General features: G+C 64.5%; 198 protein-coding genes (2 of these 198 only partly in view). 95 read left to right on the top strand and 103 right to left on the bottom strand.

The genetic code is table 11. The annotated features are described in order from the left end of the window. From E4T66_RS11335 to E4T66_RS11355, 5 genes are all read right to left on the bottom strand, one after another. Positions 1 to 169, bottom strand: partial view of a hypothetical protein gene (locus E4T66_RS11335; RefSeq protein ID WP_136849155.1) — the 5' portion only. 71 nt of this gene lie to the left of the window's left edge; the window shows 169 of its 240 coding nt (coding positions 1–169); it begins with the start codon at positions 167 to 169; its stop codon lies off the left edge, out of view. A gap of 144 nt (positions 170 to 313) precedes the next feature. Continuing rightward, on the bottom strand, positions 314 to 2791 hold the full coding sequence (locus E4T66_RS11340; protein WP_136849156.1) for an acyl-CoA dehydrogenase: 2478 nt from the start codon (positions 2789 to 2791) through the stop codon (positions 314 to 316). Positions 2792 to 2827: 36 nt separating this feature from the next. Further along, positions 2828 to 3478: a TetR/AcrR family transcriptional regulator gene (locus E4T66_RS11345; RefSeq protein WP_136849157.1), complete on the bottom strand. Its 651-nt coding sequence runs from the start codon at positions 3476 to 3478 to the stop codon at positions 2828 to 2830. Positions 3479 to 3680: 202 nt separating this feature from the next. Continuing rightward, a complete protein-coding gene (locus tag E4T66_RS11350) occupies positions 3681 to 5480 on the bottom strand; it encodes a patatin-like phospholipase family protein (protein WP_136849158.1) in 1800 nt (599 codons plus the stop codon). Positions 5481 to 5531: 51 nt separating this feature from the next. Next, positions 5532 to 7829, bottom strand: a complete 2298-nt coding sequence (locus E4T66_RS11355; RefSeq protein ID WP_136849159.1) for an NADP-dependent malic enzyme — start codon at positions 7827 to 7829, stop codon at positions 5532 to 5534. 79 nt (positions 7830 to 7908) lie between these two features. Here E4T66_RS11355 and E4T66_RS11360 point away from each other — a divergent pair, with 79 nt between their 5' ends. Together E4T66_RS11360 and E4T66_RS11365 are read left to right on the top strand one after the other, a co-directional pair. Further along, positions 7909 to 9729 (top strand): translocation/assembly module TamB domain-containing protein, encoded by a 1821-nt coding sequence (locus E4T66_RS11360; protein WP_136849160.1) that lies wholly within the window; start codon positions 7909 to 7911, stop codon positions 9727 to 9729. A gap of 79 nt (positions 9730 to 9808) precedes the next feature. Further along, the gene (locus tag E4T66_RS11365) at positions 9809 to 10426 is read left to right on the top strand and encodes a YdbL family probable chaperone protein (protein WP_136849161.1); all 618 of its coding nucleotides are present in this window, start codon (positions 9809 to 9811) and stop codon (positions 10424 to 10426) included. Between the two features lie 152 nt (positions 10427 to 10578). On the opposite strand, the gene E4T66_RS11370 is transcribed toward E4T66_RS11365, so the two are convergent. The 3 genes from E4T66_RS11370 to E4T66_RS21860 all read right to left on the bottom strand — a co-directional run bounded on the left by E4T66_RS11370 (position 10579) and on the right by E4T66_RS21860 (position 14918). Further along, positions 10579 to 12519 carry a M2 family metallopeptidase gene (locus E4T66_RS11370; RefSeq protein WP_136849162.1) on the bottom strand — a complete coding sequence of 647 codons (1941 nt, stop codon included), beginning with the start codon at positions 12517 to 12519 and terminating at the stop codon, positions 10579 to 10581. Positions 12520 to 12585: 66 nt separating this feature from the next. Further along, complete coding sequence (locus E4T66_RS11375; RefSeq protein WP_136849163.1) at positions 12586 to 14082, bottom strand: peptide MFS transporter; 1497 nt, start codon at positions 14080 to 14082, stop codon at positions 12586 to 12588. 152 nt (positions 14083 to 14234) lie between these two features. After that, positions 14235 to 14918, bottom strand: a complete 684-nt coding sequence (locus tag E4T66_RS21860; protein WP_136849164.1) for a DUF4112 domain-containing protein — start codon at positions 14916 to 14918, stop codon at positions 14235 to 14237. On the opposite strand from E4T66_RS21860, the gene plsB reads away from it, so the two are divergent. Beyond that, positions 14826 to 17309: a glycerol-3-phosphate 1-O-acyltransferase PlsB gene (gene plsB / locus E4T66_RS11385; RefSeq protein ID WP_136849165.1), complete on the top strand. Its 2484-nt coding sequence runs from the start codon at positions 14826 to 14828 to the stop codon at positions 17307 to 17309. The two genes, E4T66_RS21860 and plsB, sit on opposite strands and share 93 nt — an antisense overlap. Before the next feature lie 88 nt (positions 17310 to 17397). Continuing rightward, positions 17398 to 18147: an FKBP-type peptidyl-prolyl cis-trans isomerase gene (locus tag E4T66_RS11390; RefSeq protein WP_136849166.1), complete on the top strand. Its 750-nt coding sequence runs from the start codon at positions 17398 to 17400 to the stop codon at positions 18145 to 18147. A gap of 280 nt (positions 18148 to 18427) precedes the next feature. On the opposite strand, the gene E4T66_RS11395 is transcribed toward E4T66_RS11390, so the two are convergent. From E4T66_RS11395 to E4T66_RS11460, 15 genes are all read right to left on the bottom strand, one after another. Then, entirely contained in the window at positions 18428 to 19780 is a 1353-nt protein-coding gene (locus E4T66_RS11395; RefSeq protein ID WP_136849167.1) for a DUF1329 domain-containing protein, read from the bottom strand. A gap of 123 nt (positions 19781 to 19903) precedes the next feature. Continuing rightward, on the bottom strand, positions 19904 to 21961 hold the full coding sequence (locus tag E4T66_RS11400) for an acetoacetate--CoA ligase (RefSeq protein ID WP_248679650.1): 2058 nt from the start codon (positions 21959 to 21961) through the stop codon (positions 19904 to 19906). 18 nt (positions 21962 to 21979) lie between these two features. Then, positions 21980 to 23116: a DUF5938 domain-containing protein gene (locus E4T66_RS11405; protein WP_136849168.1), complete on the bottom strand. Its 1137-nt coding sequence runs from the start codon at positions 23114 to 23116 to the stop codon at positions 21980 to 21982. 32 nt (positions 23117 to 23148) lie between these two features. Beyond that, positions 23149 to 23919, bottom strand: a complete 771-nt coding sequence (locus tag E4T66_RS11410) for a glucose 1-dehydrogenase (protein WP_136849169.1) — start codon at positions 23917 to 23919, stop codon at positions 23149 to 23151. A gap of 26 nt (positions 23920 to 23945) precedes the next feature. Then, on the bottom strand, positions 23946 to 26000 hold the full coding sequence (locus tag E4T66_RS11415) for an acetoacetate--CoA ligase (protein ID WP_248679652.1): 2055 nt from the start codon (positions 25998 to 26000) through the stop codon (positions 23946 to 23948). Next, positions 25978 to 26439 carry a DUF3237 domain-containing protein gene (locus E4T66_RS21340; RefSeq protein WP_169577583.1) on the bottom strand — a complete coding sequence of 154 codons (462 nt, stop codon included), beginning with the start codon at positions 26437 to 26439 and terminating at the stop codon, positions 25978 to 25980. The genes E4T66_RS11415 and E4T66_RS21340 overlap by 23 nt, the downstream gene beginning before the upstream one ends. A 14-nt stretch (positions 26440 to 26453) precedes the next feature. Beyond that, complete coding sequence (locus E4T66_RS21345; RefSeq protein WP_169577584.1) at positions 26454 to 27308, bottom strand: hypothetical protein; 855 nt, start codon at positions 27306 to 27308, stop codon at positions 26454 to 26456. A gap of 13 nt (positions 27309 to 27321) precedes the next feature. Beyond that, positions 27322 to 28119, bottom strand: coding sequence for a glucose 1-dehydrogenase (locus tag E4T66_RS11425; RefSeq protein ID WP_136849171.1), 798 nt, complete (start codon positions 28117 to 28119; stop codon positions 27322 to 27324). Between the two features lie 95 nt (positions 28120 to 28214). Then, on the bottom strand, positions 28215 to 30473 hold the full coding sequence (locus tag E4T66_RS11430) for a hydantoinase B/oxoprolinase family protein (protein ID WP_136849172.1): 2259 nt from the start codon (positions 30471 to 30473) through the stop codon (positions 28215 to 28217). Between the two features lie 12 nt (positions 30474 to 30485). After that, on the bottom strand, positions 30486 to 32618 hold the full coding sequence (locus tag E4T66_RS11435) for a hydantoinase/oxoprolinase family protein (RefSeq protein ID WP_136849173.1): 2133 nt from the start codon (positions 32616 to 32618) through the stop codon (positions 30486 to 30488). 15 nt (positions 32619 to 32633) lie between these two features. Next, the gene (locus E4T66_RS11440) at positions 32634 to 33074 is read right to left on the bottom strand and encodes an acetone carboxylase subunit gamma (protein ID WP_136849174.1); all 441 of its coding nucleotides are present in this window, start codon (positions 33072 to 33074) and stop codon (positions 32634 to 32636) included. A 47-nt stretch (positions 33075 to 33121) separates the two neighbouring features. Beyond that, positions 33122 to 35098 carry a hydantoinase/oxoprolinase family protein gene (locus E4T66_RS11445; RefSeq protein ID WP_136849175.1) on the bottom strand — a complete coding sequence of 659 codons (1977 nt, stop codon included), beginning with the start codon at positions 35096 to 35098 and terminating at the stop codon, positions 33122 to 33124. A gap of 393 nt (positions 35099 to 35491) precedes the next feature. Next, positions 35492 to 38227: a LuxR C-terminal-related transcriptional regulator gene (locus tag E4T66_RS21795; RefSeq protein ID WP_136849176.1), complete on the bottom strand. Its 2736-nt coding sequence runs from the start codon at positions 38225 to 38227 to the stop codon at positions 35492 to 35494. Between the two features lie 65 nt (positions 38228 to 38292). Beyond that, positions 38293 to 38757, bottom strand: a complete 465-nt coding sequence (locus E4T66_RS11455; protein ID WP_136849177.1) for a GNAT family N-acetyltransferase — start codon at positions 38755 to 38757, stop codon at positions 38293 to 38295. Continuing rightward, positions 38754 to 40214, bottom strand: a complete 1461-nt coding sequence (locus E4T66_RS11460; protein ID WP_136849178.1) for a RimK family protein — start codon at positions 40212 to 40214, stop codon at positions 38754 to 38756. The genes E4T66_RS11455 and E4T66_RS11460 overlap by 4 nt, the downstream gene beginning before the upstream one ends. 258 nt (positions 40215 to 40472) lie before the next feature. On the opposite strand from E4T66_RS11460, the gene E4T66_RS11465 reads away from it, so the two are divergent. The 3 genes from E4T66_RS11465 to E4T66_RS11475 all read left to right on the top strand — a co-directional run bounded on the left by E4T66_RS11465 (position 40473) and on the right by E4T66_RS11475 (position 43371). Then, complete coding sequence (locus E4T66_RS11465) at positions 40473 to 41513, top strand: SPOR domain-containing protein (protein WP_136849179.1); 1041 nt, start codon at positions 40473 to 40475, stop codon at positions 41511 to 41513. Then, complete coding sequence (locus E4T66_RS11470) at positions 41510 to 42529, top strand: TIGR04283 family arsenosugar biosynthesis glycosyltransferase (RefSeq protein ID WP_169577585.1); 1020 nt, start codon at positions 41510 to 41512, stop codon at positions 42527 to 42529. Before E4T66_RS11465 ends, E4T66_RS11470 begins: the two co-directional genes overlap by 4 nt. Before the next feature lie 185 nt (positions 42530 to 42714). Further along, the gene (locus E4T66_RS11475) at positions 42715 to 43371 is read left to right on the top strand and encodes a hypothetical protein (RefSeq protein WP_136849181.1); all 657 of its coding nucleotides are present in this window, start codon (positions 42715 to 42717) and stop codon (positions 43369 to 43371) included. Between the two features lie 163 nt (positions 43372 to 43534). Here the strand turns inward: E4T66_RS11475 and E4T66_RS11480 are convergent, their stop codons facing one another. From E4T66_RS11480 to E4T66_RS11490, 3 genes are read right to left on the bottom strand one after another with little or no spacing between them, the layout of a single operon-like run. Next, complete coding sequence (locus tag E4T66_RS11480; protein WP_136849182.1) at positions 43535 to 44056, bottom strand: hypothetical protein; 522 nt, start codon at positions 44054 to 44056, stop codon at positions 43535 to 43537. A 51-nt stretch (positions 44057 to 44107) separates the two neighbouring features. After that, entirely contained in the window at positions 44108 to 45070 is a 963-nt protein-coding gene (locus tag E4T66_RS11485) for a magnesium transporter CorA family protein (protein ID WP_136849183.1), read from the bottom strand. Positions 45071 to 45107: 37 nt separating this feature from the next. Then, on the bottom strand, positions 45108 to 46154 hold the full coding sequence (locus E4T66_RS11490) for a DMT family transporter (RefSeq protein ID WP_136849184.1): 1047 nt from the start codon (positions 46152 to 46154) through the stop codon (positions 45108 to 45110). Between the two features lie 292 nt (positions 46155 to 46446). Here E4T66_RS11490 and E4T66_RS11495 point away from each other — a divergent pair, with 292 nt between their 5' ends. The 9 genes from E4T66_RS11495 (at position 46447) to E4T66_RS11535 (ending at position 58863) form a co-directional block, all read left to right on the top strand. Beyond that, positions 46447 to 46725 carry a c-type cytochrome gene (locus E4T66_RS11495; RefSeq protein ID WP_136849185.1) on the top strand — a complete coding sequence of 93 codons (279 nt, stop codon included), beginning with the start codon at positions 46447 to 46449 and terminating at the stop codon, positions 46723 to 46725. Positions 46726 to 46958: 233 nt separating this feature from the next. Beyond that, positions 46959 to 48008, top strand: a complete 1050-nt coding sequence (locus E4T66_RS11500) for an NAD(P)-dependent alcohol dehydrogenase (RefSeq protein ID WP_136849186.1) — start codon at positions 46959 to 46961, stop codon at positions 48006 to 48008. 531 nt (positions 48009 to 48539) lie between these two features. Beyond that, entirely contained in the window at positions 48540 to 49814 is a 1275-nt protein-coding gene (locus E4T66_RS11505) for an ATP-binding protein (protein WP_169577586.1), read from the top strand. Next, positions 49811 to 50350, top strand: coding sequence for a response regulator transcription factor (locus tag E4T66_RS11510; protein ID WP_136849188.1), 540 nt, complete (start codon positions 49811 to 49813; stop codon positions 50348 to 50350). The genes E4T66_RS11505 and E4T66_RS11510 overlap by 4 nt, the downstream gene beginning before the upstream one ends. Before the next feature lie 188 nt (positions 50351 to 50538). Next, entirely contained in the window at positions 50539 to 52755 is a 2217-nt protein-coding gene (locus E4T66_RS11515) for a TonB-dependent receptor (protein ID WP_169577587.1), read from the top strand. Positions 52756 to 52763: 8 nt separating this feature from the next. Further along, on the top strand, positions 52764 to 53342 hold the full coding sequence (locus E4T66_RS11520) for a MotA/TolQ/ExbB proton channel family protein (RefSeq protein ID WP_136849190.1): 579 nt from the start codon (positions 52764 to 52766) through the stop codon (positions 53340 to 53342). After that, positions 53342 to 53656, top strand: a complete 315-nt coding sequence (locus E4T66_RS11525) for a DUF2149 domain-containing protein (RefSeq protein WP_136849191.1) — start codon at positions 53342 to 53344, stop codon at positions 53654 to 53656. Before E4T66_RS11520 ends, E4T66_RS11525 begins: the two co-directional genes overlap by 1 nt. Positions 53657 to 53730: 74 nt before the next feature. Beyond that, positions 53731 to 57651 (top strand): cobaltochelatase subunit CobN, encoded by a 3921-nt coding sequence (cobN, locus tag E4T66_RS11530; RefSeq protein ID WP_169577588.1) that lies wholly within the window; start codon positions 53731 to 53733, stop codon positions 57649 to 57651. 144 nt (positions 57652 to 57795) lie between these two features. Continuing rightward, positions 57796 to 58863: an alpha/beta fold hydrolase gene (locus E4T66_RS11535; RefSeq protein ID WP_136849193.1), complete on the top strand. Its 1068-nt coding sequence runs from the start codon at positions 57796 to 57798 to the stop codon at positions 58861 to 58863. Positions 58864 to 58945: 82 nt separating this feature from the next. Here E4T66_RS11535 and E4T66_RS11540 read toward each other — a convergent pair whose 3' ends face one another. The 3 genes from E4T66_RS11540 to E4T66_RS11550 form a co-directional block, all read right to left on the bottom strand. Next, complete coding sequence (locus tag E4T66_RS11540) at positions 58946 to 59932, bottom strand: malate dehydrogenase (RefSeq protein ID WP_136849194.1); 987 nt, start codon at positions 59930 to 59932, stop codon at positions 58946 to 58948. 141 nt (positions 59933 to 60073) lie between these two features. Next, complete coding sequence (locus tag E4T66_RS11545; RefSeq protein ID WP_136849195.1) at positions 60074 to 62554, bottom strand: ABC transporter permease; 2481 nt, start codon at positions 62552 to 62554, stop codon at positions 60074 to 60076. Next, positions 62544 to 63221 carry an ABC transporter ATP-binding protein gene (locus tag E4T66_RS11550; RefSeq protein ID WP_136849196.1) on the bottom strand — a complete coding sequence of 226 codons (678 nt, stop codon included), beginning with the start codon at positions 63219 to 63221 and terminating at the stop codon, positions 62544 to 62546. The genes E4T66_RS11545 and E4T66_RS11550 overlap by 11 nt, the downstream gene beginning before the upstream one ends. Between E4T66_RS11550 and E4T66_RS11555 the strand changes: the two genes are divergently transcribed. The 6 genes from E4T66_RS11555 to E4T66_RS11580 all read left to right on the top strand — a co-directional run bounded on the left by E4T66_RS11555 (position 63220) and on the right by E4T66_RS11580 (position 68322). Beyond that, a complete protein-coding gene (locus tag E4T66_RS11555) occupies positions 63220 to 63888 on the top strand; it encodes an arylesterase (RefSeq protein ID WP_136849197.1) in 669 nt (222 codons plus the stop codon). The genes E4T66_RS11550 and E4T66_RS11555 overlap by 2 nt on opposite strands. A 110-nt stretch (positions 63889 to 63998) precedes the next feature. Further along, positions 63999 to 65273: an NAD(P)/FAD-dependent oxidoreductase gene (locus E4T66_RS11560; RefSeq protein WP_136849198.1), complete on the top strand. Its 1275-nt coding sequence runs from the start codon at positions 63999 to 64001 to the stop codon at positions 65271 to 65273. Positions 65274 to 65275: 2 nt separating this feature from the next. Further along, on the top strand, positions 65276 to 66067 hold the full coding sequence (locus E4T66_RS11565) for a DUF1365 domain-containing protein (RefSeq protein ID WP_136849199.1): 792 nt from the start codon (positions 65276 to 65278) through the stop codon (positions 66065 to 66067). Between the two features lie 71 nt (positions 66068 to 66138). Continuing rightward, positions 66139 to 67419, top strand: a complete 1281-nt coding sequence (locus tag E4T66_RS11570; protein ID WP_136849200.1) for an SAM-dependent methyltransferase — start codon at positions 66139 to 66141, stop codon at positions 67417 to 67419. Between the two features lie 79 nt (positions 67420 to 67498). Continuing rightward, a complete protein-coding gene (locus tag E4T66_RS11575; protein ID WP_136849441.1) occupies positions 67499 to 67831 on the top strand; it encodes a DUF1475 family protein in 333 nt (110 codons plus the stop codon). After that, positions 67828 to 68322 (top strand): DUF2062 domain-containing protein, encoded by a 495-nt coding sequence (locus tag E4T66_RS11580; RefSeq protein WP_136849201.1) that lies wholly within the window; start codon positions 67828 to 67830, stop codon positions 68320 to 68322. Before E4T66_RS11575 ends, E4T66_RS11580 begins: the two co-directional genes overlap by 4 nt. Positions 68323 to 68401: 79 nt before the next feature. Here the strand turns inward: E4T66_RS11580 and arsC are convergent, their stop codons facing one another. After that, the gene (arsC, locus tag E4T66_RS11585; protein ID WP_136849202.1) at positions 68402 to 68752 is read right to left on the bottom strand and encodes an arsenate reductase (glutaredoxin); all 351 of its coding nucleotides are present in this window, start codon (positions 68750 to 68752) and stop codon (positions 68402 to 68404) included. Between the two features lie 221 nt (positions 68753 to 68973). On the opposite strand from arsC, the gene E4T66_RS11590 reads away from it, so the two are divergent. From E4T66_RS11590 to E4T66_RS11600, 3 genes are read left to right on the top strand one after another with little or no spacing between them, the layout of a single operon-like run. Continuing rightward, positions 68974 to 69435, top strand: a complete 462-nt coding sequence (locus tag E4T66_RS11590) for a MaoC family dehydratase (RefSeq protein WP_136849203.1) — start codon at positions 68974 to 68976, stop codon at positions 69433 to 69435. A 10-nt stretch (positions 69436 to 69445) separates the two neighbouring features. Beyond that, on the top strand, positions 69446 to 71128 hold the full coding sequence (locus E4T66_RS11595) for an alpha/beta fold hydrolase (protein ID WP_136849204.1): 1683 nt from the start codon (positions 69446 to 69448) through the stop codon (positions 71126 to 71128). 11 nt (positions 71129 to 71139) lie between these two features. Then, on the top strand, positions 71140 to 72045 hold the full coding sequence (locus E4T66_RS11600) for an alpha/beta fold hydrolase (protein ID WP_136849205.1): 906 nt from the start codon (positions 71140 to 71142) through the stop codon (positions 72043 to 72045). Between the two features lie 7 nt (positions 72046 to 72052). Here E4T66_RS11600 and E4T66_RS11605 read toward each other — a convergent pair whose 3' ends face one another. From E4T66_RS11605 to typA, 5 genes are all read right to left on the bottom strand, one after another. After that, complete coding sequence (locus E4T66_RS11605; RefSeq protein WP_136849206.1) at positions 72053 to 72793, bottom strand: oxygen-binding di-iron domain-containing protein; 741 nt, start codon at positions 72791 to 72793, stop codon at positions 72053 to 72055. Then, the gene (locus E4T66_RS11610; protein WP_136849207.1) at positions 72790 to 73353 is read right to left on the bottom strand and encodes a chemotaxis protein; all 564 of its coding nucleotides are present in this window, start codon (positions 73351 to 73353) and stop codon (positions 72790 to 72792) included. Before E4T66_RS11610 ends, E4T66_RS11605 begins: the two co-directional genes overlap by 4 nt. 394 nt (positions 73354 to 73747) lie before the next feature. Continuing rightward, positions 73748 to 74734, bottom strand: a complete 987-nt coding sequence (locus tag E4T66_RS11615) for a hypothetical protein (RefSeq protein WP_136849208.1) — start codon at positions 74732 to 74734, stop codon at positions 73748 to 73750. 273 nt (positions 74735 to 75007) lie between these two features. Beyond that, on the bottom strand, positions 75008 to 75829 hold the full coding sequence (locus E4T66_RS11620) for a uroporphyrinogen-III synthase (RefSeq protein WP_136849209.1): 822 nt from the start codon (positions 75827 to 75829) through the stop codon (positions 75008 to 75010). 59 nt (positions 75830 to 75888) lie between these two features. Then, positions 75889 to 77724 carry a translational GTPase TypA gene (typA, locus tag E4T66_RS11625; protein ID WP_136849210.1) on the bottom strand — a complete coding sequence of 612 codons (1836 nt, stop codon included), beginning with the start codon at positions 77722 to 77724 and terminating at the stop codon, positions 75889 to 75891. 248 nt (positions 77725 to 77972) lie between these two features. On the opposite strand from typA, the gene E4T66_RS11630 reads away from it, so the two are divergent. Both E4T66_RS11630 and E4T66_RS11635 read left to right on the top strand, forming a co-directional pair. Next, entirely contained in the window at positions 77973 to 78449 is a 477-nt protein-coding gene (locus E4T66_RS11630) for a hypothetical protein (protein WP_136849211.1), read from the top strand. A gap of 146 nt (positions 78450 to 78595) precedes the next feature. Further along, on the top strand, positions 78596 to 79912 hold the full coding sequence (locus E4T66_RS11635; RefSeq protein WP_136849212.1) for an OmpP1/FadL family transporter: 1317 nt from the start codon (positions 78596 to 78598) through the stop codon (positions 79910 to 79912). Between the two features lie 148 nt (positions 79913 to 80060). Here the strand turns inward: E4T66_RS11635 and purT are convergent, their stop codons facing one another. Next, positions 80061 to 81254, bottom strand: a complete 1194-nt coding sequence (purT, locus tag E4T66_RS11640) for a formate-dependent phosphoribosylglycinamide formyltransferase (RefSeq protein ID WP_136849213.1) — start codon at positions 81252 to 81254, stop codon at positions 80061 to 80063. 215 nt (positions 81255 to 81469) lie between these two features. Here purT and pyk point away from each other — a divergent pair, with 215 nt between their 5' ends. The 4 genes from pyk to E4T66_RS11660 all read left to right on the top strand — a co-directional run bounded on the left by pyk (position 81470) and on the right by E4T66_RS11660 (position 86284). Beyond that, positions 81470 to 82915 carry a pyruvate kinase gene (gene pyk / locus E4T66_RS11645; protein WP_136849214.1) on the top strand — a complete coding sequence of 482 codons (1446 nt, stop codon included), beginning with the start codon at positions 81470 to 81472 and terminating at the stop codon, positions 82913 to 82915. A 23-nt stretch (positions 82916 to 82938) separates the two neighbouring features. Then, positions 82939 to 83640, top strand: a complete 702-nt coding sequence (locus E4T66_RS11650) for a glycerophosphodiester phosphodiesterase (RefSeq protein ID WP_136849215.1) — start codon at positions 82939 to 82941, stop codon at positions 83638 to 83640. A gap of 50 nt (positions 83641 to 83690) precedes the next feature. Beyond that, entirely contained in the window at positions 83691 to 84071 is a 381-nt protein-coding gene (locus tag E4T66_RS11655; protein WP_136849216.1) for a hypothetical protein, read from the top strand. A 137-nt stretch (positions 84072 to 84208) separates the two neighbouring features. Next, complete coding sequence (locus E4T66_RS11660; protein WP_136849217.1) at positions 84209 to 86284, top strand: TonB-dependent receptor; 2076 nt, start codon at positions 84209 to 84211, stop codon at positions 86282 to 86284. Positions 86285 to 86398: 114 nt separating this feature from the next. On the opposite strand, the gene E4T66_RS11665 is transcribed toward E4T66_RS11660, so the two are convergent. The 5 genes from E4T66_RS11665 to E4T66_RS11685 form a co-directional block, all read right to left on the bottom strand. After that, positions 86399 to 89662 carry an efflux RND transporter permease subunit gene (locus E4T66_RS11665; protein ID WP_136849442.1) on the bottom strand — a complete coding sequence of 1088 codons (3264 nt, stop codon included), beginning with the start codon at positions 89660 to 89662 and terminating at the stop codon, positions 86399 to 86401. A 5-nt stretch (positions 89663 to 89667) separates the two neighbouring features. Further along, positions 89668 to 90783 carry an efflux RND transporter periplasmic adaptor subunit gene (locus tag E4T66_RS11670; RefSeq protein WP_136849218.1) on the bottom strand — a complete coding sequence of 372 codons (1116 nt, stop codon included), beginning with the start codon at positions 90781 to 90783 and terminating at the stop codon, positions 89668 to 89670. A gap of 9 nt (positions 90784 to 90792) precedes the next feature. Beyond that, positions 90793 to 91020, bottom strand: coding sequence for a YgaP family membrane protein (locus tag E4T66_RS11675; RefSeq protein ID WP_136849219.1), 228 nt, complete (start codon positions 91018 to 91020; stop codon positions 90793 to 90795). A gap of 85 nt (positions 91021 to 91105) precedes the next feature. Then, entirely contained in the window at positions 91106 to 91558 is a 453-nt protein-coding gene (locus E4T66_RS11680; RefSeq protein WP_136849220.1) for a protein tyrosine phosphatase family protein, read from the bottom strand. Positions 91559 to 91594: 36 nt separating this feature from the next. Beyond that, positions 91595 to 91942, bottom strand: a complete 348-nt coding sequence (locus E4T66_RS11685; RefSeq protein ID WP_441347701.1) for an ArsR/SmtB family transcription factor — start codon at positions 91940 to 91942, stop codon at positions 91595 to 91597. Positions 91943 to 92129: 187 nt separating this feature from the next. On the opposite strand from E4T66_RS11685, the gene E4T66_RS11690 reads away from it, so the two are divergent. The 13 genes from E4T66_RS11690 to E4T66_RS11750 all read left to right on the top strand — a co-directional run bounded on the left by E4T66_RS11690 (position 92130) and on the right by E4T66_RS11750 (position 101620). Continuing rightward, on the top strand, positions 92130 to 93410 hold the full coding sequence (locus tag E4T66_RS11690; RefSeq protein WP_136849221.1) for an NAD(P)/FAD-dependent oxidoreductase: 1281 nt from the start codon (positions 92130 to 92132) through the stop codon (positions 93408 to 93410). A 17-nt stretch (positions 93411 to 93427) separates the two neighbouring features. Next, positions 93428 to 94120, top strand: a complete 693-nt coding sequence (locus tag E4T66_RS11695) for a Tll0287-like domain-containing protein (RefSeq protein WP_211242882.1) — start codon at positions 93428 to 93430, stop codon at positions 94118 to 94120. A gap of 21 nt (positions 94121 to 94141) precedes the next feature. Further along, positions 94142 to 94351 carry a cytochrome oxidase putative small subunit CydP gene (gene cydP / locus E4T66_RS11700; RefSeq protein WP_136849222.1) on the top strand — a complete coding sequence of 70 codons (210 nt, stop codon included), beginning with the start codon at positions 94142 to 94144 and terminating at the stop codon, positions 94349 to 94351. Then, positions 94344 to 95918: a cytochrome ubiquinol oxidase subunit I gene (locus E4T66_RS11705; protein ID WP_136849223.1), complete on the top strand. Its 1575-nt coding sequence runs from the start codon at positions 94344 to 94346 to the stop codon at positions 95916 to 95918. The genes cydP and E4T66_RS11705 overlap by 8 nt, the downstream gene beginning before the upstream one ends. A gap of 14 nt (positions 95919 to 95932) precedes the next feature. Beyond that, positions 95933 to 97066 carry a cytochrome d ubiquinol oxidase subunit II gene (gene cydB, locus E4T66_RS11710; RefSeq protein WP_136849224.1) on the top strand — a complete coding sequence of 378 codons (1134 nt, stop codon included), beginning with the start codon at positions 95933 to 95935 and terminating at the stop codon, positions 97064 to 97066. A gap of 14 nt (positions 97067 to 97080) precedes the next feature. Next, entirely contained in the window at positions 97081 to 97224 is a 144-nt protein-coding gene (cydX, locus tag E4T66_RS11715; protein ID WP_136849225.1) for a cytochrome bd-I oxidase subunit CydX, read from the top strand. A 166-nt stretch (positions 97225 to 97390) separates the two neighbouring features. Next, positions 97391 to 97906 carry a ferritin-like domain-containing protein gene (locus tag E4T66_RS11720; protein WP_136849226.1) on the top strand — a complete coding sequence of 172 codons (516 nt, stop codon included), beginning with the start codon at positions 97391 to 97393 and terminating at the stop codon, positions 97904 to 97906. Positions 97907 to 98015: 109 nt separating this feature from the next. Continuing rightward, a complete protein-coding gene (locus tag E4T66_RS11725) occupies positions 98016 to 98660 on the top strand; it encodes a peroxiredoxin (RefSeq protein WP_136849227.1) in 645 nt (214 codons plus the stop codon). 111 nt (positions 98661 to 98771) lie between these two features. Continuing rightward, positions 98772 to 99479, top strand: a complete 708-nt coding sequence (locus tag E4T66_RS11730) for an MBL fold metallo-hydrolase (RefSeq protein ID WP_136849228.1) — start codon at positions 98772 to 98774, stop codon at positions 99477 to 99479. A gap of 36 nt (positions 99480 to 99515) precedes the next feature. Beyond that, a complete protein-coding gene (locus tag E4T66_RS11735; RefSeq protein WP_136849229.1) occupies positions 99516 to 99905 on the top strand; it encodes a rhodanese-like domain-containing protein in 390 nt (129 codons plus the stop codon). Between the two features lie 12 nt (positions 99906 to 99917). After that, positions 99918 to 100529, top strand: a complete 612-nt coding sequence (locus E4T66_RS11740; protein WP_136849230.1) for a methyltransferase domain-containing protein — start codon at positions 99918 to 99920, stop codon at positions 100527 to 100529. A 362-nt stretch (positions 100530 to 100891) separates the two neighbouring features. Further along, complete coding sequence (locus E4T66_RS11745; RefSeq protein WP_136849231.1) at positions 100892 to 101410, top strand: hypothetical protein; 519 nt, start codon at positions 100892 to 100894, stop codon at positions 101408 to 101410. 30 nt (positions 101411 to 101440) lie between these two features. Then, a complete protein-coding gene (locus tag E4T66_RS11750) occupies positions 101441 to 101620 on the top strand; it encodes a hypothetical protein (RefSeq protein ID WP_211242883.1) in 180 nt (59 codons plus the stop codon). A 189-nt stretch (positions 101621 to 101809) separates the two neighbouring features. On the opposite strand, the gene E4T66_RS11755 is transcribed toward E4T66_RS11750, so the two are convergent. From E4T66_RS11755 to E4T66_RS11765, 3 genes are all read right to left on the bottom strand, one after another. Beyond that, positions 101810 to 102046 (bottom strand): NifB/NifX family molybdenum-iron cluster-binding protein, encoded by a 237-nt coding sequence (locus tag E4T66_RS11755; RefSeq protein ID WP_136849233.1) that lies wholly within the window; start codon positions 102044 to 102046, stop codon positions 101810 to 101812. Between the two features lie 306 nt (positions 102047 to 102352). After that, positions 102353 to 102601, bottom strand: coding sequence for a DUF2798 domain-containing protein (locus tag E4T66_RS11760; protein WP_136849234.1), 249 nt, complete (start codon positions 102599 to 102601; stop codon positions 102353 to 102355). An 8-nt stretch (positions 102602 to 102609) separates the two neighbouring features. Further along, positions 102610 to 103470 (bottom strand): sulfite exporter TauE/SafE family protein, encoded by an 861-nt coding sequence (locus E4T66_RS11765; RefSeq protein ID WP_211242884.1) that lies wholly within the window; start codon positions 103468 to 103470, stop codon positions 102610 to 102612. Positions 103471 to 103637: 167 nt separating this feature from the next. On the opposite strand from E4T66_RS11765, the gene E4T66_RS11770 reads away from it, so the two are divergent. From E4T66_RS11770 to E4T66_RS11825, 12 genes are all read left to right on the top strand, one after another. Beyond that, complete coding sequence (locus tag E4T66_RS11770; RefSeq protein ID WP_136849235.1) at positions 103638 to 104519, top strand: MBL fold metallo-hydrolase; 882 nt, start codon at positions 103638 to 103640, stop codon at positions 104517 to 104519. A gap of 66 nt (positions 104520 to 104585) precedes the next feature. Then, positions 104586 to 105431: a tetratricopeptide repeat protein gene (locus E4T66_RS11775; protein WP_136849236.1), complete on the top strand. Its 846-nt coding sequence runs from the start codon at positions 104586 to 104588 to the stop codon at positions 105429 to 105431. A 29-nt stretch (positions 105432 to 105460) separates the two neighbouring features. Beyond that, the gene (locus E4T66_RS11780; protein ID WP_136849237.1) at positions 105461 to 106132 is read left to right on the top strand and encodes a glutathione S-transferase family protein; all 672 of its coding nucleotides are present in this window, start codon (positions 105461 to 105463) and stop codon (positions 106130 to 106132) included. A 162-nt stretch (positions 106133 to 106294) separates the two neighbouring features. Beyond that, entirely contained in the window at positions 106295 to 106852 is a 558-nt protein-coding gene (locus E4T66_RS11785; protein ID WP_136849238.1) for an ECF-type sigma factor, read from the top strand. A gap of 124 nt (positions 106853 to 106976) precedes the next feature. Then, complete coding sequence (locus E4T66_RS11790) at positions 106977 to 109811, top strand: serine/threonine-protein kinase (RefSeq protein WP_169577589.1); 2835 nt, start codon at positions 106977 to 106979, stop codon at positions 109809 to 109811. 144 nt (positions 109812 to 109955) lie between these two features. After that, positions 109956 to 111095, top strand: a complete 1140-nt coding sequence (locus tag E4T66_RS11795) for an OmpA family protein (protein ID WP_136849240.1) — start codon at positions 109956 to 109958, stop codon at positions 111093 to 111095. Positions 111096 to 111109: 14 nt separating this feature from the next. Then, on the top strand, positions 111110 to 112012 hold the full coding sequence (locus E4T66_RS11800) for a hypothetical protein (protein WP_136849241.1): 903 nt from the start codon (positions 111110 to 111112) through the stop codon (positions 112010 to 112012). 7 nt (positions 112013 to 112019) lie between these two features. Beyond that, entirely contained in the window at positions 112020 to 113114 is a 1095-nt protein-coding gene (locus E4T66_RS11805; protein ID WP_136849242.1) for an OmpA family protein, read from the top strand. Between the two features lie 20 nt (positions 113115 to 113134). Continuing rightward, complete coding sequence (locus E4T66_RS11810; RefSeq protein ID WP_136849243.1) at positions 113135 to 114205, top strand: hypothetical protein; 1071 nt, start codon at positions 113135 to 113137, stop codon at positions 114203 to 114205. Further along, positions 114202 to 114855 (top strand): hypothetical protein, encoded by a 654-nt coding sequence (locus tag E4T66_RS11815; RefSeq protein ID WP_136849244.1) that lies wholly within the window; start codon positions 114202 to 114204, stop codon positions 114853 to 114855. The genes E4T66_RS11810 and E4T66_RS11815 overlap by 4 nt, the downstream gene beginning before the upstream one ends. Before the next feature lie 9 nt (positions 114856 to 114864). After that, positions 114865 to 115608, top strand: coding sequence for a hypothetical protein (locus E4T66_RS11820; RefSeq protein ID WP_136849245.1), 744 nt, complete (start codon positions 114865 to 114867; stop codon positions 115606 to 115608). Between the two features lie 25 nt (positions 115609 to 115633). Continuing rightward, positions 115634 to 115894, top strand: a complete 261-nt coding sequence (locus E4T66_RS11825) for a hypothetical protein (RefSeq protein ID WP_136849246.1) — start codon at positions 115634 to 115636, stop codon at positions 115892 to 115894. A 318-nt stretch (positions 115895 to 116212) separates the two neighbouring features. Here E4T66_RS11825 and E4T66_RS11830 read toward each other — a convergent pair whose 3' ends face one another. Both E4T66_RS11830 and E4T66_RS11835 read right to left on the bottom strand, forming a co-directional pair. Then, positions 116213 to 116587 (bottom strand): phosphopantetheine adenylyltransferase, encoded by a 375-nt coding sequence (locus E4T66_RS11830; protein WP_136849247.1) that lies wholly within the window; start codon positions 116585 to 116587, stop codon positions 116213 to 116215. A gap of 5 nt (positions 116588 to 116592) precedes the next feature. Then, positions 116593 to 116907 (bottom strand): DUF2834 domain-containing protein, encoded by a 315-nt coding sequence (locus E4T66_RS11835; protein ID WP_136849248.1) that lies wholly within the window; start codon positions 116905 to 116907, stop codon positions 116593 to 116595. 133 nt (positions 116908 to 117040) lie between these two features. Here E4T66_RS11835 and E4T66_RS11840 point away from each other — a divergent pair, with 133 nt between their 5' ends. Next, positions 117041 to 117862 carry a helix-turn-helix domain-containing protein gene (locus E4T66_RS11840; RefSeq protein WP_136849249.1) on the top strand — a complete coding sequence of 274 codons (822 nt, stop codon included), beginning with the start codon at positions 117041 to 117043 and terminating at the stop codon, positions 117860 to 117862. A gap of 29 nt (positions 117863 to 117891) precedes the next feature. Continuing rightward, positions 117892 to 118311, top strand: coding sequence for an MAPEG family protein (locus E4T66_RS11845; protein WP_136849250.1), 420 nt, complete (start codon positions 117892 to 117894; stop codon positions 118309 to 118311). A gap of 347 nt (positions 118312 to 118658) precedes the next feature. Here E4T66_RS11845 and ntrC read toward each other — a convergent pair whose 3' ends face one another. The 5 genes from ntrC to can all read right to left on the bottom strand — a co-directional run bounded on the left by ntrC (position 118659) and on the right by can (position 124264). Continuing rightward, a complete protein-coding gene (gene ntrC, locus E4T66_RS11850; RefSeq protein ID WP_136849251.1) occupies positions 118659 to 120164 on the bottom strand; it encodes a nitrogen regulation protein NR(I) in 1506 nt (501 codons plus the stop codon). After that, positions 120161 to 121231 carry a nitrogen regulation protein NR(II) gene (gene glnL / locus E4T66_RS11855; RefSeq protein WP_136849252.1) on the bottom strand — a complete coding sequence of 357 codons (1071 nt, stop codon included), beginning with the start codon at positions 121229 to 121231 and terminating at the stop codon, positions 120161 to 120163. Before glnL ends, ntrC begins: the two co-directional genes overlap by 4 nt. 117 nt (positions 121232 to 121348) lie before the next feature. Then, positions 121349 to 121873, bottom strand: coding sequence for a DUF4124 domain-containing protein (locus E4T66_RS11860; protein WP_136849253.1), 525 nt, complete (start codon positions 121871 to 121873; stop codon positions 121349 to 121351). Between the two features lie 169 nt (positions 121874 to 122042). Beyond that, entirely contained in the window at positions 122043 to 123452 is a 1410-nt protein-coding gene (gene glnA, locus E4T66_RS11865) for a glutamate--ammonia ligase (protein ID WP_136849254.1), read from the bottom strand. A gap of 161 nt (positions 123453 to 123613) precedes the next feature. After that, positions 123614 to 124264, bottom strand: a complete 651-nt coding sequence (gene can / locus E4T66_RS11870; protein WP_136849255.1) for a carbonate dehydratase — start codon at positions 124262 to 124264, stop codon at positions 123614 to 123616. Positions 124265 to 124360: 96 nt separating this feature from the next. Between can and glyQ the strand changes: the two genes are divergently transcribed. Continuing rightward, positions 124361 to 125263: a glycine--tRNA ligase subunit alpha gene (glyQ, locus tag E4T66_RS11875; RefSeq protein WP_136849256.1), complete on the top strand. Its 903-nt coding sequence runs from the start codon at positions 124361 to 124363 to the stop codon at positions 125261 to 125263. Positions 125264 to 125272: 9 nt separating this feature from the next. Here the strand turns inward: glyQ and E4T66_RS11880 are convergent, their stop codons facing one another. Both E4T66_RS11880 and E4T66_RS21350 read right to left on the bottom strand, forming a co-directional pair. Next, positions 125273 to 125680, bottom strand: a complete 408-nt coding sequence (locus E4T66_RS11880; RefSeq protein ID WP_136849257.1) for a VOC family protein — start codon at positions 125678 to 125680, stop codon at positions 125273 to 125275. 40 nt (positions 125681 to 125720) lie between these two features. Further along, the gene (locus E4T66_RS21350; RefSeq protein WP_169577590.1) at positions 125721 to 125858 is read right to left on the bottom strand and encodes a hypothetical protein; all 138 of its coding nucleotides are present in this window, start codon (positions 125856 to 125858) and stop codon (positions 125721 to 125723) included. A gap of 211 nt (positions 125859 to 126069) precedes the next feature. Between E4T66_RS21350 and glyS the strand changes: the two genes are divergently transcribed. The 3 genes from glyS to gmhB all read left to right on the top strand — a co-directional run bounded on the left by glyS (position 126070) and on the right by gmhB (position 129856). Beyond that, positions 126070 to 128142 (top strand): glycine--tRNA ligase subunit beta, encoded by a 2073-nt coding sequence (gene glyS, locus E4T66_RS11885; RefSeq protein ID WP_136849258.1) that lies wholly within the window; start codon positions 126070 to 126072, stop codon positions 128140 to 128142. A 99-nt stretch (positions 128143 to 128241) separates the two neighbouring features. Then, positions 128242 to 129237, top strand: coding sequence for a hydroxyacid dehydrogenase (locus E4T66_RS11890; protein WP_136849259.1), 996 nt, complete (start codon positions 128242 to 128244; stop codon positions 129235 to 129237). A gap of 52 nt (positions 129238 to 129289) precedes the next feature. Beyond that, positions 129290 to 129856, top strand: coding sequence for a D-glycero-beta-D-manno-heptose 1,7-bisphosphate 7-phosphatase (gmhB, locus tag E4T66_RS11895; RefSeq protein WP_136849260.1), 567 nt, complete (start codon positions 129290 to 129292; stop codon positions 129854 to 129856). Between the two features lie 31 nt (positions 129857 to 129887). Here the strand turns inward: gmhB and E4T66_RS11900 are convergent, their stop codons facing one another. From E4T66_RS11900 to tsaD, 3 genes are read right to left on the bottom strand one after another with little or no spacing between them, the layout of a single operon-like run. Then, complete coding sequence (locus E4T66_RS11900; protein WP_136849261.1) at positions 129888 to 130316, bottom strand: GNAT family N-acetyltransferase; 429 nt, start codon at positions 130314 to 130316, stop codon at positions 129888 to 129890. After that, positions 130313 to 130687, bottom strand: a complete 375-nt coding sequence (folB, locus tag E4T66_RS11905; RefSeq protein WP_136849262.1) for a dihydroneopterin aldolase — start codon at positions 130685 to 130687, stop codon at positions 130313 to 130315. The genes E4T66_RS11900 and folB overlap by 4 nt, the downstream gene beginning before the upstream one ends. Next, positions 130687 to 131757, bottom strand: coding sequence for a tRNA (adenosine(37)-N6)-threonylcarbamoyltransferase complex transferase subunit TsaD (gene tsaD, locus E4T66_RS11910; protein WP_136849263.1), 1071 nt, complete (start codon positions 131755 to 131757; stop codon positions 130687 to 130689). Before tsaD ends, folB begins: the two co-directional genes overlap by 1 nt. A gap of 118 nt (positions 131758 to 131875) precedes the next feature. Between tsaD and rpsU the strand changes: the two genes are divergently transcribed. The 4 genes from rpsU to rpoD all read left to right on the top strand — a co-directional run bounded on the left by rpsU (position 131876) and on the right by rpoD (position 136426). Continuing rightward, complete coding sequence (gene rpsU / locus E4T66_RS11915) at positions 131876 to 132091, top strand: 30S ribosomal protein S21 (protein WP_136849264.1); 216 nt, start codon at positions 131876 to 131878, stop codon at positions 132089 to 132091. 72 nt (positions 132092 to 132163) lie between these two features. Beyond that, the gene (locus E4T66_RS11920; protein ID WP_136849265.1) at positions 132164 to 132610 is read left to right on the top strand and encodes a GatB/YqeY domain-containing protein; all 447 of its coding nucleotides are present in this window, start codon (positions 132164 to 132166) and stop codon (positions 132608 to 132610) included. Positions 132611 to 132718: 108 nt separating this feature from the next. Then, positions 132719 to 134485: a DNA primase gene (gene dnaG / locus E4T66_RS11925; protein ID WP_136849266.1), complete on the top strand. Its 1767-nt coding sequence runs from the start codon at positions 132719 to 132721 to the stop codon at positions 134483 to 134485. A 51-nt stretch (positions 134486 to 134536) separates the two neighbouring features. Beyond that, on the top strand, positions 134537 to 136426 hold the full coding sequence (gene rpoD / locus E4T66_RS11930) for an RNA polymerase sigma factor RpoD (protein WP_136849267.1): 1890 nt from the start codon (positions 134537 to 134539) through the stop codon (positions 136424 to 136426). A 93-nt stretch (positions 136427 to 136519) separates the two neighbouring features. Here rpoD and E4T66_RS11935 read toward each other — a convergent pair whose 3' ends face one another. The 4 genes from E4T66_RS11935 to E4T66_RS11950 form a co-directional block, all read right to left on the bottom strand. Next, positions 136520 to 137143: an outer membrane beta-barrel protein gene (locus tag E4T66_RS11935; protein ID WP_136849268.1), complete on the bottom strand. Its 624-nt coding sequence runs from the start codon at positions 137141 to 137143 to the stop codon at positions 136520 to 136522. 126 nt (positions 137144 to 137269) lie between these two features. Further along, the gene (locus E4T66_RS11940) at positions 137270 to 137878 is read right to left on the bottom strand and encodes an outer membrane beta-barrel protein (protein WP_136849269.1); all 609 of its coding nucleotides are present in this window, start codon (positions 137876 to 137878) and stop codon (positions 137270 to 137272) included. A 202-nt stretch (positions 137879 to 138080) separates the two neighbouring features. Continuing rightward, positions 138081 to 138419 carry a c-type cytochrome gene (locus E4T66_RS11945; RefSeq protein WP_136849270.1) on the bottom strand — a complete coding sequence of 113 codons (339 nt, stop codon included), beginning with the start codon at positions 138417 to 138419 and terminating at the stop codon, positions 138081 to 138083. Between the two features lie 7 nt (positions 138420 to 138426). After that, positions 138427 to 138750 carry a c-type cytochrome gene (locus E4T66_RS11950; protein WP_136849271.1) on the bottom strand — a complete coding sequence of 108 codons (324 nt, stop codon included), beginning with the start codon at positions 138748 to 138750 and terminating at the stop codon, positions 138427 to 138429. A 250-nt stretch (positions 138751 to 139000) separates the two neighbouring features. On the opposite strand from E4T66_RS11950, the gene ppx reads away from it, so the two are divergent. After that, on the top strand, positions 139001 to 140524 hold the full coding sequence (gene ppx / locus E4T66_RS11955) for an exopolyphosphatase (protein ID WP_136849272.1): 1524 nt from the start codon (positions 139001 to 139003) through the stop codon (positions 140522 to 140524). 25 nt (positions 140525 to 140549) lie between these two features. On the opposite strand, the gene ppk1 is transcribed toward ppx, so the two are convergent. From ppk1 to E4T66_RS11970, 3 genes are all read right to left on the bottom strand, one after another. After that, the gene (gene ppk1, locus E4T66_RS11960; RefSeq protein ID WP_136849273.1) at positions 140550 to 142631 is read right to left on the bottom strand and encodes a polyphosphate kinase 1; all 2082 of its coding nucleotides are present in this window, start codon (positions 142629 to 142631) and stop codon (positions 140550 to 140552) included. Between the two features lie 39 nt (positions 142632 to 142670). Then, entirely contained in the window at positions 142671 to 144035 is a 1365-nt protein-coding gene (locus E4T66_RS11965; RefSeq protein WP_136849274.1) for an NAD(P)/FAD-dependent oxidoreductase, read from the bottom strand. Between the two features lie 236 nt (positions 144036 to 144271). After that, positions 144272 to 145135 (bottom strand): EcsC family protein, encoded by an 864-nt coding sequence (locus E4T66_RS11970; protein WP_136849275.1) that lies wholly within the window; start codon positions 145133 to 145135, stop codon positions 144272 to 144274. 125 nt (positions 145136 to 145260) lie between these two features. On the opposite strand from E4T66_RS11970, the gene E4T66_RS11975 reads away from it, so the two are divergent. Both E4T66_RS11975 and E4T66_RS11980 read left to right on the top strand, forming a co-directional pair. Further along, positions 145261 to 146034: an NRDE family protein gene (locus tag E4T66_RS11975; RefSeq protein WP_136849276.1), complete on the top strand. Its 774-nt coding sequence runs from the start codon at positions 145261 to 145263 to the stop codon at positions 146032 to 146034. 3 nt (positions 146035 to 146037) lie between these two features. Beyond that, entirely contained in the window at positions 146038 to 146616 is a 579-nt protein-coding gene (locus E4T66_RS11980) for a methylated-DNA--[protein]-cysteine S-methyltransferase (RefSeq protein ID WP_136849277.1), read from the top strand. A gap of 12 nt (positions 146617 to 146628) precedes the next feature. On the opposite strand, the gene E4T66_RS11985 is transcribed toward E4T66_RS11980, so the two are convergent. Continuing rightward, the gene (locus E4T66_RS11985; protein WP_136849278.1) at positions 146629 to 147393 is read right to left on the bottom strand and encodes a pteridine reductase; all 765 of its coding nucleotides are present in this window, start codon (positions 147391 to 147393) and stop codon (positions 146629 to 146631) included. A gap of 20 nt (positions 147394 to 147413) precedes the next feature. Here E4T66_RS11985 and E4T66_RS11990 point away from each other — a divergent pair, with 20 nt between their 5' ends. Then, the gene (locus E4T66_RS11990) at positions 147414 to 148205 is read left to right on the top strand and encodes an undecaprenyl-diphosphate phosphatase (protein ID WP_136849279.1); all 792 of its coding nucleotides are present in this window, start codon (positions 147414 to 147416) and stop codon (positions 148203 to 148205) included. A 160-nt stretch (positions 148206 to 148365) separates the two neighbouring features. On the opposite strand, the gene E4T66_RS11995 is transcribed toward E4T66_RS11990, so the two are convergent. Both E4T66_RS11995 and E4T66_RS12000 read right to left on the bottom strand, forming a co-directional pair. Continuing rightward, a complete protein-coding gene (locus E4T66_RS11995; protein ID WP_136849280.1) occupies positions 148366 to 149610 on the bottom strand; it encodes a multifunctional CCA addition/repair protein in 1245 nt (414 codons plus the stop codon). 10 nt (positions 149611 to 149620) lie between these two features. Then, complete coding sequence (locus E4T66_RS12000) at positions 149621 to 151570, bottom strand: lytic transglycosylase domain-containing protein (protein ID WP_169577591.1); 1950 nt, start codon at positions 151568 to 151570, stop codon at positions 149621 to 149623. A 104-nt stretch (positions 151571 to 151674) separates the two neighbouring features. Here E4T66_RS12000 and E4T66_RS12005 point away from each other — a divergent pair, with 104 nt between their 5' ends. Continuing rightward, entirely contained in the window at positions 151675 to 152478 is an 804-nt protein-coding gene (locus E4T66_RS12005) for a sulfite exporter TauE/SafE family protein (RefSeq protein WP_136849282.1), read from the top strand. Positions 152479 to 152495: 17 nt separating this feature from the next. Here the strand turns inward: E4T66_RS12005 and E4T66_RS12010 are convergent, their stop codons facing one another. From E4T66_RS12010 to E4T66_RS12040, 7 genes are all read right to left on the bottom strand, one after another. Beyond that, complete coding sequence (locus E4T66_RS12010) at positions 152496 to 153431, bottom strand: hydrogen peroxide-inducible genes activator (protein ID WP_136849283.1); 936 nt, start codon at positions 153429 to 153431, stop codon at positions 152496 to 152498. Between the two features lie 36 nt (positions 153432 to 153467). Then, positions 153468 to 154367, bottom strand: a complete 900-nt coding sequence (gene hemF / locus E4T66_RS12015) for an oxygen-dependent coproporphyrinogen oxidase (protein ID WP_136849284.1) — start codon at positions 154365 to 154367, stop codon at positions 153468 to 153470. Next, complete coding sequence (tsaC, locus tag E4T66_RS12020; RefSeq protein ID WP_136849285.1) at positions 154367 to 154930, bottom strand: L-threonylcarbamoyladenylate synthase type 1 TsaC; 564 nt, start codon at positions 154928 to 154930, stop codon at positions 154367 to 154369. Before tsaC ends, hemF begins: the two co-directional genes overlap by 1 nt. A 19-nt stretch (positions 154931 to 154949) precedes the next feature. Beyond that, positions 154950 to 157421, bottom strand: a complete 2472-nt coding sequence (locus E4T66_RS12025) for a DNA topoisomerase I (protein ID WP_136849286.1) — start codon at positions 157419 to 157421, stop codon at positions 154950 to 154952. Between the two features lie 304 nt (positions 157422 to 157725). Beyond that, a complete protein-coding gene (locus tag E4T66_RS12030) occupies positions 157726 to 158193 on the bottom strand; it encodes a Smg family protein (RefSeq protein WP_136849287.1) in 468 nt (155 codons plus the stop codon). A 75-nt stretch (positions 158194 to 158268) separates the two neighbouring features. Further along, positions 158269 to 159378: a DNA-processing protein DprA gene (gene dprA, locus E4T66_RS12035; protein WP_136849288.1), complete on the bottom strand. Its 1110-nt coding sequence runs from the start codon at positions 159376 to 159378 to the stop codon at positions 158269 to 158271. 50 nt (positions 159379 to 159428) lie between these two features. Further along, complete coding sequence (locus tag E4T66_RS12040) at positions 159429 to 160592, bottom strand: LysM peptidoglycan-binding domain-containing protein (RefSeq protein WP_169577592.1); 1164 nt, start codon at positions 160590 to 160592, stop codon at positions 159429 to 159431. A gap of 115 nt (positions 160593 to 160707) precedes the next feature. On the opposite strand from E4T66_RS12040, the gene def reads away from it, so the two are divergent. Both def and fmt read left to right on the top strand, forming a co-directional pair. Beyond that, positions 160708 to 161211: a peptide deformylase gene (gene def / locus E4T66_RS12045; protein ID WP_136849290.1), complete on the top strand. Its 504-nt coding sequence runs from the start codon at positions 160708 to 160710 to the stop codon at positions 161209 to 161211. Between the two features lie 83 nt (positions 161212 to 161294). Next, positions 161295 to 162218 (top strand): methionyl-tRNA formyltransferase, encoded by a 924-nt coding sequence (gene fmt, locus E4T66_RS12050; protein ID WP_136849291.1) that lies wholly within the window; start codon positions 161295 to 161297, stop codon positions 162216 to 162218. Between the two features lie 4 nt (positions 162219 to 162222). Here the strand turns inward: fmt and E4T66_RS12055 are convergent, their stop codons facing one another. Then, a complete protein-coding gene (locus E4T66_RS12055) occupies positions 162223 to 165891 on the bottom strand; it encodes an EAL domain-containing protein (protein WP_136849292.1) in 3669 nt (1222 codons plus the stop codon). Between the two features lie 212 nt (positions 165892 to 166103). Between E4T66_RS12055 and E4T66_RS12060 the strand changes: the two genes are divergently transcribed. Continuing rightward, positions 166104 to 166637 (top strand): EF-hand domain-containing protein, encoded by a 534-nt coding sequence (locus E4T66_RS12060; protein WP_136849293.1) that lies wholly within the window; start codon positions 166104 to 166106, stop codon positions 166635 to 166637. Positions 166638 to 166715: 78 nt separating this feature from the next. On the opposite strand, the gene E4T66_RS12065 is transcribed toward E4T66_RS12060, so the two are convergent. The 3 genes from E4T66_RS12065 to xrtT form a co-directional block, all read right to left on the bottom strand. Further along, on the bottom strand, positions 166716 to 168611 hold the full coding sequence (locus tag E4T66_RS12065; RefSeq protein ID WP_248679660.1) for a CocE/NonD family hydrolase: 1896 nt from the start codon (positions 168609 to 168611) through the stop codon (positions 166716 to 166718). Between the two features lie 133 nt (positions 168612 to 168744). After that, positions 168745 to 170907: a VIT domain-containing protein gene (locus E4T66_RS12070; RefSeq protein ID WP_136849294.1), complete on the bottom strand. Its 2163-nt coding sequence runs from the start codon at positions 170905 to 170907 to the stop codon at positions 168745 to 168747. 43 nt (positions 170908 to 170950) lie between these two features. After that, positions 170951 to 172489 (bottom strand): exosortase T, encoded by a 1539-nt coding sequence (xrtT, locus tag E4T66_RS12075; protein ID WP_169577593.1) that lies wholly within the window; start codon positions 172487 to 172489, stop codon positions 170951 to 170953. Positions 172490 to 172673: 184 nt separating this feature from the next. Here xrtT and E4T66_RS12080 point away from each other — a divergent pair, with 184 nt between their 5' ends. From E4T66_RS12080 to rsmB, 3 genes are all read left to right on the top strand, one after another. Beyond that, positions 172674 to 173375 (top strand): response regulator transcription factor, encoded by a 702-nt coding sequence (locus E4T66_RS12080; protein ID WP_211242887.1) that lies wholly within the window; start codon positions 172674 to 172676, stop codon positions 173373 to 173375. Further along, positions 173372 to 175018 (top strand): sensor histidine kinase, encoded by a 1647-nt coding sequence (locus E4T66_RS12085; protein WP_211242888.1) that lies wholly within the window; start codon positions 173372 to 173374, stop codon positions 175016 to 175018. The genes E4T66_RS12080 and E4T66_RS12085 overlap by 4 nt, the downstream gene beginning before the upstream one ends. Positions 175019 to 175197: 179 nt before the next feature. Beyond that, positions 175198 to 176508, top strand: coding sequence for a 16S rRNA (cytosine(967)-C(5))-methyltransferase RsmB (gene rsmB / locus E4T66_RS12090; protein WP_136849298.1), 1311 nt, complete (start codon positions 175198 to 175200; stop codon positions 176506 to 176508). 12 nt (positions 176509 to 176520) lie between these two features. On the opposite strand, the gene E4T66_RS12095 is transcribed toward rsmB, so the two are convergent. Beyond that, entirely contained in the window at positions 176521 to 177288 is a 768-nt protein-coding gene (locus tag E4T66_RS12095) for a YdcF family protein (protein WP_136849299.1), read from the bottom strand. Between the two features lie 148 nt (positions 177289 to 177436). On the opposite strand from E4T66_RS12095, the gene E4T66_RS12100 reads away from it, so the two are divergent. The 3 genes from E4T66_RS12100 (at position 177437) to E4T66_RS12110 (ending at position 180877) form a co-directional block, all read left to right on the top strand. Then, on the top strand, positions 177437 to 179233 hold the full coding sequence (locus tag E4T66_RS12100; RefSeq protein WP_136849300.1) for a VWA domain-containing protein: 1797 nt from the start codon (positions 177437 to 177439) through the stop codon (positions 179231 to 179233). A 65-nt stretch (positions 179234 to 179298) separates the two neighbouring features. Further along, a complete protein-coding gene (locus tag E4T66_RS12105) occupies positions 179299 to 179778 on the top strand; it encodes a hypothetical protein (RefSeq protein ID WP_136849301.1) in 480 nt (159 codons plus the stop codon). Positions 179779 to 179887: 109 nt separating this feature from the next. Then, positions 179888 to 180877: a hypothetical protein gene (locus E4T66_RS12110; RefSeq protein ID WP_136849302.1), complete on the top strand. Its 990-nt coding sequence runs from the start codon at positions 179888 to 179890 to the stop codon at positions 180875 to 180877. Positions 180878 to 180936: 59 nt separating this feature from the next. Here the strand turns inward: E4T66_RS12110 and E4T66_RS12115 are convergent, their stop codons facing one another. The 12 genes from E4T66_RS12115 to E4T66_RS12170 form a co-directional block, all read right to left on the bottom strand. Then, the gene (locus tag E4T66_RS12115; protein ID WP_136849303.1) at positions 180937 to 181248 is read right to left on the bottom strand and encodes a hypothetical protein; all 312 of its coding nucleotides are present in this window, start codon (positions 181246 to 181248) and stop codon (positions 180937 to 180939) included. Positions 181249 to 181446: 198 nt separating this feature from the next. Next, positions 181447 to 181785 (bottom strand): tRNA-binding protein, encoded by a 339-nt coding sequence (locus E4T66_RS12120; protein ID WP_136849304.1) that lies wholly within the window; start codon positions 181783 to 181785, stop codon positions 181447 to 181449. Positions 181786 to 182069: 284 nt separating this feature from the next. Continuing rightward, complete coding sequence (locus E4T66_RS12125; protein ID WP_136849447.1) at positions 182070 to 182621, bottom strand: cold shock domain-containing protein; 552 nt, start codon at positions 182619 to 182621, stop codon at positions 182070 to 182072. A 37-nt stretch (positions 182622 to 182658) separates the two neighbouring features. Further along, positions 182659 to 182922, bottom strand: coding sequence for a hypothetical protein (locus E4T66_RS12130; RefSeq protein WP_136849305.1), 264 nt, complete (start codon positions 182920 to 182922; stop codon positions 182659 to 182661). A 27-nt stretch (positions 182923 to 182949) separates the two neighbouring features. Beyond that, a complete protein-coding gene (locus tag E4T66_RS12135; RefSeq protein ID WP_136849306.1) occupies positions 182950 to 183279 on the bottom strand; it encodes a DUF2834 domain-containing protein in 330 nt (109 codons plus the stop codon). Positions 183280 to 183322: 43 nt separating this feature from the next. After that, positions 183323 to 183874 carry a nuclear transport factor 2 family protein gene (locus E4T66_RS12140; protein WP_136849307.1) on the bottom strand — a complete coding sequence of 184 codons (552 nt, stop codon included), beginning with the start codon at positions 183872 to 183874 and terminating at the stop codon, positions 183323 to 183325. A gap of 83 nt (positions 183875 to 183957) precedes the next feature. After that, complete coding sequence (locus tag E4T66_RS12145) at positions 183958 to 184212, bottom strand: hypothetical protein (protein WP_136849308.1); 255 nt, start codon at positions 184210 to 184212, stop codon at positions 183958 to 183960. A gap of 55 nt (positions 184213 to 184267) precedes the next feature. After that, on the bottom strand, positions 184268 to 186751 hold the full coding sequence (locus E4T66_RS12150; protein WP_136849309.1) for a hypothetical protein: 2484 nt from the start codon (positions 186749 to 186751) through the stop codon (positions 184268 to 184270). Between the two features lie 165 nt (positions 186752 to 186916). Beyond that, positions 186917 to 192490: an Ig-like domain-containing protein gene (locus tag E4T66_RS12155; RefSeq protein ID WP_169577594.1), complete on the bottom strand. Its 5574-nt coding sequence runs from the start codon at positions 192488 to 192490 to the stop codon at positions 186917 to 186919. 64 nt (positions 192491 to 192554) lie between these two features. Further along, positions 192555 to 195470, bottom strand: a complete 2916-nt coding sequence (locus tag E4T66_RS12160) for a neutral/alkaline non-lysosomal ceramidase N-terminal domain-containing protein (protein ID WP_136849311.1) — start codon at positions 195468 to 195470, stop codon at positions 192555 to 192557. Next, positions 195470 to 197914: a hypothetical protein gene (locus tag E4T66_RS12165; RefSeq protein WP_136849312.1), complete on the bottom strand. Its 2445-nt coding sequence runs from the start codon at positions 197912 to 197914 to the stop codon at positions 195470 to 195472. Before E4T66_RS12165 ends, E4T66_RS12160 begins: the two co-directional genes overlap by 1 nt. A 2-nt stretch (positions 197915 to 197916) precedes the next feature. After that, a complete protein-coding gene (locus E4T66_RS12170) occupies positions 197917 to 199737 on the bottom strand; it encodes a hypothetical protein (RefSeq protein ID WP_136849313.1) in 1821 nt (606 codons plus the stop codon). A 155-nt stretch (positions 199738 to 199892) separates the two neighbouring features. Here E4T66_RS12170 and E4T66_RS12175 point away from each other — a divergent pair, with 155 nt between their 5' ends. From E4T66_RS12175 to E4T66_RS12190, 4 genes are all read left to right on the top strand, one after another. Beyond that, entirely contained in the window at positions 199893 to 200927 is a 1035-nt protein-coding gene (locus E4T66_RS12175) for an AraC family transcriptional regulator (RefSeq protein WP_169577595.1), read from the top strand. 143 nt (positions 200928 to 201070) lie between these two features. Beyond that, positions 201071 to 202447: a Trk system potassium transporter TrkA gene (gene trkA / locus E4T66_RS12180; protein ID WP_136849315.1), complete on the top strand. Its 1377-nt coding sequence runs from the start codon at positions 201071 to 201073 to the stop codon at positions 202445 to 202447. 5 nt (positions 202448 to 202452) lie between these two features. Continuing rightward, positions 202453 to 203943, top strand: a complete 1491-nt coding sequence (locus tag E4T66_RS12185; RefSeq protein WP_136849316.1) for a TrkH family potassium uptake protein — start codon at positions 202453 to 202455, stop codon at positions 203941 to 203943. A gap of 60 nt (positions 203944 to 204003) precedes the next feature. Continuing rightward, positions 204004 to 204945 (top strand): homoserine kinase, encoded by a 942-nt coding sequence (locus tag E4T66_RS12190; RefSeq protein WP_136849317.1) that lies wholly within the window; start codon positions 204004 to 204006, stop codon positions 204943 to 204945. An 88-nt stretch (positions 204946 to 205033) separates the two neighbouring features. Here the strand turns inward: E4T66_RS12190 and E4T66_RS12195 are convergent, their stop codons facing one another. Beyond that, complete coding sequence (locus tag E4T66_RS12195) at positions 205034 to 205273, bottom strand: hypothetical protein (RefSeq protein WP_136849318.1); 240 nt, start codon at positions 205271 to 205273, stop codon at positions 205034 to 205036. Positions 205274 to 205390: 117 nt separating this feature from the next. Here E4T66_RS12195 and E4T66_RS12200 point away from each other — a divergent pair, with 117 nt between their 5' ends. After that, positions 205391 to 206692, top strand: a complete 1302-nt coding sequence (locus E4T66_RS12200; RefSeq protein WP_136849319.1) for an MFS transporter — start codon at positions 205391 to 205393, stop codon at positions 206690 to 206692. Positions 206693 to 206865: 173 nt separating this feature from the next. Next, positions 206866 to 208566 (top strand): thrombospondin type 3 repeat-containing protein, encoded by a 1701-nt coding sequence (locus tag E4T66_RS12205; protein ID WP_169577596.1) that lies wholly within the window; start codon positions 206866 to 206868, stop codon positions 208564 to 208566. An 81-nt stretch (positions 208567 to 208647) separates the two neighbouring features. On the opposite strand, the gene E4T66_RS12210 is transcribed toward E4T66_RS12205, so the two are convergent. Genes E4T66_RS12210 through E4T66_RS12225 form a run of 4 tightly spaced genes read right to left on the bottom strand, consistent with a single transcriptional unit; the run spans position 208648 to position 211359 of the window. Beyond that, positions 208648 to 209067 (bottom strand): PaaI family thioesterase, encoded by a 420-nt coding sequence (locus E4T66_RS12210; protein WP_136849321.1) that lies wholly within the window; start codon positions 209065 to 209067, stop codon positions 208648 to 208650. 4 nt (positions 209068 to 209071) lie between these two features. Then, positions 209072 to 209812: a sulfite exporter TauE/SafE family protein gene (locus E4T66_RS12215; protein ID WP_136849322.1), complete on the bottom strand. Its 741-nt coding sequence runs from the start codon at positions 209810 to 209812 to the stop codon at positions 209072 to 209074. Next, positions 209809 to 210123 (bottom strand): EF-hand domain-containing protein, encoded by a 315-nt coding sequence (locus tag E4T66_RS12220; protein WP_136849323.1) that lies wholly within the window; start codon positions 210121 to 210123, stop codon positions 209809 to 209811. Before E4T66_RS12220 ends, E4T66_RS12215 begins: the two co-directional genes overlap by 4 nt. Before the next feature lie 48 nt (positions 210124 to 210171). Further along, positions 210172 to 211359, bottom strand: coding sequence for a magnesium transporter (locus E4T66_RS12225; protein WP_136849324.1), 1188 nt, complete (start codon positions 211357 to 211359; stop codon positions 210172 to 210174). 134 nt (positions 211360 to 211493) lie between these two features. Here E4T66_RS12225 and E4T66_RS12230 point away from each other — a divergent pair, with 134 nt between their 5' ends. Genes E4T66_RS12230 through E4T66_RS12245 form a run of 4 tightly spaced genes read left to right on the top strand, consistent with a single transcriptional unit; the run spans position 211494 to position 215005 of the window. Further along, positions 211494 to 212168: a TetR/AcrR family transcriptional regulator gene (locus tag E4T66_RS12230; RefSeq protein WP_136849325.1), complete on the top strand. Its 675-nt coding sequence runs from the start codon at positions 211494 to 211496 to the stop codon at positions 212166 to 212168. Between the two features lie 49 nt (positions 212169 to 212217). Then, a complete protein-coding gene (locus E4T66_RS12235) occupies positions 212218 to 213012 on the top strand; it encodes an outer membrane lipoprotein-sorting protein (protein ID WP_136849326.1) in 795 nt (264 codons plus the stop codon). A 17-nt stretch (positions 213013 to 213029) separates the two neighbouring features. Further along, a complete protein-coding gene (locus E4T66_RS12240; RefSeq protein ID WP_136849327.1) occupies positions 213030 to 214379 on the top strand; it encodes a hypothetical protein in 1350 nt (449 codons plus the stop codon). A 23-nt stretch (positions 214380 to 214402) separates the two neighbouring features. Next, positions 214403 to 215005 (top strand): glutathione S-transferase family protein, encoded by a 603-nt coding sequence (locus E4T66_RS12245; RefSeq protein ID WP_136849328.1) that lies wholly within the window; start codon positions 214403 to 214405, stop codon positions 215003 to 215005. Positions 215006 to 215032: 27 nt separating this feature from the next. On the opposite strand, the gene E4T66_RS12250 is transcribed toward E4T66_RS12245, so the two are convergent. Continuing rightward, complete coding sequence (locus tag E4T66_RS12250) at positions 215033 to 215833, bottom strand: hypothetical protein (RefSeq protein ID WP_136849329.1); 801 nt, start codon at positions 215831 to 215833, stop codon at positions 215033 to 215035. Beyond that, on the bottom strand, positions 215830 to 216762 hold the full coding sequence (locus E4T66_RS12255) for a LysR family transcriptional regulator (protein WP_136849330.1): 933 nt from the start codon (positions 216760 to 216762) through the stop codon (positions 215830 to 215832). The genes E4T66_RS12250 and E4T66_RS12255 overlap by 4 nt, the downstream gene beginning before the upstream one ends. A 147-nt stretch (positions 216763 to 216909) precedes the next feature. On the opposite strand from E4T66_RS12255, the gene E4T66_RS12260 reads away from it, so the two are divergent. Further along, complete coding sequence (locus tag E4T66_RS12260; protein WP_136849331.1) at positions 216910 to 217608, top strand: pirin family protein; 699 nt, start codon at positions 216910 to 216912, stop codon at positions 217606 to 217608. 9 nt (positions 217609 to 217617) lie between these two features. On the opposite strand, the gene E4T66_RS12265 is transcribed toward E4T66_RS12260, so the two are convergent. Beyond that, positions 217618 to 218592: a DUF3187 family protein gene (locus E4T66_RS12265; RefSeq protein WP_211242889.1), complete on the bottom strand. Its 975-nt coding sequence runs from the start codon at positions 218590 to 218592 to the stop codon at positions 217618 to 217620. A 156-nt stretch (positions 218593 to 218748) separates the two neighbouring features. Here E4T66_RS12265 and E4T66_RS12270 point away from each other — a divergent pair, with 156 nt between their 5' ends. After that, positions 218749 to 219822 carry a 3-deoxy-7-phosphoheptulonate synthase gene (locus E4T66_RS12270; RefSeq protein WP_136849333.1) on the top strand — a complete coding sequence of 358 codons (1074 nt, stop codon included), beginning with the start codon at positions 218749 to 218751 and terminating at the stop codon, positions 219820 to 219822. Positions 219823 to 219891: 69 nt separating this feature from the next. Here E4T66_RS12270 and E4T66_RS12275 read toward each other — a convergent pair whose 3' ends face one another. Next, complete coding sequence (locus E4T66_RS12275; protein WP_136849334.1) at positions 219892 to 222057, bottom strand: primosomal protein N'; 2166 nt, start codon at positions 222055 to 222057, stop codon at positions 219892 to 219894. A 313-nt stretch (positions 222058 to 222370) separates the two neighbouring features. Here E4T66_RS12275 and E4T66_RS12280 point away from each other — a divergent pair, with 313 nt between their 5' ends. The 3 genes from E4T66_RS12280 (at position 222371) to E4T66_RS12290 (ending at position 224820) form a co-directional block, all read left to right on the top strand. Further along, the gene (locus E4T66_RS12280; RefSeq protein ID WP_136849335.1) at positions 222371 to 223198 is read left to right on the top strand and encodes a sterol desaturase family protein; all 828 of its coding nucleotides are present in this window, start codon (positions 222371 to 222373) and stop codon (positions 223196 to 223198) included. Further along, a complete protein-coding gene (locus E4T66_RS12285; RefSeq protein ID WP_136849336.1) occupies positions 223195 to 224091 on the top strand; it encodes a DMT family transporter in 897 nt (298 codons plus the stop codon). The genes E4T66_RS12280 and E4T66_RS12285 overlap by 4 nt, the downstream gene beginning before the upstream one ends. Positions 224092 to 224202: 111 nt before the next feature. After that, a complete protein-coding gene (locus E4T66_RS12290; protein WP_136849337.1) occupies positions 224203 to 224820 on the top strand; it encodes a hypothetical protein in 618 nt (205 codons plus the stop codon). Here E4T66_RS12290 and E4T66_RS12295 read toward each other — a convergent pair. The 4 genes from E4T66_RS12295 to katG form a co-directional block, all read right to left on the bottom strand. Beyond that, positions 224795 to 226276 carry an amidase gene (locus E4T66_RS12295; protein ID WP_211242890.1) on the bottom strand — a complete coding sequence of 494 codons (1482 nt, stop codon included), beginning with the start codon at positions 226274 to 226276 and terminating at the stop codon, positions 224795 to 224797. The two genes, E4T66_RS12290 and E4T66_RS12295, sit on opposite strands and share 26 nt — an antisense overlap. 36 nt (positions 226277 to 226312) lie before the next feature. After that, positions 226313 to 226957, bottom strand: coding sequence for an SIR2 family NAD-dependent protein deacylase (locus E4T66_RS12300; RefSeq protein WP_248679663.1), 645 nt, complete (start codon positions 226955 to 226957; stop codon positions 226313 to 226315). Positions 226958 to 227069: 112 nt separating this feature from the next. Further along, the gene (locus E4T66_RS12305) at positions 227070 to 228284 is read right to left on the bottom strand and encodes an iron-containing alcohol dehydrogenase (RefSeq protein ID WP_136849339.1); all 1215 of its coding nucleotides are present in this window, start codon (positions 228282 to 228284) and stop codon (positions 227070 to 227072) included. A 243-nt stretch (positions 228285 to 228527) separates the two neighbouring features. Then, positions 228528 to 230686: the 3' portion of a catalase/peroxidase HPI gene (katG, locus tag E4T66_RS12310; protein ID WP_136849340.1), read on the bottom strand. It continues 25 nt past the right edge of the window; only the last 2159 of its 2184 coding nucleotides appear in the window; the start codon falls outside the window, past its right edge; it ends in the stop codon at positions 228528 to 228530.

Raw genomic sequence — 230686 nt, forward strand, 5'->3', positions numbered from 1 at the left:
TGCGCGGGCACCGTGCGGAGTAGTCGCGGTCGTCGCAGTGAATGCTGCATGCGGTGCCACGTGCGCCGCTGGGCGCCTCCTGCGCCAGACGCGGCGGCTCCGGCGGTGGCGCGCCGGCGCAGGCGCACAGCAGCAGCGCTGCGACGCTGGTCATCCATCGTTGTTTCATGGTCATCCCCGTGATACCCGAGACTCGCGCTCGGGTTGAATCGATGGTCGCCCGCACTGCCGGCCAGTGCAAGCTGCAGACCACAGGAACAAGAACGGGCCGGACGCTGAGCGTCCGGCCCGCAGTCATCGCATCGGCGCCGCCTCAGGCGACGCGAGCACGTGCCGCAGACATTTCGATCACTTCGGCGCGCTCAGCTGCGTAGTTGCCGGCGATGTACTCCTGACTGAAGTCGTCGGTCAGAATCACGTCGTAACGCACCCGATCGTATTCGTCGGCTTGATCGGCCTCCGAGCGCGTCATCAGATTGCGGTTCACCGCATCCGACAGACGCTCGGCGATACTGTCGCCCGCCAACTCGCCCTTGGACGCCAGTTTGTAGAACTTGAGATAGCCGGCCTCGCAGTCCTGCGACACCTGCCAGGCCTGTTCCATGCGCCCGATCGGGTCATGCACGCCGCCATTCTTGAACACCAGCCACGACACCCGTTCGCGCACGTCGCTGGGTTCCAGAATCATGTCGGCCACCGCTGCGTTGTCGCGATCGCTGACCGCACGGAAGCGATTGCCCAGCGGGAACACCACAGCACGCATCGCAACGCGTGCCCAGGCCACCGGGAAGTTGCGCAGGAACTCATCGAAGGCCTTGCTGATTTCGTACAGGCAGTTGTCCAGCGCCCAGCGCGCATGCGCCAGTTCCTCGGGCGATTTCGAACCTTCCAGGTAGAACTTGGCGACCGTCGAGGCGATGTACAGCTGTGACAGCGCATCCCCCAGCCGCGCCGACAGCCGCTCCATGAATTTGAGCTTGCCACCCAGCACGCCCATGGTCAGATCGGAGCAGAACGCCAGCGCCGCGGAGAAGCGCTCCATGTTGCGGAAATACGGCGCCAGCTCGCCCGCCACCGGAGCCCGTGCCAGACGGGCGCCGGTCAGGCCCAGCGTGAACGCGCGCACCGCACGGTTGATTGAAAAGCCGATGTGGCCGAACAGCAGCTTGTCGAAGGCTTTCAGGTCGTTTTCGCGCGCTGCTTCCATCTCCGGGAACACGTATTCGTGGCAACGGATCGCACCCTGGCCAAAGATCATCAGGTTGCGTGTCAGGATGTTCGCGCCTTCGACAGTAATCGCCACCGGCGTGGCTTTGTAGGCCGTGGCCATGAAGTTGCGCGGACCCTGCTGGATCGCCTTGCCCGCCATCACGTCCATGCTGTCGGTGACGATCTTCCGCATCAGCTCGGTCATGTGGTACTTGGCGATTGCCGTCACCACCGACGGCGCGCAGTGATCGACCGCCGAGGCCGTCATCACGCGCATCGCTTCGAGTGTGTACGCATACCCCGCGATGCGACCAGTGGCTTCCTGCACGCCTTCGAACTTGCCGATCGACACCTTGAACTGGCGACGGAAGCGACCGTAGACGCTGGTCATGCGATACGCGGTCTGGCCGGCCGCGGTCGCCAGCGCCGGCAACGAGATGCCGCGCCCCGCCGACAGACATTCGACCAGCATGCGCCAGCCCTTGCCGGCCATGGCCGGCCCTCCGATGATCCAGTCGACCGGGATGAACACATCGCGACCGTGGATCGTGCCGTTCATGAACGCGGCGCCCGGATAGTGGCGACGGCCGATCGACACGCCCCGATGCTTCGCCGGGATCAGCGCACAGGTGATGCCGTATTCGGATTTGCTCTTGTCACCGAGCAGTCCGTCCGGATCGCGCAGCTTGAACGCGAGACCCACGACGGTCGCCACCGGGGCGAGCGTGATGTAGCGCTTGGAGAAATTCAGCTTGATGCCGAGCACCTTCTTGCCGTCGTGCTCGCCGTAGCAGACGACGCCCAGATCCGGCATCGCAGTCGCGTCCGAGCCCACCTCGGGACCGGTCAGGCCAAAGCAGGGAATCTCCTTGCCCGACACCAGCCCCGGCAGCCATTGGTCCTGCTGGCCCTTGGTGCCGTAGTGCATCAGCAGTTCGCCCGGGCCCAGCGAGTTGGGCACCATCACCGTGACTGCCATCGCGATCGACTTCGTCGCGAGTTTGGTGACGACGGCCGACTGCGCGTTGGCCGAGAAGCCGAGACCGCCGAATTCCTTCTTGATCAGCATCGCGAGGAACTTGTGCTCGCGGATGTAGGCCCAGACTTCCTCCGGCAGATCCTTGTGCTCGAACTCGATCTTCCAGTCGTCGCAGAGCTTGCACAGTTCCTCGCATTCGTTGTCGAGGAAGGACTGTTCCTCGGCCGTCAGCTCGGTGTACTTGAAGTCCAGCAACTTGTTCCAGTCGGGCCGGCCGCGAAACATCTCGGCCTCCCACCAGGTGTCGCCGGCCTCCAGCGCTTCGCGCTCGGTCGAGGACATCTCCGGCAATACCGCCTTGAACGCGCCAAAGATGGGTTTGGTCACCACCGCGCGACGCAGCGGCCGCAGGTTCAGCAACAGCGCCAGCGGCACATAGATCACAGCAGCGACACCGAGGCCGATGCTGCCGATCAAACCCGCGGCATACACCGAGAGCAACACTGCGCCGACGGCGGCGGTCCAGATCAGCAACGGCGCGCCAACAAACGCCAGCGCCCACGCCGCAGCGAGAGTCAGCAGAGTCAGGGTCAGTCCTGTCATTGGAATCTCCGGGAGGTTTGAATGTGTGAATGGAAACTAGCGACCGTCCGCGCCATGCAGGGGCACGACGTGGGGGTGGTCGTCCGCGCTCGTCGCCGCCACCTCCCGCGGGATGAGCGTCTTGATCATCAATTTCAGGTATTCGTTGAACGCGGCATCGGTCGGCATCAGATCCGGTGTATCGCGGCGAATCTGCAGATTGCCCATGAAGGTGGCGTAAGCGAACCGCGCCCAGTGCTGCGCGCGGGCCGGTGTGAAGCCGAGCGCTTCGTAGCACTCGACCAGATAGCCCATGCGCCGCTCGGACACCCGCCGCACGAATTCGTTGACGACCGGGTGATCCTCGGCCGCCGCAATCGCCAGATACAGACGTCCCGAGCGATAGCCGGCGTTGGCCTCCTTGAACACCTTGACGATGCGCGCATAGGGATCTGCCTCGTCGCCGACACGCGCCATCACTTCTTCGGTCTCACGGCGTTCCCACAGCTCCAGCGCTGCGCGCAGCAGCGCCTCGCGATTGGCGAAATGCCAGTAGAAACTGCCCTTGGTCACGCCGAGCTGCCGAGCCAGGGGCTCGACCGCAATGGCTTCGATGCCACCGTTGGCGATGGCATCCAGCGCCGCACGCGCCCAGTCCTCGGCGGTCAGATTCTGTTTCGTTTCGGCAGCGGATCCGGCAGTTTTCATGGCGCAGCGGGCAGCCCATCGTGGTGTCGGTCGGAACAATACGGAAGCGTATTGACGCGCTGCAGTGTATCCATACGCTTGCGTATGGCGCAAGAGTAAACAGACGTTCACCAATGTCGCTACGGCCAATCGACCCGGAACGGTGAGTCAGTGCAGGCGTTTTGGAAGTGCGGACTCGGACCGCCGCTCGGTCGCGCGGCGCTTAGCCGGGCAGCAGCTTGTCGCGTTGTGCCGCCAATTGCTCGATCGCGTGGCGATAGCCGCGCTCGACGACCTCGTCGAGTCGCTTCCAGTCGAACATGCCGATACCGTTGACCGGCATGCGCACATAGACATCGGCGCGTGCTGCACGCTGCGCGGTGCCGCTTTCGCTGGTCAGCGTTGCGGTGCGGAAGATGATCGAGAACAGCCGCGGACGCTCGGCATCACCCTTGAGCTGGAACAAGCCTTCGGGATCCGGGCCTTCGATGCCGGGCGCCCCCAGTCCGCCTTCATTGCTGACATCCGAGGCCACGATCGGCCCACGCTCCTGCGCCTGCATCACGTCGGTCGGCAGATTGTTGATGACGCCGCCGTCGGACAGCAGTTCGCCGCGATACACCACCGGTGGCGCAACCCCGGGCACCGCCATGCTGGCCGCGACCCACATGAACAGTGGACCGCGGTCATGCACCATCTGCCGGCCCCGCGTCAGATTGGTCGAGACGCAGAAGAACGGCTTGCGCAGGCCTTCAATCACGCGCTCGTCGAAGATCGAGTGCAGGCGTTTCACGAACTTGCGCCCACGGATCAGCGCAATGGTCGGAAACAGATAGTCGTTCAGGTAATTGTTGTTGACGTAGGTCTCGCGCGCGATGTGCAGCATCTCATGGTGGTCATAGCCGCATGCCGCCAGCGCCGCGAAGAACGCTCCCATGCTGGAGCCGCCAGTGGCGTCGACCGGAATACCGAGCTCGCGCATCGCCCGCAACAGACCGATATGGGCGAAGCCGCGCGCGCCGCCACCCCCTAGCACGAGGCCGATGCCGCGGCCGATCAGCTGCCGCGTCAGACTGGCGAAATCATCGGCGCTGTCCCGGCGCACGAAATAGTGCGCGCGTGCACCGGCAAACTCCATCCAGTTCAGCACCGGCCCCGGACCGCTGCCCTCGGGCCGGATCACGACCAGATCCACCGGCGCACGCGTACCGCTGCGGCGCAGCTCGTCGATCATTGCGGTGACATAAGCCGGCGTCTTTGCATCAACCACCAGCAGAATGCGATCCGCCTGACGCATGCAGCGCCGTGCCCACGCGTCCGGATTGGGATTTGCGAGATACAGCAGGTGATCGTTCTGCAGCTCGGCACGATTCAGATACTCAACCAGCCGGGTGTTCGCTGCCCCGCCGTCGATACGCGTGTCCGACGTGCCGCCACCCAGTGCGGAATCAACTGTAGCCGCATCCATCAACAGCGTATTGCAGTTTGCCGACAAGGTCTGCGCGAGCTCATGTGCAACCATGACCGCATCGGCGTCCGGTAACGCGGGGATCACCGCAAAGTTGCGGGTCCGGCGCTGGGCATCCAGCCGCTGCACGCGCTGATTGGCTCGCAACCGATGAATCACCACTCGCGTGATTTCGATCAGCGCGCCCGGAAACTGCCCGACCACTGCATACAGATGCTGGCTGGGTATGCGGACCAGAACGCTGTCGCGCACCGCATGAACGCTGGCGCTGCGGGCTTCCTCGACCAGCGCACCGATTTCACCGATCGGTTCCAGCGGGCTGATCCAGCCGGCGATGGTGCCGTCCTGCAGCACGGCACACAGGCGTCCGGTTGCGACGATGTAGATGTTGTCGGAGGGTCCGCCCGCCGAAAACAGTGCGCGGCCGCTGGGGATCTCGATCAGCTCCGCCTGCTCCGCGAGTGCATCGAGCGCTGCCGCGTTGAGCCGTGCGAACAACGGGCACTCGGCCAGCACGGCGCGCGGGGTCAGGGTCGACGTCGATGCGGTGGACATTGGCGTCAGTCTTGCGCCGGACCGGTGGCGGCGGCAAGTGTCGGATGATCGTCAGCCGGACGCGCGTGCGGCATTGGCTTCCACCACCGTCAGTGCCGCCACATTGACGATGCGGCGCACCGTCGCCGACGGCGTCAGGATATTCGTTGCGGCAGCACATCCGAGCAGGATCGGCCCGATCGCGACATTGTTGCCGGCCGCGGTCTTCAGCAGGTTGTAGGCGATATTCGCTGCGTCGATGTTCGGGCACACCAGCAGATTGGCGGCGCCCTGCAGTCGGCTGTCCGGGAGAATGGCCTTGCGCAAGGTCTCGTCGAGCGCACAGTCGCCATGCATTTCGCCGTCGACTTCGAGCTCCGGCGCCTGTTCGGCCAGCAGCGCCAACGCGTCACGCATCTTCTGCGCCGAGGCCGAATCGCTGCTGCCGAAGTTCGAATGCGACAACAGGGCCGCGCGCGGCTCGATGCCGAAGCGGCGGATTTCCTCTGCGGCCATGCGCGTGATCTCGGCGATCTCCGCGGCATTGGGGTCGACATTGACATGGGTATCGACAATGAACACCTGGCGCCCCGGCAGAATCAGGCCGTTCATCGCGGCGTAGACCTTGCACCCGGGGCGCTTGCCAATGATGCGATCGATGTAACGCAGATGGCGGTCGGTCGTGCTGACGGTCCCGCAGATCATGCCGTCGCCCTCGCCCTTGGCCAGCAGCATCGCGGCGATCAGGGTCGTGCGCCGCCGCAGCTCCAGCCGCGCGAACTGTGCGGTCACGCCACGGCGTGCCATCAGCCGGTGATAGTCCTGCCAGTACTCGCGATAGCGCGGATCGTCCTCGACATTGACGATGCGATAGTCGACATCCTCGCGCAGGCGCAGGCCCGCCTGGTGAATGCGCTTCTGGATCACCGCCGGACGCCCGACCAGAATCGGATTGGCGATGCGCTCGTCGACCAGCACCTGCACCGCGCGCAGCACGCGCTCCTCCTCGCCCTCGGCGAAAATGATGCGCTTGCGCTCAGGCTCGACCTTGCGCGCCGCAGCGATGATCGGCTTCATCATCGTGCCGCTGTGATGCACGAACTGCTGCAGGCGCTCGCGGTAAGCGTCGAAGTCTGTAATCGGACGCGTCGCCACGCCGCAGTCCATCGCCGCGCGCGCCACCGCTGGCGCGATCTGCACGATCAGACGTGGATCGAATGGTTTCGGAATCAGGTATTCAGGACCGAACGTCAGATCCTGTACGCCGTAAGCGGTCGCCACCACGTCGCTCTGCTCCTGTCGCGCCAGATCCGCAATGGCATCGACGACGGCAATCTCCATCTCACGCGTGATCGTCGTCGCGCCGGCATCGAGCGCACCGCGAAAGATGAACGGGAAGCACAGCACGTTGTTGACCTGATTCGGATAGTCCGTGCGCCCGGTCGCGATGACCGCATCGTCGCGCACGCTGCGCACCTCGTCCGGCGTGATCTCCGGCGTCGGATTCGCCAGCGCCAGAATCAGCGGCCGCGGCGCCATCTTCGCCACCATATCCGGCTTCAGAACCCCGCCCGCCGAAAGACCGAGAAAGATATCGGCGTCGCCGATGACCTCACCCAGACTGCGGGCGGTGGTCGGCTGCGCATAGCGCGCCTTGCGCGGATCCATCAGCTCGGTGCGCCCGTCCCAGACCACGCCGGCGAGGTCGGTCAACCAGACGTTTTCGCGACGGATACCGAGATCGACCAGCAGATCGACGCAGGCCAGCGCCGCAGCGCCGGCGCCGCTGACCACCAGCTTGACCTGTTCCCAGGACTTACCGACCACCTGCAAGCCGTTGGTGACCGCGGCGCCAACGATGATCGCGGTGCCGTGCTGATCGTCGTGAAACACCGGAATCTTCATCCGGCTGCGCAGCTGCTCCTCGACGTGGAAGCATTCCGGCGCCTTGATGTCTTCCAGATTGATGCCGCCGAAGGTCGGTTCCAGCGCGGCGATGGTCTCGATCAGCTTGTCCGGATCGGGCTGATTGATCTCGATGTCGAAGACGTCGATGCCGGCAAACTTCTTGAACAGGACCGCCTTGCCCTCCATCACCGGCTTGGCCGCCAGTGGACCGATATTGCCCAGGCCGAGCACCGCGGTGCCGTTCGTAATCACTGCCACCAGGTTGCCGCGCGCGGTGTAGCGGAAGGCGTTGGCCGGATCGGCCACGATTTCTTCGCAGGCGGCTGCGACGCCGGGCGAATACGCCAGGGCCAGATCGTTCTGATTGACCAGCTGTTTGGTCGCAGTGACCTCCAGCTTTCCCGGCGTCGGAAACTCGTGATATTCGAGGGCAGCCTGACGCAGGCGTTCGCGCGTATTCATCTTGAAGGTGTATCCGGACAATGAGTCAACAACGTCGAAGCGGCTGCACGCCGCTTCAGGCGCTGCGATGATAGCCGGTATGCGTGCCTTGCTGATCGTCGGATTGCTGTTGAACTGCGCTACCGCCAGCGCGGTCGAGCGGATACAACTGACGATCGGTCGCCTGCAATCGGCTGCGGTCGAGGCGAGAGACGTCACGCTGGACTGGCAGGCGCGCGGCGGCACCAGCGTCAGCGCCGACCGCGTGCAGCTGCCGCAACTGCCGGGCACTTCACTGCGTGTCGATGGCCATTGCGCACGGCTGGACACCGCCGCAGCCCCCCGTTGCAGCGGCGGTCGCCTGCACGCAGCCGACGCGGCTCTGGGCGAGCTGACGGCGCGCTTTGACCTGCAGCTGGAACGCATTGACCGCTGGCAACTGCAGCTCAATGATGCCCGTGCCACCCTCAGCTACAACGCCACCGACGGTCGCATTGCCACCGATCAGCTGAAGGCGACGCTCAGAGCAACGCTGTCGCAGAACGGTCGCCGCACACGCTTTGACGCCACGCTGCAACTGCCCGCCGGACAGGCCTATGTCGAGCCGGTGTTTGTCGACTTCGGCGTCCAGCCGGCGACCTTGAAGGCCCGCGGGCAATACCGCAGCACCGGCGCGCTGCAGCTCGACAGCGTCGATTGGGAGCAGGACGGCATCGGTCAGCTGCATCTCGACGGCAAGCTCGACACGACCGCCGCGTCGCAGCGCCACCAGCTGACGCTGCAGCTGCGCAGCAATCACCTGGACGCACTGCTGGCGAGCTACGTGCAGCCCGCCTTGGCCGGCACCCCGATTCAAGGCCTGACGGCCGGCGGCGACGCCGCTCTGGACCTGACGTTGCTCAATGGAACAGTCGAAAAAGCCGCGCTGCAGCTGCATGCCCGGCAACTGCAGCTGCCCGGCTTCAATACCGAACTGACCGGACTGCGCGCTGACGCCCACTGGGCAACCGACACAGCGACAGCCACGCCGCCGACGAGGCTGTCGTGGCAATCCGCCCGGCTGGGCCGGGTGCCAGTAGGTGAAAGCCAGCTGGACCTGCAACTCGGTGGTCGCGCCCTGCGCCTGCTTGCACCCAGCCGCATCCCGGTTCTCGATGGCGCATTGCGTATCGACACCCTCGCACTCGATGCCCTCGGGTCTCCCGAGGTGCAGGCCAACTTCGCGGCGGCCATCGAGCCGATCGAACTGCCGGAACTGTGCCGTGCCCTGGGCTGGCCGGAGTTCAGCGGCCAGCTGTCCGGTGAGTTGCCCGGACTCAAACTGCGCAACCGCCGGATCGATGTCGACGGCACCTTGTCGGCAACCGCCTTCGACGGCCACATCGAAGTGCGCAAGCTGCAGGTGATTGAACCATTCAGCGTGCTGCCTCGGATCGCCGCCGACATCGAGCTGCGTCGGCTCGATCTTGCCGCGGTCACCGGCGCGTTCGACTTCGGCCGCATCGAAGGCCGACTCGACGGTGACATTGAAGGGCTGCGAGTGGTCGGCTGGGAGCCCGTGGCCATGAATGCGCGTCTGTACAGCAGCCCCGACGACCGCTCGCGTCACCGCATTTCACAACGCGCAATCGACAGCATCTCGTCAATCGGTGGCGGCCCCACCGGGCTGCTGTCGCGCGGATTCATGAGCTTCTTCGAGGACTTCGCCTACGATCGCATCGGCTGGCGCTGCGCACTCGACAATGGTGTGTGCCGCATGAGCGGGATCAAGCCCGGCCCCGACGGGCGCGGCTATGTGCTGGTCAAGGGCAAGGGTTTGCCGCGTATCGACGTCGTCGGCTATTCAACCCAGGTCAACTGGCGCACGTTCATGGCACAGCTGAAGGGCCTGGGCAGCAGCGGCCCGGCCCAGGTGCGCTGAGGGCGCGCCGGTTCACACCGTATTCAGAACGCCGGCCTATACTGGCGCTCTATTCTGGTGCTGTTCCGGAGCCTTTCACATGCGCAATTTCAGACACGGTTTGTTTGGTCCGCTGCTGGCAACCACGGCACTGGTGACCGCAGCCTGCGTCACGATCAATGTCTATTTCCCGGCCGCCGCCGCCGAGAAAGCGGCCGACCGCATCATCGATGACGTCTGGGGCGGCACGCCTCCACCCAGCGCACCGGCCTCGCCCCCGCCAACCTCGTCACTGCAGCGCCTCGACGCGCAGCAAGTCGCGGTCGCGCTGCTGGATCTGCTGATTCCGCCGGCCGCAGCGGGCGAACCGAATATCGATGCCTCGTCGCCCGAAATCACGCGAATCAAGACCCAGATGGAGCGCCGTTTCGCCGAGCTCAAACCGCAGCTCGACGCCGGCGTGATCGGTCTGGGTGCCGACGGCTATATCGCCGTGCGCGATCCCGCCGCCGTGCCGCTGGCCAGCCGCAACGCGGTGCGCACGATGGTCGCCAACGAGAACGCCGATCGCGCTGCGCTGTATCGCGAGATCGCCACGGTCAACGGTCAGCCACAATGGGAAGCGCAGATCCGTGAGGTGTTCGCCGGACGCTGGATCGCCAAGGCCGCTGCAGGCTGGTGGTATCAGGACGCCGGCGGGGCGTGGAAGCAGAAGTAAGCGCGGAGCGCGTTGATTAACCGTCGCCCGCCGAAAAGCCAGAGCGCTCCGCCGGCCGGGACAAGTAACGGCAGATTGGACAAAAAAGGCGGCACGCTCGCGCGTGCCGCCCGGACTCCCCCCAACATTGCAGCCGCCCCGGCTGCGCCCCTTTACTTCTCGCCGTCCCAACCGCAGGACAAGCCCTTGTTCTGCTCGGCCAGATAGCTCATCAGTGGCGCGAAGTATTCAATCAACGCACTGCCGTCCATCTCGCGCGAGCCCGTGAGCTTCTCCAACGTGTCCTGCCACGGCTTGCTGGCGCCCTGTGCCAGCATGTCCATGAACTTCTTGCCGGCTTCCTTGTTGCTGTAGATGTCACACTCGTTCAGCGGGCCGTCAAAGCCGGCAGCCTCGCACAGCGCCTTCTGGAACTGGAACTGGATCACGAACGACAGGAAGTAGCGCGTGTACGGCGTATTGCCAGGAATGTGGTACTTGGCACCCGGATCGAAATCATCCTCGCTGCGCGCCAGCGGCGCAGCCACGCCCTGGTAAGCCTCACGCAGCTTCCACCAGCCTTCGTTGTAGTGATCCGGCGTGATCTCACCGGAGAACACCTTCCAGCGCCACTGATCGACCAGCTTGCCCCAGGGCAGGAACACGATCTTGTCCAGTGCCAGCTTCATCTGCGCGTTGATCACCGACTTTTCGTCGAGCGTCTGCTCCGGCACCAGGCCAATCTTGTTCAGGTGCGCCGGCGTCAGCGACAGCGTCATGGTGTCGCCGATGGCTTCGTGGAAGCCGTCATGCGCGCCGGTCTGGAACAGCGGCGGCAGGCCGTTGTACATCAGGTAGTAATAGATGTGCCCCATTTCGTGGTGGATGGTTTCCAGATGCTCGGATGTCGGCTCGATGCATTCCTTGATCCGCACATCGCCCTGCATGTTCATGTCCCAGGCGCTGGCGTGGCAGACCACGTCGCGATCGCGTGGCTGTACCAGCAGGGACTTCTCGTAGAACGACTCCGGCAGCGCCGGGAAGCCCAGCGAGGTGTAGAAGTCCTCGGAAATCTTGGACATCTTCACGGCCATTGCGGCATCGGCTTTGTGTTCCAGCTCGGCCAGGTCCACCGAGGTCGGCCGCCCCTTGAACTCGCCGACCAGCTTCTTATATTCGTCATCGCGCCGCGCCCGCAGTGCACTGTCTACATCGAGGCTGCCGACACCGGCATACGGTTCGACCAGCGGATAGATATTGCCCCACTGCTGTGCCCACATGTTGCCGAGCAGATGCGCCGGAATCAGGCCGTCCTTGGGCACAACGTCGTCGCCGTACTTGGCATTGAGCTTTGCGCGCACATTGCAGTGCAGCGCTTCGTACAACGGCCGCACCTGCGTCCACAAACGCTCGACTTCGGTATCGAATTCGGCGGGAGTCATGTCGTAACCGGCACGCCACATCTCACCGAGATCGGCAAACCCGAGTTCCTTGGCGCCTTCGTTGCCGAGTTCGACAAAGCGCTGATAGTCCGCCTTGATCGGCTTCGAGGTCGCGTGCCAGCCGGCCCAGGCCTGTTCACGCGCTTCCGGCGTCGCATTCGGATCGTTGATGATCTTCTCGATTTCCGGAAGGGTCAGGCAATCGCCTTCGCTGCGGCACCACTTGCCGGAACCGTAATTGGCTTCCATCTTCGACAGGATCTTGGCCAGCTCGGCGCGCTTGGTAGGGTCGCTGGGTGCCGGATTGGCGGTCGAAAGCTTCAGCTGCATCATGCCGCGCTGCGTATCCGGCGACATCTCGACCCCATTGAAGCGCTTGGCCTCCTGCACCTTGCCGCTGAGGTATTCCAGCCACTCCTCATTGGCGCGCGACGCCAGCAGCTGGGTGTCATCGGTGATGTAGGTCGACTGCGCCCATTGCGCCGCATTCAGATACGGCAACAGCTTGCGGTAGTCGTCATTGACGCCGGCAACAAAAGCGTCAGCTTCTGCTGCGGTCGGCTGCGCTGCCGCGGCGGGTGCGGGCGGCGGCGCTTCCTGCTTGCCACAGGCCGCCAACGCAAGAGTCGCCGCCGCGGCGAGCAGCGTTCGCGAATCGGTCAGTTTACGCATCAAATTCTCCGGTTCTCATCATCGACAGGGCGCGCGGCATTGCTTCTGCCCAGAACGGTCCGCAAGTCACGGTCCCGGCGCCTCGGTTTTACCTGCAAGATTCCTGATCGGCGCGATGAACAGCGCCAGCAGCACGCCGAAACCGGCGGTGGTCAGGAATACCGTCATGAAACGTGCCGGCATTTCGGCAACGTTGTCCTCGCCGAAATGACCGGCGATCAGGCCGCCGATCAGATTGCCCAGCGATGCACCCATGAACCAGGTGCCCATCATCTGGCCAACGTAGCGTTTTGGCGCCAGCTTGGTGACCGCCGAAAGGCCCACCGGTGACAGGCACAGCTCTCCCGTGGTGTGCAGCAGATAGGTCAGACACAGCCAGGTCGGCAAAACCTTTTCACCCTGAACGACATAGATCGAAGCGAAATACAGCACCAGAAAGCCGAGTCCCATTTGCACCAGGCCGAGGCTGAACTTGGCCGGGATCGACGGATCCATGTTGCGCTTGCCGAGTTGCACCCACAGCGTCGCAAACAAGGGCGCGAGCAGAATGATGAACATGGGATTGACCGACTGCAGCCATGACGCCGGCATCTCCCAGCCGAAGATCATGCGATCGGTATAGCGGTCGGCAAACAGGTTGAAGCTCGACCCCGCCTGTTCGAAACCGGACCAGAACACCGCCGCCGCAACGAAGAACACGGCAATCACGCCGACGCGCTTGCGCTCGGCGAGGTCGAGCCCCCCGAACAGGATCACGTACAGAAAGAACATGCCGGCACCGCCAACGATGACGTAAACGCCAGCCGATGCGATCGCGATCGCATCCAGCGCCATCGTGCCGCTGAGCGCCGCCAGCATCACCGCAAGCAGCAGCGTCATTCCGATCCAGACGATGGTCCAGCCACGCTGGCGTTCACGTGCGTCGCGGCTGGCGTCGCCGGAACTGGCGACATGCAGACCGACGTCTCCGAGACGCATGCCGGTGCGGCGGTATTGCACCAAGCCCAGCGCCATGAACACGCCGGCCGCACCGAAGCCGTAGTGCCAGCCGACTTTTTCTCCGAGAAAGCCGCAGATCAGCTGCCCGAAGAATGAGCCGATATTGATGCCCATGTAGAACAGTGAAAAACCGGCGTCGCGCCGCGCACCCATGTCGCCTGCATAGAGCTGGCCCACCATCGCGCTGATGTTGGGCTTGAGCAGACCCGTGCCGAGCACGATCAGCAGCATGCCGACGAAGAAGGTCGGCTCCAGCGGCAAGGCCATGGTGAAGTGCCCGGAGGCAATCAGGATGCCGCCATACCACACGGCCTGGCGTTGACCCAGCAATCGGTCGGCGATCCATCCTCCCGGCAGCGATAACAGATAGACCCCGGCGGTGTAGATGCCGTAGACCGCGGTCGCAGTGCGATCGTCCATGCCCATGCCGCCGCTTTCGACGGCGGCCACCATCGCCAGCACCAGGATGGCGCGCATGCCGTAGTAGCTGAAGCGCTCCCACATCTCGGTGAAAAACAGCGTGGATAGGCCGCTCGGATGTCCGGCCCAGGTCTTATCGGTCATCTATGGCTGCGAACTCGGTATCTGGTGGGTCCACCCGTGCCCACCATGCCGCGCGAGCTCCAGTGGGTCAATCGTGCGCTGCACTATGCCGCCGTTGGCGCAACACGACCATGGGGAAAAACCCCCGCCCGTTCGCTGAACGTGGGCCTGAATCAGGCATATCGCCATACGGCGATCAGCACTGCCGCCAGCAGCAACAGGGCGCCGGCCACCCAGATCCCGCCACGGCGCGAACGGGGCGTCGGTGTCTGCGGCGTCAGCACCCGGTCCAGGTGCTGGTCGAGCAATTGCGCATTGCGCTGATTGGATTTGAACGCGAAATCAGCCAGATCGCCGATCACCGGCACCAGGCCGATCAGCACATCAAACAGGACATTGCCCAGCATCCGCAGCTGCAACCGCGTTGGTGCACCGATACGCGCGCCTTCGAACAAGAAATAGGCGCCCATCAACAGGCCGAACAGGTCCCCAACCACTGGCACCAGACCGATCAGCCCGTCCACGCCGAAACGCCAGCGAGTGCCCGGAACACCGATGCCGCTGTCAAGGATTCGCGCCACTTTGTGCAAGCGCGCACGCAGGGCATGCGCCTCCAAATGGTGCGTCGGAGGTGAAGCGGAAGGAGTGCTGGATGACGTCATTCGGTCAAAGGTCCTGCGGTACACTGGCTGCGATTCAATACAACAAGATACGGCGAAAACTCGCCGATCGTCCCCGGGGGGATCAACGGACGTGCTCGACTCATGCGTGATCTGATCAATCGCATCACTTATTCTCTGGTGTGGTGGCTGTTCCGACCCTTTTCGCGTTCGTTGCGGTATTCCACCGCGCCGCATCCTCTGATCGAGGGTATTGGCCTGGATCCGGAAAAGCCGGTCGTCTTTGTACTGGCCAATCGTTCCTGGGCCGATCTGTTCGTGCTGGATCGCATCTGCAAGGATCTGGACCTGCCGGCCCCCAGCCGCACGGGATCCAATTTTCCGACGCCCAATCGGGCTGGCGTGGTCTATATGCCGGCACTGCTCGAAACCCGCGTGCGCAACACCGATCTGTTGCGCCTGATCGAGACCGGCGTCGCCACGCAAAGCTTCGACGCGCAAATCGTACCGGTTTCGATCTTCTGGGGACGCGATCCGGGCAAGGAGACCAGCTGGTTCAAGCTGATTTTCGCCGACAACGTCCAGGCCGGTCGCGTGCAGAAGCTGTTCATCATGCTGGCCAATGGCCGCAACATCTTCGCCAACTTCGGCCTGCCGCTGAACTTCCGCGAACAGATGGACAAGGGCGCGGACGCGACCACGTCGATCCGCAAGCTGGTCCGCGGCCTGCACTTCCACTTCCTGCGCGCGCGCACCGCGGCTCTGGGCCCCACGCTGCTGTCGCGGCACGTTGTGATCGATTCGCTGCTCAATGCACCGGGCGTGCTCAAGGCGATCCAGCAGGAAGCTGACGCCGGATCGGCGCAACTGAAAATGCGCGCCTATGCACGCAAGTGCGCCGAGGAGATTGCCGCGGACTACGCCACCGCGAGCATCAGTTTCCTCGAGCGGTTCCTCAGCGTCGTTGTATTCAAGCGCGTGTTTTCCGGCATTGACGTACGCGGCCTCGACCGCGTGCGGGACTGGGCCCAGCAATACGAGCTGATCTACATGCCGGCCCATCGCTCGCATGCGGATTACCTGCTGCTGTCGTACTCGTTGTACCGCGCCGGGCTGGTTCCGCCGCATATCGCTGCCGGCGTCAATCTGAACTTCTGGCCTATCGGCGGACTGCTGCGCCGCTGCGGCGCGTTCTACATGCGCCGCAGTTTCTCGGGCGATCGCATCTATACCGCCGTGTTCCGTGCCTATGTCGACTCGCTGATCCAGCGCGGCTATTCAATCGAATTCTTCCCCGAAGGCGGCCGCAGCCGCACCGGCCGCCTGCTCGAACCGAAAACCGGATTGCTGTCGATGGTGGTCGAGGCCGGCCTGAAGCAGCGCACGCGCAAGGTCATGCTGGTGCCGGTCTATATCGGTTACGACCGCTGCTGGGAAGTCGGCAGCTATTCGAAGGAACTGCGTGGCGCCAAGAAGCAGAAGGAGTCCGCCGAAGGCCTGCTCAAGGCCGGCAAGATCCTTGGCAAATCCTATGGCAAGGCCTACATCAACTTCGGCGAACCGCTGCCGCTGCAGGAATTCGCCGACGAGCGTCTGCCGGACTGGCGTTCGCGCTTCGCCGCTGACCAGACGCCCGAGGGCTTCAAGGCTTTCGTGGCCGATATCGCCCTCGAAAATTCACGCCGGATCAATCGTGCGGCCGTCGCCAACCCGACCGGCCTGGCTGCAGTTGCGCTGCTGTCGTCGCCGGAACGCGTGGTCTCGCACGACGAACTGATCGAGCAGATCGGACACCTGATCTGGCTGCTCAAGGGCAGTCCCGACAGCCCGGATCGCTACATTCCCGAACCCGCGCCGCAAGCGGTGGTCGAGTCCAGCGCACCGATCGCCCGCATGTCCAAGGTGTCTCACCCCTGGGGCAACCTCTACGGCATCAGCGCGCGCGACGCCGTCGCTTTGACCTACAACCGCAACAACATCCAGCATCTGTTCGCGATTCCGTCGCTGATCGCCAACCTGTTCCGGACCCGGCTGCTGCTCAGCGACGAGGCCATCCTGACCGGGGTGCGCGCCTTGTACCCGTTCCTGCGGCGCGAGTTCTTCCTGCGCCCCGGCGTCGACGAAATCGAGGGCGTCGCCCGCGAGTGGATCACGGTCATGGTGCAGCTGGGACTGCTGTCGCGCGAGGGCGAACATCTGCGCCGCCCGGACGCCAGTGCTGCCGCCTACTCGACCCTGGCGATGCTGGGCCGCGTCCTTGGCGAAACCCTGGAGCGTTACTGCATGACCGCGCTGCTGCTGGCAGAAGAACGCAGGACCGCCGGCCCGCTGCAACGGGTGCGTTTTGAGGAAGACTGCCGCCTGTTGGCCGAGCGCATGGCAATCCTGACCGGACGCGATGCCCCTGAATTCTTCGACAAGGCGCTATTCAAGAGCTACCTGAACACGCTGATCGAGATCGGGTTGGTGACCGATTCCGGCGAACAGGGTCTGGTCGTGGACGCGCGGATCGAACGTATCGCCGAGCGCTCGCAGGAGCTGCTGTCGGACGAAAGCCGGCAGATGCTGTTGCAGCTGCTGACCCGGCGCAAACACACGGAACCCGCCGCCCAAACCGCGGTCCATTGACTCGTGCGCGGTGCCCGGCAGATTCCGGGCACCGCGCTATAATCTGCCGCCGGGGCACTTCGCCCCATTTTTTGTATCCCGGGGAATCATGAACACATCAATTCGTTATCTGGCCGTCGCCTGCGCGCTGACGCTGGTGGCGGCGTGCGCCAAGCAGGAAACCGCTTCGACCGACCAGGCCAGCACTAATGCAACGCTGGAATCTGACGCGCAGAAGTTCGGCTATGCCATCGGCATCGATCTGGGCAAGTCCCTGCAGCCGGTCAAGGAAGACGTCGACATCACCGCGCTGAAGGCGGGCCTGGATGACGCGTTCGCCGACGGCGAGCCGAAGATGGACGACGCCGCACGTGAAGAGATCAAGAACACCATCTCGCGCAAGATGCAGGAGCGTCAGGTCAAGCTGCGCGCCGACCAGGCCGCCAAGGCCGGTGCCGAGGGCGAGAAGTTCCTGGCCGATAACGGCAAGCGCGAAGGCGTCAAGACCACCGATTCGGGCCTGCAGTATGAAGTCCTGACCGAAGGCGACGGCAAGCACCCGACGGCCGAAGACACCGTGACCGTGCACTACAAGGGCACACTGATCAACGGCGAGGAATTCGACAGCTCGTACTCGCGCGGCCAGCCGGTGACGTTCCCGCTGAAGAACGTGATCCCGGGCTGGACCGAGGGCGTACAGCTGATGAGCACCGGCGCCAAGTACAAGTTCTACATCCCGGCCAAGCTCGGCTATGGCGAGCGTGGCGCCGGCGTCAAGATCGGCCCCAACGAAACGCTGATCTTCGAAGTCGAACTGCTGTCGTTCGAAGCGCCGAAGGCGGAAGGCGACGCCAAGTAAGCCTCCTCCGGCCCCGTTCGCGGGGTGGATCCCAGGTTCAAAACGGCCGGCGCAAGCCGGCCGTTTTGCGTGTGTCGTCCGTAACGACAGGTGATGACCCGGTTGCGGCGCGCCATAGCCATCGGACCACACTTGGCCGTGGATGCTGTTGTCTGGGTCTGTCCGACTGCGGGCTCGCGAATCTGGCACCCGAGCGCAGCAGCATCCTCGTCGCGCCCGACCGGCACGCATGAAAAAGGGCGCCCGCAGGCGCCCTGAATCACTCAAATGCTGCAACGACTTACTTGGTCGCCTGTTTCTGCACGTTGCTGGGATCGAAGTACGACGGCTCGAACACGCGCTCGGCGGATTCCTCATCCTCGTTATTCATCGCCTGCACCAGATAGCGATTGTTCTGCATGTCGTAGATCGTCTCGATTACCGGCGCCAGATACGGCTTGTCGTAAGCCTGGGCGACATGCGCTTCCTGCCAGCGCCACAGTTGCCCGCGACGGTCGTAAATATCGACCAGCGCGATCTGCCAGCTGTCTTCGTCGAAATAGAAACGACGCTTGGCATAGATGTGCGTTGTCGTCGGCTTGACCTCACCTTCGACAATCCAGACGCGATGCAGCTCGTAACGCGCCAGATTCTGGTCAATGTGCCCTTTCTGGATGATGTCGCTGTACTTGTACTTGTCACTGTGGATCACGTACGCGTTGTAAGGGATGTACATCTCCTTCTTGCCTACGATCTTCCAGGTGTAACGATCGGTCGCGCCGTTGAAGGTATCGGTCTGGTCGTTGGTGCGCAGACCGTCAGCGCCGGTACCGGGATTGTCGTAACCGACATTGGGCGCTCGGCGCAGCCGCCGCTGGCCCGGGTTGTACTGCCAGGCGCGGCGCGGTTCCTTGACCTGATCCATCGTTTCATGGACCAGCGTGATGGTGCCCGCAAGACGCGGCGGTGCGGTCACCAGCTGCAGGAAATAGATGATGACGTTGTCCAGCGACGCCGGCGTCGCACCCTGCTTGCTATAGGTAAAGGTGACGTCTTCGCGGATCTTGACCAGGTTGTAGTTGCCCGATGCAGTCACTGCAGCCTGGTTGTTCCAGCGACGTGTACCCTGACCGCGATAACGCACCTTGTGGTTCCAAACCGGCTCCACACCCGACTTCGGGACGGGAAACGGCACACCAACGATTGCATTGATCAGAGCCTCGCCATTGCCGCCAAGTTCGGCTTCGAGCGCATTCTTGTAGGTTGCATCGTAGTAGAACTGCGGATACGCAGCGGTACGCCGCGTCGGGTACACGTTCATCTTGTAGGTGCCGGGAAACTTCTCCAGCATCGCCAGCTGACCTTCGCTCAGCTTGGCCTTGTACTGCGCCATGTTCTGCGCGGTGATGGTGAATTCGGGCTTGTCATCCGGAAACGGATCGCAGTAGCGACTGCCTTCGCCCTTGAAACACGCTGGCGCGGTGCTCAGTCCGCCGTCCCATGCCGGAATGGTTCCGTCCTTGTTGCCAGCGCGCTCTGCGCCCACCGGCGTCAGACCGGACTTCAGCTTTTCAGCTTCTTCCGGACTGATCTTGGCCAGTACCGGAAGCGCCACGAACGCCATCAGCAGCGCGATACACGATGCGCTTTTCATTGTTATCCCCTCTCCTCACGAGTCAGCGCCTTACGATAGTTCAGATGCGCGCGCCAGACCAGTCGGGACGGGACGGGACGGGACGGGACGGGACGGGACGGGACGAACCATTATTCTGCTGTCTCAACCGCTGAGCATGGCCAGATGCCGTTCGCGAAATCGCACGAACCAGTCGATCGCCGCCGGATTCATCGTTGAGTCACGGCTCATGGCCTGCGCAGGCGTTGCGCCCATCAGCAGGCGCCGCACCGGAACCTCCATCTTTTTTCCGGTCAAGGTGTAGGGAATCTCGTCGACCGCATAGATCTGATCCGGCACGTGCCGCGGGCTGCAATCGCTGCGCAGCTGCGCGGCAATGCGCTCACGCAGCGTGACATCCAGCGAGCAACCCGCACGTAATTTGACGAACATCGGGATGAACACGCGACCGCCGGCCATCTCGCAACATACGACCAGGCTGTCGAGCACTTCAGGCACACGCTCAACGCTGCGATAGATCTCGGACGTACCGATGCAGACCCCGTAGCGATTCAACATCGCATCGGAGCGGCCGTAGATGTAACAACCACCCCGGGCATTGAGCTTCATGTAGTCGCCATGCCGCCATACCCCCGGATGCTGCGGGTACCCGGTGAAATAGGCATCGCGGTAGCGTCGTCCGTCCGCGTCATCGGCAAAACGCAAAGGCATCGACGGCATCGGACTGCGGATCACCAGTTCACCCACGCGATCGATCTGGGCTCTGCCCTGATCGTCCCAGACTTCCGCGTCGACCCCGAGCGCGCGGGTCTGGATCTCGCCGGCATAGACCGGGTGCGTCGGTGTCGCCGCCGCCAGCGCCGACGCCACTTCAGTACCTCCGCTCTGCGAGGTCACCCAGAGGTCCGCTTTGACTGCCTGGTAGAACCACGCAAAGGTTTCCGGCATGGATGGCGCACCGGCCAGCAGCACTGTATTCAGGCGTTCCAGCGCGAACTGCTTGCACGGCCGCACGCCACCGCGCTGCTGGATCTGCACGTAAGCCGGGCTGACCCCCAGCACATCGACCCCCGCCTGGTCCGCTATGCGCCACAAAACCAGCGGGTCGGGCTCGATCGGACTGCCGTCATACAGCACCGCCGTCGCGCCCTGCAGCAGCGACGCGATCAGCACGTTCCACATCATCCAGCCGGTGGTCGAGTGATACAGCACCCGCGAACCCTGACGCAGTCCGACGTGAAACGCCGTCAGTTTCAGATGCTCCACCAGCACACCGACATGACTGTGCACGATGGCTTTCGGCGGCCCGGTGGTCCCGGATGAGAACAACACCCAGAGCGGGTGATCGTGTGCAACCCGCTCGAAGCGGAAATCCTCTACCGGGCCGTCGGGGCTGCGCAGCAGCGTCGTCCATAACCGCACCTGCGCATGCACCGGCGGTGGGATCGCATCAGCGTCGAGATAGGGCAGCCAGACCAGCTGTTCGATGCTGTCCAGCTGTGCGCAGATCCGCCGCACCTCCTCGACCCGCGAATAGTCCTGCCCCGCAAAGCGATAGCCATCGACCGCAAACAGCAGCTTTGGCCGGACCTGCCGCAGGCGGTCGATCACGGCACTGGCGCCGAACTCCGGCGAAGCCGTCGACCAGATGGCACCGACGGCCACGGTCGCCATCATCGCAATCGCAGTCTGCGGAATGTTCGGCATGAAGGCAGCGACGTGGTCTCCAGGACCGATTCCGAGCGCACGAAGCTGCGTTGCCAGCTGGCGCACCTGACGGTCGAGTTCGCGCCACGACAGCCGACCCAGCACCCCGCGCTCGGACGCAAACATCAGGGCCGGTGCATCCGGTGCGAGCGTGGCGTGACGCAGCAGATGTTCGGCGTAGTTGACCCGCGCACCTTCGAACCAGAGCGCTCCCGGCATGACGCGACGATCCAGCACGCACCGGTAGGGTGTCTCCGACCGCACCTCGAAATAGTCCCAGATCGCGGCCCAGAAGCCTTCGAGATCGGCCACCGACCAGGCCCATAACGCGTCATAGTCCGGCAGATCCATGCCACGGCGCGCATTCAGCCAACGGCGGAAATGCTCCACCGGCGCGTCAGCGACGAACGCGTCATGCGGCGACCACAGCCACTGGCCCTCGGCGATCGCCGGAGGCGTCACCACCGGCACTCTGAGTGAGCCCAACGAGGCCACGCCCCCGGCTCCGTTCCGCTAGCAGCGAACCGCTGTAGCCGCATGCACCGTCAGCTGCGGAGCACTGACCAGTCCGAATGACTGCAGCACCCCCAGCAGCGGCCGGTGTCCAAACGCCTGACATCCGGATGCAAAGCCATAGCGCAGCGGCGGCGCCTGCAACAGATGGTAGGCCGCGTAGGCCTGCAGCAGGCCGGTCTGCTTGTAGTTGCAGTTGCCGTGAATCACGCAATGCGCACGCCCGAGCGGACCACTCGCGTGCACCGAATCGATCGAGGTGTTGATGCGCGGATTCTCGCGCGGCGGCATGCCGGCCTGCAGACTCGCCGCCATCTCGGACAGCTGTTTTTCCTGCTCGTCCTTCGGCAACGGTTTGATCTTTTCCTCGACCACCGCTGCGATCTGCACCACGCCCTCCATCACGCTGCGTTCGAACACACCGCCCATGGCCTTGCAGGTGGCCACGCGCGGATCGTTCTTGAACCACACCGGATGCGCAGTCCCGCCCCAGGGCAGCGCCATCGCCGTCTCGTGCTGACCGGGCACCATGACCTCGGCCTTGGCGGTCGGCGCCCACTTCACGTACTGGTTCTGCTCCAGATGGAAGAACTCGGCGGTGAGGATGCTGAAGATCGTCTGCGTCGACGCATAGGTCGGAAACCCGCGCCACAGCACCAGAATGTCGAGCGTGTCCAGCCCCGGCGTTTCCAGGCACAGATTGGCCGCGATTTCTCCCGTGGTGTACATCTGCGCAATGCCGGGCGCCAGCAGCAGTTTGCGCTCGGCGAAGCGCGCGCCCCAGGTCGCCTCCGCATGCATCATCCAGTTCTGCTCACCGTTGGTGTCGGTGTAGTGCGCACCGGCGGCAAGGCAGGCCTCAACCGCTTCACCACCGTACTTCATGAACGGACCGACCATGTTGCACATGACCTGACTGCCCTTCATCAGCCGAGTCAGTGCCTCGGTGCTGTGCTCCACCTCGGCGATGTCGTAGTCGGCGTTCTCGATCCCGGGCACTTTCGACAGCACTTCGGCGATGCGCTTGGCATCGCGCCCCGCCGCCGTGAACGGCACGCGGTGTTCGCGAAGATATTCCGCCACCAGGCGCCCGGTGTATCCGGTGACACCGTAGACCACAACAGGCTTCTTGCTCATTCCAGCTCTCCTCGTTGTTCGGTATTTTTTCGTTATGCAGTCATGCCGCCATCGACGACCAGATCGGAGCCGGTGACGTAGCTGGATTCATCAGAGGCCAGAAACAGCACCGCGCTGGCAATCTCGTCGGGCCGCGCAAATCGTCCCAATGGAATGCGCGCCAGGGTGCGCTCGACAAAAGCCTGGGCCTGATCCGGCGGCAGTGTCGCTACTGCCGCTGCCACCATCTGCGTCTCGGCAAAGCCGGGGCAGACGCAGTTGACGCGGATGCCGTAACCGGCGCGGGCGCAGTGGATCGCGGCGGACTTGCTGAACAGGCGCACACCGCCCTTGCTGGCGTTGTAGGCCGGAATCAGCGGCTCCCCGATCAGGCCTTCGATCGAGGCAATGTTGACGATCGACCCCCCGCCCGCCTTCATGCGCGCAATCGCCGCCTGCGTGCCGAGAAACACGCCGTCCAGGTTCACGGCCAGCGTCGACTTCCACTGCGCCAGACGAGTGGCTTCGACATCCGACAAGGTTGCCACTCCGGCATTGTTGACGACGACATCGATCCTGCCCCAGGCCTTGATGACGGCGTCGAGCACCTCGGTCCACTGCCCCTCCTCGGTGACGTCCTGCGGCATGAAGCAGGCGTCGTGACCCTCGCTGCGCAAACGTGCCGCTTCGGTTTCACCGGTCGCACTGTCGCGGTCGGTCAGCATCACTTTCGCGCCCTCGGCCAGCAGCGCCTGCACCGCGGCCAGACCCAGACCGCGCGCGGCTCCGGTCACCAGACAGACCTTGTCCTTCACTCGATTCATCGCCGTCTCTCCTCAAGACTCACGCGTCAGGCCGCGCGCCACTGATAGTCCGTTGATTCCTGCGCGAAGCGCACGAACCAGTCGATCGAATCCGGATTCATCATCGCGTCGCGGCTCGCGGCCTTCTCCAGCGGCAGACCCATCAGCAGCTTGCGCACCGGGATCTCCATCTTCTTGCCGGTCAAGGTGTACGGAATCGCCGGCACGGCATAAATCTGATCCGGAACGTGCCGCGGGCTGCAGTCGTCGCGCAGCTTGCGCCTGATGCGCGCCAGCAAGTCGTCGTCGAGCGCGATACCCGGCTTCAGCGTCACGAACAGGGGCATGAAGTAGTTTCCGCCGGGCAGTTCGCAGCAGACGATCAGACTGTCGGCCACCCCCTCGACCTGTTCGACCGCGCGATAGATCTCGGCGGTGCCGATGCGCACACCGTAGCGGTTCAAGGTCGAATCCGAGCGGCCGTAGATGTAGCAGCCGCCGCGCGCGTTGATCTTGATGAAGTCACCATGGCGCCACACCGGCGTGCCATCCGCGTGCTGGAACACATCGAAATAGGACTCGCGATAGCGCTTGTCACCGGCGTCGTTCCAGAAGCGGATCGGCATCGACGGAAATGGTGTCGTCACCACCAGCTCGCCGACGGCATCGACCAGCTCCTCGCCATCGTCGCTCCAGGCGTGGACATCCATACCGAGCATGCGGGCCTGGATTTCGCCCGCATGCACCGGCAGCGTCGGCGAAGCGCCGACAAAGCCGCTGCACAACTCGGTGCCGCCGGACTGCGAGGTCACCCACAGATCCGGCTTCACGCAGCGATAGAACCAGGCAAAGGTTTCCGGCGTCGACGGCGCCCCGGCAACCAGAATCGACTCCAGTGCGGCCAGATCGTACTGCTCTCCCGGCTTGAGGCCGGCCTTTTCCATCATCTGCACGAAGGTCGGACTGGCGCCGAAATTGGTCGCGCGGGTGCGCGCCGCCAGCTGCCACAGAAAATCCGGCTGCGGGTGGACCGGGTTGCCGTCATAGAGCACGATCGCACTGCCGGTGACCAGCGCCGCCAACAGCAGATTCCACATCATCCAGCCGGTCGTGCTGTAGAAGAACATCACCGAATCCGGACTCAGATTCAGATGAAAGTGCATCAGCTTCAGATGTTCGATCAACGCGCCGATGTGGCTGTGGACAATCGCCTTGGGCAGTCCGGTGGTCCCGGACGAAAACACGATCCACAGCGGATGATCGTGCGCCACGCGTGTGAACTCGAATGCGTCCCGCGATACGTCCGCATGGTCCAGCAGCTGCGCCCAGGTCATCAGGCCCGGCAGCGAAGGCGGCGGCGGTCCTGCGTGCAGATATGGCAACCAGATCACGTGCTGCAGACTCGGCAAGGCTGCGGCAATCTGTTCGACTTCGGCACCGCGGGCAAAGTCCTTGCCTCCGAAGCGATAACCGTCCGCCGCGAACAGCACCTTCGGCTCGATCTGCGCATAGCGATCGATCACGGTCTTGACACCGAACTCCGGCGCCGCCGACGACCACACCGCGCCGATCGCCGTGGTCGCGATCATCGCGATTGCCGTTTCCGGCACATTGGGCATGTACGACACCACCCGATCGCCCGGCTTCACCCCCAGCGCACGCAGCTGCGTCGCGACGATGCGCACCTGACGTCCGAGTTCGTTCCAGCTCATCGCCGCCAGCTCGCGGTTCTCGCTGAGGTGATGGAACACCGCCGCGTTGCCGCCCTCGGGCTCGTGACGCAGCAGGTGCTCGGCGTAGTTCACTCGCGAGCCTGCAAACCACTCGCAGCCCGGCATCTCACGCCGGTCGAGCACGCGGCTGTAAGGCGCATCCGAGAGTACGTCGAAGTAGTCCCAGATCGTGGCCCAGAACGCTTCCGGCTCGGCCACCGACCATTGCCACAGTTCGGAATAGTCGCTGACCCCGACGCCGCGTGAGTCGACCAGCCAGCGGCGATAGCGCTCGACCTGCGACTTTGCGGCGAATTCGGGCCGCGGGGTCCACAGGCGTTCGCCCTCGCGCACGCTTTCGACGGTTTCAGCGGACCGCATAGACGTCATAACGCACCTCGAAAGTTTGCAGATCTGCCTCGCCAACGCCGAGCAGCTGCAGGCGGTTCATCCAGAGATAGTCCGGGTGCGCCGTGCGCACCCGCGGCACTGTTCGCAAGCTCAGCTTTGGCGGCAGTTCTCCGCGCAGAAAGCCTGCATAGCCGTCCTCACCGAGATCACCGACACCCTGGTAGGCGATTTCGATCAGCGCATCGTCGTGGGTCTCGATGGTCGCGCGGACATCGAGGATGCCGACGCCGTCTTCGCGCACCGTCATCCAGTCGCCGCCGACCGCACGCAGCCTTCCGCGCAGACGCGGCCCCTCGACCTCGCCACCGGTGACATAGAAATTCACGCGCGCCCCGCCGGGCACGGGCCCGATCACTTCCGGCGGCGCCTGCAATTGCGCCCGGTACGAGCACAGATAGTCGAGTTGGTACGGCAACATCGGCGTTCTCCAGATCAGGCGCGTAACGCAGCCAGCCGCGCGAGCACCGTCTCGGGCTGCGCGTCCGCCGGAATAGCCGCATAGCGAAAGTCCGCGGCGCCCGGCACTGCGGCAGTGTCCGCGGACCAGAACGCCGGCTCGATGAGCCGTCCGTGCAGCCCGGCCTGAGCTGGCAGTGCGGAAGACGGCGCAATGACGAAGCCGATGCCGTCGGCATCCAGAGGGGCCGCCGGCGCCGCATCCAGACGCAGGCCCAGGTCCCAGCGGTAGTGCGCAGCGACGTTCAGCACCGGCCGATACCATTCCAGCTCGCCGGCAGCCGCCGGCAGATCGCCCGCGTCTTCGCTCATCAGCAGGACATCAATGCCAGACTCGCCAAAATGCCGTAGAAAGTCCGCCAGCTGCACGGCGGCGGAATCGATTTCGTCCTCACCGATCTCGATCCCGGCATCGGCGCCGAAGGCCTGTGCATAGCTTTCACGCAACCAGCGCCGCGGCGATGGCATCACCAGTGCCAGCGGCGTCGAGGCAAAACTGCCGCGCAGGCCCGACAGCAGCTCATCAAGCCCCTGGCGCAGGCCGGCATCGGCTACCAATGTCTTCAGCGGCGCGACCGCACGCCGTTTCTGCGTCATGGCAGCGCGCAGTGCCGGCCGCGCATCGAGCACTGCACCCACCATCGTTGCCACGTCCAGCGCCACCACATCAGAGCGCAGCAGACCCTGCGCCTTGCGCTGCATTGCGACGTATTCCGCCGCCTGCAGCAGTTGCCGCGCATCGCCGCCGAACAGCCGCCATGCATACGCGTCGCTGTCCAGCCACAGCAGTTGCCCGGGTCGCTGGCGTACACCGTCGAGGAATCCGCTCATGCTCGATCCTTCCTCACGCCGCCGTATAACCGCCGTCGACCACCAGCTCGGCACCGGTCACCCAGCGCGCCGCATCGGAGGCCAGATACAGCACCGCGCAGGCCACATCCTCGACACGGCCAAAGCCAAGCGGATGTGCGGCCTCGAATGCCGCATGCGCTGTCGCGGCGTCAGGAACCAGGCCCAGATCAACAAAGTCCTGCACGAACTTGTCACCCATGTCGGTCTGCACGATCGCCGGGTGTATCGAGTTGACGCGCACACCGTTCTTCAGCTGCGCGCACTCGATGGCCGCTGCCTTGGTCATCGAACGTACCGCGCCCTTGGAGCTGTGATATGCGGCATGCGCCGTGGTGCCGATCAGGCCGGCGACCGACGACAGATTGACGATGGCGCCACCCGCCTCCCCCATCGTGCGCAGCGCATGCTTGATCCCGAGAAACACTCCCGTCACGTTGACATCGAGCACCTTGCGAAAATCCGCGACCTCGCACTGTGCGAACAACGCTGCGGTTTCAATTCCGGCGTTGTTCACCAGAATGTCGTAACGCCCGAAGTGCTGCAGCATCGCAGCGCTGGCCATGGCCCACCCGGCTTCATCCGTGACGTCGTGATGCTGAAACTCGGCGCGCCCACCAGCGGCACGAACACGCGCCACGGTTTCCCTACCCGCACCATCGTTCACATCGGTGACCAGCACCGCGGCGCCGGACTGCGCGAGCGCCATCGCGATCTCGGCGCCAATGCCCCTTGCAGCACCGCTGACCAGCGCGGCCTTGCCGTCAAGTCTGAAAACCTTCGTGTAATCCATGCACCGCTCTCCTCTTGACCTGCTGCGCCCAGACCGCGTCCCACGGTTATCCGTACATCCCGCGCCTTGAACCCGATGGGCCAGGCGTACCGCAGCTACGCCGCGGTCTTCGCCATGCACGCTTCCAGCTGCGCTTCAAGCTCGGCGATACGCACGTCCTTGGGATTGGGCATGAACACACCCTGCAACTGATCGGCCGGCATCGTGATGCGCTGACCGGCGCTGGTGGCGTAGATCACCGTGGTGTCGTCCCAGCTGCCGAAGTACGGCAGGTTCCTCGGCGGTTCAGGGGTGACCCACTCCTTGCAGAACTGGTCAAACGGCTTGCCGCGCCTGATGCGCTCCAGTCGATAGGCTGCACGCAGTTCCGCCGTCGCCTCGGCGTCGACAATCAGGGTTTTCTCGTCGTAGACGACTTTGTAGATGTCGCGCGCGTTCTCGTGAGAAATCAGATCCTCGGCCAGATCCTTCATCACCAGCGCCGGCTCGCGCTCCAGCACATCGCCATAGCCGCCACCGGAGCCCTGACAGATCATGTAGAGCTCGCCTTCGTTGCACAGCTCGAAGGTCATGCCCATGTCCTGCGAGGTGTACTTGCCGCCAGGAATCGGGCGTTCGTTCATCAGACGCACGATGTCGAATTCCTCGATCGCCTTGGGCGTTTCACGCAGCACGTCGAAGACATTGATGCCCTTGATCTTGCACAACTGGTACGACGGACACGAATAGCCGCCGAACAGACCCTGCGCCGATGGAAACTTCGACCCCTCACAGCCGGTCATGAAGCCCCACATCAGCGAACCGCGCATCGTCGCGATCTGCTCGTAACCCATGCCACCGCGGTACTTGCCCCAACCGACGCGGTCCTTGGCCAGCCGCTGCGCGCCGAGACGGATGATCGGCGTGTCCTCTTCGTTGATCTCATGTTCGCCGGAGTCGCACATGAAACCGAATACCGGCGACACCGAATGCTCACCGTCAGCGTGCGAACGCGCGCCCTGACCGTTGCCGTTGATATCCGCGCAGAAATTGCCGGTGACATCGCCATGCTGGGTCAGACCGCCGTAGATCAGGGTCGCCGCCTGGTCATATTGCGACGCGATCACCGCCGAATACTTGTGCGGCAGGCTGTAGCTGAACTTGTTCATCGGAATGGTCCAGACCACGCAGCCCTTGAACAGCGGCATCAGACTCATGGCCTGCGGCATTTCGCCTTCGGCATCGATGATCGAATTGCGGTCGGTGATGACCTCGATCGGAGACAGCACGGCCATCGTGTGCGGCAGATCCGGCCAGATGTTCTGCAGCAGTCCGGTACACAGGGCCGCCTTGAATGAGGCGATGTTGGTGTTGACCGAACGGTTCATGAACTGCGGCGCGGTGCCGCGGAAATCCATAATCAGACGGTCGCCCTTGATCGTGATCGCCAGCGATATTTTCTGCAGGCAGTTCTCGCGCAGGGATGAATCCATGAACTGCAGTACGCGGGTGGTGCCGTCCGGCATTTCGCGAATGCGGCGCCGCATCTCGGTCTCGACGTCTTCCAGATGCGAACGCAAGGTTCCCAAGACGGCTTCCTTGCCGAACTGGTCGAGGATCGAAATCATGCGCTCGCGCAGCCGCATGACCGCGTGCAGCTTGACCTTCATGTCTTCCAGCTGCAGCTTCGGATCGCGTACCGAGTTCTGCAGGAAGGTCACCAGATCGCGCTTGAGCTGGAAGTTCTCGACGACCTTGAACGGCGACATCTTGATGCCTTCGTCGTACTTGCTCTCCGCTGCGGCCGGCATGCCGCCCGGCTCGCAGGCGCCGTTCTCGCCTTCGTGAATCGTCGACGACAGCCAGCACACCAGCTCGCCCTTGTAGAACAGCGGCATCATCATCGACTGGTCGGTGTTGTGGATGCCGCCATAGCGCGCGTCGTTGTGAATGAAGCCGTCGCCGTCGTTGACGCCGACGGTCGGGTCGTTGACCCAGTTCTTGATGATGAACTTGATCGGATAGAAGCAGCACGCCGCGAACGCGATGATGCCGTGCGGCGCGATCATCGCCAGGTCGCCGCTGTTGGTGTAGACCCCTGTGACCAGATCCCCCCACTTGGCACCGGGAGCCGCACCCATCTGATTAACCATTTCGAAGGCTTCGGACAGGGCCGCGTTGATCAGGCCCCGGATATGGTGGGTCTGATGCGGGTCGAGTCCCTTCGTCAGGACTTCATTCTCGAACGGCGTGCGCGGCGCCAGTGTGTGGTCGCGCATGATCTCCGGATCAGGTCCGAGAAACAGTTTGTTCTCGGCCAGAAACTGATCGAGCAGGACTTTGTCTTCTGCAGAAAGCTGGGTCATATCATTCATGGCTGTCTCCGATCAGTGTCCGCCGCGGGTGAACCAGACGGCGTTCTGTGCTGCCGCGTAGTAGCGCCAGCCGGGATTGACGAGGTAGGTGGTTGCGCGCGTGGTCACCAGCGCAGGCCCTTCGATGCGGGTGCCTTCTGCCAGCGCGCGGTCGTCGTAGATGCGGGTTTCGATCGCGCCGTCATACCCGGGGAAGTGGCACTCGCGCGTGCCGACCGGTTCGACGCTGTGGCCCTCGCGGCCATCGTCCTCGATGCCGGCGAAGCGCACCGTCGACTGCTCGACGTAGGAACACACGCGGATGGTATTGATGCGCACGCCGGTTTCCGGCGACTGACTGCCCTTGCCGAAGCGCTCGCCATAGCGGGTGTGGAACTGGTTGATCAGCTTGATCACGTCGGCCTGCGACTGCAGCCGGGTCTGATCGGCCACCACAGCGGTCTGCACGCGCTGATTGCCGTAGCGCATGTCCAGCTCCAGGCGGTAGCGGATGTCCTCGGCCGCAAAGCCCTGGCGCAGCAAATCCTCGCGCCCGCGCGACTCCAGTGCCTCGACATGAGCATTGAACGCGTTGTAGTCGGCGTAGAAGCGCTTGAGGTTGGCGTCGAACAGCACGGTCCAGGTGCTGGTCTCGTGAATGTGCATCTGATTCATGTTGCCGGCACCGACGGCCGAGAACACCGACGAGAACGGTGGCGCCAGCACCCGATCCACACCGAGCACCTCGGCGATACCGCAGGCATGCAGCGGACCGTTGCCGCCATAGGCCAGCACCGTGAAGTCACTGGGTTCATAGCCACGCGTACGCAGCTCGGTCGCGATACCGTTCGCCATGTTGGCATCGACCGTGCGTTTGATCAGTTTGGCCGCTTCGATGGTGTCGACATCCAGCTCGTCGCACAGGTCTTCCATCGCCTGGCGCGCGCGCTTCGGGTTCAGCTTGATGTGGCCGGCGGCGTAGTTCGCCGGGTCCAGATATCCCAGCAGCAGATCGGCGTCGGTCACGGTCGGGTTCAGGCCGCCGCGGTCGTAACACGCCGGTCCCGGATCGGAACCGGCTGAGGCCGGTCCGCATTTGACCGTGCGGAACATGCGGTCGTAACTGCAGATCGAACCGCCGCCGGCGCCGAGCGTGACCAGATGCACCATCGGGATCGACACCAGCCAGCGGTCGATCACCGGATTGAAGTCGTAGTGCTTGACCCCGCCCTGATCGACGATGCCGATGTCGAAACTGGTACCGCCCATGTCGGTGGCGACGACGTTGCCCAGGCCGGTCTGCTGCATCAGATGTTCGCTGGCGGCGATGCCGGATACCGGTCCCGAGTGCACCGTCTGCAGCGCGTCGGTGGAGTTCAGCTGCGCCATGCCACCGGAGTTGTGATTGACCAGCATCGGCCGCTCGTACCCCTGGCCTCGCAGGTTCAGTTCCAGCGTGCCGAGTCCGTGATACATGGTCTGGTGCAGGAAGGCGTCCATGATCGCCGACATGCCGCGCGCATACTCACCCTTGCGCCCGGCGACCTGGTGCGACAGCAGCATCGGAATCGCGCCGAGCAGATGACCCGGATACTCCTCCAGGAAGATCTCGCGCACGCGCAGCTCGTGTGCCGGATTGACCACACTGTTGGTGAACAGCACCACCAGCGCCTCGGCGCCGGCGTCGACCAGTTCGCGAATGCGCAGGCGCACATCGTCCTCGTCCAGACGCAGGAACTCGGCGCCCAGATAGTCCACGCGCTCGCGAATTTCGCGAATCATCGGGATCGGCACGATCGGTTCCGGACGCTGTGCGTTGGGAATATCCATCTGCCGTTCTTCCGGCAGTCCCTCGCCATAGCCGCGCGCACGCGACAGCGGAATCGTGCTCTTGAAGCCCGCGGTGACCAGTACGCCGATGCGCGGACCCTTGCGCTCGATCAGCGCGTTGGTTCCCAGCGTCGTGGCATAGCGCACCGAATCGACGCCGGACAGCAGGGTGTGGACATCCAGCGCCAGCTGTTCGCAGGCGTTGCTCAGCGCCTCGTTGAAGCCCAGCGCCAGGTTGTGATGCGTGGTCAGTGCCTTGCCTTCGATGCTGCGTTCGTCCCAGACCACGAAGCAGTCGGTGAAGGTCCCGCCGATATCGACCGATACTCGTCTCATCGTTCGTTCCTCGGCTCAGTGCTGATGGTCGTGGCCATGCGCCTGCGCATGCAGCGCACGCCCATGCTTGACCTTTTCCAGCGCCAGATCGGGTCCGATCACCGGCTCGAGCACCTCTTCGCGATCGACCCACTGAGCCTTCAGCGCGTCGATGTCGAGTTCGATGTCATGCACTGGCGGATGGCCAGGCGGCAGGTATTCGGCCTCGACCAGCGTTCCGCACTTGGAGCAGTAGTACTCCAGAATCCGGCACCACTGCGGGTCAGGCGAATAGGTGCGCTCGTAGAGCGTGGTATCCAGCAGCGGCTTGTGGATCTCGCGCGGATCGCGGTCATACACCAGCAGACCGCGTTTGTAGTTCTCGCGCGCCGAGATGTGCTCGTGACCGCAGCGGCGGCATTCCCACATCTCAGTATCCAGATTGATGCGCAGGTATTCAGTAATCAGTACTTTCATTGACGACATCCTCGAAACAGATCTCGACGCAAACTCGATGGGTAGGCTCAGCCGGCGCGCGACAGCAGAATGTCGCCGGCTTCATTGATTTCGAAACGCCAGCCGGCCTCGACGCGACAGGTGAAAAAGGCTTCCTCCAGCACGCAGGGCCCCTGCGCCTGACAGCCGCCGCTCTGCGCCTCGATCCGGTACAGCGGCAGCTCCTGCCACTTGCCACCGCAGAGCGTGCGTCGGCTGCCGTCGCGCGCCGCGGGCTTGTCGGCGCTGCCGAAGCGGCCCGTGATCCGGGCGTGTGCAATGGGCTTCACCACTTCCAGCTGCAACACCAGACGCGCGTCCGCAGCCAGGCCGGCCGGCGGCGTCACGCCGTCGCAGGGCATCACGCGCTCGCCGTCCGCATCGCTGACCAGCACGCTGAACCGCTGCGCGCACTCTTCAAGTCGCGCGGCCTCGGCAAACATGCCGCGCTGTGCTTGCAGCAGCAGCACCTCGCGCGCTGCCGCCATCGCCGCCGCATCAGTGCCATCGAGCGCCTGCTCGAAGGTATGCCCGATATCCGAAAAGCCGATGCCGAACGCCGAAAACACGGCCGCAAGACCCGGCACGATCACGCGCGAGATCCCCGCAGCCTCGGCAACCTTGCACGCCACAAACGGTCCGGCGCCGCCGAACGCCGCCAGCGTGGTCTCAGGCGTGATCTTGCTGAACTTCTTCAGGCTGTCGGCGATCTTCGACACCCATGCGGCTTCCATGTCCTGAGCCGCCTCGTCCGCGCTTACACCCAGCGGACGCCCGACGTGCTCGGCAATGGCAGAACGCGCGCGTTCGACATCGATCTTCAGCTCGCCGCCGAAGTAGGACACCGGATCGAGCAGACCCATCTGCAGAAACGCGTCGGTGATCGTGGCCAGTGTGCCGCCGAGACCGAAGCACGCCGGCCCCGGCGCACCACCGACGCTTTCCGGACCGACCTGAATCCGCTTGCCGTCGGCCTTGATGATGGAGCTGCCGCCGACGCCGACACTGATCACGTCGCACAGCGGGAACGAGGTTTCAACGCCTTCGACACGTCCACGCGGATCCAGCCGCACATGGCCGTCGTCGACGACGCCGATGTCGGTGGTGGTGCCGCCGACATCCATCGACAGCAGATGCTTGAAGCCGTAATGCGCCGCCAGCGCCTTGACGCCTTCGGCTCCGCCACGCGGCCCGGAGCTGTACGTCTTGATCGCGACGGTCCGTGCCACGCGCGCGGCATTGCCGTCATTGCGGAAAATCAGCAGCGGGTTGCGCGTCTTGTACTCGCGCAAGCGATGCTCGGCGGTGTACAGAAAGCGTTCCATCGCCGGATGCAGGAATGCATTGAACAATGCCGTCCACGTACGGCGAGCGTCATCCGCATCGTCGACCAGTTCGTGCGAGTACAGGATCGGCAACGCGCCGAGCAGGTGCGGTGGAAAGCGGCGCAGCAGGATCTTCTTGACCTGGGTTTCACCGTCGACGCGGGCATCGCCGCCGAACACGACGACGACGCGATTGGCGCCGGCGGAGGCGAGACTGGTCACGGCGTGGGTCACCGCCGCATCCAGCGCTTCGCCTTCGAGACCGCCGGGCAAAGCCTGTACGCGTGTGCCGACCAGCGCGTCCAGCAGCCCGGAGGCATCGGCGTCGCGCCGCAGCGCATCGACGGTCAGGCCGCCGCCGGCAATCAGCCCCAGACGCGGGCCCTTGCGCTCCACCAGGGCATTGGTGCCCTGCGTGGTGGAGTAACGGATGTACTCGGTCGACAGCAGCAGCTGCTGCACGTCGTCGTCGCCATAGATCAGCCGGGAGGCCTTCTTCAGTCCGTCGAACAGACACTTCGACAGATCGTACGGCGTGGTCACGGTCTTGGTGCGGTAGACCTGCGCTCCATCGATCACGCAGATGTCGGTCAAGGTGCCGCCGTTGTCGATGTTGATCAGCTTGCCGGATGAGGTGGCCGGCACTGCCGCGGTGTCCACACAGGGTGCAGGTACAGACATGGTGACTCTCCCTACTGAATGGGACCGCCCGACACTGCGCGCGGCACAGCCGCGCAGCGCGCATCAGGGCGATGGGGTGACAAAGAAAATCGGGCACAGACATCGCGGCTTGCGCCGCAGACACGGCGACGACAGCGCAGCGCATCGGCGCGGACTGCAGACATCCCAGCTCCTCCTGTTCGGTCTTGTCGCCGTGGCATCGGGCACTGCAACGGCGCTGCGGATCGAGCCGCCCCGGAGTGTTCCGGTGACGGTCTGTGCCCGCGTTGGATCAGGTCTCAAACTGGAGTCAGGTTAGGCGTGCCAGTGGGTGGCTGCCGCTACCCTTGCGGGTAGTTTTTGTCGATGCTGCAGTGCGATTCACGCACTGCAGCGGCGCTCGAATTCCGGGCCCTATAGCAGACCCATCTGGCGCGCGGCGTTGATCGCCTGCAGCCGGCTGTTGACCGCCAGCTTGGAGTAGATGTTTTTCAGGTGAAACTTGACGGTGTTTTCGGAAACGAACAGCTTGGCCGCCATTTCCTTGTTGGAAACCCCGTTGCCGAGATAGACCAGCATCTCTTTTTCGCGCTCGGTCAGTGGCTCCAGCGGCTGGAAACCACCATCACCGAACGCGCCACGTGTTCCTGGTTCGATGCCCGCCCCTGCGGCACGCAACAGGGTCTCGACAAAAGTCCGTTGCTGCTGCGCGGCAGGATCGGCATCCTGCACCGTGGCGTGGATCTGCTGCAGCAGCCGCACCACCACGTCCCCCTCGTCGATGATGCTGCGCACGTAGCCGCCCGGCCGCGCCAGCTGCAGTGCGCGATGCAGACTGCGCAGCGCCAGATTGTCCGAATTCCGGCTCGCATGCGCGCAGGCTTCCAGCACCAGCAGTTTGATCTCCCGGTGCACACGGCCATCGGCGTGCGCGCGGCTCAGCTCAACGCCGATCCGCTCGAGCGCCTCGACCGCCTGGCCGTCGTGAATCGCCAGCCGCAGCGCACCGATGCCGTGCGCCTCCTGGCTTTCGGAGAACGTCATCCAGCCCTCGGCGAAATCCGGCTGGCCACCCTGTGGCAGCCGGCTGGCCAGCGTTTTGGCTCGCTCGATGTCACCGTCCAGCAAGGCCAGCCGTACCCGCTCCCAACCGCCAATACGCACCAGCCGCGGCCAGCCGGCGCCATGCCCGATGTCCTCGCATTCATCCAGGACCTGCAGCGCCACCGCGGTGCGTCCCTGGGCAATCTGAATCCGCGCCATGGCGATATAGGCGACCGCGAGAAAATCCAGCAGCACGGCATCGCTGATGACATCGTGAAACTGCTTGAACATCGACTCGGCCGCGTCGAGCCGGTTCGCCTCATACAGCGTCCAGATGTAACACGACACCAGCGAACCGGACGCCATGGACTCATCCAGGTCTGGCCGCTGTTCGGAAAAGCCACTGCGAAAGCGTTCGAGCGCCTCTGCCAGGCGGCCCTGCGCCAGGCAATTGATACCTGCCAGCGCCACCGTATAGCCCCCGCTGAACGCTGAGCTGCCGGTGGTGCCATACGCCCGCGCCAACCCCAGGAATTCGCGCGCAGCGTCGTAGTTGCCGGCAATCTGCGCACGATACGCCGCGACGTTGGCCGCGGCACCGAGCTCGAACGCCCAGAACCCTTCCGGCGACTGATCGGAGACCGGGATCCGATCGAGAATGTCGAACGACAGGCGCAAATCGTCATGCGCCACCGCCAGCATCACATTGACGACATCGCCGCTGGTGGTTTTGCGGATATCGGCTTCGGCACCCAGGCGCATCGGAATATCGATGATCGGCCGCAGCTTCTGATTGCGGCGCATGAAGGTCAGCGCCCAGGCGATCTTGACCGCCAGATCGGGCCGCCGTTCGATCTGCTCCAGTGGCAGACGATCCGACCAGCGTTCGACCGTGGTCAGCAGAGCGTCCGGGATCAGGCTGTTGGCCCACTGGTTGAGAATGTCGGCGGCGAAGCTGTGGTCGCGTGCCGCAACGGCGTGATGCATCGCCTCCTCGAACTGCTCGTGCGCGTAAAACCATTGCGCCGCAGCACGGTGGATCGCGATCACCGCTTCGGCATCCTGCTCGCGGAGCTGCTCCGTCATGAATGATGAGAACAGCGTGTGGTACTTGAACCAGCGCAGATCCGAATCGAGGCTGCGCAGAAACAGCCCCGATCGCTCCAGATACAGCAGGATGCTCTGCGAGTCCTGCCAACCGGTGACGTGATCGCACAGCTCGGCCGACAGCCGGCTCAGCATGGATGTACGCAGCAGAAATTCCTGAATCCGTGGCGGCTGCAGCGCCAGCACATTGTCGGCCAGGTATTCGGCGAGTTCGCCGGGCCGCCCAGCGTTGAGATCGGCCAGCGAGCGTCGCACCGAAGTGCTGCCCAGCCCCAATCGGAACAGCTGCACCGCGGCCGGCCAGCCTTCCGTGCGGCGAAAGATCGCATCGATCTCATCCGCGCTGACTTGCAGATCCTTGGATTCGGCGAAGAACTGCTGCACCTCGGTTGCGGTGAAGCGCAGATCCTGTGCGCGTAGCACCAGCGCCTGATGATTGACGACCAGCCGCGCCAGCCCGATCTCCGGCATCGCGCGCGAACCGATATAGATCGTCACCGTTTCCGGCAGGTGCTGCAGCAGGTCGCGGAACACCGCCAGCACCGGCTTGCGGTTCAGGGTCTGGAATTCGTCGATAAACAGATCGACCCGGCGCTCCAGCTGCACCAGCCGACGGATCAGCCAGTCATTCAGCCGGCGCCGCCCGATGTCGCCGTCCACATCCCCGGAGCTGGCCAGTTCATCGCTGCCACCGAGCCGCAGGATCAATCCCTGCAGATGCCCGGCCAGACGCCGCATGTCGTTGTCGGCCTCGTCCAGGGTCAACCACGCAGTCAGCGCCATCTGGGATTCTGCAGCCGACTTCATCTGCTGCAGCAAGGTGGATTTGCCATGCCCGGCCGGCGCCTGCACCACGATCAGGCGCAGCGTCGACTCCTGCTGCAGCTGCGCCATCAACGCGCTGCGCTGGATCGCGCCTTCGTAAACCGGAGGCGGGAAAAACTTGTGTTCGTAAACGTCCGTCACACCGCGTGCGACGACCGAGCTCTCGTGGCCCATCCGTCAGCTCCTCGCATCGGGCCGAGACTATAGCGCAGCGCCCGGCTCGCGACGCCGGCACCCAATCAGTCGGTTGCGAACTCCCGACGCAATCGCACGCCGTCGCAGCCGTCCTCGTAGTAGTGCTCCAGGACTTGTGTTTCCACGTAGCCCAGATCTCGGTACAGCGTCCGCGCCGCTGTATTGTCGACGCGCACTTCCAGACTCAGGCCACGCAGCTTGAGCGAACGCGCATCGCGCTCGGCATATCGCAGCAACTGCCGCGCCAGACCCCGCCCGCGACACTGCGGCGCAACCACGACTGAGTAGATGCGGCCGTAATAGCTGCCTCGGCGCAGCAGCACGATCGCTGCTGCCACCACCTGCCGCTGCTGTGCGATCACCCACACGCGTGCGGTTGGCGCACTCAGCAGATGGCGCAGGCTACGCCGCGACATGCGGTCACCGGGGAAATTCGCTTCCAGTGCCAGCAGATCTTCGACATCGCCGGAGCGCCCGGCCCGGACACGCAGCGGCTGCGATGCACTCATGTGCGTGTACGCGCTTCGAGCCGCTTGAGGAAGTACGCCATGATCTTCTTGTAGAGCTCGGCCTTGAGGACCAGATCCTCAACGCCGTGGTCGATATTCGGGTTGTCGTTGACCTCGATGACCTTGACCACCTTGCCGAACTGTTTCAGGTCGACGCCATACAGTCCGGTCCCGATCGCGCGCGCCGCCTGCAGCGCGATGCTCAGAACCTTTTGCGGCACATCCTCGACCGCAAGGGTCTCGTGGTTGCCCTCGATCTTGCCACCGGACTCGCCGTGCTTGACCACCTGCCAGTGATCCTTGGCCATGAAGTACCGGCAGGCGTACAGCGGCTGTCCGTCGAGCACGCCAATGCGCCAGTCGTATTCGGTCGGCTCGAAGCTCTGCCCGATGATCAGATCCGAGCGCTCCAGCATGTCCCCGGCCACACGCTTGAGTTCAGCGGGCGTATCCACCTTGATCACGCCCTTGGAGAACTGCGAGTCCGGTTGCTTCAGCACAAAGGGGAAGCCGAGCACATCGGCGACCTCGCGCACGTTGCGCGAGTGGATCAGCAGCGTCTTCGGCTGCGGAATCCGGTGGCGTTCCATCAACTGCGCGAGAAAGACCTTGTTCGCCGCACGCAGGATCGACAGCGGATCGTCGACCACGATCAGCCCCTCACGCGCGGCGCGGCGCGCAAAGCGATAGGTGTGATGATTGACCGCGGTGGTTTCACGGATGAACAGCGCGTCAAACTCGGCGACGTGACCGTAGTCACTCTTGTCGAGGAATTCGACGTCGAAACCCAGATCCTCGGCGGCCTTCTCGAACATCTTCAGCGCGCGCGGATTCGACGGCGGATCCTTTTCATTTTCGTTGACCAGAATCGCCAGGTCATAGCGCGCCGACTCGCGCCGCGTGCGCGGGCTGCGCCGCAGCTCGAAATAGTCGCGCGCGGCCTCGAACAGGAACTCCATGTGCGACGCCGGCACTTCACCCAGGGCGATCGGACCCAGTGACTCGACCCGCCATTCGTCGCCCTTGTACGCAAACTTGACCTGCAGCAACGGCGCCGGGAACAGATTGAACAAAGCCCGCGCCAGACGCTCATGCCGGCGCGCCAGGTTCTCGCCGAAGTAGATGTTCATTACATACTGCGACGACTCGATCCGCCCCAACGAGCGCTCGATCAGCGCCTCGATCTCGTCGTTGATGATGCTCGGCGATTCCGCCAGCTTCAGATCCTGGATCGTGGTGATTTCGGGCAACGCCTTGTGCCCGCGGGCACCGGCGAGCAGCGATACGTAATACCCGATCGACTGGTACGCAAACGAGCGGCACAGGTTATAGACACGCAGGCGACGCGCGCGAGTGTGCAGTTCCTGCGTCAGGTATTCCCACGCGGTAACCACCTCCAGCCCGGGAATGTCCACCGGCCAGTCGGCACGCTGATCGACAACGACGATGCCGCTCATGGGTGCCCGACGGCCGCAATCCCGCGGCCACTGCAATGGGCACAATCAACAGTACACATGCCGCACCGGGCGGCTTGGGGAGGTTCGGGCATAGGGGCGGCGATAGTGGTTTGGAGTACCGCGGCGGCATCGTAGCACCGGGCCCGCAAGTCCACGAGGGGTGTCGTTTTCTTCGACATCGCGGCGCTGAACCCCTACCCTTTGCACCGGGCAATCACGACAGTGGCAACGACGCCACCGGTCGACGGGAGAACATAGATGATGGGATTCGCGAAGTGCGGGCGGGGCGTGTTGGCGCTGGCCGTATTCGCCGGCATGGCCGGTTCAGCGCACGCCGCCAGCGGCACCCGCCTCGATATCGTGCGGCTCAGCGGGGACGTGCTGCGCGAACAGGCCAGCGTGGCGCGCGCACTTGAGGTTCCGGAACCGCTCAATTCCGGCGATCGTGTCCATACCGGTCGTGCCTCGCACGTCGCGCTGCAGGTCGGCCGCACCGGACTGGCGACATTGGGACCGGACTCGACCCTGCGCATCCACAGCCTGTTTCCGCCGGAGCCGCCCACGCGGATGCAATTGTCGAAACTGGTGCTCGAACAGGGCAGCATCAACATCGACACCCGCCCCAAGGACGCCTCGCAACCCCCGTCGGATGTCCGTCTGAATGCGGGCGTGCTGAAGCTGCGCATCTTCGGCGCTGCCGCGTGGATTCGTCACGACGATGCGGCCGACGAGGTGTGCCTGCTCCACGGCGCAATTGAAGTCGGTACTCCGGATGGCCCGCAGCGGCTGGATGAGCCCGGCAGCTGCCTGCTCGCCAGCGGCGCCGGCACAGCACTCAGTTCTGCCCGTCAGGTCGGCTCGCTTGCCGCCCGCCTGCAACTGACCGCCTTCCCGAACGACGACGCCCTGCGCGACGAGATTCTGCAACGCGCCCAGGCCCAGGCCCGGCCGCAGCCGGCGTTCCCGGTCGCGCCGCAGACTGAGCCCGCGCCGCCCAAGCCTGCCGCAGCCGCGCCCGTCGCCGCTGCAACACCGAACACCGCGGCTGCAGCGCAGACCGGAGGCGGCTGGGGCATCGTATTGGGCTCGGTCAGTGATGCCCAGCGTGCCGCCGCCGAAGCCGAGCGTTTCAGTGCGGAGGGACTGCAGGCGCGTGTCGTTCCGGCCAAGCTCGGCGGCGGCACCACCTACCGCATCGTCAGCGGCCATTTCGCGACCAAGGACGAAGCTGACGCCATGCTGCCAGCAGTGCGTGCACGTCGCGATCTGCAGGGTGCCTGGATCGTCGCCACGCCGTGACCCCGGCGGCGCAGCTGTCGGTCATCATTCCGACGCTGAACGAGGCCGCGGCCTTGCCTTCGTTGCTGGCGCAGCTGCGCCGGCAACGGGGCATCGAACTGGAGCTGATCGTCGCCGACGGCGGTTCCGATGACGCCACCGCGGACATCGCCGTCGCGCACGGTGCCGTTGTCGTGCACAGCGTACGCGGTCGCGGCCGCCAGATGAATGCCGCCGCCTACAGCGCCGATGCCGGGCATCTGCTGTTCCTGCATGCCGATTCGCGACTGGATCACGACGAACAGCTGCGACAGGCGCTCGACGCGGTCGTCACCGCCGACACCGGGGACGGCCCGATCGCCGGCCACTTCGCGCTGCAGTTCGAGCGCAGCCAGCCGGGCCACGAGTCGCTGTACCGCTTCATGCAGGGCAAAACCGCGAGCAACCGCCGCTACACCATCAACGGCGATCAGGGCCTGCTGATCAGTCGGCAGCACTTCGTCGATCTGGGCGGTTTTGACGAAAGCCTGAGCATCCTTGAAGACCAGCGCATCGCCGCGCGAATCTTCGAGCGGGGCCGCTGGCTGCTGCTGCCCGGCGTCTTGCACACCTCGGCCCGTCGCTTTGAAAGCGAAGGTCACGTCCCGCGCTACCAGCTGATGGCGGTCATGATGGCGCTGCACGACGCCGGACTGCTCGAGTTCTTCAGCGCAGCGCCGGAGGTCTACGCCCAGCAGCGCCACGCCCGGACCCTTGACCTCACTCCGTTCCGCCGCCTGATCCTGCAGCTGCTGCGCGCCCGCGGCGCCGCGGGCGCCATTGCGGTGATCTACCGCTGTGGTCGCTTTACCCGGCGCAATGCCTGGCAACTGGCCTACGCCCTGGATCTGCGTCGCGACGACGGCCGCACGCCCCGGCTGCACGCTTTCGACCGCTACATCGCACCGCTGATCAATCATCCTCCGGCAGATGCCATCACCGGTCTGCTGATTGCAGGGTGGTTTTTCGGTCTCCTGCCGCTGCAACGCGGCCTTTGAGCCTGCCTTTCTCTGGCGCCCCGGCGCCGGCTGTCTGCCGCGCGCAGCCTTCGATCCTGGTGCAACGCAACAGGGCGCGTCGGCGGCTGTGACGAACGGATCGACGGTATTCCCGCCGCCCCCGCAAGTGCCGATGATCGGACTGAGGCGCTACCGAGGTGGCAGCGCCGTGGCAGGAGGACGCCATGCGGAGACAGCCGACACAGCGCTCGAACCGGCCCGGACCCGGGTTCGGACCCTGCCTGCTCTGTGCCTGCCTGCTGATGCTGGCGTCGCCGCTGCGTGCCGCCTGCGACAGCGTCGAATGCCTGAGCCTCAGCCCACACGCCCCCCTGCTGCCCAAACTGACCCTTTCACCACCGCAGGTTCTGGGGGCGCCGGTCATGCTGCAATCCCGGGTCCCGCTGCTGGACTGGTCGCGCCCGACCAATGGCACCCTGCAGATCCAGATCGATCAGCGCCTGGATACGGAACGCGCGCTGCGCCAATGGCGCTACGGCCTCGGCTTCGACCTGGACCTGCCCGGCTCGGGCCAGTTGCACGCCACGCTCTATACCCGCAGCAGCCGCCTGAACGAGGGTCGGCGATACCACCTGCAGGGCTCGAACCCGGCATTTGAAGACAACCGCTGGTCGCTGGGACTTTACGCGGCGCCGATTGAACGCTACGACGGTTCGCACGGCATCGCGCTGGTGCCGCAGCTGCGCCTGCGCGCCGACCGCTGGGTTCATCTGCCGATGCGTACCGAGATTACCGTGGAATACGCGCCGTGGCAGACCACGAACGGTGACACCACCAGCCGTGCGGTGCCGCAGGTCGCGCTCCGGATGCTGCGTCACTAGTTCCCGTTGTTCGTGATACCGAGGCCTGCAAAAACTGTCGCCGGATGCGCGATCGGCCGCACAGGAAGCCGCACATTCCGACGGCGATCACTGAAGCCAGCGATGTAGGCCCAATCGTGATCCGCAAGAGAAGTCGCGCAGTGAAAAACAGTGCTCGCAGGGTTCAGTGCGTATCAAGCTTGGTGCCGAATTCCACCGCAGCCTCCTGCACGGTCCTGCGCGCCACCACCATCATGTCGCTACCAATGAATAGCCCGCGACGAAGCTTGCCCTCGCCGTGCGTGGCATACACCACCTGACCGCTGCGACGGTCACGCAAGGTCATGTCCACCGTCGCCTTGCCCGACCCCGCACCGAACATTCCGAAGAACAGGCGCAGCGCACGCTTGCCGTAAATTACATCGATGCGAGTCTCAACGATCAGCGGCGATCCGGCGGCGATATTGATCGAATGCGCTTTCAGGACCTTGGTCAGTTCCTGCTGCGACAGCGCCTTGAGCTCACGGTCGTAGGCATCGGCATCCGCATTGTCTTCCAGTGATGTGATGGTCGCAGGCTTCAGCTCCACCGACTTGACCACCAGCCCCTGCTGCAGCGGCATCGAGTTGACCTCGCGTACGCGGCCACATCCACTCAGCAACAACAGCGCACAGCACACCGCCAGCCACGCCTTCGAATTCGTCATACCGCCCTCGATTTGCGCACGGCACCCTCGGACGGCGATTCACTGCTCCGCCTAGATCAGGTGTCTGCGCTTGAAGTAACGCCAGAGACTGGCCGCGATCACAACCAGCAGACCCAGCGCCACGAAGTAGCCGTAACGCCAGTGCAGCTCGGGCATATTGTCGAAGTTCATGCCGTAGATGCCAACGACCAGGGTCAACGGGAAGAAGATGGCTGACAGCACGGTCAGTGTTTGCATGACCTGGTTGGTCCGGTGCGACACTGCGGCAAAGTGCAACTGCACCGCCGACTCGATGTCGTGCTCCAGACTGACCGCATGATTCAACACCCGTCCGACGTGCCCGGACAGATCGCGGTAGCGCACCTCATCCACCTGCTTCCAGTCGTAGCGACTGTTGCGCCGCCACAGCTCCAGTGCGTCGAGCTGGGATTCGCACAACCCCTGCAACCGCCGCATCTGGCGCCGCGCGCTCAGCAGCTCACGCCAGTCATCCAGCGGCTCATGGGGATCGATCAAGTCGTCCTGCAACGCCGTCAGCTGCTGATCCATCGGCTCGCGGATCGCCAGAAAGCGGTCCACCATGGTGTCGAGAAACAGATACATCAGCCGCATCGGTGAGGTCGGCGGTTTGGCACGGCCATCGAGCAACCGCTGCCGCACCCGTTCGATACTGAGACTGTCGGCGGACCGCACCGTCACCAGCATGCGGTCGAACGCGAAGAACGCCGAACTGCGCGTTTCCAGCGGCAACGGTGCCGGCTTCGGACCCAGCCCCTGGAAGATCATCATGTCGTAGTCCGAGGTTCCATCGAAGAACGACGGATGCTGCGCATTCAGGCTGTCCTCCACATGCTGGGAATCGATCGCCGCGCCCACCTTCGGCTCCACCCAGCACGGCCAGTCCGCCGCCTCCCCGCGCTCGAAGTCCGCCCACAGAAAACCGGTATGCGGCAGCTCCGCAGTCGCATCGATCAGACACGGGCGCTGGCGTTCGTTGAAGTGGTAGAGATTCATGCGGCAACGATAGCAGTCGGCTCAGGCTCTGACATGCTTAGTGCGCATGCCGGTGATGGACGTCGGGATAATGCGCATGACTGTGGGTCAGGGGTTCGTGCCGGTGCGGGTGCGTATGCGGCTCTGAACCATCCCACTGGAAGTCATGCGTGTGCTGGTGATGTTCGTCATGCACATGTACGTGTTCGTGCTCGGTCGGCTCGTGCGTGTGTTGATGCGCGTGCCGCTCCATCAGATGCAGCGCAACACCCAGTGCCATCAGCCCGGACGCCCACCAGAACATCGGCGTGGTCGGCTCGTGGAATCCCAGCACCGCGATGACCGCGCCCATGAACGGAGCCGTCGAAAAATAGGCCCCTGTGCGCGCCGCCCCCAAGCCACGCAAGGCCAGGACAAACAGCACCAGACTCAGGCCGTATCCCGCCAGACCAACCATCATCGCGCCAGCAAAAATACCGGGGGCCGGCCAATGAGCGCCCAGTACCAGCGCCAGCGCACAGTTCGTACCCCCTGCAACCAGGCCCTTGGTTCCGGCGATGAACACCGCATCCGAGGCCGAAACCTTGCGGGTCAGATTGTTATCGAGCGCCCAGCACAGGCACGCCGCCGCGATGGCCAGCGGCCCCATCAGGCCACTCAGACTCAGATGATCCTGCGGCCACGCCAGCACCGCCCCCCCGGCGACGATGAGCGCCATGCCGAGCACCACACGTCGATCCGCATTCTCCCGAAAGACCACCCAGGCCATCGTCGCGGTGAACACCGCTTCCAGATTGAGCAGCAGCGAGGCACTCCCCGCAGAAGTCCGGGTCAAGCCGTACATCAACAGAACCGGCCCGAGCACACCACCCGATGCGATGGCGCCGAGCAGCCACGGCCACTCGCCTTTCGGCAGTTTCACCCAGGCGAAACCCCGGTCGCGGATCAGCCGGATCACCCACAGCCCGATCCCGCTGCCCAGGTACAGCAAACCGGCCAGCAGGATCGGCGACACATCGCCCGCCAGGGCCTTGGCAAACGGGGTGCTGCCGCCGAACAGCAACGCAGCGGCGAGAGCAGCAAGGATGGATGTGCGCGCAATCATGATCGGCGCATCTTAACCCCCGGCGGCCACGCGTTCTGCAGTGACCAGGCAGAGCCATTGGGCGCGGCAATTCGTCGAGCGTTGATCGCGGCGATGGAGCGAATTCCGCTACGCAAGACCACGCATCGGCAGATCCATCCCTGACGCGCCAGCATCCGCAGCCGCAAGCCGTTTGCACCGCACCCGCATTGAGCGACGGACGGTTCACATGATCGTCCATCGACTTTTCGACACAGCGCCCTGAAGTTCGACTTACACTGAGATCCGACCTGACCCCGGAACGAGCTCGAACATGAACTGCAAATTCCCACTTCGTACCCTGCTGGTCGCCCTGCCGATAATGGTGACTTCCGTTCCCGCCGCGGCAAACAACGGCCAGGAATTGCATGACACCAACTGCACGTCCTGTCATGACACCAGTGTCTACACGCGCGACAACCGCCGCGTGAAAGATCTCGACGGATTGCACAAGCAGGTGCTGCACTGCGAGCAGGCCAACAGCCTGGCCTGGTCCGAACAGGACGTCGACGCTGTGGCCTCCTTTCTCAACAAGAACTACTACAAGTTCTGAGTCGCCGACAGCGTCCGCGCGAATTGTCCGGCCTTTCATCCCGCCAGCTGCAACGGGAAAGGGGCGTGCGGGCGCGGCGGAGCACCGCCATTCGCATCGTCCAGGATGACGGCTGACGACACTGCCCCTGCGGCTGTGCCGTCAGCAATTTTGCGGCGCATGGCCTCCACGCAGATGCCACATCGTGCAAACGCATCTGCCGTGCGCAATTCATTGAATCCAGGAATCTGCATATGAAGACCATGGGCTACGCGGCGCAATCCGCCGACACCCCGCTCGCTCCGTTCGCATTCGAGCGACGTGCGCTGCGCCCGAACGATGTTGCGATGGAAATCCTCTATTGCGGCATCTGCCATTCTGACCTGCATCAGGCGCGCAATGACTGGGGCTGGACGGTTTACCCGATCGTTCCCGGGCATGAAATCGTCGGTCGCGTGACTGAGGTCGGCAGCGCAGTCGCGCGGTACAAGCCTGGTGACGCGGTCGCGGTCGGCTGCATGGTGGACTCCTGTCAGCAGTGCGATCAGTGCCGTAAAGGCGAGGAACAGTTATGCCGGCAGGGCAACACGCAGACCTATAACAGCAAAGATCGCGTCACCGGCGAGATCACCTACGGCGGCTACTCCAAACATCTGGTCGTGCGCGAAGAGTTCGTATTGCGTGTGCCAGACGGTCTGGACCTGTCTCGCGCAGCCCCGCTGCTGTGTGCAGGCATCACGACCTACTCACCGCTCCGCACCTGGAACGTCGGGCCCGGAAGCCGCGTCGGCGTTATCGGCCTCGGCGGTCTCGGCCACATGGCCGTGAAGCTGGCTGCCGGCCTTGGCGCGCACGTCACGGTGCTGAGTCGCACTGCGGACAAGCAAGCCGACACGCTGGCGCTCGGGGCCGATCGCTTGCTGGTGTCGACGGACAAGGAAGCCATAAAGCAGGCACGGTCGAGCTTCGATCTGATCGTCGACACGGTGCCGGTCAAGCACGACCTGAATCCCTACCTGTCGCTGCTGGATGTGGATGGCACTCTGGTGCTGGTCGGGCAGATCGGGCCGCTGGCGGAGCCGACCACGGTGCCGCTGATCATGGGGCGCCGCCGCATCGCCGGATCGCCGATTGGCGGCATCGCCGAGACGCAGGAAATGCTCGACTTTTGCGCGAAGAAAAACATTCTCCCGGACTGCGAGATGATCCGCATCGAACAGATCAACGACGCCTTTGAGCGCATGGAACTCGCGGATGTGCGCTACCGCTTCGTGATCGACATGGCGTCGCTGCCGGCACCGTAGGTTCATTCTCGCAGCGGGCGCCTTCGATTCGGCGGCGGATTGCCGGCACGACACACCCCAACAGCGAATGAAAAAATGCTCCGCTCAGACGCCTGCCGACGGTCTGCTCGGCACGGGTAGCCGGAACACCTTTCCTGCCACTGCACTACGCATTCATGCAGGCAATTGGGCCTGATCAATGATCAGGCCGAAGGCGGCGTCATCCGCGCCAGCGCAGAACGCGCACGCAGTCGCTTGAAACGCCCCCAAAGCAACAGCCACATGGCGTCTGATCCAGTCGCTCCGTCGCCATGTGGCCAGCATTGCCGTCACGCTCGGACGTGTCGGATGCGGTCCGGACCGGCGTCTTACCCCGTCGGCTCCATGACTTCGCGGATGAGTTCGACCAAGGCCCGCGAGCCCGCCCGTTGCTGGCGACTCGGCGGACGAGGGCGGTGCGCCCGCGCGTTGATGTGCCATGCACACGGACCGACGTATGCTTCGCGACCAAGCCCTACACCGCGCGCCCGCCGCGCCGCCGATGTCGCACCCATGTTTGGCAACAGCGAACCGAACAGTTACCGCATCCTCCGCGTCCTAGCGCGGCTGCGCCTCGCAGTCGTACTGCTCCAGGCCGCAACGGTGGTGGCGGTCGGCCGCTACTTCACCGGTGATATTCCGGTGACGGCCATGCTGTCGATCCCGGCGAGCCTGCTCGGATGGAATGTGCTGGTGTGGTGGCGTCTGGGACGTTGGCGCTACGCTGCGCAGATCGAGGTCGTGGCCCATCTCGCAGTGGACATCGCCGCACTGACGGCGCTGCTGTGGCTGTCCGGCGGGCCCGGCAACCCCTTCGTTTCGCTGTACCTCCTGCCAATCGCACTGGCAGCAGCCAGTCTGTCGGCGCCCTATGCGTGGACCGTCATGGCGCTGTGCACCGGCGCCTACACGGGCATGCTGTGGGCCCATATTCACCCGATGGATCTGCCGGGGGGTGAATTCTTCCACTGGCATGTTGTAGGTATGTGGGTCAATTTCGTGCTGGGAGCAGCGCTGCTGACCGGCACGCTGGGCGCGCTCGCAGCAGCACTGCGGCGGCGCGAGGCCGATCTGGCCACCGCACGCGAATCCGCCCTCCAGGACGAACGCATTCTCGCCACCGGCGCTCTGGCCGCGGGAACGGCTCACGAGCTCAACACGCCGCTGTCGACGATGGCGGTCCTGATCGAGGAGCTGCGGCAGACCCAGCCGCAGGACGCCGACCTGCAGGACGACCTCGGGCTGCTTGCCGATCAGATCGAGCATTGCCGGCGCAGCCTGCGCAACATGCTGTCCGCCGCAGATCCGGCGCGGCATGGCCCGGAAGCGGCGAAATCCCTGCGCGAGTTTCTGCGCGCGACCTTCGATCGCTGGCGCCTGATTCGGCCCGAGCCGGACGTCGACGTGATCTTCGAGGATGACTTCCACGATCCGCGCGTGATCCCGCAGCCGACGCTGGCGCAGGCACTGACGAACCTGCTCAACAACGCGGCCGATGCATCGGCCGCTCGCGGCAGCAACCACGTCGGCGTGCGTTGCCGGGCGAGCCGGGACTGGCTGAGCGTGACCATCGACGACGATGGCCCCGGCCTTCCGGAGCATCAACTCGAGTCCGCAGCGCGGGGACTGGCATCAACCAAACCGGAGGGTTTCGGGCTCGGCCTGGTGCTGTCCAATACCAGCATCGCCCGGCTCGGCGGCGAGGTGCAGTTGTTCACCCGGCCGGAGGGCGGCCTGCGCACACAGGTCCGGGTTCCGCTGTCGGCATTGCAGCAGACGCAGGGATGAAGCCGCAGATCGATCCCATTCTGCTGGTCGAGGACGACCCGGTGTTCGCATCGGTACTTGCGCGCGCACTGCGTCGCCGCGGCTACACCGTCAGCATCGCCACCGATGTTGCACAGGCCCTGGTGATCATGCGTGAGACGTCACCGCGTTCGGCGGTCGTTGACCTGAAACTCGGCGAGGACTCCGGGCTCGCACTGATTCCGCAGCTGCAGGCACTCGCACCGCAGACCCGCATCCTGATGCTGACCGGCTATGCCAGCATCGCGACCGCCGTCAGTGCGATCAAGAAAGGGGCATTCGACTACCTGCCGAAACCGGCCGGCGCCGACGCGGTGATTGCCGCGCTCACCGGCACTGAGCGAACCGAGCCCGAGCCAGACGAACAGAGCGCTCTGTCGCCGCGCCGCCTGATGTGGGAGCACATCCAGCGCGTGCTCGCCGAACACGACGGCAACATCTCCGCAGCGGCGCGCGCGATGGGCATGCACCGCCGCAGCCTGCAACGCCGGCTGGCCAAGCGCCCGGTCCAGCGCTAGCGCCGTCACGGCGCTGCGACAATTTGTCGCATTCCGAACGGGAACCCGGACTGCCAGCATACGCCCGCGATTTCGACAGCGGTCCGCGCATGCGTCGCGGGGGAAACGGTCCGCCATTCCGAAACAGGGTGCGCTGTTGCGCACCGGGACTGCGGCGGCCGGATGTTGGGGAGCTCGAATGGGCACCGGTGCCAGCAGCTTTTGGCCCACTGATCAATCCGACGCTCAACAACCCAGTGAACATCGAATCTTCCAAACGCCGCGCCGGGCACCCCCGGCGCGCCGGCATCTCTCGGCGCTCGCCCTGGATGGGCGCGGCCGCGCTCACGCTCATCGCCGGTCTGGCGCATGGTCAGGAACTGCCCGCCGACACCGAGGCGGCAGCGGAGACGCCGGCCACGTCCCTCGACACCGTCACCGTCACCGCCACGCGCAGCGAGCGCTACAGCCGCGAGGTCACCGAGTCGATTGCGGTGATCGACGAAGCGCGCATAGAGGCGGCCCCGATGTTCAACGTCTCCGACGCATTGCGCGGCACCCCCGGAGTGCTGATCGAATCGATGAACGGCGGCTACGACGCGCGCATCTTCATCCGCGGTGCCGGCCTCAAGGCGAACTACGGCGTGCGCGAACTGATGCTGCTGCGCGACGGCGTACCGGTGACCGATCCCGACAGCTTCACTCGGCTCGACTTCGTCGACACCCAGGACATCCAGCGGATCGAGGTGGTCAAGGGGCCGGGCAACATCTACGCCACCGGCTCGGCCGGCGGTGTCATTCACCTGATCAGCCGCTCCGTCTTCGACCGCGGTGCTGACCAGATCAAGCTCGGCATCGGCGACTACGGCGCGCGCAACCTGCACGCGCGTATCGGTCGCGATATCGGATCGCGGCAGGCGATGTCGCTCACGCTGTCCTATCGCGAGAAGAACAACGACTGGCGCCCGCAGAATGCGTTCGAGACCGTCAATGCCGCACTCAAGCACGGAATCACGTTCGACGACGGCGCCGTGCTCGAATCCGAACTCGCTTACAACGACGCCAGCCTCGAACTGCCCGGCTCGATGAACCAGGCCCAGTACGACGAGTATCGTCGCACCGGCGAGCAGACCGACAACAACACCGCGTTCGACGACAGCGGTCGCTATTCGGAGACGTGGTCGTTCAACAGCCGTTACCTGAAGCCCGTCGGCGCGGCGCTCGTGTTCAGACCGCGCGTGTACGCCGCCTATTGGCAGCATCTGCATCCGATCACCGGCCAGATCAGCGAGGTGCCGCGCAACCTGATGCTCGGCACCGATCTGGAATTCGCACACCGTCACCAGCTCCTCGGCCTGTCCGAACTCGTCGCCGGCGTCACGCTGCGGCGCGATGACGGTGACAGCCGCAGCTACGAGTACGGTGACGTCCAGACCATCCCGTCGGGCCGCATCATCGCGACGCGCTCCGACCGCAGGGGCGATCTCGCCGGCACCAGCCAGACCACCAACGACGTTCGCGGCATCTTTGCCCAGGAAACGGTACGCCCCGCCGACGGCTGGCTGATCGACCTAGGCTTCCGGCTGGACCGTATCAGCATCAACGAGGACGCCGACGAGCGCTCGACCTACGACTTCGTATCCGGAACCTATGTCGACGGCGCCGGCACCACCCGGCTGAATCAGGCCTTCGACCTGTTCAACGCCCGCCTCGGCGCGAACTACGCATTGAGCGAGACGCTCAATCTGTTCGGTGTCGTCGCCCAGGGAGAGCAGGTGCCGTACTCCAGCGAACTGGCGGACAACCCGGCGCTCAACCCGGCCACCGTGCGCAACGTCGAGATCGGTCTAAAGGGGCGCGCCCGACACTGGGCCTTCGACATCTCGATGTTCCAGATGAAGGTCGAGGACGAGATCATCCAGGTCCTCGAGGACGTCAACGACACCAGCTTTCAGAACGCAGGACGCACCGACAAATCCGGCGTCGAGCTGGCCAGCAACTTCGAACTGACCGACGGACTCTGGGCCGGGTTCAACTACACCTACAGCGACTTCCGCTACGACGATTTCGTCGAAGTCGTCAGCGGCACCGAGTTCGACCGCTCCGGCAACCGCCTGCCGCAGATTCCGCGCCACCAGTACAGCGTGTTCGCCAGCTACCGGCACCCGATCGGCGTCAGCGCGCGCGTCCAGACTGATACCTGGGGCGAGTACGAAGTCGACAACGCCAACAGCGAGACCTTCGACGGCTACGACTGGGTCACCAGTCTGGACCTGGCCTACGAGACCGGACCGCACAAGGTGTCGGCGCATGCGCAGAACCTGTTCGACGAGCGCTACGCGGTCCGCGTCACCAAGTCGCGCGAGCTCGCGTACACCCCGGGAGCGCCACGCTCGCTCCTGATCAGCTACCGCTACCAGTTCTGAGGCCGGTCATGTTCGAGTTGGCTCACCAAACCGCGCAGATTCTGCTGTGGCCGACGCTGCTGGCGATCGACGTGCTGTTCGCGTACGCCCTGGTCGAGGCGGGACGCTTCGCCGTGCAGAGCGTCCAACGCCGTCGCGCCCGCGCCGACTGGCAGCGCTTCGTCGACACCGGCGGCCCCGGCGCGATTCCGATCCGCGGCTATCCCGTTGCGGCCCTGTTCGCATCCGACACCGGCCTGCGCCTGCACCAGGCCGAGGTCTTCGCGCTCAAGCGACTCGAAGCGGTCCGCGTCGTCACCCGCGTCACGCCGATGCTCGGGCTGGTCGCCACGCTGATCCCGATGGGCCCCGCGCTGATCGCGCTGAGCGAGAACAACGTCTATGCGATGGGCGAACACATGCGCACCGCGTTCACCGCGGTGATCCTGGGGCTGGCCACGTCGGTGATCACCTTCTGGATCGCCAGCGTGCGCAAGCGCTGGTACGCCGAGGAGATCGTCGCGCTGGAGCCGCTGCTCAAACGCACCGGGGACACGCCCGCAAGGACCGCAACCGAAGGGCGGCACCCGCACAGGGAGGCCGCCTGATGACCCTGCGCATTCTCGACGAGGACGAGGAGCTCAATCCGATTCTCTCGGTGGTCAATCTCATCGATGTCTTTCTGGTGCTGGTGGCGGCACTGCTGATCATTATCGCCCGCAATCCGCTGAACCCCTTCAGCAGCGACGACGTGACGGTGATCAAGAACCCGAACACCCCGCAGATGGAGATGCTGGTCAAGAAGGGCGAGAAGATCGAGCGCTATACCGCCAGCGAGGCGATCGGCCAGGGCGAGGGCAGCCGGGCCGGCGTCGCCTACCGGCTGAAGGACGGGTCCTTCATCTACGTTCCGGAGCAATGAGCCATCCGGCCCGTCCGGCCCACGGACGGGCCGGACGCAGTCGTTTGAACATTGACCGATATCGAGGTTCTTCCATGCGTCTTCTGATCGCCCTGGCCTGCCTGTGCCTGCCACTGCTCACCTGGGGCGCCGAACCACCCAGCGTGCTGATCGTCGCCGGGTCGGCCAGCGAGCCGGCGAAGCTGCGCATGCTGCTCGAGCTGGGCCGCGACGCCGGCCTGCGGGTCGACACCGTCAACACCGCCGGCCAGGATCCCGAACGTCTCGGCCAGCGCATGCTCGGCTACGACGCCGTGCTGCTGGATTACGTCTACATGGGCGCGCTGATGCCGGTGATCAACAGCTATCGCGGCGTGCTGGCGCGGCATCCCGGCATAGTCTTTCCCGGCCTGATGTGGCGTGACCCCAGCCTGGTCCGCGGACTGTCGCCGGAGCAGGCACGGACGCTGTTCGCGTACTACGACAACGGCGGCCGCGAAAACTACCGCCGCATGTATGCCTGGATGCGGCACACGCTGCTCGGACAGGGGGACGCGGCGGCGCCGCCGATCGTCTATCCGGACGCCGGCTACTACCACCCGGACTATCCGCAGCGCGTCTTCGCGAGTCTGGAGGCACTGCTGGCGTGGCGCGCGCCCGCCGGCGGCCAGCCGGTGATCGGCGTCGGCCTGCACCGCACGGTGCTGGCGGCCGACACCACGATGAGCGTCGATGCCGTGATCCACGGGCTCGAAGCCAGCGGTGTCTATGCCTTCGGCTACTACCACGACACCACCCAGCCGATGGCGCCGATGATGCGGCGCGACGGCGCCGTCTTTCCCGACCTGCTGATCAGCTTCCGCGGCATCATGACCAGCCCGGACCTGCGCGCCGCCGAACTCGCCGAACTCGACGTGCCGATGCTCGATGCCCTGGACGTGCGCATGGATTCGCTGGAGCAGTGGATGGCGGACGATCAGGGCTTCCCCATGTTCGCGATGGGGCCCTGGTTCGTCCAGGCCGAGATGGCCGGCATGATCGACCCGACGGTGATCTCGACCCGCACCCTCGACGACGGCCATGTACTGGTGCCCGGACATCTCGAGTCGCTGGTACAGCGCAGCCTCAACTACATCAAGCTGCGGCGCACGCCCAATGCCGACAAGCGCCTGGCGATGCTGGTATGGAACTCCCCGGAGGGCGAGGAGAACTTCAGCGCCTCGTTCCTCAACCTGCCGGAGTCGATCGTCGGCATCGAGACCGCACTGCAGCAGGCCGGCTACCGCATCGAACCGCGCGACGGCGAGCAGATCGTCCAGGCCCTGCAGTCGATGATGCGGCCGTACTACCGCGTGCACAGCGAGACCGCGATGCGCGAACTGCTGGCGCAGGATCTGGCCGAGGCCGTGCCGGTCGCCGAATACCGGGCATGGTTCGAGTCGCTGCCCGAATCGGTCCGCAGCGAAACCATGGCCGCCTGGGGCGACCCGGCGCAGACGTATCTGAACCTCGATCTCGACGGCAAGCGGGTGTTCGTGATCCCACGACTGAAACTCGGCAATCTGCTGCTGCTGCCGCAGCCGCTGCGCGGCGACAAGCGCGACCGCGAGAAGGACATCCTCCACGACAAGCGTGTGCCGGTGCACCACGCCTACCGCGCGGTCTATCACTATCTGGTCCACCACTACCGCGCCGACGCGATCATTCACCTCGGCACGCACGGCACCCAGGAGTGGCTGCCCGGCAAGGAGCTCGGGACCTGGAAGTACGACGACACGCAGACCACGGTTGGCAACGTCCCGGTGATCTACCCGTACAACGTGCAGAACGTCGGCGAGGCCCAGATCGCCAAGCGCCGCGGCCGCGCGGTCGTGATCTCGCACAACACCCCGCCGTTCGCGCCGGCCGGTCTCTACGACGAGCTCACCGTGCTGCACGAACTGACCCACAACTACCGTCTGCTCGAAGACGGCCAGGTCCGGCAGAACACCGCCGGCGAGATCCTCGACAAGCTGGTCGAGCTCGAACTGGACCAGGATCTGGCGCTGGACGTCGCACGCGAGCGCGAGGCACTGCTGGCCGATTTCCAGCCGGTGTTCGAGCGCGTGCACGCCTACCTGGAGCAGATCGCCGGCATGGCGCAGCCGCTGGGCATGCATACCTATGGCGAGGTCGCTGAGACCGACCACGTCCTGCTGACAATCCTGCAGATCCTGGGCCCCGACTACATCGCCGCCGCCGAGCGCAGCGCTGGCGTCTCCGCCGGCAGCGACGGCTTCTTCACACGCCCGTATGCCGAGATCCTGGAAACCGCGAGCTTCCGGTTGCTCAAGCGCGCACTGACCGGCGATGAATCGCTGGATGCCTTCGATCCGGCGATCCGCGATCAGCTCGCTGAGGGGCGGCGCCATTACGCCAACTTCCTCGGCGAACGCGAGATGGAGCATCTGCTGGCGGCACTCGAAGCGCGTTACATCCCCACCGGCACCGGAAACGACCCGCTGCGCAATCCCGACGCGGTTCCGACCGGACGCAACGTTTTCGCGTTCGATCCCGACAAGATCCCGACCCGGGCCGCGTGGAACGCCGGCCAGACGCTGGCGCAGGATCTGATCGATACCTACAAGGCCAAGCACGGCGTCTATCCGGACAAGCTCGCGTTTTCGCTGTGGTCCACCGAGACGCTGAAGCACTACGGCGTGCTCGAAGCCGAGGTTCTGTACCTGCTCGGCGTGCGCCCGGTGTGGAACCGGCGCGACGACGTGGTCGACGTCGAGGTCATTCCGATGAGCGAGCTCAAACGGCCGCGCGTCGATGTGGTGCTGTCGGCCACCGGCCTCTATCGGGACAATCTCTCGCCGGTGATGGACCGGTTGTCGCGCGCGGTGCTCAAGGTCGCCGCGCTGGCCGAGCCGGACAATCCCCTGCACGCCAACGCCGAAGCCCTGCGCCGGCAGCTGATCGAACGGGGGCTCGCGCCCGAACAGGCCGAGCGCCTGTCGCGCGTGCGCATGTTTGCCAATCAGTCCGGGGTCTACGGCACCCAGCTGCCCGACGCGACCCTGGCGTCCGACACCTGGGAGGACGAAACGCCGCTGGCGCAGACCTACCTGTCGCGCATGGGCTACCTGTACGGCGCCGAGGACGGCACCCGCAACGTCAAGCTCGACGACATCGACCTGTATGCCGAGAACCTGCGCGGTACCAAGGCCGCGGTGTTCTCGCGCTCGTCCAACCTGCACGGCATCCTGTCGATCGACCATCCCTTCGAGTATCTCGGGGGCATCGGCCTCGCAGTCCGCCACCTCGACGGCAGCACTCCGGACATGTACATCTCCGACCTGCGCAACAGCCGCGACTTCCGCAACGACACCGTCGCCGACTTCATCAGCAAGGAACTGCGCACCCGCTACTACCATCCACGCTGGGTTGCCGAGATGATGGCCGACGGCTACTCCGGCGCCAACGAGATCCTCGACGTGGTCAACAACTTCTGGGGCTGGAACGTCATGGATCGTGACAGCGTGCGCGCCGACCAGTGGCAGGCGCTCTACGAGATCTACGTCGAGGACCGGCTCGAGCTCGGCGTCGACGAATGGTTCAAGCAGGTGCATCCTGCAGCCCGCGCACAGATCGCCGAACGCATGCTCGAGGCCGTGCGCAAAGGCTACTGGGATGCCCCGGACGCAGTCGTCCGGCGCCTGACCGAGGTCTGGCTGGAGATCGCCGAGAACCGCGACCTCTATACCGAGAATCAGGTGTTCAAGGACTACGTCGCCGCCACCGCCGCGGGCTTCGGCCTCGACCCCGGCCCCGCCCGGCGCGATCCACAGTCCAGCGCCGAAGCGGCGCCCGAGTCGACTCAAACAGTCGAGGGCATCCGACTGGAACGCACCGCATCGACCGAGACCGAGCCGGAGCCGCGGCACTGGCTGCTGCTCGCGCTGCTGCTCGGTCTGTTCCTGATCGGCGCCATGCACGAACACTGGCGCGGACGCCCAGTGGCGCCGGTCTGAGGAATCCCGGATTTGCCCGCTCCACCGTCAGACAGGTCCGCCACTGCCGCAGTGGCGGACCTGCGAATGCGCCACCGCATCAGCGCCGGGATAATCGCCGGCCATTGAGCGCGCCTTCGCGCGTGACCCTGCAAGTTCGTTCCAATGACCACCCTCTCCCGCCGGCACGTGCCCGGACGCGTGCTGCGCAACCTGCACGACCGCATCCGCAAACCGCACAGCCTGAGCCGCGCCGGACAGACCCCGTTCGACGTGATCGCCGAAGACGAGATCGTCAGCCTGCGTCACTACCCGCCGACCGGACCGGCACGCGCCGACCGACAGCCGATCGTGATCGTGCCGCCGCTGGCGGTGAACATGCTGATCTACGACCTGTTCCCGGAGCGCAGCCTGGTCGCGTTCCTGCGCGATCTGGGGCATCCGCTGTATCTGATCGACTGGGGCCGGCCGACGCGTCAGCAGTCAGACTATCGGCTCGCAACCTACCTGACCCGCTTCATGCCGGCGATGCTGAACCGCGTGCGGGCACACAGCGGCCAGCAGCGCCTGACCCTGCACGGCTGGAGCATCGGCGCGATGCTGAGCTACGCCTATGCGGCGCTGGGCGATCCGGACATCGAACGCCTGGTGCTGGTCGGGCCGCCCTGCGACTACCACGCCAAGGGCATGCAGAACCGCCGCCTCGCCGCGCCGCTGAAGGCACTGCAGAACACCACCGGCTGGGGCGTGCATCGCTCGCCGCAGGTGCTGTGGCACGTCCCGGGCTGGGCCAACGCACTGGGGTTCAAATTGATGAGTCCGGGCACGACGCTGCGCGGCTACACGCAGCTGCTGCGACGTCTGGACGATCGCGATTTCGTTGCCGCGCACGCCACCAATGCCGCCTTCCTTGACGACATGGTTGCCTACCCCGGCGGCGTCATGCAGGACATCGTGCAGTTTCTGGTCACCGACAACGTGCTCGCGCACGGCCGCCTGCCGATCCGCGGCTGCCAGGCACGGCTGGCCGACATCCGGGCCAAGGTGCTGATGGTGATCGGCGACAAGGATCCGATCATCACGCCGCTGGCAAGCCGCCGCCTGATCGAGCTGATGGATCACGCCGATTGCGAGATGATCGAAGTACCGGGCGGACACGTGAGCATCGTCAGCGGCAGCAACGCCCCCACCGAGATCTGGCCACGTATCGCCGCGTGGCTCGCGTCAGACTAGCCTCAAATTCTTCTGCTGAACCAACAAAAAACCCGCCGGCTACCGCCGGCGGGTTTTTTCGATACAGGCATTGCAGCCGGGCTCAGCCCTGCAGCAGCTCCTCGATCGCGGCGCGCTCTTCACGCAGCTCGGTCTCGGTCGCGGTCATGCGGCTACGCGAGAACTCGTCAACGCTGAGGCCCTGCACGATCTCGTACTGGCCGTCCTTGCAGATGCAGGGATAGCCATAAACGATGCCGGGGGCGATGCCGTAGCTGCCGTCGGACGGAACGCCCATCGACACCCACTTGCCGTTGCTGCCCAGCGCCCAGTTGCGCATGTGGTCCACCGCAGCCGATGCGGCCGAAGCCGCCGACGACAGGCCACGCGCCTTGATGATGGCGGCGCCGCGCTGCTGCACGGTCGGGATGAAGTCGTTCTCGATCCAGTTCTGGTCGACCAGGCTCTTGGCCGGCTTGCCCTGCACGGTGCAGTGGCTGATGTCCGGGTACTGCGTGGAGCTGTGGTTGCCCCAGATGATCATGTTGTCGATTTCGGTGTGATGCGCACCGGTCTTGGCGCCGAGCTGCGACAGCGCACGGTTGTGATCCAGACGCACCATGGCGTGGAACTGCTTGGGGTCGAGGCCCTTGGCGGCGGTCGCGGCGATCAGCGCATTGGTGTTGGCCGGGTTGCCGACGACGAGCACGCGCACGTCCTTCGACGCCTTGGCGGCGATGGCCTTGCCCTGCGGTCCAAAGATGCCGCCATTGGCGGTCAGCAGGTCCTTGCGCTCCATGCCGGGGCCGCGCGGGCGCGCGCCAACGAGCAGGGCGTAGTCGGTGCCGGCGAAGCCTTCCATCGGGTCGGAGTGCATCTCGATACCGGCGACCAGCGGGAACGCGCAGTCGTCGATCTCCATCACGGTGCCTTTCAACTTTTCCTGCACTTCCGGCACCGGCACTTCGAGCAGCTGCAGGATGACCGGCTGGTCAGGGCCCAGCATCGAGCCGCTGGCAACACGGAAAATGAGCGAATAGGCGATCTGGCCGGCGGCACCGGTGATGGCGACCTTGACGGGCTGTTTCATAACGGACGAGCTCCCAAAAGACGGTCAAGCGGGATTAAGGGGGCGCAATTTTAACCATTTCAGGCCGAAATTGCGGGTTTCCCCCCAAAAGTCGAAACCCGCGCGGCCTGAACCACGCCGATCGGGCACCGCTTGCCTCCGTTACTGCAACACCTGCCGCGGCGGTGTGCGCATCACACGGCGCAGCGACCATGTTCCCAGCGCCGCGACGATGACCGCGCCCGCCAGGGTGCCGCCCACCCACAACAACGGCCGCGGACCGTAGGGAATGCGAAAAACCTGCTCTGCCAGCACCCAGGCCACGGTCTGCGCGGCAATCGCCGCGACCAGCCCGGCGAGGCCACCGAGCACGGCGTACTCGGCGATCAGACCGCGCAGGATCAGACCCGAGCGCGCACCCAGCGCACGCAGCAGCGCGGTCTCGCGCTCACGCTCGGTACGGGTCCCCTCGATCGCCGCCAGCAACACGGTGAGTCCGGCCGCCAGCGTGAACAGGAAAATGAATTCCACCGCCTTGATGATCCGATCGACGATGCCGCGCACCTGGTCCATCATCGCCTCGATATCCAGCGCAGTGATGTTGGGGAAGCGGTCGACCAGCGCCCGCAGCAACGCACGGTTGTCCTTCGGCAGGTAGAAGCTGGTCAGCCACTGCGCCGGCACGCTGTCCGGCACGGCGCCGGGCGGTGCCAGCAGAAAGAAATTGGGACGGAAGCTGTCCCATTCCACCGTACGGAAGTTGCTGACCGTGAAGGTGTACTGCTCGCCAGCGAAATCCAGGGTCAGGGTGTCGCCCAGCTTCAGCTTCAGGCGTTCGATCGCGTATTCGTCGGCGGACAGCAGACGCTGGCCGCGCCCGGCCTCGCCCCACCATTCGCCCTGGGTGATGCGGTTGTCGGGATTCAGCTGCGCGCTCCACGACAGATTGAAGTCGCGGTTGATCCAGCGCTGGGTTTCCGGATCGGGGAACGAATCCGCTGTGACCGCGTCGCCATTGAGTGCAACCAGGCGCCCGCGCGCCATCGGCCACAGCTCAAGGTCCGGGTAGCCGCGTTCGGCAAAGAACGCGCGCAGCGGCTCGACCTGATCAGCCTGGATGTTGATCAGAAACTGGTTCGGCGTATCCGGCGGCAGCTTCTTCTGCCAGCTCAGCAGCAGGTCCTGCCGCACAACCGAAATCAGCAGCAACGCCAGCAGTGCCAGACCGAGTGCAGTGACCTGGGCCACGGTCGAGGCGCGGCGGCGCGCGACGTTGCCGATGCCGAAGCGCCAGCTCATGCCGACACTGCGACGCAGCGGCGTCAGCGCCTGTACCAGCAATGTCGCCAGCAAGGCCAGACTCGCCAGGGTCAGAGCGGCACCGACCAGGACGATCACGGCCAATTTGGCATCGCCCGTTGCCAGCCACAGCAGCGCACCGCCGGCAGCAACGCCCGCGAGCCAGACCCCGCGCGAGGCCCCGGTGACATCCTCACTGCGCTGGAACACGCGCAGCGGCGGTGTGCGCCGTGCCACCAGCATCGGTGGCGCGGCAAAGCCCAGCAACATCAGGCAGCCCAGCGCCGCTGCCGCAGCCAGCGGCCACAACGGCGGCGGCGGCAAAGCCAACTGCAGCAGTTCACCCAGCAGATTCGCAAGCAGTGCCTGCGCGCCATAGCCCACCACGCCGCCGACGGCGGAGCCTGCCACCCCGAGCAGGCCCAGCTGCAGCAACAGCGCCCGGGCCAGAAAGCCCTGGCGCGCCCCCATGCATTTGAGCAGCGCGATTTCGTCCTTGAGCTTCTCGCCGTACTGGCGCGCGGACAGCGCCACCGCGGCGGCGGCCAACAGGGTCACCGCGAGTACGGCAACGTCGAGGAACTGCCCCGAGCGCTGCAGCGCGTTGCGCACTTCGCGGCGCGCGTCGGTGGGCGCAATGCGACGGACGTTCTCACCCATCTCCTGCGTGCTCAGCGCGGCAATCGTGTCGGGCGGGCCCGCGACCATCGTGGTGTACTGCACGCGGCTGCCCGGCCCGATCAAGCCGGAAGCCGCCAGATCCGCCGAGTTGATCATCAGGCGCGGCGCCAGATCGGCAAAGCCATTGCCGCGATCCGGCTCGTCGGCAATCACGGCATCCACACTGACTTCAATGCGGCCGATCTTCACCGCGGTACCGGGCTGCAGCCGCAGTTCCTGCCACAGCCGCGCATCGGCCCAGGCGTGGCCCGGTGCCGGCACGGTGTCGGTGGGCGTTGCCGGCTCGAACAACTGCGGCGAGACACGCAGCTGCCCGCGCAGCGGATAGCCCGGCGCCACCGCCTTGACCGAAGCCAGCGCACTGGCTTCGCCGACGAAGGCGACGCTGGCAAACTGCACCAGCGGCAGCTGCTTCACGCCGGCTGCATCGAGCTGCGCGGTCAGTTCCGGCGGCAACGGCGCCCGGCTGACGTAGAGCAGATCGGCACCCAACATGTCGCCGGTCTGCTGCGACAACGCATTACGCACGCGCTCGGTAAACAGATCCACCGAACCCACCGCGGCCACCGCGATCGCCAGTGCCAGACTCAGGATGAACAGTTCGCCCGAGCGCCAACCGCGGCGCAGGCGGCGGCTGGCGTAACCCAGCGCGCTAGCAGTCATGCAGTGTGCCCTCGCGCAATGTAACGGTGCGGTCGCAGCGCTGTGCCAGACTGACGTCGTGGGTCACCAGAATCAGCGTGGTGGACTGTGCGAGATTCATGTTGAACAGCAGATCGATGATGCGTGAGCCGGTCGCAGTGTCGAGATTGCCGGTGGGCTCATCAGCAAACAGGATGCTGGGCTGTCCGCAGAACGCACGGGCAATTGCCACGCGCTGCTGTTCGCCGCCAGACAGCTGATGCGGATAGTGCGTCATGCGTTCGGCCAGACCGACCTGATCCAGTGCCTGACGTGCACGCCCCTGCGGGTCGGACAGCCCTGCCAGCTCAGCCGGCAGCATCACGTTTTCCAGCGCGGTGAAGCCGGCCAGCAGCTGAAACGACTGGAACACGAAACCGACGCGGCCGGCGCGCAAACCCGCGCGCGCGTCCTCGTCCAGACCATTGAGACTCTTTCCGTCCAGCCACACTTCACCGGCGCTCGGCAGGTCGAGTCCGGCCAGCAGCGACAGCAGCGTTGTCTTGCCCGAACCGCTGGCGCCAACGATGGCCAGCGTCTGCCCGGCTGGAACTTCCAGATCAACGCCGGTCAAAATGCCTAACATCGCACCACCACTGCTGACGTCCTTGCGCACTGCGCGCGCACTGACTGCACTCACCTGACTCATGATCCGATCCTGCTTACGTGTATTGATGCTGGCGGTCTGCGCCATCGCCCTGCCGGCCCTGGCAGACGGTGACCTGCGCGACTTTGCCGCTCAGAAAAATCCTGCTGCCGCCAATGCGCCGGTCATCCTGGTCCTTGGCGACAGTCTCAGTGCGGCTTACGGGGTGCCGCTGTCGCAGGGTTGGGTCGCCCTGCTGCAGCAGCGTCTGGAACAACGAGGCTATCCGGACCGTGTCGTCAACGCCAGCGTCAGCGGCGAGACCAGCGCCGGCGGGCTGCGTCGGTTGCCTGAGCTGTTGGACCGTCACCATCCCCAATTCGTTCTGATCGAGCTGGGCGCGAATGACGGTCTGCGCGGCCTGCCGTTGCCACAACTGCAGGCCAATCTGCGCCAGATGGCCACGGCCGCGACAAACGCCGGGGCCCAGCCCATAGTGTTCGAGATGTACATACCCACCAATTACGGTGTGGACTATGCAGATGGATTCCGCGCCAGCTTCCATCAGGTTGCCGGCGAGATGAAATTGCCGCTGGTGCCGTTCTTCCTCGGTGCGATCGCCACCGACCCCTCGGCGTTCCAGGACGACGGCATCCACCCGAATCTGCAGTCCCAGCCCAAGCTGCTGGATGCGGTGTGGCCGACGCTGGAGCCGCTGCTGAAACCCTGAGTTTCCGGCTGCAGCTATGCGGCACACTGTTCACTGCATCCTGATGGGCGCGGCCCTCGTATAGAGCGGTAAGACCGGCGACGTCCGGTCACTCTTGAACGAGGGATCACATGAAGATTGCCGTCATCGGCTCGGGCATTTCCGGGCTATCCGCCGCGTATTACCTGGCGCAGCGCCACGAAGTCGTGTTGTTCGAGCGCGACAGCCGCGCCGGCGGCCATACCAATACCGTCACTATCGATTCCGCCAACGGTCCGCTGGCCATCGATACCGGATTCATCGTCTGCAATCCGGTCAACTATCCGAACTTCTACCCGTTTCTCGACGACCTCGGCGTTGCGCGTCAGGACACCGACATGTCACTCGGGGTGTCGGTCGAGAACGGCCGCATCGAGTGGGCCGGCGACGAACAATTATTCAAGGTTTTCGCACAGCCATCCCTGATGTTCTCACCGACGCACATCGGCATGCTGCTGGCGGTGATGCGCTTCAACAAGCAGGTCAAGCAGCTGCTGGCCGAAGACCGCCTGCCGAACATCACGCTCGGCGAATTCCTGGAGCTGAATCACTATCCGATGAGTCTGCGGCTGCGTTACGTCGCGGCCATGGCCGGCCCGATCTGGAGCAGCTCGACCCGCGGCGTGATGGAGTTCCCGTTTCCGGCCTTTGCGCGCTTCTTCGAGTCGCACGGCCTGCTCAATGTCTATGAGCGACCGCAATGGCAAACCGTCACCGGCGGCTCGCAGACTTACGTCGAGGCGCTGCTGTCGCGCTTCGCTGGGAACCTGCGCCTGGGCGTCGGCGTCGACACCCTGCGCCGCAACGCCGATGGCGTCGAGATCACCACCGCGGGCGAACAGGAGCGCTTTGACGCCGTGGTCTGCGCCGCCCATTCGGACCAGGCGCTACACATGCTCGGCGATGCCTCGGAAGCCGAGGCCGATGTTCTCGGCAACGTGCCGTACGCCGAGAACGTGGCGTTCCTGCACACCGATCCCAGCCTGATGCCGAAACGGCGCGCGGCATGGTCGAGCTGGAATGCGTTGCTGACCCGGGACGCGCTCAGCGACGATCCGATCGGGGTCAGCTACTGGATGAACAAACTGCAGAAGCTGGATCTGGAGACGCAGTACATCGTCACGCTGAATCCGGCGCAGCCGCCGCGGGCCGAGACGATTCTCTACACCACCACCTATCAGCATCCGCAGTACACGCCGGCGACGATCCGCGCACAGACCGCATTGGCCGAAATTCAGGGCCGCAACCGCATCTGGTGGGCCGGCGCGTGGACCGGCTACGGCTTTCACGAAGACGGTCTCAAGTCCGGTCTGCGCTGTGTGGCGGGCATCGATCCGCAAGCGCTGCCGTCCTGGGCCAGGCTCTAGCCATGACTGCGATCTCGGAGCGAAACGCGCCGGGTTGCCTGTATCCGGCCACAGTGATGCACCGGCGCCGCATCGCGCCGCTGTACCGTTTTGTCTATCGCGTGTTCTATCTGCTGGTCGATGTCGATCGACTCGACGAACTCGCCCGCGGTCTGCGCTGGCTGTCGCTGGACCGCTTCAATCTGCTGTCGCTGCGAACACGCGACTACGGCGGCAGCCAGGGTCTGCGCGGCTGGGCCGAGTCGGTGCTGGCCACGCAGGCGATCGATCTGGACGGCGGCCGCATCCGCCTGCTGACGATGCCGCGCGTACTCGGCCATGCCTTCAATCCGATCAATCTCTGGTACTGCGACGGACGCGGCGGCGTGCTGCGGGCGGTGATTGCCGAGGTCAACAACACCTTCGGCGAGAAACATTGCTACGTGCTCGCATCCGATGGCGCGGCACTGCCGTATGGACAAGTGATCGAGAAGGACAAGCGCTTTCATGTATCGCCCTTTCTGGATCGCCGCGGCCGCTACCGTTTCGTTCTGGGCGAGCCGGCCGAAAAGATTCGGGTGGCGATTCACGAATACGGCCTGGATGAAAGCGGCGAAGGCCAAGCGATCCTCGACGCGACGCTCAGCGGCTACCGCCAGGCACTGAACGACCGCGCCGTGCTGGGACAGGTCCTGCGGATGCCGTGGATGACGCTGAAAGTCGTCGCGGCAATTCACTGGCAGGCCCTGAAGATCTGGATTCGCGGCGCGCGACTGTTCCGAAAGCCCGAACCGCTGTCACCCGACGTCAGCTGAAACGCGTCGGCCCGCTGAACACACCACCCGGTCAGGCGCAATCCCGCACCGACCAGACTGCCGAGCATGCAATGAGCGAAAACGATCTGCAGCGCAAACCCGACGTCGACCGCATCCTGACCCGCGACGGCTTCTCGCCAGACCTTCCCGCCGCACTGACGCCGACCGCCGGTCTTGGCTGGAAGCTGCGGCTGATGCTGTACATGCTCAAGGGCCTGCGCATCGGCAGCCTCGACGTGATGCTTCCCAATGGCCAGTCGCGCCAGTTTCGCGGCAGCGAGCCCGGCCCGCACGGTGTGCTGATCATCCGCAACGCGTCGCTGATCGGGCATGTGCTGCGCAACGGCGAAGTCGGCTTCGGCGAGGCCTACATGGACGGCTGCTGGGATACGCCGGACCTGACCCGGCTACTGATGGTGCTGTATCGCAACGAGCCGTATCTGCAGGGCCCCTACGAGAAGAACCTGCTCGGTCGCTTCTGGGGCTGGCTGCAGCACCAGCGTCGCGCCAACACCAAGCGTCAGGCGCGCGAGAACATCGAGCATCATTACGATCTGGGCAATGCTTTCTACAAGCTGTGGCTCGACGACACCATGGCCTACTCGTCGGGCGTGTTCGAGCAACCGAAGGATTCGCTTGAAGACTCGCAGCTGGCCAAGTTCCGCCGCATGTTCGAGCGGCTGGAACTGAAGCCGGAGCACCATCTGCTGGAAATCGGTTCCGGTTGGGGCGGCTTCGCCATCTACGCCGCACAGAACAGTGGCTGCCGCGTCACCAGCATCACCCTGAGCAGCGAGCAGCTGGCGGAAGCCCGCATTCGCGCGAAAGCCGCCGGCGTCGCCGATCGCGTGCAGTTCGAACTGCGCGACTATCGCGACGTCGACCAGACCTACGACCGCGTGGTGTCGATCGAGATGTACGAAGCCGTCGGCGAGGAATACTGGCGCGGCTATTTCGAGGCGATCCATCGCGCGCTCAAGCCCGGCGGCCGTGCCGCCATCCAGGGCATCACGATCAATCCGGCGATCTTCGATCAGTACCGCGGCAAGCGCGACTTCATTCAGAAGTACATTTTTCCGGGCGGCATGCTGTGCCCACCGGGCCTGTTCCAGGACATTGCGCTCCGCGCGGGTCTGCAGCCGGAAGGCGCACTGTTCTACGCCGGGGACTATGCCGACACGCTGGCACACTGGCACCGCAACGTCATGACCCAGCGCGATGCGATCGTGAAGCAGTTCGACGAACGCTTCCTGCGCATGTGGCGCTATTACCTTGCGTACTGTGAGTGTGGCTTCCGCACCGGCAGCATCGACCTGATGCAGATCACGCTGCGACGCGATCCGGTGCGCTAAGCGTCCAGCCGCTTTCAACCTCCACCCGTCGGCACGGACCACGCCATTCCGCGCCGACGGCTAAAATGGCGCCCCGATGATGACCTCGTCCCTGAAGATCGTGTTTTCGCTGTTTCTGCTGACCATTGTCGCCGCGACCAGCTGGGCCGGCGCGCAGGTCGCGATCTGGGACACCCCGCGCGAGGTCGTGACCCATCCGTGGTTCATCGCCACGCTGACCGATACCTACCTGGCGTTCCTGACGTTCTGGCTGTGGGTGGCATATAAGGAAACGTCGTGGACCGCCCGGCTGGTCTGGCTGGCCCTGATCTGCCTGACTGGCAACATGGCAATGGCCGTTTACGTGCTGTGGCAACTGTGGCGCCTGCCCCAGGGCGCGAAAGCCGAACACCTGCTGTTGCGTCAAGCATGAACGCCGTCGTCGAAACTCCCAGTGGCAATCTGATACAGCGCTACCTGCTGACGCCGGTCCTGAACCAGCTGCGCCAGGGCATCACACCGGAAAAGATTGCGCTGACCCTGGCACTGGGCGCGGTCTGCAGCGTGTTCCCGATCCTTGGCATGACAACCGTGCTGTGCGGCATTCTCGGAGTCTGGCTGCGTCTCAACCAGGCACTGATTCAGAGCCTGAACTATCTGCTGACGCCGCTGCACGTCGCACTGCTGCTGCCGTTCTACCGTGCCGGTGAAACCCTGTTTGGCCAGCCGCATGTGCCGATCTTCTCGATCACCGATCTGATCGAACGCTTTCGCGAAGGTCCGCTGCAGTTCTTCGCCGACTACGGCATGGTCGGGCTGTACGGCGTCACTGTGTGGGCGCTGACCGCGCCGATCGTCAGCCTGCTGCTGTACCTGTCGCTGCGACCACTGATCCTGCGTCTGGCGCGCGTTTCGGCAGACTAGGCCGGCCGCACATCCGGTTCGACCTCTGCACGCGAACTGCGTACATCCCGATCAGACGCCGATATCGCAACGCCGGCATTCACAACAGCGTCAGCACGTTCTCAGGCGGCCGCCCGATCGCGGCACGCCCGCGATAGATCACGATCGGCCGCTCCAGCAGCTTGGGATGACTGGCCAGCACGTCGATCCATTGCTCGTCGCTGTAGCCGTTGTCCTTGGACAATCCCAGCTCGGCGAACAACGCTTCCTTGGTGCGCATGATCTCCAGCGGCTTCTTGCCCAGCAGGGCACACACCTCACGTAGCTGAACCTTCGACAAGGGCTGCTGCAGATACTCGACCACCTCGAGTTCGACGCCTCGATCGGTCAGCAGTTTCAACGTTTCGCGGCTCTTGGAACAACGGGGGTTGTGCAAAATCAGATCACGCATCGGGACCATGCTGGATTCAAACCGGCCCGCATTATCGCACCCTGCCCCCGGCCGTCACGGTCCATTGAGTCACCACAAACCCCAACCCCGAACCCAACCTGCGACCCCACCCTGCCGCGCCTCCGCCGTGTAATCCCGAACTTCAGGTGGGCGCACCTGGACGCTCGCACCGGGAAGATGTCGGCTGCCGAACACGCCGGCGCCGCACACTCGAGAGACGGATGTTGCAGGGATACCGATTCGAAACGTTGACGGATTTCGTCGGCAAGCCGCTGGGCCTCACGCAATGGCACGACGTCACGCAGGAACAGATCCAGCAGTTCGCGGACTGCACGGGCGACCACCAGTGGATTCATGTCGATGCGGTGCGCTGCGCCAGTGAGAGTCCGTTTGGCGCACCCGTAGCACACGGCTTTCCCACGTTGTCGCTGCTGGCCAAACTGCTGATGGACCTGGGCGTTGTCCCGACCGGCGTCTCGCGGGCGATCAATGCGGGCGTGGACGGCGTGCGCTTCAAGGCGCCGGTGCGCGCAGGGTCGCGCGTCCGGGCCCGCGCCACGATTGAATCAGCACGGACCAAAGGCGACGCGCGCGCACTGCTGGTGACGTCAGCCGCTCTGGAAGTCGAGGGGGAAGACGACCCCGCACTGGCCGCCCAGATCACTCTGATGTTGTTCCGCTGAGAGCGCGCACATGGCCAGAACGCCCGACGACAAGATTGCCGATCACAGTGCCGAAGTCATTCTCGGACCCAATCCCTTCATCGGCTTCCGTGCACGCGACATCGCGCGCGAAGCGGTGCGCGCAGCCAAGCTTTCAGTGTCGCAGCCACGGCTGACCTCCAGAACCGCACTGAAACTCGGCCGTGAGCTGCGCCGCGTGTTGAGCGATCGCTCCGAACTGGCACCCGCACCTCGCGACCGTCGCTTCGCCGATGAAGCATGGATGCAGAACCCGCGTTACAAAAAATGGCTGCAAGCGTGGATGGCGCTGGATCAGACCAGTCGTGACTGGGTCGAGTCGCAGCAACTGGCACCGCACAGCCGCGCTCGCCTGCAGTTCATGACCACTTTGCTGCTGGATGCCTTGGCTCCGTCGAACTCACCGTTACAGCCGGAGGCCGTCAAGCGTTTCCGCGAGACCCACGGACGCAGTGCGCTCGACGGCCTGAACAACCTGATCCGCGATGTGCGCGAGAACCGCGGGCTGCCCGCCCAGGTCGACAAGACCCAGTTCGAGGTTGGTCGAAATCTTGCCAACACCGAAGGTGCAGTGGTCCTGCGCACCGAACTGATCGAGTTGATCCAGTACACCCCGGTGACTGCACAGGTCCATGAGTTTCCGGTGCTGATCGTGCCGCCGCAGATCAACAAGTTCTACGTGTTCGATCTGTCGCCGGAAAAGAGTGTGGTCAAGGCGTTGCTCGAGCAGGGGCTGCAGGTGTTCGTGATCAGCTGGCGCAACCCGCAGGCCGAGCAGCGTGACTGGGGCCTTGCCGAATACGCCGCCGGCATCGACATGGCGGTGTCGGCCATCTGCACGCTCACGGCAACAGCCCACATCAATCTGGTTGGCGCCTGCGCGGGCGGCGTCACACTGTCGAGCTATGTGGCAACGCGTGCAGCCGCTGGCGATCCGCGCGTCAACTCGCTGACATTGATGGTCAACGCACTGGACCTGTCCAGCACTGGTGATACACCCCTGGGCCTGTTCGCGACACCCACGGCCATTCGTGCCGCAAAGCAGTACTCTCAAGCCAAGGGCGTGCTCGACGGCAAGGACATGAGCAGTGCGTTTGCGTGGTTGCGTCCCAATGACCTGATCTGGAACTACTGGGTCAACAACGTCCTGCTCGGACGCAAGCCGCCGGCGTTCGATGTGCTGTACTGGAACAATGACAGCACCCGCCTGCCCTCGCGTCTGCATGGCGAATTTCTCGACATCTATCGTGGCAATGCGCTGGCCAATCCCGGCACCTTGCGACTGCATGGCGTTCCGGTCGACTTGAGTCGCATCAAGTGCGACAACTACCTGATCTCCGGCCTCAACGATCACATCACGCCGTGGCAAACCTGCTACCGCAGCACCCAGCTGTTTGGCGGCCGCAGCACGTTCGTGCTGGCCAACAGCGGCCACGTGCAGACCATCCTCAATCCACCGGGCAACAAGAAATCGGAGTTCTGGAGTGGCGGTCGTGTCGGCGCCGACCCCGACGCCTGGCGGAAGTCGGCCAGGCGTCAAGCCGGCAGCTGGTGGCCTCACTGGCACGCCTGGCTGCAGAAGCGTGGGGGCGCCCTGAAGGCAGCGCCGAAGAAACTCGGCAGCAAGGATTATCCGGTGCTGGCCGCAGCGCCCGGGCAGTACGTGCTCGAATGATCCGCTGACCGATGAATTTCAGTCGTCGTCTCGGCGAAGCCCGTGCGTGGGGGTCAGCCCGCGAACGCCAGCGCATCGCACTGGCTGAGGCCGGCGTGGAAGTCGGGCATGCCGATGTGCACGGCATCCGCCTGCGCTACGCATGGCGCCCCGGCAGCGGGACACCACTGCTGTTCTGCAACGGCATCGGCGCCAATTTCGAGCTGGTGCTGCCGCTGGTGCGTTCGCTGCACGACGTTCCGGTGCTGCTGTTCGACGTACCCGGCACCGGCGGGTCTCCGCCGGCGTGGTTCTGGCCCAGCCTGAAGCGTTACGCGCATCTCGCCGTCGGCCTGCTTGATGCGATCGGACAGCACGGCAAGTTCGACGTTGCCGGCGTGTCCTGGGGCGGAGGCCTGGCTCAGCGTGTGGCCTATGACCACCCCTATCGCGTACGCCGGCTGATCCTGATGGCCACCAGCGCCGGCGCCGTGATGGTGCCCGGCAAGATGTCTGCGCTGGTGCGGATGACCACACCGCAACGCTATCTGTCGCGAACCTACATGGCGCGGCATGCCGCGACGATCTACGGCGGCGAAATGCGCGGGCGTCCGGATCATGCGATCGAGTTTGCCGGCATGACGCGGGCGCCAAGCACGCGGACCTATCTGCAACAGCTCACCGCGATTGCGACGTTCTCCAGTCTGCCCTGGCTGCACCGGATCGACTGCCCGGCGCTGGTCATGACCGGCGACGACGATCCGTTGGTGCGTCCCATCAACGCGTACATCCTCGCCGGCCTGCTGCCCCGCGGACGTTTGCACGTGATGCGCGGCGGCGGGCACCTGTTCCTGTCCCTGCAGCCGGAAGCCAGTGCCGAGGTGATGCTGGAATTCCTGCGCGCGGACACACTCCGGCCGCAACCGGCTCCAACGTAGCGGCAGACTAGACGCGCAGCACGCCGACCTTGAGTTCCGCGAACCAGTTGATGAAGCGCTGGATATCCGCGCCGCGATAGATCGCACCATGCTGCGGGCACAGCAGATCCAGTTCCATCTTGGATACGCGCTCACACCAGTCCAGCTTGGCGACGTCAGAACCCATCCAGCGCCGGTGAAAACCCTCGGCATGCCGGATGTGCGCGTCAAAGTTCTCCACGAACAATCCGCTCTCGCCGGGGGGCAACAATGCCGCGCCGACATCGCCCGAGAACAGCAGCTTGGCCACCGGGTCATACAGATGGAAATTGCCCGACGAATGAAGATAGTGCGCCGGCACCGCGCGCAGGTTCAGTCGTCCCTGAACGATATCCATGCCCTCGTCGGGAATGGCTACAAAAGTGCTGGCATCGCCGCCAAAGTGCGGAATGAAGCCGGTCCACAGCCAGCTGCAATAGCACTTCATCGCCGGATTGAATTCCAGCCAGAGACTCAAGGACGAGACAATGTCCGGATCCTGGTGCGACGCGAAGATCCCCCCGATATGCGCGGGGTCATATTCGGCGCTGATCGCCGAGAACACTGCCGGAAAGATCTCCATTCCGCCCGGATCGCACAACAGTGCGTCATTGCCATCGACGACCAGATATTCGTTGGTGTCGATCACATAGTCCGGCTTGTCAGGATCGCGGGCGATGGCATACCAGCGTCGATCGCCCAACTCGAAAATCTTCTGTGCACGCTTCATCCGCGAGCGCCCTCCGTCGCCTTGGTCAGCCCGACCAGTGCTGCTTCGATCTGCTCGATCGTGCGGCTGAATTCCGCCGATACCTGAGTCAGGGATTGCGCGAACGCGCCGCCATAGGCCGCCTCGACTCTCGCCAGTCGCGCCAGCACGATGCCGAGCTGGACCAGCGGACGCAGATCGCCCACCAGCTGCGCCAATGCAGACCGCATCTGCTTGAGTTCGCCGAGCCGGCGCTCGTTGGCGCGCTGCTGCCGCAACCGCACCTGCTCGACCTGCTCGCCAATCGCGCCGTCGGGCTGCCCCACGCGATCGATGATGGCGAGATAGCGTCCGTCCTTCACCAGCGCCGTCACTGCGATCACCGATGTCGCGGTCAGCTGACGCAACGCCTCCATGTTCTGCGAAAGCTCCCCGGCAAAGCGACGCAGCTCACCGGACAGCACGCCGAATCCGCGCGCTGCATCGCCGGCCCTGCGCGCAAGCAGAATCGCGTTCAGGGCCATGATGCTGATGCGAAATGCAGGGCGAACGACGTCCTTGATCTGTTCATTGACGCGCACGATCCGATGCAGCTCGGCGGCGCCGTTGTTCCTTGGCTTGCGCGCCCTTTCGGGTGATGCCCGCTCGTCCTCCGAAGGGGCGAACTCGTCACCAACCGCGACTACGGAGTTTCGCGCCAGCGCCACTGCGCCACGCGGCGACGCAGCTCGCCTGGAGGGCGCCGCCTGGCTTGAGCTGTCAACTGTCCGCACGGTTGCTGGCATATCGATCCGATCAAGAGAGCGGCATGAATGAATAGCCGCAGCACCGGAATATGGGCTATCGCCACCCTAGCGACCAGATCAGGTCCGCAGCTGAACCTCACGACAGGTGGCAACGCGCGCAAGCCCAGCGGCAGGCCGCGCTGCCTCAAGGCCTTTGACAACCACACAGGTCGATGTGCAACCGGGCCCGTCAGTCGCAGGGATGCAGCAGCTGCTGATCGATCTCGGCGCGAGTCAGGGTGCCGACACTGCCGTCACCCAGTTGATAGCTTGCGCTGCCGTCATTGTTGAACGTCACGGAGGCCCCGCCGCTGCCTGCATCCAGACGGAGACTGCCGCCGGTCATGTAGTAACCCGCGTCATCATAGTTGCCGGTCATCGGCATCAGTGTCGTGATCTCGACAGCGCCGCCATTGCACGCCGTGGTCCTGTAACGATAGGTGCCATCGAGACTCAGCTCGCGGGTCGCAAAGTTCTGCACCGTGCGGAACGCCTCTGACGAGGAACCAAACGCGAACATGCCGCTGCTCGTGACCCCATTTTCGAGGTTCTCGGATTCGCTGCCGATTGCGGAAAAGCTTTCCTCGACCGCTCCCGTCGTATGGGTCTCGACGGCGCCCTTCAACGAAAATTTCGTGCGGCTGATCACGACCCCGCCCTGTGCTTGCTCGATCACAACTTCATACTTGGGCCCGCCCTGTCCGGCTTCGGCATAGCTGACGCTACCGTCTGCGGTCTCCCCTGTCTCAACAAGGCCATCACCGTAGGTGCTGGTGGTCACGCCGCTGCTGGTGTCCGACTGACGACAGGCATTCGCCAGCCTGCGCTCGTAATTGACGTCCCGTTGCAGCGTGTCGATGTACTGGAAGCGGCGCGCACGCGTCCCGCTGCTTTCATCGATGCTTCCTCCATCGGCGCAAGCCTGTGCATCCTTGGCCGACACACGCTTGAACTGCGCGATGGCCACCGGGCGCGCGACGCCACGCTTGGCATGCTGGACATCGGTCGTGCTGGCGACGAAATCGGTCGCCCCATCCAGCACGCCCAGTTCCCGCAATACATCCGATTTGGACGTCAGACTCAGGCCGTCACCGCTACCGCCGCCACTGCATGCCGTCAGACCTGCGGCCACGATCCAGCCAGCCACCGAGATACCGCGATGAGCCATCTTGCGCATGTGCTGTTCCCTCCCCAGGGTGATGTTTCAACTGTGTGCCGCGGATCAGGCTGTCGCGACAATTGCGGCAAATGTCTTCGATCGCCATCAGACCTGTCAAACCGCCGTCTGGGGAGCGCCGCAACGGCTACGCGCGACCAGAACGGTCGTTTCCGGATTCAGTTGTCGTCGGTGTGAAACCCGTCGAGTGCGACTTACGGGCTCACGCCCCGCGGGCTGCTGCTGAATGACGACGCTGTTGCAACAAGCGCACCGGTCACTGCTATGCCCGCTTCACCCCAGCGCTTCGCCCAACGCGCGCATCAACGGCTTCATGAAATAGTCTTCGGCCGGCATCGCCTGCACGACGACGCCACGGGCACTGAGCGTTTCGGCGACGACTGGGCCGACCGCTGCGACCAGACTGCGCTGCAGGCCCACCAGCAAGTCGGCTTCGCGTTCACTGCTGCGTGCGACGCGGAACAGACGCTCGACCTGCGCCATGCTGGTAAACGCGATCGCATCCAGCTGGCCGGCCGCCAAGGTATCGATCAGATCAATAACGCGCTGGGTGTCAGCCGCGTCGGCGTAGACATAGGGGGCCACCGCCAGCACCGTGGCGCCGGCCGCGCGCAGCGCTTCCTGCAGTGGCAGGTTCGGCTCGACACCATAGAGCTGCACGCCAACCCGGCGCCCGCTCATGTCCAGGTTCTGCAGCGTCGAAATGATGCCAGCGCTGGTGGGTTCGGTCGCGATGATGTCGGGCTTGAGCCCGATCTGGCGCAGCACGCGACCGGGCTTGGGACCACGCACGAGCGTACGAACCGCGGAGAGCCGCTGGATGAAAGGTTCGCGCAGGTCCGGCGCGTGCGTGTCGATGCAGGCCAGCAGGCGACGCAGGCCTTCGCCCGTCAACAGGATCAGGTCGTCACAGGCGCCGCTGTTGAACGCGCGGATCCACGCCAGGACCGGCTGCGGATCGGGCGCATCGAGAATGGCCACCAGCGGGCAGCGCAGAACCTGGGCGCCACGGCGTTCGAGCAGCGACGCAAACACGTCGAGCTCGCGGGTTTCCGGAACGGCGATCCGCCGCTGGAACAGATTGGGTTCGTCCATGTCCGAACTGTCACGGATCGGGCTGCGCACTGGCAAGCCCGATCCGTCCTGCCGGAGTATCAGTCCGCCTTGCTGCTGCGCTTGCGCTCGTGTTCCTTCAGGAACTTCTTGCGGATGCGAATGGACTCTGGAGTCAGCTCGACCAGTTCGTCGTTGTTGATGAATTCCAGCGCCTGCTCCAGCGAGAACTTGACGGCCGGAACCAGGATCACGTTTTCGTCCGAGCCGGACGCACGCATGTTGGTCAGCTTCTTGCCCTTCAGCACGTTGACGACGAGGTCATTGTCGCGCGAATGGATACCGACGATCTGGCCTTCGTAAACCTCGTCGCCGGGCTCTGCCATCATGCGGCCGCGGTCCTGCAGATTGAACAGCGCATAGGCCAACACCTTGCCCTGCTCGTTCGAGACCAGCACACCATTGCGACGTTCGCCGATATCGGCAGCGTCGGCCTTCGGCCCGAAATGGTCGAAGTTGTGGAACAGCAGACCGGTACCCGACGTCATCGTCATGAACTGGGTCTGGAAGCCGATCAGTCCGCGCGACGGAACGATGTATTCCAGACGCACGCGACCGCGGCCATCCGGCACCATGTTCTGCATCTTGCCACCACGTTCGGCCAGCCCCTGAATCGTTCCGCCCTGGTTGGCCTCTTCAACGTCGGCAATCAGGGTTTCGTAGGGCTCGCAGATCTCGCCGTCGATCTCTTTCAGAATCACCTGCGGACGCGATACGGCCACTTCGTAGCCTTCACGACGCATGGTTTCCAGCAGGATGCCCAGATGCAGCAGGCCACGGCCGGACACCCGGAACTGGTCGCCGCTTTCCATCGGCTCGACGCGCAGGGCGACGTTGGTCTTCAGCTCGCGCTGCAGGCGGTCACCGATCTGGCGCGAGGTAACGAACTTGCCTTCCTTGCCCGCGAACGGCGACTTGTTGACCTCGAAGATCATGCTCATCGTCGGTTCGTCGACGGTCAGGCTCGGCAGAGCCTCCGGCGACTTGGCGTCGCAGATCGTCTCGGAAATACCCAGATCTTCAATGCCGGTGACGGCGATGATGTCGCCAGCCTGCGCCGAAGGCACTTCAACCTTGTCCAGGCCCATGAAGCCGAGCACCTGCAGCACGCGTCCCTGGCGGGTCTTGCCTTCGCGGTCGATCACGGTGACCGGAGTGTTGGTCTTGACCGTACCGCGCTTGATGCGACCGGTCCCGATGACGCCGACATAGCTGGAGTAGGCCAGCGAGATCACCTGCATCTGGAACGGACCGTTGACATCCACGTCCGGCACCGACACTTTGTCGACGATGGCCTCGAACAGCGGATCCATCGTGCCTTCGCGAATATCCGGACTGTTGCCGGCATAGCCGTTCAGCGCGCTGGCATAAATAAAGGGAAAGTCGAGCTGCTCGTCGGTGGCGCCGAGCTTGTCGAACAGATCGAACACCTGATCGATGACCCAGTCCGCACGTGAGCCCGGGCGGTCGATCTTGTTGACGACGACGATCGGCTTCAGACCCATCGCGAACGCCTTCTGCGTGACGAAGCGGGTCTGCGGCATCGGGCCATCGACCGCGTCAACCAGCAGCAGCACCGAGTCGACCATCGACAGCACGCGCTCGACTTCGCCGCCGAAGTCCGCATGTCCCGGGGTGTCGACGATATTGATGCGGTATTCGTTGCCGTTGCGCTTGTCGGTCCAGCGAATCGCCGTGTTCTTCGACAGAATCGTGATGCCGCGCTCACGCTCCAGATCGTTGGAGTCCATGATGCGTTCGCCCAGATCCTCACGCTTGTCGAGCGTGTTGGACTGGCGCAGCAGCTTGTCGACGAGCGTGGTCTTGCCGTGGTCGACGTGGGCGATGATGGCGATGTTGCGGAGATTCTCAATCACAAGGGATACCAAAAAAAGGCAAATGAGCGGCGAAAACTCCCGCCGCAAAGAGGACATCGAGACCGGGCTCCGGTCGCCGCGACCCCCCAAGGGGCGGTGAGCGGGCGCGCGATTGTACGCGAGCGGCCATGACGGCGCATGAAGGCTAATCCTGCACTGGTCGGCTCAGGGCGCACCGTTTGGCGCCGGAACGGCCGCGATTTCGACCCGAAACGCTATTTTTGGCGCCTCGATTCACGGAGCCTCAGATGTCCGCATCGCTCGACCCCTGGTACCGCCGCGTCAGCCGCTGGCTGCCGTTCTATCATCTGGAAGACCGCCTGCATGGCGTCCTGGTGTGCTCCATCAGCCTGCCCCTGATCGCCCTGTCCGGATTCCTGATTTTCAGCCCCAGCGACTGGGGATTCGGCGCACTGGGTGCCACCGTCCTGGCCGGCACCTTGATCGCGCTCGGCGGCGCGATGTGGCTGGTATCCAAGCTGATGGCGCCGATCCGCTTGGCGCAGTCGGCACTGCGCATCCAGCGCCACCAACTCGGCAGCGCCTACCTCCCGATCGACCTCGACGGTGACGCGGGGGCGATGCTGGCCGACCTGCGCACCCTGATCGACACCTGCGAACGCCAGCGCCGGCAGCTCGAAACCCTGCACGAACAGAACGAAGCGGACCGTCCCAAGGTGCGCGCTCCCGCTCAGCTGCGCGTGGTGGCCGGCGTTGACGCCTGAGGCCGCGCGAGGTGCCCCCGGGGGTACCCCTTTCCGATCCGGTCCGGAGCATTTACTCTGAGCTGACTGCGCACCACATCACTACAGCGTAGCCAGGCGGAAAACCTGTCCGCACACGCGGACAGGAATAATGACGAGGAGATGAAATGAACAAGATTGAAGCCCGGCTGCTGGCCGGTTTGGCCCTTGCGGCAGCGGTGCCCGCGCATGCCACCAACGGCTACTTTTCACACGGATACGGCACCCAGAGCAAAGCCATGGCCGGCACCGGCGTGGCCCTGTCGCTGGATGCGCTGGCTCCGGCCACCAATCCGGCGGCGATTGCATTCACCGGAGACCGCAACGATATCGGCCTCGGTCTGTTCTCTCCGGTCCGCAGCTATGAGGTCAGCGGGCAGCCCAGCGGCGCCTGCGCCTCGCAAACCCAGTGCACCTTCGGCATCGGCCCGCAAAGCATCGAAAGCGATGCCGAGTACTTCCCGATCCCGCATCTGGGCCTGACGCGGAAGATCGACGAACATTCCGCGTGGGGCATGGCGATCTACGGCAACGGCGGCATGAACACCCGCTACAAGGGCGGCACTGCCACCTTCGGCGCGCCGACTCCGCCGGTCCCTCCTGGCAGCTCGGTCACAGCGCCGGGCACCTTCGGTGACGGCACGGCCGGCGTCGATCTGATCCAGCTGTTCATCGCGACCACCTACGCCCGCGAGTTCGCACCCGGCGCGTCGTGGGGCATTGCACCGATTTTCGCCTACCAGCGCTTCGAGGCCCGCGGGCTCGGCAATTTCGCGCCCTTTTCCAGCGACCCCCAACATCTGAGCGACAACGGCCATGACGACGCCTATGGCGGCGGCGTGCGGATCGGGATTCAGGCGGCCGTGACCGACCAGCTGCGCGTCGGTGCGTCCTACCAGAGCCGGATCTACATGACCGAGTTCAAGGACTATGCCGGCCTGTTCGCCGAACAGGGGGACATGGATATCCCGTCCAATGCGACCCTTGGCCTGGCGCTGGATGCGACGCCAGCGCTGACCGTGGCGTTCGATGTCCAGTACATTGCCTACAGCGAAATCAAGGCGGTGGGCAATTCGATGCTGCCGAACCTGGCAACCGCGCAGATGGGCGACGACAACGGCGCCGGCTTCGGCTGGGACGACATGACCATCTACAAGCTCGGCGCACGCTGGAAGGCCAGCGACGACCTGAGCTGGATGGCCGGCTACAGCTATGGCGAACAGCCGATCCCAGACAGCGAAGTCCTGTTCAATGTGCTCGCGCCCGGAGTGATCGAGCAGCACTTCACCGTCGGCCTGGTCAGCACGCTGTTCGGGCACGAGGTCTCCGCCTCGCTGATGTATGCGCCGGAAAAGACCGTCAGCGGCACCAATCCGCTGGACCCGGCACAGACCATCGACCTGAAGATGTATCAGACCGAGCTGGAATTTAACTTCGCGTTCTAGGCAGGTCGTACACCCCGCCGGCTCGGCGCGCCGCCTTCGAAGAAGGGGCTGCGCCGAGCCGGCGATGTCGTTATGTGTCCTGATCCACGGCGATCAGCGGCATCGGCGCTCAACCCCTCTCCAGCGCCGGCCCGTCCCCATTCGGGCTTCAGCCGATCACAACCTTTGACGCGGCGTTGCGCGCCTTCTCGCGCGCGTTTTCGATATCCGAGCCCAGCGCCAGGGTCACTCCCATGCGGCGGCGGCCAACAATTTCCGGTTTGCCGAACAGGCGCAGCTGCGTGTCCGGCTGCGCCAGCGCCGCGGCCGTGCCGGAAAAGACCGGCGCCGTGCGATCGCCCTCAAACAGCAGCGCGCAGGATGCCGCCGGACCATGCTGGCGGATCGCGGGAATTGGCAGTCCGAGAATCGCACGCAGGTGCAGCGCAAATTCGGACAAGTCCTGCGAGATCAGCGTGACCAATCCGGTGTCATGCGGGCGCGGCGAGACTTCCGAAAAAATGGCCTGATCGCCGCGCACAAAAAACTCGACCCCGAACAGGCCCCGGCCACCCAGGGCGCCCGTGACGGCGGCGGCGATCTTCTGCGCATGCTCCAGCGCCACCGGGCTCATGGGCTGCGGCTGCCACGACTCGCGATAGTCGCCGTCGATCTGCAGATGACCGATCGGCGCACAGAACGACGTGACATCGGCTCCGGAGGGTGCGGCGTGGCGTACCGTCAGCAAGGTGATCTCGTAGTCGAATTCGACAAAGCCTTCGACGATCACGCGGCCGGCGCCGGCACGGCCGCCCGACTGCGCATAGTCCCACGCGTACTGTACGTCGGCCGACGTCTTGACCACCGACTGCCCCTTGCCGGACGAGGACATCACCGGCTTGACCACGCAGGGCAATCCGATTTCCGCCACGGCTGCACGGTACTCCTCCAGCGTGCCGGCAAAGCGATACGGCGAGGTCGGCAGGCCCAGCTCCTCGGCGGCCAGGCGACGGATACCCTCACGGTCCATCGTCAGCCGCGCGGCGCGCGCGGTCGGGATCACCGTGTAGCCCTCGCGCTCCAGCTGCTGCAGCGTCGGCGTATGAATCGCCTCGATTTCCGGAACGATCAGATGCGGCCGCTCCAGTTCGACAATGCGACGCAGCTCGGCACCGTCCAGCATGCTGATCACATGTGACCGGTGCGCCACCTGCATCGCCGGTGCGTCGGCATAACGGTCGACTGCGATGCACTCGACACCCAGACGCTGCGCTTCGATCGCGACCTCCTTGCCGAGCTCACCACTGCCAAGCAACAGGATCCGGGTGGCGTTGGCCGCAAGGGGCGTTCCAATCGTGGTCATACGTGAGATTTCCGGTTGTTTGCTGAAATTCTGCCTGCGCCATCAGCCCATTCCGCGCATTGTCATCGGCGCCCTGCGCCGAAGCTTGAGGTCTGTGGCTGCAAAGATTCCTGCTCGCGCCAACGACACGCTGACGGGAGTAAGCTTAGGGTCGCGGCCGTGCCGTAGCGACGGCCCCCTGCATTGTAATTGAAGAAAAATCGAAGCCATCGCGCATGTCAGGCCATCCCACACGCCGTACCAAGATTGTTGCCACTCTAGGCCCCGCTACCGACGACCCTGAAATTCTGCGGCGTGTGATCGCCGCCGGTGTCGACGTGGTGCGGCTGAATTTCTCGCACGGCAGCGCTGCCGACCACACCCGCCGGGCAGAGATGGTGCGAGGCGTCGCCCTGATGCTTGGCCGTGACGTCGGCATCCTCGCCGATCTGCAGGGTCCGAAGATCCGCATCGAATCCTTCGCCAACGGCCCGGTCGATCTGAAGGAAGGTCAGACCTTCACCCTGGACACCGCGCTGGGAACCCGCGCCGGTGACGACAGCGTGGTGGGCTGCGCCTATACCGAGCTGCCCAAGGACGTCGAAGCCGGAAATGTGCTGCTGCTCAATGACGGCGCGATCACGATGCGGGTCGAGCGCGTCGAGAACACACGCATCGTCTGCACCGTGCTGGTCGGCGGCATCCTGTCCGATCGCAAGGGCATCAACAAACAGGGCGGCGGACTGTCAGCAGAAGCACTGACCGACAAGGACCGCGAAGACATCCGTACTGCAGCGGCGATCGATGTCGATTTTGTCGCCGTCTCGTTCCCGCGTTGCGCGCGCGACATGGAGCTGGCCCGTAGCCTGGTCCGCGACGCTGGTAGTAACGCCGCACTGGTGGCCAAGATCGAACGCGCCGAAGCGCTGGGTGCGCTGCGCGAACTGGTGAGTGCCAGCGACGTGGTGATGGTCGCGCGCGGAGATCTCGGCGTCGAGATCGGCGATGCCGAGCTCCCGGGCTGGCAGAAGCGGATCATTGCCGAGTCGCTGGACCAGAACAAGATGGTGATCACTGCAACGCAGATGATGGAGTCGATGATTGTCAGCCCGATCCCGACACGCGCCGAAGTCCTCGACGTTGCCAACGCGGTCATGGACGGCACCGATGCGGTGATGCTCTCGGCCGAGACCGCAGCGGGCAAGTATCCGGTCAAGGTAGTCGAGGCCATGGCGCGGGTGTGTGCCGGCGCGGAGAGCAGCATGCTCGAACGCGCGCCGCGCGGCCTGCGCCCGCTGGACGCGCACTTCGAGCGCACCGACGAAGCCATCGCGATGGCAACCGCATGGACCGCGCGCCACATGCACGCCAACGCCATCGTTGCACTGACCGAATCCGGCTCCACCGCGCGAATGATGTCGCGCACGGTGACGCAGATCCCGGTCTACGCGCTGACCCGTCATGAAAAGACCCGCCGCCTGATGGCACTGTGCCGCGGCGTCTATCCGGTGTCCTTCGATCCGACCGATACTTCCAGCCTGTCGCAAGTGCATGAGGCGATCGAGTGCCTGCGCTACCGCCATGCGCTGAACGACGGTGATCGCGTGCTGCTGACAAAGGGCGACGGCACCGGCTCCGGCGGCACCAATTCGATGAAGATCGTCCGCGTCGGCGATCACTGAGTCAGCTCTCAAGGAGGTGCACGATGAGCAGCACACCCACCTTCACCGTGATCGGCCACCGTGGCGCACGCGGCCACGCGCCTGAAAACACGCTGCTGTCGATCGACACCGCGATCGGACTTGGCGCGCACTGGGTCGAGTTCGACGTGCAGCACCATGCGGACGAGCTGTGGCTGATGCATGACCTGCGACTCGACCGCACCACCAACGGCCGCGGCCTGTTGACGGATTGCGATGCCGAGACGCTGCGTCGCCTCGACGCCGGCAACGGCGAACCGATCCCCACGCTCAGGGACGCGCTCGACCTGATCGAACAGCGCGTCGGCGTCAATATCGAGCTGAAGTCCTGGAACGGCTGCGCGGCGGCGGTCGCCGCCTGCCTGCGCGATTATCTGGCCGAGGGCTGGCCCGCATCGAAACTGATGGTGTCCTCTTTCCACCTGCCGGAACTGTGGGAATTCAAGCAGCTGCTGCCGGAGGTGCCGCTGGGCGTGCTGTACTGCGGCGTACCGCTGGACTGGGCCGGACTGGCCGGAGAGCTCGGCGCTCGCGTCCTGAACATCTCGGCCGAGTTCGTCGACACCAAGCTGATCGCGGACGCCCATGCACGCGGTCTGAAACTGAACGTCTACACCGTCAACGATCCGGAAGACCTGAAACTGATGCGTGCGCTCGGCGTCGACGGCGTGTTCACCGACTACCCTGATCGCGCGCTGGCGTTGTAGTTGACGCAAATCAGACGCACCGGGATCGCGCATCGGCGATAATTCCGGTCATGTCCGGTCGCCGATCCACCCGTCTTGCCCCGATGCTGGCGCTGCTTGCAGCGCTGATGCAGCTGTGGCTGGGCGCCGTGCACGGCAGCATGATCGCTGGTCTGTACTGCGGCGACGGCAATGTCGGCCGCAGCGCCGCGTTGATGGCGCAACTGCCGCCCGAGCTGCGCCTCCTGACCGCCGACCGCGGTGCCGCCACCAGCGGGGTTGACTGCAAGCTGTGCGCACCCCTGAGCAGTCCGGCGTTGCCGTCCACGGCCATCGCGCTGGATCTGACCCGGTTCACACACGCCGCAGCTGTCATCACCTCAGCGCCGCTGACACCCGCACCGCAGCATTCACTGCGTCCGCCGGTGCGAGCCCCTCCTCTCCAGAGCTGAAGTCCGTCGTTCCCGACGCGTTCGTCGATGCGCCTGCGCATCCGGCGACAGTGACGTGTTACGTCGCCGCCATCGCGTCCGCAGCCTGATTCCGGATTGCATCCGGATCACGCGACTTCCTCTCTGGAGACCGCTTCATGACCACGCTGTACCTGAACCGCTTCGCGCGGGCCCTGCTGCCCCTCGGTCTGATCACCGCACCGGCATTTGCCGAATCCCCCACTCCGCTGCCGGACGTCACGGTCGAAGGCGATGCCGCCGATGCACATGTCATCGATCCGGCCGCACACGCCGGCACCGCGCCGGATATCGGCGCACTGCTGAAGCAGGCGCCGGGCGCACAGGTCAACCGCAATGGTGCGCTAACCGGTATCGCCCAATACCGCGGCCTCTACGGTGACCGCGTCAATGTCCTGGTCGACGGCATCAATATCGAAGCCAGCTGCACCAACGCCATGGACCCGCCGCTGTCGCATATCCCCAGTGCCCAGCTCGAATCACTGACGGTGATCCGCGGCATTGCCCCGGTCAGCTCCGGTCTTGAGACGCTCGGCGGCACCATCATGGCCGAGTCCAGCATCGGCACCTTCGGCACCGACCCACGCTTCGAGACGCATGGCGACCTCAGCAGCAGCGGCGCCAGCGTCAACGACAGCTATGCACTGTCCGGGCTCGGCTGGCTGAGCAACCAGCAGCACAAGCTGTATGCCGCCGCGAGCCGCGAAACCGGCAACGATGCAGACTTCGCCGACGGTACCATCCGTCCGACCTCGTACGAACGCACGCACTACGCGCTCGGCTACGGCATGCGCTTCGGCACACAGACGCTGGCACTGGATCTGGCGCGCAACGAAGCCAACGACTCGGGCACGCCATCGCTGCCGATGGACATCGTCACCTCGACCACCGATACCGCGAAGCTCGACTGGCGCGGCACCTGGAGCGGCACCACGCTGCATGCGCAGCTCAGTGACGCACAGAGCGATCACACGATGGACAACTACAGCCTGCGCACACCGCCCGGCGGCAACACCCGTCGCGCAATCACCGACGCCAGCGGTGTGGGGTATCGCGTCGACGCCGGATTCGGCGTTGCCTCCGGCACCCTGACCCTGGGTCTTGACGGGCACATGGCCGACCACAACGCCGTCGTGCGCGACCCGGTGAACAATCCGAACCTGCGGGTCGTCAGCTTCAATGACGTGCAACGCGACCGCTACGGCGCGTTCGGCGAATGGAATGGCGCGTTGCCGGCGGGCTGGGGTCTGGATCTGGGCCTGCGCTATACCCGGGTCGAGATGAACGCGGGCGCGGTCGACCATTCGATGTACGGCATGAACGCCGGCGTCACCACGCTGGAGGACCGCTTCAACAATGCGGATCGTGCTCGCAATGACAACAACATCGACTGGGTTGCACAGCTGAGCCACGCGCTCGGCGAACAGACCAGCCTGGTCGGCGGTGTTGCACGCAAGGTGCGTTCGCCGTCCTACCAGGAGCGCTATTTGTGGCTGCCGATGGAAGCCACGGCCGGTCTCGCGGACGGCAACAATTACGTGGGTGACATCGGCCTCGATCCGGAGGTTTCGCATCAGGTGGAACTGGGCGTCGACTGGCGCGGCACGCATGCCTACGTCTCGCCGCGTGCGTTCTATCGTGATGTCTCCAACTACATCCAGGGCACACCTGCGACCGACCCCACGGTGATCATGGTTTCAAGCGGCAACGGCGACGCCACCCCGCTGCAGTTCAGCAACGTCGACGCAACCCTGTACGGCATCGATACCACGGCAGGCGTCCACTTCGGCACCTACTGGTCGATCGACGGTGTCCTCAGCTATGTCCGTGGCGAGCGGGACGACGTCAGCGACAACCTGTATCGGGTCTATCCCCTCAGTGGCACGCTGGCGGTGAAGTACGCACGCGACCGCTGGTCACTGAGTGGTCAAAGCGAATTCGCCGCTCGCCAGGACAAGGTGTCGAGCACCAATAGCGAAACCGAAACGGCGGGCTATGCCGTGTTCAACGTCTTCGGCGACGTCAAGCTGGGTTCCCGGATCACGCTGGCCGCAGGCGTGGCCAATCTGTTCGACACGCTGTATCGCGAACACACAGCGGGAATCAATCGCGCACTCGACAGTGATGTCGCGCTGGGCGACCGCATTCCCGGCTATGGCCGTAACGCCTATGCCCGACTGCGCTACGTCTGGTAGTCCGGTCCCACAAAAAAGCCCGCGTCGTTACCGACGCGGGCTCGTACTTTCGGGATCCCGGGGAACGGGGGAGAGACCGGGACGAATCCGAAAACCTGGACTCCGGAGCAGAGCCTATCCGGGCTCTGTCTCCGGCGCTGCCTGATAGCGATACGCGTAATAGACGACCGGAATCACGAACAAGGTCAGGATCGTCGACACGAAGATGCCGAAGATCAGCGACACCGCCAGTCCGCTGAAGATGGGGTCGTCGAGAATGAACATCGCGCCCAGCATTGCCGCCAGTCCGGTCAGGGCAATGGGCCGTGCGCGGATCGCGCCGGCACGGATCACCGCATCCTGCAGGCTGCGCCCCTGCGCGACTTCCTGCTGGATGAAATCGACCAGCAGGATCGAGTTGCGCACGATGATGCCCGCCAGCGCGATCATGCCGATCATCGACGTCGCGGTGAACTGCTTACCCAGCAAGGCGTGCCCCGGCATGATGCCGATCATCGTCAACGGAATCGGCGCCATGATGATCAGCGGGATCGAATACGACCGGAACTGCGCGACGACCAGCAGATAGATCAGCACCAGCCCGACCGCGTAGGCCGCGCCCATGTCACGGAAGGTTTCATAGGTGATCTGCCACTCGCCGTCCCACTTCAGACTCCAGTTGACCGGCAACTCCGGCTGCTGGGTCAGATAGGTGTCGATGCGACGACCGTCGATCGGCGTCTCGGACAAGCGCGAGGCGATGTCGGCCATGCCGTACAGCGGTGAGTCGAGTGCGCCGGCCAGATCGCCGGTCACCATCACCATCGGCAGCAGATCCTTGTGATAGATCGTGGTTTCGCGCGTCGAAGGCACAAAGCGCGCGACCTCGGAGATCGGCACCAGACTGCCGCTGCTGGAGCGCACGCGCAGGCTCTTCAGAGCGTTCAGATCGGCCTTGTCGCCCGGGGTGAACTCCAAGCGCACCGGCACCGGATAGCGGCTGTTGTCGTCATGCAGATAAGACACATCGGCCCCACCGAGCACCGCAGCCAGTGCGTCTGCCACGGTGGTCTGTGCAACCCCCAGCTGGGCCGCACGCGAACGGTCAACCACGACTATCCACTTCTGCTGCGGCGCTTCCAGCGTATCGTCGATGTCGACAATGTCCGGCGTCGACTCGAACACTGCACGCACCTGGCGCGCAACATCGGCCTGACGCGCATGATCCAGACCATAGATCTCTGCCACGATCGGAGAGAGCACCGGCGGTCCCGGCGGCACTTCGACGATCTTGACGTTAGCGCCCATGGCCTGCCCGATCTTCTGCAGAGGACCGCGCACCGCCAGCGCGATCTCGTGCGACTTGCGCGAGCGCTCATGCTTGTCCAGCAGGGTGACCTGCAGATCGCCCTGATAGGGCTCGGAGCGCAGGTAATACTGCCGCACCAGTCCGTTGAAGTTGATCGGACTCGCCGCGCCGGCATAGCTCTGCCAGTGCAACACTTCCGGCACACGGTCCAGTTCCACACCCAGTGCATCCAGCACCGCCTGGGTCTGCTCGAGGGTCGTGCCTTCGGGCATGTCGACCACCACCTGGAACTCGGACTTGTTGTCCAGCGGCAGCATCTTCAGCACCACCAGCTTGACCGCGGCCAGCCCCATCGAGGCGCTGATCAGCAGCAGGATCGACGCCAGCAGCGCAACGCGCTTGCCTCGGCCCTGCGCGCCGTTAAGAAACGGCGTCATCGCACGGCGGAACAGCTGCATCAGACGACCGTCGTTCTCCTCGGCTTCGGCATGGCCGTGCGCGTCGGCATGGCTGAGCTTGAGGAACACGCGGCGATACAGCCACGGCGTGAACACGAACGCCACCGCCAGCGAGATCACCATACCCATGCTGGCGTTGATCGGAATCGGCGCCATGTACGGACCCATCAGCCCGCTGACAAATGCCATCGGCAGCAGCGCTGCGATGACCGTGAACGTGGCCAGGATCGTCGGCCCGCCGACTTCATCAACCGCCGGCGGAATCGCCTCGGTCAAGGACTTGCCGCCAAGCTGCATGTGGCGATGAATGTTCTCGACCACGACGATGGCGTCGTCGACCAGAATGCCGATCGAGAAAATCAGTGCGAACAAGGACACACGGTTCAGCGTGAATCCCCAGGCCCATGATGCGAACAGCGTCGCCGCCAGCGTCACCACCACCGCCGCACCGACGACGAAGGATTCACGCCGCCCCAGCGTCAGCCACACCAGCAGAACCACCGATGCGGTGGCGAAGATCAATTTCTTGATCAGCGTCTGCGCCTTGTCGTTGGCGGTCTGGCCGTAGTTACGCGTTTCGGTCACGTGCACGCCGGCGGGAATCGCAACGCCTTCGAGCGCCTGCACCCGCTGCATCACCTGATCGGCCACCTTGACCGCATTGGTCCCGGGCTTCTTCGAGATCGCAACCGTCACCGCCGGATACTGACCCGCGGGGCCCAGCCCCGACGTCGCACCGACCGCGGTCACGCCCATGCGCACGTACTGCTTCGGATCGTCGGCACCAACACGGACATCAGCGACGTCACGCAGATACACCGGTGCGCCGTTGCGCATGCCGACGACCATATCCGCAACTTCTTCCGGCCGCGTCATGAAATCACCGGCCTGCACCAGAATCTCGCGGTTGTCGGCGGAGTAGCTGCCGGCGTCACGCGAATCGTTGGACGCGGCCAATGCCGAACTGAGATCGTTGGTGTCGAGTCCGTAGCCGGCCAGACGCTGCGGGTCGAGCAGCACATGCACGACCCGGTCCGGACCACCGAGGGTCTCGATATCACGCGTGCCCGGCACGCGCTGCAATTCGGTTTCCAGCGAGTGAGCAATCCGCAGCAACTCATTGCCGGCAATCGCGTCATCCTCGCTCCACAGGGTCAGCGAGACGATCGGCACATCATCGATGCCCTTGGGCTTGATCAGCGCCTGACCGACACCGAGATTCGCCGGCAGCCAGTCCTGATTCGAATACATCGCGTTGTACAGACGCACGATCGCTTCGGTGCGCGGCTGGCCGACCTTGAACTGCACGGTCAACACGCTCATGCCGGGACGCGACGCCGAATAGATGTGCTCTACACCTTCGATTTCGGCAAAGATCTGTTCCGCCCGCGACGACACCAGCGTCTCGACTTCCTTCGCGGTTGCGCCGGGAAACGGAATGAATACGTTGGCGAAGGTGACGTCGATCTGCGGCTCTTCTTCCCGCGGCGTCACCAGAACCGCGAACAGCCCCATCAGCAACGCGACCAGCGCCAGCAAAGGCGTGATCTCGGTGGTGAGGAAGCGCTTGGCGATGCCGCCCGACACGCCCAGCGGGCGGTCGTCCTGATTCAAGTCCGGCTTCTGATCCATGTCGCTCACGCGCCGTTCTTCAGACGCTGCGCCGCAGCAACCGGATCGAGCGCGACACGCTCGCCCTCGGTGAGGCCGGCCAGTACCGGGATGCGTCCGTCGACCGACGGACTGCCGACGCGCACATAGCGCAGCGACGGCGGCTGACCGTCGGCCAGCACATAGACCGCCGTCAGCTCACTGCGCCGCACCAGGGCCGACGGCGGCAGCAAAAGCGCCTGACGTTCGTCACGCACGAAGGCAACCTTCACCAGGGTCCCGGGAAACACCGCCTGCTTGGCGCCGTAGTCGCCTTCGGGCAAGGTCACCAGCACACGGAAGGTATGCGTATCCGCATCCGCCGCCGGCGGGATCCGCAGTTCAGCGGCCTCGACACTGCTGCCGTCGGGCAGAATCACCCGCGCCTGCTTGCGCGCATGCACCGCGCCGATTTCCTGCTGCGGCACTTCAACCACTGCACGCAGATGCTCCAGTGACAGGCCGGTCATGATCGGACTACCGACCGTCGCAGTTTCGCCGACCTCGATGTGTCGCGCGACGACGATACCGGAGTACGGCGCACGCACCACCGTATGGGTTAGCTGCTCGGCCGACTCGTTCAACGCCGCGCGGGCCGACTCAACCTGTGCACGCACCGACTTCAAGGCCGCCGTGGCCTTGTCGAGCGCCGCCTTCGACAGAACGCCGCGCGCAGTCAGATCCTTGACCCGCTGGTATTCGGACTGCGCATCGGCCAGACGCGCCTCGGCTTCGCGCACGGAGGCTTCCGCGCTTGATGTGCGAGCCTGCTGTTCGGTCGCACGCAGCCGTGCGATCACCTGCCCCTTCTCGACGTAGTCGCCCACGTCGACGGCAATTTCCTCGACCCGCGCGTTGGTCTGCGCTGCCACCGTTGCCTGGAACACGGCTTCGAGTGTCGCGTCGAACCGCGCCTCGTCGGCAACAGCCTCGCGTTTGACGACGGCACTGCTCAGCGCGCTGTCGGCCGTGTCGGTCGCCGCTGTCGGCGCGGGCGCTTCGGACGACGAACATGCCGAAAGCATCGCGACCCAGGCCGCGACCGCAGCAATACGCAGCCGACGATTCCGGATCGCAGCATGATCCATCGGGGGCTTGTTCATGGCGATCGCTCAGCCTGCTTTTGCCGTGGGGCAAAACGCCGCCCCGGACTTCACGCCGAGCTTGGCCAGAATCGATGCCATCGGGCAGAAGCCGGTGAACGAAGACTGCAGCAGGTTGGCACCGACAAAGGCCGTGAACCACAGCCAGTTGACGCTGTGAATCTGCGACAGCGCCACCGACACCAGAATGAACAGGCCCGCGACGCGGAACACCAGCTTGTCGATATTGAGGTTCATGACAATTCCTCGATCAGAAAATGAGAATTTGGGCACGGTGACGGCAGCCGCATCGTCGGGGCTACCGTCACCGCAACACGGAGGTTCAGCCGCCGAGAAGCTGGCGGACCACCGGCTCCATCGCCTTGAGGCCGTGCGCGCGACCATCCTCGATGGCGGCTTCAACGGACTTGCCTTCGACGAAGTGCGCCTTCAGGGCGAACAGCGCACCAACGCGGTTACCGCTGGCGCAATGCACCAGAATCGGCCCGCAGCAGGTGTCAGCAACGGCAGCAGCCAGCGCCTTCGCATTTTCCACCGACAGGTCGGCGGCGCCGGCGATCGGAATGTTGATGTAGTCCATGCCCAGCTGTTTGACGATCTCGCCCTCGTTGTATCCGGGGGTCTCGCCCGGCGGGCACAGATTGACGATCTTGCGCACGCCCTTTTCCTTGGCTTCCATCAACTGCTCAGGCTTCGGGTGCCCGCCGGTGCACAGACCGGTCCCCGGCGTGCAGAAGTTGGGAATGTCGAGCCAGATTTCCTGGGAAGTGCTCATGTCGATGTGCTCCTGATCGTTGTTAGTGAAACTGAACTAGCGCCGCGCGCCGCAGCAATAAAGATCGTGAACCAGCCGGACGACCTGCAGTGCAGGACCATCGATCACGCTGTAATAAATCGTTTGCGCCTCACGGCGCGTCTGTACCAATCCGTCCTCGCGCAGTACCGCCAGATGCTGCGACAGCGCCGACTGCGACAACGGCACGCGCTCGTTCAGCACGCGCACCGATGTTTCGCCTTCCGACAGCGCGCACAGGATCATCAGGCGGTGTTCATTGCCCAAGGTCTTGAGCAGATGCGCCGCACGCCCGGCATGCTGGGCCATCTCGTCCGGATCAAGCGACGACGACTGCTCCGCCTGCTGTGATCGCCTTGACACCATCGTCATTTTGAATCACCATTTGCTAAATTAGCTTTGCCTAATATATAGGGTTTGCAGTAACGGATGCAAGCATGAGCGATCCGGCTGCCGATGCGACTGACGTACGTCATCGCGCCGGAGTCGCCGTCACCACATGCTCTGCTGCGCGCCGCGTCAGGTTCGGCACACGACAGAGGAGCAACAACAAATGGCACATATCGTCATCATGGGTGCAGGACTCGGCGGCACTCCCGCCGCGTACGATCTGCGCCGCGAACTGGGGCCTGAGCACAAGGTCACCGTGGTCAACAGTCAGGATCACTTCCAGTTCACCCCTTCGAATCCCTGGGTTGCCGTGGGCTGGCGTACCGGCCCCCAGATCATCGTGCCGCTGGCCGAACCGTTCAAGCGCAAGGGTATCGACTTCATCGCCCAGGCAGTCACCAGCATCGACCCCGAAGGCAACAAGCTGACGCTGGCCGACGGCGCCACCCTGAATTACGACTATCTGCTCATCACCACGGGCCCCAAGCTCGCATTCGAGGAAATTCCGGGGCTCGGACCGCACGGCGGCTTCACGCAGTCAGTCTGCACCACCCCCCACGCCGAAGAGGCCTGGGTCGCGTACCAGAAGTTTCTCGACAATCCGGGGCCGGTCATTGTCGGCGCTGCACAGGGTGCAAGCTGCTTCGGCCCCGCTTACGAAACCGTGATGATCATTGATGCCGACCTGCGCAAGCGCAAACTGCGGCACAAGGTACCGATGACCTTCGTGACCAGCGAGCCGTATGTCGGTCACATGGGGCTGGGCGGCGTCGGCGACTCCAAAGGCATGCTGGAATCCGAGCTGCGCCAGCGCCATATCAAGTTCATCACCAACGCGAAGATTCTCGGTGTCGAGGCCGGCACCATGAACGTCGCCGAGCACGACGCCAAGGGCCAGCAGACCGAAACGCATGCGCTGCCGTTCGCCTACAGCATGATCATTCCGGCGTTCAAGGGCGTCGATCCGGTCGCCGCCGTGAAAGAAATGTGCAATCCGCGCGGCTTTGTGATGATCGATCAGCATCAGCGCAATCCGAAGTATCCGAACATCTTCTCGGCTGGCGTCTGCGTCGCGATTCCGCCGGTGGAAGCCACGCCGGTCCCCACCGGCGCGCCGAAGACCGGCTACATGATCGAATCGATGGTCACCGCGATCGTCGAGAACATCAAAGCCGACATCGAAAAGAAACCAGCCACCGCCACCGCCACCTGGAACGCGCTGTGCCTCGCCGACATGGGTGACACCGGCATGGCCTTCATCGCACTGCCGCAGATCCCGCCGCGCAACACCACCTGGGCCAAGAGCGGCAAGTGGGTGCATTGGGCCAAGGTCGGATTCGAGAAGTACTTCATCAGCAAGATGAAGTCGGGCAACACCGAGCCGTTCTATGAGAAATACATCCTCAAAGCGATGGGCATTGTCCGACTGACGGGCAAGCACTAGCGAGGCACACTACCGGTATGCCTGCCTCCCCAGACAGCCTCGCTCCACGCAATTTCGGCACCGGCCGGATGTGGAGTGATGCTCTGGGGCGGCGCCATACCGGCGCGGTATTTCTGCTGCTGGCACTGTGCACGAGTCCAGTGAATGCAACAGGCGCGGAGCCTGACGCAGCAACCTCTGCCAGCGTCGCTGCCATGACGTCGGCACCCACCGCGCCTGCCGATACACGGCCGTCTCAGGGAAGCGAGCTGTCGGCTCAGCTCGGCAAGCAACTCAAACAGACCTTGCAGTCGGCCATGGCCGACGGTGGACCGGTCGCCGCGATCGACGTCTGTCAGCTGCAGGCACCGGCGATTGCCGCAACCATTGCGACGCCCGGCATCCACGTCGGTCGCACTGCCTTGCGTGTGCGCAATTCCAACAACGCGCCGGACCCGGCGCAGATCAAGATCCTGCAGGACTTCGAGCGCCGACTCAGCGCAGGCGAGTCCGCCGAGACGATCGAGCAGTTCGACAGCGCCGACGACGGCAGCGCGCGCTACATGAAGGCGATCGTCACACAGCCGTTGTGCACCACCTGCCACGGCACCGAATTACCCCCTGAAATTGCTGCGGCCATTACGCAGCGCTATCCAAACGACGCAGCGGTCGGCTTCGCGCCGGGCAGTCTGCGCGGCGCATTTGTTGTCGAGTGGTCGTCTTCGCAATAGACCACGGTTGAGGTCCGCTTCATGAGTACTGCACGCCAAACCAAATGGCGGGCTCAGCTGCGTCAACAGATCGGCTGGACTTTGCTGATCAAGTTGATGGCACTGATCGCGCTGTGGGCTCTGTTCTTTTCGCCCGAGCACCGCGTCGCTGTTTCTGACGACAGCGTACAGAGCCTGCTGATCCCCGCTGCTCCTTCCCCCGCCCCTTCACCCGGAGTGTCCGATGACTGACATGACCGTGGTCGACCTGTCACGACTGCAGTTTGCGCTGACCGCGCTGTACCACTTCCTGTTTGTGCCCTTGACGTTGGGTCTGTCGCTGCTGCTGGCGATCATGGAAAGCGTCTACGTCATGACCGGCCGCGACATCTGGCGCCAGATGACCAAATTCTGGGGCGTGCTGTTCGGCATCAACTTCGCGATGGGCGTGGCCACCGGCATCACGATGGAGTTCCAGTTCGGCACCAACTGGGCCTACTACTCGCACTACGTCGGCGACATCTTCGGCGCACCGCTGGCGATCGAAGGCCTGATGGCATTCTTCCTCGAATCGACCTTCGTCGGCCTGTTCTTCTTCGGCTGGGACCGCCTGTCGCGCGTCGGCCATTTGGTCGTGACCTGGCTGGTGGCGATCGGCTCCAATCTGTCCGCGCTGTGGATTCTGATTGCCAACGCCTGGATGCAGAACCCGGTCGGCTCGGAGTTCAACTTCGAGACCATGCGCATGGAGCTGACCTCCTTCGGCGAGGTCATCTTCAATCCAGTCGCGCAGTCCAAGTTCGTGCATACGGTGTCGGCCGGCTATGTCACCGGCTCGGTCTTCGTGCTCGCCGTCAGCGCGTGGTATCTGCTCAAGGGCCGCAACATCGAGTTCGCCAAGCGCTCGATGACCGTGGCGGCTTCGTTCGGTCTGGCCTCGGCCCTGTCGGTCGTGGTGCTGGGCGATGAGTCCGGCTACACCGCGAGCGAAAACCAGAAGATGAAGATCGCCGCCATCGAGGCCGCGTGGGAAACCGAGCCACCTCCGGCGGACTTCACGCTGGTTGGCATCCCGAGTCTCGAAGACCGCAAGACGCATTACGAGGTCAAGATTCCGTACGCTCTGGGCCTGATCGCGACACGTTCGATCGACAAGGAAGTCCCCGGCATTCTGGAACTGGTCGGACACGCCGAGAAGCGCATCGCGTCCGGCATCGTCGCGCACGAGTCCCTGCAGGAGCTGCGCAGAAATCCGGACGACGCGCAGGCGCGGGCCACCTTCGACCAGCACAAGGACGATCTCGGCTACGGCCTGCTGCTGCTGCGCTATACCGACAACCCGGCCACCGCGACGCAGGAACAGATTGATCAGGCTGCGTGGTCGACCGTGCCCAACGTGCCGGTGCTGTTCTGGGTATTCCGCCTGATGGTCGCCCTGGGCTTCTACTTCATCGCGCTGTTCGCCGTCGCATTCTGGTTCGCCTCGACCCACCGCCTGCAACGCCATCGCTGGTTCCTGAAGGCGGCGCTGCTGACCCTGCCGCTGCCGTGGATCGCGGCCGAGCTGGGCTGGATCGTCGCCGAGTACGGGCGTCAGCCATGGTCGATCGAAGGCGTGCTGCCGACCTTCCTCGGCGTCTCACCGGGAACGGCCACTAACGTCGCACTCAGTCTCGCTGGCTTCGTGCTGTTCTACACCACGCTGGCGATCGTCGATGTGTTTCTGATGACGCGTTCGATCCGCAAAGGACCGGACGGTCTCGGCCATTGGCCCGCTGGAGCCGACCCCACCACCCCGACTGCCGTCCCGGCGCACTGAACGGAGATCGATCGATGTTCGACTACGAATTTCTACGGGTGATCTGGTGGCTGCTGCTCGGCGTGCTGCTGATCGGTTTCGCCGTGATGGACGGCTTTGATCTGGGTGTCGGCGCACTGTTCCGCTTCGTCGGCAAGACCGACGACGAACGCCGCGCGTTTCTGGAAACGATCGAACCGGTGTGGGAAGGCAACCAGGTCTGGTTCATCCTCGGTGGCGGCGCCGTATTCGCCGCGTGGCCGTTGCTGTACGCCGCGTCGTTCTCCGGGCTGTATTTCGCGATGCTGCTGGTGCTGATCGCACTGATTCTGCGGCCCGTCGGCTTCGTGTTCCGCAACAAGCTGACCGACCCGCGCTGGCGCAATGTTTGGGACTGGGCGCTGTGCATCAGCGGCGCGCTGCCGTCACTGCTGTTCGGCGTCGCCTTCGGCAACCTGTTCCTCGGCCTGCCATTTCACATCGACGACATCGCACGCCCGGTCTACACCGGTTCGTTCTGGGGCCTGCTGCATCCCTTCGCCCTGCTGGTCGGCGTGGTCAGCCTGTCGATGCTGCTGATGCACGGCGGCAGCTATGCCGCGCTCAAGGCCGGCGAACCCATGGCCCAACGTGCACGCACCGCGGCGCAGCTGTTCGCCGTACTGCTGATCGTCAGCTTCAGTGCCGCGGGTCTGTGGCTGGCATTCGGCATCGACGGACATCACATCGTCAGCACCATCGATCCTCGCGGGCCGTCCAATCCGCTGCGCAAGTCGGTGGAGCTGGTTTCCGGGGGCTGGATGCAGCTGATGTCCGACTACCCACTGGCGTGGCTGGCCCCGATCGCCGCCTATGCCGGCGCCCTGCTGACCATCGTCTTGCTGCGGGCACAACGCGACGGCCTGGCCTTCATCACCAGCGCGCTGGCAGTCTCCGCGGTGGTACTGACCGGCGGGCTCGGCCTGTTCCCGTTCCTTATGCCGTCATCCACCGATCCGGGACATGGCCTCACGATCTGGGATGCATCGAGCAGCCGCCTGACCTTGGGCATCATGCTGGTGATGACACTGATCTTCGTGCCGATCATCCTCGCATACACGACGTGGGTGTTCCGGGTGCTGCGCGGCCGCGTCACGCTCGAACACATCCGCAACAGCAACCACTACTGAAGGAGGCGCACACCATGTGGTATTTCGCTTGGATACTGGGGCTTGGGCTGGCCGCCACCTTCGCCATCCTCAACGCGATGTGGCTGGAAGTGCAGGCCTGTCAGGATGAGAACGCTGCGTTGAATGCCGATGCGCAGTCCGCGCAGCGCCAAAGATAATGCAGTTGCCCGGCCCTTCCGTTCAGCGGAGAGGCCGGGCTGTTCGGCCCCGCGGGCGCGGGCAAGCCGCGATTCCCGGGCGTCATCTTTACTATCGAGCAGCCGATCTGGCTGATCGCGACACCTTCGCCGTGGTCGACTCGCTCCCTTTCATCTGGAGCTCCTCGTGACCGCGAATTCCCCCACATCCCTACTCTCAGCCGCCGAGGTTGGCGCCCTGCTCGAAGCGCTGGACGACGAATATCGCGCTTGGGCGACCTACGACCAGGTCATCGCCGACTTCGGCCCCGAACGCCCCTTCATCAACATTCGCGATGCCGAAGCGCGGCATATTCAAGCGCTGCTACCCCTGTTCGAACGCTACGGCATTCCGGTCCCGAACAATCCGTGGCGGGGAAAGCTTCCCCACTACCCCGATCTGCAGAGCGCCTGCGCGGCCGGGGTCACCGCCGAAATCGAAAATGCAGCGCTGTACGACCGTCTGAATGCCGCCACTACCCGCCCGGACATTCTTGACGTCTTCGCACGGCTGCGCGATGCATCTCAGGAACGCCATCTGCCCGCATTCCAGCGATGCGCCGAACGCCGCGGCGGCGAAGGTGCCGGCAGGGGCCAGGGACGGCGCACGCACGGCCACGCCGAGCGCTGCCGGGCGCACACCAGCCCAGAGAACAATCAATAGTTTTTATAAATTAGAATATGCTAAATTAGTCATTAGACATGTACAGGAGCTGTTGCGTATCGTTCTCACATGCCACAGAGGCATCAACCCGAACGAAGGAGCTACCCCGATGAACGACGCAACCGCACCCCGCATGCCCGGCCTGAACCAGCCGGCCCCCGACTTCAAAGCACCGACCACCCACGGCGAAAAGACGCTGGCCGACTACAAGGGCAAGTGGCTGGTCCTGTTCTCGCATCCGGCCGACTTCACACCGGTGTGCACCACCGAATTCATGGCCTTCGCGCAGCGCCAGGGCGAGTTCGCCAAGATCAACTGCGAACTGCTCGGCCTGTCGATCGACTCCACCCATTCGCACGTTGCCTGGACGCGCAACATCAAGGAGAAGTTCGGCGTCGAAATCGGCTTCCCGATCATCGCCGACCTGTCGATGAATGTCGCCACGGCCTACGGCATGATCCAGCCGGGCGCGTCCGACACGTCCGCAGTCCGGGCGACCTTCCTCATTGACGACAAGGGCATTCTGCGGGCGATGATCTACTACCCGATGTCCAACGGACGCTCGATTGACGAGGTGCTGCGTCTGGTCAAGGCATTGCAGACCTCGGACGCCAACGGCATTGCCACGCCGGAAGGCTGGCAGCCGGGCGACAAGGTCATCGTGCCGCCGCCGAAGACCGTCGCAGAAGCCGAGAAGCGCATGAACGAAGGCTACGAGTGCGTCGACTGGTACTTCTGCAAGAAGTCGCTGTAACCCCGCAACAACAACGCTGATGCCCGACATCAGGCGCAACAGGGACGCCCGGTGCGATTCACCATCACACCGGGCCATCCCCCAAACTCTTGAGTTCAAGGAGCCCGAAACATGATCTTCCGACAGCTGTACGACCACACGTCGAGCACCTACACCTATCTGCTGGCACGACGCCACGGCGGCGAAGCGCTGATCATCGATCCGGTCAAGGAAAAGCTGCCCGAGTATCTGCAGCTGATCCAGCAACTCAAGGTCAAGCTGGTCAAGGCCATCGACACGCATACGCATGCCGATCACGTCACCGCACTTGGCGACCTGCGCGAACAGACCCAGTGCGTAACCCTGATGGGCGAATACACCAAGGCCGAGTGCGTATCCGCACGCGTGCGCGACGGCGAAGTGATCGACGTCGACGGCCTGCGCCTCGGCGCCCTGTATACGCCGGGCCACACCGACGAATCCTTCAGCTTCGTGCTGAACCCGGACCGGCCCGAAGCCGTGTTCACCGGCGACGTCCTGCTGATCCGCGGCACCGGCCGCACCGACTTCCAGGCAGGTGATCCGGAAAAATCCTGGGACTCGATCGTCAACAAGCTGTTCAAGCTGCCGGACGACACCCTGGTTTATCCGGGCCACGACTACAAAGGCTGGACCGTCTCGTCGATCGGCGAAGAACGTCAGTACAACCCGCGCCTCGCCGGCAAGACGCGCGAGGAATACGTGCAGATCATGCAGAACCTGAACCTGCCCAACCCCAAACTGATGGACATCGCCGTGCCGGCCAACCTCGCCTGCGGCAAGGTTCGTCAGGCCGCCTGATCCCCTCCTCCTTTGAACACACAGCGTAAATTTTCCATGAGCTCACCCCTGCTGCAGTACGGCCTCATCACGTTCGCCGTCATCGCCTTCTTCGTCTGGAAGAGCGGCGTCTTCAGTGATCGCCCGACCGCCGCCGCAGTCAAAGCGCAGTACGAACAAGGCACCGTTTTCGTTGACGTACGCAGCCGTGGCGAATGGCAGGCCGGCCATCTGCGCGGCGCCGTGCATCTGCCGCTGGACCAGATCAGCGCCAACGCCGCACGCGTCCTCCCCGACCGCGATCAGCCGATCGTGATCTACTGCCAGTCCGGCTCGCGGTCCGTCAGCGCTGAACACATCCTGCAAAAACTCGGCTACACCCAGGCCGTAGCGATGCGCGGTGGTATCGGTTCGCTGGCGCGCGCGGGCTATCCCCTGGTGAAATGAGATCAACACCCCATGACGCAGCCCGTCGCACCGGCACCCCTTGACGCCGATTTCTGGGAACAGCGCTATCAGAGTCAGCAGACCGGCTGGGATCGCGGCGACGCCAGTCCGGCGCTGCAGCAATGGCTCGCCGCGGACGCGCTGCCGCCAGGACGCGTGCTCGTTCCCGGCTGCGGTCGTGGCCATGAAGTCGTCGCCCTCGCGCAAGCCGGCTACGTCGTCACAGCGGTTGACCTCGCACCCAGTGCAATCGAAGCCGTCGCTGAAAAACTGCGCCAAGCCGGCACGCAGGCACAGCTGATCCACGCCGACCTGCTGCAATGGACGCCGGAGCAAGCCTTCGATGCCGTCTACGAACAGACCTGTCTGTGTGCGCTGACGCCCAGCCTGTGGCCGGCCTACGCCGCACGGCTCGCACTGTGGGTCCGCCCCGGCGGCACGCTCGCCATCCTGTTCATGCAAACCGGCCGTGACGGCGGCCCGCCGTTTCACTGTGCCCTGCCGCGCATGCACGAACTGTTTGATCCCGAGCTCTGGGAATGGCCTGAAAAAGATGACCGACTGACGATCAAACATCCCAACGGCGGCACCGAACTCGGCTACCGGCTAACGCGCCGCAGCTGAGTCTGATCCGAACTGTCTTGCTTCAAACAAACGCCCCGCACCGCGGGGCGTTTTCGTTCTGATCTTGCGCACCTGATAAAGCGGGTGTTCAATGCGATCAAGCAAAGAGCGTTCGCTCCGCAACGGACCGCGCCCACCAACACATCGCAAAGGTAGGGAACCCCGACGATGCAACCGCTGACGGAAACGCCATCAAGACTCCAACTCGTGGAGAGACGAAAGGGTGTGCTTCAAGACTCAAGATCAGAAACAGCGCGAACACGCGCTGGAAAAATGAAAACCATCAGCCGATGATCCTGCGCGTTCGTGCGTGTGGGTTTCTCTACAGGCTGGTTGGGCGTCTCAGAGAAATGGGGATAGTAATGCGATACGTGCTGGTGGCAGTTCTCGGCCTTCTTTTCTCAAGCTGCGCGACACAAGCGACGATGACCATCTACTCCCAGCCCCCTGGTGCATACATTACCGAGATTGGCACTGAAATGGCGCTTGGAATTGCCCCGGTTGTCTCTTACTACAACGAGTCGGCCTTGCGAGCCAATCGCTCTGATGCACAGGGCTGCTATCTGATAAAGGGCTTCGAGGCACAGTGGGTAAGCGGTGCAAGAGCTGCAAGCACAGAGGCGATTCGCCTCTGCAAAGGCACAACGAATAACTACATTTGGACCATAACCCGAAACTCCGATGATCCAGGCCTAGACAAAGATTTGCAGTTCGCTTTGCAGATTCAAACTCTGCTTACCCAGCAGCAACAGGCACAGGCTGCGCAGGATGCCGCGGCCGCTGCCCTTATTGGAGCATTCTCAGCTGCTCAGCAAGCAGACGCCCCGATGCGTTGCAGGTCATATTCTGTCGGCAATACGGTGCAAACGAATTGCAAGTGAGATGAACTGATGAGAGTTACAACCGGATTCATGCTCTATGTGGAAGGCAAACCCACGAAAGTCAGCCCAACCCTGAAAGAGGCGAAGGAACAGGCAGCCGCTTATCTGCCCGCTGGTGTTCCTTTGAAGATCGAAAGCCATGTAGCACCAGCGCCGAGTCAAGCGTGGAACTACGACCACACCCTGCAGCAGTGGGTGGAGCAACGGTAGCCCGAGTAGCACGCGTAGGGCGGATCACTGATCCGCCTGCCGCGAAAAATCAGTCGGCTGTTGTTCGCTTCGGCATGCAAGAGGTTCTACCCCGATGGTGAACTGCTGATCTCGGATACCGGCTTTCTCCGGTACCGGCTCCGTGCTCCATACCTCACCGCACGCACGATAGGACGCAGAATCCAGCGATTACGTCAGGACCCGCAGGAACAGCCGCACTCGTCTTCGGAAAGCTACCGGCTCCGGCGGCGCCAGCGTCCCATCAAGCGACGCCGCCACCGCGGCATCCGGATCCGCGAAGCCATTCACGACGGCCTCGACGCCACGGACGCTCAGCTGGCGACGCACGCCGTCTCCCATGCTGCCGCTGATGAGCACATCGACTGCATCCAGTGGATGGGGATTAGTCGCCGCGGTTTCGTGCATGCACTGTTCCTTGGGCAGGTCCAGTAGCGTCTTGCCGGTGACCGTGCCATCGCTGCCGATGTCGCAAGTCCAGAAGCGACGACAGCGGCGGGCCTGGTCGGTGACTTCACGGCGGTTCTGACTGGTGACGGCAATCTTGATAGCGACGCTCCGCGGACGACTGAAACGTTTCGCGGGAAAGGCGGCCTCATCAGTGCCAGCCTATACGCACCCATGCACTCGGCATTGACCCTCATTAGCAGCCACCGTGGATCGGGAATCTTTGCCGCCCTCACCTGATCTGCTGTCACCAGCCCGACGGTCGGCTCAGGGCATCTCGACCCAACGCGAAACGAACCTTCGCACCCGCGGAACGAGAACGAAGATCATCGGCGCGGCGATGCAATACGCGACGGCAAACGCGTGACGCCACTGTGTCGTGAAGTCTTCCGTCAGCCCGACGTTGACGTAGGTGACCACGCCGGTCATGAAAAACGCCATCAGCGCCGCCATTAGCGCGGAAAACACCAGATGAAAATACTGCGGCGGCAGCTTGCGCCGCACTGGCTGCTGCATGCCCGCGTTCATGCGCGCGGGGCGAAGGTTTCCCACAGCACCTGACCGAGCATCAGTACGGCGACGATGCCCATGATCACGGCAAAACCCTGCTGCAATCTCGCACCCGCAACACGCTTGGCGAAGCGCCGCCCGGCGAGCATGCCGATCACGGCGCCGATCACGAACGGCAGTGCCACCATCACCGGCAGCTCGCGGCCGTGCAGCAGCGCAATCAGCACGGTGCCGGCGCTGGTCAGGCTGATGGTCATCAAGGAAGTGGCAACGGCGGCGTGCATGCTCATGTCACTGATCGCGCGCAGCGCCGGCACGATGACGAAGCCGCCACCGACGCCGAGCATGCCGGACAGAAAGCCGGTCATGCCGCCGGTCCCACTGACGGCGGCGAAGCAGCTGCGCGTCCACGAGATCCGGCCGGTTTCTTCCCGAATCTTGCAGACCGCGCCAGCGTCCCCGGCTGCGCTGCCGCCGACATCGGCGCGCACGACCGACGCTTCAGCCGGGTTCTGCCGCGCGCGCAGAAACATGCGCAGCGCAACGATCACCAGGACCGCGGCAAAGATGCCGCTGAGCCACTGCACCGGCAGGCGATCCGCCGCCGCCAGCCCCAGCGGCGCGAACAGCAGACCGACCACGGACATCAGCATTGCGGCGCGATAGCGCACGACGGCGACATCCCAGGCGGTGACGGTCCCAATACCGGCCGACATCGCCACCGCCAGCAGCGCCACCGGTGCGGCCTGCGGCAGGGTCCAGTTCAGGCCCCACATCAATAGCGGGACTGCGAGCACGGAACCACCCGCGCCGGTGAGTCCGAGCACCAGGCCCACCACGCTTCCGAGCACGACCGCGATTGCGGATTCGATCACCTTGCGACTCCAACCCACCGGTGCGTCGTTTTGCTGCGCCGTTGATGCATATCAATGGCAAACGGTCCGGATTCGATTATTTAGATGTATCTAATATAGTGGTTGCCCCATACGGAAACAATAACAGCGGGCGCAATCGAGCATTCCATCTGTCGGAGGATTCAAAGATGAAACCCGAGGTGACCGCGTTTTACGACCCCGCCACATTCACGATCAGCTATGTCGTGCGTGAACCCAATGGCAAAGCCTGCGCCATCGTCGATCCGGTGCTCGACTACGACCCCAAGGCTGCCCGCACCTCCACCGGATCCGCCGACGCCATCATCGAGTTCGTCGAGGGCAACGGCCTGCAGGTGGAATGGATTCTGGAAACGCATGCGCACGCCGATCACCTGACCGGCGCACAGGTTCTGAAGGAACGGCTTGGCGGACGCATTGCCATCGGCGAGCACATCCGCACCGTGCAGAAGGCGTTCGCGCCGCTGTTTGATCTGGGCGCGGACTTCCCCACCGATGGCTCGCAGTTCGATCAGCTGTTTGCCGACAACGACACCTTCAAGGTCGGCGCGGTTGAGGCCAGGGTGCTGCATACGCCGGGCCATACTCCGGCCTGCGTGACCTACGTGATCGGCGACGCGGTGTTCGTCGGCGACACGCTGTTCATGCCGGACTACGGCACCGCGCGTGCGGACTTCCCCGGCGCCGACGTGCGCGTGCTGTACCGCTCGATTCGCCGCATCCTGGAGCTGCCTCCAGAAACGCGCCTGTTCATGTGCCACGACTATCAGCCGGGCGGACGCGCGCCGCAGTGGGAAACCACGGTGGCGGCCGAACGCAGCGGCAACGTCCTCGTGCACGAGGGCGTCGACGAGGATGCCTTTGCCGCCGTGCGCAGCGAACGCGACCGCAAGCTGCCTGCACCGGTGCTGATCCTGCCGTCACTGCAGGTCAACATCCGCGCCGGGCGTCTGCCGGAGCCCGCGGCCAACGGTATCCGCTATCTGAAGCTGCCGCTGGATCAGCTCGGAGGACGTGCGCGCCGGGGGTGATTCGCGGGCGCTTTCGTGCTGCAATGTCGGCTGACCCTTTGAACCGTTTCGACGGATTGGCCGACGATGATTCCGAGTACCCAGCCGCAGGCGGAAACGCCGGATATTTATGACGTGCGGGATTTCGAACGCGAGGTGCTTGAGCGCTCGCGGCAGATTCCCGTGCTGGTCGATTTCTGGGCGCCATGGTGCGGCCCGTGCAAGGCCCTGGGCCCGGCGATCGAAGCCGCCGTGCGCAAGTTCAAGGGTCGCGTGGTGCTGGCCAAGCTCAATACCGACGAGCAGCAGGAATGGGCGCAGCGCTGCGGCATTCGCGGCATTCCCAACGTCAAGCTGATCATCGACGGCGGCATCGTCGACGAGTTCTCGGGTGCGGTGCCGCAGTCGCAGATCGAACAGTGGCTGCAACAGCGCCTGCCGCAATCCGAAGCCGATGTCATGGCCGACATCGACGCGCTGCTCGCGGAAGGCCATGTGGCCGACGCACGGGCGCTGCTGACGCAGATCGCCGAGCATCCGCAGGCACCGCCCGGAGCCTGGCTGCGTCTGGCACGGCTGCTGTTGTTCGAAAATCCGGCCAGCGCGCAGCAGTACCTGCAACGCATTCCGGCCGACGCGCCCGAAAATGATGCTGCGCAGGCGATGCTGCGCGTGCTGAAGTTTGCACGCAGCGGTGAACGCGCCGCCGCGCTGGCGGAATCACCGGCACGCGCGCCCTACCTCGAAGGCGCCCGGCTGCTCAGCGGCGGCGATATCGAAGGCGCGATGACGCAGCTGATCGAAGCGGTGCGGCTCGATCGCAAGTTCGAGGAAGACGCCGCGCGCAAGGCGCTGGTGGATCTGTTCGACTGGCTCGGCTCCGCGGATGAGCGCACGCGCGACTTCCGCCTGCGCCTGTACGATGTACTCTGAACCCTGCTCCCTTGCCTGAGACGTCCACCATGTCGGCCCCGCAGATCGCGCTGTACACTTCGCCCACGCCCAACGGCCACAAGGCCTCGATCATGCTCGAAGAGCTGAACGTGCCGTATCAGGTGATCCCGGTGAATCTTGGCCGTGGCGACCAGAAGAAGCCGGAATACGTTGCGCTGAATCCCAACGGACGCATCCCCACCATCGTCGACCTCACCGCGGACAATTTCCCCGTGTTCGAGTCCGGCGCGATCCTGATCTATCTGGCCGAGAAGTACGGCCAGTTGCTGCCGACCGAGACCAAGGCGCGCTCGCGCGTGATTCAGTGGCTGATGTTCCAGATGGGCGGCGTCGGCCCGATGCAGGGGCAGGCCAATGTGTTCTTCCGCTACTTCCCGGAAAAGATCCAGCCGGTGATCGACCGCTACCAGCACGAGACCCATCGGCTGTACACGGTGCTCGACACGCAGCTGAAGGATCGCGAATACCTCTGCGACGAGTATTCGATCGCCGATATCGCCAACTTCACCTGGGTCAACATCCACGCCTGGGCTGGCGTCGCCATCGACGACCTGCCGAACCTGTCAGCGTGGCGCGACCGCATCCGTGAGCGCCCCGCGGTTCAGCGCGGACTGGCCGTGCCCGGCGATGTGCCAGCGCCCGACGTGGTCAAGATGGCGCAGACGATGCTGCAGCGCTGAGCCCAGCTGCGCCGACAGGATTCGATCGCGTTTGCTGCTGCAGTCTGCTGTGAGGGTCGCCTCGCCCTGACGAGGTCTTTCCGAGCGTTCCGCAATGTCTGAACCGCATCCGCGCACGACACCGCGTTTTGTGCCGTCGAGGCTTGGCCACAGGTGGGCCGCATGAGCGCCATCACGCAGTTGCTGGCGCGGGCGTCCGGCGGCGATGCCCATGCAGTCCAGCAGGTGTATGCAGCGCTGTATCCCGACATCCGTCGCATCGCCCGCGCGCGGCTGGCGGAAGCCAATGGCGTCACCGATCTGAATACCACGGCGCTGGTGCACGAAGGCTTTCTGCGCATGGCGGAGAACGAGGGCTTGCGCGGCGTCGAGCGGATTCAGTTCTTCGCCTACGTGGGGCGCGCATTGCGCTCGGTCGTGCTGGATCATCTGCGCGCACGCGCTGCCGAAAAGCGTGGCGGCGGTGTGCAGATGGTGACCTTGTCACATGCAGACGAAGCCCCGGAGGCCTCGCCGCTGGGCCACGATCTGGCCGCACTGGATGGCGCGCTGGAACAGATGCGCGGCCTGGACGAGCCGCTGAGTCAGACCGTCGAGATGCACTTCTTCGCCGGCATGACCATCGTGGAAATTGCACAGGCCCGGGAGGTGTCAACCCGGACCGTGGATCGCGATCTGAAGAAGGCGCGTCTGCTGCTGGCTGAGCTGCTGGCGCATTAACTCCAGTGCGGCCCGCCCCACTCGCGCGTCGCAATGCTGTCGTCATTTCCCGCGTAATGCCGTCTATTCCTGCAGATACGGGTGGCGTCCGATGCCCCAGCAACGAATCAGGGAATCCAGGGTCGTGATCAAGCCTGAGGACTGGGCAAAGTGGTCGGTGCTGCTCGACGAAGCGCTGGAGCTTGATGCTGCGGCACGACCCGCGTGGCTCGCTGCGCTGCGGCTGCGCGACGCGAGCGCCGCCGACGCACTGTCGCGGCTACTGCAACGCGAGAACGGGCTGACGGACGCTGCCGCCGAGCTGCTGCAGTCGCCTGCGCCGGGCACCGCACGCGCCGACTACGACCGCGCGCTGGGTGCGCTGTTGAGTGCCGGCGACCCCGAGCAGGCCGCCGTCGCCGGCCAGACTTTCGGTCCCTGGCAACTGATCCGGCGTCTGGGCAGCGGCGGCATGGGCGACGTCTGGATGGCGCAGCGCAACGACGCGCTGTATCAAGGTCAGGCGGCGATCAAACTGCTGTCCGCCAGCGGCGATACCCGCCGACTCAATGCACGCTTTGCCCGCGAGCGCAGCCTGCTCGCGCGGCTGAACCATCCCGGCATCGTGCGCCTGCTCGACGCCGGCGTCAGCGACGACCAGCCGTATCTGGTGCTCGAATATATCGACGGTTCGACGCTGCTCGACTATGCGCGACAGCATGCGCCGAGCGTGGCCGAGCGGGTGCGGCTGGCGATCGCGATCGGCCGCGCGGTCGAGCACGCGCACAGTCATCTGATCGTGCATCGCGACCTGAAACCGTCCAACGTGCTGGTGACCGCCGACGGCCAGGTGAAGCTGCTGGACTTTGGCATCGCGGCCTTGATGGATGACGACGAATCCACCGGACTGACACGGCAGTACGGCCGCGGCCTGACCTTGGACTACGCCGCACCCGAACAGATCGCCGGTGAAGCCACCGGCGTCGGATGCGATGTCTATTCTCTTGGCGTGCTGCTGTTCGAACTGCTGTCCGGCAGCCGGCCCTTTCGCGGCGAGCGTCCCGGACGCGCCGCGCTCGAATACGCCGTGCTGCATCAGGAGGCGCCGCGGTTGTCCCGCGCTGTTTCCGGTGCCACGCCTGCAGACAAGGCGATGGCGCCAAGCGATGCCCATCTGGTTTCGGGCGATCTGGAAGCGATCGTTGCGCAAGCACTGCGCAAGGCGCCGGAGGACCGCTATCCGACGATCGCGGCGCTGGTCGCCGATCTTGAGAACTGGCGGGCGCACCGCCCGGTGTCGGCACGGCCCGGCGCCTGGCGCTATCGCTCGCGGCTGTGGCTGCGTCGTAACCGCCTGCTGGCGACACTGGCCGCGGCGGTCATCGTGTCACTGTCGGCGGGCTTGAGCGTGGCGCTGAGTCAGTGGCACGCGGCGCGTGCGCAGACCGCCCGCGCGCAGGCGGTGAGCCGCTTCATGTCAGACCTGTTCGTCGCCGCCGACCCCGAACGCACACGGGGCGAGCAGCTGACCGCGCGCGAACTGGTTGATGCCGGCGCACAGCGCCTGATCGGCAGCGATATCAACGACCCGGAAATCCGCGCCCAACTCGGCGCCGCGCTGGGCAGCACTTACGTTTCGCTGAGCCGCCCCGATCAGGCGATTCCCGTACTGAGCGATGCGCTCGCCAACGCCGTCCTGGCGCACGGCGCAAACGCGCCGGACAGTGCGCATCTGGAACTGCTGCTGGCAAAAGCGGAATTCCAGGACGAGCAATACACCACCGCAGCGTCACGCTATGACCGCGCGGTCCCGGTGCTCGAAACCGCCGGCCTGGGCGCCAGCGAAGACGTCATACTCGGCCGCAACCTGTGGGCCTACGCACTGGCCAAACAGGGCGACTTTGAGCGTGCCGACCGCATCATTGCCGAGACGCGTGCGCGCGTGCTGTCGGTGTATGGCGACACGCACTGGCTGTACGTCGAGACCGTCAACGATACCGCGACCCTGGCGACGATCCGCGGCGACTGGAGCACGGCCCGTACCCAGCTGGAATCGATCAGCACGCTGATGCTGACGCCGCCGGTTGGCCACCGCCAGGACGCCCTGACGATGCGCCTGAATCTGGCCAACATCCTGGCGCGCACCGGCAGTCTCGATGCCTCCCTGGCGATGCTCGGCCCGGTGGTACGCGACTACACCGACCTGCTCAGCGCCGACGCCAATCAGACCCTGGTCGCACGCTGGTTTCTCGCCGACACGCTCAAGCGCACCGGCCAGTACGCCGCCTGCGCCGATGAGTACAAAGCCTTGGCCGAAGCCCGCCAGCGCATCTCCGGCGAGACCCATCCGCTGACCGTCGACGTGATCTCCAAGGTGGCGATGTGCGAGCGTCTGCTGGGGCACCGTGATCAGAGCCGGGCCTGGGCACAGCGCGCACTGGCCGCCCTGCCGGTCAGCGACGATCCGCCGCAACGCACGGTACTGCGCATCAGCTCAACGCTGGCGTCGCTGGCTCTGGACGACGGCAATCCGCAGGTCGGCCTGCCGCTGCTGGAACGGATCGACCGTCTGCTGGCTGCGCTGCATCTGGAAACCCGCGATGACATGGTCTGGTCCGCCGTGCTGCACGCCTATCAGCAACTGCGACTTGGCGCCCCCGCGACCGCACTGCGCGAGTATGAATCAGCCCGGACCCGCGCCCCCGCGCCGATGCAGACGCTGACGCCACTGGCCTACCACGCGTACCTGCTGGCGCTGGCCGGCGACCTGCCCGCTGCACGGACGCAGCTGGCTGCGGCGCGCAGCACCGCCGCTGAACATCTGCCGGCGACGCATCCGATTGCCCTGAGCTTGAACTATGTCGCCGCCCTGATCGACGGCGATGCCGCCGCGCGAGCGGCGGCGCTGGCCGCCTTGCAGGCCTCGTTCGGGCTGGCCCCGACACTGCCGCTGTCGCCGTTCTGGTTCGGCCTGATCTGAGGTCGAGCGGGCAAACCCACGCCGAATCACCGGGACTGAAGCGCCGCACGCGACGCTCGAATCTTGAATGTCGACATCGGTGTCGTGTTCTTCGCACCAACCGCGTCTATCCAGACAACAGACAGCATTGTCGGAGGCGCACCCGTGTTCCAGAGTTCCAGCACCCGCCCGTCATTGGCTACGGCCGCACGCGCGATCAAGCCGAATAAACGGGTCCAGGCCGGTACGCTGCTGGCGTTGCTGTTGACGTTATCGATCCCTGCGGCCTGGGCCGACGGCACGCCGGTCCCGGCACAGGATCTCCCGGGCCTCAGCGATCCGCCCGGACTGCAACGCTACAAGGGCGCGACGCTGTTCCTGCGCGAGGATGTCGAATTCGACGAACTGCGCCTGCCCACCGGTCCGGCCAAGAATGGACGCACGCCGGATGACTTCGTCGATCTGCTGGCGCTGAACCCGGCGTCGTTCGTGCTCGCTTCAGGACAACGCAGCCGGCTGATGTACGCCATTCCGGCGCAGCGCTCCGGGCTCGAAGTCATCCGCAACTATCAGACGCAGTTGAGCGCAGAAGGCTATGAGCCGCTGTTCGAATGCGCGGCCGAGGCCTGCGGCGACGGCATCGATGCGTATGCGTCGGAGAGTTCGTCCACCTTCGCTAATTTTCTGTATCCGCAGGATCAGTGGCGCGCCGCCGAATCGTCACCGCAGGGCTGCGCCGCAGGCCTGACGATCAAGAGCGTGCGCTACGCGGTGCTGAAGAATCCGCAGAGCGGCGATGTTGTCGCGATCTTCTTGCATAACCCGGCAATCATGTCGGTGTACTGCGACGAGCCCGGCTGGGCCGCACGCATGATCGCGACGGTGGTGCTGATCAAGCCCAAGCCAATCGAGCAGGCGATGGTCTCCGTCGGCGCTGACGAGATGCGCACGTCGATTGCGGAGACCGGAAGGGTGGCGCTGTACGGCATCCTGTTCGACACCGCCAAAGCCGAAATCAAACCGGAGTCCAAACCGGCGCTGGACGAGATCGCGAAGCTGCTGAAGTCCGATCCGACGCTGAGCCTGCACGTGGTCGGACACACCGACAGCGAGGGCCAGTTGCAGGCGAACTTCGATCTGTCGAAGCGCCGCGCAGAGGCGGTCAAGTCGGCGCTGATCACCACTTACGCCATCGACGCCAAACGCCTGACCGCGAACGGTGTGTCGTCGCTGGCACCCATCGCCACCAACCAGACCGACGCAGGGCGTGCCAAGAACCGCCGCGTCGAGCTGGTGCCGTTCTGATTGCGGAGAATTCCATGCATCGCTTTGCTCACATCCCGCTCAACGCATTGATTGCCGGATTGCTGCTGACGACCGGACTGCCGGCATCGGCGCAGTCCGCCGGCGCCGACAATCCCTTGCTGCAGCTGATGGGGATCGACAAGCTCGTCGCAGAATCTCCGGCCAAAGCGAATGCCGGGGCGGCGATTCCGCTGACGGCGAATCTCAGCATCGTCTCGCTCAGCAGTGGCCGTGCCGGCGAGTTCAAGGCAACGCAGCGCGTCACTGCAGTGACTCCGCGCGCGGTCAAGCTCAGTTACACCGCAAAGCGTCCGGACGGCAGCGCGGTCAACGCATCGCGCTCGGTGCGCATCGAAGATCTCCAGACCGCCGCGAGCATCCGCCCCAACTATGTCGACGGCGCCAACGAGTTCTTCAGCGGCAGTACCGCCTTTGGGACTTCGACCCGCGTGCTGAACGATCTCAAGGCGTCAGGCCGCAGCGAGCTGACGATCGACGCCGGCGGCATCGGCAACGGCGCGGGCGTGCAGAGCGCGGGCCTGGCACGCGAACTCGATGGCATGCTCGGTGACCTCGGCGGTTTCGCCGGCATTGCCGACGCGCTTGAGCGCCAGGCCGCCAGCGGCGCCATCAGCGAACAGGACCGCGCCGAAGGCGCCGCCACGCTGGGGCAGATCGACGCGCTGCAAATGCTGTCCGGCACGCTGCGTCTGCTGCGCAAGGATCAGATCAGCGTGCAGGTCAACGGCAAGAATCGAACGCTGCCGGCGGTGGTTGCGACCGGTGAGCTGCGCAGCGACGACGAGTCGTATCCGGTCGAGCTGACGATCCTCGACGATCCGGGCAATCCGCTGCTGCTGGTTTCGCGGATCGGGCCGGAAACGGTGCGCGTACTCAGCATCGACTATCCGCAGTAGCACGACGATGCGCCCTACGCTGCTGACCGTACTGCTCACCCCGTTCGTCCTGGGCGCGTTCGCGCCAAAGCCGGCGCGGGCCGACGACACGCGGATCCCGCTGGTGCCGGGGCTGGTGCTGACCTATGCCCAGCAGACACGCAGCTTCGACGAGGAGTTCCTGATCACGATCGCCAGCGCTGACGAGCAGGAGATCGAGTACCGCGTGATCGCGCAGCGCGTGCTGAAAGGGGGCGAACGTCAGGCCAGCAGCTGGACGCGACGCGTCCGCAGGCAGGATCTGGTCAGCACGCACCGCTTCAATGCCGTCCTGCAGGAAGGCGACCCCGCGCTGTTTGCCGGGTCCAGCTTTCTGCAGATGTCCGCGGCGGTACTGGCGGAGCTGAAGACGCAGGGCCGCAGTGAGATCGTGGTGGCGTCGGTGCCGCACTACGGCGAAGACAACGCGCTGCTGTCAATCGTCGCCGCCGGACGCAAGTACTATCGCGGCCCGCTGGTGCGCGCGACAGCGCCAGCCACGCCAATCACCGTGCGGGTCAATGGCACGCCGGTCGCCCTGCCGGCGATCCAGGCGCATGGCCGCTACAGCGTCGGCGGCGATGTCGAGGAGATCGACGGCTGGTGGCTGGACGATGCCGACAACGCGTTGAGCCTGCGCACGCTGAGCGGCCCCCGCAACACGCAGCTGGTGCGCGTCGACTATCCCGACGCCGAGCCTGAACACGACAGCCTGGAACGCTCGCTCAGTGACGGCGACTGCCGCGCCGTGCTGCACGGCATCTACTTCAACACCGGCAGCGCCGAGTTGCTGAAGCAGTCGGATGCCGCACTGAACGCCATCGGCGCCGTGCTCAAAGCCAACCCTGACTGGACCGTTGGGGTCGAGGGACACACCGACAACATCGGCGGTGATGCCTACAACCTCGATCTGTCCAAGCGCCGCGCGAGCACGGTACGGGATGCCCTGTCCGCCCGCTTCGACATCAATGCCGCGCGCCTGCCCGCGCAGGGCTTCGGCACCAGCCGCCCGGTCGACACCAACGACACGCTCGAAGGCCGCGCCGCCAACCGCCGTGTCGAGTTGCACCGTCAATGCCCATGATCCGATTACAGGACACTCCGATGCCCGCACCCTTCAAACTGCTGCCGGCCCTGCTCATCGTGCTGGGCCTGTCGCTGGGCGCGTGCAATCGGTCGACGGCCGACAGCGATGCGCAGCCGACGTCCGCTGCCGCGACCGAAGCGTCCGCCGTCGCGGACCCTCAGGATCCCTGCCGCCTGCTGGAACCTGCAGACGTTGAAGCGGTACTCGGCGCGCCGCTGGCCGGTCCGCCGTTTCGCGCGGTCAGCGTGCAGGGCGATCAGGCCGGTGAGCCGGCGATCGACGGCGGCGTCTGCTGGTACGAAACCGCGGGCTTTCGCAGTCTCGCGGTGCAGGTGATCTGGACTGACGCCGGCCGCGTTGTCGCCGGCATCGGTGGCTATCTGGCAAAAGCGGACCAAGGCTCCGGCGGCCTCGTGACCCTGCAGGACGGCAGCGAACTGACCGGCGAGTGGGACGAAGTGCGCATGCTGGGCTGCTGCGATTTCATGGCGCTGCGTGGCGACAGCGTGGTCGAGATCGACTTCGGTGCCAGCACGGCCAGCGCCGAACAGATCGGTCCGCTGGCCGACACCGCGCTGCGCCGTCTGGACACACTGCTGCCGATCAATGGCAACGCCGGCGTCGCTGCCGCACGCCAGCGATTGGCGCGCCGTGCGCCGGCCGGCGACGCCTGCAGCCTGTGGAGCGCGTCCGACATCAGCGAACTGCTGGGCGAGCCGCAGGGCACACCCGAACGCAGTGGCGACAGCTGCACTTACGTCTACCTCGACGAGCGCAACCGTCAACAGATGTTCATGAGCACCGTGGTGTGGCGCAACGGCTACCGCAACTATCGGCAGGAGAACGCCATGCTCGGCGGCTTCGCTGCAAACCTGGCGCGCGAGCTGGGCGGTGCCAAGGTGCTGACCCATGCCGACAGTATTGACGGGCCCTGGGACGCCGCGCAGAACTCCTCGATCCAGTTCAACAGCGTGCGCAACGATGTGCAGATCTCACTGCGACACTCGAAGCTGAGTCTGGACGACATCCGCGCACTGATCCAGCGCGCCTATGTCAATCTTCATCTGATGCCGGGGAGCGCGTCATGACCGATCGGCAGTGGCAATACCTCCTTGCCGCCGCGGCGTTCTTCGCCTGCGGACTGAACACGGAAGCTCGCGCGCAGGATAGCGGCGAGGTAGAGCGACCGATCTATCCGGTCGAGTTCAAGGACGATCCGCGCTTCCCCGGTGGAAAGTCCGCATTCATTCACGGCGCCGCCGATGCCACCGGCTATCGCTTCATCGTCGAAGGGACCCAGCTCGAAGAGCCGATCGCCGTCACCGTGCTGACGCAAAATTCCGGCGAGGCGATCAAGGCCGTCATCGTCAAGGACAACTGGGACGCACCGGAGCGCGAAGGCACCACGGCGGAATCAGGCCGCGTGGACTTCCGGTTCCGGACCTACGACGGATTCAAGATCGGTCTCTCATCCGACACGCCGACTGACTACCAGCTGATCGTCTGGGTCGGCGAACCCTTGCCGGTTGAGATCCCGAGCATTGCGGTGCCGGCGAGTGCGTTCCAGGGCGCCGCAGCCACCTCGACGACTGAAGTGCCGACTGCTTCGGGGGACGATGGCGGAAGCAGCCGTGGCGGCATCGCGCTGAGCTGGCTGGAACTCGGTCTGATGCTGGCAGTGCTCGCGCTGGGCGGCGCGTTCGTCGCATTGCTCGTCACGCGACGCAAATCGAACTGAGAGACGCCGATGAACAATCGATTCCTTGCCATCAGTCTGCTGCTGCTCACTGCCAATGCGCTGGCCGCGCCGACCGGCAGTCCGCCGTTGTTCGTACCCGCGATGTTGCCGCCGTGGAAACCTTTTCAGGATGACAATCCCCAGCTGCGCGCCGAAGTGCAGAAGGCCGGCGCCGATGGCGAACTGGCGGCCAACCGCAAAGCCGATGCGGAGCTGACGGAGCGTCTGAAGGATGCGAAGGGCGTCGCCAGCAAAAGTCCGGGCGCCGCCGCGGCCGCCTACAGCTACTACACGGCATTGACGTCGACCGACAAACGCATGAATCCCGATTTTCAGCCGCCCGGTGCGCCGCAGGTGCCGTCGAAGTGCATGGAGGATGCGACGTGCCGCCCGTGCTTCGAGCAGGCGCAGCAGAACCTCAACACCTCGCGCAAGAATCTGGAAAAGGTTCGCGGCATCTATGACTACACCCATCGCTTCGCCAAGAACGGCCAGGGCTTTCTCAGCAGCATCGGCTCGATGGCCGGGGCCCCGGTGGCGCTACAGGCGTCCATCGAGAATCAGAAAGTGGATGGTGCGCTGAGCGACTTCGACAGCCAGGTTCGGCGAAAAAACGAAGAGCTGCTGGCGAAGCTGCAAGGCAACCTGCAGGAGATCGCATCCTGCGAAGCGAAGTTCTACAAGAACGACGATTGGTACAACCGGTACGGCTTCATCTATTACCAGTTCATGCTCGCCCGCTACAGCATCTGATCCTTTGTTCCACCGGAGTCACTCGATGCGCACACACACCATTGCAGCCTTGCTATTGGCCGCCGGTTTTTCGCTTCCAGCGCTTGCCGCCGACGCACCGACCGAGAGCGATCAGGCCGCAACGGAACTGAGCTGCACTCCAATGCCCGAAGCCCCCTCAGGTCATTTCGTCTGCGAGGACCGCGACAGTTTCGAACGGTGCAAAGCGCTGGAAGGTAGGGGCACGCTGCAAGTCGACGGCGAGCCAGCCGCCACGCCCGTGATCCACTGCGAACAGGGTGGCTGATTACGCAGTGCACCGCTGCGCGCGTCTGTGCCTGACGCTGACAATCCTGCCCTGCAGCGTGGCTTGCTTTGTCGCACAGCCGCTTGCGCTGACACCTGAAACAACACCGCTCGCTGCGTCGTTGCCAAGCTGCCCGGAGGCTGCCGAGCGCTGTAGCGGTCTGACCATGCGCTATGCGCGAAACGCGCTGTTGCAATGCCGGAATCCGCACCGGCCCGGCGGCGCCACCGAAACGACCGAACACTGCATCGAGCGAATCAAACAACCGAAACCGTGCCGCTGCGTCGGAACGCCCTAGCGATTCACCGCTCCGCTTCCTCAGGGACCCCGTAGCAGGCGTTCGGCAACGACCACAGCCAGCCCTGCCGCGAGCGGCAGATCGATCCACCAGAGGCGACGTAGCGGCGCAGTCCATGCGCCGGGTGCCCCGGCCAACAGGCAATAGCCGGCCGTGCTGATCAGCCCGACCAGCGAAGCCGGCAACCGCCACGACGGCACCAACGCAGCGATCAGCATCAGCAGGCCAATCGCCGCGAACATCGCCGCGCGATGACGCATCAGCAGAAGCACCGCGGGGTCGTCCAGCTCGACGCCGTACAAGCTGCGCAACCGTTCCCTCCCGGCAACGCCCACGGCGGGCAGCAGATGCACGAATCCGGCGAGCACCAGCACGATCCCCGCGAAGTGGTCCATTCGATTCAGGCCAGCGCCGCGCGCCGCGGCATCAGGCCGAGGCTGCCAACAAACAGGTACAGCAGCGGACCGAACGATCCCAGCGTCAGGGTCAACAGCAGATACGGCCAGACGTTGCGGCCGGTACGCCGGGCGTCGTTGAACATCCAGATCATCGCCAGCGAACACACGATCACCAGATCGGCACCGACCTGCCAACCGGCGCTGCTGATCAGCAGATGTTCAAAAATCCCGACGTAGCCGGCATCCATCACGGCGTAGCCGGTCAGGACGGCAAAGTCGGCGAGAACCAAGCCGAGCACGAGAGTTTTCCAGTTCATGCGAACCTCCTAGAGATTGATTTCGGCCACGCATCCGAGGGATCGCGGCGGTCGCAGATTCGCGCTGCGGCAGCGACGATTCAATTACGCCGCAGGTAATCGACCTGCGCCAGAGGCGTGCCACAATGGCCGCATGCAAACGCACTCAGACCATCCACCGTTCGGTGATCTGCTTCGCGGCACGCGCCGCTCGAAGCGGCTGTCGCAGCTTGATCTGGCGCTGCAGGCCGACGTGTCACAGCGGCATCTGAGCTTCCTCGAATCCGGCCGCGCGAAACCGAGCCGCGAGATGGTGCTGCAACTGGCCGCGACGCTGGACCTGCCGCTTCGCGATCGCAACCGCTGGCTGCAGAGTGCGGGTTACGCCGGCATCTATCCGCAACGCGCGCTCGATACCAGCGAGATGCAACCGGTGCGCGAAGCACTCGAACTGCTGCTGAAGCATCACGAACCGCTGCCGGCGGTGGTCTGCGATCGCGCCTGGAATCTGTTCATGGCCAATGCGGCGGTCGGCAAGGTCTTCAGCCTGCTCGGCAATCTCGATGAAATCTGGCAAGCGGTCTGCGGCGATGCACCGCGCAATCTGCTGAAGCTGACGTTTCACGAACACGGCATGCGTCCGTACATCGTCAACTTTGAGGAAGTGGCCAAGGCTTTGCTCGCGCACACCGCACGCGAGGCGCAGCAGCATCCACAGGTCGAGCAGGTTCTTGATGAAATCCTGCGTTATCCGAACCTGCCCGCCGGGCTGCACCAGATCGACCTGGAACATCGTGCTCCGCCCGTGCTGCCGACGCACTTTCGCGTACGTGATGTCGATCTGCATCTGTTCTCAATGGTCACGACTTTCGGCACACCGCAGGATCTGACCACCGACGAACTGCGCGTTGAGAGCTTCTTTCCGGCCAACGCGGAAAGTGCCGCACTGCTGCGCGGCCTGTCCACCAGTGAATGACGAATGACGTTGATTCGACGGAGTCCGCTATGAACACCGCGGAGTGGTACGCGATTTTTTGCGTCGCACTGTTTGCCAAGATGTTTGCACTGTCGCTGGTCCAGGGTTACTACCGGATCAGCCGCCGGCACTTTCAGGTTCCGGAAGATGCGCAGCTGTTCGGACGGGCGCCCGCTGCCGCCGATTTGCCGCAAGTCCAGCGCGCGCAGCAGGCCTGGCGCAACGATCTGGAAAGCATCCCCGCGTTTTTCGCGCTGGGGGCAGCTTATGTGATGGTCGGTGCACCCGCGGAGACGGCCCCTTGGCTGTTCGGCATTTTCACGCTTGGACGCGTCGCCCACTCGATCTGCTATCTGCTCGGGTTACAACCGTGGCGCACGTTGAGTTATATGGTCGGCATCGGCGCGCTGATCGGCATCTGCGTAGTGCTCGTGCAAACGGCGCTGTAGCCGCAAAATCCACCCTCTTCGCACGCGATGCTGATCAGCCTGCCGAATACGCTGACGCCGTAAAGCTAAAGCTGCTGTACGCAGACAGGCGCGGCGTCAGTCGTCCATGCCGAGTTCTTTGATCTTGCGCGTCAGCCCGCTGCATCGCCTGGCGATGCGGTCACAACAGTCGAATACGCTGACACCCGACCTCGCACTGCTGTGCACAGGTCAGACTGTTGTCAGTCGTCCGCGCCGAGTTCTTTGATCTTGCGCGTCAGCCCGCCGCATCGCTTCGCGATGCGGTCACAACAGTCGAATACGCTGACGCCCTGACCTCGCACTGCTGCGCACAGATCAGACTGTTGTCAGTCGTCCATGCCGAGTTCTTTGATCTTGCGCGTCAGCGTATTGCGGCCCCAACCCAGTCGCTTGGCCGCCTCCTGCCGCTGGCCGCGCGTTGCCGTGAGCGCAGTCTCAATCATGGTGCGTTCAAACAGCGGCACCGCCGTGTCCAGCAATCCGCTGCGCCCAGCCGCAAGTTCAGCCGAGGCCCATTGACGCAACAGATCGCTCCAGCTTCGCCCCGGCTCTGACGAGACGACCGGTGCGGCGCTCGCTGCCACAGTCGGGGCTGCAGGTACAGCATGATGCTGTGCCGCCGCCTCCGCCGCAGGTAGTGTTGCGCGCTCGACCGGGGCCGGGCCGCTCTGCAGCTCCGGCGGCAGATCCTGCAGATGGACGTCCTGGCCCGGCGCCATGACAGTCAGCCAGCGACAGATGTTTTCCATCTGACGCACGTTGCCCGGCCAGGTAAAGCTGCGGAAACGCTCAACTACTTCAGGCAGCAGGCGCTTGGGTTCGGACTGCAGCTCCTCGCCCGCCCGCGCCAGAAAGTATCGCGCCAGCTGTGGAATGTCTTCCGGGCGTTCGCGCAGTGCCGGAATGCGAATACGGATGACGTTCAGGCGGTGGTACAAGTCCTCGCGGAAGCGTCCCTCGCGAACCAGATTCTCAAGCTCCTGATGCGTCGCTGCGATCACGCGCACATCAACCTTGATCGGTGCAACGCCACCCACGCGATAGAACTCGCCGTTCTGCAACACGCGCAGCAAGCGCGTCTGCAGATCGGAGGGCATGTCGCCGATTTCGTCCAGGAACAGCGTGCCACCATCAGCCTGCTCGAAGCGACCCTTGCGCTGCGTCGCAGCGCCGGTAAACGAACCGCGCTCGTGTCCGAAGAACTCGCTTTCGAGCAGGTCCTTGGGAATGGCCGCAGTATTGATCGCGATGAAGGGCTTGTTCGAACGCGGGCTGTTGACGTGCAGTGCGCGCGCCACCAGCTCCTTGCCGGTTCCGGACTCGCCGGTGATCAATACGGTGATGTGCGATTGCGAAAGGCGACCAATGGCGCGAAACACATCCTGCATCGCCGGCGCTTCGCCGATCATGGCCGTGGTCTGTTCGGTCGGCAGCTCGTCCGAGGCTTCGCGCTTCTTCGCTGCACGACGCACCAATTCGGCGACGCCATCGACGTCGAACGGCTTAGGCAGGTACTCGAACGCACCGCCCTTGTACGCCGCGACCGCTGCATCGAGATCCGAGTGCGCGGTCATGATGATGACCGGCAGATCCGGCCAGTTGGAACGCACTCGCCCCATCAGGGTCAGACCATCGACTCCGGGCATGCGGATATCGGAGATCAGAACATCCGGTGCATCCTTGCTGCCGGGATCAATGTCACCGATCGCGTCCAGCAACTCGGCGGCTCCAGGAAAGCTGCTGACCTGCATGCCTTCGCGCGCCAACGATTTTTCGAGTACCCAGCGGATCGACTCATCGTCGTCCACGATCCAGACCTTGAGCGCGCTCATGTCATTTCCAGCGGTAATAGGATGGTGAATACGGTGCAGCCCGGCCGACTCCGGCACTCGATCAGTCCCCCGTGGCTGTGCACCAAGTACTGTGCAATAGGCAGGCCAAGCCCGGTGCCTTCGGCGCGCGTTGTCACCATCGGAAAGAAGATCTTCTCCAGCATCGATGCCGGAATGCCTGGGCCACTGTCTTCGATATCGATCTGCGCGACGAGGCGATGCCGCTGCGTGCCGATCGTGAACTGCCGGCGGGTGCGGGTGCGCAGAATGATGGTGCCGGTGCTGCCGGTTGCCTGCAGGGCGTTGCGCAACAGGTTGAGTACCGCCTGCACCATCTGTTCGCGATCGGCCTCAAGCTCTGGAATGCTGGGGTCATAGTCGCGCAGCAGTTCGACGCCAGGCGGCGCTTCGGCCTGCACCAAGCGCCGCACATGCTCCAGCACTTCATGGATGTTGAGCAGGGATTTCTCGGGAACACGGTTGGGCCCGAGCATGCGGTTGACCAGATTCTGCAAGCGGTCAGCCTCACGAATGATCACGCGGGTGTATTCGCGATGGTCGTCGTCCGGATACTCGCGCTCAAGCAACTGCGCGGCGCCACGAATACCTCCGAGCGGATTCTTGATCTCGTGCGCAAGCCCACGGATCAGCTCGCGGCTGGCGTCGAAATGCGCCTGCAGCTGCTCGTCACGGGAAATGCGGATGTGCCGGTTCAGCGGCAACAACTCCATCAGCAGGCCCGGCTTCTTGTTCCCCGAAAGGAACGGGGTCACGGTCCAGTCCACGGTCACCGGCGGATCGCCGTTGCGGCGCAGCTCGATTTCGCGCTCGATGAACCCGCTGACGGTGGCCAGAGAGGTGCGCAGTCGCGGCTCATGCGGCTTGAGATGGGGCACGGCATCTCCCACTGGAGCGCCGATGGCCATTCGGCGCGAGACACCGAACAGACCCTCACAGGCCGAATTCAGGCTGGTCACGCGGAGCGCATCATCGACGGAAATGACGGCCGTCGTCATGCCATCGAGCACATCCTCCCCAGTGACTCGACTTCTCGGAACCAGTTTCATAATGTCGCCAACGCAAGAGTCAGGCCAAACCGCAGGACCGAGAGCCTAAGATATCTGTGCGGCATTGCACCAATTTGGTGTTGCGTTTCTGGTGCACCAATGCACCAATTTAGTGCCTCAAGGCGTCCCCGTCACCACCGTGAAGGCGGTTGCCTCCGACGCAGCCTTGATCAGACCCTGCGGATCGATTAGCTGCACCGTCAGCGTGTGCGAACCTGGCGGCAGCTCTGGCAGCAGCACGCTCAGCGCATCCACAGGCTCGCTGGTTGCGGGCTTGCCGTCGATCAGAAACTGCAAATGGAACCCGGAAACCAATCCGGGCATCACGCTGGCCGCCCCCACAATGGGGTGATCGCCGGCTGCAACCATTTCGCCTGGCGTTGGCGACTCCACACTCACGGCAAAGCGCGCTGCCGCTTGCAGCGCTGCCATCGAATAGAACTTGGACTGTGGACGTCGCGCCGACGGACCCGATGACGGCGGAGTGGTCCCCGACGGGGTCTCGAACTTGAGCGGCCTGGCGTGCTTGGTCGGCGGTTTGTCGGTGTAGTGCACCGAACCATCTGGAGCAACATACCGGTACACCTCGTCCGCGCAGGCCAGCGCTGGAAGCAGCAACAGCAGCGTCAACAGAGATTTCATGCAGAGTCGGGCGGTGACGGGAATGCAGCGGACAAGCCTAAGCTAGGCGCTTGACCCGCGAAATGAAAGAAACCCCCGCATTTGCGGGGGTTTCCAGTCCAGCAAGCGGTACGCTCAAGCGTCCGCACAGCGCGCCCGGACGAGCAAGTGCCCGTCCTGCAGAACGCTTTTACAGGCTGTAGTACATGTCGAACTCGATCGGATGCGTGGTCATGCGGAAACGCGTGACCTCTTCCATCTTCAGCGCGATGTAGGCATCGATCATGTCGTCCGTGAAGACGCCGCCGCGGGTCAGGAACTCGCGATTCTTGTCGAGGCTTTCCAGCGCCATGTCGAGGCTGTGGCAGACGCGCGGGATCTTGGCGTCCTCTTCCGGCGGCAGATGGTAGAGATCCTTGTCGCCCGGATCGCCGGGGTGGATCTTGTTCTGGATGCCGTCGAGGCCGGCCATCATCATCGCTGCGAACGCCAGGTACGGGTTGGCGGTCGAGTCCGGGAAGCGCACTTCGATACGACGGCCCTTCGGGCTGGCAACGTACGGAATGCGGATCGAGGCGGAGCGGTTGCGGGCCGAATAGGCCAGCAGCACCGGCGCTTCAAAACCCGGGACCAGACGCTTGTAGCTGTTGGTCGACGGGTTGGTGAAAGCGTTGATGGTCTTGGCGTGCTTGATGATGCCGCCGATGTAGTACAGAGCGGTCTCGGACAGGCCGCCGTACTTGTCACCCGCGAACAGGTTGACGCCGTCCTTGGCCAGCGACTGATGCACGTGCATGCCGCTGCCGTTGTCGCCGACGATCGGCTTCGGCATGAAGGTCGCAGTCTTGCCGTAGGAGTGGGCAACGTTCTGCACCACGTACTTCAGCTTCAGGACTTCGTCGGCCTTCTTGGTCAGCGTGCCGAACTTGACACCGATTTCGCACTGACCGGCGGTGGCGACTTCGTGATGATGCACTTCGGTCGGCATGCCGCAGGCTTCCAGCGTCGAGCACATGGCCGAACGCACGTCCTGCAGGCTGTCGACCGGCGGCACCGGGAAGTAACCGCCCTTGACGCCCGGACGATGACCGATGTTGCCGGTGTCGTAGTGCTTGCCCGAGTTCCACGCCGCATTTTCAGCGTCGATCTCGACGAAGCAGCCCTTCATGCCGGCATCCCAGCGGACGCTGTCGAAGACGAAGAATTCGTTTTCCGGGCCGAAGAAGGCGGTGTCGGCGATGCCGGTCGACTTCAGGTAGGCCTCGGCGCGACCGGCGAGCGAGCGCGGATCGCGGCTGTAGCCTTCGCCGGTTGCCGGTTCGATGACGTTGCAGGTCAGCACCAGCGTGCTGTCCTCGAAGAACGGATCGATGAACGCCGTGGCCGGTTCCGGCATCAGGATCATGTCGGACTCGTTGATGCCCTTCCAGCCGGCGATCGACGAACCGTCGAACATCTTGCCTTCGCTGAACAGGTCTGCATCGACGGTATGCGACGGCACGGTTACATGCTGTTCCTTACCGCGCGTGTCGCAGAAGCGGAAGTCGACGAACTTGACCTCCTGCTCCTTGATCATCTTGAGCACATCACTACCCGACATGGGTTTCTCCTTGAGGGACGTTGACTGGGTGGACTGCGGGAATCCCGCTCATCGTTTGCGCCAAAATGAAGCATGAACCATGCCATTCATTGCAGCGTTCGACAGACTTGGGGGCGCTCATCCTAGCCCCAACGGCAGCGCACCGGGAATCCCCCGGCGCACTAATTTGCAAAAACAGCTTTAACCGCTGCGCGGTAGGTGTCTGCAACCTGCGCCCGACCGGTGACAGTGAAATTCAGGTCCCGCAGGCGGCCATTGTTGAGGCCGTAGACCCAGCCGTGAACGCTCAGCTCCTGACCGCGCTGCCATGCCTCCTCCACCACAGTGGACTGGCAGACATTGGCGGCCTGCTCGATGACGTTGAGCTCGCACAGACGATCGTGACGCGTGCAGTCGTCGTCGATACGGTCCAGCTGCGTCGCATGCAGGTCATAGACGTCGCGGATATGACGCAGCCAGTTGTCGGCAATCCCCAGACGGGCGTCGTTCATCGCCGCATGCACGCCGGAACATCCGAGATGACCGACGACCATGATGTGGCGGACCTTGAGCAGATCCACCGCAAACTGCATCACCGACAGACAGTTGAAATCGGTGTGCACCACCACGTTGGCAATATTGCGATGGACGAAGACCTCACCGGGTGGCAAGCCGAGGATCTGATTGGCGGGCACCCGCGAATCGGCACAGCCGATCCACAGATAGTCCGGCTTCTGCCCTTTCGCCAGACGCTCGAAATACTGCGGGTCGGCCTGGATCTGCGCCTCAGCCCAAGCGGCATTGTGATCAAACAGCATTTGTAGGGTTTTCATCGGGGACCGACTATAGCGAGGCTGTCGCGACGCCGAAAGTCCGCGCACAAGGCCTTGGGTATACTCGCGCCCCCAGACCCGTGGTGGTGGCGCGTGATGACTTTCCAGGACCTGATTCTCAAACTCCAGACTTTCTGGGCCGGGCACGGCTGCGTGCTGGTGCAGCCGATGGATATGGAAATGGGTGCCGGCACTTTTCACTGGTCAACCTTTCTGCGCGCGGTCGGCCCGGAACCGTGGAATACCGCCTATGTGCAGCCCTCGCGGCGCCCGACCGACGGCCGCTACGGCGAGAATCCCAACCGTCTGCAGCATTACTACCAGTTCCAGGTGCTGATGAAGCCAAGCCCTCCGAACATCCAGCAGCTGTATCTGGACTCACTGAAGATGCTTGGCTTTGACCCGCTGGTGCACGATATCCGCTTCGTCGAGGACAACTGGGAATCACCGACGCTCGGGGCCTGGGGCCTGGGCTGGGAAGTCTGGCTCAACGGCATGGAAGTGACCCAGTTCACCTACTTCCAGCAGGTCGGCGGACTCGAATGCCGGCCAGTGGCCGGCGAAATCACCTACGGCCTCGAACGTCTGGCGATGTACATCCAGGGTGTCGAGAGCGTTTACGACCTGGTGTGGAGCGACGCCGGCGGGCGCATCGTCACCTACGGTGACGTCTACCATCAGAACGAAGTCGAGCAGAGCACCTACAACTTCGAGCACGCCGACACTGCCGCGCTGTTCGAGCGCTTCAACAAGGCTGAAGCCGAGTGCCAGCATCTGCTGGGCCTGGAACGGCCGCTGCCGCTGCCGGCTTACGAGCGCACGATCCAGGCTTCGCATGCGTTCAATCTGCTCGATGCCCGCGGCGCAATCTCGGTGACCGAGCGTCAGGCCTACATCCTGCGCGTGCGCGCGATGGCACGCGGCTGCGCAGAGGCCTATTTCAAGGCCCGTGAAGCGCTGGGCTTTCCGATGCTCGGCTCTGCACGCAAAGCCGCCTGAAGCCAAGCCTCAGGATTGTGGCGGCCCCTTGAGCTCGACGACGTTGCCGTCGGGATCCTCGATGTAGATCGATGGACCCTGGCCCTCGGCACCGTAGCGGGCCTCCACCGGTCCAGCGGTCACGCCGTGAGCGGCCAGATGCGCGTGGATCTCCGCGGCATCAAACGGCTCGACACGCAGGCAGAAGTGGTCGACGTTGCGACCCTCGCGCCCCGGCGCCGCGCCGCCCGCACGGCCCAGCTGACTGTCCACCGGCACCAGATCGATCAAGGCACTGCCGGCGCGCAACTGCACCAGTCCGATCGCGGCCTGCCGGCGTTCGATCGGGCAGCCGAGCACATCCACATAGAACGCCAGCGCGCGCGGCAGATCGCTTACACGCAGCACCAGATGATCGAGTCCCAGTATCTTCACCATCCCTCCGCACCCTGACGCCGGATCATCATCGGCGGTGCCTTCAATGGACCGCAGCATAGGCGGCCAGCCAGTGCTGCAGGCTGCCGGTCGTCGTATCGGCAACCGCCACCACAGCCAGCACGGCCACCAGCGGCGCCGTGATGCGGCGCGGCGTCGGCAATTTGTTCAGGTAGCTCATCGTCGTCTCCTTGGGCGTTTGGGCCGGCACATCGGCCTCGTGAGGCAACAATACGGCGCAACGAATTATTATTGAAATTGATTGTTTTTCTATTAACGATAGTTAATAAGAATGCACCAGCGCTTTGGACTTCATCTCCAGACCCATCCGAGTTGGCGAATCCCGAGCGATCCCGGACACTACGCGTCCTTTTGACCCCACTGATGTACGCATGACCCGCGATCTACTGCTTGAAATCGGCACCGAAGACCTGCCTGCACGCTACGTTGCACCCCTGTCCGAGGCGCTCGCCGAGGGCCTGTGCAACGGCCTGCGCAAACGCGGCGTCGAGCCAGGGGCAGTCCAGCAGTTTTCGACGCCCCGGCGTATCGCGGTGCTTATTGAATCGGTCAATGCACAGCAGCCGGAACAGACACTGGAGCGCACCGGCCCGGCGCTGAAAGCGGCAATGAAAGACGGCCAGCCGACACCGGCCGGCCTCGGCTTCGCCCGGAGCTGCGGCGTCGACTTCGCCGTGCTGGGCGAGAAGGACGGCAAGCTCCACTTCGTGCAGACCTCGCCGGGGCGGCAAACCGTCGAGCTGTTACCGGAAATCCTGATCGAGACCTTCCAGCAGATGGACACGCTGGTCCCCAAGCGCATGCGCTGGGGCGCCGGCGACGCCACCTTCGTGCGTCCGGTGCAGTGGCTGACCTGCCTGTTCGGTGCGGATGTGGTGCCGCTGGAAGCGTTCGGCCAGAGCGCCGGCCGCGTCACATATGGGCACCGCTTTCACGCACCGGCCGCCATTGAACTGGCATCTCCGGCGAACTACACCGCTTCGTTGAAGCAGGCAAAAGTCTGGGCCGACGCCGGCAGCCGCCGCGATGCGATCCGCGAGCTGGTACAAACCGAGGCTGCGCGGATCGGGGGCGTTGCCCGCATCAATGCCGATCTGCTCGACGAAGTCACGGCACTGGTGGAATGGCCCGCACCAATTACCGGACGCATGGAAGATCGCTTCATGCAGTTGCCGCCGGAAGTTATCGTCTCCACGGTCGAAACCAATCAGCGCTACTTCACGGTGTTCACCGACAACAGCTACCGCCAGCTGCTGCCGTGGTTCATCACGATCGCAAACATCGAATCAAACGATCCGTCACAAGTGATCGCCGGCAACGAGCGCGTGGTGCGGCCGCGCCTGAGTGACGCGCTGTTCTTCTGGGAGCAGGACCTGAAGCAGCCGCTGGAAGCCTACGGCGTGCGTCTGCAAACGGTGACGTTCCAGAAAGACCTTGGCAGCATCGCCGACAAGGTCGGGCGCATCCGCAAGCTGGCGGCACATCTCGCGAGCGGTCTCAATGTGTCGCCGGATCTGGCCGAGCGCGCAGCCGCGCTGTGCAAATGCGATCTGGTCACCCGTATGGTGTTCGAGTTTCCGGAACTGCAGGGCCTGATGGGCGGCTACTACGCCAGCCAGTGCGGCGAACCCGATGCGGTGGCGACGGCAATCCGCGAACACTACCTGCCAACTCAGCACGGCACGCCGATTCCTTCGACGATCGAAGGCCGTCTGGTAGCGCTGTGCGACAAGCTCGACACCCTGACCGGCATCTTCGCGATCGGCCAGAAACCCAGCGCCAGCAAGGATCCGTACGCGCTGCGTCGCGCCGCACTGGGCGCGTTGCGCATCTGTCTCGAAGCCGAATTGCCGCTGGATCTGCGCGATCTGCTGCAGACCGCACTGGAACAACACACCGCCGGCGTGCGCGACGACTCGATGTTGCGTGAGCTGCTCGACTTCGTCGGCGAGCGTCTGCGCGCGTATCTGGTCGGACAGACGTTCGACGGCGGCGCCATCAGCGCAGAGATGTTCGAATCTGTCGCCGCGATGCAGATCACGCAGCCGCTCGACTTTCTGCGGCGCCTGCGTGCAGTACACGCATTCACCCGCGAGGCAGCGGCCGGCAATCTTGCCGCAGCCAACAAGCGTATCCGCAACATCCTGCGCGCCGCGGAACTGGACACCGCCACTCCAGCGGTGGATCCGGCGCGTTTCGAACACGACGAGGAGCGCACGCTGTTCGCCGAGCTGGGACGCTTGGAGACGCTCAACGCAGCCGCCGCCGACTACCACACGCAACTGGTGAATCTGTCCTCGCTGCGCGAACCGGTCGACGCCTTCTTTGAAGCCGTCATGGTGAACGCGGACGATCCAGCCGTGCGCGGCAATCGACTGGCACTGCTGGCGCAACTCGACCGCCTGTGTCGTTCAGTCGCCGATCTGTCCTGTTTGCCCGGCTGATTCAGACGATGGCTGCAGCGGTCGACTGACACCTGTCAACGTGACGTCTTCGCATGCCGCCTAGACTGGAGGTCACAAAGGCGCATACGAGAATCACCCATGAAACTGGTCGTGTTCGAAACCGAACCGCGCGAGCGCGTGGCGTTTGAAGCGCTGGGCGCCGAATCGCTGCACTTCGAAACCGTCGCACTCAATCCGGCCAGCCTCGCTGCGGCGACCGACGCCGATGTGATCAGTGTGTTCATTCATTCGCGCATCGATCGCACAATGATTGAACAGCTGCCACAGCTGCGCCTGATCGCGACCCGATCCACCGGCACCGATCACATTGATCTCGACGCCTGCCGCGCACGCGGCATCACGGTCTGCAACGTCCCCGCCTATGGCGAGAACACGGTTGCCGAGCATGTCTTCGCACTGCTGCTGGCGATCAGTCATCGCATTGTCGAAGGCGTCGCACGTACACGTGCCGGCGGCTTTGAGTGCGAAGATCTGCAGGGCTTCGATCTCAGCGGCCGCACCCTGGGCGTGGTCGGCACCGGCCGCATCGGTCGCCATGTGATCCGCATCGCGCAGGGCTTCGGCATGCCGGTTCTGGCCTACGATCCGATGCCCGACCCGGTTTATGCCGCGGAGGCCGGGATCGAATACTGCGCGCTGGACGCTCTACTTTCCGAGGCGGACGTGGTTTCACTGCATGTCCCCGCCACCGCGCAGACCCATAACCTGATCGATGACGCCGCACTGGCGCGAATGAAGCCCGGCTCGGTCCTGATCAACACTGCACGCGGCAGCGTCGTCGACGTGCTGGCGCTGATTCGCGCGCTGCGCAGCGGTCATCTCGCTGCGGCCGGGCTCGATGTGCTGCCGGGTGAACCGGAAATTCGTGAGGAAGCGGAATTGGTCTGCGCCGCCTCACCGGCACCGCAGGCCCTGGCCGTGCTCGCCGCCGAACAGGTGCTGATGCACATGCCCAATGTGCTGGTCACGCCGCATTCGGCGTTCAACACGCGCGAGGCGGTGCAGCGCATTGTCGACACCACCGTGGAAAACATTCGCGAGTTCTTCGCCGGTCGCGTGATCAACACGGCCTGAATTCGATCGAAGCGGCATACTGTCGGCCTGCCCGCACCGTATTTCGGATCCCATGAAGATCGTCATTCTCGACCGCGACGGCGTGATCAACCAGGACTCGCCCGATTACATCAAGTCCGCCGCTGAGTGGATTCCGATCCCCGGCAGTCTCGAAGCGATTGCGCGCCTGTGCCAGGCTGGCTTCCGCGTCTTTGTGGCTTCCAATCAGTCCGGCATCGGCCAGGGCCTGTTCAACTACGACGCCTTTGCGGCCATGAACGACCGCATGCAGCAGCAACTGGCCGAGCTGGGCGGACGCATCGATGGCATCGAGTTCGCTCCGGATCACCCGGACAAGCCTGGCCACAAACGCAAGCCGTCGCCCGGCATGATCACCGACCTGACGCGTCGGCTGAACCTGAGCGCCGAGCTGATTCCCGTTGTCGGCGACTCGTGGCGCGATATCGAAGCCGCGCGTGCCGCCGGTGCCCGCCCGGTGCTGGTGCGCACGGGCAATGGCCGCAGAACCGAAGCCACGCATGCCGACGCACTACGCGACGTGGTCGTCTACGACGATCTGGCGGCATTCGCCGCAGCGCTGGTGGCGGCACAGCAAGCCTTGCCGCCGATTCCGGCCTGAGCGGATCGAGCCGGCAACTGGATTTGGCGCACTACGGGCGCAGATACAAATCCGGCACGTAGCGTTCCATCAGCGTCTGCGGACGCAACGGCGCGGTGAAACCGAACTGCGCGTAGAGCCCATGCGCATCTGCCGTGGCCAGGGTGAAGCGACGCAAGCCCTGCAATTGTGGATGCGCCATCACCGCCTGCATCAACGTCTTGGCATGGCCCTGCCCCCGCTGCTCCGGCAACACGAACACATCCACCAGATTGGCAAAGGTCGCGTAATCCGAAATCACCCGGGCAAAAGCGATCTGGCGCGCGCCCAGATAGCCGCCGAAGCACAGTGAATGCTGCAGCGAGCGCTCGACGCGCTGGCGATCGATCCCGCGAGCCCAGCCGGATTGCTCGCTCAGAAACTGATGGATCAGCGCCACATCCAGTTCGGCCGGATCGGTGCTGACGCGCAGCGTATTCATCGTCCGCAGGCCGCGTAGTCCTCGCGCCGACGCTCGATCCGAACGCCGACGGCCTTGACCTTGGCGACGGCACCCGGCTTGTTGACGCTGATCTGCAGCTGCTGGATCGGAAATTCGTCGAACAAGCGCCGCGCGATCGTTTCCACCAGCGTTTCCAGCAATGCGGGCTGCAGCTCCCGAGTGATCGCACTGACACGCTCGGCCACCGCGGCGTAATCGACGGCATCACGCACGTGATCACTGCTGGCCGCTTCACGCGTATTCACGCCCAGCGCCAGATCAAAAATCAGTGGACGCGGCAGCTGCCGTTCCCATCCGTACACACCGATGATCGCCTCAACCTCGAGACCCTGCAGAAATACCGTATCCATTACTCAATCCCTTGAAGCGCCTGCAGCTGGGGTGGTTTCAAATCCGACAACGGCCAGCGCGGCGTTGTGAACAGGCGCTGGTCGGCGCGCTGTCCCTCGCCGCGCCGCAGCCAGCCGGTGTACGCCACCATCGCGGCATTGTCGGTACAGAACGCCTGGCGAGGAAAGTACACCTCGACGTCACGGTGCCGCGCAAGCTCGCCGAGTTTTTCGCGCAGGCGCAGATTGGCGCCGACTCCCCCGGCGACCACCAGTCGCTGCGCCCCACTGGCGTCGAGCGCGCGCGTTGCCTTGATCGTCAGCGTATCGGTGACCGCTTCCTGGAAGGCCCAGGCCAGATCCGCCTTGTCCTGCTCCGATGCGTCGGGCTTCAGCGCGGTCAACACCGCAGTCTTCAGTCCGCTGAAGCTGAAATCCAGCCCCGGCCGGTCGGTCATCGGCCGTGGGAAACGGTACTGCGATGGCTGCTGGCCGCGCTGCGCCAGCCGCGCCAGCTCGGGGCCGCCTGGATACGGCAGGCCGAGCAACTTGGCCGTCTTGTCGAAGGCCTCACCGACCGCATCGTCCAGGCTCTGCCCGAGCAGGGTGTATTGCCCCAATCCACGCACTTCGACCAGCAAGGTGTGCCCACCGGAAACCAGCAGCGCGACAAACGGGAATGCGGGCGCCGGAGTTTCCAGCATCGGCGCCAGCAAGTGGGCTTCCATGTGGTGAACCGGAATCAGGGGAATGCCCAGCGCTGCCGCCAAGCCTGCGGCGACCGAGGCACCCACCATCAGCGCACCGATCAGACCGGGTCCTGCGGTGTACGCCACCCCGCCAAGATCCGACATCTTCACGCCCGCTTCGGTCATGGCAGCCCGGATCAGGCCGTTGATCCGGCGCACGTGATCGCGCGAGGCCAGTTCCGGCACCACTCCGCCATATTCGGCGTGCAGCCTGATCTGGCTGTAAAGCGTATGCGCACGCAAACCGGCCCCGCCGTCGTAGAGCGCGGCGGCAGTTTCGTCACATGAGGTTTCAATGCCCAGAATCGGGCCCGGGCACAACGCGGTATTCGGCATCCGCATAGTGTATCCGGCGCCGGTGGGCGACATTTGCGTCCCGGCAGCAGTCCGGATAGAATCGCGGCCCTTTTCGAGGCCCTTAGGGCGCCTCTTCAGTGAATATTATAGAGAGTGAGTTTGTATGCCTTCTGTACGCGTTCGTGACAACGAGCCTTTTGAAGTTGCGGTCCGCCGCTTCAAGCGCACCTGCGAGAAAGCTGGCGTCCTGACCGATCTGCGCAAGCACGAGTATTTCGAAAAGCCGAGCCAGGAACGCAAGCGCAAGCGCGCTGCTGCGGTCAAGCGCCAGGCCAAGAAGGTCCAGCGCGAATCGAATCGCCGTATCCGCCTGTTCTAATTCGGCGGTTTCGTTTGGCGGTAAGCAGACTGCGGCCCAAGGCCGCTTTTTGCATTTCTGAGAATTTCCAAAATGTCCGAACTCGCCACCCGCATTACTGAAGACGTCAAAGGTGCCATGCGCGCCGGCGACAAGGCGCGCCTCTCGGTGCTGCGCATGCTGCAAGCCGAGCTCAAGCAGCGTGAAGTGGTCGAATCCACGCAGCTGACCGACGCCGTGGTCCAGGCCGCAGTCGAAAAAATGGTCAAGCAGCGTCGCGATTCAGAAAACCAGTTCCGCAACGGCAACCGCCCCGACCTCGCCGACAAGGAAGCCTCGGAAATCGAGGTGTTGATCGGCTACCTGCCGCAGCAGCTGAGCGACGCCGAAGTGGCCGCCCTGCTCGACCAGGCGATTGCAGAGACTGGCGCCAGCGGCGGCAAAGACATGGGCAAAGTCATGGGCTGGATCAAACCCAAGGCCCAAGGCCGCACCGATATGGGCAAGCTGTCCGGCCTGATCAAGGCACGTCTGGGCTAATCCAGACCCGGACTGTTTTCCGATCGTTCAGGGCGATTTCCGCCTCAGGGGCAACCTCCTGCAGCGGCGCACTGGAAACTGCGCACTGGACACTGGACACTGCCGTTCATGGCCGGACGCATCCCCGATTCCTTCATTCATGATCTGCTCGCACGAACCGATATCGTCGAGCTGATCGGCTCGCGCGTGGAACTCAAGCGCGCGGGCAGGGAATTGCGCGGCCTGTCGCCGTTTACCAGCGAGAAGAGCCCGTCGTTCTTCGTCTCGCCGGTCAAGCAGATGTTCTTTGACTTCAGCTCCGGCAAGAACGGCAACGCCATCGGCTTTCTGATGGAATTCGATCGCCTGTCGTTCGTCGAGGCGGTCGAGGAGCTGGCACGCCGCGCCGGCGTCGAGGTTCCGCACGAAGGCGGCCACCAACCGCATGTGGTCATGGATGGCCCCCTCGACGCACTGGCCGCCGCGCAGCGCTTCTTCTCCGAACAGCTGCGCAAGCACAGCGAAGCGGTCGCCTATCTGAAGAAGCGCGGCGTCACCGGCGAGACCGCCAAACGCTTCGGCATCGGCTTTGCCCCCGAATCGTGGAACGCGCTGACAGATTTTTTGAAGGAGACCCGGCATGCGATCGACGCCGGCCTGCTGATCGAAAAGGAAGGCGGCGGGCGGCCCTATGACCGCTTTCGCAACCGCGTGATGTTTCCGATTCGCGATGGCCGCGGCCGCGTCATCGGTTTCGGCGGCCGGACACTCGGCAACGATCCGGCCAAATACCTGAATTCACCCGAAACGCCGCTTTTCCACAAAGGACGCAACCTCTACGGCCTGTACGAGGCGCGTCAGGCGACGACCAGTGCACTGCCGTATCTGATCGTGGTCGAAGGCTACATGGATGTGGTGATGCTGTCGCAGCACGGCATCACCGAGGCCGTCGCGACGCTGGGCACTGCAACGACGCGCGAGCATCTGCAGCTGCTGTTCAAGCAGACCAGCAAGGTGGTGTTCTGCTTCGACGGCGACCGCGCCGGCCGTGCAGCGGCCTGGCGCGCACTGGATCAGGTCCTGCCCGAGCTGTTTGAAGGCCGCGAGTGCGTGTTCATGTTCCTGCCGGATGGCCATGACCCCGACACGCTGGTGCAGGAAATCGGCGCCGACGCCTTTCGCGCACGCATCGAGCAGGCCTCACCGCTATCCGAGTTTCTGCTCGGCGAGCTATCACGCCAGGTCAATCTGGGCAGCCTCGAAGGCCGCGCACGCCTGGTGGCACTGTGCAAGCCCTATCTGGAAAAACTGCGGGAAGGCACCTTGCGCACGCTGATGAGCGACCAGCTGGCGCGGCTGGCCCGACTGGAACGCGCCGATATTGAAGCCAGCCTGGCCGGGCGCACTCCGCAAGCCGAACCCGCCGTCGCGAAACCCGCGAGCACACAGAAAGTGTCACGACTGGTTCGCCGCAGCCTTGAAATTCTGCTGCACCGCCCTGATCTTGCGGAACAGGTCGGCGATGTTCACCTGCTGGAGCAGTCTGAAGTCGCCGGTGTTTCCCTGTTGGTCGAGACCATCGATTATCTGCACAGCCATCCGGACGCCACGGCTGCCACTCTGATCCAGCAACTGGGCGGCGCCAAGGGCGCCTATCTGCAGAAGCTGCTGATGAGCGATACCGAGCACCCCGACTACGGCATGCCGTTGTCGGAACGGGTTGGCGATGAGGGTCTCGTCCAGGAGTTTGGCAGTCTGGCGCTGCAGCTGCGTGAACGCGGCATTGATCAACGAATCAATTACTTTATGAACCACGCGCAGGACCTTAGCGAAACCGAGATCCGCGAGTGGAAAATGCTGGTCCAATCGCGCAAGCGCATTGACCGTGATGTATAATGCGCAGTTCTGCGACCCATTCCCGGGTTCATCTGATTGAGTCACCGCCACATGAGCAAAACTGAGAAAGCAGACCCGGTCTCCGCCTTGGAAAGGCAGGCCCAGAAGCAATCCCAGATCAAGGTCCTAATCGCACTCGGCAAGGAAAAGGCCTACCTGACCTACGCCGAAGTTGCTGACCATCTGCCCGAGATTGTCGATACCGAGCAGATCGAAGACATCATCAGCATGATCCAGGCGATGGGCATCCCGGTTCACGAGGAAGCCCCCGAGGAAGATCAGCAGCTGTTCTCCGAACCCGCGGCCGTTGCGACCAACGAGGAAGAGGAAGAGGCCGCTGAGGAAGCCGCTGCCGCGATTGCCGCACTGGACGATCAGTTTGGCCGCACCACCGACCCCGTGCGCATGTACATGCGCGAGATGGGCTCGGTTGAACTGCTCGACCGCGAAGGCGAAATCCGCATCGCCAAGCGCATCGAGGAAGGCCTCAACGAGGCCATGTTCGCGATGGCGCAGTACCCCGAAACGGTCGCGATCCTGCTCGAGTCTTTCGAGATGTACAAGCAGGGCAACAAGCGCTTGGCCGATATCGTGTCGGGATTCTTCGATCCGAACGCCGAAGATGTGATTCCGCCGCCGGCACCGCCTGCGTCCGCCGCCGCTGACGATGACAGCGATGACGAGGATGAAGACGGAGACGAGGAAGAAGAAGCGCAGGACACCGGCCCCGATCCGGTCCTGACGGCCGAGAAGTTCGCCGACCTGCAGAAACTCTACGACAAAGCCTGGGACGCCCTGTTGAAGATGGGCAGCGGCCATCCGAAAACCCAGGAGAAGCGCGAGGCTGTGGCCGAACACATCATGGGCTTCAAGCTGTCGCCCAAGATCGTTGATGAGGTCGCACAGAACCTGCGCCGCAAGATCGACACGGTGCGTCGCACCGAGCGCATGATCATGCGCATCTGCGTATCCGATGCCGGCATGGGTCGTGACGAGTTCCTCAAGCTGTATCGCGAGGGCGGTGGCGCCACCAGCGACGAGTGGATCAACAAGGCGATCCGCGCCAAGCGCAAGTATTCCTCCGAGCTGAATGCACGCAAGGACGAAATCGTTGCGCTGCAGGAAACCCTGAAGAAGATGGAAGGCGACAATCTGTTGTCGCTGGACGAGATCAAGGACATCAACCGGCGCATGAACGTCGGCGAGGCCAAGGCCCGCCGCGCCAAGAAGGAAATGGTCGAGGCCAACCTGCGTCTGGTGATCTCGATTGCCAAGAAGTACACGAACCGCGGCCTGCAGTTCCTTGACCTGATCCAGGAAGGCAACATCGGCCTGATGAAGGCGGTCGACAAGTTCGAGTACCGCCGCGGCTACAAGTTCTCGACCTATGCGACGTGGTGGATCCGCCAGGCCATCACCCGCTCGATCGCCGATCAGGCACGCACCATCCGTATCCCGGTGCACATGATCGAGACGATCAACAAGCTCAACCGTATCAGTCGGCAGATGCTGCAGGAAATGGGTCGCGAGCCGACTCCGGAAGAGCTGGCGACGAAGATGGAGATGCCCGAGGACAAGATCCGCAAGGTGCTCAAGATCGCCAAGGAACCGATCTCGATGGAAACCCCGATCGGCGACGACGAGGATTCGCATCTGGGCGACTTCATCGAAGACACCGCGGCGGTGTCTCCGGTCGAGTCAGCAACTTCGCAGTCACTGGCCGAGGCCACGCACCAGATTCTCGCCAGCCTGACCCCGCGGGAGGCCAAGGTGCTGCGGATGCGCTTCGGCATCGACATGACCACGGATCACACGCTGGAAGAAGTCGGCAAGCAGTTCGACGTGACCCGCGAGCGCATCCGTCAGATCGAGGCCAAAGCGCTGCGCAAGCTGCGCCATCCGAGCCGTGCCAACTATCTGCGCAGCTTCCTCGACGAATAGCCTGCGCACTGCAACAAAGAGCCCCGCTCGAAGCGGGGCTTTTTGTTGGGGGGCGTCGCGACAGCGACAACGCCCCGTACGCCTTTATCAGGATCAGAACGCGATGCGCACACCGGTGCGGATGTCGCCGAGCTTCTGATCGATATCGCGGTCACCGGTCAGGCTCGAATAACGATAGTCCACGAAAATGCCCGAACCACCGCTGACAGTCAGCAGGGCGCCGACCATGTATTCCATGCCGTCGCCGAAATCGCCGATGTCGATATAGCCAATTTCGGCATAAACGCCCAGCGCCTCGCTGAGCGCCCCGGCGGCACCGACATGGATGCCGTAGCCTGAGTCGTCGCGATCCGCGTTCAGAATCGTCGGCGAGCTTTCAAATTTGAAATCGACATATTCGCCGCGCACATAGAACGGGTTGTTCGCGCCCAGATCGAATCCGAGGCCGGCGCGGATTGCCGTCAGCTCGCCGTCAATCGACGTACCTTCCAGGCTGCTGTAGTCATTGGCCTGGTATTCGGCGGTGATGAAGCCGAGATCCGAGAACTGCATCTGCGCGCGACCACCGAAACCGTCGCCGCTGTCGTAAGCGTTGCCATCGACTTCCAGATCAGCAACGGCAACGTAGTAGGCATCAACAGCAACACCACCGGCGCTCGCCAAGGCAGGCGTTAACGCGAGTATCGACGCTCCAACCAGGGATTTTATTGTGCGCATCCTTCATCTCCTTGAACAATGCTGTCGCCCGGACAGGGCCAGGCAACTTTGGGGGGAATCACGAGTCGGCAGGCGTCGCGCTAACTCACCGGACGCTGCAGTGCCGACGGAATTTTCAGGCGACGATCAGAACCGGAATCGCAAGCCGGTGCGAATATCGGCAACGATGACATCCTGGTCAGCATCGTTGTTCAGGCGCGTTTCCTGATATTCGGCAAACACACTGAAATTGGCGTCCAGGTTGAGCGCGGCGCCAGCGACATACTCAAAACCGTTGCCTGCGTCGCCCACATCGAGATACCCGACACGAGCCTCGACGCTGAAGTACTTGAACAGGTCGAACTTGCCGCCCAGATGCACACCGAAGCCGTTGTCGTCACCGTTGCTGTTGACGAGGCCCAGTTCGTAGCGGACGTACTCAGCCAGCACATAGACCGGCAGGGTGCCGATGCTGTAACCCAGACCCGCGCGCAACTGGTCAAGATCCGGATCACCAACGCCCTGGTAGGTCGACGACTGATACTGCCCGGCGGCAAATACATGCTCGCCAAAGCTGTTCAACAGACGCACACCGAATGCGTCGCCTTCCTCGGACTCGATCGTGCCGAGAGGCCCATCAATCTCAAGACCCGAATCTGGTACCGCATAGATGTCGAACGCGTCGAACGCGCCTGCCTGCGCCACCAACGGCGATGTCAGCAGCAGGCTCACAAGCGCAAAGCGCAACGAATTCATATCTGATGTCCTCCGGGATTCTTCTGGTTAACCTCGGCCCGGACTCCCCCAGACCTAGGCGAAGTATAGCGAGGTCAGAGCCGTACCGAGACCTCAAAGCGCTCTGGGTAACGTAAGGCAACATCCAGTCCGTGCGTCGAGCTCAATACAAAAAAGGCGCGGTCATTGACCGCGCCCGAAAAACTGACGCCACAACCGGCGATTACTTTGCCGCAGCGTCTCCGACGCTCGGCGTATACAGCGGGCCGTCCTGCAGCGAGAAGTAATCGGCCAAGGCCTTGATCTCGTCGTCAGACAGCATCGCCGCCTGCGCGCCCATCACCGCATTCTTGCGCGTGCCCGCCTTGTATTCATGCAGGGCCTGCGCGAGGTAGTCGCCGTACTGGCCCGCCAGGACCGGGTAGGTCGGCGCAATCGGCTTGGCACCCGCTTCACCGTGACATGCCGTGCAGAGTGCTGCCTTTTCCGGCACCACGGCTTCGGCCGCAAAACTCGTCACAGGCGCCAAGACGAGCAGGGTCGTAATGATCGTACGCTTCATGATGACCTCAACGCGCCGGAGCAGTGGACAGGAACGCCGAGATATCGGCGATATCGGCATCCGACATGCTCGCTGCCTGCGCATGCATGGTGCCGTGTGCACGCTCACCCGAGCGATATGCCTTGAGTGCCGCTTCCAGATAGCCGGTGGGCTGACCGCCGACTTTCGGCACGCGGTAGGTCGGATACGCGTTGTTGTACTTCGGAATGCCGTGGCAACCCATGCAGGTATTGGCCTTGACGCGACCCGCCTCCGCATCGCCCTGAGCGAATGCAGCAGGCGCAGTCAACGCGGCGGCAAGGGCGACGATGCCCCAACGCGCATACTTCATAAATGGACTCCCCTCGGATTTAACGCTTGATCAGGGGCGTTATGTTCAAGGAAACGGCCGCTTGGGTCAACGCAGCCGATAATCAACTCCGAACTCTACCCCGCGCGGTGGAGCGAAACACTGGCGAACTGCTACTCTCGCGCCATCCGATAGTCCGGCCGCGTCACCTTCGCGCGTGGTCGCGCGCCCTTCCCTATCCCGCCAGCCCTATGCTCCAAGCCTGCCCGCCCCGAACCGCCGAATTGAAGCGGTGAGCACCATCCTTCAGCACGCCCCGCCCCCGGAGAGCCAGGAGTTCGCCGCGGTCGACCTGGGCTCGAACAGTTTTCACATGCTGGTGGCACGCGTCGAAAACGGCGCTGTCCAGGTGATCGATCGGCTGCGCGAACCGGTACGGCTAGCCGCGGGGCTGGACGCCGACAAGCGACTGCAACCCGAAGCCGCAGCGCGGGCATTGGCGTGCCTGCAGCGATTCGGTCAACGCCTGCGCGGCATTCCCGCCCACCAGGTCCGAGCGGTCGGCACCAACACCATGCGCAAGGTCCGCCGCAGCGGTGATTTCCACGCGGCTGCCGAAGCCGCGCTGGGCCACAACATCGAAGTCATTTCCGGCCTTGAAGAGGCGCGCCTGGTCTATGGCGGCGTCACCCACGGCATGGGCGATCAGCTGCCACGCCGACTGGTGGTCGATATCGGCGGCGGCAGTACCGAATTGATCATCGGGAGACGTGCGACGCCACGCGTGATGGAATCGGTCTCGCTTGGTTGCGTCGTGCATACCCAGCGCTTCTTCGACGACGGCGAGATCACGCCGGCGCGCTTCAAGCGCGCGCGTCTGGCCGCGCGGGTGGAACTGGAATTCCTCGAACGCCGCTACCGCAAGGCCGGCTGGGATGTGGCGATGGGTTCGTCCGGAACCATTCGCGGCATCTGGCGCGTGATGCTGGCGCAGCGCTGGACCGATCAGCACATCACACGCGCCGGCCTTGAGAAAGTCATCGAACTGGCACTGAGCCGCGATCACGTCGATCGCATTGATTTTGCCGGTCTGCGCGAGGATCGCCGCCCCGTCTTCATTGGCGGCCTTGCGGTACTGGCCGGCATCTTCGATTCTCTCGGCCTGAATGAACTGCGCACCTCCGATCGAGCCCTGCGCGAAGGCCTGATCTACGATCTGCTGGGACGTCTGTCCAATCACGACGTACGCGATGAGGCGGTCGAAGCCATGGCCCACCGCTACGGTGTCGACGCCGGACACGCCGACGACCTCACGCGAACCGCGCTGAAGCTGCTGGAGCAGGCGGCCAAACCCTGGAATCTGGACCTGGCCAATTCAAAGCGGTTACTGCGCTGGGCGGTCAAGCTGCATGAAGTGGGCCTGGTCATCACGCACAACGGTTACCACAAGCACAGCGGCTATATCGTGCGTAACAGCGACCTGCAGGGCTTTTCGCAGACCGACCAGAAACTGCTGGCAGCGTTGGTCCGCTTGCATCGTGGTCGCTTTGCGCTGGATGCATTCGACGACGTGCCGACGATCTGGGTCGAGCCGATCAAACGGCTGGCGATGATTCTGCGGCTAGCGTATCTGCTGCACCGCTCACGCACGCCCAAGGCGAGGCCGCCGGTGCGTTTGAGTGCCAACCGCCGCGGTTACGACGTCGCGTTCACGCAGAAGCGTTGGCTCGAGCGCCATCCACTGACCCGAGCCGACCTTGAGCGCGAGGCGGAAAACCTGGCACCTGCGCAGATCCGCCTGAAGCTGGTCGACTGAACGGCAATCCGCCTCGAAGGCCGGCTCAGCTTTCGTCCATCATGCGCCACTGAATCGGCTTGCCGCCGTCCGAATCCGGGCGTCGGTACGAGCCATCCGCCTGCAACACCCAGCTTTGCGCGGTGTCCTGCAGATAGGCTTCCAGATGTCCGACCACGCGGTCACGCAGCTTCTTGTCGAGAATCGGGAACGCGACTTCGACGCGGCGGAACAGATTGCGTTCCATCCAGTCGGCGCTCGACAGATACAGCTCGGCATCGCCATCGTTTTCGAAATAGTACGCACGGTGATGTTCAAGAAAGCGTCCGACGATTGAGCGCACGTGGATGTTGTCGGATAGACCGGGCACGCCGGGCCGCACGCTGCACATGCCACGCACGATCAGATCGATCTTCACCCCGGCCTGAGAAGCGCGGTACAACGCCTGGATGATCTCCGGCTCGACCAGTGAATTCATCTTGGCGACGATACGTGCCGGCTTGCCGGCCTTGGCATTGACCGTCTCGCGTTCGATCTTGGCATGCACCTGCTTGGCCAATGTGAACGGCGACTGCAGCAGGCGATGCAGCTTGATCACCTTACCCAGGCTGGTCAGCTGCAGGAAAACCGCATGCACGTCCTTGCAGATCTGCGGATCCGAGGTAAACAGGCCGTAATCGGTATAGATACGTGCAGTGCGCGGGTGGTAGTTGCCGGTGCCCAGATGCGCGTAATGGCGTAATGCCGCTCCACCCGACGCCGACTCCTCACGCCGCACCACCAGGCACATCTTGGCGTGGGTCTTGTACCCGACCACGCCATAGACCACGTGTGCGCCAACCTCCTGCAGCTGTTCGGCCAGATCGATGTTGGCCTCTTCGTCGAAGCGTGCACGCAGCTCGACAACGACCGTCACTTCCTTGCCGTTGCGCGCCGCCTCGATCAGGGCCTCGACCACCGCCGATTTGTCTCCAGTTCGATACAGGGTCTGCTTGATCGCCAGCACTCTCGGATCGCGCGCCGCGTGACGCAGGAAATCGACCACCGGCATGAACGAATCGTAGGGATGCTGCAACAGTTGGTCGCGTTCGCGGATCGCAGCAAACACGTCCGGCCCCGCCAGCCCCTTCGGCACGCGCGGTGTGAACGGCGCGTACTTCAGCTCCTGCCGGTCGATCAGGTCGGGAATTGTCATCAGACGATGCAGATTGACCGGACCATTGACCTGGTAGACGTCGGCCGGGGTGAGCTGGGCGACGTCCATGAGGTACTGCCACATCTGCTCCGGGCAGTTGTGCGCGACTTCGAGCCGCACGATGTCACCCCACTGGCGCTGCGACAACTCGCCTTCGAGCGCCTCCATCAGATCCTTGACCTCCTCCTCGTCGACCAGCAGATCGGAGTTCCGCGTCAACCGGAACTGATAGCAGCCCGTGGCTTCCATGCCGGGGAACAGGTCATCGACATAGGCGTGGATCACCGATGACAGAAACACGAAATCATGCGGCCCGGAGCCGTCCAGGCTCTGCGGCAACTGGATCACACGCGGCAGTGCGCGCGGTGCCTGCACGATGGCGAAGCCGGTATTGCGGCCGAAGGCGTCCTTGCCCGACAGCTGCACGATGAAGTTCAGCGACTTGTTCAGGATGCGGGGAAACGGGTGGGCCGGATCCAGACCGAGCGGTGACAGCACCGGCATCAACTCATTCTGGAAGTAGCTCTTGAGCCAGGCATCCTGATCCTGTGACCACTCGGAGCGGCGCAGGAAGCGGATCTGCGCCTGATCCAGTGCCGGGATCACGATCTCGTTGAACACGCGGTACTGCTCGTCGACCAGCTCATGCGCGCGCTTGCTGATCGCCGCCAGCGTTTCGCCCGGCGTCATGCCATCGGCACCGCGCTGTGCCGGGTTGAGCTCGGCCATCTGCTGCAGGCCGGCCACGCGCACTTCGAAGAACTCGTCGAGATTCGAGCTCGAGATGCACAGGAACTTCAGACGCTCCAGCAGCGGAATCGCCTCGTCCTTGGCCTGTTCCATGACGCGCCGGTTGAACTCCAGCAGCGACAGCTCACGATTCAGAAACAGGTCGTTGGCCGAGAGTTCCAGCTCCGGGGGCTTGTTACTCATAAATTGTCAGGACGATTGAGGTCGTCCTGACAGCATATGTCAGGCCGTTGTCGCTTGCGTTACAGCCTCGCCAACGGTGGGCACCGGCTCGACCGGCGGCGCGGCGCGCTGCTGGCGCAGCACCCGCGTCTGCGGCGGCGCACCGGTGATCAGGCGATCCCCTTCCTTGCGCGTGAAGTACTTCCAGCTCCACTGCAGAAACACCCGCACGCGTTGCTCTGCGTCGATCAGCGACATCACATGGATGAATGCCCAGACCAACCAGGCGAACGTCCCGCTGGTGCGGAAAATCCGCAGATCGCCGACCGCCTTGTTCATGCCGATGACCGCCATGCTGCCGTAATCGCGATAGCGGAATGGCTTGGGGGCCGGCTTGCCGGCAAGGCGACGACGGATCACGTTGGCAACATAGCGGCCCTGCTGGATCGCCGCCTGCGCCAGCCCCGGCACATCGCGCCCCTTGGCATCGGTCAGCCGTGCCAGATCGCCGATCACAAAGATTTCCGGATGCCCCGGCAGCGAACAGTCGCCGTTGACGGCAACGCGACCGCCGCGATCCAGCAGCACGCCGACGCGCTCGGCCAGGATCTCGCCGAAATATGAGGCCCGAACGCCGGCTGCCCACAGCACCGTATGCGTCTCGACCGTCTGCACCTCGTTGCCGCAACGCATACGGACATATTCCGGTCCGATGTCCTCAACCAGGGTCTGCGTCAGCACCGTCACCCCCAGTTCTTCGAGATGACGCCGCGCGGCCTTGCGCAAAGAATCGGCGTAGACCGGCAACACTTCCGGCGCGCCTTCGACCAGCAGGATGCGTGCACTACGAGGATCGATATTGCGGAAATCGTCAACCATCGTCTTGTGCGCCAGCTCGCCGATCGCTCCAGCCAGTTCGACGCCGGTGGGGCCCGCACCGACGATGACGAAGGTCAGCAGGCGCGCACGTTCCTCAGGATCTTTGGTCGCCTCTGCCAGCTCGAAGGCCTGGAACAGACGACGGCGAATCTCCAGTGCATGCTCGACAGTCTTCAGCCCGGGCGCGTACTGGCGCCAGCTGTCGCGTCCGAAATAATGATGCTTGACGCCGGTCGAGACGATCAGGGTGTCGTAGTGCACGCTGCCATGCTCGTGCCGCAGCAGGCGCTGCTCCGGATCGAGTTCATAGGCCGTCGATGCCAGACATTCGACGTTGCGGTACTTGCGCAGCACCACGCGATGCGGAATCGCGATATCGCCCGGCGGGATTGCTCCGGTCGCCACCTGGTACAGCAGCGGCTGGAACAGCTGGAAGTTGCGCTTGTCCAGCAAGGTCACGCGACAGCCGCTGCGACGCAGCGCCTGCGCTGCGTGAAGACCGCCGAAGCCGCCCCCAACGATCACGACATGATGTTGATTTTCCACAGATATCCCGGAAATTCCTGAAAAAATGCTGCACTGCAGCGTAAAAGCCTAGCGGCTGGCTCAGCACAGCACAATCACAGGGGGCTGTTAGGCAGGCTGGAAACAGACCGCATATCCAGCGCCACGCGCGCCTGAACCCGGCGCGTCATGCCCGCGCGACACATTGATCGGAAGGCGCGGTTCGCGAAGCGTCTGCGGCGACACTGCGCGCCACCGTCAGCGAACCCGCCAGCGACTCAGATCTCCAGCGCCTCGCGGGCGTAGCGCCGGCGCAGCCAGCGCTCCTGCAGCACATAGCGCGCGACCTGGGCGATGTCGTGAATGTAGCCGGCATTGACCGCGCCGCCGATGACCGCGCCGATCACGGGCACCGCGCCCTTGGCCTTGCGCGTCCCCACATGCGTCCCGATCCGCGCCGCCAGCGCCTGCATGCTGAACTGCGCGGCATCCTTGGCCATTTCGCGCTCGGCGACGCGCTCCACGCCGTCGCGCCACGCCGCGTCCAGCAAGGCATGATTGCCGCGCAGCGCCGCGAATGCCGCCTGCTTCTCCTCCATGCTGTTGGCCGACGCCAGTGCGAACACGCCGATCGACAGCGCGCGATCATCACTCTCGCACCAGTCTTCGCCGTAGCAATAGGCGCTGCGATGGATCGTGCGCAATGCGAGGGTCAGCAGGCTCGGCACGTCGGCCACCATGCCGACGGCACCGCCGACACCCAGCGCGGCACCGCCTGCACCGGCCATCAGCATCGCGCGCCGCTCGATCCGTCGCGCCAGCTGATCGCACTGCTCCAGCGAGCGCTGCGCCAGCTGCTCCAGGGTCTCGGCCCCGGCCGCGCGCAGCACGTCGCGACGGCCGGACACGCGCCCGGCCAGGCGATCCAGGGTGCGCAGCGACGCACGCAGCGCTTCAACCGGCACCAGACGTTGCGCGGCGAACGCGGCAACGCGACTCGGCCGCGACATCACCCGCGTACCCCAATCCGGGGGAGCGGCATGCCAGCTGCGGATTTCGGCCAGACGCTGCTGCTCGTACGGGGTCAGGTGGGCCAAGGGCACTACCACCGCTGACGCGGCTTGAACGGGAAGCTGACTCATCACGAAATATTATTGTGTAAGAGACTCCGGCCTCCAGTGTAGTCCGCCGGAGCGTCGACCAGCGGCGCCCCGGAGCCCTCGGCCGCTCCGGGCAGAAATACGGCCTCCCGCACTACACTAGCGCGATGTGTCTGATTGCCCTGGCGCTCGATGCGCACCCCCGTTATTCCCTGGTCGTCGCCGCCAACCGCGACGAATTCCATCAGCGCCCGGCGGCGCCCGCCAGCTACTGGGACGACGCCCCGAAGATCTTCGGCGGGCGTGACCTGCAGCAGCACGGCAGCTGGTTCGCTCTGACCACGGACGGACGCTGGTCGGCCGTGACCAATGTGCGACGCATGGTCCCCCCGGACCCCCGAGCACCGTCACGCGGGGCGCTGGTCGCCGAGTTTCTGCGCAGCGACGAATCGCCCGCCGCCTATGCGGAGCGTCTGGCGCCTGACGCCCCACGCTACGCCGGATTCAATCTGCTGCTGGGCGATCATCGCTCGGTGCACTACGCCAGCAATCAGCACGATCACTATCGCAGCGAGGCGCTCAACGCCGGCGTGCATGCGGTCAGCAACGCCAGCCTCGACACACCGTGGCCCAAGCTGGTACGCCTGCGCGACCAGCTGGCGCAGTGGTGCACGCACGGTGACGACGATCTGGAGCCGCTGTTCGCGTCCCTGCAGGACCGGCGTCAGCCCGCCGACGCCGAGCTGCCGGATACCGGCGTCGGCCTGGAAATGGAGCGCCTGCTGTCGTCGCCGTTCATCGTCAGCGAACGTTACGGCACCCGCGCCTGCACCGTGCTGGCGGTAACGCGCGACGGTCAGGTGCGATTTCATGAACGCCGCTACGGTCCGCTGGCTGCGCCGCAGGGTGAAACCGTAGAACGCCTGCAGCTCAAGGTCTGAAGCGTGGACGCCGCCGCGCTGGACGACGCAGTACGACGGCATTTTGCGATCGCTGCCGCTCACCCCGACGGCTTGAGCCTGGGCATTCTGGACTCGCCGCTGGGTCCACTACTGGCGGCTACCGATCATGCGGCCGTAGTGTTGCTGGAGTTTGCCGAACCGGCGCGACTGGATCGTCAGCTGCAGCGCCTGCGCCTGCATTTCCCGATGGCAGCCTCGCTCCGGGATTCACCTCTGTTGGGCCAGCTGAAACGCGAGCTGCAGCAGTATTTCGACGGCACGCGAACCCGCTTCGATGTCCCCCTGAGCTTTCCGGGCACGCCGTTCCAGCGTCGCGTCTGGCAACAATTGCTGACGATTCCATACGGCGAGACTCGCGCCTACGAAGATCTCGCCGCAGAACTGGGCGCGGTCAGCGCCGCACGTGCAGTCGGTACCGCCAACGGCAGCAACCGCTTGGCGATCCTGATCCCCTGCCATCGCGTGGTGAACAAGAACGGCAGCCTTGGCGGTTATGGCGGCGGACTCTGGCGCAAACAGCATCTGCTGACGCTGGAATCGGCGCAGCGAAGTCTGCTCTGAATCCAGCGCGACTCAGCGCAGACGCAAACCGCCGTCGACCGGCAGAATTGCACCGGTGATGTAGGCTGCGTCCGCAGACAGCAGAAAGCGCACTGCGCGCGCGATTTCATCGCCACCGCCCAGACGCGCCAATGGAATGCGCGCCAGTTCGGCCCGCTGCTCCGCGTCGCTGATCACACCGTTGCTGGCCCAGATCATGTGCCCCGGCGCGATCGCGTTGACACGAAAACGCGGCGCCAGCTCCAGCGCCAGGGTTTCGGTGAGCGACCACAACCCCGCCTTCGCGGCGAAATACGGCGCATAGCCGGACTGCGGGTGCGGCACCTGCGTATCGACAATGTTGACGATGGCCCCGCCGTCGCCCATGTGCGGCACGCAGGCCTGCGTCAGCAGCAACGGCGCGCGCAGATTGCTAGAGACCAGATCGTCGATCTGTAGTGCGTTGATCTGACCCACGGGCGTCGGGTAGTAGCTCGACGCGTTGTTGACCAGCGCGTCCAAGCGCGACCACTGCCCGGCCGCGCGCTGCGCCAGCGAGTCGATCGCGGCAGCATCGCTGAGATCAGCCGGCAGCGCCACCGCCGAATCGGCGCGCTGCGCACACAGCTCCGCAGTCAGCGCCGTCGCGGCATCCATCGAGCGATGCGCGTGGATGACCACGTTCCAGCCCGCCGCGTGCAGACAACGCGCTGTCGCCGCGCCGATGCGCCGTGCGGCGCCGGTGATCAAGACAACGGGAGGCAGAGTCACGGCACGTCCTTTATCCTTGCGCGTCATTTTTCGATCTGGATTCCCGCGTGGACAGCCTGCTGCAAGCGATCGTACTCGGCATCATCGAAGGCCTGACCGAATTCCTGCCGATCTCCAGTACGGGACATCTGCTGATTGCACAGGCGTGGCTCGAACGTCGCTCCGATCTGTTCAACATCGTGATCCAGGTCGGCGCCATTCTGGCGGTCACGCTGGTCTACCGCCAGCGCATCATGCGTCTGCTGTTCGACTGGACGCACGACGCCGCCACCCGCGATGAGCTGATCAAGACCACATTCGCGTTCTTCATCACCGGCGTCCTCGGCCTGGCCGCAAAGAAGGCCGGCGTCGAACTGCCGGAAACCGTGATCCCGGTGGCGCTGGCACTGATCATCGGCGGTTTGGTGATCTTTGCGGTCGAGCATTGGGCCAAAAGCGAGCCCCTCAACGATCACCTGAGCTGGCGCGTCGCCATCGCGGTCGGCGTCGCCCAGGTCATCGCCGGCGTGTTCCCCGGCACCTCCCGCTCCGGCGCGGCAATCTTCGCGGCGCTGCTGTTCGGCATGACGCACCGCGCGCGCGCCGCCGAGTTCGCGTTCATTGTCGGTATTCCCACGATGTTCGCCGCCAGTGCCTACGAGCTGTACAAGACCGCCGGCGATGCCAGCGCCTGGGCTCACGAATCGTGGACCGAGCTGGGCATCGCCTTCGCGGTCTCGGCGATCGTCGGCTTCGCCTCGGTCAAATGGCTGCTGCGCTTCATCTCGACGCACAACTTCAACGCCTTCGCCTGGTACCGGATCGCACTCGGTGCGGTACTGCTGTGGATGTTCGTGTAACGGTCGATCCGCATCATCTGACGAATCAGTCCGCTGCCACTGGTCCACGCCCGCCACCGGGGCGCTGCGTGAACCAGACCACCGCAAGCCAGGTCGCTGGGCGCGGCCACCCGATTTGCTCAGACAGTGTTTGCTCATGCATACACTTTCCCGGCAGAGATCAGCCTTCGGGGTCTCCGGTCGAGCACCGGGAGAGGCCGCGCTTCAGTGCGGCGACTCGCGCCTCGCGCAGCCGCCGCCCGATCTCAGCACCCTGCACACCCTCATGCATCACGTCAGCGGCCTGGATCGCGATCGCAATTTCGCGCGCGGCGCGCAGATGATCGGTTTGCGGATACGCGCTGCTTTCATGCCCAAGGCGGCCGCGCGCATCCGCCTCACAGGCCTGTAGCGCCTGCTCGAAGCGCTCGGGACGGCGCAACCCGCCGAGCCGTTCGATCAGGTCATGCAGGGTGGTCGGCCGCAGCTCGAATGCGCGGTGCACGTTCAAGTGCTCACGCGTCACGTCGATCGCCAGATCCCTGCAGTCGTTCGGCACTCGCAGCCGCTCGCACACCGCTCGCACCGGCGCCACACCGCGCTGCTCGTGCTGCCGGTGCTGCGGCCATTCGTCCGGCGGCGTCCGCGCCTTGCCCAGGTCGTGGACCAGCGCGGCGAAGCGCACCGGCAGCGCCGCGCCGGCACGAGCCGCCGCATCGACGCACATCAGCGTGTGTATCCCGGTGTCGATTTCTGGATGGTAGTCGGCGCGTTGTGGCACGCCGAACAGCGCATCGACCTCGGGCAGGATGCGCGCCAGCGCGCCGCAATCGCGCAGCGTCTGGAAGAACACACTGGGCCGCGCATGCATCAGTGCCCGGCTCATTTCCTTCCACACGCGTTCCGGCACCAGGTGATCGACTTCGCCGTCATCGACCATCTGTCGCATCAGGGCCAGGGTCTCATCGGCCACACGAAACCCCAGAGTGGCAAATCGCGCGTGGAACCGCGCCACCCGCAGCACGCGCAGGGGATCCTCGGCGAACGCCGGCGACACATGTCGCAGCAGCCGCGCCCGCAGATCAGCCTGGCCGCCATAAGGATCGATCAGGCGTCCCTCGTCGTCCTGTGCTATTGCATTGACCGTGAGATCGCGCCGGCGCAGATCATCTTCCAGCGTGACCTCGGGGCCGGTATGGAAGGTGAACCCGCGATAACCATGTCCGGACTTGCGCTCGGTCCGTGCCAGTGCGTGTTCTTCGCCGGTTTTCACGTCAAGAAACACCGGAAAATCCTTGCCGACCGGGCGATAGCCGGCCGCAAGCATCTGTTCCGGTGTCACGCCGACCACAACCCAGTCGCGATCGCCAAGTGCGAGACCCAGCAGGCGATCACGTACCGCCCCTCCGACCAGATAGCGTTTCATTACAGGCGGATCACTTCGCATCCGACGGCTGACGCACCGGCTGCAGAAATTCAGCCGGGTTCTGCCCCTGCTCCTGCGTGTTCCAGGTATGCGCGGCGATATGCCACAGCACTTTCTTCACGTAGCCCCGAGTCTGATCGTAAGGCACGTTCTCGATCCAGAAATCGGCCTCCAGAGGTTTCTGCGGCAACCAGCGGGCGACCGCATTCGGCCCAGCGTTGTAGGCCGCAACCGCGGGCGCGAACTGGCCGTCAAACCGCTCGCGCATCTGATTCAAATAGCTCGCACCCAACGGAATGTTCACTTCCGGCGTCAGCAGATCGGCGACCTGCGGCCTGGGCTCACCGCGCTTGCGCGCGACATCACGCGCGGTCGGCAACAGCAGCTGCAGCAGGCCGTAGGCATTGGATGGCGAAACCGCGCGCGGATTGAACAGGCTCTCCTGCCGCATCAGCGCATAGACCCATTCCGACGGCAGACCGATCTCGCTCGCAGTGTTTCGAATCTGTTTCGCAAACGGATCGGGATAGCTGATCTCGAATACATCCAGCGAATCGATGGCGTTGAGCATTGTCACCGCCTGCAGGTGCCAGCCCCAGTGCGACGCCAACCGCGCGGCCTGCAACTGCTGCTCCGGATTCAGATCGGCCGTTGCGACGCGCCATTCGGCGCCGGCCCAACGCGGTTGCTCGGCCAGATACAACTCGTGCGCACGCTCGATGCCCGGTCGCTCGAGCAGACGGCTCTGTTCGATCAGATCCTCGATGAACGGACGCGGTGTGGGCTTGTAGGTCTGTCCCAGGCGCCATGCCGCCAGAATGCTGTAGTAGCCATTGCGCTGCGCCAGCGCTGCCAGCAGCGGTTCAGCCTGCTGCCGGCTGCCCAGCAACTCCAGCGTGCGTGCGCGCCAGTACTGCCATTCCGAGGTGTCGCGCATTGGCGCAGGCATCGCCTCCAGCCACGCCGCGGCACTGGTGAAATCGCGATTCCACAACGCGGCACGCACGCGCCACTCCAGCACCTGGTCATCAACCTCGGCCGGGGGCAGCTGCTTGAACCACGCGACCGCATCATCACGACGATCCCAGGCCAGACCCAGGGCAACCCAGCGGCGCAGTGAAGAGAGCTGCGCGGCATCAAAACGACCGGCTTTGGCCAGCGTGGCATAGACGCGTTTGGCTTGGTCAGGATCGCGCGGCGCCAGCCTGGAGAAGCCCGCCAGCAGGGCATCCCACTCCACCCCGGCGCCTCCCTTGGCGGCAACTGCATCCAGCTCGCGCGCTGGATTGCGCAGCAACGCCGCCCAGCGCCGGATTGCGGCGCCGTCCGTTTCCGGCAGCATCTTTGACAACCACTCCGCCAGTTCCAGATTGCGCTCATCCAGCGCCTTGCGGGCACGTCTTTCAATCCGCTCTGGCGTCAACTCGCCGTGCGTGCGCAACCATTCGAACGGCGCGACACAGGCCTGCGGCATTTGCGGCGCCTGTGCCCAGAATTCAGCCAGCTCGGTCCTCAGCGCCGCGGTAACCTCACCCTGCAGCTTCGCCTGAAACCCGGCGCAGGTCAGTGCCTGCTCGCCCGCATCTGCCACGTAATAGCGATCAAAAAGATCCCACCGCTGATGCTCGGCCAGATCGAGCAGCCAGTCACGCCGCAGCACCCGGGTAATCGGCAAGTCGGACTGCGCCTCGATGAAGCTAGCGACCTCGGCATCCAGTGCGGCCACATCAGATTCGGCCGCACGTTTTGCCAGCGCGGTGATCAAGCGCTGCGCATTCAGATACGGATACAGCACATAGGCGCGCAACGCGGCGCTGTCGCCAGTGGCGTCGGGCGACGTCTGTGCACGCTCATAAGCACTGCCGAATTCGGCACGCACCGCTGCCGAGGGTGTCGCGAGAACCAAGCACGGCACCGCCATCAGCACGGTGGCCAGCAGACCTCGTCCAGCATGAAGCATCGTCCTCATCCGCAATTACGTTCCTGTAGCATGCTCGCGATCCATTCTAGTGCAGACCGCTGCGGGGCCGGCTGATGCTCACGCTCCAGGCCCTTCGATAGCCCATGGAACAACTGCTGATTTTCATCTTCACCGGGGCCGTTGCCGGCGTTCTGGCCGGCCTGTTCGGCGTCGGCGGCGGCCTGATCATGGTGCCGGCATTGGCGCTCGTCCTGCCGCACCAGGGCGTGCCCGATGCGGTGTACATGCAGGTCGCGATCGGCACCTCGCTGGCTGTGATCTCCGCAACCTCGCTGTCATCGACACTGGCGCACCACCGCCGCGACGGGGTGCAATGGACGGTGTTCTGGCGCATTGCACCAGGGCTGGCGGCCGGCGCTATCGCAGGCGCTTTCGTTGCCGATGCCCTCAGCGGAGCGCTGCTGAAACGCATCGTCGCCGTCGGCGCACTGCTAGTGGCGACGCAGATGATCGTGAAAAGTTTCGCGACCGCGGCTGCGGTAACCAAAGCCCCGTCAACCCCGAACGGGGCCGAACTGTTTGGCGCCGGCGGCGTGATCGGCCTTCTATCCTCGGTCGTCGGCATCGGCGGCGGCTCCCTCACTGTGCCGTATCTGAGTGCGCGTGGCCTGTCGATGCACCAGGCGGTCGGCACCGCCGCGGCCTGCGGGATGCCCATCGCATGGGCCGGTGCGGTCGGCTTCGTGATCGCGGGATGGAATGCCTCCGGCGTACCCGATCCGCATCTGGGCTACATCAGCCTGAGCGCGTTGGCGGCCATCGCGGCCGCGAGCGTCAGCTGCGCGCCGCTGGGGGTACGGCTGGCGCACGGCCTGCCGCCGCATTGGCTCAAACGCGCCTTCGCGCTGCTGCTAGTGGTGATCGGACTGCGAATGCTGCTGAGCTGAGCCGCGCTCAACCGGGCTCAGTCCGGCATTTCGGCCGCGTCCGGCAGATAGCTGACGCCCTTCATGCCGGAGGCAAGGATCGCCTCGCGCAATACGCTGACTGCCTTTCGCCTGGGGAAAGTCTTGCGCCAGACCAGCGCGATACGCCGATGTGGTGCCGGCGGCACGAACGGCTTGGCCAGCAAAAGGCTGTCATCCGGACGGTTCTCCACCGACGAACGCGGCAGCACCGTAATCCCGAGACCGCTGACGACCATGTGCCGGATGGTCTCCAGAGAACTGCCGTTCTGCGGCTTGGGCCCGTCGCCGTCGGCGTCGACACACTTCGGGCAGGCTTCGATCACTTGCTCGCGGAAGCAGTGCCCCGGCCCGAGCAGCAACAGTTTCTCACCGGCCAGCTGCTTGGCCGGAATCTGCTCGGCGCCGGCCCAGGGATGTTCAGGCGGCATCAGCACAACGAAATCCTCGTCGTAGACCGGCCAGGCCTGCAGTCCGTTCATGTCCACCGGCAACGCTACCGCCACCACATCCAGCTCGTTGTCGCGCAGCTGCTCAAGCAGCTTGGCGGTGAAGTTTTCCTCGATCATCAGCGGCATCAGCGGCGCGGTCTTGCGCAGCACCGGCACCAGGCCGGGCAGCAGATACGGCCCCACCGTGTAGATCGCGCCGAAGCGCAGCGGTCCCGACAGTTCGTCACGTCCGCTGCGCGCCAGATCCTCGATCAGGTGCGCTTCGGACAGCACCCGACGCGCCTGCGCGATGATGTGCTCGCCAACGGGCGTCGGCCGCGCTTCACCGCGATTGCGCTCGAACAGAATCACGCCGAGTTCGTCTTCGAGCTTCTTCAGCGCCACCGACAGGGTCGGCTGCGAGACGAAGGAACGCTCGGCCGCGCGACCGAAGTGGCGTTCCTTGTCGAGATTCACCAGATATCGCAGTTCGGTCAGCGTCATGGGTCTAGCATAGCCGATGCCGAACGCGGGACCGCTTCAGACCCAGTCGCGCGGCACCAGATAGTGCTGCAGCAACTCCGCTTCCGGCGTGCCCGGCTCTGGCGCATAGTCGTAGCGCCATGCCGCCAGCGGCGGCATCGACATCAGGATCGATTCAGTGCGACCACCGGACTGCAGCCCGAACAGGGTGCCACGATCCCAGACCAGATTGAATTCGACATAGCGTCCGCGGCGAATCAACTGCCAGTCGCGCTCACGCTGGCCGTACGGCGTCTGCCTGCGCCGTTCGACGATCGGCAGATAGGCCTTGGCATAGTGATCACCGACACTGCGCATCAGCGCAAACGACGTGTCGAAGCCACCCTCGCTCCAGTCGTCGAAAAAGAGGCCGCCGATGCCGCGTGGTTCCTGCCGATGCTTCAGGAAAAAGTATTCGTCGCACCAGCGCTTCAGTCGCGGATACAGATCCTCGCCGAACGGCGCGCAGGCGTCGCGTGCGGTGCGGTGGAAATGCCGAGCATCGTCTTCGAAGCCGTAATACGGCGTCAGATCGAAGCCGCCACCGAACCACCACATCGGCGCTTCGCCCTCCTTCTCGGCGACGAAGAAACGCACATTGGCGTGGCAGGTCGGCACATAGGGATTCAGCGGGTGCAACACCACCGAAACACCCATCGCGCGCCAATGGCGCCCGGCCAGTTGCGGCCGATGCGCACTGGCGCTCGGCGGCAGACGATCTCCATGCACCAGCGAGAAATTCACGCCGGCCTGCTCGAACACGGCGCCGCCGCTCAGCACGCGGGATTCACCGCCACCCCCATCCGGTCGGGTCCAGACGTCAGCACGAAACTGCACCTGGCCATCGGCCTGCTCGAACCCGGCACACAGGCGGTTCTGCAGATCACGCAAATAGGTTTCAACCGCCTGGATATCCATCAACGCCTCAGAATGTGTCCGGTCATCACATCTCGGATGGTCGTCGGCTTGGCCAAGCCGCCCAAAGCCCCCGGAATGATCATGTCGACTTCGCCACCGAGTTGCAGACGCACCTCGGTGATGCTGCGTGCAGCCGGCCGTCCGCTGCGATTGGCACTGGTCGACACCAATGCCCCAAAGCGTCGGCACAGCGAACGCATCAGCGGATGCGCAGTCACCCGCACGGCGATGCCGTCGTGATCACCGGTCAGCCACGGCGGCGCATCCGCCGCCGCCGGGAAGATCCAGGTCGCGGGACCGGGCCAGGTCGCGGTCGCGCGACGCATCGCGTTGTTCGACGGCAGATCCACAAACAGCGGCAGTTGCTCGAACGCGGCTGCCACCAGGATCAGTCCCTTGCGCCAGTCGCGCTGCTTGATTTCCAGCAAGCGCATGCACGCCGCACGATTCATCGGATCGCAGGACAGTCCCCAGACCGCTTCGGTCGGACAGGCGATAACGCCGCCTGCGGCCAGTGCCGCGCCGGCCTTGTGCAAATGCCAGGGAGCAATATCGAAGCTCATGCGACGCGAATCCGTGCGATCAGCCGGCACCACCATCGGATTCGCCCGCCGTCTTCGCCGAAGTCTTGGTCGCCTTGCGCGGAGCCGCCCTCTTGGCTGCCTTCTTGGTGGCCTTTTTCGCTACGGTCTTGGTCGCCTTCTTGGCTGCGGTCTTGGTCGCGGCCTTGGTCGTCGCCTTGCCGCGCTTGCCGCCCTTCTTCGGAGCCGCAGCTTCAGCCTCGGCCAGATACGCCTCGCACTCGAATACGCTCAGGGTTTCCGCCTCGCGTCCCTTGGGAATCCGCGCACGGCGCTTGCCGTCGGAAATGTACGGCCCGAAGCGGCCCTTGATGATGCGGATTTCGGTACCGTCGAAAATCTTGATCGTCGCCGCCTCAACGGCTTCCTTCTTCTGCTCGATCAACTCAATCGCACGCGGCAGCTCGATCGTGTACGGATCGTCGTCCTTCTTCAGAGAAACGAAGCTCGAGCCGTGACGCACATAAGGCCCGAAGCGCCCGATATTGACCTGGACTTCCTCGCCCGACGGCAGAGTGCCAAGGGAGCGCGGCAATGTGAACAGCGCCAGCGCCTGCTCCAGCGTGATGGTGTCGATGCGCTGGTTAGCACGCAACGAGGCAAAACGCGGCTTATCCTCGTCTTCCTTGGTGCCGATCTGCACGAAGGGCCCAAAGCGGCCGAGCCGCGCCGAGATCGGCTTGCCGGATACCGGATCGATCCCGATCTGACGCGCTTCGGAGACTTCGGAACGTGACAGCTCCATCTTCTCGTCGATGCGCGGCTTGAACTGCTGCCAGAACTCGGCCAGCAGCGGACGCCACTGCTTTTCTCCGCGCGACACCGCATCGAGATCGTCTTCCAGATGCGCGGTGAATTCGTAGTCGACGTACTGGCCGAAGTGCTCGGTCAGGAAGCGGTTGACGATCATGCCGACGTCAGTCGGTGTGAAGGCCTTGCCGTCCAGGCGCACGTAGTCGCGCGCCTGCAGCGTCGAAATGATGCTGGCATAGGTCGACGGCCGGCCGATGTCGTATTCCTCCAGCGTCTTCACCAGGCTCGCTTCGGTGTAGCGCGGTGGCGGCTCGGTGACGTGCTGGTCGGCGACCAGATCAACCAGCTTGATGCGATCGCCGACTTCCATTGCCGGCAGACGCTTTTCGTCGTCTTCGTCGCTCTTGCCGGTCGGGGTGTCGTAGCTCTGGTTGTAGACGGCGATGAAGCCCGGTTCGATCAGCACCGAGCCATTGGCACGGAATGCATGATCCGTCCCGGCGCGCAGCTCCACCGCCACCGTGTCGAACACCGCCTGGGTCATCTGGCAGGCCACCGTGCGCTTCCAGATCAGTTCATAGAGCTTGGCCTGGTCCGGCGTCAGGTACTTGCCGACTTCCCTGGGCAGTCGCGCCGCCGAGGTCGGGCGCACGGCTTCATGCGCTTCCTGAGCATTCTTGGATTTGGTCTTGAAGAAACGCGGTTCCGGTGGCACCGAGCTGGCACCGAACTGGTCCGCAATGGTCTGGCGCACGTCGGCCAGCGCATCCTGCGCCAGATTGACCGAGTCGGTACGCATATAGGTGATCAGACCCAGGGTCTCGCCGCCCAGATCGACGCCTTCATACAGCTGCTGCGCGGTGCGCATCGTGCGGCTGGCGGTGAATCCGAGCTTGCGGTTGGCTTCCTGCTGCAGGGTAGACGTCGTGAACGGGGGGGCCGGGTTGCGGCGACGCTGCTTCTTGTCGACCGCGGCGACCAACAGCTCGCCCTGCGCGGCCTTCATGACCATGTTCTTCGCAGTCAGCGCGCCGACGGTGTTGTTCAGCGTGAACTGCTCGGCCTTGCGCCCGGCCAGCTCGATCAGCTTGGCACTGAAACCCTGCCCGGCCTTCTCGGCCTGCGCTTCCAGCGTCCAGTACTCGCGCGGAATGAAGGCCTTGATCTCTTCTTCGCGCTCGCAGATCAGTCGCAGTGCCGGCGACTGGACGCGACCGGCAGACAGGCCCGGCTGCACTTTGCGCCACAGCAGCGGGGACAGGTTGAAGCCGACCAGATAGTCCAAGGCGCGTCGCGCCTGCTGCGCGTTAACCAGGTCGTCGGAAATATCGCGCGGGTGCTGAATCGCGTTCTGCACCTCGCGCTGAGTGATCTCGTAGAACACCACGCGCCGTACCGGCTTGTTTTTCAGCAGGTTTTTTTCCCGCAGCAGCTCGGCCAGATGCCAGGAAATCGCCTCTCCCTCGCGATCAGGGTCGGTCGCGAGCCACAATTCATCAGAGTCCTTGAGCGCCGAGATGATCGCGCGAACGTGCTTTTCATTCTTCTCGATCACCTGGTACTTCATTTCGAAGCCATTGGCGACGTCGACCGCGCCATCCTTGGGCACCAGATCGCGCACGTGACCGTAGGAGGCCAGGACTTCGAAATCCTTGCCCAGATACTTCTTGATCGTCTTGGCCTTGGCGGGCGATTCGACGATAACCAGGTTTTTGCTCATGTAGCTCGGCATGACGTTTATGGCCGCTGCCCGAATGGTCACGGCTGCGCGCCTTATAAGCGGAAGCCAGCGGCACTGTCTAGGCCAACTGCGCGCGCGCGTACGCGCGCGCGGGACTCGCCGGAGCCCGACTGGCGGGCATCTGCGCCGACACCGACCGGCTTTCGTAATGGGAAACGAGGTCGCTCCAACCGCCTCCGATCAGCGGCATTTGCGCGAACTCGGCGCGGAGACTGGGATCTGGTGGCAGGCGATGAGCGCCACTGGACGCCCCGACTGCCCGCAGGCAGCCGGGGCTGAGCGCTCAGTGCTTGAATTCGCCCTGGTAATAGACCATTTCTTCGAGATGCCCGAAGGCCTCCTCGGCGTCCGGCTGGTTCATCAGTACCAGCAGGCAGACCCATTTGACGCGCTCGAGATCGACTTCCTCAGTCAGCGCCATCAGACGGTCAATCACCAACTCGCGCAAGTTGCCGTCCAGAATACCGAGCTGCTCCAAGTACATGATGAAGCCACGGCACTCGGTCGAGATGCGCGATTGTTCCTGGCGCGCATAGATACGCAGCGCCCCGCTGGGTCCAAACAGGATGGGCAGCTGTCGCTGCTCCGCAAGGCCATCCAGCCAGCCAAAGGCGTGACTGACCTCTTCGTCGGGAAAGCCGGCGGCAACCAGCTCCTCGTGCAGGGTGTCTTGGTTGTCCGCGTCTGAAAACTCGCCCTCCTGGTAGTTCTCGAACAGGTACATCAGCACGTCCAGGGCTGTCTCTTTCATCTTCCCGGCTCCTTGCCTTCAATCGGCTATCTGTCATTCAAGAACAGCAACATGTCGACCACATGACGCATGTCTTCAATTACGCCGCAGGCGCTGATACCGCCCATCGGCGGTCATCGCAACCTGTCCCTGCAGCTCCAGTGTCGTCAATACGACCTGAAGTTCTCCAACCGGTTGACCGACCCGGTCCGCGAGCTGATCAACGGTCTGCGGCGCGTCGTTCAATGCGCCCAGCACCCCAACGTCTGTCACTTCGGCCGCCTTCGACCCGGCACCGTTCACTTGTCTCTTGTCATTAGCACGCTGCGTGCCAAGCGCTGGCGCCAGTTCCTCGAACAAATCCTGCACGGTTTCAACCAGCTTGGCGCCCTGACGAATCAGAGCATGGCAACCCCGCGCCATCGGATTATGAATCGATCCAGGAATTGCGAACACTTCGCGACCCTGCTCCAGCGCGTATCGCGCAGTGATCAATGAGCCCGACTCGCGCGCGGCTTCGACCACCAGAACCCCCAGGGTCAGGCCACTGATGATGCGATTACGCCGCGGAAAGTTCTCAGCGAGCGCTGCAACGCCGCAAGGATACTCGGAAACCAAGGCCCCTCCGCCGTCGACAATCTGGTGCGCCAGATTGCGGTGCCGCGCGGGATAGACCCGATCCAGGCCCGTCCCGCAGACCGCAATTGTGTATCCAGCCGACAGCGCGCCCCGATGGGCCGCACCGTCGATCCCCAGGGCCAGCCCGCTGGTGACGATGAAACCGCCACGCGCGAGTTCGGCGGCAAAGGCCTGGGCATTTTCCAGCCCCTGCGGCGACGCATTCCGGGCGCCGACGATGGCAATCTGCGGCATCGCCAGAACCTCGGGGTCACCCTGCACGAACAGCATTGCCGGCGCCTGCGGGATCTCGTTCAGACGCGAGGGAAACGCCGGATCGGTACAAGCGATCAGATGACAGCGGCGTTGCGCCAGCCACTTCAGATCGGACGCGATGGCGGCTTCGTCCGGTTTGCGCAGAGCATCGATCTGCGCCGCACTGAGCCCAGCCGCGCGTAAAGCGGACGCAGAGGCGGCGACAGCCGCTTCCGCGTCAGGAAATTCTTCAAGGAGTCTGCGGACGCTCGCGCTGCCGATGCCCGGCGCACGGCACAGTAGCAACCACGCTCTGGCTGACGCTGTGTCCACCCCGCTAGATTCGCCCGAAGCGGGGGGCCACCGCAAGTCGAGCGCCGCGCTCAGCGATACGGATCAGGCGCTCTGGCGCGGTCGAGCACATGCATTTCGTGCTCCGCACGCATGACGAGCGCGTAACTGACGCGGTCCTCAACCCTGAATACCATCAACTCGCCCGCGTAGCGTTCAGGCAATACGACCTGGCGCCCGGTGTATGGATCCTGCGCCTTGCGCCCCGCCTGCATCACGTCAAAGACGTGACCCACTTCGATCCCATCTTCTGCGCCACGATTCAGCGTGACGACGTTGTACTGACCGATCTGCGAAACCCCCTCGAACACCGAGATGATGTAAACATCCGCTGTTTGCGGCGCGGGGTGCGGAAAGAAATTTGACTCGAAATGCTCCATCGGCGGTTCGATCAGCAGATCGCCCGGACGCGTCTCCCGATAGCTGCGGGTGATCAGACCTGTCGCAACGTCGCCCGGCATCTGGATCTGGATATCGGCAACCGGCACCACTTCCCAGCCGAGAAAGCGGCGCGTAACCGGATCAATGTATTTCTTGCCCTGACGCACGCCCTGATACATGGCGGCGGGCTCCTTCGGCATGCGCTTGAGGTAGACCAGGCTGCCCTCCCCCTCAACCAGATGCGCTTCACCAAATGCGAGAACGTAAGGCACATTGTCGAGCGCTTTGGCGCCGACCACGCGCGGCCCGCGCAGAAAGTCGCGGATCTTTTCAATCGGAATCGTCGGAATCGCCTCGTCCAGCGGCAACTCGCGCACCTGCGGACTCACGCGGTCAACCCGCAGCGGCTGATCGCGCGTCAGCATCGGCCGGCCATCGCGCCAGACCAGGGTCAGCACGTCGCCCGGATAGATCAGATGCGGGTTGGCGATCTGATCATTTGCGTACCAGATCTCGGGCCACTGCCAAGGCTCATTGAGGAAATACGCCGCGATGTCCCACAGCGTGTCGCCTTTCTTGACGATGTAGCGCAATGGCGCATCCGCACGCACCGACACCGGTGCGGCTTCCGCTGGCGCGACTGGCGCCGCGGCGGGCTCGAATTGAGCCGCCTCAACCGGAGCACTCGCCTCGGAAACCGTACGCTCCGGCGTTTGCGCACAGCCTGCCAGCAGCGTGACCGCCGCAAATGCGAGCTTGCAAACGCTGGGCGCCGCGCTGTCTGAAATCGTTGCCGAGTCGTTATACTTGGACATTGGCCGCACCTTTTCCGCGGGTTGCGCCGGAATGGCAAACTCTAGACGGTTCAATTGGTTGCCGTCAACTTTGTTAGTTGTTTCTAAAGGAATCATTGTCTAGAACTCCGACATCATGGCGCTGTTGACTATCCTCCACCACCCCGATCCACGGTTGCGCGAGAAAGCGCAGCTGGTCGAGCGTTTTGACGCAGCGCTGCAGACCCTGATCGACGACATGTTCGAAACCATGTACGACGCGCCGGGCGTTGGCCTTGCTGCGACCCAGGTTGGCGTCGCATTGCGACTGGCGGTGATGGACTGCAGCGAGGACAAAGCTTCGCCGCAACCGATGGTGATCATCAATCCGGAAATCGTGGAAACGTCCGATCCCGAATTGATGGAAGAAGGCTGTCTGTCGGTCCCGGGCGTGGCGGACAAGATTCAGCGCTTTACCTCTTTGAAAATGCGCGCGCTGGACCGGGACGGCAAGCCGTTCGAACTGGTCGCCGAAGACCTTCTGGCACAAGCGATTCAGCATGAGATCGACCACCTTGACGGCACGCTGTACATCGACCGGCTGTCGACGATCAAGCGCGACCGGCTACTGAAAAAGCTGCGCAAGCAGCAGGCGGCCTGAGCCGGCAGCATTGTGTTTCCCGCTCCCGTGTTCCGGCAGCGTCGTCGCCGGACGGAAGTCCCCCATTGAAAGCTGACAAGCCTATGCGCGTTGTATTTGCCGGTACGCCGGAATTCGCTGTCTCGGCACTCGATGCGCTGCACGCGGCGGGACACGACATTGTCGGCGTCTATACCCAGCCAGACCGACCGGCCGGGCGCGGCCGCAAACTCAGTCCTTCGCCCGTCGCCACTCGCGCCGTCGAGCTGAGCCTGCCGGTGTTCAAACCGGAGAAGCTTGACGCGACCGCACGCGAGCAACTCGGCGCACTGCGCCCAGAGGTTATGGTGGTCGTTGCCTACGGCCTGATTCTGCCGCAGGCAGCGCTGGACATCCCCGAACATGGCTGCATCAATATTCACGCCTCGCTGCTTCCGCGCTGGCGCGGCGCGGCGCCGATCCAGCGCGCAATCGAAGCCGGCGACCATGAAACCGGCGTCACCATCATGCGCATGGATGCCGGACTCGACACCGGGCCGATGCTGCTCTGGGACACTGTGCCACTGACCGAGCGCAGCACCGCGGCCGTGCTGCATGACCAGCTCGCCGCCCTCGGCGCGAAACTGATTGTCGACGCTCTGAGCCGACTGCAGCAGGGCACGCTGGACGAACACGCACAGCCGGCCGAGGGCGCGACCTACGCGCGCAAGCTGAGCAAAGATGAAGCGCGTATCGACTGGAGTGCGCCCGCCACCGTCGTGGCGCAGCGCATCCGCGCATTCAATCCTGCTCCCGGCGCCTGGACTGAGCTGGACAACGAGCGCGTCCGCATCCTGTTTGCCACCGCCGAGGCTCGGCCGCATCAAGCTGCCCCCGGCCAGATTCTGGCCTGCCGCGATGACGCCATCGAAGTGGCCTGCGGTGACGGCTGCGTCCACATTGAACTGCTGCAGTGGCCGGGCGGCCGTCCGCTACGCGCCGGTGACGCACAGCGCGGGCGCATGCTGCTCGGCCGAAGCTTTCGCTGATCCTTCACGCCGTACTGGCCAGACCCGCTGATTTGACGCGGAGGAACACCTCCATCTGCTCAGCCGGGACGCCCCAGCTGAACAGCGAACCCTGTGCGCTATCGCAATGGTTCTGGCGCAGAAAATTCATCTGCTCCTGCGTCTCGACGCCTTCGGCAACCACCTTGAGCCCCAAGGTGCGTCCCAGCGCAATGATCGCGCGACAGATTGCGGCATCGTTGCGGTCATAGAAGATGTCGCGGACAAAGCTGCGATCGACTTTCAGCGTGCTCAACGGGAAGCGCTGCAGATACGCCAGCGACGAATAGCCGGTACCGAAATCATCCAGCGCAATCAGCACGCCCCTGTCGCGAAGCTGCTGCAGGACGTCGATGACCTGCTCGACATCACGCATCAGCATCGATTCGGTGACTTCCACTTCCAGCCATCCGGGACCCAGTCCTGTGCGCTGCAATACGCGGTCGACCTGCTCAACCACGCCGCCGCGGTGCAATTCCATGGCCGACAGGTTGACCGACACCGGGATGCGGCGCAGCCCTCGCTCCTGCCATTCACGGTTCTGGCGGCAAGCCTCGTACATGACCCACTCACCGATTTCCGAGATCAGGCCACTTTCCTCGGCCACATGAATGAACTGACCCGGCAAGATCAGACCCCGCTCGGGGTGCTGCCAGCGCACCAGCGCCTCGGCTGCCACCACCTCCCCGCTCTGCACATCGATTTGCGGTTGATAGTGCAACCGCAGTTCGCCGTCGGCGAGCGCACGACGCAAGTCGGTTTCAGTACGCAGGAATTCCTGAACCCGCGCATTCATGTCGCGCGTGAAGAAACGAACGCTGTTGCGCCCTGAACTTTTGGCGACGTACATCGCGGCGTCGGCATTCTTCAGCAGCGTTTCAACGTCGTTGCCGTCGGACGGAAACATCGCCACACCAATGCTTGCAGTGGTGCTGAGCACGTGCTGCTCGACGTTCAACGGCCGTGACACCGTTTCCAGGATCTTGCTTGCCAGGTGCGCAACCTGATCTTCGTCATGAACATCCGGCAGCAGGATGACGAATTCGTCACCGCCCTGTCGGGTCACGGTGTCGGTTACTCTCAGTGCGGCACGAAGACGCATCGCAGTTTCGCGCAGCAAGGCGTCACCGACGCTATGCCCAAGCGAATCGTTGATGTTCTTGAATCGATCAATATCCAGAAACAGCACGGCGAACTGCTGTTCGGCGCGGCGTGACAGCTCCAGCGTCTGCTCGAGCCGGTCCGACAGCACGACGCGGTTGGGCAGGTTGGTCAGTGCGTCGACTTCGGCCAGATAGCGGATGCGTTCCTCGACCGCCTTGCGTTCGGAAATGTCCGAAAACACGGCCACATGATGCGTGCTGCGGCCGTCCGCATCCCGCACAACGGAGATGTTCAGCCACTGCGGGTACAACTCACCGTTCTTGCGTCGATCCCAGACTTCGCCCTGCCACACGCCTTTCTCGAGCAGCTCGGTCCAGAGCTCCTGATAGAACGCGCGTGCCTGCCTCCCCGACGACAGCACTTTCGGGTTGCTCCCGATCACTTCGTCCGGCGCATAGCCAGTAATACTCGTGAATGCCCGATTGACCGACACGATGCGGTTTTCCGCATCGGTGATCATGATGGCCTCACCCAGATGCTCGAATACCTCCGCCGACAGGCGCAGATGTCGCTCCGCTTGTTTTCGCTCGTCGATATCGTTGACCACGGCAACCAGATACGCGGCGGTGCCGTCAGGGTTCCGTGTCGCAGACACGGTGACATCCACCCAGAACTCGCGTCCGTCATGCCGGATGTAGCGCTTCTCGATCCGATAGTGATCGCATCGGCCCGAGGCGATATCAGCCACTCGCTGGACTTCCTGAGCCAGATCGTCCGGATGCGTGAACTGACCGAAATGCATGCCGATCAGCTCACCGCTGTCATAGCCCACCAATTTTGCGAACGCGTCATTGGCACTGAGCAGATTGCCGCTGGCGTCCGCAAACGCAATGGCAGTTCCGGCACTGTCAAATACGGTCCGGAATCGTTCCTCGCTGTGCGCCAATGCCGTCTCACCGCGCTGGCGCTGCATGATCTCAAGCTGCAAGGCTTCGTTCTTGTACTCCAACTGGTGCGTACGTTCCTCCACCAGTTGTTCGATCCGTGCAGAGCGCCCGGTCAGTGCCATCAGAAATCCGCTCAACAATGCGGAAAACAACAGCACTGACAGCTGCGTCAGCCACGCCTGCTGCGACAGATTCGACAGCACGTACTGGTCGCTGATCGTCACATCGACCAGCAGCCCGCGTCCCGCCAGCAGATGTCGTGTCGCCCACCGCAGGTCTTTGGCTCCGCTCTCGATCGCATGCTGCGACGACACATCGTCGCGCAGATGGACAGCAAGCGTGTCGAACCCCTCGGAACTGACGACATCGGCAAGAAGCGCATCGAGATCGATGCGCGCAACGACATAGCCTGAGATCGGCAAGCTGGAGTGACGGTTGATACCGATTACGACGCCATAAAGATCAAACCCGGCATGTCCGTTGAACGAACCGATGGACGTTCGGGAGAAGAAATGTTCGGAGAGTCGCCGGTGCGCGTTCCACAACACGCCAGGTACGTCGACATTTTCGCCGACACCGGATGCGCTGTTATCCGCCGGATAAGCAAAGATCACCCGAGCTGCAGTCTTCACTCCCTGCCCAGCCTCGACCTCGTACATTTCAAGCCAGCTCAGTGAACGGATTTCCGGCCGATTCTCGGTCAATGCACTGGCAAGTCGGGCAAACTCGACCGGATCGACCTCCTCGTCCGAGCGAATGTACTCACCGATGACGCGCACCGAAGCCTGCGCATCGTTCAAACGATCCATCAACAATCGATCAATCTCGGCGGCGTGCTGTTCGAATGCGGTCACCGCATGCTGACGCTCGGTGCGATTGGTTCCCGCCACGACCAGCGCCCCCACCACCAGACAGCAGGCAACAGAGACGGCGATCACCCGGACGCGCGGACGCCACGAGGCGCGGCGCTCGGTCAGCGCCAGCAAAGCCAAGGGCGCAACCAGAAACACGCCCATGGAATCACCCACCCACCAGGTTATCCAGCTATAGGCGAATTGCTGCGCCGGGATGCGGCCCGACAGGTAAAGCGTCCCGATGCCGACGGTCGCCGCAATCACGCAAGCCAGCGGCCCACCGAGCAGAATGAAACGGATGATCTGCGGCCCCGATTCCAGCGCCGTCGACACGCCGACAAACCGGCGTACCAGACTCGCGCCAAGCAATCCCTGCAACGTCGAACCGGACGCCAGCACGGCTGCGATCAAAGCATCGATCGTGGTCAGCGATCCGGTGTGGTCGTAGCTGACCCACAGGTTGAGCAGAAAAGACCCCAGCCACACGCCCGGCCACACCGTGCGCGACCACAGCAGCAGCGCTGCCAGCATCAGCCCCGACGGCGGCCAGATCGCGGTCGCGAATCCCGGTGGCGGGGCCAGATGCAGGCCCAGCCACCCCGTGCTGAAGTAGAGAACCGCCAATATCGATGCTTTGCCTAACCATTCCATCGACGATTGCGCCGGCGCGGCCAGACGCCAGGCCTGGGCGCGACCGCTCCGCCGCGCGCGCGCGGCCGGGCCAAGCGCAACGGCTGGACGGGTCTCCATCGCGGCAGGCTAGCGCCTGCGCCAACGTCGCGGCAATGCGCTCGTGCTGAAGGCCGTTGCCGGCTGATCAGCGGCATTGAACGTGCTTCGGCCGTCGCCGCAGGTCCGCATCCATCGTTTGCGCCCCGTCACCGGTCCATTGATCTGTGGCAATGACAGCTTTATTCGCAACGCGCAGGCTTGCCGCCCGGAACACCGATGGAGACTGCTTGATGAAACTGACAACAGTTGGCGCACTGTCGCTGTGTTTGCTTGCAATGAGCGCTTATGCCGAGGACACCAGCGCACCGGCGCCGATGCGCGGCCCGATGGCGTTCGCCGACTACGACGTCAACGGCGATGGCGCGATCAGCGAACAGGAATTCAATGAAGCCCGCGCCAAACGCATGGCGGCACGGGCCGAGGAAGGCCGGCCGATGCGCGGAATGGCCAATGCGCCGAGCTTTGCCGACTTTGATGCCAACGGTGACGGAAAACTCAGCCCCGAAGAACTCACCAAAGGCCAGCAGGCGCAGATGCAAAAACGCCCCGGGATGACCCCTGGCATGGGCTCAGGCCAAGGCATGGGCATGAAAGGTGGCCAGGGTCAAGGCATGATGCAGAGTGACGACTGCCCGCGCCCGCCGAAGTTCGAGGACCTCGACACTGATGGCAACGGCTGCATCAGCCCTGATGAATTCAAGGCGCATCAGCAGCAATGCATGCCGATGATGATGCAACAGAAGATGCAGAAAGACGCGAAGTAAGCGCGACACGGCCCGGCTTCTGCCTCACGACCCGTGCTCCCTCCATCCTCGCCGAGGATGGAGGGTAGCGCCGTCGGATCAGCTCGGACTGCGCAGCGCAGAGACCGGCACGACCGGAACCACCACGCTGGACGGATGGTCGGCATTGCTGTCGATGCGCAGCACGCCCAGCACCTGATCCAGCAAATCGGTCACCGGCGGCAGTCCATGCGGAAAGTCACTGGTGCTGACCGCGATGCGCAGGCTGTGCCCGGCCTTGATCACGAAACTGCTCGGAAACACTTCAACGTTCGCCAGCGCCGGCTCACCGGCAACGAGGGGCGCCTTCGACGCCTCGGTATACGGATGCCACGGCTGGATCATTTCACCATCGAGATAGCGCGAACGGCTGGAATCGACCGCGCGCAGCGACACCGTCAAGGTTCCATTGGTCAACTCGGTTGAACCGCCATTGGGATCGACATCGGTGATACGGACCGCGACGCTCGCATCCGTTCCCAGCGCACGTGAAACCCACAGGTCTGCTTCGATCGGACCGTTGACGTAGTAGTCCTGATCCATCGGCGCTGTGGTGTAGGTCACTGCGCCCAGCAATGGGAGTTCGTTGATGTTGTTGCTGCCGCTGAAGCACGGCAACGGCAGCAGCCCCAGCACACCGGCAGTCCACTGCGCAGAGCTGACCGAGCACAGACCCTCGACCGGGATCTGCAAGGTGTAACGCGACGCTTCGTCGGCCGCCGGCAGCTCGGCGCTCAAGGTACGGTCGCCACGCAGATACCAGCGCTCGGCACGCGCCTGCGGATGCGGCCAGTCCGGCGACACCACATAACGCTCCTCGCCGTAGACATACTGTGTGACATTGGGCACCGACTCAGCACCGTTGTTGATGCCGCGCAGATAGCGATCGAACCACATCAGCGCAATCTGATTGACGTCCGGCACGCCGTCCGCCGGCAAGCCGGCGCCAGACGAGGCATCCAGATGGGTCCACGGTCCGATCAGCAGCTTGGTCGTCGCGTTCTTCTTGATCGTCTCGTACAGCATCGGCTCGCCGCGCTGGAACAGGTCATGCAGCCCGCCAACGATGAAGGTGGGCACGCGCACCCGATCCGCAACCTCGATCGGCGACCGCGTGCGCCAGAACTCACTGTCATAGTTCTGACCACCGCTCCCCAGGACCGCCTGCGCAATAATCGGCAGGTCGTAAGTGGCGGTACCCAGCACATGGTCCAGCAAGGCCGGAATCGCTTCAGGCGAAGCTTGCGCCGGAACCAGACCCAGTCCGGTGACCAGACCGATCCACAGCGGGATGAAGCCGACGTTGACCTGTCCGCCGGTGAACACGATGTCGCGATAGGCGTCGCCCATCGGCACCAGCGCGAAGATCGCCTTGTGTGCCGGATGACGCCAGGCACCGGTGAAGATCTGGGTGATCCCCATGAACGACGGCCCCCAGGTGCCAACCTTGCCGTTGCTCCACGGCTGCGTCGCCACCCAGTCCATCACTTCCTTGTAATCGAGCTGTTCGCGCTCGCTGAAGATTTCCCAGGTGCCCTGCGAAGTGCCGGTACCGCGCACGTCGACAGCGACATGCGCGTAGCCATGCTTGACCAGCATGGAATTGAACGCAAAACCATCGACGTAGCCGGACGCGCTCTTGTTGTAACCGGTCTGGGTCAGAATCACCGGCAGCGGTCCGTCGACCACAGTGCCATCGGCATCGGCCGGCAACATCACCTGCGCCGAAAGCAGGGTGCCGTCGCTCATGGTGATGTACTCAGCCGGCATCCGGACGGTGTTGGGATAGTCCTCAACACGCTGATAGTCGGTCCATTTGGCTGCCGCCGAACTGCCGCCTCTACCATCGCTGCTGCCGCTGTCGGCCCCCGGATCGCTGCTGCCGCAGGCGGTCACGCTCAACACACAAATCGCGGCCATCACGGCCCCAGCCAGCGACTTTCGCGCTGTCGTCATGCTTCTCTCTCCAGAATCGCAAAAAACAAAAAGGCGACGAACACTAGCACCTGGCTCCGGGCACCCCCATTGGCCGTAGCGACCAACGACCTTAGAAGCTTGCGACGGCATCTGTAAGCCGTTGACTACGTCCTCACATCAACCGACCCAGACCGTCAGCCTGCCCGGACGATGCCTGCTGCAGACGTGGTCGTTGCCGAGCCCACGCCGTCCACGCCAGCAGACTCAGGATCACCAACAGCGAAGCCCAGGTCGCCGGCTCCGGCCCGGCTGCACCGACGAAGGCAGGCGCCGAACCGCCATAGGCTGCCGGACTCACTCCGGCCACCGGCGGCAACGGTACATCCGCCGTCTTCACAGCGCCCGGCGTCGCGTTGACGATCTGCTCGGACACCGCCACGAACGCGGTCCAGCGCGTGACCAATGAGAACGCCAGCCCCAGTTGGGTCACCTGTGCGCGCACGTCGTCGAGCTGCGGCACCGGCTCGCCGCGCTGCTCGAACCAGTTCGGCGGCAATGACAGACTGCGCATCTGCTCGGCAATCGCCGAGCGCGCCCAGATCAAGCCCACGGCATCGCCGTCGCGCTGTTCCGGGAGTGACACTGGCAGCATCAAGGTCGCGGCACGACCCCGTGCACGACCGTGGATACGGATCACGCCCTCCGCCGCGCCGCGATACCGCCCCTGCACGCGGATCGACTGCCCGGCAAACAGGTCGGGAAGTTGCTGCGGCAGCATTGCCTCGACCGGCAGCCCGCCCCAGTCGATCTCGATATCGGTCAGCACCGGTGATTGCAGCCGGTCGGTCAGCTCATTGGCGACGCCCGCCACATCCTCGGTCGGATCCATGTAGCGCGTGAAGCCGCGGCCGACCCGGCCGATCTCATCCAGCAGGAAGCGGTTGACGCCGGTGCCGACACCGAAGGCGTAGAGCCGGGCGTCGCCCAGACGCTCACCGACCAGCTTGAGGATCTCGTAGTCGTTGCCGATGTAGCCGTCGGTCAGAAAGGTGACGATGCGCTTGACCCCGGGCGCCGGCGGCGTGTCCAAGGCCTGATGAATGCCGGACGACATCATCGTGCCGCCCATGCCCTGCAGCGCGTCGACATAGCGCAGACCGGAGGCGATGTTCTGCGGGGTCGCCGCCAGCGGCTCGCGGCTGAACTCCGTGGCGCTGTCGCTGAAACGAATGATGCGAAAACTGTCGGTCGGCCGCAGCTTGCGCAGGGCCTGGCGCATGAAGGCCTTGCTTGCGTCCATCGGCAGTCCGTACATCGAACCCGAACAGTCCAGCAGAAACACCATCTCGCGTGGCGTGATGTCGGCATCCTCCGGAGCCGCTGGCGGCTCGATCAGCAGGGAAAAATAGCCGCCGCGTTGGTCACGCTGTACCAGCAGACCGGCCGTATTGGCCGCACCGGCAAGGCTGTAGCGCAGCACGAAGTCGCGGTTGTCGATGGTGCGCCCGTGTTCCAGCCCGACGTGCCACTGCGTGGCGCTGTCCGCGCGCGTCGCCAGCCGATGCGTGCGGCTGGACACCGACTGGATCGGCAGCGCCGACTGCAGATCGATCTGAAGCGACACGCGGTCCTCGTCGATCTGCGGCGGCAGACTCAGCCCGAACACCGGCGGGTATTCCGGCAGTTCAGCCAGAGTCCAGCGCCCGGATTCGGAGGCGACGTCCGATGCCGCGCTGTCAGCGTCCTCGATTACCGGCGGCTGATCCGCGCCGGGCGGCTGGAAGTGCGGCCCGACCACCAGCGGCACCACCAGCTCGTATTCGCCATCGACCTTGGGCACCGTCTGCACGTAACGCAAGGTCACCGTAATCGGCAGGCCCGGCATCAGATTGGCGATCTGCTGGGTGAACATGTTCGGCCGCTGCTGCTTCAGCAACGCCGCCGCGCGACCTTCGGACTTCGCTTTGGCAAAGGTCTTCTCGGCCTGCTGCACTTCCTGCACTTGCGCACGCACGCGCTCGGCGCCGACGTCCATCCACATCTCGTAGACCGCGGCACCGGCATTCAGCGGAAACAGATAGCGCGCATGCAAGGGCTGCGTTGCCGGATTGGCAAAGGTCTGCACCACCGTGACCGTCGCCAGATCGCCCTGAATCTCCGCACGCACGTCAGTTTTGAGGCTTGGCAGCGCCACCGGCCGGCCATCGATCTCGGCCTCGATCGTGCCGGCCAGTGCCGGAGGTTCCGCCGCTCGCGAAACCGCCAGCGGCAACAGGAACAGCAACAGCACGAACAGACCGAACACCAGTGTGCGATTGAGCAGGCTATGCGTCATCGGAATCTCCAGGCAGTGGAAAGAGGAAGGCGATCAAGGAAGTTCAACGCGCGTCGGCCACGCGATAACCGGTCTGCGCCGGCTCGGCGCCGGGCAGGTCATAGGCGCGCAGCAGCGCGGCGTCCCAATCCGCGCGCGCCGCCGGGTCCAGCGACCACGGCGTCACCCGCTGCAGCTGGGTCCAGGTGCTGCCAGGCGCCTGCAGCCAGCGCCATACCGCTTCGGCGACGCTGCCGGCGACTTCGCCGCGATCAGAGACGTAGGACACGGCGACCCGCCAGACCCGACCGTCCGGATCGACGCTGCGGTACAGCGCACTTGGCAGCACCACACTGCCTGCACGGCGGTAGTCGAGCCCGAGGTAGTCGACGCGATGCCCAGCCCCGCGCAAACATTCGTCCGGCGCATGCAGATGCCGCAGCGGCGCCGTCGTCGTCACCGTCAGCAAACCGAACGGACCGTAGCCGGCCTTGGCCGCGGCGCCGCCGTACTGTGCGAAGTAGCTGCGTTCCATCGCCGACAGCGACTGCGTCTGCGCTGCATATCCGCCGATGCGAGCCGGCAGCTCGGCAGCCACGGCGGCATGCGAAACGTCGAGCGGTCGCGCCGGTGCCGACACCGAGCCGAGTGCGACCAACAGGAAGCCGATCGCAGTGAATACCGTCGGCCGACCGCGTGGTCCGGTCATGGCCGCGGCACTCGAACTCGGCGCCGGCACGATGATGCGCGGCATCTGCGGCGGCACCCGCCGCGCCCAGGCGAGCAACGGCAGCAACGGCAGCAACGCGAGGGTCAGCGCCGCCAGCCCCGGCAGCGCGTGCCAGAAACCATCCATCCAGTCGATCTGTGGCCAGTACGCCAGGCCCAGTGCCAGCAGCGCGATGCGCAGAATGTTGCCGAGCAACGCGGCCGACAACGCCAGCGCAAAACCCGTCACCGCCTGTCGCCCGTTCGGCCGCACCACTGCCGCCAGACCAACGAACACCGTCAGTACCAGGGTCAGACCCCGCGCACCGGAACACGGAAGATCGACCAGCACGTCCTGCCCGGCGATCAGGATGCGCGTGCCGACGCAGTGCACCTCACCCGCGATCTGGCCCAGCAGCAGACAGGCACCGTCAGCGGACAGCTGCTGCAGGCCGAAACCGATCAGGCGCTGCACCACGCGCTCCAGCGGCAGCGAGAACGCAAACAGCAGCGACAGCCACAGCGGCGACACCGCGCGCTGGCGCTGGCGCAGTCCGGCCAGCGTCGCCAGTGCGTAGACGTCCACCGCCAGGGTCAGCGCGCCAATGACATTGACCCGCAGCACCTGTCCGACCAGACGCACCAGCGCGCTCAGCGTCAGCAACGCATAGGCGTAGCGCCGGTTCTGATCACTGCCCGGCCGCTGTTCGCTGCTGTATGACCACAACCCCAACGCCAGCACCGCCAGCGCGACCCACAGGCCCTGCGGGTTGTAGGCCGGCTCGCGCCAGCTGGCGAGCAGCCACAGCAGTGGTGATACCGCCAGCACGCCCGCGCCCAGCGCCAGCAAGGCGAGAGGAAGATGGTTGATGACCTGGTGCCCGAAACTCCGCATCTGCGTCTCCCTGTGTGCGGTGACCCTCGATGGGAGACGAGTCTGTCCAGCGCGCGTGCAGTGCCGACGCCATCGCGGTGCAGGTTTCGCGGAACTTGGTGCAGATTCTGTGCAAGCGGACCGGAGCGCCTTTTTGCAGGCGAACGCACTGCTAAGCTGCACCGGCATTCATGAGGAACGCTGCGTGGCGAAGATTCTGGTGGTGGACGACGATGCCAACATCCGCGAAGTGGTGTGCTTCGCGTTGCACAAGGCCGGCTATCAAACCTGTGTGGCCGACAACGGTGAGCAGGCGCTGCAGCGCGTCGCCAGCGAGGCGCCGGACCTAGTCGTGCTCGACATCCTGATGCCGGAACTCGACGGCACTGAAGTCTGCCGCCGGCTGCGCGCCGACCCACGCCACGCCGCGCTGCCGATCATCTTCCTCAGCTCGAAAGATGATGAAATCGATCGCGTCGTCGGGCTCGAACTCGGCGGTGACGACTACGTGTCCAAACCGTTCTCCCCGCGTGAACTGGTCGCTCGGGTCCGCGCACGGCTGCGCGCGCTGCAGGCAGCCGTGCAGCCGCCGGCAACGCGCCTGCAGCATGGCCGCCTCGCGCTCGACACCGAACAGTACAAGGCCTGGTGGAACACGCACGAACTCGACCTCACCCCGACCGAGTTCGGCATCCTGCGCACCTTGCTCAGCCGCCCCGGCAAGGTCTGCACCCGCGATCATCTGATGAACGAGGCTTACGAGCTCAACCGCATCGTCAGCGACCGTACCATCGACAGTCACCTGCGCCGCGTGCGCGCCAAGCTGGCCGACGCCGGCGGCGCTGCGGCCGGCGAGGCCATCGAAACCGTGCACGGCATCGGCTACAAACTGGGGCCGTGCACGTGAAACTGCCGCGGGTGCGCCTGCGCACAATCCTGCTGCTGATCAATCTGGTGATCCTGCTTCTGCCGCTGGGCGGCATTACCTGGCTGCGGCTGTATGAAAGCGCACTGATCCGCCAGACCGAATCCGAGCTGATCGCGCAGACCGCATTCATTGAAGCCGCCTATGTCAGTGCGTTCGAACGCCTCCGGACCGATCGTCACAACACCCGCCGTGCGATCAAACCGGAAACCTACGGGGCGCCGGTCACCGCACCGCCGCCGCCGCGCGATCCCGAAGGTCGCTGGCGCCCGCGCTGGGCCGAACTGGATCTGGCCAGTGATCGAGTGTGGCCGCGGCCGCCCGATCCCGAACCGACGGCACAAAGTGCCGATCCTCTCGCGGTGCAGATCGGGCGAGAACTGACGCCGATGTTGCGCGAGGCGCAGCACATCACCCTGGCTGGCATGCGCGTGGTCGACTATCGCGGCGTCATCGTTGCCTCGACCGGCGACGGCGCCGGCGACGACACGGGGCAGTCGCTGACAGCGCTGGAGGAAGTGCGCGAAGCACTCACCGGCGCCTCGGTCAGCCGCATGCGCTGGCGCAACTCGGATTCGCCGCCACCACCGCTGGAGTCGATCTCGCGCGGCACCCGCATCCGCGTCTACGTCGCTGAACCGATTGAACACGACGGTCGTGTGCTCGGCGCGATCCTGCTGATCCGCACGCCAGCCAACATCAAACAGGCGATCTACGGCAAACGGATCCCGCTGATGCGCGCCGGCCTTGGCCTGCTGGCGCTGGTCGTGCTGCTGACGCTGCTCAGTTCGCTGACGATCAGCCGACCAGTGCATCAGCTGATCAGGCAGACCCGGCGCGCTGCCCGCGGCGAACGCGGCGCCATCACACCGCTGGAACATCCGGGCACACGCGAGATCGCCGAGCTGTCCGAGAACGTCGCGGCCATGGCCGAGGCGCTGGAGACCCGCAGCGCCTACATTCGCGATTTCGCCGCGCACGTCTCGCACGAATTCAAGACACCGCTGACCGCGATCCAGGGTTCGGTGGAGCTGCTGCGCGACCATGGCGACGGCATGTCGACCGAAGAGCGCACGCGCTTTCTCGACATCCTCTCGGCCGACACCGCCCGACTCGAACGCCTGGTGCGGCGCCTGCTGGAACTGGCGCGGGCCGACATGATGCAGGCGGGCGCCGAACATGCCGATCTGGGCGTCGTCACCGGCGCGGTCGCGCAGCGCTATCTGGATAGCGGACTCGCGGTCCAGGCCGCCGGCGATCCGGGCATTGAAGTCGAGATCGCCGGCGACGTTCTCGATTCGATGCTCAGCAGCCTGCTCGACAATGTGCGCCAGCACGGCGGCGACGGCGTCAGCGTGCGGCTGTGGTGGCGCCTCAGCGCCGCTCACTCGGGCCGTGCGGAACTGCATGTGCAGGACGACGGCAGCGGCATCTCTGCCGCCAATCGGGAAAAAGTATTCGAGCCCTTCTTCACCACCGCCCGCGCGCGTGGCAGCACCGGCATGGGATTGGCGATCATCCGCACCTTGCTGCACGCGCACCATGGCGAGATCGAATTGCTGGAATCAACCGCCGGCACGCATTTCCGCATCCGCCTTCCGCTTGCCTCCCATACTCCTTCATAGCGTGTGCAGGGGGCGCAGGTCGCTCTCCTAGACGCGGGCATGCACGCCGCCATCGCCAGACCGCGCGGGGCCGGATCCATCGCGCATGCCTGCAGCGGCACGGCTAGCCAGTGGCTGCCCGCCCTGCGATGATGCGCGCCCTTCGCGCGTCGGATTCACACTGCGATGGGAGGATCAGCATGACAACATCGACACCCAAACAGCATCCCGCCAACGTCCGCGCAGTCGCTGCCACTAGCGTCAGCCATGTCCTGCGCGGCAGCAATCTGGATGACGCGCTGCGCCCAGCCGAGAAGCTGGCGCTGCCGGCCGATGCCGCAATGGTGCGTCTGATGGCCTACGGCGTACTGCGCGAGTTGACCGCACTGCAGTGGATTGCGTCGCGCCTGATGGACAAACCGCTGACGGCGACGGACAACGTACTGACGCTGATCCTGGTGGGCCTGTATCAGCTGCGCACCCTGAAAACCCCGCCACACGCCGCGATCAATGAGACCGTCGACGCGTTGCAGGCCTTGCGCAAGCCGCAGATGCGCGGTGTCGTCAACGCCGTGCTGCGCCGCTACACCCGCGAAGCAGCCAAGCTCGAAGCCGAGCTGCCGCGCGCGCCGGCAACCCGCACCTCGCATCCGCAATGGCTGGTTGACCGCATCAAGACCGACTGGCCACAGCAATGGGAAGCGGTGCTGCAGGCCAACAATCAACAGGGGCCGATGAGCCTGCGCGTCAATCGCCGGCGCATGCCACGCGACGAGTACCTGAAGCGTCTGGGCGAAATGAACATCGCCGCTACCACAGCGGAAGGTGCTCCCGACGCCGTGGTACTGGCCGAGGCACGTTCGGTGGAACGCGTCCCCGGCTTCAACAGCGGCCAGGTCTCGGTCCAGGATGCCTCGGCACAGCTTGCGGTCGAGCTGATGGACCTGAAGGATGGCCAGCGCGTGCTCGATGCCTGCGCCGCGCCAGGCGGCAAGACCGCCCACATGCTGGAGCGCGCGGAGGTGGACGTTGTCGCGCTCGATTCCGACGGCACGCGCCTGTTGCGCGTTGACGAGAACCTTCAGCGGCTCAAGCTGAAAGCACAGATCGTGGCAGGCGACGCTGGCGAACCGGCGCGCTGGTGGGACAAATACAAGTTCGATCGCATCCTGCTCGACGCACCCTGCTCCGGCACCGGCGTGATCCGGCGCCATCCGGACATCAAGTGGCTGCGCCGCGACACCGACATCCCGGCGCTGCAGCAACAGCAGCTGCGCCTGCTCAAGGCACTCTGGCCGTTGCTGAAATCCGGTGGCCGCCTGGTCTATGCCACCTGCTCGGTGTTGCGGGACGAGGGCGACGAAGTCATCAAACGCTTCAAGCTGCTGCACGCGGACGCGCAGCTGCAGAAAATCGATACCAGCTGGGGCGAGGCCACCGAGTTCGGTCGCCGCATCGCGCCGGGCGGCGCGCACGACGGCTTCTATTACGCGGTTCTGAGCAAGCGCTGAATCCGGCGGCGCTCAATCGGCGCCGAGCACGGCCTGGTGCAGCAATCCGAGATACTCCTTGAAGGCGCGCGCACTGCCATCGAGCGCGCGCGTATCCGGCAGCAGATCCAGCACGCCGTGCGCACGCTCGACCACCTCAACATCGGTCGGCGCCGCAATGAATTCCACACCCGGCGTCTCGAAGTTCCGCATCGAGCGCGGCATGTGCAGTGCAGAAGTCACCAGCAACACCCGATGGATCCCGCGCGTAGCCAGCAGGTCCCGCGTGTAGCGTGCGTTCTCACGCGTGGTGCGGCTGCGGCCCTCGCGCAGCACCGCTGCATCCGGTACCCCGAGCTGTTGCAGCAGTGCGGCCATCGCATCAGCTTCCGACTGCGTGCCCGGCGTCCACGGCAGGCGCCCGCCGCTGACGATGATCAGCGGCGCCTTGCCAGCGTGATACAGCGCCGCCGTGTAGATCATGCGGTCGCCGCCAGAATTGACGTCCACGTCCAGCCGCCGCGGCGGGGCCGCCGGTTCAATCCCGCCACCGAGCAGCACGATGGCATCGGCCTGTGGCAAATCATCCGGGGCGCGCATCGGATAGCGCTGTTCCAGACTCGCACGCAGCGCCTCCGAGGCCCACGGCATCGACCACAGCCACAGCCAGACCAGTGCCGCCCCGGTCAGGCCGCGCGCCAAGCCCACACGTCGCCGCCACAGCAGCAGCGCAAACAACAGGGCCAGCAGCGCCGCTCCCAGCGGCTGCAGCAAGACGGTCAAAATTTTCAGAGTGATCATGCGTGTTTGGAAATGAGCCACCACTGGACGCCCATCATCGCCTCAGACGTGACGTGTCGCACTTTTGCCGCTGACACCGTTTTATAGATTAACTGGGGCGTGCATCGGGGGTCCGGCACGCGTCCTGATTTCTGGAGCTCATACCGTGATGAAATTTTTCGCACGGGCGTCTGTACTGGCGTCCGCATTGTCCTGTCTGCCGTTGCTCGTGCCCGCTGCCAGGGCTGCCGGTGACGGCGAGTCCGCCATTCTGGTGCTGGACGCCTCCGGTTCAATGTGGGGCCAGCTTCAGGGCAGGACCAAGATCGAACTGGCGCGCGACGCCGTGGACGGCATGCTCAAGCAGTGGCCGGCCGACCAGTCGCTCGGCCTGATCGCCTACGGCCATCGCCGCAAGGGCGACTGCGAGGACATCGAGGTGCTGCGCCCGGCCCAAGGCTTCGACGCCGCGGCGATCCGCAGCCAGGTCAATGCGCTGACCCCCAAGGGCATGACACCGATCAGCGCCTCGGTCCGGATGGCGGCCGAACAGCTCAAGTTCACCGAACACAAGGCGACGGTCATCCTCGTCAGCGACGGCGAGGAAACCTGCAACGCCGACCCCTGCGCGCTGGGCACCGAGCTGGAAAAGCTCGGCGTGGATTTCACCGCGCATGTGATCGGCTTCGACCTGCCCGAAGGTAAGGCGCGCGAACAGCTGCAGTGCCTCGCGAAGAACACCGGTGGCGAATACTTCGAGGCCCGCGATGCGGGCGAGCTGACCAAGGCGATCAGCGAGGCGGTCAGCGCCAGCACGACCCCGGAACCGGTACTGGGACCGGCGCCGGCCAGCGTGCGTGCCGAAGGCCCGGCCATCATCACCCAGCCGGTCGAGGTGCACTGGACCGGCCCCGGTGAAAAGGGCGACTACCTTGCCTTCGTCGACCCCACCAAGGAAAGCGCGAATGCCTGGGGCGAGACAATGCTGCGTATTCCCACACAGAACGGGAGCTCTGCTGAGGGCGTCAGCAGCGGCGTGCTGAAACTGGATGCGCCGGCACATCCGGGGCGCTACGAGCTGCGCTACGTCAGTGATACGCGGGAACCGCCAGTCCTGGCCAAGACCGTGGTCGAGGTGAGCGACGCCGTCTCGGTGATCGAGGCGCCGGATACCGCCGAAGCCGGTGGCAGCATCACCGTGGTGGCGCGCGGCCCGGCGGATCCCCGCCACTGGGTCGGCTTTGCACCCGCCGGCAGCGACGTCAGCACCTACCTCAAGAATTACTACGAGCGCCCGACCGGCGATGTCAGTACGCTGAAACTGAACGTCCCCGCCGAACCCGGCGCCTATGAAATCCGCTATGTGCTGAACGAAGGTGAGCGCGTGCTCGGCAGCAAGCCGATCACAGTCGTCGCGGCAAAGACATCGGTCAGCGGCCCCGCCACGGTGATGGCGGGGGACCGGGTCAAGGTCAGTGCCAGCGGTCCGTCCAGCAACCGTCACTGGATCGGCTTTGCCCCGGCCGGCAGCGGCGCCGGCGCGTACGTCGGCGGCGCCTACGATCGCCCTCAGGGGTCGAAATCGGAGTTGACGATCAATACACCGCTGGAACCGGGCGCTTACGAGTACCGCTACGTGCTCGACGAAGGCGAGGCGATCGCGGCATCGCAAGCGGTGACTGTCACTGCCGCAACCGCCGAGATGTCGATTGCCGCAAACGTCACCGCTTCCACCGCGCTGAACGTTCCGTTCCGCGGGCCGCGCAACACCAGCAACTGGATCGGCTTCGTCCCGCGGGGCGGCGACGGCAGCGAATACGCAGGCTGGAGCTATGTGCCCGCGCAGGGTGACGTGGTGGAACTGCGCGCACCCGACGACGCCGGCAGCTGGGATCTGGTTTTTGTCGTCGACAGTATGGTGATCTCGCGTACACCGGTGCAGGTCTCCGCCGGTGTCTCCCCGTAGACGCATGCGCCTCAACTAACCCGTCTCGTCCCGTATTTCTGATGTCCTTTGAAGGAGCTGCACCGATGAAGCGAAGCATTTTCGCAGCACTCTTGACGATGCTGCTGTGCGCCTGCGGCAACAGCAGTGCCGATCCAGCCGGCAGCGAGTCTCAGTCCTCCGCAGCCACGGGTCCGGCGACCTTGCGGCTGAGCGCCCAAGGCACCACCGGTGAATTCATCGGCGAGCCCGCGTGCAAGATCGTGTTTCAGGTCGAGAACCGCGGCGAACTCAAGCTCGCAGTCTTCGCCACCAATCTGGTCGCGTCCGATACCCGCACCGGCGCGGCGTTGAAAACGGTCAGCCTGCCCCGGGTGGGTATCGTCGGAGACACGCTGGACGTTGGCGCCACCAGCAAGCCCTGGCCCCTGAACGTCCAGGGCGCCGCCTGCGAGTTCGTCGATGTCGGGTTCGAAAAACTCAAATGCGCATTTGCCGGCAAACCCTGCGGCGCCATCGAGGTCAGTCAGCAGGGCCTTGCCGGCATCCGCGCACCGAAGCCATGAGGCGATCCGGCAAGTACTGGCGTTGCTTCATGCGGTGCTGACGACCGGCATGTTGTGTGTCGCGGCCGGCGAGTACGACCATTCACTCGTTTGAACAAGGAAGACGACGATGTGGGATTTTGATCTGAGCAAGGCCATCGGCCTGATGTTCCGCACGATGCCGTTCATCGGCCTGCGGCTCGCCATTTATTTCGGCATCACCTTGGCCTATGTGATCGTCACCGGCGGTGGCGGCGGGATCGGCTACCTGATCGGCAGCACCGGCGATGCCGAAGCGGCCGCCAATGGCGCGTTCTGGGGCGCGAGCACCGGCTTTGCACTGGTCTCGGGCGTGCTGTACTTCATGCGCGAATACCTGCTGTACATGGTCAAGGCAGGACACATCGCCGTGCTGGTGCCGCTGATCGACGGCCAGGAGATTCCCGAAGGCAGGAACCAGATCACGCATGCGACGCAGGTGGTGAAAACGCGCTTCGTCGAATCATCCGTGCTGTTCGGCGTCGACCAGTTGATCAAGGGGATCCTGCGCGCTTTCAACCGCACGGTGCTGACGATCAGCAGCTTCCTGCCGATCCCGGCACTGCAGAACGTGATGAAGTTCGTCACGGCGGTGATCAACATGTCGCTGACCTACGTCGACGAAGTGATCCTCGCCTACAACATCCGCACGCAGCAGGAGAATCCATGGGCCGGCGCGCGCGACGGTGTCGTTCTCTACGCACAGAACTACAAGAATCTGCTGAAGAACGCGCTGTGGCTGACGGTGTTCGTCTGGCTGCTGACGCTGCTGATCTTCATTCTGATCTTCGCCCCGGTCGCCGCGATGATTGCGCTGTTCCCTGGCGTCGCCGGATTCTGGACCTTCGCGATCACGGGCATCACCGCGTACGCATTCAAGGCAGCGCTGATCGACCCGATCGCGATGACCTGCCTGATGCAGGCCTACTTCAAAGCGATCGAAGGCCAGGAGCCGCGCCAGGACTGGGCCGACAAGCTGAACTCGGCGTCCGGCAAGTTCAAGGAGCTGGGCGACAAGGCAATGGCCTTTGCCAAGAGCAAGTTTGGCGGCTCGACGCCGACCGCAACACCCGCGGCCTAAGGGGCAACGGCTGCGGGCAGTTGCTGCCCGCAGCCGGCATTCATCTGCCTCGTGAGGCGCTATTCAGCCAAGGCAGCGACGCCGCCGTCCTCACGCTGAAGGGTCAAGGTCGACAATTGGCCGAGATTGATGCGGCTCCAGGTTTGATCCACACCTTCGGCGTCCGAAACTTTCACGTCCCACAATGCCGCTTCGCCACTGCGCCCGAATGGGATGGTGACGCTCTCACCGCCGACCAGCGTCTCGACGCCCAGCATGTCGTCCGCCCAGGTATTCATGCTCGCCGGCGAGATGTACAGGGCGTTGATAGAGCCCCCCGTATCGTTGTGCAGAATGAATTCGCGTTCGCCGGCCGCCGCAGGCATAACCATACAGACTGCATATAGGCACAGCGCAGGCGTGGCACATCGGCGCAGCGTGCGCGCGGCACAAACCATGACGGTATTCATTTTCGAGGCTCCGGCGGAAGGGAAATCCGCGCAGAACCGCGCCGATAACAGGCCATCATGGGCGCCTACCCCTGCATAAGCAAACGCGAGCGGTTGAATTTGCGCCTGCGCTTCGCAGTGCTAAGCCAGACGCGTACCCACTGGCACCTCGGCGTCGGGCACGCACAGGACGACATGCCCATCCGCGTCGTGAAAGCCGGTGACCAGGCACTCCGACATCAGCGGGCCGATCTGCTTCTTCGGAAAATTCACCACCGCAACCACCTGACGGCCGATCAGTTGCTCCGGGGTGTAGTGCTGCGTGATCTGCACGCTGGACTTTCGAACGCCAAGCTCCGGCCCGAAATCCACCTGCAGCACATACGCCGGCTTGCGCGCCTCCGCAAACACACGCGCGTCGATCACGCGTCCGACCCGCAGCTCGACCCGCATGAAATCGTCCCAACTGATCGGGTCCATCGATGTGCTCCGCCACAGTGAATGCCGGCGCGCATTGTGCCCGCGACCATTGAAGGTGTCGCGCCCGGTATCGCGCTAACCATCGTGGGCCTACTGCAACACCGCAATATCGATCTTCCCCATCTACTGTACCGTCTGCATCAAGCACTCTCCCCAAGGGGCATACGCTGCAACTTGAGCATGGCGTTCTTGGATCGTGGATGCGCGGCGCCGCGCCGCTGCTGATTGCCGGTCGCCCGTTACACGCACATCGACAATTCGAGCACCCCTGACGGCACTCCTGATCAATAACCACACTGTCTTTCGCACGGAATGCCGTCACCGTCTCCATCCATCTTTGTCCCGGGGCAATGGCGCACGAAGAAAGTGGCCTCCTCGCATGACTTCATTTCGGAACAATGGATGCGGCCATCGCATTCAAACCGGGGCGGCTCCAGCACCTTTTCGGGGGGTGACCTTTCGACCACCGTCTGCAGATCCTCGGCGCGAGGAAGCGCGTTTTCATACCGGTGATAAGCAGTCGCGCCCAAGGTTACAAGCACCAACGGCGTCACCAGTTTCCCCAACCTGATCCTCCTTGACGAAGAAGGTGCTCGCCGTTCAGACCGCACCGGTTGCGCGGAGTCTGCCCCGACATACGCAATCTTGATGGCTTGCCTGCGCCCGGATGCATCGTTCTGCACCTCATACGTCACCACGTCGCCAACCGCCGGTGTCCGTCGTCGCGGGTTGAACGCACTGATATGGGCAAACACGCGTTCGGCGCCGCCGTTCCATTCAATGAAGCCAAATCCGCGGCTGTCGTTCCACGACACGATGCGTCCCTGCAATCGCATTCTTTTCTACCTCATCCGATCAAGCGTCGGATCCCGTTCAGAACAGCATCATCAATATCGTCAATGCCGGCGCTATGGCGGCGAAGCCATAGCAGCGCACGAGGACATCCGCCACCGGACGCTCGCGACTCGATCGAATTAGCAGAACGTTCACGATCGCAGTCAATGGAATCGCCACCATTCCGATCAGCATCGCGCCGAGCCCGACGAACGAGCCGTTGCCGGTGTTCAGCTCAATAACGACCCAGACGATCAGCGTCTGCACCAGCAGCGGCAGCACCACGCCAAAGAAGATGCGCATCAGTGGATCGCCTGCCGGCTCGTGCGTTCACGCTGCCGTACGCTCTTGCCGCAAGCGCATCAACAGATAGACCGCAAAGCCGGTCGCCACGCCAGGGACCAATCCCAGCAGCACCGCGATCCAGCCGTGGCGAATCTGGCGGGTGCATGCCTCATGAATGACCCAGACGGTCAGCACGCACCAGCAGAAGATCGCGTCCAGCGCGTACCCGGAGGCGAACGGATTGACGAAGCCCGCCATCGCCGCACCGACGATATCCGGGTTTTCAATCAATGGGGGCACGCACAGGACCGCGAACGCCGCGGCAAAGCCGCCGGCCAGAAACATCAGCAGCACCACATACACACGCTCGTTCATTCATCCCCCATTCTGTTCAACAGCACTCATCCCTTCCCAATGATCATCGATCTGCGGGATCCGTCTCGCCGTCCGAGGACGGCTCGACCACGTTGACCTGCCGGTAAGCCTCGATGAAAGGCTGATAGTCGGCGAAATCGCGGTGGTCGACGACTTGATCTCCGTCGAGGCGAAGAATCGTGACAAACGGCATGCCGCGGGTCTCGACGTCCTTGCCGCTGTCCAGCGTCAGCGTCCAGTCCAGGGTCCCTTCGAACACTGCATGCGCTCCGGAAAAGTAGGCCCGTGTCCGATTGAACTGCATGGCCTTGATCGCGGCGTAGTTCTGACGGAAGTACTTGAGCGTCGCAATCTTTCCGCTGACTGCAACCAGTCCGAACACCGGCTCTGCGGTGGGATCGGTAAAGCTGCCCGAGTCTGCCAGATGGGGCGCCAGGGCATCCCAGTCACGCGCAATGTAGGCAGAGAAATAGGCCTCCGCCGCACGCTGTGTGACCGCGGACATGTCCGCAAAAGTTGGCGAGGTCTGGCCGGTCGCCGACTGCCAGATCCCGAGCGTCAGCAGTGCCAGGGAGAGCATGAGTGATCGACGCATGGCGTTGGACCTCCGGGTCGAGGATCGGGACAACAGCAGCCTGGCCAGCCGACTGCGGTCACAACCCGCACAGTGCCGACGATTCACAGAGGCTGCAAGTATTGCCGGACTGCGCCTCGACTCACCATGTGCGATCGGACCATGACCTCGAATGTGCGTTGGGTGCTGAGATTCCGATAAACCTGTCTCCCAAGGTCCAGCTCGCTGTCCCAGCTCACCTCGTCACCCATCTCAACATCGACTGCTCCGAGCAGTTCCACGATCGTGAAACCATGCAGCTCGGTCTCGATGGCGATCAGCGAATGCTCACGGAGGATGGCGTACACACGTCCGTTCATACCAGGGCTCCAAAGTCTGTCCGTGACAGGCAAGCTGATCTGAACGGACGCACGACTAGTCACCCAACCGCATCACGGCAATCTGCTGTGTCCGGTCCCGTTGCAGGCGCACTGCGTTGCGCGTCGTGGCGAAAGCGATCATCCCGTCGGCCAGTGCGGGCCAGGTATTGATGCCGCGACTTTCGATCAGATCGCCGGTACTCCAGCCGATGTCCACAGCGTAACGCGCGGTGACGATACGCCAGCGCCAGTCGGCGCTGCGCGTGTCGTACCACGCCGACACGACACTGCCGTCAGACTGCGCCGCCAGACTCGGATACTGGCTCATCGCCTCCGGCGCCAGCGCGACGGGCTCCGGTATCGACCAGCTCACGCCGTCGTCGCCGGACACCGCGGACTGAATCGACAGATTGCGGCCGGACGATTCCATCTCCTTGCTGTCCCAGGCCAGCACCATTTTCCCGTCGCCGCTCCACGCCAATGCCGGATGCCGATCTGCGCGCGCCGCGTCGCCGACGACCCCGGCGGCAAGCCATGCGCCATCATCACCGCGACGCATCACGCGGATCTGCCAGTCGTCCGGATCGGTCCCGCGCCCCGCGGTGGAGCCGGTCCACAGCGGATCGATGTCGTCGCGGTTGTCCTGGAAGGCCACCGCAATGCGTCCGTCGGCGGACACCGCCACGCGCGGCCACACCGACGCCGGATACAGCGCGGAACGTGTGTCGAAGAGCATCGGCGCCTGCACCGTCTTGCCCTCGGCCGAGAGATTCGCCGGCTCGGCGTCCTCGCCGACGACCTGCGCGAAAACATCGAAGGCCTTGCCCGCGCCGATCTCCTGCCAGACCACGACCGGACGACCGCTGGCGGTGATCGCGATGTCCGGCCGTTCGGCGCGGCCCTCGATCACGCGCAGCGCGATCTCGCCGCCCCAGCTGCGTCCACCGTCACTGGAATGGCGCAGGTAGATCGCCGGACGCCGCGGGATCTGGCTGGCGCGCTCGTCCTGCCAGGCGACCCAGACATCGTTGTTGCGTGCGGCGATCTTCGGAAAGCGCGCAGAGCAGGACGCCGGCGCCAGATCGACCGGCTCACCCCCCTCACCCATGCGTCGATAGACGACCTGCGTGCACGCGGGCCTGTGCGCCTCGGCGACCAGATGCGTCACGCCATCGGCCACCGCCACCGCCGGGAAGCCGCTGTAGTGTCCAATCTCACCCAGGGCGATCTCCGCGCCATCGTCGCCGCCCTGATCCGCCGGAATCGGCACCTCGGCCTGCGGATCTGCCGGCCCTGTGGAGATGAAGATCGGCGCCGAGACGGCGCGCAGCTGATTCGGCACCTGCTCCAGCAGGGTGAGCAGTGAAACCGGCAGGTCGTTGGTGTTGATGGCGGCAATGCCACCGGGTCCCCGCGCCTCGAGGCGATACCAGGTCGGCTCGGCCTCAGCGACGATGTCTTCCTGGTAGACCATGTCCGGACCCAGCGGCACATAGGTCTTGTAGGCACCCGCAATGCGGCCCGGCGACTTGTACAGCAGCAGCTGCGTGCCGGTGCCGTGCTCGATGCGGATCCGCAGACGCCCTGGCGTACCGGCCGGCACGAACACCTCGTCGCCGTTGATGGCTTCGTATTCGCCATCGTTCTGGAAATCCGCCTGCAAAGTCACCGTCGGTGACAGCGCCCGCAGCTCCGACGTGTTGATGCGCGTGCGCCCGCTGCGCATCCCGTCCAGCAGCGCGCGTTCGCTGAGGTCCTCCGCCAGCACCCCGGTGTACGGCATGCCGGGACCGGCAACCAGCCACAGCTCGCGAAAGTGATTGTCGCCGCCACCGACGATGCCGAAGCGGAAACCGGCGTTCCAGCGATTTTCCGCGTAGTCGATCTCGCCTTCCGGATCGCTGCCACGGTTCCAGGTTTCGACGTTGTCGATGCCGACGACGCTGGCCAGCACCGTTGGATGGTGATCCTCATCGTAGGAACCTTCCTCCGGATGCGCGATCGTCCAGCTCGCATCCTGCGAATGCGCATCCCACACCGACCACTGCAGGCGCTGGAACTCTGGTGCGCCTTCCGGATTCGCCCCCTGCACGATCGTGTCGATCGCACCGTGCACGGTCGAGTGCGGCGAACCATTGGCCTCCTCCCCCGGGATCAGCAGCAGCTGGTCGGAGGTCCACAACGGGTCGTAGTGCTGGTCGTAGGTGCGGTGATCGGTCAGCGGCATCCACTGCAGCCCCATGCGCTCACCCTGCGCGATCTGGTCGGCGACCGAAACGTTGCCAATGGCCCCCTGGTCGATCGCCTGACGGAAGAAGCTGCCGTCCGCCGAGTGATCGTCGTGTACATGGGCATCGCCGATGATCCATTCGCCTTTGGGCACTACGTGCGTCGGCAGCGGTGTGGGCGCCGGTGTCGGCGTGGGCCCTGACACGACGGGGCCCGCTCCAGACTCAACCGGAGCGCTGTCACCGCAGGCCGACACCACCAGCGCCGCACCGGTCAACAGCAGAACACGCGTCGTTGGCCAGACTCCCATGATTCAACTCTCCAGATCGATGACATCGCCGACGGCCACACCTGTGCGACCGCCGCGAAAAGCGCGCGATCATGCGGCGCGGCAATGACGCCGTGATGAAGGCACGGCGTCATCCGCGCCGCTGTCACGGCATCGATCCCGGCACCCGCAGCCGGAGCGTCCCCATCACCGCGTCACGCGCTGCGATGGCGCACCGTTGAACTCGCCGTACTGGTCGACGATGCCGCGCGTGTCGACGTAGGCGGTGTCGCCGGCGGTGATCGGTCCGGCGCTGACCCAGCGCTCGCCGTCGCGCTGCGCACTCAAGGTGCTGGTCGTGCCGCCGGCATGGCGCACGGTGATCGTCGCGCTGGCGACGTCCGCGGTATCCGCCCACGGCCGGAAGCTGCAGCGGTTGCAGTACTGCTGATGCTGCGCACGGTCCTCGCTGTTGTAGCGCTTGATGTTGCGGCGCGGGTCGATCCAGCTCAGCCCGCCTTCGTAACTGTCGGGATAGTCGATCGGCCCGACGACATAGCCGGGCTCATCCTCGGGCACCGTGTAGGTGCCGGCGTCGGTCGCCATGCTGTCGCGGAACTCACGGACTTCATGCACCGGACCGACCGTGAAGCTCACGCGACCATCGGCCTCGACGCGCAGATCGTCGACGCTGATGCCGCCCCAGGGCACGACCGTGAACGGCGCGCTTTCGAGGTGATAGTCCTCCAGACCAATCACGCCGCGCCTCTGGCCGTCGATGACGAAGCGATAGACACCTTCCGGCGTCACCGCCGGACGTGCCGCAACGGTCGGCAGCTCCGACACGAAGGCTTCGAAGCTCGCGGTCCATTCCCACTCGAACAGACCGGCACGCCATTGCACCAGGGCGACCGGATCGGGGATCGCGGCACTGCCGCCGGCATCCAGCGTGTCGGTCACCGGATTGGCGGGGATCTCCGCGCCACCCAGGCTCGGCAGGAAGCGCAGCTGCAACTGCACCTCGCCCTCCTGCGTGCCCCAGGTTTCCCACTGGCCGTCCTCCGCGCTGCCGCTGACCAATCGCTCCACGCGGACGTCCGGCGAACCGCTGTAGTTGGAGCCGCCGACGAAACGCACGGTGGCGGCGCCGAAGCGCGGCAACAAAGGTTCCGGCTGCTGGATCACGCGCGCCTCGCCGCCGTCGGCCGGCACGGTCAGATCGAAAGCGGCCGTGTAGCTGCGTGCGAGCACACCGAGCGTTTCGGCGAAGGCTTCCGCCCGCAGGCTTTCGACCTGATACAGCGCATCTAGCGGGTTGTACGGCGTGTCGGTGTCGGCACCGTTGAGCTTGGCCGCCATGCGCGACAGCCGTGTCGCCAGGAAGTCCGCACCATGCTGGCCCAGCGCATTGAGCGCCTTGCGGTAGTGATCATGCGCACGCATCTCGCGGTACTCGGGCATGTAGCCCCAGTAGTCGTTGGCCATGCCGACGCTGAGCACAAGGTCGTAGCCCTGCGCCGGGAATTCCTCGTGAGTGAAATTGCCTTTGATCTCGGACGTCGCCGGCGGCTCGGACTGCGCCCACAACGCATACGCCGGGTCTTCCCAGCCGACGGCATCGTTGTGGATCTGTGCGCGCAGACGCTCGACATCGTCGGCGTTGTCGAAGCTGCCGGGGATCTCGACGCCGGCTTCCGGATAGCGCGCGTTCTGGCGTGCGCAGTGTTCGGCAAAACGTGCATCGACTTCGCGCTCGCCACGCGCCTCGGCGACGCAGGCCCAGTCGAAGCCGTCCCAGACATTGCCGGCGACGCGATCCAGCCGCGAAGCGATGTTCAAGGCTTGCGAAGTGAACTGCTCGCAGGGACACATCGTCGCGACGACAGTGCCGAGCTTGAACACCTGCAGGTGGACGGCGGCGGTTTCCTGGATCGCCGTCAGCGAAGGGAAGCCATAAGTCGCCGGCACCGGCACGCCCGCGGCGAGCAGCTGGTCGCGCACCCCGGCCGGATCGATCGGCAGCACCTCCAGCAACGGATCGATCAGCGGCGCGGTAGCGTCGGCGACGTCATAGAAGCAATCCGGGAAGCCGAGCAGCGGCAGGCCCGGATGCAGCTCCGCGAACAGCGGATCGCTGAGACAGTTCGAGATCGTCGGCACCGGCTGCGACAACGGCGGGGCGAAACGCTCCGAGGTGTAGGCCACCGCGAACTGCGAGCTAAACGCGGCAAACTGCGTCGGGTCCTGCGTCCGGCCGTCCTCGATGCGCTTGAGGCCGTCGAGCACGGTGTCGGCCAGCAGGCGCGCTGCGCGGTCGTAGCCCGAGAAGTTCGACTCCTGGAACTCGCGGCGCTCGGCCGGCTGATGCACGCGCGTGTCCTTGTGCGGACCGGAAGCGCCGGTTTCGCGCTGGCTCATCACCGTGGTCGCACCGGTTTCGCGGTCGAGCACGCGCATCAGCGCATGCGTGATATCGCCGTTGACGATCTCCTCGCCCCAGACCCATTCCGGATGCACGCCGAAGATCACCCAGTTCGCGTAGGGCTTCGGATTGCCCGGCTCGCTGATGTCGTCGAAGCGCAGCACGCTGATCTGCTGCGTGGTGTAGTCGTAGGGCTGGCCGGCCGGTGTGCCGTCGTAGGCGGTCTTGGGACCGTAGGTGTGCGAACGCGTGTCGTTGGCGTGCATCGTGATACCGCCCATGCGCACCGGACGCAGCGCACGCACCGCATCCATCACCGCATCGGCCATCTGCTGCGCCATGTATTCGTAGAAGCGCAGGTCCATCACGTCCTGGAAGATCCAGGTGCCCCAACCCGGCGTCGAGTAGAACGGCGAGGTGTGGCTGTGCGAGGACGTGGTCGCCAGATTGCCGTCGGTCAGGCCACTGACCGGACCGGGCTCGACGCCGAGTAGCACCTGACGGTCGTGTTCGGCCAGCAGCTGCACAGTGCGCCGGTGCAGGAAGTCGTTCGGCAGATACAGGTCGTTGGCGGCGACGCCGACGCGGTGGCCGTTGCCGTCCTCGATCACCAGCGCGCGCGTGGTCACCCGCGTACCGAGCAGATCCGAGCCGACCTTCTTGACCGAATGCACGTAGGGATCGAAGCCGCGATCGTGCGCGATGCCGACGCCGGTGTCGGCGAACTGGCCGGCCGACGCGCCGAGGTGCCAGCTGGCGTCGCGCACCGCGACACCGGCGCGCGAAACACCGGTCGGTTGCGGCACCGGCGCATCGTCGCCGATCAGGCCGGCGAGCTGATCGCCGATCGCTTCGGATACAGAGTCCAGTCCGGCGCAGACCGCCTCGGGCGCGCCGGTGTCGCGACAGGCCGCGACCAGACCGGCGGCGGGACTGTCGAGGAATTCCGCCGGCGTTGCCGGCAGCAGCGATGTGGCCGGGTATTCGGCCGGCGCGGCGATACCGTCCAGCGCCGTCAGCAGCGGGCACTCCGCGTTCTGCGGCCCCATTTCGAAGCCGAGTTCCTCGGCCGCGTTCTGCACGGTGCAGACCATGTGGCGGCCGATCGTCGGCGACACCATCAGTGCCCAGTGATCCGGGCAGGCACTGTCGGGCGTCAGGCCCAGCGCGTCGAGCAACTGTTCTTCGGGGCAACCGCCGAAGTACAGCGCGCCCTCCTGGAAGGCCTGCAGATACTGTTCCGGCGTGTACAGCATGTAGCCGAGAAAATCGTTGGCCGCCCCGAGCAGGAAGTTCACGCGTGCGCCGGTGATGCCGCCGCAATCGGTATCGGGCTCGATGCCTTCGGGCAAGGTGTCGCAGTCGCGCAAGGCGTAATGCAGCTGCGGGAACGGCTCGCCCGGCATCGTACCTATGAAGGCGTCGCCGAGTCGCACCGCCGACGCGTAGGTGCCGATCACCGCGCCGGTGCTCCAAGGCGGCGCCTCGGCGCGCTCGATGCTCAGACTCGCGCCGACACCGGGCAGCGTCACCCGCGGCGCGTAGTTCGCCAGCAGGATCGGCTGCGCCAGCGGCTCGCGCACGAACACCGTCTTCACCGCCACGGTGTCGCCGTCGACTTCGCTGCGCGCGCTGAACGACGCGTCCAGCAGACTGCGCAGACTCGCACGCGCTTCAGCTTCGCGCTCGGCAGCGTCGCCGGTCTTGTTCCAGTCCATCGCGCCGAGCGCACCGACCAGTCCGATGCCGACACCGCCGCTGGTTTCCGCGGCGATCTGCGCGGCCCAGGCAGTCCAGTCGCCGGTCGCATCGACGTTGCTACTCGGTAGCACGGTCGCGTGCGGCGCGTAGTTCATCAAAGTGGCGATGCGGCGACCGCCACGATCCTCGGCAAACAGCACACGGAATTCGCGATCCGGATCGTCGGTCGGCGGACCGGAATACGAACCGGCGGTCGGCGGCCCCTGGATGCTCGACGCATACAGCCGTGCCGGCACGCGCTGCACATAGGCCTGCACGCCGGCGTCGACGGCGGACTCGGCCAGCAGTGCCATGTAGAACGAGGACAGACCGCCCCAGATGCCGATGGTGTCCGGCGCGTGATGCGAATGATCCGAGGTGACGACGATGTGATCCGCCGGCACCACCGCTGCGCCGTAGCGTTCTGCGAGACGCTGTGCGATGCGCTGACGGATGTCGTACAGGCCGTTCGGTCCGTTGCCGGCCTTGTACGCGGCGAAGTAGCCGATGTTGCTGGTCTTGACCAGGATAAAGCTCGACTCGCCGTCGCCCGTGATCGCGATCGCACCGGTGCGCAGCGGATCGTGTTCGGCCTGCGCGTCGCGTCCGCAGAAGGTGTCGTAGCCACCGAGACACACCGACCCCGGCTCGGGCAGGAACGACGCCGAGGTCTCGGCCGCGCCGACCTTGAACGGCAGCGCGCCGCCGTCGATCACCTCGACCGTCGCCGAACCCTCGTACCCGCCGACCTGCGCATGCACCTGCGTGCTGCCGCTGGCGAGCGCGGTCAGCACCCCGCCGGCATCGACCTGCGCAATTGCCGCATCGTCGCTGGCCCACTGCGCCTCGGCACTGCGGTCGATGCGTGTGCCGTTGCTGTAGGTCTCGATCGCGCTGAGCTGCTGCACTTCTCCCGGCGCCAGCGACAAGGCCGCCGGCTGCACCTGCAACGCCTCGAACTCGGCAGCGGTCACATTGACCGTCGCGTTCGCGGTCTGCTCGTCATAGCGCGCGCTGATCTGCGTGCCGCCCGGCGCCTGCGCCGTCACGGTGCCGGCGTCATCGACCGTAGCCACGTTCGTCGCCGCACTGCTCCACTCGGCCTGATCGCTGACGTCACGGCGCGCGCCGGTGTCATCGGTCGCGAACACCCGCAAGGTCTGCTGGCGTCCGGCCGCGAGCGTGGCCGATGCCGGCTCGATCGCCAGCGCCGCGGTCGACCCGGCCTGCACGGTCAGAAACGCCACGGCCTCATCGTCGCCCAGATAACCGCGGATCTCGGTGCGGCCGGCGGCCAGCGCCGTCGCCACGCCCTGCGCATCGATCGTCGCAACGCTGTCGTCCGAGCTGTCCCAATTCAAAGTGGACGTGTCGAGCGTTTCGCTGTGGCCGCGATCGTCGCGCGCCCGCGCCGCATACGCCAGTGTCTGACCGACACCGATGCTCGCTTCGCCCGGCGCGATCTCGATGCCGGCAGCCATTCCCGGCGCCACCGGTTCGCTGCTGCCGCAGGCGCTCAGCAGTGCCAGTGACAGGATTCCAAAGATGCCAGCGGCAATCGCCCGGAAAGTGCATGCGCGCGGCGGTACCGCGCAGATCGCGTCGTCGTGGTGATTCAAAGCTCCCCTCCAAATTCTTATAAAACAGATCCCTCCGGGCACTGCGCGCACCCGGAGGGACTGCCTACCGCTGCACCGAAATCCGACCCCAGTTGTCGTCGTGGTCATAGACGCGGATTTCGGCGGTCTCCCCCGCCCCCAGGTTCTGATTGCCTGCATTCAGGTTCGCACTGCAGGCGCTGCCGTCTTCCGTGCATTGCGCGGCAACGGCGTGCGTATTGCCGCTGGCATCGGTGACGACGACTTCGGCGCGCGCCAGACGCCCGTGCTGTGCCCACGGCCGGAAGCTGCAGGTGTCGCAGATGCGCGGATCGTTGTTGTCGGACACGAACGGGAACGGACTGTCGTCCTCGCTGCGCGGATAGACGATCGCCGGCACCGTGAAATTCACCATGTCGCCGCTGACACTGGCGTCATTAATCGCAATGCCGTCCCACACCGACACCTCGAATGGATCGGAGCAGAACGCATACGGCGTGAAGTCGAAGGACTGGCGGATGCGGCCGTCCACACAGAATCGATACGTGCCCGGCGGCGTGCTGTCGAGGCGCAACGGAAACGCGCTGTAGGCTTCGAAGCGCGCCGTCCAGAACCATTCCTGCAGACCAACATAGGTGCGCAGCACGCCGGGCACACCGTCCGGGAATTCCACCCGCACCGGCACTTCGCCGGTCTGGTCTGCGTAGGGCTGCCACTGCCCGGCTTCATCCTGGCGCTCGACGCGCACGCGCGGGTTGTCAGCCGCGGTCGAACCGCCGCGCCAGACGAAATGCGCGGCCGCGAAGCGCGTAATGTCCTGCGGCTGCGTGATCGGCTCGGCATCGCCGGCGTCATTGGGCATCGCCGACTGCCACAGTTCGTAAGCCGCGCCGCTAGCAGCACCGACAGTCATCGACAGCGTCTGCTGGCGCAACTCGTCGACTTGCGCCAGCGGATCGAGAAGTTCACCGGACAGTTCCGGACCACCCTGCAACCGCGCCGCCATGCGCACCAGCCGCGTGACCATGTAGTCCGCGGTGTGAGCGCCGTAGCTGGTCAGCGCCTTGCGGTAGCTGTCGCGGCTCATGTACTCGCGATAGCTGACGGTGTAGCCGTTGTAGTCGCCAGCGTGGCCAACGCCGACCACAAGCTTGTAGCCCAGCACGCCGAGGTCCTGGATTTCCTCCTTGGTGAAGTTGCCCCACAGCGCCGCAAGGTCGTCGCTTTCGGTGTTGGCGACCAGCGCATTCTCCGGTGCGTCCCAGCCGCGGGCGTCGTTATGCACCTGCGCGCGCATGTGCGCGATCGCATCCGGTTCCAAGTTGTCGCCGGGAATGCGCTCTGCATTGTTCTCCGGGTCAGTCGGGTCGAAATACTGCGCCTGCAACACGCAGGCCTGCGCGTAGGCGGGATCGTCACGATACTCGGGCAGCAGGCAGGCCCAGTCGAAGCCGTCGTAGATATCGCCCTGCGTCTGGTTCAATCGCGATTCCAGATTCAGGATCAGATCCGACTGCGCCTCGCAGGCGCAGGACGCCAACAGGATGTCGCCGATGCGCAGTACCTGCAGCTTGAGCCGCAGGTTTTCCTCGACCAGGCCAACCGCCGGCGCGTCGTAGTGATCCGGCAGCGGAATGCCCTCGGCCTGCAGGGTCGTGAACAGCCGCGCGGTGACGCCGGTCAGTTCGTTGTCGCCGGGGAAGCCGAGCCGATAGCAGTCCGGCAGCCCCAGCGCCGGCACGCCGGGATCGCCGGCGACCGTGGTTTCGGTGACGCAGTTGGAGACACTCGGATACGGGTGCGAGACCGGTCCCGGCGTCCACACCGTCAGCATGTCGACGTCGAAGTCCGCGGTGTACGGGATCAGCGCAACCCCAGTGCCGATCGCGGTCCAGGCCCTGACGATGTCGTCGGCCAGAAAGCGCACGTTGCGCTCGGTCTGCACATAGCCCTCGTGCGCCCAGTCGCGTAGCACGCCTTCGCCGAAGGCGCAGTCGTCGGATTCCGGCGTTTCGGCGTCGGACGACCAGCGCCCGCAGACGGAGGCATCGTCGGCCAGCAACTCGGCATCGTCGCCACTGCTCTCGGCGCTGCCGACGTCGCCCTGACTGAACACCAGCGGCGCGCCGGTCTCACGTTCGACCATGCGCTCCAGCGGGCCGAGGAAATCGGCGCTGTGCAGATCGTGCGGATCGAGACTCTCCGGATGCTCGCCCCAGTTGATCCAGGTCGCCAGCGGACGCGGGTGCGCTGGATCACTGAGGTCGTCAAAGCGCAGCACGACCAGACCGTGGTCGTTGTATTCGAGCGGGTAGCCCGCCGGCGTGCCGTCGTCCGCAGTCGCGGTGCGCACGATGTTGCCCTTGTAGACGCGGTGCTGGATCTGCGTCGCGCCCATGCGCGCTGGCTTGAGGTTCGCCGCTGCGGTCTCGATCGCCTCGGCCATCTTGCGCGCCTGGTTCTCGAAGAAGCGCGCGTCGAACACGTCCTGGAACAGGAACAGGCCGACCGCCAGAGTCGCTGCGTAGGCCGAGCTGTGGTTGTGCGTGACGTGATACAGGATCTGTTCGTAGCCGACGCCGGAGTCACCCTGGTCCAGCAGCTGGCCGACGCGGCGCAGCAGCATGTCCTGCGCCAGATAGTTGTCGGTCTTCAGCAGCGCGACGCGCTTTCCGTTATTACCTTCGATGACGATCGCGCGCGCGGTCAGGCGCGACTGCACGCCGTAGCTGGCGTGCTTGAGCTTGTGCGTCAGGAAGGGATCGACGTCGTTGCCGGCGACGGCGCCAAACGTGTCGGTGGCGTAGTCGCAGTATTGACCGGCGCAGTAGCCGACGTCCGGCGTCATGTCGACAACGCCGACACCGACGCGTACGCGGCTGGTCGGCGGCGGTTCGACGCCGGCGCCATCACCACCGCCCTCAAGCTGCGGTACGGTTGAGCTGCCGCAGCCGATCAGCAGCAACGACAGTGCAACAACGATGATGAGGCCCTTGCGCATCACGGCAGCGGCACCGCGACCGACTGCAGTGCAAAGCGCGCGACATTGGCGTAGGGCTCGGCAAGATTCTGCGGCTGCGCGCTTGGCACGATGAACTGCCACTGCTCGCCGTCGACCTCGGTCGTCGTCAACGGCGAGAACAGGTTGTCGGTGTCGTGCGTGACGAAGAAGTGCAGTCCGTGCGCGGCATGCGCGCCCTGGCGCTGCGTGCAGTCGAGATCCTCATACGTCAGCGCGTCGTTGCCGCTCGCCGCGCGTGCGGCGGCGACGTAGGCCTCGCGCACCTTGTCGTCACCGGAGTTGTCGCCCGGGAACGGCCGCGACACCGGGTCGTCGCCGGTGCCGTCGTCGAGGCAGGCGTCGTCGCGGTAGTACGGCACGACCAGCGGATTCAGCAAGGAAGTCGCGCCGCGCAGCAGGAAGGTATAGACCAGCGAACCGCCGTCGCCCTTGGCCGCGATCTGTTCCCAGTTGTCGAAGGCCAGCGGCAGATTGAAGGTCGGGTCCGGCACGTCGAGAAACGCGGGGCAGCGGCCGTCGGCGTTCGGTGAGGTGATGCCGTCGTCGAGCGACGGACAGAAGCCGAACAGCGGCGTGAAGCCGTCGACGTTGCCGATCTCGTCGTTGACACCATCGATCGGCACGCCCTGCGGCCGCAGGATCGTGTAGTAGCGCCCGCCCGGCACGCCCGCAGCGGCTTCCTCGGCGGTCGGCACCATTGCCGAACGGTTGTAGTCCCAGGAGGTGTAGAGACCATCCGGCGGAATCGGATGCACGCGGATGCGATAGCGGTAGGCCACCGCGTCGCGATAGAAGGTTTCGGTCTTGGTGACGTTGGTGCCGGAATCCGCGCCCCAGACTTCGCGGATGCAGCGCACCGGTCCGCAGCGCTCGCCGAGCAGGCTGGCGTTGCCTTCCCAGTTGACCTGCTCGTCCTCGAATCCGACCAGCGAGATCGTCGAGTCCGGCGACTGCTGGAATGCGCGTCCCTTCCAGCGGTCGATCAGGTCGGGACGCGTGTCCCAGTAGACGTCGGAATCGACGACATCCTCCGGCGCGCGGATGCGCAGGTCGCGCACCATCCAGCGGCCACTGGACTGCCAGCGGTAGTTGGCCGTGGTGACGGTGACATCGTCGCGCGGGAAGCGGTCGGTCGAGGCGCAGCGGTAGCCGCCGTCGACCGCGCTGCACTGCTCCGGATCGCCGAAGTAGTCGTCGAGGCTGGCGACGCAGATCGCGCCGCTCAGGTTGGCGCCATAGTTGGTGTTGCTGGTGCCGAGCTTCTCCGGATCGTCATCGGCGAAGCGGTAGCGATCGATCCACTGGTCGGCGTCGGCGCCGCGGGCGTAGTGCACGTAGTGCTCGTCCTTGAACCGCGAGCCACCCTCGACCTGGAACAGGTAGACATAGCGCTGCGTCTGCGGCGCGAGCGGATCGATCAGCGCGATCTGCTGTGCCGCGCCGTCGACGCCCTCGGGCCGGCTGTCGCCCGGCGCCATCTCGCCGGCATCGGCGGCCATGAACACGATCTCGTCGTCGTTATCCAGACCGGGCACGGGGTCCGGCGTCGGCCCGGCGAGGCCTTCGTTGACACCGTTGTTGTCGGGATCGGCGTCGTAGGCCTTGCTGCAATCGCCCTGCGTCATCGCCCAGGCTTCGGTGTCCCAGACGTAGCTGGTTTCCGGATCGGTGCCGGAGTAGATCGAGAACGTGCTGTTGCCGTTGGCGAGGAAGTACGGCATGCGCTCGTCGACCTGCACCGGAATCTCGACCCAGGCGCCGTCGCGCCAGGCGTACGCCGCAATCTGCTCGACCGGCACGCCGCCGACAACCGTCTCGCCCTGCACCGGATAGATCAAGGTGCCGTTGTGCGCGTCGCGCACCGGCGCGCTGTTGGGCACCAGCGAACGCAGCAGTTCGAGTATCGGCGCACAGACCTGATCCAGCGGTGCCGGACACTGATCCAGGTACGCACCGGACGGATAGACGTTGGCAATGCCGAACGCCGCCGGCGCGCTCCAGCCCGGCAGCAGTGCCCCGGGCACGACGACCGCCTCGACCTCGCGCCGCGCCGCCAGCGCCTGCTGCAGAGTTGACGGCAGATCCTGCGCCAGACCCAGCAGATCCTCCGGGCTCTGCGCTTCCGGCAGCGCCGCGAGATTCGACGCCAGATTACCGAGCGCCGTCTGCAGCGCCGCGCCACCGGCGGCGACGTCGCCGTCGAGCAGTGCCGCGGTCACCGTGTTGGCGTCAGCACTGAACTGTGCGATGGCGCCGAGCACGCCGCCGCCGTAGCCGTCCGGCGTCTGCCCGTCCGTCGGACCTTCTTCGCCCGGTGTCGCGGTGTCTTCAGGCGCGGTGCTGCTGCGACAGCCCCCCAGCATCAGGGCACCAACCATCAGGGCACTGGCCATCAGCGCGACCGCCATCTTGTCCATGCGCATGCTCAGGCTCCGTCACCCAGCAGGCCGCAGACCGCGACCGGCAGGCCCGCACCGAGACAGACCCCCGCGAGCGGCGTTTGCGGATCAAGCAAGCTGCACAGCGCTTCCGGCGCGCCGGCGTCGAGGCACTGCTGTGCGTACGCTGACTGGATGCGCTCGAGGTTATTGGCGATGTCCGTGAGCAGGCAGTCCGGCGACGCCGGATCGACGCAACCACGCAGGTATTCCGGCAGGTACTCGATGGCCGGTGCGTCGAACAGCGGGATGTAGGCCTGCATGCGCAGCAGTGGCGCGGTCAGCGGTCCGAGCGAGACGAACTCCTCGTAGCCGGTGAACGGAATCAGGAAGCCGGTATCGCCGGTCGGATCGACGTAGCTGAACTCCTCTTCCGGAATGATGTAGCCGAAGGAGTTGTGCGTCAGGCCCAGCGTCATCACGGTGGCGTCGGGATTCGCATACGCGGCGACGCGCCGGATGAACTGGCCGAAGGTGTGGGTGGTTTCGCCGGGGATCGTGACGATTTCCAGTCCGCCCTGACCGCCGAGGCTGACGCGCGAAACCCGGGTCGTCGCCGTTGTCGCGACCTGACCGATGTCGGTCGTGGTGGTCCCGAGAATGGCACCAAGCACAGGAATATCGGTCAGCGCGGTCGCAGTGAAGTCGTAGTAGCGGTTGAACGCGCCAATGCCGCCTGCCGCGACAAACAGCGGGTTGGTCACCGGCAGCGTTGCGGTGACCACACGGTGCTCCAGCTGCGGCGCCAACTTGCGCAGCGGCTGCGCGTCGGCGAATGCGGCGAGGTCGTGGCCTCGGCAGCGCACACGCTCGTAGGCATCCGGCTCGTCGAAGTCGCACTGCCCGCCAGAGGGCGAGGCGTCGGCGATGACGCCGTTGTAGTACAGCGCAACCCCGCCATGCTGCTGCTCCAGATAGCGCATTGCGCCATAGATGTAGTCGGCATGCGGAACGCGCGGATCCTCGTCGATTGAGGTCGGGTGCGCGTTGTACTGCAGCAACTGCGCGATCGTGCGCCGGCCGCTGCTCTGCTCGACACGGAGCAGGGTCACATGCGGGTCGGCATCGGCCGCCGGGTCGACATGCGGGCGGCGGTAGTTGTTGAAGTCCAGCGTCTCGCCCTGGCTGACACGCAGGCTCGCGCGGCTGCGCGAGGTGATCGCCTCGCTGACCGCATCGGCCGCGGACGCCAGCAGCGTATTGTCGATCCAGTCCTGCGGCACGCCGCCCCACAAGCCCTGCAAGTCGGCACCGGCGTGCGAGTGGGTCTGTCCGAACAAGACGCCGTCAGCCGGTACGCAGAAATCGAGCGCGCAGCTGGCGTCGACGATGGCTTGGGTCAGACGCTGCTGGATGACATTGCCGGCGCCGATCGCATCGACCGTAACGAACGCCACGCGGGTGTCACCGAGCGCCAGCAGCAGCAATCGCAAAGAGGTGTTTTCATCGTCTCGGGTGCGACCGGCATGGTGCACGCGTTCCTGCGCCGGCACCGTCAGGTTCTCGCCCAGCGGCGCAAACGGATCCGGCAGGTTCTGCAGTGGATTGATGCCGTAGCCGCCAAGATTGAACTTCTGCGTCTTGTTGCCGAGAAACAGACGTTCCTCGTCGATGCCGTCAATCTGCGCCTGCGTCGGCGTGATCACGCGCTCGGCCGCACCGGCGCAGAAATCATCCTCCACACAGGCTGCACCGGCAGCGCTCACTACCGCACCATCGCCGTCGACCGGGCGGCTGCTGCCGCACGCCGCCAACAGCACCAGCGACGCCACAACAGCGCCGCGGGCCACACCGCCCCCGATCTGCATCCACTCCTCCGTTCTCGCACTCCGGCGCGCTCTGTGTCGCGTCGGCTCTCTCTCTTCGCGGTACCTCATGCGGGCCCGTCGATCGGCTCATCATGGGTATCCGCCAAAGCGGGGTCTTGACGAATGCCGCCGTTTTATTAGGAAATCACGCCAACGTGTCGTCAAACCGCAACATTCCCCACACTGGCGTCATCGCTGCGCTCTATGCGCGCGGCCTGCTCGACTATCTGCGCGCCCGCGGAGTCGACCCGACGCAGCTGTATGCGCCCGATCGTGTCGCGCACTTCCAGCGCGTCGGCGGGCATGTCGAGATTCCGCTCGCTGAATGGATCGCGATGTTCGACACCGCGGTCGACGCCCTCGGCGAACCCGACCTGCCGCTGAAGGCCGGCGGCAGCCTGCATTTGCGTCATCTGGGCGTGCTCGGCCACGTGCTGATGAACTGCGCCACGCTTGAAGAGGTGTACCTGCAGCTGGCGCGCTACATCCGTCTGCTGGGTCAGATCGGCCAGCCGGCGCTGAGCCTGCATGGCGACGAGGCGCATCTGCTGTGGAGCTGGCCCTACGATTCGCCGCCGGCGGATGCGGTCGCGCAGTTCATGCTCGGCGCGCGGGCGATGTTCATGCGCTGGCTCACCAACCGCCCGGACCTGCGCTACGACGCCTATTTTCATTTTCCGCGTCCGCGGGACACGCGCGCATACGAACAAATCTTTGGCGGCGCACTGCATTTTTCGCAGCCGCACAGCAAGATGGTGTTCTCCCGCGACTACCTGACGCTGCCGGTGGTCTCGGCTGACGAGGAGCTGCGGCAGCAGGTCGAGGCGCAGGCGCAATCGCTGCTGCAGCAGCTGTCCGGTGAACCGCCGCTGCTGCGCGAACTGCGCAGCTTTCTGGCCCGCAACCTCGCCAATGGCCGGGTCTCGCTAGAGCTGTCGGCACAAGCGCTGGGGACATCCGCCAGAACCTTGCAGCGGCGTCTGTCCGAAAGCAATCTGTCGTTCCAGACCGCGCTGGATCAGGTCCGCCAGGCCCGTGCCGAAGCCCTGTTACGCGACCCGACGGTGTCGCTGACGCAGATCGCGTTCCTGCTGGGCTATACCGAGCAAAGCACGTTTCACAATGCATTCCGCCGCTGGACGCACTGCTCCCCGGGTGCGTTCCGCCGGCGTCAGCGATCCGCAACTTAGATGTGGGACCATCTTGCAGCGCTTCGTTCAGAAACCGACGCTCGACCGCCCGATGTTGCCGTCCGCACCGGAAAACCCCGCTGCAGCCTGCGACTTACGGTTATCTTGCACCGCAACATCAGCAGGCGTAAGGTGCGCGCCGCATGAAGATCATCATTCTTGGGGCCGGCCAGGTGGGCTCGACGCTGGCGGAAAACCTCGCCAGCGAACAGAACGATGTGACCGTGGTCGACACCAAAGCGACCGCGCTCAACGAGCTCCAGGAACGCCTGGATATCCGTACGGTGCTGGGTCATGCCTCGCACCCCAGTGTGCTGCGTCAGGCTGGCGCCGACGATGCGGACATGATCATCGCAGTGACCGACAGCGATGAAACCAACATGCTGGCGTGCAAGATCGCCAACACCCTGTTCAATACGCCGACCAAGATCGCGCGTGTGCGCGCCACTGATTACCTGAAGGAAGAGAAGCTGTTCGGTCCGGACGCGCTGCCGGTCGATCTGCACATTTCTCCCGAGCAGCTGGTCACCGAGCTGATCCAGCGTCTGATCGAATACCCCGGTGCACTGCAGGTCGTCGACTTTGCCGACAGCAAGGTGCGACTGGTCGGCGTCAAGGCCTACTACGGCGGCCCCCTGGTATCGCGCCAGTTGCGCGAACTGCCGCAGCATCTGCAGGACATCGATGCGCGCGTCGCCGCGATCTATCGCCGCGGCCGTCCGATCATCCCCGAAGGCGATACCGTGATCGAGGCCGAGGACGAGGTGTTCTTCGTCGCCGCGCGCGAACACGCACCCAAGATCATCGCCGAGCTGCGGCGCCTGGACAAACCGGTCAAGCGCGTGATGCTCGCCGGCGGCGGCAACATCGGCCTGCGTCTGGCCCGCGCGCTGGAGTCGAGCAAGATCCAGGTCAAGATCATCGAGAAATTCCGTGATCGCGCGAAGTTCCTTTCGGAGCAGCTCGAACACACGATCGTGCTCGCAGGCGACGCGGCCAACGAGGCGTTGCTGCGCGAAGAGAACATCGAAGACGTCGACGTGTTCTGCGCGATCACCAACGACGACGAAGCCAACATCCTGTCCGCGATGCTGGCCAAGCGCCTCGGCGCGCGCAAGGCGCTGTGCCTGATCAACCGCGTGTCCTACGTGGACCTGGTCGAAGGCGGCAGCATCGACATCGCCATCTCGCCGCAGCAATCGACGGTCTCGGCGCTGCTGTCGCGCGTGCGCCGCGGCGACGTGGTCAAGGTCCATGCGCTGCGCCGCGGTGCCGCCGAGGCGATCGAAGCGGTCGCGCACGGCGATCGCCACAACTCGCGGGTCGTCGGTCGACGACTCGAGGAGATCAAATTGCCGCCCGGCACGACGATCGGCGCGATCGTGCGCGGCGAACAGGTCATCATTGCGCACCATGACACCCTGATCGAGGCTGAAGACCACGTGATCCTGTTCATCGTCGACAAGAAGCGCGTGAAGGACGTCGAGAAGCTGTTTCAGGTCGGCCTGAACTTCTTCTAGCAACCATGGCACGCGTCGCCGCCATTCCAAGAGCGTCGTCCGCGCACCGCTACGCAGCGGTGCAGAAAGTCAGCGGCATGCTGCTGATGCTGTTCTCCATCACGATGCTGCCGCCGCTGCTGATCAGCAGCATCCTGGAAGAGGGCGTGTCCGACGCCTTTCTCGATGCCAGCTGGATCACGCTGACCGCAGGAGCACTGGTGTGGTGGCCGGTGCGCCGTCTCAACGTCGAGCTGAAAACACGCGACGGCTTTCTGGTGGTGGTGCTGTTCTGGCTGGTGCTGTCGATCTTCGGTGCGATCCCGCTGTACGTTACCCATACCGGCTGGGTCAGCTTCGTCGATGCGATGTTCGAATCGGCTTCCGGCCTGACGACCACCGGTGCCACCGTCGCCAGCGGGCTCGACAGCATGCCCAAGGCAATCCTGTTCTATCGCGTGCAGCTGCACTGGCTCGGCGGCATGGGTGTGATCGTGTTGGCGGTCGCGCTGCTGCCGATGCTCGGCATCGGCGGCATGCAGCTGTACCGTGCCGAAACGCCGGGGCCAATGAAGGATTCAAAACTGACCCCGCGCATCGCCAGTACCGCGCGTGCACTGTGGATCATCTACCTGACCTTGACGGTAGTCTGCGGGCTGACCTACTGGCTGCTCGGCATGACGTTTTTCGACGCGGTCTGTCATGCGATGTCGACCATCTCTACCGGTGGCTTCTCCACTCATGACGCCAGCATCGGCCATTACCAGAGCCTGCCGATCGAAATTGCAGTCATGGTCTTCATGCTCGCCGGAGCGATGAACTTTGCGCTCCATTTCATGGCGTTTCGCAGTCGCTCGATCCTGACGTATTTCCGTGATACCGAGTTTCGTGCGTTTCTGATCATCGTCGCCGTGTTCGGTCTGCTGGTCAGCATTCCGCTGTGGTGGTCCGGCACCTATGACTCGCTGGGAACAGCCATCCGCATTGGCCTGTTCCAGGTGATTTCCTTCGGCACCACCGCCGGTTTCGCCACCGCCGACCCGACGCCATGGCCGGGCTTTGTGCCCCTGCTGGTGCTGTTGTCCGGCTTCCTGGTCGGTTGTGCGGGATCCACCTCCGGCGGCATCAAGGTCACGCGCGTGGTCATGGTCGTCAAACAGATCAGTCGCGAAATGCAGCGCCTGCTGCACCCGAGCGCAACGATTCCACTGAAGCTTGGCGGCAAATCGGTTCCGGATGAAATCGTCTACGCCGTCGCTGCGTTTTTCTCGGTCTATGTTGGACTGACGATCCTGTTGACTCTGGTGATGATCGGCACCGGTCTGGATCCGGTGACTGCGCTGTCCGCGGTCGCCGCATGCATCAACAACGAAGGCCCGGGCCTGGGTCCGCTCAACGCGACCATGGCCAGCGTCAGCGATTTCGGAAAATGGGTACTGATCCTGACGATGCTGATCGGACGCCTGGAAATCTTCACCGTGCTGATCATCTTCACCCCGGGATTCTGGCGGCGCTGAAACCGCGAGCCGCTGCGGTATGAGACGATAAGCGCCCCTTTTCGACGCCTCATCCGCACCATGTCCGTCTTCACCAAAGTCAGCCATGCCGAACTTGGCACCTTTCTGAAGCAGTACCCGCTCGGCAAGCTGATCGGCTTTCAGGGCATTGGCGAAGGCGTCGAGAACACCAATTACTTCGTCGATACCGAAGACGGCCGCTGGGTTCTGACCTTGTTCGAACGGCTGAACTACGATGACCTGCCGTACTTTCTCGGACTGATGGAACACCTGGCCGCGCACGGACTGGCCAGTGCGATGCCGCTGCACACGCGCGGCGGGCAGACGCTGACCACACTGAACGGCAAGCCGGCAGCGCTGGTGCGACGGCTGACCGGGCAGAGCGTGCTGTTCCCGAGCCTGGAACAATGCGAACAAGTCGGTCGCGCACTCGGTGATCTGCATGTGATTGGACGATCGTATCCCGGCTTCTGCGCCAATTCGCGCGGCGCTGCGTGGCGCCAGCAGACCGGCCAACTGCTCGCCAGCAAGACGTCTGATGCGGCGATCCGCGACCTGATCATCGACGAGCTCGAAACCCAGGCACGCTTTGATCTGGCGGCACTGCCACAGGGCGTGATTCACGCCGACCTGTTCCGCGACAACGTGCTGTTTGTCGAGGACCGGCTGACCGGCGTGATCGACTTCTACTACGCCTGCAACGACGCACTGCTGTACGACCTCGCCATCACGGCGAACGACTGGTGCTTTGATGCCGACGGTCAGCTCAATCCGGCGCGCTGGCGCGCACTGGTGTCGGCCTATTGCGCCCGGCGCGAGCTGGACGATGCCGAGCGTGCCGCCTGGCCACTGGTGCTGCGCGCGGCCGCGCTGCGCTTCTGGCTGTCACGCCTGTACGACTGGACCTTCCCGCGTGAAGGCGACGTCGTTCACATCAAGGATCCGGACGCCTATCGCCGCATCCTGATGCATCACCGCGAACACGCACCCCCGCCGTTCTGATTCCCGCGTCACTCCGAGCGGGAGCACGCTCTCACCGCAAGGTCATAGCTCGTGGCTTGCGACGGATACGCCGCGCCCCGACCCTGGTCTATTTCGTCTGTTCGTCGATCTCGGCGTCGAGCTGCTGCTTGCGTTCATCGTTGGCGTCGAGCGCCGCGTCGACCTTGTCCGCAATCGCATCGCCAGCGTAGCCGACCGCTTCGGTATTGCGGATGCCCTGCGTCTCCTCGCGTCCCTGCTCCGCTTTCGGTACCGGCCGATTGCCGCGATCCGCACCATCGCAACCACCGATGAGCAATGCCACACACAGTCCGATCACGTATTTCATCTCGACTCTCCATTGCATGAGCGCAGTGTATGCGTCCGCGACGCTGATCGCCGCATTGTGTTTGCTGCCGCTACAATCCCGGCCGGGGACGCACACATTCTGTTTCGGGGGATCACCATGCTGGGCTTGAGCCGCTACCAGTGGACCGTATTGTTTGCCGCTTGGCTCGGCTGGGGCTTCGATGTATTCGACGGACTGCTATTCAACTACGTCGCGCCCAACTGCGTGCCGACCCTGCTGAACCTCCCGATCGGTTCACCGGAAGCCAAGCAGGCCACACTGTTCTGGACTGGGCTGCTGACCTCGGTGTTGCTTCTCGGCTGGGCTGTCGGCGGCATTCTGTTCGGTCTGGTCTGCGACCGCATCGGACGCAGACGCACGCTGTTGCTGACGATGACGATGTACGCCGTCGGCACCGCCGCCTGCGCGTTCGCGCCGAACATCTGGGTGCTGCTGGTATTCCGCATCATCGCGTCACTGGGCATCGGCGGCGAGTGGGCTGCGGGCGCGTCGATGGTGGCCGAGGTTGTCCCCGAGAACAAGCGAGTGACTGCTGGCGCGCTGCTGTATACCTCGGCTCCGATGGGCCTGTTCCTGGCCACCTTCGTCAACCTGCAGGTGGCCGGCCACTGGCTGGCCGACCAGCCGGAAGTGTCGTGGCGCTACGTGTTCCTATTCGGTCTGATTCCGGTCGCCGCAGCGTCGGTGGTGCGCGTGTTCCTGAAGGAGCCGGAGCGCTGGAAGCAGGTTGCGGCGGCGGCCGCGCCGCCGCGGCTGGTCGAGTTGTTCGGCCCCGAATATCGCCGAATCACCATCAGCGGCGTGATGATGGCCGTGGTCGCCTTGCTGACCTGGTGGAGCTGCAACGCCTTCATTCCAGTCGTGGTGTCACATCTGGCCCAGACCGAAGCCGCCAGTCGCGGACTGGATCGCAGCGCGACGCTGGCGCTGGTCGAGAACTGGAAGTACACCGCCACGGCCTGCTTCAATCTCGGCGGTCTGGTCGGCACCTTGCTGACGATTCCGATCGCAACCCACATGGGGCGACGCCCGATGTTCGGGATCTACTTCGCCGCATCGGCATTGTCGATCTTCGTCACCTTCAGCGACGCGCTGCCGGCAGTGGCACGGCTGTACATGTACGCCGCGATCGGCATCTCGGTGTTCGGCGTATTCGGCAGCTTCACCTACTACCTGCCCGAACTGTTCCCGACGCGTCTGCGCGCGACCGGATCGGGCTTCTGCTACAACGTCGGCCGCGTGATCGCGGCCGGCGGACCGTTTCTGGTCGGCGTGATCGCCTCGCAGGGCGCGAGCAGTGCGGTGCAGATCCTGTTCTGGGTCGGCGTCATTCCTGCCGTTGGCGTGTTGCTGACACCCTGGGTGATTGAGACGCGCGGACGCCTGCTGGCCGACTGATTCGCACAGCGAATTCCGGGGTGATCCCCGAACGTGTAGGACTTCGCAGATAGCGAACCATTGCCATATAGCGGCGGCATGACCTTCCCTGTAGGCTAGCCGCCGCCCCGCGCCTGCTCGCGGGAAAAGCGCACTCCTCCCCACCTCGTTCCACGCTGAATAGGATGGTTCACATGCCTTCCCGCAAAGTGATTGGCCACACCGCCAAGTCCTTCGCTTTTGCCTCCGCCGCCGTACTGGGCGCACTGTTCACTCATCCCGCTTCCGCCTACGAGGCCGGCTGGTATTACGGCTTCGACGCGTACTACACGATGACGTCGGACTCCGACGGCAACACCTTCGTGCCCGGCACGGCCGGCACGCCGGCCACCGACCCTTCCCGCAACTGCCTGCTCGGCGATCTGCTCGGCCTCGGCAGTCTGATCGGGTCACTCGGCGGCACCGGACCCGACGGCTGCCTGCTGGGTCTGCTGGGCCCGGACATTCCGGGCAGCGAGGCCATCGACCCAACCGCCGACCAGAACTTCCGCACGCTGGTCAGGTTCAAGGACGGCTTTACCGGCGAGATGACGGTCGGCTATCTGTTCGAAGGCGGTCTGCGTCCTGAATTTAGTCTGGCCTACACCGAGAGTGACTGGGATACGGTCACGCTGGAGCTGGCCGGTGCCTCGCAGACCAACAGCAGCAGCAACAGCCTGCGCGCCCTGCGCTTCATGGGCAACCTCTGGTACGACCTCGACTTCGGCGGCCCGGTGATTCCATACGTCGGTGCCGGACTGGGGTATCAGAACACGCAGGTTTCCGGTGATCTCGACGAGAACGACGGCGGCCTGACCTACCAGCTCGGCGCCGGTGTCGGCGTCAACATCAATGAGCACATGATGTTGTCGCTGGACTACCGCTTCGTCACCGCAGACGATCCGACGTTCGAGACCTCGGACGGCGGCAACGTCAGCACCGAATACCAGTCGCACAACGTCGGTCTCGGTCTGCGCTACTTCTTTGGCGGCGCCGGCCTCGACAGCGATGGCGATGGAGTGCGGGATCGCAACGACAAGTGTCCGAACACCCCGCAGGGTGCGGCGGTCGACAGCCGCGGCTGCCCGCTGGATACCGACAGTGACGGCGTCCCCGACTACAAGGATGAGTGCCCGAATACGCCCAAGGGTGTCGCAGTCGGCGCCAATGGCTGCCCGCTGGATTCCGACGGCGACGGCGTGCCCGACAGCCTCGACCAGTGCGCCGGCACTCCGGCCGGGACCCAGGTCGGTCCGGATGGCTGCCCGCTGACCGATACCGACGGCGATGGTGTACCCGACTACAAGGACAAGTGCCCGAACACGCCGCAGGGTGTGGCGGTCGGCGCCGATGGTTGCCCGCTGGATTCCGACGGTGACGGCGTGCCGGACCACATGGACGAATGCCCGAAGTCACCGCCGGGCGCCAAGGTGCTGCCCAACGGATGCGCCCTGACCGGCGACTGCCGTCGTCCGCGCCCCGGCGAACAGGTCGACGAAAACGGCTGCGCGGTCGATCAGAGCTTCATCCTGCGCGGCGTCAATTTCGAATTCGACTCCGACCGTCTGACCCCGGAAGCGCGCGTGATCCTGAATCAGGTCGGCGCCACGCTGAACGCCTACAAGGGGGTGAAGGTCGACGTTGAAGGCCACACCGACAACATCGGCTCGGACGCGTATAACCTCGGCTTGTCCGAGCGCCGCGCCAACGCGGTCAAGACCTACCTGGCAGGTCAAGGCGTCGATGGCGATCGCATGCAGCCCGTCGGCTACGGTGAATCACGGCCCATCGTCTCCAACGACGACGAAGCCGGCCGTGCGGAAAACCGTCGCGTGGTGCTGAAGGTTATCGAGTAAGGCACCTGCGGATCCATCACACCGCATCGGCGCAGGCCGGTGCGGTTTTTTTTTGGAGCCGCCTAACGTGGCAATGCGGCGTCAGGCCGGTGGGAGGGCGTAGCTGCCGGTGACGTGTGCAACCACGGTCGGGTCGTCGTCGATCTTCAGCGCGACCTCCATCACCACCAGCCGCCGGCCCAGTTTCAGCAGACGCGCCTCGCCAATCACATCGCCCGGGCGCGCCTTGTTCAGAAAATTCATGTTGAAGTTGGCCGTCACCGCCATCAGCTGCGGCCCGATATGCGCAAGCACCAAGGCGTACATCGCCGAGTCCGCCACCATGAACAACGTCGGCCCGGAAATCACGTCACCCGGCCGCAGCATGCTGTCGTCGAACGGCACCCGCACCCGCGCGTACCCCTCACTAACCACCTCGACGCGCAGCCCGCTGCGATCAGCCACACGTAAACCGCCACGAATTGCGGATTCGACCTGGGCCGCATCCAGTTTTAGGCTCATCCTTTCATTGCTCCCATAGGCCGATGAAACCGTCGTACGCCAGCTTCAGTGACAGAACGACCAGGATCACCCTGAACAGACGCGCGAACTGCTGTTCGCTGACCCGGCCGTTGAGGCGCTTGCCCAGTGCCGTGCCGCCGATCACCGCCGCGCACAACAGCAGCAACAGCAGCGGCCGCGCGAAAGCATTGAACCCCACCCAACCATAGGCGATCACACGCAGACCGTGGCCGAGCATCTGGGTCAGTGCCAAGGTGCCGATGGTGGTTTCCTTGCGCCACTCGGGGCGAAAGAACAGCCGGCCGACAATCAGTCCGGTGGCACCGACAAACATGCCGACCGAACCATTGAGTAAGCCAGCCATGACAAACGCTGGGCGCGCGCCCAGCGGTTTGCGCACGGCATGCGTCGGCACCAGCGAGGCCAGAATCAGCCCAGCCAGGATCAGGCGCACCCAGGCAACGTCGATGTTGGCAACGAACGGCGCAACCATGAAGGTCGCGGGCAAAGCCGCCAGCAGAAACCAGCCGGCCGCATGCCACTCGACATGTCTGACATAGGCCAGGGTGCGTGAGCTGTTGGAAACGAACTGCACCGCGGCAAACAGCGGCACCGCCTCTGCCGGCGCCATCCCCACGGCGTAGAACACGCCGATCAGGATGGTCCCGCCGCCCAGACCGGCGACGCCGGACAGCGTCGCAGAAGCAAAGCCGACGCCGACAATTGCGACGTCGATCAGCGTCATTGAGTGCGTTGAGCTTTCTGCGGCGGCGCCTTGACGATGCGCTGCCACTCCAGATAGCTCGACAGCTCGGCGCTCGAGATCAGGTTGTTGTGATCGGTATCAACGGTTTCGAAGCGCGGCAGCAATTCCGGCAGACCGGCCTCAACCTCATCACGGCTCAGCCGCTCGTCGCCATTGGCATCGGCTGTTTCGAACTTCGCCTTGTAAGGACCCAGAGCGTCCATCGATCCAGGCGGGGCACCGCGCCGCGGTCCAGGGTTGCCGCAGGCCGCAACCAGCAGCGTCAACGTGATCAGAATGAGTGCGCGCATAAGTGCCGCATAGTGTGCCCAATCTACGGCGACACTGCTGCCGCTTGCCTAGTGAACCAGCCACACCGCCAGCAGCAACATCAGGCCCATGCCGAAAATGTCGGTGAACGTCGTCAGGAAAATGCTGCTGGCGGTTGCAGGATCGGCACCGATGCGGCGCAGGGTCACCGGCACCAGCACACCGAAGATACCGCTGGCGACACAGGAACCGACCATCGCCAGCCAAATCACCACGGCCAGCTGCGGCGCGTCGGGGAAGCCCGACATCATTGCGTACGCCCACATGGCGGCGGCGGCCACCAGTCCGACCAGCGCTCCGTTGCAGGCGCCGAGCAAGGCTTCCTTGCGCACCAGCGCAGGAATCGAGAGCGCTTCCAGATCACCCAGGGTCAAACCGCGCAGCGTAATCGCCATCGCCTGGGAGCCGGTGTTGCCACTCTGGCCCGCCAGCACCGGCAGAAACGCCGCCAGCGCCACCACGCGTGAGATCGTGTCAGCGAACGCTCCGACGACGAACGCGGCCATGAATGCGGTCAGCAGATTCACCTGCAGCCACGGATGCCGCCGCCGCAGCGCCTCCCAAAACCCCGTGTAGACGCGCTCGGCCCCGTCGATACCGACCATGCGCCCGCTCTGCGCAGTAATCTCGACCGCCTGCTGCTCGAACAATTGCCATCCGCGAATCACGCCTTGCAGCCGCCCCGCAGCATCCACCACCGGATACACCGGATAGTGTCGGTGCAGCGCGGCATCGATCGCGTCGCCGATTTCGGTTGCGGCAGTCAACGAAAACGGCTCTGCCAGCATCACTTCGGACAGCGGCTGCTCGGGCCGCGACAACAGCAGGTCGCGGATGACCACCACCCCGCTGAGGCGCTCATCAGCGTCAACCGCATACAGATAGGTGATGCGCCGCGCCTGATCGGATGCGCGCAGAAACGCGATCGCGTCCTGCACACTGACACTGTCCGGCAGCACGCCCAGCGCCGGCTCCATCAGCTCGCCAACGGTATTGGGAATCGCCACTCTCAAGCCGGCGGCTGACGCCGGCGTCACGCGATCGCGCAACGACTCCGGCAAATGCGAGGCGATGTCACGCGCGCGCATCGGCGGCAGCGCCTGCAGCACCGCGGCGACCCGCTCGACCGATTCGCGACTGAGCACCGCTGCGGCGTCCAGCGGTCCGCGCGCTTCGACGGCACGCACCAGTTCAATAATCCGTTGCTGCGCATCCATGAATCCAGGCTCCCGACGGATGCCGCATTATGTACACAGCTGCGTCGCGACAACGCAATCCGTTCCCCCTGCAGATAGGGTTTGACAGCGGAGGGCACAACGACATACTAGGCGGTATGTAATCGGAGCGCCCAATGAAGGCCAGCGCCGCAAATCACTCAATGTCACCGCAACAGGCCAGGGCGCCCACCAAGGCCGGCGTGCGGCGTCAGCCCGATCTGACGCGGCAGCAGCTGCTGCAGTGCGCATTCGACGAGATTCATCGTTCGGGCTTTCGCGCCGCCAGCCTCGACGCCATTCTCGAATCCAGCGGCGTCACCAAGGGCGCGCTGTATCACCACTTCGGCAGCAAGACCGCGCTCGGCTATGCGGTGGTCGACGAGGTCGTGCGGCCGTGGGTTGAAGCCCTGTGGAAACCGATTCTGGAAGCCGGGAATGTCATTGATGCGGCGCTCGCGCTGTGTCGGGAACTCGCCCGTGCACGCTCCGAACAGGCGCTGCAGTACGGCTGCCCGTTCAACAACCTGATCAATGAAATGTCGCCGCTCGACCGCGGTTTTCGCGAGCGTCTGCAGCACATCCTGCACGACTGGCACGAAGGCGTCATCGTCGGCATACGCCGGGGACAGGCCAACGGCTCAGTCCGCAAGGACGTTGATGCTGAACAGGTTTCGGCGCTCATCATCAGCACTGCCGAAGGCTCTGTCGGCCTGGCCAAGGCCAAACAGTCACCCGCATTTTTTGACGCCGCGATGCGCGGGCTTGAGGCCTATCTGGAATCGCTGCGCCCACTACGCGCCGCCCCATAACCACGGCCACACTGGCCGCACTGTCCGTATTGATTCGAGGAGAAGATACATGCGTATTTCTGCACTGCTGCCCTCGCTGGCGCTCGCCGCAAGCTTCAGCGTCGCGCTGCCGGCCCACGCCGAGACGCCAGCCGAGAAAGGCCTGGCGATCGCGACCGAAGCCGACCACCGCGACCTGGGCTATGGCGACAGTTCAGCGACGATGGAGATGATCCTGCGCAATCGGGCCGGCGACGAAGCGGCGCGCGAGATTCGCGTGAAGTCGCTGGAAGTGGAAGGCGACGGCGACAAGTCGCTGATCATCTTCGATCAGCCGAAGGACGTCGAAGGCACCGCGCTGCTGACGTTCTCGCACAAGACCGGCGACGACGACCGCTGGCTGTATCTGCCGGCGCTGAAGCGGGTCAAGCGCATCGCCGGCAAGAACAAGTCGGGCCCATTCATGGGCAGCGAGTTCGCCTACGAGGACATGGGTTCGCAGGAGATCGAGAAGTACAGCTACACCTGGCTGCGCGACGAGGCCGTCGACGGCGTGAACTGCTTCGTGATCGAACGCGTTCCGGCTGATCCGGACTCTGGCTACACACGGCAGGTGGCGTGGATCGACCAGGCCGAGTACCGCGTGCAGAAAGTCGAGTTCTACGATCGCAAGCAAAGTCTGCTGAAGACGCTGACGGCGAAGGACTACCAGCAGTATCAGAACAAGCATTGGCGCCCGGGCCGCATGGATATGGTCAATCACCAGACCGGCAAGTCGACCACTCTGCTGTTCAAGAACTATGTTTTCGGCAGCGGCCTGAGCGAACGCGACTTCGACCAGGCGAGCCTGAATAACGCACGCTGAACCAGGGACTGCAGCCGATGAATCCAGCCCGGGCCGTAGCACTCGGCAGCGCACTGCTGCTGGCATCCGCCAGCGTCGCCGCCGACGAGTCACGCACAAAGTTCAGCGCCGCTCTGTCCGCTGAGGGCCGCGGCTATCTGCATGATCCGGCATATGCCGGACAGAATGGCGCAGCGGCCAGTGCATCGCTGTCATTGGAACCGGAGCTGTATGTCGAGTGGAGCCGCAACACCAGCGCCACCATCACACCGTTTGCACGCTGGGATTCGATCGACGAGGAGCGCAGCCACATCGACCTGCGCGAGCTGGCGCTGCAGCAGCGTTTCGGCAACTTCGATCTGCGCCTGGGTGTCAGCCGCGTGTTCTGGGGCGTGACCGAATCGGTGCATCTGGTCGACATCATCAACCAGACCGATCAGGTCGAGAACATCGATGGGGAGGACAAGCTCGGACAACCGATGGCGATGCTGTCATGGACCACCGATGCCGGCGTCTTCACCGGATTCGTGCTGCCGTACTTCCGCGAACGCACCCTGCCCGGACCCGACGGTCGCTTCCGCTCCGAATTCACCTATGCGCAGAACGACGCGATCTACGAATCCTCCGATGAGGAACATCATGTCGACGGCGCGCTGCGCTGGAGTCTGTCGACCAGCCTGTTCGATCTGGGCCTGTCGTATTTCAACGGCACCGGCCGCTCGCCGCGCTTTGCACCGCGCGTGACCACCAGCGATCCCGGTGCACTGGCGCAGTTGCTCGACCAGCTCGGCCTCGCTGGCCTGCTCGGCCAACTGGCGCAGGGTCAGGTCGACGACGTCAGTGTCGATCTGGTGCCGGTCTACGATCAGATCGAACAGACCGGGCTGGATCTGAATCTGGTATCGGGCAACTGGATCTGGAAACTTGAAGCGATCTACCAGGACAGCCGCGCACGCGACTATGGCGCCGCAGCCGGCGGCTTCGAATACACCTACGCCGGCGCGTTCAACAGCGCATGGGACGCCAGCCTGCTGATGGAGTACCTGTGGGACAGCCGCGGCGACGACACCGCGCCATTGCCGACAGCGGAAGACCTGCAGGGCAACATGCTGCCACCGCAGCAGATTCCACCGCTGTTCCAGAATGATCTGTTCGTCGGCACACGACTCACGCCCAACGACGTTGCCAGCACCGAGTTCCTTGCTGGAGTCGTCGTCGATCTCGATCATGGCGGCCTGTTTGCCAGCGTCGAGACCAGCCGGCGGCTGGGTTCAGCAGGCAAGCTGGCGCTCGAGTTGCGCATCTTCGCGGACGCCCAGTCCCAGGACCCTTTGTATCTGCTGCGCGACGACGATTATCTGCAGCTCGAGTACACCCACTATTTCTGAGCGATACAGCGGGGAGACGGACGATGTACACGCTCTACGGCATGTCCGGCAGCGGCAACTGCTACAAGCCAGCGCTGCTGATGCGGCAGCTCGGCATTGCGTATCGCTGGGTCGAGGTCGACCTGATTCACGGCGCGACGCGCACGCCGGAATTCCTGGCAAAGAACCCCAATGGCAAGGTGCCGCTGCTGGAACTGGAGGACGGCCGACTGCTCGCGGAGTCCAACGCGATGCTGTGCTATCTGGCTGACGGCAGTCCCCTACTGCCCAGCGAACGCTGGCAGCGCGCACAAGTCATGCAGTGGTTGTTCTTCGAGCAGTACAGCCATGAACCGGCGATCGCCACCGTGCGCTTCTGGGTCCACTACCTCGGAAAAGGCGAAGCGCTGCGCGACAGAATCCGCGAGACACGACCCAAGGGCTATGCCGCGCTCGGCGTGATGGAACAGCAGCTCGGCAAGACCGCCTTCCTCGCCGGCAACGACTACACCATCGCCGACATCGCGCTGTACGCCTACACTCACGTCGCGCATCAGGGCGGCTATCAGCTCAGTGAGTTTCCGCAGATCGAAGCCTGGCTGCGCCGGGTCGAGCGTCAGCCCGGCTTCATCGCCATGCAGAGTTGAGCCCCCGCCGCGCACGCGGCGAGTAACTCAGAAGCGATAGTGCAGCCCCAGGCTGACGACCGGCCACAGGTTGTAGCTCGATACATCGTCTTCGACATTCTGGCGTTCCTGCTCCAGCTCGTCGCGAAAGGTCTGCGCGCGCGGATCGCTCGGGTCATTGACGTCAAAACCGGCGAGTCCATTCGGATCACAGGCCAGCACGCTGGAATTGCAGGCACGGCCCGTCGCCTGCAACGAGATCGACGGCGACTGCGCGAACATCACGCCGACGTCCAGACTCATCGCAAAACCCGGCGCACCACTGCCGCCACCCCAGCCAATACCGGCGTAAGGCGTCACGCTGCCCAGGTCGATGTCGCCGTCCAGGCGGCCATCAGCGGTGTATTCGGCACCACCGATCTGATAAGTCTCGTTGTTGGCCGTGTGACTGAACGAGATGTCCGGCGGCGCCGAATAGACCCCGGCGGTCAGTCGAAAGCCGCCGCCGAAGGGGCGGAAATCCAGCATCGCAGCGCCAGCCTGAACCGTCAGATCGCCGTCATAGTCGATGCCGTCATAGTTGACGCTGCCGCGGTAAGTGCCGCCGTAGTAGCCGGCACGCAGATCCAGACGCGGGGACAGCGCCATCGCCAGCTCCAGACCAAGCCCGGAACTGCCGGCACGCAGGCCCAGCGCGAGTCGCCCCGGCTGCGCACTCGGAGCTTCCGCGGCAGCCTCCGGCGACAGCGAAGCCACCGGAATCTCGGACAGGGCGTCGTCCTGCGCAGCGGCGAAGCCGGGCACTGTCAGCGCCACGACGAACAGCAGCGCGTGTCGATTGCACATCATGAATTCACTCCCGCAGTGGTGTGGTCCGGCGTCAGCAAGCGCTGCAAAGCCGCGTGATCGAGCAGGCGCTGCCTGAACCAGCGCAACGCCCGGCCATCCTCCCCGGAGCGCCACGCCAGATGCAATGGAATCGGATCGCGGGCGTTCTGAACCTGACGGACGACCAGTCGTCCGGCGGCAATATCCGGGGCTGCAAGATATGCCGGCAGAAAGCCGACGCCGAGCCCGGCAATCTGGGCTTGGAGCTTGGCGGAAAGCGACGACATGACCAGCGTGTCCTGTCCGGTTTCGACGCCGGCACTGCGCGGCGTCAGGCGTCGCGACGAGTCCGCCACCACCACCGCGCGGTAGTGCTGCAGCACCGATCCCGGAATCGGTTCGGCCGCTTCGGCCAGCGGATGAAATGGCGCGCAGACAAACACGAAGTGCATGTAGCCAATGCGCTCGGTCGACAGGCCCAAGCCCGGCGGCACTTCCCCCGGCGCCGCCACCGACAGATCCGCACGACGGTCAGCCAGCGCGTCCCAGGCACCCCCGAGAATCTCGGTGCTCAGACGCAGGCGCGTGCCGCAGATCATCGAATCAAACTCGGCGATCAACGGAAACAGCAGCGACACCGGCACAAGCTCGTCGACGGCAATGCTCAGCTGGGTTTCCCAGCCATGGGCGGCCTGCTTGACACGGTTCTCCAGACTCTCCGCCTGACGCAACAGTTCACGCCCGCGCTCCAGCAGCGTCTGCCCCGCGGGCGTCAATACCGGACGCCGGCCACTGCGATCGAACAGGGCCACGCCCAGATCGGATTCAAGCTTGCGCACGGTGTAGGTCACTGCGGACGGCACACGATGCAGGACCTCGGCGGCGGCCGCGAAGCTGCCCTGCTCCGCAATGGCGTCGAGTGTCTCCAGGGCATCCAGACTCAGCCGCATCTCCCCCTCCCGGGCCCGCTCGATTCAACTGGTTTGAAAGCTTGCCTCAAAACATTGAGCTTTCATACGCACCACCGGACCTCTACAGTGGATCGCATCTTACAGACTCCGCTTTCGCAGAATTCCATCGCTGCCCGGCGCTCCGACATGCAAACACTCCGCACTACGGCCGATCGCGGTCATGCCGAGCACGGCTGGCTGATCAGCGATCACAGTTTTTCGTTCGGCGACTACTACGATCCGCGCTACGAGGATTTCGGCGCACTGCGCGTGATCAACGAGGACCGCGTGGTCGCGGGGGCGGGCTTCGCTCCCCATGCCCATCAGGGCATGGAGATTCTGACCTACGTACTCGACGGCGAACTCCGCCACCGTGACTCTACCGGCGGCATGGGCACGCTGCGCCCTGGAGAGCTGCAGCTGATGAGTGCCGGCAGCGGCATCACGCACAGTGAAATGAACGGCAGCGCCCACACCCCGGTGCACTTCCTGCAGATCTGGATTACCCCCAACGAGCGCAATACAGAGCCCGGATATCAGCAACTCCAGCTCGACTCAGGGGCATTGGGTGACGGGTTCATTCCGGTCGCGGCGGGTGCTCCCGGTTGCGCGCCGCTGCATCTGCGGCAGGATGCGCGCGTGCTGCTGGCCTGGCCCGCAGCCGGCCGTGCGCTGACGCAGCCGCTGGATCCGGCGCGTCGTTACTACCTGCACGTGGCGCGCGGCAGCATCACCGCCAACGGACAGGCCATGGGTGCCGGTGACGCACTGATGCTGCAGTCTGAAGCCGCGCTCGGAATCGAAACGCGGGACGCGGCCGAGCTGCTGCTGTTCGATCTGGCCTGAGCCAGACGCCTAAGCGCCCCAGTCCGCACTCAGGTGAATCACGAAGTCCGGCGAAGACTCGGTGATCACGTCTTCCTGGATCCCGGCCCGCCACTGCGCGCCGCTGTCACTGCGATAGCGGAATCCGAAAACGAGCTGTCCGCCGGGGCTACTGAGCCCATCGAGATCGCTGTCGCTATATAGCGGCGCGTGCAGATAGAACTGCGCGCCGGCATCGATACGGGCCGTCAGCGCATAGCCCAGTGATGCCCAACCGAACGGCAGAAGGGAGCGTTGCTGATCCTGCAGCGGACCCTCGGCCCGGACCACGCCGGCGCCGCCCGCAATGGCCCCGGTCCAGCGCTGTGCCGTATCCAGCGCAAACCCCCGCTCGTACCACAGCGAAGCCCCGAGGCCGCCGCCGAGCAGGCGATCAGCATCGCCACTCGGCAGCTGCAGCATTGCCCGCAGACAGCTGTCGGCCGCGCAGCGCGCGGCACCCAGGCGCAGGTCGCCGAGGGTGGCGTCGCTGCCGTTGATGTCGAACACGGTCCGACCATCGCGAACGTAGACGTAGCGGTACTCGTTGCGCGGAATCTGTTCACGGCCGCCATTGGGCAGGCCGAACCAGCGATGCCAGGTTTCGATGCTGGAATCCAGGACACCGCCGCCGGTCAGCATCAGCGGCAGCTCAAGCGACCACAGCGTCCCCGCCCACTGCGTGCGGTACTGCAGCCCCAGGCGCACGGTCTCGCCGTCGAGGCGGATCTGCTCGCTGGCGGATTGGCTCAGCAGATTCTCGCTGGTCCAGTCCAGCGCGATGCGCGCGCCCGGACCGGGGGTCGCAGCCTCCGGCACCGGCAGCGGGGCAAACCGCGCCAGCGCGCCCTGGTTGAAGGTCGAGAATACAAACGGGGGCGCCGCCGCGGCGCGGCCGACACTGCACGCCAGCAACAGAATGACCGCGACAGGGGTCAGCACAGCGGATCGGGACAGTCGGGTCATCGCGTTCATTGTTCGTGTTCGGGAACCCGCGGCATTGTGCCCGTTTTGCCACCCCAGGCGACGGCTATCACAGCGATAGCGCTTCCTTGCGTGTTGTCAACTGCCCGATCTGTTAGCATCGGCGCCCAATTTTTTGTTGCTGCACGGGCTATTCCAATGCGTTTTGTCACTGAAAACACGCGAATCAAGTCGATCCGCGAAGTCGCCACGCCGGCGCAGATCCAGGCCGAGATTCCGGCTTCCGAAGCGGCCTTGAAGACCACCTTCGATGCCCGCCGCGAGATCCAGGACATCCTCTACGGACGCGATGACCGCCTGCTGGTGGTGGTCGGCCCGTGCTCGATCCACGACGTCGATGCCGCGCTTGACTATGCCGCGCGCCTGGCCCCGCTGAAGCAGCAGCTGGCCAAGAACCTGCTGATCGTCATGCGCGTGTATTTCGAGAAGCCGCGCACCACGGTCGGCTGGAAGGGTCTGATCAACGATCCGCATCTGGATGACAGCTTCGACATCAACACCGGCCTGCGCGTCGGCCGCAAGTTGCTGCAGCAGCTCAACGAACAGGGCATGCCGGCGGGCGTCGAATACCTCGACATCCTGACCCCGCAGTACCTGACCGATCTGGTCGCCTGGGGCGCCATCGGCGCACGCACCACCGAATCGCAGTTGCATCGCGAGATGGCGTCCGGCCTGTCGTGTCCGGTCGGCTTCAAGAACGGCACCGAGGGCAGCGTCAAGGTTGCCGTCGACGCAGCGCTGTCTGCAGCCAATCCGCACCGCTTCCTGTCGATGACAGGGGACGGCCATCTGGCCATCTTCGAGACCAACGGCAACCCGGATTGCCACATCATCCTGCGCGGCGGCAGCGCCGGCACCAACTACGACGCCAAGAGCGTCGACGCGGCCTGCGCGGCCTTGACCAAGGGCGGCCTGCGCCCGCAGGTGATGATCGACTTCTCGCACGCCAACTCGAACAAGCAGCACAAGCGCCAGATCACCGTTGGCCAGGACGTTGCGCATCAGATCTCCGGCGGCGACGATCGCATCATGGGCGTGATGATCGAATCGCATATCGAGGAAGGCCGGCAGGAAATCGGGCCGCGTGATCAGATGACCTACGGCCAGTCGGTCACCGATGCCTGCATCCACTGGGACGACACCACCGAGCTGCTGCGCCATCTGGCGGGTGCCGTGGAACAGCGCCGGCTGCGACTGGCACGCAGCGCCTGAGCGACCCGCAGGAAACAAAAAGCCCGCACATCTGCGGGCTTTTTTGTGGGCGTTGCACTGATCGCCGCGCTACATCAAATCGTACGGGTCGACATCAATCGACCAGCGCAGCTTGCGTGCACCGGGCACGGCGTCCAGCTGCGGCAGGGCCACCGCAAGCACGCGCTGCAAGGCCGCACGCTGCGACGCGATCAACAACAGCTGCGCGCGCCAATAGCCGCCGCGGCGCTCCATCCCCGACGGCACCGGATCGGTCACGATGACCCCGTGCGGGTTCTCGAACAGGGGCCGCGCCCGATCCAGCCAGGCCAGTGCGACATCGGCCTCGCGCGATTCGGCGCGCAGCAGTGCCAGATGCGAATACGGTGGCAGCCCGGCGTCGCTGCGCTCCTTCAGCAGCTGTTCGCACAGCGCCGCGTAGCCCTGCTCGGCCAGCATCCGCAACTGCGGGTGTTCCGGGTGATGCGTCTGCAACCACACTTCCCCGGTCTGCCCGGTGCGCCCGGCACGCCCGGACACCTGCGTGACCAGCTGGCCCATGCGCTCGATCGCGCGAAAATCGCTGCCGTAAAGCGCCTGATCGGCCGACACGATGCCGACCAGCGACAGACCGGGAAAATCGTGGCCCTTGGCCATGATCTGGGTGCCGACCAGAATCTGTACAGTGCCGTCGCGCACCGCATCGAGCTGCGCCTGCAACGCGCTCGGACTGGTGATGCGGTCCGAGTCCAGCCGCGCGACGCGGTAGCGCGGAAAGTGGTTCGCCAGCGCCTGTTCGATGCGCTCGGTGCCGGCACCGATGCCGATCAGTTCGCGCGCACCGCAGGCCGGGCAGCGATGCGGCGCCGGCTGCTGTGCGCCACAGTGGTGACAGATCAACAGACCGCGGCCGCGATGCAGCGTCAGGTGTGCGTCGCAGTGCGGGCACGGCGCGTTCCAGCCGCAGGCGTGGCACAACAACACCGGCGCATAGCCGCGGCGATTCAGGAACAACAGCACCTGCCCCCCGGCCTCCAGGTGGCGCTCGGCCGCCTGCAGCAGAGGCTGTGACAGACCGTGATCCAGCGGCAGATTGCGCACGTCGAGAATGCGCACGGTCGGCGGTGCCGCACTGTGCACCCGGCGTTGCAGACGCAAATGTTGGTAACGCCCCTGCTGCGCGTTGTGCAGAGTCTCCAGTGACGGCGTCGCGCTGCCGAGCAACACCGGCAACCCCAGCTTCTGCGCGCGCAGGATCGCGACATCCCGCGCCGAATAGCGGAAGCCCTCCTGCTGCTTGTACGACGCGTCGTGCTCCTCGTCGACCACGATCAGGCCGAGTCGCGCAAACGGCAGCCACACCGCCGAGCGCGTACCAATCACGACCCGCGCGTCGCCGGCTCGGGCGCGCAACCAGGCCTGCTCACGCTCCCGATCACCGAGGCCGGAGTGGAAACTCAGCACCCCATCGCCGAAGCGTGCGGCGAAGCGCTCCACCAGCTGCGGCGTCAGGCTGATCTCCGGCGCCAGCACCAATGCCTGCCGGCCCTGCGCCAGCATCTCGGCGATGCGCCGCAGATACAACTCGGTCTTGCCGCTGCCGGTCACCCCGTCGAGCAGGGTGACGCTGAAGCCGTCAGGCGCTGCCGCCATCTCGGCCAGCGCGGTCGCCTGTTCTGGAGTGGGCGTCGGCAACGCCGCAGTGACCATCGGCGCCGCGGGCGGCAGCTCGACCGCCTCGATCCAGCCCTGATCCAGTGCCGCCTTGATCGTCGCGATCGACGCGCCCAGAGCCGCGCGGCTGAGGGGGCCGTCCTGCAACTGCGTCAACAGCTGGCGCTGCGCGCGGTTGCGTCCCGGCAGCTGCGCCAGGGCTTCCCGGCCGGCAGCGCGCAGCTGATATCCGGCCGGTCGCTGCAACACCGCATCCGCGCCTTTGCGCAGACGCCCCGGCAGCATCGCCGACAACACCTCGCCCAGCGGGTGCCGGTAGTAGTCGGCTGCCCATTCGCACAGCGTCAGCAGTTCCGGAGGCAGCAGCGGCGCAGCGTCCAGAACTTCGCTCAGCGATCGCAGCCCGGTATCGCCAGCGGCCTGCTCGACCGGTGAGCGCAGCACCACGCCGACCAGCTCGCGACGCCCGAACGGCACCCGCACACGCACGCCGCGACGCACCTGCGCGGCCATCGCCTCGGGCACGCTGTAGTCGAACGCGCGCGACAGCGGCACCGGGACGGCAACCGTCGTCAACAGCATCGCGGCAGCCTGTGGATAAGTTTGTGGATTGAGGGCATCGGCCTAGATTCGAATATCGGCGCTGTCAAGCATCCAACTCGCCGCGCAGCTAAAGTTCCAGAAATAAATCCTTACGAATTAACAAACTGCACGAATGTGACGACATCTTGACAGTGGAACCACTTGATTGTGACAGGCAACCGTGCATAGCCATCATTGTGTATAAGGGCCGTGCGCACGCTGCGTTTTGATGCACCGACGCGCCAGATGATACCGCTGCGATGCACAGGGTGAGCGCACGCGGAAGCCGGGGCGGACTGCTAATCTTGCGCGCGTGAACGCCCTGATTTCGATCTATCAAGACCCCATGTTCTGGTGGGTGCCGATTGGCACCGTCCTGCTGAGCATGGGGGCCTTCATCAGCTTTGCCGGTCCGCTGACGTGGATCGCAGCCCGCCAGCCGAGCTGGGCCCGGCACTACAAGATTCCCAACACTCGCGGGGCCGAACTCAGTGCCGAAGAAGCTGAGCGTCGCAACATCCTGATCCAGGGATCGCGGATGGTGCGACTGTCACTGCGCCAGTGGCTGATCAACAACCTCTGGATGTTTGCGGCGGCGGTTGCCGCCTGGCCGCTGATGCGTCTGGCCGGCATCCACACCGGCCCACTGCCGGCCTGGTGGGTGCTGCTGCTGCAGCTGCTGTTCTGCATCTACCTGGACGACTTTCTGTATTACTGGCTGCATCGCTCGATGCACCAGCGCTTCCTGCTCAAGCACGTTCACGGTCTGCACCACCGCGTGCTCGCACCCTGGGCGATCAGCGGGCATTACATGCACCCGCTCGAGTATGTGCTGACCGGCTCGCTGGCCTTCATCGGCCCGGCACTGCTGGGATCCCACGTGGCGCTGCTGTGGGTCTGGATCATCATCCGCCAGTGGGAAGCGGCTGAGGGTCACGCCGGCTACGCCTTCCGCTGGTCGCCGACCCACTGGCTGCCGGGGTCCGACGGCGCGCTGCATCACGACTATCACCACGCCCGCGTGCGCGGCAACTACGGCGGCTTCCTGCCGATCTGGGACCGTGTCTTCGGCACGCTGGCCAAAGACTACGACCAGGCGGTGGAGCGCTGGACGCATCGACCCGACGCCGATCCCGCATGAGTCATCCCCACGAGCGCCGCGCGCTGCCGGCGCTGGTTCTCGGCGCCGTGCTGATCGGACTGGCGCCGATTTTCGTCCGCACGGCCGGTGTCGGCCCCAGCGCCGCCGCGTTCTGGCGGCTGGCGCTGGCGTTGCCGCTGTTGGGCCTGTTGCTGTGGCGCCTGCCGCAACCACCCGCTGCCAGCGATACCCCGCGACCACTGCGCTGGCTGTGGCTGGCCGGTGTGTTCTTTGCCGCCGACCTGGCGCTGTGGCACCAATCGATCCGCTGGACCTCGGTCGCCAACGCCACCTTGCTGGCCAACATGGCGCCGGTGTTCGTGACCCTGGCCGCGTGGCGCCTGTATGGGGAGCGTGTCAGCGGCCGTTACATCATCGGCCTGGCACTGGCACTAGTCGGCGCCGCAACCTTGATGGCAGACAGCCTGCAGATCGGGCCTGAAACGGCGTTTGGCGACCTGCTCGGCATTGCCGCAGCGGTGTTCTATGCAGGCTACCTGCTCGGCGTCAGTCGCCAGCGCAGACAGTTCAATACCCTGCAGGTGATGTTCTGGACCACTGCGGCCGGGGCGCTGCTGACGCTGCCGCTGACGCTGGCGATGGGCGAGACCCTGTGGCCTCCCGATCTGCGCGCCTGGAGTCTGCTGTTCGGACTGGCAGTGCTGTCCCACGTCGGTGGCCAAGGCCTGATCGCCTACGCCCTGGCGCACCTGCCGGCCTCGTTCTCGTCGGTCAGCCTGCTGGTGCAGCCTGTCGCCGCCAGCCTGTTCGCCTGGGTGCTGCTATCGGAGCGCTTCGGCGCCCAGCAGGCCATTGGCGGCGTCGTGGTTCTCAGCGGCATCGTGCTGTGCCGGCTGGCCCTGTTGCAGCCGGTTCCTGCGCGCCCCAGCTGAAACCCGCCCCGTTGCCAACGGGCCGGCCTCACGCATACTCTTGACTTCAGTCCGACACAGAGCGGACCGACACGATGAATAACGCCGGAATGTCATCCTGGGAGGGAGACCATGAAGCACTACTTCGTTGCAGCCTTGCTGGCCTGCTGCGTTTCTGCACCGGTCATTGCCGGCAATAACGACGCTACGCCCGACCTGCTGGAACCGGGACTCAAATTCAACTGGGATTTCGGCGCGGCCCACGCAGACCACCGCACAAGCCTGCGTCTCGGTCTGTATCCCAGCGATCTGGGCTGGCGCCGCCTGTGGCTGGCCTCGGGCGCCAATGAGATGTCTGCGGTGGTCGATAAACCGGCAGTCCTCGATCTGCGATTCGGCGACGATCACGGCGTGCACTTGATGGGCCTGCCGCTGGATGCCCGGCTGCAATCCCTGGGCGCGACCGAAGGGGACGGCGCCAGTCACGGCAACTGGGGGCTGCGCGTCGGCGCGATCGTGCTAGCGGCCGGTGCGGCAACGGCTGTGATGCTCAATGCGCTCGGCAATGCCGCAGAGGACGGCCTCGACAAATCCATCGACGAACACTTTGCGGGTGATTCCAGCAACAGCAACAGCGATACCGGATCGGGCAGTGACACCGGTGGCGGCGGCATCCTGTGCATCAACGGAGTCTGCGCAATCCCCTGCGGCACCACCGGTCCGATCAACAGCTGCAACAGTGGCGGCTGAGCCGCCTTATTTTCAGGCCACGCCGCGAGCGGCGGTTGCCGGCGGCACCCAGCCGCCGAAGCGCTGCTCCAGCGCCTGGGCGACGGCGATCGTGACCGCATCGTTGCCCGGAATGCCGACCACCTGGACGCCCAGCGGCAGGCCATCGCGATTCAGACCCAGCGGCACCTGCGTGACCGGAAAGCCAAGCACGTTGAACAGGCCGCAGTAGGCGAAGTGGAACGGCCGCAGCAGCGGCACGTTGTGCCGTGGCGCGGCGCTGGAATACGGCGGCATCAGCAGCACGCCGTCCGGTCCGATCGCATCGATCAGTTCCGCACGCAGCGCGGCGCCGAGGCGCGCATACCGCTCGACCGGCATCGGCACGCTTTCCAGTGCGTGCCAGCACCAGCGCGGGGACGGTGTGGTCTGAACGCCCGACGCTCAGCTTGAGCAGCTCGCGCGCCACGGAGATGCGCCGCCCCTGGCCGAGCTGTTCTGCAAATGGCTGCGGCTGCGCCTGCTGCATCAGCGCCGACCAGATCTCGAACGAGCGTTTCATCGCCGGGAACACAGGCGTGCTCAACCCACGGCCCTGAGACCCCAGCCAGTCCGCCGCGCCGCGTTGCGCTGCGCGCAGATCCGCCGCGACCGGATGACGACCGTTGTGCTCGATCGACAGCACCCGGAGGGCGCTGACGTCCACCGCCGCCGGATCGCCGCTGAGCGCGCCATCACGCGCTTCGGGATCAACGCCATCCGCGCCAGCCAGGATCTGCAGCAGCGGCCACAGATCTTCGGCTCGCCGCGCCAGCGGGCCGGTCACACAGTTGAAGTTCATCCGCCCTTCCGGAAGCGGGTACTGGCCGGTATTCGGGACGATGCCCGGTGTCGGTTTGTGCCCGAACACGCCGTTGAAGAACGCCGGAAAGCGGATCGACCCGCCGACATCCGCGCCCAGTCCGAACGGCGACGCGCCGGCGCCGATGATGGCGCCCTCGCCGCCACTGGAACCACCGACCATGCAGCGCGGATCGTAGGGATTGTTGGTGCGGCCGTAGACGCGGTTGTTCGACTCCAGCCACATGCACAGCTCGGAAGTGTTGGTGAAGCCCAGCACGATCGCGCCGGCGCGACGCAGACGCGCGACGGTCGGGGCGTCGGCGTTGGCAATCGCATCGCGCCGCGCGACCAGGCCGGACACCTGCGGAAAACCGGCGAAGGCGAAGTTCTCCTTGATCGTGCACGGCACGCCGTGCAACGGCGGCAGATCGTCCCGCCCCTGGTCGATCGCGGCATCGGCAGCGCGCGCTTCGTCACGGGCGGCGTCGAAGCGCTGCTGGACCACCGCATTGATAGTGGGATTGACCCGCTCGATGCGGGCGATGTGCGCCTCGACGATGTCGAGGCTGCGCAAGTGACGCGCACGGATCGCACGGGCCAGTGCGGTGGCAGACAGCTGCAGCGGCTCAGACATGGATATCCCGGGGAATTGAGTTCGGTCGCAGCAACGTTACATCTTCAGCAGCTGCGACAGCTTAGATGCCGGCTGGCGGATCTCGTCGTCGAAGCCATCCGACACCTCGGTCTCTTCCGGATTGATCTCCACCAGCCACGGGCGCGGCTTGCGCTGGAACGGGATCAGACCGGCAGCCGGCCAGACAATCGCAGCGGTGCCGATGGCGATGAACAGATCACATTCGTCGATCAACGCCTGCGCGGTCGCGAACACGGCCTGATCGATACCGTCGCCAAACCAGGTGATGTCGGGGCGCAGCGTCTGGCCACAGCGCGGACACACGCGAACGCGGTAACGCCCGCCCGCGGTATCGGTCAGGCGGCCGTGCTGCGCGCAGCGCTGACGCCACAGGCTGCCGTGCAGTTCGGCGGCCACGCTCGTCCCGACACGCTGATGCATGCCGTCGATGTTCTGCGTGATGATGTTCAGCGATGGATGCACGCGCTGCAGTGCCGCCAGATGCAGGTGACCGGCGTGCGGCACGCACGTCAACACATGCGAGCGGCGCAGTTCATGGAAGTCCAGCACGCTGTCCGGATCATGCTGGAATGCCAGCTCGCAGGCGTAATCCTCGTAGTTGTACTCGTTCCAGATGCCACCACGACCGCGGTAGGTCGGCACGCCGCTTTCCGCGGACATGCCGGCCCCCGTGAACACAACCACCCGCTCGAAATGCCCCAACCGCAACATCGTCGATCAAGTCTCCAGGGCGTTTCCTCGTGGCAGCAGGATGATCGGTCCGCGGCCTGCCTCAGGCCAGCATCTGCGCGATGAAGCGTTCGCAGTCCGGCTGATCCATGTAGCGCGGCACCGCGTAGGTGTAATGCGCTTCCTTCAGAGCGGCGGTGGCAATGGCCGGAATGTCTTCGCGCTTGAGCTTCTCGACCTTGGTCGGAATGCCGAACTGCTGGTTCTTTTCGCGGATCCACGCGATGAAGGCATCGGCCAGTTGTTCCGGGGTTTCGCCGCCCTTGGCCAGGCCGCCGGCCTTGGCCAGATCCGCCAGGCGCTGTGCACAGGCCGGTTTCGAGAAATCGAGCACGTACGGCATGATGATCGCGTTGGCCAGGCCATGCGGGACGTGATAACGCGCACCGAAGTTGTGTGCGATCGCGTGCACGTAGCCGACGCCGGCCTTGGTGAAGGCCACGCCGGCCTTGTAGGAGGCCAGCGACATGTTCTGGCGCGCTTCCTCGTCGGCCCCGCTGGCCATGACCTTGGGCAGGTTCTGCACGATCAGCCGCGTCGCATCGAGCGCCTCACGGTCGGTATCGGCCATCGCGTTACGCGAGATATACGCTTCCACCGCATGAGTCAGCGCATCCATGCCAGTGGCGGCGGTGATCGGCGGCGGCAGTCCCTTCATCAGCGAGCCGTCGAGCGCGGCGGCGGTCGGCAGCAGGCGCGGATCCATGATCGCGAACTTGCGGTGCTGCGCGGGATCGGACACCACCGCGGCAATCGTGATTTCGGAGCCGGTGCCGGCCGTGGTCGGCACCGCATACAGCGGCAGAATCCTGCGCCAGACACGGAACAGGCCGGCCATCTTCGCGATCGGCTTGTTGTTGGTCGCGCGCGCGGCGATGACCTTGGCAGCGTCGATCGACGAACCGCCGCCAACCGCGAGGATCGCCTGGCTGCCTTCGCTGCGCAGCATCTCCAGACCGGTTTCGATCTGTGCGATCGTGGGGTCCGGCTGCACGCCGTCATAAACGGACCATTGCACGCCCAGCTCGCTCAGCCTTTTCTGCATCGCTTCGAGCAGTCCGAGCTTGACCAGCATTGCGTCGGTGACGATCAGCAGCTTCTTGACGCCGTTGGCCGCGATCATCTCGCACAGCTTCAACGACGAACCGGGGCCGCTGACGATCTGCGGTTTGCCGAAGATCGGCAGGAACAGGGTGCTGATCTTGAGCACGAACATCAGCACACGAAAGAACACGACTTGCAGCGAGAACGGAATCATCCGGCGATCCTCTCTAATGAGTATCAGGGTTCAAGGCGGCGCACGCGCCCTGCCCGGGCATCGGTGCCGACATCTGCGGCAAGGCTCCGGGTGAAGGCGCGCATTGTGCCTGAGCCGCCAGCCCTGCCATAGCCCTGGAACGGCAAAGGCCGGCCCGGGAGACCCCGGACCGGCCCTATTAAAGCCCCACTCACTCAAGACTGCGGGACAGCCCTCGTTGACGTGACCCTCTTCGTCAGACGCTCAGGTAAGGTCGAAACGATCCAGGTTCATGACCTTGCCCCAGGCGGCGGCGAAGTCCTGCACGAACTTTTCCTTCGCATCATCGGCGGCGTAGACCTCGGCCAAGGCACGCAACTGTGAATTGGAGCCGAACACCAGATCGACACGGGTCGCGGTCCACCGAACCTTGCCCGTCGCGCGGTCGCGAATCTCGTAGACACCCGCGGTCGATGACGGCATCCACTCGGCCCCCATGTCGAGCAGCTTGACGAAGAAATCGTTGCTCAGCACACCCGGACGCTGCGTCAACACACCGTGCGGCGATTGCCCGGTATTCGCGCCCAGTACCCGCAGGCCGCCAACCAGCACCGTCATCTCCGGCGCCGTCAGCGTGAGCAACTGCGCGCGATCGATCAGTGCAGCCTCTGCGCGCACCGGATAGCCAGGCGCCAGGTAGTTGCGGAAGCCGTCGGCCTTCGGCTCCAGCGGCGCGAACGACTCGACGTCGGTCTGCGCCTGCGACGCGTCGGTGCGACCCGGCGAGAACGGCACCTTCACGTCATACCCGGCCTGCTTCGCCGCTGTCTCGATCGCTGCGCAACCGCCCAGCACGATCAGATCGGCCAGTGACACGGTTTTGCCACCGGCGTTGAACGTGCTGCGGAGGGTCTCCAGTTCGGCCAGCACTTTGGCCAGTTGTTCCGGCTGATTGACCGCCCAGTCCTTCTGCGGCGCCAGACGAATGCGTGCGCCATTGGCACCGCCGCGCTTGTCCGAACCGCGGAAGGTCGAAGCCGACGCCCAAGCCGTCGCTACCAGCTGCGGAACGGTCAGCCCCGACGCCAGGATTTTGGCCTTCAGCGTCGCGATGTCCTTGTCGTCGATCAACGGGTGATCGACCGCCGGCACCGGGTCCTGCCAGATCAGTTCTTCCTTCGGCACCAGCGGGCCGAGATAGCGCGAGACCGGCCCCATGTCGCGATGCGTCAGCTTGAACCAGGCGCGGGCGAAAGCATCGGCAAAGGCGTCCGGATCGTCCTTGAAGCGGCGCGAGATCTTCTCGTAGGCCGGGTCCATGCGCATCGACATGTCGGCCGTGGTCATGATGATCGGCACGCGCTTGGACGCATCGTGCGCGGCTGGTGCCATGTTCGTGTCGTTCGCCGTCTTCGGCGTCCACTGGTGCGCGCCGGCCGGGCTCTTCACCAGCTCCCACTCGTTGCCGAACAGCACGTCGAAATAGCCGGAGTCCCATTGGGTCGGGTTCGGCGTCCACGAGCCTTCGATGCCGCTGGTGATGGTGTCGTCACCCTTGCCGCTGCGGTACCGGCTGACCCAGCCCAGGCCCTGCGCCTCAACGTCCGCGCCTTCCGGCTCCGGTCCCAGCAGCGCGGCGTCGCCGGCACCGTGGCATTTGCCGAAAGTGTGCCCGCCGGCGGTCAGCGCAACGGTTTCCTCATCGTTCATTGCCATGCGCGCGAAGGTCTCGCGCACGTCTCGGCCGGAGCCGATCGGATCCGGATTGCCGTTGGGGCCTTCCGGGTTCACATAGATCAGCCCCATCTGCACTGCACCCAGCGGATCGTCCAGATGGCGATCACCGGTGTAGCGCTTGTCACCCAGCCACTCGGACTCGGGGCCCCAGTTGATGTCCTCGCTCGGCTCCCATACATCCGGGCGGCCGCCGGCGAAGCCGAAGGTCTTCAGGCCCATCGATTCGAGAGCGACCGTGCCGGCCAGGATCATCAGATCGGCCCAGGAAATCTTCTTTCCGTACTTCTGCTTGATCGGCCACAACAGGCGGCGCGCCTTGTCGAGATTGGCGTTGTCCGGCCAGCTGTTCAGCGGTGCGAAGCGCTGCTCGCCGGAACCGGCGCCGCCGCGCCCGTCGGACGTACGGTAGGTCCCCGCGCTATGCCAGGCCATGCGGATGAAGAACGGACCGTAGTGCCCGTAATCGGCCGGCCACCAGTCCTGCGAATCGGTCATCAGCGCGTGCAGATCCTTGACCACCGCATCCAGATCGAGCGTCTTGAACGCCTCGCGATAGTCGAACGACGAATCCATCGGATCGGACTTGGACGAATGCTGGTGCAGCACCTTCAGGTTCAGCTGGTTCGGCCACCAGTCCGCATTCGTCTGCGAACCTGCCACTGCATTACCGCTACCGCCATGCACAA

The sequence above is a fragment of the Sinimarinibacterium arenosum genome, assembly GCF_005047655.1.
Taxonomy (GTDB): domain Bacteria; phylum Pseudomonadota; class Gammaproteobacteria; order Nevskiales; family Nevskiaceae; genus Solimonas.

Excerpts from the sequence above, each read along its gene's own strand:
- cydP (WP_136849222.1), top strand. The coding sequence starts at position 94,142 with ATGAGTACTGCACGCCAAACCAAATGGCGGGCTCAGCTGCGTCAACAG.
- E4T66_RS11780 (WP_136849237.1), top strand. The coding sequence starts at position 105,461 with ATGTCGGCCCCGCAGATCGCGCTGTACACTTCGCCCACGCCCAACGGC.
- E4T66_RS11845 (WP_136849250.1), top strand. The coding sequence starts at position 117,892 with ATGAACACCGCGGAGTGGTACGCGATTTTTTGCGTCGCACTGTTTGCC.
- rpoD (WP_136849267.1), top strand. The coding sequence starts at position 134,537 with ATGAGCAAAACTGAGAAAGCAGACCCGGTCTCCGCCTTGGAAAGGCAG.
- E4T66_RS12130 (WP_136849305.1), bottom strand. The coding sequence starts at position 182,922 with ATGCGCATCTTCTTTGGCGTGGTGCTGCCGCTGCTGGTGCAGACGCTG.
- purT (WP_136849213.1), bottom strand. The coding sequence starts at position 81,254 with ATGACCACGATTGGAACGCCCCTTGCGGCCAACGCCACCCGGATCCTG.
- E4T66_RS11560 (WP_136849198.1), top strand. The coding sequence starts at position 63,999 with ATGAAGATTGCCGTCATCGGCTCGGGCATTTCCGGGCTATCCGCCGCG.
- glnA (WP_136849254.1), bottom strand. The coding sequence starts at position 123,452 with ATGTCGGGTAGTGATGTGCTCAAGATGATCAAGGAGCAGGAGGTCAAG.
- E4T66_RS11975 (WP_136849276.1), top strand. The coding sequence starts at position 145,261 with ATGTGTCTGATTGCCCTGGCGCTCGATGCGCACCCCCGTTATTCCCTG.
- E4T66_RS12005 (WP_136849282.1), top strand. The coding sequence starts at position 151,675 with ATGGAACAACTGCTGATTTTCATCTTCACCGGGGCCGTTGCCGGCGTT.
- E4T66_RS11435 (WP_136849173.1), bottom strand. The coding sequence starts at position 32,618 with ATGAGACGAGTATCGGTCGATATCGGCGGGACCTTCACCGACTGCTTC.
- cobN (WP_169577588.1), top strand. The coding sequence starts at position 53,731 with ATGCGTCTTCTGATCGCCCTGGCCTGCCTGTGCCTGCCACTGCTCACC.
- E4T66_RS12025 (WP_136849286.1), bottom strand. The coding sequence starts at position 157,421 with ATGAGCAAAAACCTGGTTATCGTCGAATCGCCCGCCAAGGCCAAGACG.
- rsmB (WP_136849298.1), top strand. The coding sequence starts at position 175,198 with ATGACAACATCGACACCCAAACAGCATCCCGCCAACGTCCGCGCAGTC.
- E4T66_RS11440 (WP_136849174.1), bottom strand. The coding sequence starts at position 33,074 with ATGAAAGTACTGATTACTGAATACCTGCGCATCAATCTGGATACTGAG.
- E4T66_RS11805 (WP_136849242.1), top strand. The coding sequence starts at position 112,020 with ATGCGCCCTACGCTGCTGACCGTACTGCTCACCCCGTTCGTCCTGGGC.
- E4T66_RS12220 (WP_136849323.1), bottom strand. The coding sequence starts at position 210,123 with ATGCGCGCACTCATTCTGATCACGTTGACGCTGCTGGTTGCGGCCTGC.
- E4T66_RS12275 (WP_136849334.1), bottom strand. The coding sequence starts at position 222,057 with ATGCTGTTGACGACGGTTGCCGTCCCGGTGCCGCTGTCGCGCGCGTTC.
- E4T66_RS12120 (WP_136849304.1), bottom strand. The coding sequence starts at position 181,785 with ATGGACCCGATCAGTTGGGACGATTTCATGCGGGTCGAGCTGCGGGTC.
- E4T66_RS11750 (WP_211242883.1), top strand. The coding sequence starts at position 101,441 with ATGCTCTATGTGGAAGGCAAACCCACGAAAGTCAGCCCAACCCTGAAA.
- E4T66_RS12135 (WP_136849306.1), bottom strand. The coding sequence starts at position 183,279 with ATGAACGAGCGTGTGTATGTGGTGCTGCTGATGTTTCTGGCCGGCGGC.
- E4T66_RS11545 (WP_136849195.1), bottom strand. The coding sequence starts at position 62,554 with ATGACTGCTAGCGCGCTGGGTTACGCCAGCCGCCGCCTGCGCCGCGGT.
- E4T66_RS12205 (WP_169577596.1), top strand. The coding sequence starts at position 206,866 with ATGCCTTCCCGCAAAGTGATTGGCCACACCGCCAAGTCCTTCGCTTTT.
- E4T66_RS11575 (WP_136849441.1), top strand. The coding sequence starts at position 67,499 with ATGACCTCGTCCCTGAAGATCGTGTTTTCGCTGTTTCTGCTGACCATT.
- E4T66_RS12165 (WP_136849312.1), bottom strand. The coding sequence starts at position 197,914 with ATGCGCATGGACAAGATGGCGGTCGCGCTGATGGCCAGTGCCCTGATG.
- E4T66_RS11345 (WP_136849157.1), bottom strand. The coding sequence starts at position 3,478 with ATGAAAACTGCCGGATCCGCTGCCGAAACGAAACAGAATCTGACCGCC.
- cydX (WP_136849225.1), top strand. The coding sequence starts at position 97,081 with ATGTGGTATTTCGCTTGGATACTGGGGCTTGGGCTGGCCGCCACCTTC.
- E4T66_RS11935 (WP_136849268.1), bottom strand. The coding sequence starts at position 137,143 with ATGCGCACAATAAAATCCCTGGTTGGAGCGTCGATACTCGCGTTAACG.
- E4T66_RS12150 (WP_136849309.1), bottom strand. The coding sequence starts at position 186,751 with ATGGGAGTCTGGCCAACGACGCGTGTTCTGCTGTTGACCGGTGCGGCG.
- plsB (WP_136849165.1), top strand. The coding sequence starts at position 14,826 with ATGCGTGATCTGATCAATCGCATCACTTATTCTCTGGTGTGGTGGCTG.
- E4T66_RS11760 (WP_136849234.1), bottom strand. The coding sequence starts at position 102,601 with ATGCAGCAGCCAGTGCGGCGCAAGCTGCCGCCGCAGTATTTTCATCTG.
- dnaG (WP_136849266.1), top strand. The coding sequence starts at position 132,719 with ATGGCCGGACGCATCCCCGATTCCTTCATTCATGATCTGCTCGCACGA.
- E4T66_RS11735 (WP_136849229.1), top strand. The coding sequence starts at position 99,516 with ATGAGCTCACCCCTGCTGCAGTACGGCCTCATCACGTTCGCCGTCATC.
- E4T66_RS11835 (WP_136849248.1), bottom strand. The coding sequence starts at position 116,907 with ATGAACTGGAAAACTCTCGTGCTCGGCTTGGTTCTCGCCGACTTTGCC.
- E4T66_RS11370 (WP_136849162.1), bottom strand. The coding sequence starts at position 12,519 with ATGCGTAAACTGACCGATTCGCGAACGCTGCTCGCCGCGGCGGCGACT.
- E4T66_RS11565 (WP_136849199.1), top strand. The coding sequence starts at position 65,276 with ATGACTGCGATCTCGGAGCGAAACGCGCCGGGTTGCCTGTATCCGGCC.
- E4T66_RS12145 (WP_136849308.1), bottom strand. The coding sequence starts at position 184,212 with ATGAACGGACGTGTGTACGCCATCCTCCGTGAGCATTCGCTGATCGCC.
- E4T66_RS11670 (WP_136849218.1), bottom strand. The coding sequence starts at position 90,783 with ATGAACAAGCCCCCGATGGATCATGCTGCGATCCGGAATCGTCGGCTG.
- tsaD (WP_136849263.1), bottom strand. The coding sequence starts at position 131,757 with ATGCGGATGCCGAATACCGCGTTGTGCCCGGGCCCGATTCTGGGCATT.
- rpsU (WP_136849264.1), top strand. The coding sequence starts at position 131,876 with ATGCCTTCTGTACGCGTTCGTGACAACGAGCCTTTTGAAGTTGCGGTC.
- E4T66_RS11410 (WP_136849169.1), bottom strand. The coding sequence starts at position 23,919 with ATGAATCGAGTGAAGGACAAGGTCTGTCTGGTGACCGGAGCCGCGCGC.
- E4T66_RS11705 (WP_136849223.1), top strand. The coding sequence starts at position 94,344 with ATGACTGACATGACCGTGGTCGACCTGTCACGACTGCAGTTTGCGCTG.
- folB (WP_136849262.1), bottom strand. The coding sequence starts at position 130,687 with ATGGATACGGTATTTCTGCAGGGTCTCGAGGTTGAGGCGATCATCGGT.
- E4T66_RS12270 (WP_136849333.1), top strand. The coding sequence starts at position 218,749 with ATGCGTTTTGTCACTGAAAACACGCGAATCAAGTCGATCCGCGAAGTC.
- def (WP_136849290.1), top strand. The coding sequence starts at position 160,708 with ATGGCGCTGTTGACTATCCTCCACCACCCCGATCCACGGTTGCGCGAG.
- E4T66_RS11680 (WP_136849220.1), bottom strand. The coding sequence starts at position 91,558 with ATGAGCACTTCCCAGGAAATCTGGCTCGACATTCCCAACTTCTGCACG.
- E4T66_RS21860 (WP_136849164.1), bottom strand. The coding sequence starts at position 14,918 with ATGCGGCGCGGTGGAATACCGCAACGAACGCGAAAAGGGTCGGAACAG.
- E4T66_RS12030 (WP_136849287.1), bottom strand. The coding sequence starts at position 158,193 with ATGAAAGAGACAGCCCTGGACGTGCTGATGTACCTGTTCGAGAACTAC.
- E4T66_RS12260 (WP_136849331.1), top strand. The coding sequence starts at position 216,910 with ATGCAAACACTCCGCACTACGGCCGATCGCGGTCATGCCGAGCACGGC.
- E4T66_RS11635 (WP_136849212.1), top strand. The coding sequence starts at position 78,596 with ATGAACAAGATTGAAGCCCGGCTGCTGGCCGGTTTGGCCCTTGCGGCA.
- E4T66_RS11375 (WP_136849163.1), bottom strand. The coding sequence starts at position 14,082 with ATGACCGATAAGACCTGGGCCGGACATCCGAGCGGCCTATCCACGCTG.
- E4T66_RS11485 (WP_136849183.1), bottom strand. The coding sequence starts at position 45,070 with ATGAATCTCTACCACTTCAACGAACGCCAGCGCCCGTGTCTGATCGAT.
- E4T66_RS12105 (WP_136849301.1), top strand. The coding sequence starts at position 179,299 with ATGAAGCGAAGCATTTTCGCAGCACTCTTGACGATGCTGCTGTGCGCC.
- E4T66_RS12250 (WP_136849329.1), bottom strand. The coding sequence starts at position 215,833 with ATGATGTGCAATCGACACGCGCTGCTGTTCGTCGTGGCGCTGACAGTG.
- E4T66_RS11985 (WP_136849278.1), bottom strand. The coding sequence starts at position 147,393 with ATGACGCGCAAGGATAAAGGACGTGCCGTGACTCTGCCTCCCGTTGTC.
- E4T66_RS11755 (WP_136849233.1), bottom strand. The coding sequence starts at position 102,046 with ATGCACGAAACCGCGGCGACTAATCCCCATCCACTGGATGCAGTCGAT.
- E4T66_RS11360 (WP_136849160.1), top strand. The coding sequence starts at position 7,909 with ATGCGTGCCTTGCTGATCGTCGGATTGCTGTTGAACTGCGCTACCGCC.
- E4T66_RS12040 (WP_169577592.1), bottom strand. The coding sequence starts at position 160,592 with ATGTCCAAGTATAACGACTCGGCAACGATTTCAGACAGCGCGGCGCCC.
- E4T66_RS11365 (WP_136849161.1), top strand. The coding sequence starts at position 9,809 with ATGCGCAATTTCAGACACGGTTTGTTTGGTCCGCTGCTGGCAACCACG.
- E4T66_RS11525 (WP_136849191.1), top strand. The coding sequence starts at position 53,342 with ATGACCCTGCGCATTCTCGACGAGGACGAGGAGCTCAATCCGATTCTC.
- E4T66_RS11815 (WP_136849244.1), top strand. The coding sequence starts at position 114,202 with ATGACCGATCGGCAGTGGCAATACCTCCTTGCCGCCGCGGCGTTCTTC.
- E4T66_RS11430 (WP_136849172.1), bottom strand. The coding sequence starts at position 30,473 with ATGAATGATATGACCCAGCTTTCTGCAGAAGACAAAGTCCTGCTCGAT.
- E4T66_RS11595 (WP_136849204.1), top strand. The coding sequence starts at position 69,446 with ATGGCCAGAACGCCCGACGACAAGATTGCCGATCACAGTGCCGAAGTC.
- E4T66_RS11995 (WP_136849280.1), bottom strand. The coding sequence starts at position 149,610 with ATGAAACGCTATCTGGTCGGAGGGGCGGTACGTGATCGCCTGCTGGGT.
- E4T66_RS11840 (WP_136849249.1), top strand. The coding sequence starts at position 117,041 with ATGCAAACGCACTCAGACCATCCACCGTTCGGTGATCTGCTTCGCGGC.
- E4T66_RS12300 (WP_248679663.1), bottom strand. The coding sequence starts at position 226,957 with ATGTCCGCGGAAAGCGGCGTGCCGACCTACCGCGGTCGTGGTGGCATC.
- arsC (WP_136849202.1), bottom strand. The coding sequence starts at position 68,752 with ATGCGTGATCTGATTTTGCACAACCCCCGTTGTTCCAAGAGCCGCGAA.
- ntrC (WP_136849251.1), bottom strand. The coding sequence starts at position 120,164 with ATGAGCGCGCTCAAGGTCTGGATCGTGGACGACGATGAGTCGATCCGC.
- E4T66_RS12095 (WP_136849299.1), bottom strand. The coding sequence starts at position 177,288 with ATGATCACTCTGAAAATTTTGACCGTCTTGCTGCAGCCGCTGGGAGCG.
- E4T66_RS11355 (WP_136849159.1), bottom strand. The coding sequence starts at position 7,829 with ATGAATACGCGCGAACGCCTGCGTCAGGCTGCCCTCGAATATCACGAG.
- E4T66_RS11800 (WP_136849241.1), top strand. The coding sequence starts at position 111,110 with ATGCATCGCTTTGCTCACATCCCGCTCAACGCATTGATTGCCGGATTG.
- E4T66_RS12070 (WP_136849294.1), bottom strand. The coding sequence starts at position 170,907 with ATGACGCATAGCCTGCTCAATCGCACACTGGTGTTCGGTCTGTTCGTG.
- E4T66_RS12190 (WP_136849317.1), top strand. The coding sequence starts at position 204,004 with ATGTCCGTCTTCACCAAAGTCAGCCATGCCGAACTTGGCACCTTTCTG.
- E4T66_RS12000 (WP_169577591.1), bottom strand. The coding sequence starts at position 151,570 with ATGCTTCATGCTGGACGAGGTCTGCTGGCCACCGTGCTGATGGCGGTG.
- E4T66_RS11695 (WP_211242882.1), top strand. The coding sequence starts at position 93,428 with ATGCCTGCCTCCCCAGACAGCCTCGCTCCACGCAATTTCGGCACCGGC.
- E4T66_RS11725 (WP_136849227.1), top strand. The coding sequence starts at position 98,016 with ATGAACGACGCAACCGCACCCCGCATGCCCGGCCTGAACCAGCCGGCC.
- E4T66_RS12290 (WP_136849337.1), top strand. The coding sequence starts at position 224,203 with ATGAAGCACTACTTCGTTGCAGCCTTGCTGGCCTGCTGCGTTTCTGCA.
- trkA (WP_136849315.1), top strand. The coding sequence starts at position 201,071 with ATGAAGATCATCATTCTTGGGGCCGGCCAGGTGGGCTCGACGCTGGCG.
- E4T66_RS11405 (WP_136849168.1), bottom strand. The coding sequence starts at position 23,116 with ATGAGCAAGAAGCCTGTTGTGGTCTACGGTGTCACCGGATACACCGGG.
- E4T66_RS11825 (WP_136849246.1), top strand. The coding sequence starts at position 115,634 with ATGCGCACACACACCATTGCAGCCTTGCTATTGGCCGCCGGTTTTTCG.
- E4T66_RS11480 (WP_136849182.1), bottom strand. The coding sequence starts at position 44,056 with ATGACGAATTCGAAGGCGTGGCTGGCGGTGTGCTGTGCGCTGTTGTTG.
- E4T66_RS12230 (WP_136849325.1), top strand. The coding sequence starts at position 211,494 with ATGAAGGCCAGCGCCGCAAATCACTCAATGTCACCGCAACAGGCCAGG.
- E4T66_RS11500 (WP_136849186.1), top strand. The coding sequence starts at position 46,959 with ATGAAGACCATGGGCTACGCGGCGCAATCCGCCGACACCCCGCTCGCT.
- E4T66_RS12010 (WP_136849283.1), bottom strand. The coding sequence starts at position 153,431 with ATGACGCTGACCGAACTGCGATATCTGGTGAATCTCGACAAGGAACGC.
- E4T66_RS11540 (WP_136849194.1), bottom strand. The coding sequence starts at position 59,932 with ATGAAACAGCCCGTCAAGGTCGCCATCACCGGTGCCGCCGGCCAGATC.
- E4T66_RS11655 (WP_136849216.1), top strand. The coding sequence starts at position 83,691 with ATGTCCGGTCGCCGATCCACCCGTCTTGCCCCGATGCTGGCGCTGCTT.
- E4T66_RS11415 (WP_248679652.1), bottom strand. The coding sequence starts at position 26,000 with ATGACGTCTATGCGGTCCGCTGAAACCGTCGAAAGCGTGCGCGAGGGC.
- E4T66_RS11745 (WP_136849231.1), top strand. The coding sequence starts at position 100,892 with ATGCGATACGTGCTGGTGGCAGTTCTCGGCCTTCTTTTCTCAAGCTGC.
- E4T66_RS12265 (WP_211242889.1), bottom strand. The coding sequence starts at position 218,592 with ATGACCCGACTGTCCCGATCCGCTGTGCTGACCCCTGTCGCGGTCATT.
- E4T66_RS12060 (WP_136849293.1), top strand. The coding sequence starts at position 166,104 with ATGAAACTGACAACAGTTGGCGCACTGTCGCTGTGTTTGCTTGCAATG.
- E4T66_RS11820 (WP_136849245.1), top strand. The coding sequence starts at position 114,865 with ATGAACAATCGATTCCTTGCCATCAGTCTGCTGCTGCTCACTGCCAAT.
- E4T66_RS11395 (WP_136849167.1), bottom strand. The coding sequence starts at position 19,780 with ATGAAAAGCGCATCGTGTATCGCGCTGCTGATGGCGTTCGTGGCGCTT.
- E4T66_RS11900 (WP_136849261.1), bottom strand. The coding sequence starts at position 130,316 with ATGAATACGCTGCGCGTCAGCACCGATCCGGCCGAACTGGATGTGGCG.
- E4T66_RS11940 (WP_136849269.1), bottom strand. The coding sequence starts at position 137,878 with ATGAATTCGTTGCGCTTTGCGCTTGTGAGCCTGCTGCTGACATCGCCG.
- E4T66_RS11890 (WP_136849259.1), top strand. The coding sequence starts at position 128,242 with ATGAAACTGGTCGTGTTCGAAACCGAACCGCGCGAGCGCGTGGCGTTT.
- E4T66_RS12235 (WP_136849326.1), top strand. The coding sequence starts at position 212,218 with ATGCGTATTTCTGCACTGCTGCCCTCGCTGGCGCTCGCCGCAAGCTTC.
- E4T66_RS12065 (WP_248679660.1), bottom strand. The coding sequence starts at position 168,611 with ATGACGACAGCGCGAAAGTCGCTGGCTGGGGCCGTGATGGCCGCGATT.
- E4T66_RS11580 (WP_136849201.1), top strand. The coding sequence starts at position 67,828 with ATGAACGCCGTCGTCGAAACTCCCAGTGGCAATCTGATACAGCGCTAC.
- fmt (WP_136849291.1), top strand. The coding sequence starts at position 161,295 with ATGCGCGTTGTATTTGCCGGTACGCCGGAATTCGCTGTCTCGGCACTC.
- E4T66_RS11970 (WP_136849275.1), bottom strand. The coding sequence starts at position 145,135 with ATGAGTCAGCTTCCCGTTCAAGCCGCGTCAGCGGTGGTAGTGCCCTTG.
- E4T66_RS21340 (WP_169577583.1), bottom strand. The coding sequence starts at position 26,439 with ATGTTGCCGTACCAACTCGACTATCTGTGCTCGTACCGGGCGCAATTG.
- E4T66_RS12055 (WP_136849292.1), bottom strand. The coding sequence starts at position 165,891 with ATGGAGACCCGTCCAGCCGTTGCGCTTGGCCCGGCCGCGCGCGCGCGG.
- E4T66_RS11350 (WP_136849158.1), bottom strand. The coding sequence starts at position 5,480 with ATGTCCACCGCATCGACGTCGACCCTGACCCCGCGCGCCGTGCTGGCC.
- E4T66_RS11455 (WP_136849177.1), bottom strand. The coding sequence starts at position 38,757 with ATGAGTGCATCGCAGCCGCTGCGTGTCCGGGCCGGGCGCTCCGGCGAT.
- E4T66_RS11650 (WP_136849215.1), top strand. The coding sequence starts at position 82,939 with ATGAGCAGCACACCCACCTTCACCGTGATCGGCCACCGTGGCGCACGC.
- E4T66_RS11465 (WP_136849179.1), top strand. The coding sequence starts at position 40,473 with ATGATGGGATTCGCGAAGTGCGGGCGGGGCGTGTTGGCGCTGGCCGTA.
- E4T66_RS11490 (WP_136849184.1), bottom strand. The coding sequence starts at position 46,154 with ATGATTGCGCGCACATCCATCCTTGCTGCTCTCGCCGCTGCGTTGCTG.
- E4T66_RS11445 (WP_136849175.1), bottom strand. The coding sequence starts at position 35,098 with ATGTCTGTACCTGCACCCTGTGTGGACACCGCGGCAGTGCCGGCCACC.
- hemF (WP_136849284.1), bottom strand. The coding sequence starts at position 154,367 with ATGGATATCCAGGCGGTTGAAACCTATTTGCGTGATCTGCAGAACCGC.
- xrtT (WP_169577593.1), bottom strand. The coding sequence starts at position 172,489 with ATGCGGAGTTTCGGGCACCAGGTCATCAACCATCTTCCTCTCGCCTTG.
- E4T66_RS12285 (WP_136849336.1), top strand. The coding sequence starts at position 223,195 with ATGAGTCATCCCCACGAGCGCCGCGCGCTGCCGGCGCTGGTTCTCGGC.
- E4T66_RS11920 (WP_136849265.1), top strand. The coding sequence starts at position 132,164 with ATGTCCGAACTCGCCACCCGCATTACTGAAGACGTCAAAGGTGCCATG.
- E4T66_RS21350 (WP_169577590.1), bottom strand. The coding sequence starts at position 125,858 with ATGAGCTACCTGAACAAATTGCCGACGCCGCGCCGCATCACGGCGCCG.
- E4T66_RS12100 (WP_136849300.1), top strand. The coding sequence starts at position 177,437 with ATGAAATTTTTCGCACGGGCGTCTGTACTGGCGTCCGCATTGTCCTGT.
- E4T66_RS11630 (WP_136849211.1), top strand. The coding sequence starts at position 77,973 with ATGTCCGCATCGCTCGACCCCTGGTACCGCCGCGTCAGCCGCTGGCTG.
- E4T66_RS12215 (WP_136849322.1), bottom strand. The coding sequence starts at position 209,812 with ATGACGCTGATCGACGTCGCAATTGTCGGCGTCGGCTTTGCTTCTGCG.
- E4T66_RS11615 (WP_136849208.1), bottom strand. The coding sequence starts at position 74,734 with ATGCGCAAGATGGCTCATCGCGGTATCTCGGTGGCTGGCTGGATCGTG.
- E4T66_RS11665 (WP_136849442.1), bottom strand. The coding sequence starts at position 89,662 with ATGGATCAGAAGCCGGACTTGAATCAGGACGACCGCCCGCTGGGCGTG.
- E4T66_RS11520 (WP_136849190.1), top strand. The coding sequence starts at position 52,764 with ATGTTCGAGTTGGCTCACCAAACCGCGCAGATTCTGCTGTGGCCGACG.
- E4T66_RS12245 (WP_136849328.1), top strand. The coding sequence starts at position 214,403 with ATGTACACGCTCTACGGCATGTCCGGCAGCGGCAACTGCTACAAGCCA.
- E4T66_RS12255 (WP_136849330.1), bottom strand. The coding sequence starts at position 216,762 with ATGCGGCTGAGTCTGGATGCCCTGGAGACACTCGACGCCATTGCGGAG.
- E4T66_RS12110 (WP_136849302.1), top strand. The coding sequence starts at position 179,888 with ATGTGGGATTTTGATCTGAGCAAGGCCATCGGCCTGATGTTCCGCACG.
- tsaC (WP_136849285.1), bottom strand. The coding sequence starts at position 154,930 with ATGAGCTTCGATATTGCTCCCTGGCATTTGCACAAGGCCGGCGCGGCA.
- E4T66_RS11460 (WP_136849178.1), bottom strand. The coding sequence starts at position 40,214 with ATGAGCGGCATCGTCGTTGTCGATCAGCGTGCCGACTGGCCGGTGGAC.
- E4T66_RS12210 (WP_136849321.1), bottom strand. The coding sequence starts at position 209,067 with ATGAGCCTAAAACTGGATGCGGCCCAGGTCGAATCCGCAATTCGTGGC.
- E4T66_RS11600 (WP_136849205.1), top strand. The coding sequence starts at position 71,140 with ATGAATTTCAGTCGTCGTCTCGGCGAAGCCCGTGCGTGGGGGTCAGCC.
- E4T66_RS11535 (WP_136849193.1), top strand. The coding sequence starts at position 57,796 with ATGACCACCCTCTCCCGCCGGCACGTGCCCGGACGCGTGCTGCGCAAC.
- E4T66_RS21345 (WP_169577584.1), bottom strand. The coding sequence starts at position 27,308 with ATGAGCGGATTCCTCGACGGTGTACGCCAGCGACCCGGGCAACTGCTG.
- E4T66_RS11555 (WP_136849197.1), top strand. The coding sequence starts at position 63,220 with ATGATCCGATCCTGCTTACGTGTATTGATGCTGGCGGTCTGCGCCATC.
- ppk1 (WP_136849273.1), bottom strand. The coding sequence starts at position 142,631 with ATGAGTAACAAGCCCCCGGAGCTGGAACTCTCGGCCAACGACCTGTTT.
- E4T66_RS11880 (WP_136849257.1), bottom strand. The coding sequence starts at position 125,680 with ATGGTGAAGATACTGGGACTCGATCATCTGGTGCTGCGTGTAAGCGAT.
- pyk (WP_136849214.1), top strand. The coding sequence starts at position 81,470 with ATGTCAGGCCATCCCACACGCCGTACCAAGATTGTTGCCACTCTAGGC.
- gmhB (WP_136849260.1), top strand. The coding sequence starts at position 129,290 with ATGAAGATCGTCATTCTCGACCGCGACGGCGTGATCAACCAGGACTCG.
- E4T66_RS11740 (WP_136849230.1), top strand. The coding sequence starts at position 99,918 with ATGACGCAGCCCGTCGCACCGGCACCCCTTGACGCCGATTTCTGGGAA.
- E4T66_RS11605 (WP_136849206.1), bottom strand. The coding sequence starts at position 72,793 with ATGAAGCGTGCACAGAAGATTTTCGAGTTGGGCGATCGACGCTGGTAT.
- can (WP_136849255.1), bottom strand. The coding sequence starts at position 124,264 with ATGAAAACCCTACAAATGCTGTTTGATCACAATGCCGCTTGGGCTGAG.
- E4T66_RS12200 (WP_136849319.1), top strand. The coding sequence starts at position 205,391 with ATGCTGGGCTTGAGCCGCTACCAGTGGACCGTATTGTTTGCCGCTTGG.
- E4T66_RS11475 (WP_136849181.1), top strand. The coding sequence starts at position 42,715 with ATGCGGAGACAGCCGACACAGCGCTCGAACCGGCCCGGACCCGGGTTC.
- E4T66_RS11675 (WP_136849219.1), bottom strand. The coding sequence starts at position 91,020 with ATGAACCTCAATATCGACAAGCTGGTGTTCCGCGTCGCGGGCCTGTTC.
- E4T66_RS11730 (WP_136849228.1), top strand. The coding sequence starts at position 98,772 with ATGATCTTCCGACAGCTGTACGACCACACGTCGAGCACCTACACCTAT.
- E4T66_RS11505 (WP_169577586.1), top strand. The coding sequence starts at position 48,540 with ATGTTTGGCAACAGCGAACCGAACAGTTACCGCATCCTCCGCGTCCTA.
- E4T66_RS11860 (WP_136849253.1), bottom strand. The coding sequence starts at position 121,873 with ATGAAATCTCTGTTGACGCTGCTGTTGCTGCTTCCAGCGCTGGCCTGC.
- E4T66_RS12140 (WP_136849307.1), bottom strand. The coding sequence starts at position 183,874 with ATGCGTCGATCACTCATGCTCTCCCTGGCACTGCTGACGCTCGGGATC.
- E4T66_RS12125 (WP_136849447.1), bottom strand. The coding sequence starts at position 182,621 with ATGCGATTGCAGGGACGCATCGTGTCGTGGAACGACAGCCGCGGATTT.
- E4T66_RS11810 (WP_136849243.1), top strand. The coding sequence starts at position 113,135 with ATGCCCGCACCCTTCAAACTGCTGCCGGCCCTGCTCATCGTGCTGGGC.
- E4T66_RS11690 (WP_136849221.1), top strand. The coding sequence starts at position 92,130 with ATGGCACATATCGTCATCATGGGTGCAGGACTCGGCGGCACTCCCGCC.
- E4T66_RS12185 (WP_136849316.1), top strand. The coding sequence starts at position 202,453 with ATGGCACGCGTCGCCGCCATTCCAAGAGCGTCGTCCGCGCACCGCTAC.
- E4T66_RS11830 (WP_136849247.1), bottom strand. The coding sequence starts at position 116,587 with ATGGACCACTTCGCGGGGATCGTGCTGGTGCTCGCCGGATTCGTGCAT.
- E4T66_RS11425 (WP_136849171.1), bottom strand. The coding sequence starts at position 28,119 with ATGGATTACACGAAGGTTTTCAGACTTGACGGCAAGGCCGCGCTGGTC.
- glyS (WP_136849258.1), top strand. The coding sequence starts at position 126,070 with ATGACCCGCGATCTACTGCTTGAAATCGGCACCGAAGACCTGCCTGCA.
- E4T66_RS11510 (WP_136849188.1), top strand. The coding sequence starts at position 49,811 with ATGAAGCCGCAGATCGATCCCATTCTGCTGGTCGAGGACGACCCGGTG.
- E4T66_RS12195 (WP_136849318.1), bottom strand. The coding sequence starts at position 205,273 with ATGAAATACGTGATCGGACTGTGTGTGGCATTGCTCATCGGTGGTTGC.
- E4T66_RS12295 (WP_211242890.1), bottom strand. The coding sequence starts at position 226,276 with ATGTCTGAGCCGCTGCAGCTGTCTGCCACCGCACTGGCCCGTGCGATC.
- E4T66_RS12115 (WP_136849303.1), bottom strand. The coding sequence starts at position 181,248 with ATGGTTATGCCTGCGGCGGCCGGCGAACGCGAATTCATTCTGCACAAC.
- E4T66_RS12160 (WP_136849311.1), bottom strand. The coding sequence starts at position 195,470 with ATGCGCAAGGGCCTCATCATCGTTGTTGCACTGTCGTTGCTGCTGATC.
- E4T66_RS11950 (WP_136849271.1), bottom strand. The coding sequence starts at position 138,750 with ATGAAGTATGCGCGTTGGGGCATCGTCGCCCTTGCCGCCGCGTTGACT.
- glnL (WP_136849252.1), bottom strand. The coding sequence starts at position 121,231 with ATGAAACTGGTTCCGAGAAGTCGAGTCACTGGGGAGGATGTGCTCGAT.
- E4T66_RS12225 (WP_136849324.1), bottom strand. The coding sequence starts at position 211,359 with ATGGATGCGCAGCAACGGATTATTGAACTGGTGCGTGCCGTCGAAGCG.
- E4T66_RS11590 (WP_136849203.1), top strand. The coding sequence starts at position 68,974 with ATGTTGCAGGGATACCGATTCGAAACGTTGACGGATTTCGTCGGCAAG.
- E4T66_RS12305 (WP_136849339.1), bottom strand. The coding sequence starts at position 228,284 with ATGATTCCGTTCTCGCTGCAAGTCGTGTTCTTTCGTGTGCTGATGTTC.
- glyQ (WP_136849256.1), top strand. The coding sequence starts at position 124,361 with ATGACTTTCCAGGACCTGATTCTCAAACTCCAGACTTTCTGGGCCGGG.
- E4T66_RS11775 (WP_136849236.1), top strand. The coding sequence starts at position 104,586 with ATGATTCCGAGTACCCAGCCGCAGGCGGAAACGCCGGATATTTATGAC.
- E4T66_RS11945 (WP_136849270.1), bottom strand. The coding sequence starts at position 138,419 with ATGAAGCGTACGATCATTACGACCCTGCTCGTCTTGGCGCCTGTGACG.
- cydB (WP_136849224.1), top strand. The coding sequence starts at position 95,933 with ATGTTCGACTACGAATTTCTACGGGTGATCTGGTGGCTGCTGCTCGGC.
- E4T66_RS11390 (WP_136849166.1), top strand. The coding sequence starts at position 17,398 with ATGAACACATCAATTCGTTATCTGGCCGTCGCCTGCGCGCTGACGCTG.
- E4T66_RS11340 (WP_136849156.1), bottom strand. The coding sequence starts at position 2,791 with ATGACAGGACTGACCCTGACTCTGCTGACTCTCGCTGCGGCGTGGGCG.
- E4T66_RS11570 (WP_136849200.1), top strand. The coding sequence starts at position 66,139 with ATGAGCGAAAACGATCTGCAGCGCAAACCCGACGTCGACCGCATCCTG.
- E4T66_RS11550 (WP_136849196.1), bottom strand. The coding sequence starts at position 63,221 with ATGAGTCAGGTGAGTGCAGTCAGTGCGCGCGCAGTGCGCAAGGACGTC.
- E4T66_RS11620 (WP_136849209.1), bottom strand. The coding sequence starts at position 75,829 with ATGGACGAACCCAATCTGTTCCAGCGGCGGATCGCCGTTCCGGAAACC.
- E4T66_RS12240 (WP_136849327.1), top strand. The coding sequence starts at position 213,030 with ATGAATCCAGCCCGGGCCGTAGCACTCGGCAGCGCACTGCTGCTGGCA.
- E4T66_RS11495 (WP_136849185.1), top strand. The coding sequence starts at position 46,447 with ATGAACTGCAAATTCCCACTTCGTACCCTGCTGGTCGCCCTGCCGATA.
- E4T66_RS11685 (WP_441347701.1), bottom strand. The coding sequence starts at position 91,942 with ATGGTGTCAAGGCGATCACAGCAGGCGGAGCAGTCGTCGTCGCTTGAT.
- E4T66_RS11785 (WP_136849238.1), top strand. The coding sequence starts at position 106,295 with ATGAGCGCCATCACGCAGTTGCTGGCGCGGGCGTCCGGCGGCGATGCC.
- E4T66_RS11770 (WP_136849235.1), top strand. The coding sequence starts at position 103,638 with ATGAAACCCGAGGTGACCGCGTTTTACGACCCCGCCACATTCACGATC.
- E4T66_RS11660 (WP_136849217.1), top strand. The coding sequence starts at position 84,209 with ATGACCACGCTGTACCTGAACCGCTTCGCGCGGGCCCTGCTGCCCCTC.
- E4T66_RS21795 (WP_136849176.1), bottom strand. The coding sequence starts at position 38,227 with ATGGGCCACGAGAGCTCGGTCGTCGCACGCGGTGTGACGGACGTTTAC.
- E4T66_RS12170 (WP_136849313.1), bottom strand. The coding sequence starts at position 199,737 with ATGCAGATCGGGGGCGGTGTGGCCCGCGGCGCTGTTGTGGCGTCGCTG.